Annotated in this window: 209 protein-coding genes, 14 tRNA genes, 1 other RNA gene and 1 pseudogene (1 of these 225 cut by a window edge); 103 read left to right on the top strand and 122 right to left on the bottom strand. The window is 65.4% G+C overall.

What is annotated here, in order from left to right; genetic code table 11:
* Positions 1–2,802: the 5' portion of an RHS repeat domain-containing protein gene (locus AC5P65_RS14530; protein WP_495221666.1), read on the bottom strand. It extends 561 nt beyond the left edge of the window; only the first 2,802 of its 3,363 coding nucleotides appear in the window; the start codon lies at positions 2,800–2,802; its stop codon lies off the left edge, out of view.
* A 241-nt stretch (positions 2,803–3,043) separates the two neighbouring features.
* Between AC5P65_RS14530 and AC5P65_RS14525 the strand changes: the two genes are divergently transcribed.
* The 13 genes from AC5P65_RS14525 to AC5P65_RS14465 all read left to right on the top strand — a co-directional run bounded on the left by AC5P65_RS14525 (position 3,044) and on the right by AC5P65_RS14465 (position 16,448).
* Positions 3,044–3,583 (top strand): GNAT family N-acetyltransferase, encoded by a 540-nt coding sequence (locus tag AC5P65_RS14525; RefSeq protein WP_021202565.1) that lies wholly within the window; start codon positions 3,044–3,046, stop codon positions 3,581–3,583.
* Complete coding sequence (locus AC5P65_RS14520; protein ID WP_010483575.1) at positions 3,580–3,912, top strand: non-heme iron oxygenase ferredoxin subunit; 333 nt, start codon at positions 3,580–3,582, stop codon at positions 3,910–3,912. The genes AC5P65_RS14525 and AC5P65_RS14520 overlap by 4 nt, the downstream gene beginning before the upstream one ends.
* Positions 3,913–4,116: 204 nt before the next feature.
* The gene (locus AC5P65_RS14515; protein WP_111098221.1) at positions 4,117–4,521 is read left to right on the top strand and encodes a hypothetical protein; all 405 of its coding nucleotides are present in this window, start codon (positions 4,117–4,119) and stop codon (positions 4,519–4,521) included.
* Positions 4,522–4,669: 148 nt separating this feature from the next.
* Entirely contained in the window at positions 4,670–6,976 is a 2,307-nt protein-coding gene (locus tag AC5P65_RS14510) for a TonB-dependent receptor (RefSeq protein ID WP_111098220.1), read from the top strand.
* Between the two features lie 68 nt (positions 6,977–7,044).
* Entirely contained in the window at positions 7,045–7,764 is a 720-nt protein-coding gene (locus AC5P65_RS14505; RefSeq protein WP_111098219.1) for a tetratricopeptide repeat protein, read from the top strand.
* Positions 7,765–7,774: 10 nt separating this feature from the next.
* A complete protein-coding gene (locus AC5P65_RS14500; protein ID WP_111098218.1) occupies positions 7,775–8,452 on the top strand; it encodes a Fe2+-dependent dioxygenase in 678 nt (225 codons plus the stop codon).
* 164 nt (positions 8,453–8,616) lie between these two features.
* The gene (locus tag AC5P65_RS14495; RefSeq protein ID WP_111098217.1) at positions 8,617–9,018 is read left to right on the top strand and encodes a hypothetical protein; all 402 of its coding nucleotides are present in this window, start codon (positions 8,617–8,619) and stop codon (positions 9,016–9,018) included.
* 146 nt (positions 9,019–9,164) lie between these two features.
* On the top strand, positions 9,165–11,585 hold the full coding sequence (locus AC5P65_RS14490) for a TonB-dependent receptor domain-containing protein (RefSeq protein WP_180832381.1): 2,421 nt from the start codon (positions 9,165–9,167) through the stop codon (positions 11,583–11,585).
* Positions 11,586–11,761: 176 nt separating this feature from the next.
* Positions 11,762–12,400, top strand: coding sequence for a PepSY-associated TM helix domain-containing protein (locus tag AC5P65_RS14485; protein ID WP_111098216.1), 639 nt, complete (start codon positions 11,762–11,764; stop codon positions 12,398–12,400).
* Positions 12,401–12,426: 26 nt separating this feature from the next.
* Complete coding sequence (locus AC5P65_RS14480; protein ID WP_021202573.1) at positions 12,427–12,945, top strand: DUF2271 domain-containing protein; 519 nt, start codon at positions 12,427–12,429, stop codon at positions 12,943–12,945.
* Positions 12,946–13,019: 74 nt separating this feature from the next.
* Positions 13,020–13,823, top strand: coding sequence for a DUF4198 domain-containing protein (locus AC5P65_RS14475; RefSeq protein ID WP_021202574.1), 804 nt, complete (start codon positions 13,020–13,022; stop codon positions 13,821–13,823).
* Positions 13,824–13,875: 52 nt separating this feature from the next.
* Positions 13,876–14,847: an FAD:protein FMN transferase gene (locus AC5P65_RS14470; protein ID WP_111098267.1), complete on the top strand. Its 972-nt coding sequence runs from the start codon at positions 13,876–13,878 to the stop codon at positions 14,845–14,847.
* Positions 14,844–16,448: a sulfite reductase subunit alpha gene (locus AC5P65_RS14465; RefSeq protein ID WP_111098215.1), complete on the top strand. Its 1,605-nt coding sequence runs from the start codon at positions 14,844–14,846 to the stop codon at positions 16,446–16,448. The genes AC5P65_RS14470 and AC5P65_RS14465 overlap by 4 nt, the downstream gene beginning before the upstream one ends.
* 213 nt (positions 16,449–16,661) lie before the next feature.
* On the opposite strand, the gene AC5P65_RS14460 is transcribed toward AC5P65_RS14465, so the two are convergent.
* From AC5P65_RS14460 to AC5P65_RS14445, 4 genes are all read right to left on the bottom strand, one after another.
* A complete protein-coding gene (locus AC5P65_RS14460) occupies positions 16,662–17,270 on the bottom strand; it encodes a HutD/Ves family protein (RefSeq protein WP_495215677.1) in 609 nt (202 codons plus the stop codon).
* A 34-nt stretch (positions 17,271–17,304) separates the two neighbouring features.
* A complete protein-coding gene (locus AC5P65_RS14455; protein ID WP_019659426.1) occupies positions 17,305–18,030 on the bottom strand; it encodes a murein L,D-transpeptidase catalytic domain family protein in 726 nt (241 codons plus the stop codon).
* Between the two features lie 17 nt (positions 18,031–18,047).
* Entirely contained in the window at positions 18,048–19,133 is a 1,086-nt protein-coding gene (locus AC5P65_RS14450) for a L,D-transpeptidase (RefSeq protein ID WP_111098213.1), read from the bottom strand.
* Positions 19,134–19,484: 351 nt separating this feature from the next.
* The gene (locus AC5P65_RS14445) at positions 19,485–19,796 is read right to left on the bottom strand and encodes a ComEA family DNA-binding protein (RefSeq protein ID WP_224329378.1); all 312 of its coding nucleotides are present in this window, start codon (positions 19,794–19,796) and stop codon (positions 19,485–19,487) included.
* Positions 19,797–20,010: 214 nt separating this feature from the next.
* Here AC5P65_RS14445 and AC5P65_RS14440 point away from each other — a divergent pair, with 214 nt between their 5' ends.
* The 4 genes from AC5P65_RS14440 (at position 20,011) to murU (ending at position 23,640) form a co-directional block, all read left to right on the top strand.
* Positions 20,011–21,504, top strand: coding sequence for a M20 family metallopeptidase (locus AC5P65_RS14440; protein WP_021202579.1), 1,494 nt, complete (start codon positions 20,011–20,013; stop codon positions 21,502–21,504).
* Positions 21,505–21,574: 70 nt separating this feature from the next.
* Entirely contained in the window at positions 21,575–21,844 is a 270-nt protein-coding gene (locus AC5P65_RS14435) for a GlsB/YeaQ/YmgE family stress response membrane protein (protein ID WP_019659430.1), read from the top strand.
* Positions 21,845–21,907: 63 nt separating this feature from the next.
* Positions 21,908–22,933, top strand: a complete 1,026-nt coding sequence (locus AC5P65_RS14430) for an aminoglycoside phosphotransferase family protein (protein ID WP_111098212.1) — start codon at positions 21,908–21,910, stop codon at positions 22,931–22,933.
* A complete protein-coding gene (gene murU / locus AC5P65_RS14425; protein WP_111098211.1) occupies positions 22,930–23,640 on the top strand; it encodes an N-acetylmuramate alpha-1-phosphate uridylyltransferase MurU in 711 nt (236 codons plus the stop codon). Before AC5P65_RS14430 ends, murU begins: the two co-directional genes overlap by 4 nt.
* 621 nt (positions 23,641–24,261) lie before the next feature.
* Here murU and hda read toward each other — a convergent pair.
* The 3 genes from hda to AC5P65_RS14410 are packed head-to-tail and all read right to left on the bottom strand — an operon-like array spanning position 24,262 to position 27,274.
* A complete protein-coding gene (gene hda, locus AC5P65_RS14420; protein ID WP_021202582.1) occupies positions 24,262–24,969 on the bottom strand; it encodes a DnaA regulatory inactivator Hda in 708 nt (235 codons plus the stop codon).
* A complete protein-coding gene (locus AC5P65_RS14415; protein WP_111099197.1) occupies positions 24,969–26,138 on the bottom strand; it encodes an AI-2E family transporter in 1,170 nt (389 codons plus the stop codon). The genes hda and AC5P65_RS14415 overlap by 1 nt, the downstream gene beginning before the upstream one ends.
* Positions 26,135–27,274, bottom strand: a complete 1,140-nt coding sequence (locus tag AC5P65_RS14410) for a DUF2066 domain-containing protein (RefSeq protein ID WP_019659435.1) — start codon at positions 27,272–27,274, stop codon at positions 26,135–26,137. The genes AC5P65_RS14415 and AC5P65_RS14410 overlap by 4 nt, the downstream gene beginning before the upstream one ends.
* A 99-nt stretch (positions 27,275–27,373) precedes the next feature.
* Here AC5P65_RS14410 and purM point away from each other — a divergent pair, with 99 nt between their 5' ends.
* The 7 genes from purM to AC5P65_RS14375 all read left to right on the top strand — a co-directional run bounded on the left by purM (position 27,374) and on the right by AC5P65_RS14375 (position 32,290).
* The gene (gene purM, locus AC5P65_RS14405) at positions 27,374–28,432 is read left to right on the top strand and encodes a phosphoribosylformylglycinamidine cyclo-ligase (RefSeq protein WP_111099198.1); all 1,059 of its coding nucleotides are present in this window, start codon (positions 27,374–27,376) and stop codon (positions 28,430–28,432) included.
* Between the two features lie 21 nt (positions 28,433–28,453).
* The gene (locus tag AC5P65_RS14400) at positions 28,454–28,942 is read left to right on the top strand and encodes a hypothetical protein (RefSeq protein ID WP_019659437.1); all 489 of its coding nucleotides are present in this window, start codon (positions 28,454–28,456) and stop codon (positions 28,940–28,942) included.
* Positions 28,939–29,361: a hypothetical protein gene (locus tag AC5P65_RS14395; protein ID WP_058979369.1), complete on the top strand. Its 423-nt coding sequence runs from the start codon at positions 28,939–28,941 to the stop codon at positions 29,359–29,361. Before AC5P65_RS14400 ends, AC5P65_RS14395 begins: the two co-directional genes overlap by 4 nt.
* A 40-nt stretch (positions 29,362–29,401) precedes the next feature.
* Entirely contained in the window at positions 29,402–30,061 is a 660-nt protein-coding gene (locus AC5P65_RS14390) for a DUF2238 domain-containing protein (protein ID WP_495215676.1), read from the top strand.
* The gene (purN, locus tag AC5P65_RS14385; protein ID WP_021202586.1) at positions 30,058–30,717 is read left to right on the top strand and encodes a phosphoribosylglycinamide formyltransferase; all 660 of its coding nucleotides are present in this window, start codon (positions 30,058–30,060) and stop codon (positions 30,715–30,717) included. Before AC5P65_RS14390 ends, purN begins: the two co-directional genes overlap by 4 nt.
* Positions 30,718–30,785: 68 nt before the next feature.
* A complete protein-coding gene (locus AC5P65_RS14380; RefSeq protein ID WP_111099199.1) occupies positions 30,786–31,604 on the top strand; it encodes a DUF3108 domain-containing protein in 819 nt (272 codons plus the stop codon).
* A 2-nt stretch (positions 31,605–31,606) separates the two neighbouring features.
* Complete coding sequence (locus AC5P65_RS14375) at positions 31,607–32,290, top strand: DUF3108 domain-containing protein (RefSeq protein WP_019659442.1); 684 nt, start codon at positions 31,607–31,609, stop codon at positions 32,288–32,290.
* A 114-nt stretch (positions 32,291–32,404) separates the two neighbouring features.
* Here the strand turns inward: AC5P65_RS14375 and AC5P65_RS14370 are convergent, their stop codons facing one another.
* The 3 genes from AC5P65_RS14370 to AC5P65_RS14360 are packed head-to-tail and all read right to left on the bottom strand — an operon-like array spanning position 32,405 to position 34,242.
* Positions 32,405–32,722 (bottom strand): hypothetical protein, encoded by a 318-nt coding sequence (locus AC5P65_RS14370; RefSeq protein WP_019659443.1) that lies wholly within the window; start codon positions 32,720–32,722, stop codon positions 32,405–32,407.
* Positions 32,719–33,990, bottom strand: coding sequence for a UDP-N-acetylglucosamine 1-carboxyvinyltransferase (gene murA, locus AC5P65_RS14365; RefSeq protein WP_019659444.1), 1,272 nt, complete (start codon positions 33,988–33,990; stop codon positions 32,719–32,721). Before murA ends, AC5P65_RS14370 begins: the two co-directional genes overlap by 4 nt.
* A 21-nt stretch (positions 33,991–34,011) precedes the next feature.
* Positions 34,012–34,242 (bottom strand): BolA family protein, encoded by a 231-nt coding sequence (locus AC5P65_RS14360; protein WP_021202589.1) that lies wholly within the window; start codon positions 34,240–34,242, stop codon positions 34,012–34,014.
* 54 nt (positions 34,243–34,296) lie between these two features.
* On the opposite strand from AC5P65_RS14360, the gene AC5P65_RS14355 reads away from it, so the two are divergent.
* From AC5P65_RS14355 to AC5P65_RS14280, 16 genes are all read left to right on the top strand, one after another.
* Positions 34,297–35,298, top strand: coding sequence for a KpsF/GutQ family sugar-phosphate isomerase (locus tag AC5P65_RS14355; RefSeq protein ID WP_019659445.1), 1,002 nt, complete (start codon positions 34,297–34,299; stop codon positions 35,296–35,298).
* A 66-nt stretch (positions 35,299–35,364) separates the two neighbouring features.
* Positions 35,365–35,913, top strand: a complete 549-nt coding sequence (locus AC5P65_RS14350) for a KdsC family phosphatase (protein WP_019659446.1) — start codon at positions 35,365–35,367, stop codon at positions 35,911–35,913.
* A complete protein-coding gene (lptC, locus tag AC5P65_RS14345) occupies positions 35,910–36,485 on the top strand; it encodes an LPS export ABC transporter periplasmic protein LptC (protein ID WP_019659447.1) in 576 nt (191 codons plus the stop codon). Before AC5P65_RS14350 ends, lptC begins: the two co-directional genes overlap by 4 nt.
* A gap of 103 nt (positions 36,486–36,588) precedes the next feature.
* Positions 36,589–37,140 carry a lipopolysaccharide transport periplasmic protein LptA gene (gene lptA, locus AC5P65_RS14340; RefSeq protein WP_019659448.1) on the top strand — a complete coding sequence of 184 codons (552 nt, stop codon included), beginning with the start codon at positions 36,589–36,591 and terminating at the stop codon, positions 37,138–37,140.
* Positions 37,140–37,859, top strand: coding sequence for an LPS export ABC transporter ATP-binding protein (gene lptB / locus AC5P65_RS14335; RefSeq protein ID WP_019659449.1), 720 nt, complete (start codon positions 37,140–37,142; stop codon positions 37,857–37,859). The genes lptA and lptB overlap by 1 nt, the downstream gene beginning before the upstream one ends.
* 39 nt (positions 37,860–37,898) lie before the next feature.
* Positions 37,899–39,320: an RNA polymerase factor sigma-54 gene (locus tag AC5P65_RS14330; protein WP_021202591.1), complete on the top strand. Its 1,422-nt coding sequence runs from the start codon at positions 37,899–37,901 to the stop codon at positions 39,318–39,320.
* Between the two features lie 58 nt (positions 39,321–39,378).
* The gene (hpf, locus tag AC5P65_RS14325) at positions 39,379–39,696 is read left to right on the top strand and encodes a ribosome hibernation-promoting factor, HPF/YfiA family (protein ID WP_004147311.1); all 318 of its coding nucleotides are present in this window, start codon (positions 39,379–39,381) and stop codon (positions 39,694–39,696) included.
* 21 nt (positions 39,697–39,717) lie between these two features.
* The gene (locus tag AC5P65_RS14320) at positions 39,718–40,170 is read left to right on the top strand and encodes a PTS sugar transporter subunit IIA (protein ID WP_019659451.1); all 453 of its coding nucleotides are present in this window, start codon (positions 39,718–39,720) and stop codon (positions 40,168–40,170) included.
* Entirely contained in the window at positions 40,167–41,117 is a 951-nt protein-coding gene (gene hprK / locus AC5P65_RS14315) for an HPr(Ser) kinase/phosphatase (protein ID WP_019659452.1), read from the top strand. The genes AC5P65_RS14320 and hprK overlap by 4 nt, the downstream gene beginning before the upstream one ends.
* Before the next feature lie 27 nt (positions 41,118–41,144).
* Positions 41,145–42,029: an RNase adapter RapZ gene (rapZ, locus tag AC5P65_RS14310; protein WP_019659453.1), complete on the top strand. Its 885-nt coding sequence runs from the start codon at positions 41,145–41,147 to the stop codon at positions 42,027–42,029.
* Between the two features lie 493 nt (positions 42,030–42,522).
* On the top strand, positions 42,523–42,915 hold the full coding sequence (locus AC5P65_RS14305; RefSeq protein WP_019659454.1) for a PTS sugar transporter subunit IIA: 393 nt from the start codon (positions 42,523–42,525) through the stop codon (positions 42,913–42,915).
* Positions 42,908–43,177 carry an HPr family phosphocarrier protein gene (locus AC5P65_RS14300; protein WP_005408385.1) on the top strand — a complete coding sequence of 90 codons (270 nt, stop codon included), beginning with the start codon at positions 42,908–42,910 and terminating at the stop codon, positions 43,175–43,177. Before AC5P65_RS14305 ends, AC5P65_RS14300 begins: the two co-directional genes overlap by 8 nt.
* Before the next feature lie 2 nt (positions 43,178–43,179).
* Entirely contained in the window at positions 43,180–44,949 is a 1,770-nt protein-coding gene (ptsP, locus tag AC5P65_RS14295) for a phosphoenolpyruvate--protein phosphotransferase (protein ID WP_111098563.1), read from the top strand.
* Positions 44,950–45,143: 194 nt separating this feature from the next.
* Positions 45,144–46,505 (top strand): magnesium transporter, encoded by a 1,362-nt coding sequence (mgtE, locus tag AC5P65_RS14290; RefSeq protein WP_019659456.1) that lies wholly within the window; start codon positions 45,144–45,146, stop codon positions 46,503–46,505.
* 59 nt (positions 46,506–46,564) lie between these two features.
* Positions 46,565–46,831, top strand: coding sequence for a hypothetical protein (locus tag AC5P65_RS14285; RefSeq protein ID WP_021202593.1), 267 nt, complete (start codon positions 46,565–46,567; stop codon positions 46,829–46,831).
* A gap of 70 nt (positions 46,832–46,901) precedes the next feature.
* Positions 46,902–47,699 (top strand): carboxylesterase family protein, encoded by a 798-nt coding sequence (locus AC5P65_RS14280; protein ID WP_021202594.1) that lies wholly within the window; start codon positions 46,902–46,904, stop codon positions 47,697–47,699.
* Between the two features lie 153 nt (positions 47,700–47,852).
* On the opposite strand, the gene AC5P65_RS14275 is transcribed toward AC5P65_RS14280, so the two are convergent.
* The 4 genes from AC5P65_RS14275 to AC5P65_RS14260 all read right to left on the bottom strand — a co-directional run bounded on the left by AC5P65_RS14275 (position 47,853) and on the right by AC5P65_RS14260 (position 50,611).
* A complete protein-coding gene (locus tag AC5P65_RS14275; RefSeq protein WP_019659459.1) occupies positions 47,853–48,344 on the bottom strand; it encodes an REP-associated tyrosine transposase in 492 nt (163 codons plus the stop codon).
* A 246-nt stretch (positions 48,345–48,590) separates the two neighbouring features.
* The gene (locus tag AC5P65_RS14270) at positions 48,591–49,541 is read right to left on the bottom strand and encodes an aspartate carbamoyltransferase catalytic subunit (protein ID WP_021202595.1); all 951 of its coding nucleotides are present in this window, start codon (positions 49,539–49,541) and stop codon (positions 48,591–48,593) included.
* 16 nt (positions 49,542–49,557) lie between these two features.
* Positions 49,558–50,052: a Holliday junction resolvase RuvX gene (gene ruvX / locus AC5P65_RS14265; RefSeq protein WP_005415547.1), complete on the bottom strand. Its 495-nt coding sequence runs from the start codon at positions 50,050–50,052 to the stop codon at positions 49,558–49,560.
* Positions 50,045–50,611: a YqgE/AlgH family protein gene (locus AC5P65_RS14260; protein WP_058979385.1), complete on the bottom strand. Its 567-nt coding sequence runs from the start codon at positions 50,609–50,611 to the stop codon at positions 50,045–50,047. The genes ruvX and AC5P65_RS14260 overlap by 8 nt, the downstream gene beginning before the upstream one ends.
* Positions 50,612–50,702: 91 nt before the next feature.
* Between AC5P65_RS14260 and AC5P65_RS14255 the strand changes: the two genes are divergently transcribed.
* On the top strand, positions 50,703–52,502 hold the full coding sequence (locus AC5P65_RS14255; RefSeq protein ID WP_111098564.1) for a DUF4153 domain-containing protein: 1,800 nt from the start codon (positions 50,703–50,705) through the stop codon (positions 52,500–52,502).
* Positions 52,499–53,044, top strand: coding sequence for a DNA-3-methyladenine glycosylase I (locus AC5P65_RS14250; RefSeq protein WP_111103427.1), 546 nt, complete (start codon positions 52,499–52,501; stop codon positions 53,042–53,044). Before AC5P65_RS14255 ends, AC5P65_RS14250 begins: the two co-directional genes overlap by 4 nt.
* A gap of 85 nt (positions 53,045–53,129) precedes the next feature.
* Here AC5P65_RS14250 and AC5P65_RS14245 read toward each other — a convergent pair whose 3' ends face one another.
* Positions 53,130–53,837, bottom strand: coding sequence for a YitT family protein (locus AC5P65_RS14245; protein ID WP_029379885.1), 708 nt, complete (start codon positions 53,835–53,837; stop codon positions 53,130–53,132).
* 110 nt (positions 53,838–53,947) lie between these two features.
* Entirely contained in the window at positions 53,948–54,160 is a 213-nt protein-coding gene (locus tag AC5P65_RS14240; RefSeq protein ID WP_111098566.1) for a DUF4287 domain-containing protein, read from the bottom strand.
* 484 nt (positions 54,161–54,644) lie between these two features.
* On the opposite strand from AC5P65_RS14240, the gene AC5P65_RS14235 reads away from it, so the two are divergent.
* Positions 54,645–55,541: a LysR family transcriptional regulator gene (locus tag AC5P65_RS14235; protein ID WP_111098567.1), complete on the top strand. Its 897-nt coding sequence runs from the start codon at positions 54,645–54,647 to the stop codon at positions 55,539–55,541.
* Positions 55,542–55,603: 62 nt separating this feature from the next.
* On the opposite strand, the gene AC5P65_RS14230 is transcribed toward AC5P65_RS14235, so the two are convergent.
* The 3 genes from AC5P65_RS14230 to AC5P65_RS14220 all read right to left on the bottom strand — a co-directional run bounded on the left by AC5P65_RS14230 (position 55,604) and on the right by AC5P65_RS14220 (position 59,061).
* On the bottom strand, positions 55,604–56,587 hold the full coding sequence (locus tag AC5P65_RS14230; RefSeq protein ID WP_019659467.1) for an aldo/keto reductase: 984 nt from the start codon (positions 56,585–56,587) through the stop codon (positions 55,604–55,606).
* Positions 56,588–56,781: 194 nt separating this feature from the next.
* A complete protein-coding gene (locus tag AC5P65_RS14225) occupies positions 56,782–57,924 on the bottom strand; it encodes a PilT/PilU family type 4a pilus ATPase (protein WP_019659468.1) in 1,143 nt (380 codons plus the stop codon).
* A 99-nt stretch (positions 57,925–58,023) separates the two neighbouring features.
* Complete coding sequence (locus AC5P65_RS14220) at positions 58,024–59,061, bottom strand: type IV pilus twitching motility protein PilT (RefSeq protein WP_006422551.1); 1,038 nt, start codon at positions 59,059–59,061, stop codon at positions 58,024–58,026.
* 87 nt (positions 59,062–59,148) lie between these two features.
* Between AC5P65_RS14220 and AC5P65_RS14215 the strand changes: the two genes are divergently transcribed.
* The gene (locus AC5P65_RS14215) at positions 59,149–59,826 is read left to right on the top strand and encodes a YggS family pyridoxal phosphate-dependent enzyme (protein ID WP_111098568.1); all 678 of its coding nucleotides are present in this window, start codon (positions 59,149–59,151) and stop codon (positions 59,824–59,826) included.
* Between the two features lie 18 nt (positions 59,827–59,844).
* Complete coding sequence (gene proC, locus AC5P65_RS14210; protein ID WP_021202601.1) at positions 59,845–60,666, top strand: pyrroline-5-carboxylate reductase; 822 nt, start codon at positions 59,845–59,847, stop codon at positions 60,664–60,666.
* A 59-nt stretch (positions 60,667–60,725) separates the two neighbouring features.
* Here the strand turns inward: proC and AC5P65_RS14205 are convergent, their stop codons facing one another.
* Positions 60,726–61,601 carry a LysR family transcriptional regulator gene (locus tag AC5P65_RS14205; RefSeq protein ID WP_021202602.1) on the bottom strand — a complete coding sequence of 292 codons (876 nt, stop codon included), beginning with the start codon at positions 61,599–61,601 and terminating at the stop codon, positions 60,726–60,728.
* A gap of 71 nt (positions 61,602–61,672) precedes the next feature.
* On the opposite strand from AC5P65_RS14205, the pseudogene AC5P65_RS14200 reads away from it, so the two are divergent.
* A pseudogene (locus AC5P65_RS14200) lies at positions 61,673–62,302 on the top strand (short chain dehydrogenase); the annotation flags it as partial.
* Positions 62,303–62,386: 84 nt separating this feature from the next.
* Here the strand turns inward: AC5P65_RS14200 and soxR are convergent.
* Positions 62,387–62,821 (bottom strand): redox-sensitive transcriptional activator SoxR, encoded by a 435-nt coding sequence (gene soxR / locus AC5P65_RS14195; protein ID WP_111098569.1) that lies wholly within the window; start codon positions 62,819–62,821, stop codon positions 62,387–62,389.
* A 29-nt stretch (positions 62,822–62,850) separates the two neighbouring features.
* Between soxR and AC5P65_RS14190 the strand changes: the two genes are divergently transcribed.
* Positions 62,851–64,272: an MFS transporter gene (locus AC5P65_RS14190; protein WP_111098570.1), complete on the top strand. Its 1,422-nt coding sequence runs from the start codon at positions 62,851–62,853 to the stop codon at positions 64,270–64,272.
* A gap of 87 nt (positions 64,273–64,359) precedes the next feature.
* Here AC5P65_RS14190 and AC5P65_RS14185 read toward each other — a convergent pair whose 3' ends face one another.
* Positions 64,360–66,381 (bottom strand): esterase/lipase family protein, encoded by a 2,022-nt coding sequence (locus AC5P65_RS14185; protein WP_111098571.1) that lies wholly within the window; start codon positions 66,379–66,381, stop codon positions 64,360–64,362.
* Positions 66,381–67,355: an Lnb N-terminal periplasmic domain-containing protein gene (locus AC5P65_RS14180; RefSeq protein WP_111098572.1), complete on the bottom strand. Its 975-nt coding sequence runs from the start codon at positions 67,353–67,355 to the stop codon at positions 66,381–66,383. Before AC5P65_RS14180 ends, AC5P65_RS14185 begins: the two co-directional genes overlap by 1 nt.
* Before the next feature lie 170 nt (positions 67,356–67,525).
* Here AC5P65_RS14180 and AC5P65_RS14175 point away from each other — a divergent pair, with 170 nt between their 5' ends.
* On the top strand, positions 67,526–67,930 hold the full coding sequence (locus AC5P65_RS14175; protein WP_058979411.1) for a GFA family protein: 405 nt from the start codon (positions 67,526–67,528) through the stop codon (positions 67,928–67,930).
* A 279-nt stretch (positions 67,931–68,209) separates the two neighbouring features.
* On the opposite strand, the gene AC5P65_RS14170 is transcribed toward AC5P65_RS14175, so the two are convergent.
* Positions 68,210–69,727: an MFS transporter gene (locus AC5P65_RS14170; protein WP_111098584.1), complete on the bottom strand. Its 1,518-nt coding sequence runs from the start codon at positions 69,725–69,727 to the stop codon at positions 68,210–68,212.
* 106 nt (positions 69,728–69,833) lie between these two features.
* Here AC5P65_RS14170 and AC5P65_RS14165 point away from each other — a divergent pair, with 106 nt between their 5' ends.
* Positions 69,834–70,757 carry a LysR family transcriptional regulator gene (locus AC5P65_RS14165; RefSeq protein WP_111098573.1) on the top strand — a complete coding sequence of 308 codons (924 nt, stop codon included), beginning with the start codon at positions 69,834–69,836 and terminating at the stop codon, positions 70,755–70,757.
* Between the two features lie 25 nt (positions 70,758–70,782).
* Here AC5P65_RS14165 and AC5P65_RS14160 read toward each other — a convergent pair whose 3' ends face one another.
* Positions 70,783–71,670 carry a DMT family transporter gene (locus AC5P65_RS14160; RefSeq protein ID WP_021202609.1) on the bottom strand — a complete coding sequence of 296 codons (888 nt, stop codon included), beginning with the start codon at positions 71,668–71,670 and terminating at the stop codon, positions 70,783–70,785.
* A 133-nt stretch (positions 71,671–71,803) separates the two neighbouring features.
* Between AC5P65_RS14160 and AC5P65_RS14155 the strand changes: the two genes are divergently transcribed.
* Both AC5P65_RS14155 and AC5P65_RS14150 read left to right on the top strand, forming a co-directional pair.
* On the top strand, positions 71,804–73,183 hold the full coding sequence (locus AC5P65_RS14155; RefSeq protein ID WP_021202610.1) for an aminotransferase-like domain-containing protein: 1,380 nt from the start codon (positions 71,804–71,806) through the stop codon (positions 73,181–73,183).
* A 134-nt stretch (positions 73,184–73,317) separates the two neighbouring features.
* Positions 73,318–73,992, top strand: coding sequence for a class I SAM-dependent methyltransferase (locus AC5P65_RS14150; RefSeq protein WP_111098574.1), 675 nt, complete (start codon positions 73,318–73,320; stop codon positions 73,990–73,992).
* A 3-nt stretch (positions 73,993–73,995) separates the two neighbouring features.
* On the opposite strand, the gene smqnr is transcribed toward AC5P65_RS14150, so the two are convergent.
* Positions 73,996–74,643 carry a SmQnr family pentapeptide repeat protein gene (smqnr, locus tag AC5P65_RS14145; protein WP_111098575.1) on the bottom strand — a complete coding sequence of 216 codons (648 nt, stop codon included), beginning with the start codon at positions 74,641–74,643 and terminating at the stop codon, positions 73,996–73,998.
* A gap of 159 nt (positions 74,644–74,802) precedes the next feature.
* Between smqnr and AC5P65_RS14140 the strand changes: the two genes are divergently transcribed.
* Complete coding sequence (locus AC5P65_RS14140; RefSeq protein WP_021202613.1) at positions 74,803–75,579, top strand: DeoR/GlpR family DNA-binding transcription regulator; 777 nt, start codon at positions 74,803–74,805, stop codon at positions 75,577–75,579.
* An 11-nt stretch (positions 75,580–75,590) separates the two neighbouring features.
* Positions 75,591–76,724 carry an MFS transporter gene (locus tag AC5P65_RS14135; protein WP_021202614.1) on the top strand — a complete coding sequence of 378 codons (1,134 nt, stop codon included), beginning with the start codon at positions 75,591–75,593 and terminating at the stop codon, positions 76,722–76,724.
* A gap of 9 nt (positions 76,725–76,733) precedes the next feature.
* Here the strand turns inward: AC5P65_RS14135 and AC5P65_RS14130 are convergent, their stop codons facing one another.
* The 3 genes from AC5P65_RS14130 to AC5P65_RS14120 form a co-directional block, all read right to left on the bottom strand.
* Positions 76,734–78,239 (bottom strand): PepSY domain-containing protein, encoded by a 1,506-nt coding sequence (locus AC5P65_RS14130; RefSeq protein WP_111098576.1) that lies wholly within the window; start codon positions 78,237–78,239, stop codon positions 76,734–76,736.
* 11 nt (positions 78,240–78,250) lie between these two features.
* Positions 78,251–80,389, bottom strand: a complete 2,139-nt coding sequence (locus AC5P65_RS14125) for a TonB-dependent receptor (RefSeq protein ID WP_180832387.1) — start codon at positions 80,387–80,389, stop codon at positions 78,251–78,253.
* Positions 80,390–80,518: 129 nt separating this feature from the next.
* Positions 80,519–80,914, bottom strand: coding sequence for a DUF2946 family protein (locus AC5P65_RS14120; RefSeq protein WP_111098577.1), 396 nt, complete (start codon positions 80,912–80,914; stop codon positions 80,519–80,521).
* A 241-nt stretch (positions 80,915–81,155) separates the two neighbouring features.
* Here AC5P65_RS14120 and AC5P65_RS14115 point away from each other — a divergent pair, with 241 nt between their 5' ends.
* Both AC5P65_RS14115 and AC5P65_RS14110 read left to right on the top strand, forming a co-directional pair.
* Positions 81,156–81,731 carry a hypothetical protein gene (locus AC5P65_RS14115; RefSeq protein WP_111098578.1) on the top strand — a complete coding sequence of 192 codons (576 nt, stop codon included), beginning with the start codon at positions 81,156–81,158 and terminating at the stop codon, positions 81,729–81,731.
* 239 nt (positions 81,732–81,970) lie between these two features.
* Positions 81,971–82,870 carry an XVIPCD domain-containing protein gene (locus AC5P65_RS14110; RefSeq protein WP_258014236.1) on the top strand — a complete coding sequence of 300 codons (900 nt, stop codon included), beginning with the start codon at positions 81,971–81,973 and terminating at the stop codon, positions 82,868–82,870.
* Between the two features lie 34 nt (positions 82,871–82,904).
* Here AC5P65_RS14110 and AC5P65_RS14105 read toward each other — a convergent pair whose 3' ends face one another.
* The gene (locus AC5P65_RS14105; protein WP_021202620.1) at positions 82,905–83,285 is read right to left on the bottom strand and encodes a tautomerase family protein; all 381 of its coding nucleotides are present in this window, start codon (positions 83,283–83,285) and stop codon (positions 82,905–82,907) included.
* A 564-nt stretch (positions 83,286–83,849) separates the two neighbouring features.
* Here AC5P65_RS14105 and AC5P65_RS14100 point away from each other — a divergent pair.
* Positions 83,850–84,257, top strand: a complete 408-nt coding sequence (locus AC5P65_RS14100) for a hypothetical protein (RefSeq protein WP_111098580.1) — start codon at positions 83,850–83,852, stop codon at positions 84,255–84,257.
* A 52-nt stretch (positions 84,258–84,309) separates the two neighbouring features.
* Positions 84,310–84,873: a hypothetical protein gene (locus AC5P65_RS14095; RefSeq protein ID WP_005415515.1), complete on the top strand. Its 564-nt coding sequence runs from the start codon at positions 84,310–84,312 to the stop codon at positions 84,871–84,873.
* A gap of 84 nt (positions 84,874–84,957) precedes the next feature.
* Here the strand turns inward: AC5P65_RS14095 and AC5P65_RS14090 are convergent.
* From AC5P65_RS14090 to AC5P65_RS14025, 14 genes are all read right to left on the bottom strand, one after another.
* Positions 84,958–85,032, bottom strand: a tRNA-Val gene (locus AC5P65_RS14090).
* A gap of 133 nt (positions 85,033–85,165) precedes the next feature.
* Positions 85,166–85,519 carry a PilZ domain-containing protein gene (locus AC5P65_RS14085; protein WP_005412452.1) on the bottom strand — a complete coding sequence of 118 codons (354 nt, stop codon included), beginning with the start codon at positions 85,517–85,519 and terminating at the stop codon, positions 85,166–85,168.
* Entirely contained in the window at positions 85,516–86,472 is a 957-nt protein-coding gene (locus AC5P65_RS14080) for a DNA polymerase III subunit delta' (RefSeq protein ID WP_111098581.1), read from the bottom strand. The genes AC5P65_RS14085 and AC5P65_RS14080 overlap by 4 nt, the downstream gene beginning before the upstream one ends.
* Positions 86,469–87,134, bottom strand: coding sequence for a dTMP kinase (gene tmk / locus AC5P65_RS14075; RefSeq protein ID WP_019659493.1), 666 nt, complete (start codon positions 87,132–87,134; stop codon positions 86,469–86,471). The genes AC5P65_RS14080 and tmk overlap by 4 nt, the downstream gene beginning before the upstream one ends.
* Positions 87,131–88,192: an endolytic transglycosylase MltG gene (gene mltG / locus AC5P65_RS14070; protein WP_019659494.1), complete on the bottom strand. Its 1,062-nt coding sequence runs from the start codon at positions 88,190–88,192 to the stop codon at positions 87,131–87,133. The genes tmk and mltG overlap by 4 nt, the downstream gene beginning before the upstream one ends.
* A 151-nt stretch (positions 88,193–88,343) precedes the next feature.
* Complete coding sequence (locus tag AC5P65_RS14065; protein WP_021202625.1) at positions 88,344–89,708, bottom strand: aminodeoxychorismate synthase component I; 1,365 nt, start codon at positions 89,706–89,708, stop codon at positions 88,344–88,346.
* Between the two features lie 92 nt (positions 89,709–89,800).
* A complete protein-coding gene (gene fabF / locus AC5P65_RS14060) occupies positions 89,801–91,063 on the bottom strand; it encodes a beta-ketoacyl-ACP synthase II (protein ID WP_019659496.1) in 1,263 nt (420 codons plus the stop codon).
* A gap of 142 nt (positions 91,064–91,205) precedes the next feature.
* The gene (acpP, locus tag AC5P65_RS14055; RefSeq protein WP_005415509.1) at positions 91,206–91,445 is read right to left on the bottom strand and encodes an acyl carrier protein; all 240 of its coding nucleotides are present in this window, start codon (positions 91,443–91,445) and stop codon (positions 91,206–91,208) included.
* Between the two features lie 152 nt (positions 91,446–91,597).
* Positions 91,598–92,341, bottom strand: coding sequence for a 3-oxoacyl-ACP reductase FabG (gene fabG, locus AC5P65_RS14050; protein WP_005408312.1), 744 nt, complete (start codon positions 92,339–92,341; stop codon positions 91,598–91,600).
* A gap of 81 nt (positions 92,342–92,422) precedes the next feature.
* Complete coding sequence (gene fabD / locus AC5P65_RS14045; RefSeq protein ID WP_111098582.1) at positions 92,423–93,367, bottom strand: ACP S-malonyltransferase; 945 nt, start codon at positions 93,365–93,367, stop codon at positions 92,423–92,425.
* A 147-nt stretch (positions 93,368–93,514) separates the two neighbouring features.
* The gene (locus tag AC5P65_RS14040; protein WP_019659499.1) at positions 93,515–94,297 is read right to left on the bottom strand and encodes a BUD32 family EKC/KEOPS complex subunit; all 783 of its coding nucleotides are present in this window, start codon (positions 94,295–94,297) and stop codon (positions 93,515–93,517) included.
* Positions 94,298–94,373: 76 nt separating this feature from the next.
* On the bottom strand, positions 94,374–95,351 hold the full coding sequence (locus tag AC5P65_RS14035) for a beta-ketoacyl-ACP synthase III (protein WP_019659500.1): 978 nt from the start codon (positions 95,349–95,351) through the stop codon (positions 94,374–94,376).
* Between the two features lie 91 nt (positions 95,352–95,442).
* Complete coding sequence (rpmF, locus tag AC5P65_RS14030) at positions 95,443–95,637, bottom strand: 50S ribosomal protein L32 (protein WP_005408308.1); 195 nt, start codon at positions 95,635–95,637, stop codon at positions 95,443–95,445.
* A 107-nt stretch (positions 95,638–95,744) separates the two neighbouring features.
* Positions 95,745–96,254, bottom strand: coding sequence for a YceD family protein (locus tag AC5P65_RS14025; RefSeq protein ID WP_111098583.1), 510 nt, complete (start codon positions 96,252–96,254; stop codon positions 95,745–95,747).
* A 113-nt stretch (positions 96,255–96,367) separates the two neighbouring features.
* On the opposite strand from AC5P65_RS14025, the gene AC5P65_RS14020 reads away from it, so the two are divergent.
* Positions 96,368–96,937 carry a Maf family protein gene (locus AC5P65_RS14020; protein ID WP_019659502.1) on the top strand — a complete coding sequence of 190 codons (570 nt, stop codon included), beginning with the start codon at positions 96,368–96,370 and terminating at the stop codon, positions 96,935–96,937.
* 102 nt (positions 96,938–97,039) lie between these two features.
* Here AC5P65_RS14020 and AC5P65_RS14015 read toward each other — a convergent pair whose 3' ends face one another.
* Positions 97,040–98,875, bottom strand: a complete 1,836-nt coding sequence (locus tag AC5P65_RS14015) for a glycosyltransferase family 39 protein (protein WP_019659503.1) — start codon at positions 98,873–98,875, stop codon at positions 97,040–97,042.
* A gap of 42 nt (positions 98,876–98,917) precedes the next feature.
* Between AC5P65_RS14015 and AC5P65_RS14010 the strand changes: the two genes are divergently transcribed.
* From AC5P65_RS14010 to AC5P65_RS13995, 4 genes are read left to right on the top strand one after another with little or no spacing between them, the layout of a single operon-like run.
* Positions 98,918–99,871, top strand: a complete 954-nt coding sequence (locus tag AC5P65_RS14010; protein ID WP_021202627.1) for an AAA family ATPase — start codon at positions 98,918–98,920, stop codon at positions 99,869–99,871.
* 23 nt (positions 99,872–99,894) lie between these two features.
* Positions 99,895–100,818, top strand: a complete 924-nt coding sequence (locus AC5P65_RS14005) for a DUF58 domain-containing protein (protein ID WP_032955142.1) — start codon at positions 99,895–99,897, stop codon at positions 100,816–100,818.
* On the top strand, positions 100,811–102,760 hold the full coding sequence (locus tag AC5P65_RS14000) for a transglutaminase TgpA family protein (protein WP_021202629.1): 1,950 nt from the start codon (positions 100,811–100,813) through the stop codon (positions 102,758–102,760). Before AC5P65_RS14005 ends, AC5P65_RS14000 begins: the two co-directional genes overlap by 8 nt.
* Complete coding sequence (locus AC5P65_RS13995; RefSeq protein ID WP_019659507.1) at positions 102,757–103,284, top strand: Slp family lipoprotein; 528 nt, start codon at positions 102,757–102,759, stop codon at positions 103,282–103,284. The genes AC5P65_RS14000 and AC5P65_RS13995 overlap by 4 nt, the downstream gene beginning before the upstream one ends.
* 76 nt (positions 103,285–103,360) lie before the next feature.
* Here the strand turns inward: AC5P65_RS13995 and AC5P65_RS13990 are convergent, their stop codons facing one another.
* The 4 genes from AC5P65_RS13990 to dnaX form a co-directional block, all read right to left on the bottom strand.
* Positions 103,361–103,720: a histidine triad nucleotide-binding protein gene (locus tag AC5P65_RS13990; protein ID WP_005408300.1), complete on the bottom strand. Its 360-nt coding sequence runs from the start codon at positions 103,718–103,720 to the stop codon at positions 103,361–103,363.
* Positions 103,721–103,787: 67 nt separating this feature from the next.
* Positions 103,788–104,387 (bottom strand): recombination mediator RecR, encoded by a 600-nt coding sequence (gene recR, locus AC5P65_RS13985; protein WP_058979448.1) that lies wholly within the window; start codon positions 104,385–104,387, stop codon positions 103,788–103,790.
* Between the two features lie 111 nt (positions 104,388–104,498).
* Positions 104,499–104,819, bottom strand: coding sequence for a YbaB/EbfC family nucleoid-associated protein (locus AC5P65_RS13980; RefSeq protein WP_019659509.1), 321 nt, complete (start codon positions 104,817–104,819; stop codon positions 104,499–104,501).
* A gap of 6 nt (positions 104,820–104,825) precedes the next feature.
* Positions 104,826–106,874: a DNA polymerase III subunit gamma/tau gene (gene dnaX / locus AC5P65_RS13975; RefSeq protein ID WP_111098586.1), complete on the bottom strand. Its 2,049-nt coding sequence runs from the start codon at positions 106,872–106,874 to the stop codon at positions 104,826–104,828.
* A 143-nt stretch (positions 106,875–107,017) separates the two neighbouring features.
* Here dnaX and AC5P65_RS13970 point away from each other — a divergent pair.
* Both AC5P65_RS13970 and AC5P65_RS13965 read left to right on the top strand, forming a co-directional pair.
* Positions 107,018–107,110 (top strand) — tRNA-Ser (locus AC5P65_RS13970).
* 82 nt (positions 107,111–107,192) lie between these two features.
* On the top strand, positions 107,193–108,614 hold the full coding sequence (locus AC5P65_RS13965; RefSeq protein ID WP_495215674.1) for a DUF6538 domain-containing protein: 1,422 nt from the start codon (positions 107,193–107,195) through the stop codon (positions 108,612–108,614).
* A gap of 493 nt (positions 108,615–109,107) precedes the next feature.
* On the opposite strand, the gene AC5P65_RS13960 is transcribed toward AC5P65_RS13965, so the two are convergent.
* The 3 genes from AC5P65_RS13960 to AC5P65_RS13950 form a co-directional block, all read right to left on the bottom strand.
* Entirely contained in the window at positions 109,108–110,679 is a 1,572-nt protein-coding gene (locus tag AC5P65_RS13960) for a MobA/MobL family protein (RefSeq protein WP_495215673.1), read from the bottom strand.
* A 194-nt stretch (positions 110,680–110,873) separates the two neighbouring features.
* Entirely contained in the window at positions 110,874–111,575 is a 702-nt protein-coding gene (locus AC5P65_RS13955) for an adenylate/guanylate cyclase domain-containing protein (protein ID WP_125899061.1), read from the bottom strand.
* Between the two features lie 2 nt (positions 111,576–111,577).
* Entirely contained in the window at positions 111,578–112,498 is a 921-nt protein-coding gene (locus AC5P65_RS13950; protein WP_101765022.1) for a TIR domain-containing protein, read from the bottom strand.
* 138 nt (positions 112,499–112,636) lie between these two features.
* Between AC5P65_RS13950 and AC5P65_RS13945 the strand changes: the two genes are divergently transcribed.
* From AC5P65_RS13945 to AC5P65_RS13935, 3 genes are read left to right on the top strand one after another with little or no spacing between them, the layout of a single operon-like run.
* Entirely contained in the window at positions 112,637–114,184 is a 1,548-nt protein-coding gene (locus AC5P65_RS13945) for an adenylate/guanylate cyclase domain-containing protein (protein WP_125899063.1), read from the top strand.
* Positions 114,093–115,052 (top strand): E2 domain-containing protein, encoded by a 960-nt coding sequence (locus tag AC5P65_RS13940; RefSeq protein ID WP_414498720.1) that lies wholly within the window; start codon positions 114,093–114,095, stop codon positions 115,050–115,052. Before AC5P65_RS13945 ends, AC5P65_RS13940 begins: the two co-directional genes overlap by 92 nt.
* Positions 114,988–115,527, top strand: a complete 540-nt coding sequence (locus AC5P65_RS13935) for a Pycsar system effector family protein (RefSeq protein WP_414498719.1) — start codon at positions 114,988–114,990, stop codon at positions 115,525–115,527. Before AC5P65_RS13940 ends, AC5P65_RS13935 begins: the two co-directional genes overlap by 65 nt.
* Positions 115,528–115,551: 24 nt before the next feature.
* Here the strand turns inward: AC5P65_RS13935 and AC5P65_RS13930 are convergent, their stop codons facing one another.
* The 3 genes from AC5P65_RS13930 to AC5P65_RS13920 are packed head-to-tail and all read right to left on the bottom strand — an operon-like array spanning position 115,552 to position 116,697.
* Complete coding sequence (locus AC5P65_RS13930; protein WP_495215672.1) at positions 115,552–116,076, bottom strand: hypothetical protein; 525 nt, start codon at positions 116,074–116,076, stop codon at positions 115,552–115,554.
* A gap of 38 nt (positions 116,077–116,114) precedes the next feature.
* Positions 116,115–116,414, bottom strand: coding sequence for a hypothetical protein (locus AC5P65_RS13925; protein ID WP_231522222.1), 300 nt, complete (start codon positions 116,412–116,414; stop codon positions 116,115–116,117).
* A 13-nt stretch (positions 116,415–116,427) separates the two neighbouring features.
* Complete coding sequence (locus AC5P65_RS13920; protein WP_231522221.1) at positions 116,428–116,697, bottom strand: hypothetical protein; 270 nt, start codon at positions 116,695–116,697, stop codon at positions 116,428–116,430.
* Between the two features lie 306 nt (positions 116,698–117,003).
* Here AC5P65_RS13920 and AC5P65_RS13915 point away from each other — a divergent pair, with 306 nt between their 5' ends.
* Both AC5P65_RS13915 and AC5P65_RS13910 read left to right on the top strand, forming a co-directional pair.
* Positions 117,004–117,339: a helix-turn-helix domain-containing protein gene (locus AC5P65_RS13915; RefSeq protein WP_231353172.1), complete on the top strand. Its 336-nt coding sequence runs from the start codon at positions 117,004–117,006 to the stop codon at positions 117,337–117,339.
* Between the two features lie 101 nt (positions 117,340–117,440).
* The gene (locus AC5P65_RS13910; RefSeq protein WP_204303160.1) at positions 117,441–118,538 is read left to right on the top strand and encodes a hypothetical protein; all 1,098 of its coding nucleotides are present in this window, start codon (positions 117,441–117,443) and stop codon (positions 118,536–118,538) included.
* Here AC5P65_RS13910 and AC5P65_RS13905 read toward each other — a convergent pair.
* From AC5P65_RS13905 to AC5P65_RS13895, 3 genes are read right to left on the bottom strand one after another with little or no spacing between them, the layout of a single operon-like run.
* Positions 118,512–119,030, bottom strand: coding sequence for a PIN domain-containing protein (locus tag AC5P65_RS13905; RefSeq protein ID WP_143565610.1), 519 nt, complete (start codon positions 119,028–119,030; stop codon positions 118,512–118,514). The two genes, AC5P65_RS13910 and AC5P65_RS13905, sit on opposite strands and share 27 nt — an antisense overlap.
* Positions 119,031–119,040: 10 nt before the next feature.
* On the bottom strand, positions 119,041–120,168 hold the full coding sequence (locus AC5P65_RS13900) for an ImmA/IrrE family metallo-endopeptidase (protein ID WP_199932580.1): 1,128 nt from the start codon (positions 120,166–120,168) through the stop codon (positions 119,041–119,043).
* Positions 120,168–120,758, bottom strand: coding sequence for a hypothetical protein (locus AC5P65_RS13895; protein ID WP_154213997.1), 591 nt, complete (start codon positions 120,756–120,758; stop codon positions 120,168–120,170). The genes AC5P65_RS13900 and AC5P65_RS13895 overlap by 1 nt, the downstream gene beginning before the upstream one ends.
* A gap of 332 nt (positions 120,759–121,090) precedes the next feature.
* On the opposite strand from AC5P65_RS13895, the gene AC5P65_RS13890 reads away from it, so the two are divergent.
* Both AC5P65_RS13890 and AC5P65_RS13885 read left to right on the top strand, forming a co-directional pair.
* A complete protein-coding gene (locus AC5P65_RS13890; protein ID WP_231353054.1) occupies positions 121,091–121,831 on the top strand; it encodes a hypothetical protein in 741 nt (246 codons plus the stop codon).
* 15 nt (positions 121,832–121,846) lie between these two features.
* A complete protein-coding gene (locus AC5P65_RS13885) occupies positions 121,847–122,260 on the top strand; it encodes a hypothetical protein (protein ID WP_495215671.1) in 414 nt (137 codons plus the stop codon).
* 15 nt (positions 122,261–122,275) lie between these two features.
* Here the strand turns inward: AC5P65_RS13885 and AC5P65_RS13880 are convergent, their stop codons facing one another.
* From AC5P65_RS13880 to AC5P65_RS13855, 6 genes are all read right to left on the bottom strand, one after another.
* A complete protein-coding gene (locus AC5P65_RS13880; RefSeq protein ID WP_231353053.1) occupies positions 122,276–122,518 on the bottom strand; it encodes a hypothetical protein in 243 nt (80 codons plus the stop codon).
* Positions 122,519–122,831: 313 nt separating this feature from the next.
* The gene (locus AC5P65_RS13875) at positions 122,832–123,137 is read right to left on the bottom strand and encodes a DUF3892 domain-containing protein (protein ID WP_164160951.1); all 306 of its coding nucleotides are present in this window, start codon (positions 123,135–123,137) and stop codon (positions 122,832–122,834) included.
* A gap of 464 nt (positions 123,138–123,601) precedes the next feature.
* On the bottom strand, positions 123,602–123,976 hold the full coding sequence (locus AC5P65_RS13870) for a hypothetical protein (RefSeq protein WP_199932578.1): 375 nt from the start codon (positions 123,974–123,976) through the stop codon (positions 123,602–123,604).
* A gap of 383 nt (positions 123,977–124,359) precedes the next feature.
* Positions 124,360–124,734, bottom strand: coding sequence for a hypothetical protein (locus tag AC5P65_RS13865; RefSeq protein WP_495215670.1), 375 nt, complete (start codon positions 124,732–124,734; stop codon positions 124,360–124,362).
* A 288-nt stretch (positions 124,735–125,022) separates the two neighbouring features.
* Complete coding sequence (locus AC5P65_RS13860; RefSeq protein ID WP_495215669.1) at positions 125,023–126,015, bottom strand: hypothetical protein; 993 nt, start codon at positions 126,013–126,015, stop codon at positions 125,023–125,025.
* Positions 126,016–126,645: 630 nt separating this feature from the next.
* Positions 126,646–127,035, bottom strand: a complete 390-nt coding sequence (locus AC5P65_RS13855) for an H-NS histone family protein (RefSeq protein ID WP_495215668.1) — start codon at positions 127,033–127,035, stop codon at positions 126,646–126,648.
* A 382-nt stretch (positions 127,036–127,417) separates the two neighbouring features.
* Between AC5P65_RS13855 and AC5P65_RS13850 the strand changes: the two genes are divergently transcribed.
* From AC5P65_RS13850 to AC5P65_RS13835, 4 genes are all read left to right on the top strand, one after another.
* Positions 127,418–127,783: a hypothetical protein gene (locus tag AC5P65_RS13850; protein WP_495215667.1), complete on the top strand. Its 366-nt coding sequence runs from the start codon at positions 127,418–127,420 to the stop codon at positions 127,781–127,783.
* Positions 127,784–128,379: 596 nt separating this feature from the next.
* Positions 128,380–129,777: a site-specific integrase gene (locus AC5P65_RS13845; RefSeq protein ID WP_495215666.1), complete on the top strand. Its 1,398-nt coding sequence runs from the start codon at positions 128,380–128,382 to the stop codon at positions 129,775–129,777.
* A gap of 57 nt (positions 129,778–129,834) precedes the next feature.
* On the top strand, positions 129,835–131,400 hold the full coding sequence (locus tag AC5P65_RS13840; RefSeq protein WP_495215665.1) for a hypothetical protein: 1,566 nt from the start codon (positions 129,835–129,837) through the stop codon (positions 131,398–131,400).
* 51 nt (positions 131,401–131,451) lie between these two features.
* Positions 131,452–132,222: an NYN domain-containing protein gene (locus AC5P65_RS13835; RefSeq protein WP_495215664.1), complete on the top strand. Its 771-nt coding sequence runs from the start codon at positions 131,452–131,454 to the stop codon at positions 132,220–132,222.
* 73 nt (positions 132,223–132,295) lie between these two features.
* Here AC5P65_RS13835 and AC5P65_RS13830 read toward each other — a convergent pair whose 3' ends face one another.
* From AC5P65_RS13830 to AC5P65_RS13815, 4 genes are all read right to left on the bottom strand, one after another.
* Complete coding sequence (locus AC5P65_RS13830) at positions 132,296–132,586, bottom strand: hypothetical protein (protein ID WP_158297981.1); 291 nt, start codon at positions 132,584–132,586, stop codon at positions 132,296–132,298.
* 605 nt (positions 132,587–133,191) lie between these two features.
* Entirely contained in the window at positions 133,192–134,112 is a 921-nt protein-coding gene (locus tag AC5P65_RS13825) for a Kiwa anti-phage protein KwaB-like domain-containing protein (RefSeq protein ID WP_101765010.1), read from the bottom strand.
* Positions 134,109–134,693: a KwaA family protein gene (locus tag AC5P65_RS13820; protein WP_101765009.1), complete on the bottom strand. Its 585-nt coding sequence runs from the start codon at positions 134,691–134,693 to the stop codon at positions 134,109–134,111. The genes AC5P65_RS13825 and AC5P65_RS13820 overlap by 4 nt, the downstream gene beginning before the upstream one ends.
* A 646-nt stretch (positions 134,694–135,339) precedes the next feature.
* Positions 135,340–135,714 carry a DUF3592 domain-containing protein gene (locus AC5P65_RS13815; protein WP_021204514.1) on the bottom strand — a complete coding sequence of 125 codons (375 nt, stop codon included), beginning with the start codon at positions 135,712–135,714 and terminating at the stop codon, positions 135,340–135,342.
* Between the two features lie 353 nt (positions 135,715–136,067).
* Between AC5P65_RS13815 and AC5P65_RS13810 the strand changes: the two genes are divergently transcribed.
* Positions 136,068–136,511: a GNAT family N-acetyltransferase gene (locus tag AC5P65_RS13810; protein WP_031270818.1), complete on the top strand. Its 444-nt coding sequence runs from the start codon at positions 136,068–136,070 to the stop codon at positions 136,509–136,511.
* 56 nt (positions 136,512–136,567) lie between these two features.
* Here AC5P65_RS13810 and AC5P65_RS13805 read toward each other — a convergent pair whose 3' ends face one another.
* The gene (locus tag AC5P65_RS13805; RefSeq protein WP_111097836.1) at positions 136,568–147,469 is read right to left on the bottom strand and encodes an autotransporter-associated beta strand repeat-containing protein; all 10,902 of its coding nucleotides are present in this window, start codon (positions 147,467–147,469) and stop codon (positions 136,568–136,570) included.
* A 359-nt stretch (positions 147,470–147,828) separates the two neighbouring features.
* Positions 147,829–148,146 carry a DMT family transporter gene (locus AC5P65_RS13800; protein WP_005415486.1) on the bottom strand — a complete coding sequence of 106 codons (318 nt, stop codon included), beginning with the start codon at positions 148,144–148,146 and terminating at the stop codon, positions 147,829–147,831.
* A gap of 302 nt (positions 148,147–148,448) precedes the next feature.
* Between AC5P65_RS13800 and ffs the strand changes: the two genes are divergently transcribed.
* Positions 148,449–148,545: signal recognition particle sRNA small type (gene ffs / locus AC5P65_RS13795), an RNA gene on the top strand.
* Positions 148,546–148,622: 77 nt separating this feature from the next.
* On the opposite strand, the gene AC5P65_RS13790 is transcribed toward ffs, so the two are convergent.
* The 3 genes from AC5P65_RS13790 to AC5P65_RS13780 are packed head-to-tail and all read right to left on the bottom strand — an operon-like array spanning position 148,623 to position 150,525.
* The gene (locus AC5P65_RS13790; RefSeq protein ID WP_111097838.1) at positions 148,623–149,012 is read right to left on the bottom strand and encodes a nuclear transport factor 2 family protein; all 390 of its coding nucleotides are present in this window, start codon (positions 149,010–149,012) and stop codon (positions 148,623–148,625) included.
* Positions 149,009–149,776 (bottom strand): MBL fold metallo-hydrolase, encoded by a 768-nt coding sequence (locus AC5P65_RS13785; RefSeq protein WP_111097839.1) that lies wholly within the window; start codon positions 149,774–149,776, stop codon positions 149,009–149,011. The genes AC5P65_RS13790 and AC5P65_RS13785 overlap by 4 nt, the downstream gene beginning before the upstream one ends.
* Positions 149,776–150,525: a 3-deoxy-D-manno-octulosonic acid kinase gene (locus AC5P65_RS13780; protein WP_021204519.1), complete on the bottom strand. Its 750-nt coding sequence runs from the start codon at positions 150,523–150,525 to the stop codon at positions 149,776–149,778. The genes AC5P65_RS13785 and AC5P65_RS13780 overlap by 1 nt, the downstream gene beginning before the upstream one ends.
* Positions 150,526–150,545: 20 nt before the next feature.
* Between AC5P65_RS13780 and AC5P65_RS13775 the strand changes: the two genes are divergently transcribed.
* Positions 150,546–151,592, top strand: coding sequence for a glycosyltransferase family 9 protein (locus tag AC5P65_RS13775; protein ID WP_111097840.1), 1,047 nt, complete (start codon positions 150,546–150,548; stop codon positions 151,590–151,592).
* An 18-nt stretch (positions 151,593–151,610) separates the two neighbouring features.
* Here AC5P65_RS13775 and AC5P65_RS13770 read toward each other — a convergent pair whose 3' ends face one another.
* Positions 151,611–152,015: a DUF6165 family protein gene (locus AC5P65_RS13770; RefSeq protein WP_019659518.1), complete on the bottom strand. Its 405-nt coding sequence runs from the start codon at positions 152,013–152,015 to the stop codon at positions 151,611–151,613.
* Positions 152,016–152,728: 713 nt separating this feature from the next.
* Positions 152,729–152,819: transfer RNA gene (locus tag AC5P65_RS13765), tRNA-Ser, on the bottom strand.
* A gap of 164 nt (positions 152,820–152,983) precedes the next feature.
* Here AC5P65_RS13765 and AC5P65_RS13760 point away from each other — a divergent pair.
* Positions 152,984–153,688 carry a PP2C family protein-serine/threonine phosphatase gene (locus AC5P65_RS13760; RefSeq protein WP_019659519.1) on the top strand — a complete coding sequence of 235 codons (705 nt, stop codon included), beginning with the start codon at positions 152,984–152,986 and terminating at the stop codon, positions 153,686–153,688.
* A 110-nt stretch (positions 153,689–153,798) separates the two neighbouring features.
* On the opposite strand, the gene dnaQ is transcribed toward AC5P65_RS13760, so the two are convergent.
* From dnaQ to AC5P65_RS13745, 3 genes are read right to left on the bottom strand one after another with little or no spacing between them, the layout of a single operon-like run.
* The gene (dnaQ, locus tag AC5P65_RS13755) at positions 153,799–154,530 is read right to left on the bottom strand and encodes a DNA polymerase III subunit epsilon (RefSeq protein WP_019659520.1); all 732 of its coding nucleotides are present in this window, start codon (positions 154,528–154,530) and stop codon (positions 153,799–153,801) included.
* 4 nt (positions 154,531–154,534) lie between these two features.
* Positions 154,535–154,987, bottom strand: coding sequence for a ribonuclease HI (gene rnhA, locus AC5P65_RS13750; protein ID WP_019659521.1), 453 nt, complete (start codon positions 154,985–154,987; stop codon positions 154,535–154,537).
* 13 nt (positions 154,988–155,000) lie between these two features.
* Entirely contained in the window at positions 155,001–155,645 is a 645-nt protein-coding gene (locus tag AC5P65_RS13745; RefSeq protein ID WP_019659522.1) for a class I SAM-dependent methyltransferase, read from the bottom strand.
* Between the two features lie 11 nt (positions 155,646–155,656).
* Here AC5P65_RS13745 and gloB point away from each other — a divergent pair, with 11 nt between their 5' ends.
* Positions 155,657–156,421, top strand: coding sequence for a hydroxyacylglutathione hydrolase (gene gloB / locus AC5P65_RS13740; protein WP_021204521.1), 765 nt, complete (start codon positions 155,657–155,659; stop codon positions 156,419–156,421).
* Entirely contained in the window at positions 156,418–157,617 is a 1,200-nt protein-coding gene (locus AC5P65_RS13735) for a lytic transglycosylase domain-containing protein (RefSeq protein WP_019659524.1), read from the top strand. Before gloB ends, AC5P65_RS13735 begins: the two co-directional genes overlap by 4 nt.
* Before the next feature lie 207 nt (positions 157,618–157,824).
* Here AC5P65_RS13735 and AC5P65_RS13730 read toward each other — a convergent pair whose 3' ends face one another.
* The 18 genes from AC5P65_RS13730 to AC5P65_RS13645 all read right to left on the bottom strand — a co-directional run bounded on the left by AC5P65_RS13730 (position 157,825) and on the right by AC5P65_RS13645 (position 169,010).
* Entirely contained in the window at positions 157,825–159,780 is a 1,956-nt protein-coding gene (locus AC5P65_RS13730) for a peptidyl-prolyl cis-trans isomerase (RefSeq protein ID WP_021204523.1), read from the bottom strand.
* 147 nt (positions 159,781–159,927) lie between these two features.
* Positions 159,928–160,004: transfer RNA gene (locus tag AC5P65_RS13725), tRNA-Asp, on the bottom strand.
* Positions 160,005–160,109: 105 nt separating this feature from the next.
* A tRNA-Asp gene (locus AC5P65_RS13720) sits at positions 160,110–160,186 on the bottom strand.
* A gap of 87 nt (positions 160,187–160,273) precedes the next feature.
* Positions 160,274–160,350, bottom strand: a tRNA-Asp gene (locus AC5P65_RS13715).
* Between the two features lie 83 nt (positions 160,351–160,433).
* Positions 160,434–160,510, bottom strand: a tRNA-Asp gene (locus AC5P65_RS13710).
* A 25-nt stretch (positions 160,511–160,535) separates the two neighbouring features.
* Positions 160,536–160,610: transfer RNA gene (locus AC5P65_RS13705), tRNA-Val, on the bottom strand.
* Between the two features lie 11 nt (positions 160,611–160,621).
* On the bottom strand, positions 160,622–160,894 hold the full coding sequence (locus AC5P65_RS13700; RefSeq protein ID WP_005408270.1) for an HU family DNA-binding protein: 273 nt from the start codon (positions 160,892–160,894) through the stop codon (positions 160,622–160,624).
* Positions 160,895–161,111: 217 nt separating this feature from the next.
* Positions 161,112–163,562, bottom strand: coding sequence for an endopeptidase La (gene lon / locus AC5P65_RS13695; RefSeq protein WP_021202276.1), 2,451 nt, complete (start codon positions 163,560–163,562; stop codon positions 161,112–161,114).
* Between the two features lie 143 nt (positions 163,563–163,705).
* Entirely contained in the window at positions 163,706–164,995 is a 1,290-nt protein-coding gene (gene clpX / locus AC5P65_RS13690; RefSeq protein ID WP_004154600.1) for an ATP-dependent Clp protease ATP-binding subunit ClpX, read from the bottom strand.
* A 126-nt stretch (positions 164,996–165,121) separates the two neighbouring features.
* Complete coding sequence (clpP, locus tag AC5P65_RS13685) at positions 165,122–165,748, bottom strand: ATP-dependent Clp endopeptidase proteolytic subunit ClpP (protein WP_019659528.1); 627 nt, start codon at positions 165,746–165,748, stop codon at positions 165,122–165,124.
* Between the two features lie 74 nt (positions 165,749–165,822).
* Positions 165,823–167,118: a trigger factor gene (gene tig, locus AC5P65_RS13680; protein ID WP_111099066.1), complete on the bottom strand. Its 1,296-nt coding sequence runs from the start codon at positions 167,116–167,118 to the stop codon at positions 165,823–165,825.
* Between the two features lie 188 nt (positions 167,119–167,306).
* A tRNA-Leu gene (locus tag AC5P65_RS13675) sits at positions 167,307–167,391 on the bottom strand.
* 134 nt (positions 167,392–167,525) lie between these two features.
* The gene (locus AC5P65_RS13670) at positions 167,526–167,894 is read right to left on the bottom strand and encodes a hypothetical protein (RefSeq protein ID WP_111099067.1); all 369 of its coding nucleotides are present in this window, start codon (positions 167,892–167,894) and stop codon (positions 167,526–167,528) included.
* Positions 167,895–168,142: 248 nt separating this feature from the next.
* Positions 168,143–168,218, bottom strand: a tRNA-Lys gene (locus AC5P65_RS13665).
* A gap of 196 nt (positions 168,219–168,414) precedes the next feature.
* Positions 168,415–168,490, bottom strand: a tRNA-Lys gene (locus tag AC5P65_RS13660).
* Positions 168,491–168,569: 79 nt separating this feature from the next.
* Positions 168,570–168,646, bottom strand: a tRNA-His gene (locus AC5P65_RS13655).
* Positions 168,647–168,817: 171 nt separating this feature from the next.
* Positions 168,818–168,894 (bottom strand) — tRNA-Arg (locus tag AC5P65_RS13650).
* Positions 168,895–168,933: 39 nt separating this feature from the next.
* Positions 168,934–169,010 (bottom strand) — tRNA-Pro (locus AC5P65_RS13645).
* Between the two features lie 181 nt (positions 169,011–169,191).
* Here AC5P65_RS13645 and AC5P65_RS13640 point away from each other — a divergent pair.
* On the top strand, positions 169,192–169,950 hold the full coding sequence (locus AC5P65_RS13640) for a Bax inhibitor-1/YccA family protein (RefSeq protein ID WP_021202979.1): 759 nt from the start codon (positions 169,192–169,194) through the stop codon (positions 169,948–169,950).
* A gap of 78 nt (positions 169,951–170,028) precedes the next feature.
* Here AC5P65_RS13640 and AC5P65_RS13635 read toward each other — a convergent pair whose 3' ends face one another.
* The 5 genes from AC5P65_RS13635 to grxC form a co-directional block, all read right to left on the bottom strand.
* Positions 170,029–170,937, bottom strand: coding sequence for a LysR family transcriptional regulator (locus AC5P65_RS13635; protein ID WP_019659532.1), 909 nt, complete (start codon positions 170,935–170,937; stop codon positions 170,029–170,031).
* A 53-nt stretch (positions 170,938–170,990) separates the two neighbouring features.
* Positions 170,991–171,734, bottom strand: a complete 744-nt coding sequence (locus AC5P65_RS13630; protein ID WP_111099068.1) for a cysteine hydrolase family protein — start codon at positions 171,732–171,734, stop codon at positions 170,991–170,993.
* Between the two features lie 201 nt (positions 171,735–171,935).
* Positions 171,936–172,940 carry an isocitrate dehydrogenase gene (locus AC5P65_RS13625; RefSeq protein WP_012479261.1) on the bottom strand — a complete coding sequence of 335 codons (1,005 nt, stop codon included), beginning with the start codon at positions 172,938–172,940 and terminating at the stop codon, positions 171,936–171,938.
* Positions 172,941–173,257: 317 nt separating this feature from the next.
* Positions 173,258–173,650: a carboxymuconolactone decarboxylase family protein gene (locus AC5P65_RS13620; protein WP_005408260.1), complete on the bottom strand. Its 393-nt coding sequence runs from the start codon at positions 173,648–173,650 to the stop codon at positions 173,258–173,260.
* On the bottom strand, positions 173,647–173,937 hold the full coding sequence (grxC, locus tag AC5P65_RS13615) for a glutaredoxin 3 (protein WP_019659535.1): 291 nt from the start codon (positions 173,935–173,937) through the stop codon (positions 173,647–173,649). The genes AC5P65_RS13620 and grxC overlap by 4 nt, the downstream gene beginning before the upstream one ends.
* 142 nt (positions 173,938–174,079) lie before the next feature.
* On the opposite strand from grxC, the gene AC5P65_RS13610 reads away from it, so the two are divergent.
* The 10 genes from AC5P65_RS13610 to lpxH all read left to right on the top strand — a co-directional run bounded on the left by AC5P65_RS13610 (position 174,080) and on the right by lpxH (position 190,915).
* Complete coding sequence (locus AC5P65_RS13610; protein ID WP_495215663.1) at positions 174,080–175,726, top strand: M48 family metalloprotease; 1,647 nt, start codon at positions 174,080–174,082, stop codon at positions 175,724–175,726.
* A 117-nt stretch (positions 175,727–175,843) separates the two neighbouring features.
* Positions 175,844–176,533 carry a phosphate regulon transcriptional regulator PhoB gene (gene phoB, locus AC5P65_RS13605; RefSeq protein WP_005408258.1) on the top strand — a complete coding sequence of 230 codons (690 nt, stop codon included), beginning with the start codon at positions 175,844–175,846 and terminating at the stop codon, positions 176,531–176,533.
* Positions 176,534–176,639: 106 nt separating this feature from the next.
* Positions 176,640–177,971, top strand: coding sequence for a phosphate regulon sensor histidine kinase PhoR (phoR, locus tag AC5P65_RS13600; protein WP_019659537.1), 1,332 nt, complete (start codon positions 176,640–176,642; stop codon positions 177,969–177,971).
* A 4-nt stretch (positions 177,972–177,975) separates the two neighbouring features.
* Positions 177,976–180,063, top strand: a complete 2,088-nt coding sequence (gene ppk1, locus AC5P65_RS13595; RefSeq protein WP_019659538.1) for a polyphosphate kinase 1 — start codon at positions 177,976–177,978, stop codon at positions 180,061–180,063.
* Between the two features lie 170 nt (positions 180,064–180,233).
* Positions 180,234–181,760 (top strand): exopolyphosphatase, encoded by a 1,527-nt coding sequence (gene ppx / locus AC5P65_RS13590; RefSeq protein ID WP_019659539.1) that lies wholly within the window; start codon positions 180,234–180,236, stop codon positions 181,758–181,760.
* Between the two features lie 303 nt (positions 181,761–182,063).
* Complete coding sequence (locus AC5P65_RS13585) at positions 182,064–185,033, top strand: TonB-dependent receptor domain-containing protein (RefSeq protein WP_111097979.1); 2,970 nt, start codon at positions 182,064–182,066, stop codon at positions 185,031–185,033.
* A gap of 336 nt (positions 185,034–185,369) precedes the next feature.
* A complete protein-coding gene (locus AC5P65_RS13580; RefSeq protein ID WP_111097980.1) occupies positions 185,370–188,294 on the top strand; it encodes a TonB-dependent receptor domain-containing protein in 2,925 nt (974 codons plus the stop codon).
* 143 nt (positions 188,295–188,437) lie between these two features.
* Positions 188,438–189,583, top strand: a complete 1,146-nt coding sequence (locus AC5P65_RS13575) for a glycosyltransferase family 4 protein (RefSeq protein WP_021202985.1) — start codon at positions 188,438–188,440, stop codon at positions 189,581–189,583.
* The gene (locus AC5P65_RS13570; RefSeq protein WP_010483928.1) at positions 189,564–190,103 is read left to right on the top strand and encodes a phosphatase PAP2 family protein; all 540 of its coding nucleotides are present in this window, start codon (positions 189,564–189,566) and stop codon (positions 190,101–190,103) included. Before AC5P65_RS13575 ends, AC5P65_RS13570 begins: the two co-directional genes overlap by 20 nt.
* Before the next feature lie 65 nt (positions 190,104–190,168).
* On the top strand, positions 190,169–190,915 hold the full coding sequence (gene lpxH, locus AC5P65_RS13565; RefSeq protein WP_019659544.1) for a UDP-2,3-diacylglucosamine diphosphatase: 747 nt from the start codon (positions 190,169–190,171) through the stop codon (positions 190,913–190,915).
* Positions 190,916–191,002: 87 nt separating this feature from the next.
* Here lpxH and AC5P65_RS13560 read toward each other — a convergent pair whose 3' ends face one another.
* Positions 191,003–192,256 (bottom strand): M12 family metallo-peptidase, encoded by a 1,254-nt coding sequence (locus AC5P65_RS13560; RefSeq protein WP_111097981.1) that lies wholly within the window; start codon positions 192,254–192,256, stop codon positions 191,003–191,005.
* Between the two features lie 225 nt (positions 192,257–192,481).
* Here AC5P65_RS13560 and AC5P65_RS13555 point away from each other — a divergent pair, with 225 nt between their 5' ends.
* Positions 192,482–193,939 (top strand): T6SS phospholipase effector Tle1-like catalytic domain-containing protein, encoded by a 1,458-nt coding sequence (locus tag AC5P65_RS13555; protein WP_495215662.1) that lies wholly within the window; start codon positions 192,482–192,484, stop codon positions 193,937–193,939.
* Positions 193,940–193,961: 22 nt separating this feature from the next.
* Here AC5P65_RS13555 and AC5P65_RS13550 read toward each other — a convergent pair whose 3' ends face one another.
* From AC5P65_RS13550 to AC5P65_RS13520, 7 genes are all read right to left on the bottom strand, one after another.
* Positions 193,962–194,786 carry a ferritin-like domain-containing protein gene (locus AC5P65_RS13550; RefSeq protein ID WP_111097982.1) on the bottom strand — a complete coding sequence of 275 codons (825 nt, stop codon included), beginning with the start codon at positions 194,784–194,786 and terminating at the stop codon, positions 193,962–193,964.
* Between the two features lie 9 nt (positions 194,787–194,795).
* Positions 194,796–196,262: an amidophosphoribosyltransferase gene (gene purF, locus AC5P65_RS13545; protein WP_021202991.1), complete on the bottom strand. Its 1,467-nt coding sequence runs from the start codon at positions 196,260–196,262 to the stop codon at positions 194,796–194,798.
* A gap of 30 nt (positions 196,263–196,292) precedes the next feature.
* Positions 196,293–197,072: a CvpA family protein gene (locus tag AC5P65_RS13540; RefSeq protein WP_019659549.1), complete on the bottom strand. Its 780-nt coding sequence runs from the start codon at positions 197,070–197,072 to the stop codon at positions 196,293–196,295.
* Between the two features lie 46 nt (positions 197,073–197,118).
* A complete protein-coding gene (locus tag AC5P65_RS13535; RefSeq protein ID WP_021202992.1) occupies positions 197,119–198,162 on the bottom strand; it encodes an SPOR domain-containing protein in 1,044 nt (347 codons plus the stop codon).
* A gap of 80 nt (positions 198,163–198,242) precedes the next feature.
* Complete coding sequence (gene folC / locus AC5P65_RS13530) at positions 198,243–199,514, bottom strand: bifunctional tetrahydrofolate synthase/dihydrofolate synthase (RefSeq protein ID WP_021202993.1); 1,272 nt, start codon at positions 199,512–199,514, stop codon at positions 198,243–198,245.
* 35 nt (positions 199,515–199,549) lie between these two features.
* Complete coding sequence (locus AC5P65_RS13525) at positions 199,550–200,194, bottom strand: histidine phosphatase family protein (protein ID WP_005408242.1); 645 nt, start codon at positions 200,192–200,194, stop codon at positions 199,550–199,552.
* 200 nt (positions 200,195–200,394) lie between these two features.
* The gene (locus tag AC5P65_RS13520) at positions 200,395–202,557 is read right to left on the bottom strand and encodes a S46 family peptidase (RefSeq protein ID WP_111097983.1); all 2,163 of its coding nucleotides are present in this window, start codon (positions 202,555–202,557) and stop codon (positions 200,395–200,397) included.
* 512 nt (positions 202,558–203,069) lie between these two features.
* Here AC5P65_RS13520 and tdh point away from each other — a divergent pair.
* Positions 203,070–204,092 (top strand): L-threonine 3-dehydrogenase, encoded by a 1,023-nt coding sequence (tdh, locus tag AC5P65_RS13515; RefSeq protein WP_026346966.1) that lies wholly within the window; start codon positions 203,070–203,072, stop codon positions 204,090–204,092.
* Positions 204,093–204,277: 185 nt separating this feature from the next.
* Here the strand turns inward: tdh and AC5P65_RS13510 are convergent, their stop codons facing one another.
* Positions 204,278–204,973: a TorF family putative porin gene (locus AC5P65_RS13510; protein WP_021202258.1), complete on the bottom strand. Its 696-nt coding sequence runs from the start codon at positions 204,971–204,973 to the stop codon at positions 204,278–204,280.
* 200 nt (positions 204,974–205,173) lie between these two features.
* On the opposite strand from AC5P65_RS13510, the gene kbl reads away from it, so the two are divergent.
* Positions 205,174–206,382 (top strand): glycine C-acetyltransferase, encoded by a 1,209-nt coding sequence (gene kbl, locus AC5P65_RS13505; protein WP_021202257.1) that lies wholly within the window; start codon positions 205,174–205,176, stop codon positions 206,380–206,382.
* Positions 206,383–206,500: 118 nt separating this feature from the next.
* On the opposite strand, the gene AC5P65_RS13500 is transcribed toward kbl, so the two are convergent.
* The 4 genes from AC5P65_RS13500 to AC5P65_RS13485 form a co-directional block, all read right to left on the bottom strand.
* Complete coding sequence (locus AC5P65_RS13500) at positions 206,501–206,836, bottom strand: hypothetical protein (protein WP_019659556.1); 336 nt, start codon at positions 206,834–206,836, stop codon at positions 206,501–206,503.
* 84 nt (positions 206,837–206,920) lie between these two features.
* Complete coding sequence (locus AC5P65_RS13495; RefSeq protein WP_019659557.1) at positions 206,921–207,730, bottom strand: pseudouridine synthase; 810 nt, start codon at positions 207,728–207,730, stop codon at positions 206,921–206,923.
* Positions 207,731–207,750: 20 nt separating this feature from the next.
* Positions 207,751–208,257: a hypothetical protein gene (locus tag AC5P65_RS13490; protein WP_014646073.1), complete on the bottom strand. Its 507-nt coding sequence runs from the start codon at positions 208,255–208,257 to the stop codon at positions 207,751–207,753.
* 220 nt (positions 208,258–208,477) lie between these two features.
* Positions 208,478–209,569, bottom strand: coding sequence for an OmpA family protein (locus AC5P65_RS13485; protein WP_019659558.1), 1,092 nt, complete (start codon positions 209,567–209,569; stop codon positions 208,478–208,480).
* 358 nt (positions 209,570–209,927) lie between these two features.
* Between AC5P65_RS13485 and AC5P65_RS13480 the strand changes: the two genes are divergently transcribed.
* The 5 genes from AC5P65_RS13480 (at position 209,928) to AC5P65_RS13460 (ending at position 215,374) form a co-directional block, all read left to right on the top strand.
* Entirely contained in the window at positions 209,928–210,947 is a 1,020-nt protein-coding gene (locus AC5P65_RS13480) for a zinc-binding alcohol dehydrogenase family protein (RefSeq protein ID WP_111099334.1), read from the top strand.
* 173 nt (positions 210,948–211,120) lie between these two features.
* Positions 211,121–211,750, top strand: a complete 630-nt coding sequence (yczE, locus tag AC5P65_RS13475; RefSeq protein ID WP_111099335.1) for a membrane protein YczE — start codon at positions 211,121–211,123, stop codon at positions 211,748–211,750.
* A gap of 139 nt (positions 211,751–211,889) precedes the next feature.
* Positions 211,890–213,920: an NADPH-dependent 2,4-dienoyl-CoA reductase gene (locus tag AC5P65_RS13470; protein WP_111099336.1), complete on the top strand. Its 2,031-nt coding sequence runs from the start codon at positions 211,890–211,892 to the stop codon at positions 213,918–213,920.
* A 299-nt stretch (positions 213,921–214,219) separates the two neighbouring features.
* Positions 214,220–214,678: a cell wall hydrolase gene (locus tag AC5P65_RS13465; protein WP_004154513.1), complete on the top strand. Its 459-nt coding sequence runs from the start codon at positions 214,220–214,222 to the stop codon at positions 214,676–214,678.
* Between the two features lie 84 nt (positions 214,679–214,762).
* Positions 214,763–215,374, top strand: a complete 612-nt coding sequence (locus AC5P65_RS13460; RefSeq protein WP_019659563.1) for a glutathione S-transferase N-terminal domain-containing protein — start codon at positions 214,763–214,765, stop codon at positions 215,372–215,374.
* Positions 215,375–215,462: 88 nt separating this feature from the next.
* On the opposite strand, the gene AC5P65_RS13455 is transcribed toward AC5P65_RS13460, so the two are convergent.
* The 6 genes from AC5P65_RS13455 to AC5P65_RS13430 all read right to left on the bottom strand — a co-directional run bounded on the left by AC5P65_RS13455 (position 215,463) and on the right by AC5P65_RS13430 (position 222,200).
* The gene (locus AC5P65_RS13455) at positions 215,463–216,518 is read right to left on the bottom strand and encodes a suppressor of fused domain protein (RefSeq protein WP_021202253.1); all 1,056 of its coding nucleotides are present in this window, start codon (positions 216,516–216,518) and stop codon (positions 215,463–215,465) included.
* A 46-nt stretch (positions 216,519–216,564) separates the two neighbouring features.
* The gene (locus AC5P65_RS13450) at positions 216,565–217,068 is read right to left on the bottom strand and encodes a hypothetical protein (protein WP_021202252.1); all 504 of its coding nucleotides are present in this window, start codon (positions 217,066–217,068) and stop codon (positions 216,565–216,567) included.
* 215 nt (positions 217,069–217,283) lie between these two features.
* On the bottom strand, positions 217,284–219,164 hold the full coding sequence (gene prpE, locus AC5P65_RS13445; RefSeq protein WP_111099337.1) for a propionate--CoA ligase: 1,881 nt from the start codon (positions 219,162–219,164) through the stop codon (positions 217,284–217,286).
* Between the two features lie 702 nt (positions 219,165–219,866).
* Complete coding sequence (locus tag AC5P65_RS13440) at positions 219,867–220,481, bottom strand: RluA family pseudouridine synthase (protein ID WP_111099057.1); 615 nt, start codon at positions 220,479–220,481, stop codon at positions 219,867–219,869.
* Positions 220,482–220,603: 122 nt separating this feature from the next.
* Positions 220,604–221,590, bottom strand: coding sequence for a malate dehydrogenase (locus tag AC5P65_RS13435; RefSeq protein ID WP_005415428.1), 987 nt, complete (start codon positions 221,588–221,590; stop codon positions 220,604–220,606).
* Between the two features lie 118 nt (positions 221,591–221,708).
* The gene (locus tag AC5P65_RS13430; protein WP_005408225.1) at positions 221,709–222,200 is read right to left on the bottom strand and encodes a peptidylprolyl isomerase; all 492 of its coding nucleotides are present in this window, start codon (positions 222,198–222,200) and stop codon (positions 221,709–221,711) included.
* Positions 222,201–222,467: 267 nt separating this feature from the next.
* On the opposite strand from AC5P65_RS13430, the gene typA reads away from it, so the two are divergent.
* From typA to AC5P65_RS13415, 3 genes are read left to right on the top strand one after another with little or no spacing between them, the layout of a single operon-like run.
* Entirely contained in the window at positions 222,468–224,315 is a 1,848-nt protein-coding gene (typA, locus tag AC5P65_RS13425) for a translational GTPase TypA (protein ID WP_026346967.1), read from the top strand.
* Between the two features lie 11 nt (positions 224,316–224,326).
* The gene (locus tag AC5P65_RS13420) at positions 224,327–224,794 is read left to right on the top strand and encodes a DUF2127 domain-containing protein (protein ID WP_019659569.1); all 468 of its coding nucleotides are present in this window, start codon (positions 224,327–224,329) and stop codon (positions 224,792–224,794) included.
* Positions 224,795–224,835: 41 nt separating this feature from the next.
* The gene (locus AC5P65_RS13415) at positions 224,836–226,458 is read left to right on the top strand and encodes an amidase (RefSeq protein ID WP_021202149.1); all 1,623 of its coding nucleotides are present in this window, start codon (positions 224,836–224,838) and stop codon (positions 226,456–226,458) included.
* A 72-nt stretch (positions 226,459–226,530) separates the two neighbouring features.
* Here the strand turns inward: AC5P65_RS13415 and AC5P65_RS13410 are convergent, their stop codons facing one another.
* A complete protein-coding gene (locus AC5P65_RS13410; RefSeq protein WP_194445329.1) occupies positions 226,531–227,718 on the bottom strand; it encodes a mechanosensitive ion channel family protein in 1,188 nt (395 codons plus the stop codon).
* Positions 227,719–228,016 lie beyond the last annotated feature (298 nt).

Genomic DNA, 228,016 nt, shown 5'->3' with positions numbered 1-228,016 from the left:
GCCGTCATAGACGTAGCGGCGGGTCAGCGACTGGCTGCCGTCTGCACTGCGGCGGGTGATCGCCAGCGGCTTGCCCAACGTGTCTCGCTGGATCTCGGTCACCACGCCTTCCGGATGCTGCAGCGTCAGCGGCATCTCATAGCTGGGCTGGTCGTACGCAAGATGACGGGTCGTCGTGGCCTGGCCGCGTGGATTGGTCACCTTCACCGACAGATTGCCCACGTACTCGGTGCGGGTAACCAGTGCCCCCAGCTCGGACGATTGACTGACCACGGTGGGGCGGCCCAACGCGTCGTACTGCGTCGTGGTGCCGGTCAGGGTGGCATTGATATCGGAGAACTGCCGCGTGGGATACGAGGCAAACACGGTCTTGCCGCTGGTGTCGTAGCGGGTCACCACGGCGCTGTCCAGCACGTTGTTGGCGTTTTCGGTCACCAGCACCGGGCGGAACATCGCATCCAGGTAGGTATCCGTGCGCCGCCCGCCCTGCGTGCGGGAGTGCTTCCACGCACCAGCGGGCACCCCCAGCTGCGCGCCCCCCAGTCGTTGCAGGTCCATGGTCACGCCATTCCAGTTCACGCTGTCACCGCCTGGGAACTGCTGGCTGCGCAGCCTGCCCATGCTGTCGTAGCTGAAGCTGGTGGTTGCGCCGGTTTCGTCGGTCAGCGAGGTGATCCAACCGTTGTCGTCGACGGCAACCGTGCGCACCGCGCCATTGGGCGCTTCGGGCGTAGCCGGCATGCGCAGCTGCTGCGGAACGCCACGCTTCCATCCCGACAGATGGCTGGTATTGCCGCGGCCATCGGCCACCGAGGCAACCGTGCCGTCGGCTGCGTAGGTCACCTGCTGCGCCAGGCGGCCGAATGCATAGGCGCGCAGCGGCAGTGCTTTGGCCGTATCGAATTCGGTTCGCGACTGCTCGATGCCATTGAGCACACTGCGCGCCACCTGGCCGTTCACCCACAGCGCGGGATTGTCGTAGTAGCTGGTGCTGCTCGTGCGACTCTGGCCGGCGGAATTCGCTTCGACAACGGTGACTTCGCGCGCAAATGCATCAAAGGCCTGCACGGTGCGGGTGAACTGCACGCCATCCTGTTCCACAACGGTGGATTGGACGGGGCGGTTGTAATGGGCCTTGAGATCGTTGGCACCGTACTTGAAGTCCTTGCCGGCCTCCTTCGGGAAGGGCGCCGCATCCAGCTGGGCATCCGGATAGTAGTTGTTGCGGTCAATGCGCACGACCGAGCCGCCCGATCGCGTTGTCGTGGACAACAACAGGCCATCGTTGTAGGCAACTTCCTTGCCGAACTCATAGACGCGAACGACACCATCGGGCAGCGTTTCGGTGGTGATCTTCGGCTCTGCCTGGCCCACCGGGATTACTGGACCGCCCAGGTCCTGGGCGAAAGCACCGTTGAGATTGGTGTATTGATAAGTCCACTGTGCAGTGGGCATGCCCGGACCGCTGATGGTCTTGGTCACCAGCGACATTGCGTCACGGTAGACCGGCGTGTAGTTCCAGCCATCGGCAAACAGGTGATTGTCGCCAGAGGTCTGGCAATCCAGCTTTACATTCTTGCGCCCGTGGCGGAACGGGCGGAACAGGAACGTTCCCAGCGCACCCGACGGATGCTGGATGCTCAGGGTGATCTCGCTGGGCACGATCTTGTTGACGCGCGAGCATGTGGCCGGGTAGTCCATGTACTCCCAGATGCTCTGCCCGATGTAGTCGGCATACTTGTGGGTGACTGACAGCGGCGGCAGGTTGTAGACCCATTGGGTACCGTCCGGCAGCGTCACTGTCCGCAGGATATCGGCCTCCGTGTACCCATAAGTCCAGGTGCGCCCTGCAGCGGTTGCGGACGCGATCAGTCCTTTCGCGTTGTAGCCCAGGCTGATCTCGCGGCCATCGTTGGCAACCATGCGCAACAGCCGGTCGCCACTCCACTCGTAGCGCACCCAGTTGCCGAAGCGATCCACAACCTGCGATGGGTACAGGAACACACGCTTTCGATTCAGCAGTGCATTGCTTTCTGGCCCGTAGGGTTGCAGCGTTGCACCGTTGTGGGGCTTGGCGACCATCCAGTCGAAGTAGTACTTGGTACCGTCGGGCGCATGACCAAGGAAGCCTTGTCCCGGCTGTCCGCTCTTCAGGGCGGTCAGGCAACTGAACGTCCAGCCGCCCTTGGTATTCCAAGGCGCCGGTTCGCCAAACTGTGGCTGCGGCTGGCGCGCATCACCGCTGCCTCCCAGGACCGGCTCACTGCCACCGCCTGGCAGGGAAAGGCGCACGCCATCCCAGAATGTAGTGGGACTGAAATTGACGGTCTGGGTTTGGCGACGGTTCCAGACCTCCAGCGCTGGGGGCGCCGCCACCGTACTGCAGCGCGCAGCAGGCGCCCAGTAGCCGACAGCAGCGGTCTCCGGCAGATCACCATAGACGCCGGACATGGACGGAATATCCAGATCCCAATCCGAGAATGGGCTCTCACTACTGCCATCGCCATCGCGGTAGCTGCGGCCCAAGGTCATCGTCAGGCTGCCATTGCCCGGAATCGAAACATCCGTGGCCTTGAAGCTGATCGAGCCGTCGTAGAGATTGACCTGCTCGCCGAAGATCTCGCCCTTCAGCGGTTCGACAAGGTCCCCGTACTTCAGTCGCTTGTCGTACTCCTGCCGCCAGGTGGGAACGATCTGGGCGGAAACGCCGACCGGTGCCAGCACGCACAGGGCAACGACACCGAGAAGCAGACCCTTGGCAGCCATTGCCGCGCGCGGATGAGAAATGAGGCCACACTGCATGCAGATCCTCCCTGGATCGACGTCCCTGTGTGCCCCACCCGCGCCGAACGGCAGTTGGCCTTCGACCAGGCGGCACCCACGCCGGCAGACAGCCACGCGTTGCTTCACGGTGGGCGGGTGCTGGTCACAGATATGAACGAATAATGAAGATGGCGTCAAGTCCACGCATTGGCCACACTCGGCAAAGTCACGTCAGCCAGCAGCCTCCCGTGCCCTTCCCTGCTCCACCTAGAATGTCCCCATGAGCACCCTGACCTTCCGCGCCGCCACGCCGGCCGACATCCCCGCCCTCATTGCCCTCGTCACCTCGGCCTACCGCGGCGATGCCAGCCGCGTCGGCTGGACCACCGAAGCCGACCTGCTGGACGGCGCCCGCATCGACGCCGAAGGCATCCAGGCCGACCTGGACCGCCCGCGCTCCACCATCCTGCTGGCCGAGCGCGGGGACCAGCTGGTGGCCTGCGCCCATGTCGCCGATGTCGACGGCAAGGGCTACTTCGGCATGTTCTCGGTCGACCCGGCCCAGCAGGGTGGCGGCGTTGGCAAGCAGCTGATGGACGCCGCCGAAGCGCACGCCGCACGCGAATGGAACGTGCCGGTGATGCAGATGACGGTGATCGACGTGCGCGACGAACTGATCGCCTTCTACGAGCGTCGCGGCTACAGCCGCACCGGCATCAAGAAGCCGTTCCCGTATGGCGACGAGCGTTTCGGCATCCCCAAGCGCGACGACCTGCGCTTCGAGATCCTTGAAAAGCCGTTGACCGGAGCCGTCGCGTGAGCGAGGCCTGGACCTTTGTCTGTGCCGGCGCCGAGCTGTTGCCGGGCGAAATGAAGAGTGTGTTCGACGAGGTGACCGGCACGCCGATCGTGGTATTCAACCTCGACGGCGAGCTGTACGCCCTGGAAGACCAGTGCACGCATGAAGAGTTCGAGCTGTCCTCGGGCGAGTTCAACACCACCGAAGGCAGTGTGGAGTGCGTGCTGCACGGGGCGCGCTTCGACGTGCGTGACGGGCGCGCTTTGTGCGCGCCGGCCTACAGCCCTGTGCCCAAGTTTCCGGTGAAGCGCGAGCACGACGCCATCTGGACCCGCGACGACCGGGATTGAGGCGGCGCTCCGCCCGGAGAGATCATTCACGGGGCGCCCCGCCAGAGAGCATCAACCCATGGGGTGGATCTATCGGAAAGCCATGAGGACCCTTCCAGGGCGCCCCGTGGCCGCCTCGGGGGGCCGCCACGCCCCGTACATGCGAATCATTATCGTTGATGTTATTCTACGTAACATCTTCGTAACGACTCCGCCCCTCGCGCCATGGCTTCGCCCGCGCCCACCGCCACGCTGTGCCAGCTTGCCCGTCAAGGGTGGCCGCTGCTTGTGGCCGTGCTGCTGACGCTGCTGCTGGGCTGGTCGGCACTGCACGAAGGACGCGACAACGGCACTGCTGCCAACGGCTGGCAGGCACAGGCTGAAGATCTGCAGCAGGTCATGCCGATGCCGGCCCCGCCGGCGGACGAGTGCCCGCACCCTGCCGCGCCAGCACCGGAGCCGCCGCTGGATGGCGAGGGCACCACGCCCTGTACCGGACTGGCTCCCCCGCGCGCCGCCCTGGTCGTGCATGTTCCGCTGTGGCGCTCCAACGCCCTGCGCTGGCAGCTGCACGATCCCGCACTGCGGTTGAACCCCGGCCACGCACCGCCCGCACCGCACGCCAGCTGAGACGCCCTGCGGCTGTTGCCGTGCGTCTGACGTCATTCGCCCATAGCCGAGCATCGGCTCGGCTCTACAGACGAAGCCCTCCACGTGCCCACGCGCTGCCTGCGCTGCGGCTCTCCCCCTTTCCCGATCCACGCCACGACCCATCGCCATGACCTACATCACGTCCCGCAAGCACGCCCCGCGCGTTTCCCTGCTCGCCACCGCCACCCTGGCCGCGGGCTTCGCGCCGCTGGCTGCGCAGGCCGCCGACAGCGCCGACGCCGGCTCCCGCAACGCCACTGAGCTGGACAAGGTGCAGGTGCGCGGCAGCTGGTTCAACCCGTCCTCGCCGAAGTTCACCGCCGAGCTGCTGGACACCCCGAAGTCAGTGTCGATCGTGTCGGAGAAGCTGATCGCCGAAACCGGTGCGACCAACCTGCAGGATGCGCTGCGCATGGTGCCGGGCATCACCTTCGGTGCCGGCGAAGGCGGCAATCCGACCGGTGACCGCCCGTTCATCCGGGGCTTCGATTCGCAGAGCAACGTGTTCGTCGACGGCCTGCGCGACGTCGGCTCGCAGACCCGCGAGATCTTCGACCTGGAGCAGGTGGAAGTGGTCAAGGGACCGAGTTCGGCCTACGGCGGCCGTGACTCCGGCGGTGGCAGCCTGAACCTGGTGAGCAAGACGCCGAAGCTGAAGAACGAGACCAGCGCCAGCATGGGCATCGGCACCGACAGCTACGCACGCGGCACCGTGGACGCCAACTACGTGCTGGGCGACGGCATCGCCGCCCGCCTGAACCTGATGAAGCACGCGTCTGACAGCGCCGGTCGTGATGCGGCCAATGTCAGCCGCTGGGGCATCGCGCCGTCGATCGCGTTCGGCCTGAACGGCCCGGCGCAGCTGATCGCCAGCCACTACCACATGCAGAGCGATGACCTGCCCGATGCGGGTGGGTTCCCCTACAACAATCCGTTCTCCAGCGGCCCGAACGTGGCCAAGAACGGTGATGGCCGCCCAGTGGTGCCGGACCGCAACAACTACTACGGCCTGGTCGACCGTGACTTCCAGCGCACCCGCGCCGACATCAGCACTCTGGACGCCAGCTACGACTTCGGTGGCCACAAGCTTCGCAACATCGCGCGCCTGGGCAACACCAGCAACGACTACCTGTGGACCCAGCCGGACGACAGCAAGGGCAACCCCAACCTGTACGGCACCTTGTGGCGTCGCACCAACACCCGTGCGGTCGACGTCAAGAGCTTCGCCGACCAGCTGGGCCTGACCGGTGCGTTCCAGACCGGCGCGCTCAAGCACAGCTACAGCGCGGGCCTGGAGTACAGCGACGAGAAGATGACCCGTGGCAGCTACCTGATGTCGCCGGGCACCGCCAATCCCCTTGAAAACAGCGCCAACAGCACTCGCTGCCAGGTGTCCGGCGCGGCCACCGGCTACAACTGCACCGACTTCAACAAGCCGAACCCGAACGATCCGTGGGCGGCCGGTCAGATCGTCTATCGCAGCGACAAGGCGCTGGACGTCGAGCAGCGCACCAGGACCACCTCGGCCTACGTGTTCGACACCATCGAGCTCAATGAGCAGTGGATGATCAACCTCGGCCTGCGCTACGACGACTTCCGTACCACCCTGACCACGCCGGTGGCCGGCAAGGCACCGACCCGCGTGCGCAACAGCAACGACTTCCTGAACTACCAGGCCGGCGTGGTGTTCAAGCCGGCCGCCAACGGCAGCATCTACCTGTCCTGGGGCACCTCCTCGACCCCGCCGGGCATGGACGGTGGTGACGGTTCGGACGGCCTGAGCGCGGCCGTTGCCGACCTCAAGCCGCAGGACACGAAGAACCTCGAACTGGGCACCAAGTGGGACCTGCTGGACAACCGCCTGAACCTGACTGCTGCGATCTTCCACACCGTGATGAACAACGCGCGCGTGACCATCGACAACGGCACCAGCCAGAACGCCGGCAAGAAAGAGATCAACGGTTTCGAGCTGGGCTTCAACGGCCAGTTGACCGAGGCCTGGAGCCTGTACGGCGGCTACACCTACCTCGATTCCGAGCTGAAGGACAATGGCTTTGTCTGTGGCGCACCGGTGGGCCGCACCTGCCCGTCCAACGTCTACGTGCCATCGCCGAACAACGGCAACGAATTCCCGAACACCGCCAAGCACAGCGCCAACCTGTGGACCACGTACCGCTTCCCGATCGGCCTGACCGTCGGCGCCGGTGCGTTCTACTCGGACAAGCAGTACGGTGATGTGGCCAACACCAAGTGGATTGCCAGCTACACCCGCTTCGACGCGATGGCCAGCTACGCGATCCAGGACAACATCAGCCTGCAGCTCAACGTGCAGAACCTGACCGACAAGACCTACTTCACCAAGGCCTATGCCTCGCACTACGCGAGCATCGCCCCGGGTCGCTCGGCCACCCTGGCACTGAACGTGAAGTTCTAATGTAACTGCGCTCCACCACGGCGGCAGGCTCTCCTGCCGCCGTTTTTGTTTCCGGCGATACTCACCCCATGGCAACCCGTACCCCCATCGACAGCGACGCTCTGGCCGCGCTGCTGCAGCACGATCCGCAGGCTGCCTTCGCACGCGTGCGCGACGCCGCGCAGGCCGGACAGGTCGAGGCACAACTGCTGCTCGCGCAGATGCACATGGAAGGCAAAGGCACCGCACAGGACGCCTCGGCGGCACGGCTCTGGTACGAAACCGCCGCCAACAACGGCGCGCCGATGGCGATGAACATGCTGGGCCGCTGCCACGAACTGGGCCAGGGCACCGCCCCCGACCCGGCGCTGGCCGCGGTGTGGTACCGCCGCGCGGCCGATACCGGGCTGGACTGGGGCCTGTACAACCTGGCCAACCTGCTGGCCACCGGTCGCGGCGTGCCGCTGGACCGCGCGCAGGCGCTGGCGCTGTACACGCGCGCCGCGCACCTGGGCCACGCCAAATCGATGAACCTGCTGGCCCGCCACCTCGAAGACGGACTGGAGATCGAGCGCGATCCGCAGGCGGCGCTGGACTGGTACCAGCGCGCGGCCGAGGCCGGTGATTTCCGCGGCCAGGCCAACTACGCCTCGATCCTGCTGCAGGCCGGCCAGGTCGAGCAGGCCGTGCACTGGCTGCGGCTTGCACTGGCCCACGGCAGCCCGGCGTTCATGGCGCATCTCGTGCCGGAACTGGCCGCATCGCCGCATCCACAGGTGCGCGCCCTGGTCGCACCGCCGTCCCTCTGAGGAGTCCCGCATGCTGCTGCACATCCCCGACGTTCTCAGCGCCGACCAGGTGGCCGACTTCCGCCGCCGGCTGGATGCCGCCGACTGGACCGATGGCCGCGAGACCGTCGGCCATCTGGGCGCGCAGGCCAAGCACAACCAGCAGCTGCCCGAGGCCTCACCGCTGCGCCGCGAACTGGGCGAGATCATCCTCGTCGCGCTGGCCCGGCATCCGCTGTTCTTCAGCGCCGCGCTGCCACTGAAGTACCTGCCACCGCGCTTCAACCGCTACAGCGGCGGCGGCACCTATGGTTTCCACGTCGACGGCGCGGTGATGAACCTGGCCAACGGCGAACAGCTGCGTTCGGACATCTCCTGCACCCTGTTCCTCTCGGCGCCGGACGAGTACGAGGGCGGCGAACTGATCATCAGCGATACCTACGGCGAGCATGAAGTGAAGCTGCCCGCTGGCGACCTGATCGTGTACCCGTCCAGCAGCCTGCACCAGGTGCGGCCGGTCACCCGAGGTGCGCGCGTGGCCTCGTTCTTCTGGGTACAGAGCATGGTCCGCGACGATGTGCAGCGCCGCCTGCTGTGGGAAATGGATGGCGCGATCGAGCGCCTGCGGCAGACCGGCGGCGACGCCGAGGCGATCCTGCAGCTGACCGGCGTGTACCACAACCTGCTGCGGCGCTGGAGCGAAGTCTGAGCCTTGCCGGGCCGGCCTGCGACATTTTGGCAATCATTCTCATTTGCAACGGCTAACAGCTCTCATTACAATCACGCCCCGTTGATGCCGGCCGCTGCCGGCAGACCCTTGGGGACCCCTGCTTGCTGCGCCCGCTTCGCCCTCGCCCACTCATCCATCGCAAGATGGGCACCGCCATGCGCGGCCAGCGTCCTGCGCTGGCCAGCCTGCTGGCGTGGGTGGCGATGCTGGCCTTGCTGCTGGGCACCCTGCCGCTGCTGCCACACGGCCAAGCCGGAATGGCCGTGCAGATGCCGCTGGAAGAGCGCGGTGGCGAAGCCCCCCTGCAGGAAGAAGCCCCGGCCAAGCTGCGCCGCTGTGCTGCCGCTCCGGTGAAAGCGGCCGAGAAGGCACACCCGCCGCTGCTGCTGGCCAGCCAATGGCTGCGCACTGAGCTGGAACTCGTACCCGCTACGCCGGCCATGCCCGGTGTGCGCCCGGACTGGCCGCTGGCCGCTCCGGACACGCCCTGGGCCGATGCGCCCGGGCGCCGCCAGCAACGCGGCCAGGCGCCGCCGCTCGCCTGATTCACGGCCCCGCGTGACCGCCTGCGCGGTCGCGTCAGCGCGCCGCTGCCTGCTTCATCCCTGCCGCCCCTGACCGGGCCTCCCCGTGCATGCCGCGCCGTTCGCGCCTGGCATCGCACCACCCTGCATCCTTCGAGGTTACTGCCATGGCCCAGCGCCATCGTATCCGTTCGTCCCTGTCCCGTACCCTGCTGACCAGCGCCGTGCTGGCGGCCATGACCGCCCCTGCCCTCGCCCACGGTGACGCTTCCGGCGCGCCACAGACGCTGGACAAGGTGGTGGTCACCGCCTCCGGCTTCGAGCAGAAGGTGGTCGATGCACCGGCCAGCATCAGCGTGGTCAGTCGCGAAGAACTGAGCAAGCGCCCCTACACCAACCTGGTCGACGCGCTGCGCGACGTCGAAGGCATCGATGTCGGCCTGGAAGCCAGCGACAAGAACGGTCGTGCCACCATCTCCATGCGCGGCCTGCCGTCCGAGTACACCCTGGTGCTGATCGACGGCCGCCGCCAGAGCAATGTCGGCCAGCTGTATCCGAACAACTTCGGTGGCGGCCAGTTCGCCTACCTGCCGCCGCTGGACGCGATCGAACGCATCGAAGTGGTGCGCGGCCCGATGTCCACGCTGTATGGCTCGGATGCAATGGGTGGCGTCATCAACATCATCACCCGACGCAACCAGGACAGCTGGCACGGCGCCGTGACCCAGGGCTTCACCGTGCAGCAGGATGACCAGTTCGGTGATGCGCGCACCACCGACCTTTACTTGAGCGGCCCGCTGCTGAAGGACCGCCTCAGCCTGGCGGTGCGCGGCAGCTACTACGACGCCAAGGCCTCCAACCCGGAGTGGGATGCACTGACCCTGCCCGACGGCAGCCTGTGGGAGCGCAGCATCGGCTTCGGCGGCGGTGGCAAGTCGGTGGCCAACACCAACTGGAACACTGGCGTACGCCTGGATTTCCGCGTCAACGACGATCACGAACTGTGGCTGGACTACGACGTGTCGCGGCAGAAGTACGACAACAGCGAAGGACAGACCGGCACGCTGGACAGCCTGGCCAGCCTCTGGCGCGTCGGCAACGCGGTCATCCCCAACCCGAGCGGCAGCGGCACCGTCACCCGCCGCGTGGTGCAGCCGCGCGTGGGCTACACCGCCTACCAGCGCTACGAGCGCGACCAGCTGTCGTTGACCCACCAGGGCCGTTACAGCTTCGGCACCTGGCAGACCTCGCTGACCCACAGCAAGAGCAGCAACCTCGGCCGCTCGCTGCCGCTGACCCTGGACGAGCGCGCCAACCTGCAGACGCTGTGGAATGACGTCTGCCGTCGTACCGGTGCTGCCAACAACTGCGCGGCCGGCCGTGGCAATGCGCTGACTGCGCTCAATCCCAGCGAGATGGCGCGCCTGCAGGCGTTCCTGCCGCGTCCGCTGCGCACCATGGAACTGGAAGGCTACGTGCTTGACACGATGCTCGACCTGGACTTCGGCGCGCACACGCTGACCGTTGGCGGCCAGTACAACGACACCGACATGATCGATGGCGTGTTCGGCATGGATGGCGCCGGCTACCGCAGCAACACCAAGCAGAAGCACCGCATGTGGGCGCTGTTCGCCGAGGACAACTGGGCGCTGACCGATACCCTCACCGCTACCTTCGGCCTGCGCTACGACGACCACAACGTGTTCGGCAGCCATGTCAGCCCGCGCGGCTACCTTGTGTGGAACGCCAGCGATGCGTGGACCTTCAAGGGCGGCGTCAGCACCGGCTACAAGACCCCGCGACCGGACCAGCTGTTCCCGGGCATCACCGGCTTCGGTGGCCAGGGCGTGCTGCCATTGGTCGGTTCGCCGAACCTCAAGCCTGAAACCAGCACCAACTACGAGCTGGCCGCCTACTACGAGGGCCAGCGCTGGGGCTTCAACGTGACCGGCTTCTTCAACAAATTCGAGGACAAGATCGCCAGCGGCGGCACCTTCCCCAACTGCGAAGTGGCGCCGGCCGGCAGCGGTTACTGCGTGGACATCGGTCCGGGTTGGGCCGCGCTGGGCTACAGCACCTTCACCCAGAGCGTGAACATCGACAAGGCTGAAACGCGGGGTGCCGAACTGGCCGCCCACGTCGACCTGCTCGACACCCTGCAGCTGCGCGGCAACTACACCTGGACCAGGAGCGAGCAGACCAGTGGCGCACAGAAGGGGCTGCCGATCAGCGGCACCATGCCGGCAAAACACATGGCCAACGCCAGCCTCAACTGGCAGGTCAACGAAGCGGTCAGCCTGTCGCTGATCGGCGAGGGCCGCTACGACCGCTACCGCGACACGCTGCTGGACGCCAACGGCGCCAGCCACACCCGCTACTACGAGGACTACACCATCTTCCATCTCGGTGGCAGCTGGAAGGCTACGCCCTGGCTGACGGTGAACGCACGGGTCAACAACCTGCTCGACAAGGATTTCGTCTCGCAGTCGTGCCTGTTGATCAGCCAGAGCGAATTCAACTGCGTGGACGACTACGCGACCAAGGACCAGCGCCGCAGCTACTGGATTTCGTTGAACGCGAAGTTCTGACCGCCACGCACCGGTAGTGCCGGCCGCTGGCCGGCAATCCGACGTTGTTTCCCGGAACCCCGGTAGTGCCGGCCGCTGGCCGGCAATCGCCCTCCAGGGATACAGAACGACACGCAATTGCGAGCCATTCTCATCAATGATGTAATGGGCAGTCCCCGTCCGCCTCGAACCGTGCCGTGAGCCGTCCTGCCTCTTCCACCGTGCAGCAGCAACAGAACCGTGGCTTCTGGCTGCGGACGCTGCACCAGTGGCACTGGATCAGCTCGGCGGTGTGCCTGATCGGCATGCTGCTGTTCGCGGTGACCGGCCTGACCCTCAACCATGCAGCGAAGATCGAGGCCAAGCCCGAGGTGCAGAACCAGCATCTGGAGCTGCCGGCCGAACTGCTGGGCCAACTGGGCACGCGCGAGGACGGCAACGCACCGATTCCGCGCCCTGCCCGGCAATGGCTGGACACGCAGCTGGGCATCGCCATTGGCGGCCGCCCGGCCGAGTGGTCGACCGAGGAGATCTACCTGTCGCTGCCGCGCCCCGGTGGCGACGCCTGGCTGAGCATCGACCGCGAGACCGGCGCGGTGGAATACGAATCGACCTCGCGCGGCGCGGTGTCCTACCTCAACGACCTGCACAAGGGCCGCAACGCGGGCCCGGCGTGGGGCTGGTTCCTGGACCTGTTCGCCGTGGCCTGCCTGGTGTTCTGCATCACCGGCCTGTTCCTGCTGCACCTGCATGCGCGGCAGCGGCGCATGACCTGGCCGCTGGTCGGCCTCGGTCTGATGATCCCGCTGCTGATCGCCCTGCTGCTGATCCACTGACTTTCCTTCGTTTCCGGAGCCGCCCCATGCGCGTCACCCTGACCATCGCCCTCAGCGGCCTGCTGGCCACCTCGCCGGCCTATGCCACCACCCTCGACATCAACGTCGAAGTGCCCAAGCTCAACGTGGCCGAGTACCACCGCCCGTACGTGGCAGTGTGGCTGGAAGGCGCCGACCAGAAGGTCGCGGCCAATCTGTCGGTCTGGTACCAGCAGACCAGCAACAGCGAAGGCCACGGCACCAAGTGGCTGCCCGACCTGCGCCAGTGGTGGCGCAAGAGCGGCCGCACCCTGCAGGTGCCGGTGGACGGCGTGACCGGCCCGACCCGCCCGGCCGGCAAGCACGCGCTGTCGTTCAACGACAAGCAGCCGGCACTGAAGCAGCTGGCCCCCGGCAACTACACCCTGGTGGTCGAGGCGGTGCGCGAAGTCGGCGGCCGTGAACTGCTGAAGATCCCCTTTACCTGGCCGGCCACCGCCGCGCAGAACGGCAAGGCGCAGGGCGCCACCGAACTGGGCCAGGTCACCCTGTCCGTCAAACCCTGAGAGGGGACGGAGGGGATCAAGTCGTAATCCCCTTCTCCTTGCCGCATCACCCCGCATCCACTGGAGTCCTCCGCATGAAGCGCACGCTCGTCCTCGCCGCCGCCCTGGCCGCTGCCCTTCCCTTCTCCGCCCTGGCCCACAAGGCCTGGCTGCTGCCCTCGCAGACCGTGATCGCCGGCAACGCACCGTGGATCACCGTCGACGGTGCGGTCTCCAACGACCTGTTCTACTTCAACCACGTGCCGCTGCGCCTGGAATCGGTGGTGATCACCGCGCCGGACGGCAGCACCGTGCAGCCGCAGAACGCAGCGACCGGCAAGTACCGCAGCGTGTTCGACATCGAACTGAAGCAGCCGGGCACCTACCGCATCGCGTCGGTCAATGACGGCCTGTTCGCCACCTACGAGCAGAACGGCGAGCGCAAGCGCTGGCGTGGCAGCGTTGCCACTTTCGGTGAACTGCCGAAGGATGCGAAGAAGCTGGAAGTGAGCCAGTCGGTCGGCCGCGTGGAGACCTTCGTCACCAACGGCGCGCCGAACGACACCGCGCTGAAGCCGACCAACCGCGGCATCGAGCTGGTCGCCGTCGGCCACCCGAATGACCTGTTCGCCGGCGAGGAAGCCACCTTCCGCGTGCTGGTCGATGGCAAGCCGGCCGCCGGCCTGGAATTCGAGATCGTGCGTGGTGCCACCCGCTACCGCAACGCACAGGACGAACTGAAGGTCACCAGCGATGCCAAGGGCGAGATCAAGGTGACCTGGCCGGAAGCCGGCATGTACTGGCTGGAGACCGGCACCGAGGACAACAAGACCTCGGTGAAGCAGGCCGCCAAGCGCCGCCTCAGCTACGTGGCCACGCTGGAAGTGCTGCCGCAGTAATGTGGACCGCGATGCCGGGCATTCCCCGGCATCGCCGCCGCAACGCATCACCATGACCGATTCCCAGCTCGACATCGCCCGCCTCGGCGGCACCACCATGGGCACCACGTGGAGCGTGTCGCTGGTCGCGCCGCGCCAGCGCGACCTGCACCCGCTGCATGCCGGCATCCAGGCGCGGCTGGATGCGGTGGTGGCGCAGATGAGCACCTGGGAGCCTGGCTCGGACCTGAGTCGCTACAACCGCGCCGACGCGGGCCAATGGTGCGTGCTGCCGGCCGAGACCCGCCACGTTGTGGCCTGCGCACAGGCCATCGCTGCCGCCAGTAGCGGCGCCTTTGATCCCACCGTCGGCCCGTTGGTGGCACTGTGGGGTTTCGGTGCACATGCCGGCGAACGCCGCCAACCCGACGCCGCCACCGTGCAGGCCACGCGCGAGCGCTGCGGTTGGCAGCGCCTGCAATGGCGCGGCGATGCGCTGCTGCAACCGGGCGCACTGGAACTGGATCTGTCGGCGATCGCCAAGGGGTTCGGCGTCGATCACGTCGCCGCCTGGTTGCGCGATCAGGGCATCGCTGCTGCACTGATCGAGGTCGGTGGCGAACTGGCCGGCTATGGCCGGAAACCGGATGGCCAGCCGTGGCGCGTGCTGGTGGAGTCCGCACCGGAAGAAGATGCGCGGACCGATACCCCACCTCGCGTGCTGGCACTGGATGGCCGGGCGGTGGCCACCTCCGGCGATCGCTGGCACCAGTACCACGCCGATGGCGAGGCCTACAGCCACAGCCTCGATCCGCGTACCGGCAGGCCGGTGCGCCAGGTCGCCGCAGCGGTCACCGTGGTGGCCGACGACGCCATGCACGCCGATGCCTGGGCTACCGCACTGACCGTGCTCGGCCACGAACAGGGCTTGGCACTGGCCGAGCGCGAAGGCCTGGCCGCACGCTACCTGGAACGGGCCATCGATGGCCCGCGCGAATACCTCAGCAGCGCCTTCCAGCGCCTGCTCGACGAGCAGGCCGCATGAGCCGCCGGCCGTCGCGCGCCGTACTCGGCAACCTGATCGTGATGGTGCTGCTGGCCGTGGCCGGCTACGCACTGCTGCGCCTGCACCTCGGCCAAACCTGGTGGCAGGGCGCACCGCCTGCGCGGCATTGGCAGGGCGCGCTGCTGGCGACCGCGCTGTACGCGCTGGCCTGCACCGCCCTGTGGTGGCGCGGCCGCCCGCGCGATGACGCCGCCGGGGGTGATGTCTCACCGCTGCTGCTGGTGTGGTCCAGCCAGACCGGCTTCGCACGCGAACTGGCCGAACGCAGTGCCGAGGCATTGCGCGGTGCCGGCGTGCCGGTGCGTGTGCGCGGCCTGCATGAGGTCGACGCCACGCTGCTGGTCGACAGCCAGCGTGCATTGTTCATCGCCAGCACCACTGGCGAAGGCGACCCACCCGATCATGCGCTGCCGTTCCTGCGCGGCGTGATGACCTCACCGCCTGCGCTGCAGCACCTGCAGTACGGCGTGCTCGCACTGGGCGACCGCAGTTACGGCCACTTCTGCGGATTCGGCCACCAGCTCGACCAGTGGCTGCGCCAGCACGGTGCGCATCCGCTGTTCGATGCGATCGACGTCGACAACGCCGATCCGGCCGCGCTGCGCCATTGGCAGCAATTGCTGGGCCAGCTCGGCGGCGGCGCCAGCGAACTGCCCGACTGGAGCCCGGCCGAATACCAGCCGTGGACGCTGCTGCAACGTGAGCATCTGAACCCGGGCAGCCCCGGCGGCGCGGTGTATTGGCTGCGCCTGCAGCCCCCGGCCGATGCAGATGCGCAGTGGCAGGCCGGTGACATCGCCGAGATCGGCCCGCAGCACGCACCGCACACCGTGCGTGCCTGGCTGGACGCACAACGCTTCGATGCGGATACCGTGCTGGATGACGGGCAGACGTTGCTGGCACGCGTCGCGCGCTCGCACCTGCCCTCATTGGTTCCCCCGGGTGATCTGCCCGCATTGCTGGCGACCCTGCAACCGCTGCCGCATCGCGAGTACTCGATCGCCTCGGTGATGGCCGACGGTGCGGTCGAGCTGCTGCTGCGCCGCCAGCTGCGCGCCGACGGAACACCCGGCATCGGCAGTGGCTGGCTGTGCGACCACGCGGCCATTGGCGAGCCGGTGCAGCTGCGCCTGCGCCGCAACGACAATTTCCACGGCGTCGCCGCCGAGGTACCGCTGCTGCTGATCGGCAACGGCACTGGCATCGCCGGCCTGCGCGCACACCTGCACGAACGCGTGCGCAGTGGCGCCCGCCGCACCTGGCTGCTGTTCGGTGAGCGCACCGCCACGCACGACTTCCACTTCGGTGAAGAACTGCAGGCGATGCTGGCCGACGGCACGCTGGCGCGGCTGGATGCAGTGTTCAGCCGCGATGGCGGTGCGCATCGCTACGTGCAGGACCGGTTGCTGGCCGAAGCGGCAACACTGCGGCGGTGGGTGGATGAGGGCGCGACAATCCTGGTCTGCGGCAGCCTGCAGGGCATGGCCCCGGCGGTGGATGCGGTGATCGAGCAGGTGCTGGGGACTGCGGACAAGGAAGCGCTGCTGCTGGCCGGTCGTTACCGGCGCGATGTGTATTGAGGTCGCCGCATCCACGCATGGCGTGGATCTACTGAACGCACCGACGCCTGCGAACCGCCTTCTGGTGGGTGCGAACCTTGGTTCGCACCATGACGCAGCATTGGCGGCCGTATCCACGCATGGCGTGGATCTACTGCGCGGCGTGTCCAGGCATGGCAACTACACCCCAGTAGATCCACGCCATGCGTGGATTGAGCCACCGGCGCCCAGGCATCATCCCGCCGCCGCACTGACCCGGATCACCAACAACTCGCCCCCGCCCTGCAACGCGTGCCGCTGACGTTCGCCGGCCGCCAACCACGCGGTATCGCCGGCCTGCAGCGGCGGCAGGCCACTGTCGGCACCGAACGCCGCCTGACCGGCCAACAGATGCAGCGCCCAGGCCACGCCCGGTTCGCAGAAGAAGAACATCGCGCCCACCAGCGGCCGATGCAGCAGTTCGGCCTGCAGCAGATCGCGTTTCCACATCAGGTTGAAATCGTGGGTGGTGCCATCCACCAGTTCGCCGTGCAGCCTTTCCTCTCCCGCAAAGCGCACGCGCCCGTGCGGCGGCAGCACCTGGGCCACGCGGCCATCCTCGAAATGCAGGCGCACGCCATTGCCCTGCAGCAGCACCAGTTCTCGCTCCACGCCGGGGAAGGCGGAGAACGCGGCGTCCTGTTCGATTTCGGCCACCGACAGGCGCAGCGCCCAGTCATCCCCCTGCGCGGGCAGGCGCAGGATCTCGCGGGTCCAGCCCAGGCCGTTGCGCCAACGTTCGCGGCGGTAGTCCAGGCGGGCGATCAACTGGCTCGGAGTGTGCAGCAGGGAGTCGATGTTCATCGGCGCATTGCATCATGCCGCGCGCCGTCGTGCATCACCGCGTGGCGAGCGTGCCCTGGCCACCGCACCCGCCGGCCAGCAGCTGCGAGTGCTTCAACCAGTCCTGGTCGGGGTAGTAAGCAAACACCATCGTGCCACCACGCAACGCATCGATCAGCGGCTTGGCCACCGACAGCCGCACCGCCGGGCAACCCAGGCTGCGTCCCAGCCGCCCCTGCAGCTGCGCGGTGGCCGGGTTCACATACGGCGCACCATGGATGACGATCGCGCGATCGCGCGCACGGTCATTGAAGCCCGGTTCCAGGCCGGCCAGGCGCAGCGAATAGCCGTTGCCGCCCATGTAGGTCTCCTGCGCGGTGAACGCGCCGAGGCTGGACATGAAACTGCCGTCGCGGTTGGAGAAGTGCTCGGTGCGGTTCTCGCCGCTGTTGCGGCCATGCGCCACCCATTCCTCGAACAGCAGGCGCTGGTGGGCCAGGTCGAACACCCACAGGCGCGGCTCGGTGGACGGGCGCGAGTAATCGATCACGCTGAGCCGATCACCGTTGATGCCCAGCTCCGGCCGCTGCAGCGCGCAGCGCATGGCGCGCGCCGCCAGCTGCAACACGTGGCGGTCGGCCTTGGGCGCACTGCGCGACAGCAGGGCAGCCAGATCATCGGCAGAGGTGGCGAGGGCGGGCGTCTGTGCCAGCGCCGGGGCGCTGGCCGAGGTCGCCAGCAGGCCGAACGCGGCCAGCCGGCACAGGCGGGATGCAGTCATGGGCACAACGAGGGGACTCAGTTGCCCTTGAGGGTGGACCCTGGCGGCTCGGATTCCAAGACCGGCTGCATTCCAGATTCAGCCGGGCTTGGGCGGACCGCCGGCAGCGAGGTCACCAGCAGGGTCGTGCCCGGCACCAGCACCTGGTACAGCTGGCGGGCGAAATCGGCCGGCAGCGCCATCGGCAGCGAGGGCGTGGCCAGCAGGTCCGGCGTGGCCTGGGCGCGGTCCTGGCCCAGCAACGGGTAGGCCGTCCACTGGTGCAGGCGCTGGTTCACGTCCAGCGGGCTGGGGGTGTCGCTGTAACCCTGCCCCATCACGAACAGCGTGGTCCCTTGGAAGGCCGGCAGCGCGTCCGCCTTCAACGGCGACTCGCCGATCATCACCCCATCGCGCAGCACGTACAGGCGCTGGTCGTGCAGGCTGACCAGGATGCCGACCTGCCCGGCCGGGGCCACGCTGTCGTTCCACCACGCCTGCGCCGGCGCTCCGCCCTCTGCCTCCGGCAGGGCCTGCCCACGCGCATTCACGGGTGCCAGTACCGACGGATAGGCCAGGGTCATCGGCGAGCTCTTGGCGTCGGCCACGACCACGGTATCGCCACGCTGGGTTTCGCTGAACAGCTTCTGCGCGAAGGCCTGCGGCAGGCGCACGCAGCCGTGCGAGGCGGGATGCCCGGGCAGGCTGCCGCCATGCAGAGCGATACCGTCCCAGGTCAGCCGCTGCATGTACGGCATCGGCGCGCTGTTGTAGAGGTTGGACCTGTGGTCCTTGTCCTTCTGCAGGATGGTGAACACGCCGGTTGGCGTCTCGTGCCCAGCCTTGCCCGAGCTGATCGTGGTCAGGCCGATGGCGATACCGTTGCGGTAGACATAGGCGCGCTGCTCATCGAGGCTGACCACCAGCACGATCGGGCCGGTCGGCGAGATTTCCGGATGCCACAGGTATTCGCCCGGCTTGAGGTCGGTCGGTCCGCGTACCTCGGCGGTGGCCGCAGCGGCAGCTGCAGGCTTGGCGGCCGGCGTAGGCGCAGCGGCGTGGGCCTGCAGTGGCAGGGTCAGTGCCAAGGCGAGCATCAGGGTGGTGGGGCGGTGCACAAGCATCCAGCGGGGTCCTTTCCATGCGGAGCGGCCACCGTACACCATCGGCCCGTGGTGGCCGCGGCAAAACCAGGCGCCGGAAATGAAACTGCCCGGCGACACAGCCATGTGTCGTACCGGGCAATCGTTACGTCCTTGTCGGCCTGCTGCCGCCCCCTCGCATCCTGCGCTGTGGGGGTAGCGTTGCATCCTGCACGCGGCCGCGTCTGTCCTGTTTGTATCTCAGCCCCTTCCACAGGTCTGTGATGCCACCATCCTGGTGAGTGGTGCCGCGTCCTGCGGCGGTCGGTGGTCACGGGCGTCCTGTCCGTGACCGGTGAACCAGCGTCCTGCCGGTTCCGACGATTCCTGCTGTCAGCGCCTCGGTACGGTTCGCACCGGTACCGATCCGGGTACCGGATCCGCCGGCAACAACCTGTTGCCTACGGTGATCCGCTGTCGATTCCGTTCGACGATGGCTTTCCCTATCCCCTTCACCTGCGCCAAGTCCTCGACGCGATGAAACGGGCCGTGTCTGCGCCGGTGCTCGACGATCGCCTCGGCCTTGGCGGCTCCGACCATCGTCAATCCCTGCTGCAGCGCCTGGGCATCGGCGCGGTTGATGTCGATCGGTTCGGCGGCATGCGCCCCAGCGATCCACACGACCAGCACCAGTGCCCTCAACACGACACTCCAAGGCACGACGTGTATCTCCTTGTGATTCTGGACGTCCCGACCGGCAATCCCGTCGGTAGGAACAGTGTCCGTCACCACATGCACACAGCCTATCGGTTTCCTGGATTTCTAAAAGCCAGCCAAATACCCGACGTGATGTAGGAAAAACCCTACCCGTGGCACAGGCGTAGAATGGCGGGATCAGCCCATGCAACCGGAGTTTCAGATGGACAGCGCCAAGCTCGGCCAATTCGTCAATGACAAGTGGGACAGTGAAATCGTCCCGCAGTTGGTCGACTACATCCGCATTCCCAACAAGTCGCCGATGTTCGACGCCAATTGGGTGCAGAACGGCTACATGGAACAGGCGGTCACGCTGATGGAGAACTGGGCCAGGGCCCAGCAGCTGCCCGGCCTGAAGGTTGAAGTGGTGCGCCTGGAAGGCCGCACCCCGCTGATCTTCCTGGAAATTCCGGCCTCCGGCCCGGAAACCGGCGACGACACCATCCTGCTCTACGGCCATCTGGACAAGCAGCCGGAAATGACCGGCTGGGACGACGATCTCGGCCCGTGGACCCCGGTCCTGCGCGGCGACAAACTGTATGGCCGCGGCGGTGCGGATGACGGCTACGCCATCTTCGGCTCGCTGGCCGCGGTGCTGGCGCTGCAGGCCCAGGGCCTGCCGCACGCCCGCTGCGTGGTGCTGATCGAAGCCTGTGAAGAATCGGGCAGCTACGACCTGCCGGCCTACGTCGACCACCTGGCCGACCGCATCGGCAAGCCGTCGCTGGTGGTCTGCCTGGATTCGGGCTGCGCCAACTACGACCAGCTGTGGTGCACCACCTCGCTGCGCGGCCTGACCGGCGGCAACTTCACCGTGAAGGTGCTCAACGAAGGCGTGCATTCCGGCGATGCCTCCGGCGTGGTGCCGTCCAGCTTCCGCCTGCTGCGCCAGCTACTGTCGCGCATCGAGGACCAGGACACCGGCCGCATCCTGATCGACGGCATGAACGTGGAAATCCCGGCCGAACGCCTGGAACAGGCCAAGCGCGCGGCCGAAGTGGTGGATACCGAGATCTTCGAGAAGTTCCCGATGGTCGACGGCCTGCGCCCCATGAACGAGGACCTGACCGAGCTGGTGCTCAACCGCACCTGGCGCCCGGCGCTGTCGGTCACCGGCGTCGGTGGCATGCCGCCGCTGGAATCGGCCGGCAACGTGCTGCGTCCACAGACCTCGGTGAAGCTCTCGCTGCGCCTGCCGCCGACTGCCGATGGCAAGACCTGCGGGGAACTGCTGAAGGAAGCGCTGCTGCGCGACCCGCCGAACGGCGCGCAGGTCACCCTGGACCTGGAAAAGGCCTCCACCGGCTGGAACGCACCGGCCATGGCGCCGTGGCTGACCCAGGCCATTGACGACGCCAGCCAGGCTTTCTTCGGCAAGCCGGCGATGTACATGGGCGAAGGCGGCTCGATCCCGTTCATGGGCATGCTGGGCGAGAAGTTCCCGGGCGCGCAGTTCATGATCACCGGCGTGCTCGGCCCGCATTCCAATGCACATGGCCCCAACGAGTTCCTGCACATCCCGATGGGCAAGAAGGTCACCGCCTGCGTGTCCAAGGTGATCAGCGAGCACTATGCCGCCAGCCTGCGCGGCGAGACCAGCGGTTCGCCGGTGGCTGCCGACAGCGGCACCCGCCACGGCGACCACGGCTGCTGCTGATTACGGCACACCGTGACGGACGCAGCCTGGCCTTGCTAGGCTGCGTCCACCCAAAGCGGAACACATGCACATGAATGGTCTGTTCGGCAGCAGCAGCTGGCTGTACATCCTGCTGGTCGGCTTCGTCGTCGGCCTGCTCGGGCGCTTCTTCATGCCCGGCAACAACCGCATGGGCTGCCTGCTGACCATCGTGCTGGGCATCATTGGCGCGCTGGTGGCCGGTTGGTTCGGCCAGTACATGGGCTGGTACGCTCCCGGCGAACCGGCCGGTTTCCTCGGTGCGGTAGTGGGCGCGGTGGCCGTGCTGGCCGTCCTGCGCCTGTTCAGCGGCCGCCGCTGACCCCGTCCCTCCTTCCCCCCTGCTCCCGACGTTGGCGCGCCCGGCGCGCCCGGATATGCCCGCATGACCGAACCCGCCTCCGATCCCCAGCGCAGCGCGCAGCGCCTGCAGTGGGCCCGTACCCAGCTCGATGACGCCAACGCGGTAGTCGAACGCGCTTCGGTGGATGCCGGCATGCGCAGCTACTGGCGTACCACCAGCACGCGCGGCAGCCACATCGTGATGGACGCTCCGCCGCGGCTGGAAGATCCGCGGCCGTGGCTGCGCATGCGCGGCCTGCTGCACGACAACGGCCTGCGCGTACCTGCATTGCTGGCGCAGGACGTGGAAGCCGGCTTCCTGCTGCTGGAAGATCTCGGCGGCCCGACCCTGGCCAGGATCCTCGACGAGCGCAACGCCGATGAATGGTTCGGCCGTTCGATCGAACAGCTGCTGCGCCTGCAGGCGATCCCGGTACCGGCCGACTTCGGCCAGTTCGGCGAAGCGCTGCTGCAGCGCGATGCCGGCCTGTTCGACGAATGGTTCCTGCAACGCCACCTGCAGCTGGAACTGGACTGCGGCGAGATCGAAGGGCTGCAGCTGGTACACCGCCGGTTGATGGACAACGCATTGGGCCAGGCCCAGCTGATGACCCACCGCGACTACATGCCGCGCAACCTGATGCCGGTCGACGACGGCCCCGCGGTGCTGGATTTCCAGGACCTGGTGCGTGGCCCGATCGCCTACGATGCGGTGAGCCTGTTCAAGGACGCCTTCCTGAGCTGGCCGCTGCAGCGCGTGGACGAGTGGCTGGCGCAGTACCACGAGCGCGCACGCGACGCCGGCCTGCCGGTACCCGACCGCGCCACCTTCCTGCGCGATGCCGACTGGATGGGTATCCAGCGCCACGTGAAGATCCTTGGCCTGTTCTGCCGCCTGCGCTACCGCGACAACAAGGGCCATTACCTGGACGACGCGCCGCGCTTCATCGGCTACCTGGATGAAGTACTGCCGCGCTACCGCGAGCTGGCACCGCTGCAGCAGCTGCTGGACGAGCGCATCAAGCCGGCGCTGGCCGAGCTGGGTGCACCGATGCGCGTGGCCCGATGAAGGCGCTGGTCTTTGCCGCCGGCCTCGGCGAGCGCATGCGCCCGCTGACCCTGCACACGCCCAAGCCGCTGCTGGATGTGGCTGGCAAGCCGCTGATCGTCTGGCACCTGGAACGCCTGGCCGCACTCGGCGTGCGCGAGGTGGTGGTCAACACCGCGTGGCTGGCCGAGCAGTTCCCTGCAACGCTGGGCGATGGCAGCCAATGGGGCGTGCGCCTGCATTTCCTGCACGAAGGGCCGACCCCGCTGGAAACCGGCGGCGGCATCCTCAACGCATTGCCGGTGCTGGGCGATGCCCCGTTCCTGGTGGTGAACGGCGATATCTGGACCGATTTCGATTTCGCCACGCTGCCGCGCGAGCCGCAGGGCCAGGCACACCTGGTGCTGGTCGACAATCCGGCGCAACACCCCGACGGTGACTACCGCCTCGATACGCAGGGGGTGCTGCACCATGACCGCGAAGGTCCCTGCCTGACCTATGCCGGCATCGGCGTGTACCGTCCTTCGATCGTGGCCGACTGGCGCGCGGTGATCGGCGATGCGCCGGGCAGCGAGCGGCTGCCGCCGAAGTTCTCGGTGGTGCCGCTGCAGAAGCATTTCATGGCGCAGGGGTTGATGACGGGGCAGCACCATCGCGGGCGTTGGACCGATGTGGGCACCGTGGATCGCCTGCGCGCGCTGGATGCTGAGTTGGCGGCGAACGGCTGAGCCCCTCGTGGCTGGACTCATTGAAAGCAGAAGCCGTGCTTGGCCGGTCGGCGTGGGCTGCGCAGGGGACGCTGCAAGTCCCCCTCCGGGGCCCGGCCCAGCCGCTGGCGGCTGTGCGTTCAGGCGCTTGCGAAGCAGTGCTTCGCAAGCAAAGCGCCCTCACCCCTGTAAGCTCGGTCGCCGCATCCATGCGGCTCACGCCCCTGCGCAGCCCACGCCGACCGGCCTCTGACAGTTTCCGTGCGCGTCCAGCCACGGAAGAAAGAAAGAAAAGCAAGAGCGGGTCGCTTCGCTGCGCTTGCTCTGGTGACGACCAACGGTCGTCACCCACCACAAGCAAGACACGTGTCGACCAAGGTCGACACCCACCAACAGCAGTGCAGTACGCAGTTCCGGCAGATCGCGGGAACCTGTCGAAGGCGGGGTGGCTCAGGTTGCGGGGGCGTGAGCGCCATGGATGGCGCGATCGAGGCTACAGGGACGTACTTGCGCCGTCCCCCGCAACCTGACCCACCCCGCCTCCCCTCAGGAAGCCCGCTTTTGACGTTGCTGTTGAAGCTGCCGGCCAGCGGCCGGCACTACCGCGGGTGCAGGGCGCAGCCCTGCAAACAAACCCCACCCTCAGTAACGGGGCCGGCCTTCTTCCAGCACCTGGCGCAGGAACGGCACGGTGATCCGCCGCTTCGCCGCCAGCGATTCGCGGTCCAGCCAGTCCAGCAGCGTGATCAACCCACCCAGCTCGCGCCCGGTGTGCGACAGCAGCCACTCGATGGCCGCTTCGTCGATGGCCAGGCCGCGTCGCAGCGCGCGCTCGCGCAGCACCGCAGCACGACCTTCCTCATCCAGCGGCTGCAGCAGCACGCGCACGCACTGGCCCAGCCGCGAACGCAGGTCCGGCAGTACCAGGCCCAGTTCTTCCGGCGCCTTCTGCGCCGTGTACAGCACGGTCACGCCTGCTGCACGCGCGCGGTTGTGGAAATCAAACAGCGCGATCTCGTCCTCGCGGTTGCCGGCAACTTCGTCCAGCCCGTCCAGCGCCACCAGTTCGCGTGCGTCCAGCCCGTCGAGCGCTGCACGAACGCGGCCGGCGGCGCTGGCCAGTGGCACGTACGTCGGCAGGCGCCCGGCCTGCTCGGCGCTGGAGCACGTCGCCAGCGCCTGGTGGGTCTTGCCGGTGCCCGCCGCGCCTTCCAGGTAGACCCAATCGTGGCTGGCGCCGACCGCGATCGCACGCAGCTGCGCCAGCGCGCCATCCGGCGCGCCGATGAAGGTCTCCAGGCGCTGGTCCCGCGGGTAATGCAGGGCCAGCGGCAGTTGCGGCACGCCCATCACTTCAGGTCGGGGCCCTTGTCGGTCGGAACGATGATATGGGGGGCGTCGACCACGCCATCAAGCACGATCGCCGGCTTCTCGCCCACGTACAGCTCGCTCTGGCGGTAACGCTGGTGGGCATAGCGCAGCAGCACGTTGGTCACCGCCGCCACCGGCAGCGCCAGCAGCATGCCGAGGAAGCCGAACAGCTGGCCGCCGGCCATCACCGCGAAGATCACCGCCACCGGATGCAGGCCGATCTTGTCGCCGACAATGCGCGGGGTCAGTACGTAGCTCTCCAGCAGCTGGCCCACGGTGAACACCACGCCGACCAGGATCAGCAGCTTCAGGTCGAAGCCCTGTGCCTGCACCAGCGCGGCAATCACCGCCATCAGCACGCCGGTGGTCGCGCCCAGGTAGGGGATGAAGCTGATCAGGCCGGCAATCAGGCCAATCAGCAGGCCCAGCTTGAGGCCTACCAGCGACAGGCCGCCGGCGTAGATCACGCCCAATGCCAGCATCACCAGGAACTGGCCGCGGATGAACGCCCCCAACACCTCGTTGGACTCACGCGCCAGCGCAGTGATGGTGCCGATGTGGTTGCGCGGAATCACCGAGGCCACCCGCTCGACCAGCTTGTCCCAGTCGCGCAGGAAGTAGAACGCCAGGATCGGCAGCAGCAGGATGTTGACCACCCAGGTCACCATCGCAAAACCCGATCGCGAGACGTAGCCCATGAACGTGGTGGCGACGCCGCCGGCCTGCTGCCAGTGGCTGCGCACCCACTCGATCAGGCGGTCCGGATCCAGCCACTGCATCACTTCCAGGCCGGTCTTCTGCTCGAACCAGGGAATCCCCTTTTCCATCAGCCACGCCTGCGCCTGCGGCGCGACCGCGATCAGGGTGGTGATCTGGCGCTCGATCATCGGCACCAGCACCAGCAGCAGCGCCACGATCACCAGCACCATCGCCGCGAATACCAGCACCACGCCGGTCATGCGCGAGCGGCCGGTGGCCTCGATGCGGTCCACCAGCGGGTCGCCCAGCCAGGCCAGTGCCAGCGCCAGCACGAACGGGGTCAGGATCGGGGCCAGCAGCCACACCACCCAGCCGACCAGGCCGGCGAACAGGATGTACTTCAGCCGGCGCAGGAACTGCGCGATTTCCGCTTCCGGGGTCAGGGTCATCGCAGGCGGTACTCATTGCTGACCGGTGCTGCGACCGGGGCACCGGTGGTGTCGTCGATCGGCGTCGGCAGGGCCGGCAGCGGCGCGCTCGGCACCAGTACACCGTTGTCGCCCAGCATGCGGTTGAAGCCGGCCAGGCCGGTGGTCATCTCCAGGCTCAGCTCCAGCTGGCCGGCCGAAGCATGCAGCGGGGTGACGTTGCGCACCACCGGCACCTCGCGCAGGCCGGCGGCAAGGCGCAGGTAGTCGTCGGCACTGTTGATGCCGGTGACCACCACGCGGTAGGTTCCGGCCTGGCCGACGGCGGCGCCGGCCTTCGCATAGCGCCTGACCAGCGCATCGGCGGCGCCATCGGCGCCGGCCGCCATCGCCCGCATGGCGTTGGCGTCCTTGCTGGTCCACTTGTTCAGCTCACGGCCGTTGTCGACGAACACCCAGTCCGCCTGCCAGCCGCCGTTGGCGCGGTAGAGCTTGCCGATCAGCTGCATCGGCGGTGAGTAGCGCGAGGAGGCGCGGGCCACGGCGGCACTGTCCTGGCGCCAGATGGCACCGGCCAGCGCCTGCTCGGCGGCACCGCCGCTGGGCAGGCCGAGCTTGTAGCCGCGCTCGATGGCGCGGTTCAGCAGTGGGCGGGCGGCATTGGCCTGCTGCACGCTGACCAGGCGCGGTCCGCTGCCGTCATCCACGGCCAGCCACACCACCGGCTTTGGTCGCGGCTGCGGCCACAGCGGCAGGCCCAGCGCCGAGACCAGCGAATCGACGTCGTCCTCGCGGAAACGGGCCACCAGCAGGGTCCGGAAGCTCGGCGCGCCGCTGGCGCCTACGCTCTGGTCCTGCTTGTAGTCGTAGCTGGCCACGTAGTCCTTGGCATTGCGCAGTGCCTGCACCACACCGGGGCGCGACATCACGTTGCGATCACCGGACAGCTTGCCCAGTACCACGCTCAGGGCGCGGGCCAGGGCGCCGTTGCGATCGGCTTCGGCTTGGCTGTTGACGGGCACTTCGGCCTCGTACGCGCCACTGGCGGTGGCGACATCACCCTCGGTGCGAAGGCCGCTCTGGGCCATCGTGGCCACCGGCAGGCTCAGCGCAAGGAGCAGGGTCAGAATCAGGCTGCGGCGCATCAGGACATCCATTGGCTCGACGTATCCGGGGGAATTGTTGCCCGAATACGGCCTTTGCGCCAATGCGGCCTGTTAAAATCGCCCGTTCAACCCCTGCCAGCGCCGACGCCCGTGACCAACACCCCGTCTTCCGCCCCCTCCCCCCTTACCTATCGTGACGCGGGTGTCGACATCGACGCCGGCAACGAGCTGGTCGAGCGGATCAAGCCCCTGGTCAAGCGCAGCTTCCGGCCGGAAGTGATGGGCGGCCTGGGCGGCTTCGGCGCCCTGTTCGACCTGTCCAACAAGTACCACGAGCCGGTGCTGGTGTCGGGTACCGACGGCGTGGGCACCAAGCTGAAGCTGGCGCACCAGCTGAACCGCCACGATACGATCGGCATCGACCTGGTCGCCATGTGCGTGAACGACGTGCTGGTACAGGGTGCCGAGCCGCTGTTCTTCCTGGACTACTTCGCGACCGGCAAGCTGGACATCGACACCGCCGCGGCGGTCGTGGGCGGCATCGCCAACGGCTGCACCGAGGCCGGCTGCGCGCTGATCGGTGGTGAAACCGCTGAAATGCCCGACATGTATGCCCCGGGCGAATACGACCTGGCCGGCTTCACGGTGGCCGCGGTCGAGAAGAGCGAGCTGAAGGACGGCGCCAGCGTGGCTGCCGGCGACGTGCTGATCGGCATCGCCTCGTCCGGCCCGCACTCCAACGGCTACTCGCTGGTGCGCCGCATCTACGACCGTGCCGGCCGCCCGGCCGATCTGGAGCTGGAAGGCGGCGTGAAGCTGGTCGATGCGCTGATGGCGCCGACCCGCCTGTACGTCAAGCCGATCCTGGCGCTGCTGAAGTCACACGGCGAGGCCATTCACGGCATGGCCCACATCACCGGTGGCGGGCTGACCGAGAACATCATCCGCGTGGTGCCCGACGGCCTCGGCCTGGACATCCAGGCCTCGTCCTGGACCCTGCCGCCGGTATTCCAGTGGCTGCAGAAGGAAGGCGCCGTGGCCGACAGCGAGATGTGGCGCACCTTCAACTGCGGCATCGGCTTCGTGCTGATCGTCGCGCCGGACCAGGAGGCTGCCGTGTCCGAGGCGGTCAGGGCGCAGGGCCTGGAGCACTGGACCATCGGCCAGGTGGTCACCGCCGAAGGCGCCGAGCGCGTCCACATCGGCTGAGCCCGGCAACCAGGAGCCCGCATGGACGCAACGCCCCCCCTGGCACCCACCCCGGTACCACCGCCGTTGGCGGCGGTGCCGGTCTTCAGCAGGCAGGACGCTGACCACCTGCGCGCGCTGTCCATCGCCCACTATGTGTTCGGTGGCCTGATTGCGCTGCTCTCGCTGTTTTTCATTCTGTACATCGTGCTCGGCATCAGTGCGCTGAGCGGCCATCTGCCGATGAACTCCGGGGGCCAGCCCTCGTCGCCGGCCGAACAGCGCCTGTTCGGCTGGGTGTTCACGGTCCTGGGGACCGTGTTCGTCGCCGGCGGCCTGGGCATGGCCGCATTCGTCATCCATGCCGGCCGCTGCGTGGCCCGGCGGCGTCGTTACCTGCTGTGCCTGATCGTGGCCGGCCTGCTCTGCCTGTTCGCGCCGCTGGGCACCGTTCTAGGGGTGTTCACCCTGGTCACACTGCTGCGCCCGCAGGTGAAGGCCGCCTTCGATGCAGCTGGCACGGCTGCATGACGATGCCGGGCGCGCCTCCGCCATTGCCACAGCAGACCCTGGCGCAGCTGCAGTTGGCCAGCCACCTGCAGACGCTGAAGGTGCTGTTCTACGCGCTGGCAGGTTTCCACTGGCTGGCCGCGTTGGCCTTCCTCGGTTTCATCGGCCTGGTCGCCAGTTCCCGGGGGTTGGACGAAGGCGCGGCGCTGGCCACGGTCTACGGGGTCATTTCGTTGTTGGCGGCGGCGCTTGGCTTCGTACAGCTGCACACTGCGCGCCTGCTGTCGCGCCGCACCGGGCTGGCCTGGTGCCAGCGCGCGGCATGGCTGGCAGTGCTTGCCGGCCCGTTGGGCATGGCGCTGACGGCCTATGCCCGGGTGTTCCTGTCCAAGCCTGACATGGCCGCATTGTTCGACCGCGGCGACCACCTCAGTGCCTGAGCCCGCAGGCAACCCATCGCTTCCTCCTGACCGATCCGACATGTCCGCGCCCGCCACCGCCGCAAACGCCACTGCCCGCGGCTATCGTGTTTCACTGCCCAAGAAGCTGGCCTTCGCCGCCGTACTGGCCGTGTTCCTGGTCAGCTGGATCGATCCGCTGTGGCCCGTCGAACAGGCCCTGCACAGCTCGCTGACCGTCGTCGGCCTGGCTGCCCTGCTCTGGGTGGACCGGCGTGGCTGGCTGGGCAATGGCGCCTTCATCGCGATCTGTGGCTTCATCGCACTGCATTGCGTGGGCGCGCGCTGGCTGTACTCCAACGTGCCCTACGACGCTTGGGCACAGGCGCTGGCCGGCTGGTCGCCGAATGCCGCCTTCGGCTGGCAGCGCAACCACTTCGACCGTCTCATCCACTTGTTGTTCGGCGTCTGCTTCACCCCCGCGCTGCTGCAGCTGGCCCGGCATGCCTGGCCGGCGCTGCGCCTGGGCCAGGCCTTCAGCCTGGCGGTGATGACGGTGATGTGCGCCAGCCTGGCCTACGAGTGGTTCGAGTGGGCCATCGCGCTTGCCCTGTCGCCCGACGCCGCCGAGGCCTACAACGGGCAGCAGGGCGACATGTGGGACGCTCATGCCGACATGCTGCTGGCGACCTTGGGCAGTCTGCTGACCTGGCCGTTGATCCGCCGGAGTGCCCGGCAATGAGCACGCCCACCCGCATTGCCGTGCTCGCCTCCGGCCGCGGCAGCAACCTGCAGGCCATCCTTGACGCAATTGCTGACGGCCGCCTGCCCGCCGAGGTTGTCGGCGTGTTCTCCGACCGCCCAGCCGCAGCCGCGCTGCAACGGGTCGGCGACAGCCTGCGCTGGGCGCATGCACCGAAAGAATTCGGTGACCGCGCCGCCTACGAGCAGGCCTTGGGCGATGCACTGGCCGCGGTCGCGCCGGATCTGATCGTCTGCGCCGGCTACATGCGCATTCTCGGCGCCGACTTCGTGCAGCGCTTCAATGGCCGGCTGGTCAACATCCACCCCTCCCTGCTACCGCTGCACAAGGGGCTGGACACGCATGCGCGGGCGCTGCACGCCGGCGATGCGGAGCATGGGGCCAGCGTGCACCTGGTGGTGCCCGAGCTGGATGCCGGCGCCGTGCTGGCCCAGGCGCGGGTGCCGGTGATGCCCGGCGATGACGCCGACAGCCTGGCGGCGCGTGTGCTGGCGGTGGAGCATCCGCTGCTGATCGCCACCCTGCAGCTGCTGTGCGCCGGCCGCCTGGCTGAACGGGAGGGCCAGCCACTGCTGGATGGTCACCCCCTGTTTAGCCCACTGGTCCTAGATTCCGCCGGGAACCTGAACCGGTAACGCCCACGCACACGCCCCGCTGACTGCGGGGCTGGCATCCTGCCCCCCTCCTGCAGCTCCTGTCCTCCATGAAGACCACGACCCTGCTGTCCACTTCATTGCTGCTGTCGCTTGTCGTGCTTCCCGGCGTGGGTTGGGGCCAGGCACAGGCGCCTGCCTCGCCGGTTCCGGCGCCAGCGGTGCAGCCGCCGGCCGAAACGACGGCCCCGGCCCTGCCGGCATTGGCGTGGGAACCGCCGCCGCTGCAGCCGTTCAGCGCCACCTACCAGGCCTTCTACAAGGGCAAGGAGGCCGGCGACGCCAGCATGCAGGTCACCCACACCGGCGGCAACCAGTGGCGGGTGGACATGCAGGTGGTCGGCCGCCGCGGGTTCGCCAGCGTGCTGGGACTGAACATCGAGCAGAGCACGGTCTTCGAGGAGCGCGCTGGCAGCTATGCACCGCTGAGCCAGAGCACGGTGCGCAAGGGCCTGTTTCTCGGCAAGAAGGCGGTCGGCACGTACAACTGGCAGGCCGGTACCGCGCAGTGGAGCGGCGATGTCGAGAAGAAGCGCGCACAGCCGATTCCGCTGCAGCCGGGCGACCAGAGTGCGCTGCTGATCAATCTGGCAATCATGCGCGACGCCCGCCCAGGCGCCGCGATGCACTACCGCTACGTGGACATGGGCAAGGTCCGCCAGCATGACTACCAGGCCGCGCCGCAGACCGAGAACGTCGAGGTCGGCGACCTGTCCTACAACGCGCTGCGGGTCTACCGGACCAACGGCGGCAAAAATGAAACCATCCTCTGGATCGCCAACGGGGTCCCCACCCCGGTGCGCATCCTGCAACGCGAAGACGGCGAAGACCGCGTCGATCTGCGCCTGATCGAATACCAAGGAGTCTGAGCATGAGCATCCCGACCCGCCCCCTCGCCTGGATCGCGGCCGCTGCCCTGTCCGTGGCCAGCCTGCCGGCCATGGCCCTGCAACCTTTCAAGGCGGATTACCTGGCCAGCTACATGGGCATGCAGGCCAACGGCACGATGACCCTGTCCAACGAAGGCAGCAACAAGTGGCGCTACAGCCTCCAGGTGAAGAACCAGCTCGCCGACCTGAGCCAGAGCACCGTGTTCGAGGAAGTACGTGGGCAACTGCGCCCGCTGAGCAGCCAGGACCGCTCGGCGCTGCTGGTGAAGAAGCGCAACGTGCAGGCCAATTACAACTGGACCAGCAACCAGGCCACCTGGACCGGCGACATCAAGCCGGACCGTGCCGGCCCCATCGCGCTGAAGGCCGGTGACATGGATGCGCTGCTGATCAACCTGGCGATCACCCGTGACCTGGCCGCCGGCAAGCCGCTGACCTATCGCATGGTCGACGAAGGCCGCATCAAGAACATGACCTACCGCGTGGTCGGCAAGGAATCGATCACCGTGGGCGGCAAGAGCTACGAGGCCACCAAGGTCTCGCGCGCCGACGGCAACAAGGAGCTGATCGCCTGGATCGTGCCGGAGTTCCCGGTGCCGGCGCGCATGCTGCAGCGTGAGGGCGGACGCGATGCGCTGGACCTGACCATCAAGGCGCTGAACTGACCGGAGATCCACGTCATCCACGCATGGCGTGGATCTACTGGAAACCTGGAGTAGATCCACGCCATGCGTGGATGGACGCCCCGGGAAAAACGCCCGCTTTCGCGGGCGTTTTTCTTACTTCTTTTCCTCGGCCGCAGCGGGCTTGAACTCGGTGCGGCAGTCCACGCGGATCTGCTCGCCGGTGCTGCGCCAGACGAAGGTGCGGCAATGACGGTTGCCGTCCTGGCTGTCGTTCACCGCGACCGCGTAGAACGACTCGATGATCTCGTCGCGCGAGACCGTGCCATCGCCGTTCCAGTCCATGTCCCTCTGCTCGATGCCCTGGGTAATGGCGATGTTGGCGTACCAGGCATAGCCCAGCCACGCCAGCACGATCAGCACCAGGGCCAGCAGTGCCTTGCGACGCGGGCTGAACTTGCCACGCAGGATCATGGCACGCGCCGGATGGTGGCGCCGAGCGAAGACAGCTTCTCTTCGATGTTCTCGTAGCCACGATCAAGGTGGTAGATGCGGTCGATGGTGGTCTCGCCGCTGGCCATCAGGCCGGCCAGGATCAGCGAGGCCGACGCACGCAGGTCGGTGGCCATCACCGGCGCACCGCTCAGGTGCTCGCTGCCACGCACGATGGCGGTGTGGCCTTCAACCTGGATGTCCGCGCCCAGACGCAGCAGTTCGTTGACGTGCATGAAACGGTTCTCGAAGATCGTTTCGTTGATCACGCCCACGCCGTCAGCCACGCAGTTGAGCGCCATGAACTGGGCCTGCATGTCGGTCGGGAATGCCGGGTACGGCGCGGTGGTCAGGTTGACCGCCTTCGGCCGCTTGCCCTGCATGTCCAGGGTGATGGTGTCGTCGGTGGTCTCGATCTTCGCACCGGCCTCGACCAGCTTGGACAGCACCGCGTCCATGGTGTTCGGGCGCGCACGGTTGACCGTGACCTTGCCGCCAGTCATCGCTGCGGCCACCAGGAAGGTGCCGGTCTCGATGCGGTCGGGCAGCACTTCGTGGCGGCCACCGGACAGGCGCTCGACGCCTTCGATCACCAGGCGGGCGGTGCCCAGTCCTTCGATCTTCGCGCCCAGCGCGATCAGGCAATGCGCCAGATCGGTCACTTCCGGCTCCATCGCACAGTTGTCGAGGATGGTGGTGCCTTCGGCCAGCACCGCGCCCATCAGCACGTTCTCGGTGCCGGTGACACTGACCATGTCGAAGGTGAAGTGGCCGCCCTTCAGGCGCTTGGCGCTGGCCTTGATGAAGCCGTTCTCGACCACGATCTCGGCACCCAGTGCCTGCAGGCCCTTGATGTGCTGGTCGACCGGACGCGAACCGATCGCGCAGCCGCCCGGCAGCGACACTTCGGCCGCGCCGAAGCGGGCCAGCAGCGGGCCCAGCACCAGGATCGAGGCGCGCATGGTCTTGACCAGCTCGTAAGGTGCCACGTGCTGGTTGACCGAACGCGGGTCGACCACGATCGCGCTGCCGCGCGACAGCGTGCCCTGGTCGATGGTGACCTTGGCACCCAGTTCGCCCAGCAGCTTCACCGTGGTGACCACGTCGTGCAGGTGCGGCACGTTGGTGATCTCCACCGGCGCATCGGCCAGCAGGGTCGCGCAGAGGATGGGAAGGACGGCGTTCTTGGCGCCGGAGATGCTCACTTCACCGTGCAGCGCAGCGCCGCCGGTCACAACGATCTTGGCCATGTATTGGGAATCTTCTGCGGTTCAGCCGGCTTCGGCCGGGGTCACGGTTTTCAGCGCCAGCGCGTGGATCGCGCCGCCCATCAGGTCGCCGAGGGTGGCATAGACCATCCGGTGGCGGGCCAGCGGCATCTTGCCGGCAAAGGCCTCGCAGACCACGGTCGCTTCGAAATGCACGCCATCGTCGCCACGCACATCGGCGCGGGCGCCAGGCAGGCCGGTTTCGATCAGATTGCGGATGGTGTCGGCGTCCAACGGGCTTTCCTAATAAAATGTGCATCCATTCTACTTCCGCTGCGTGGCGTCCGCATGGCTGAATCCCTGTTGCCCCCCCGTTCTGCCGACCCTGCCGGCCTGATCGCCAGTGGCCGCCGCGTGTTCGAGATCGAGCGGCAGGCGCTGGAGGCCGTGGCTGACCGCCTCGGCGAGGCCTTCCAGCAGGCCTGCCAGGCGATCCTGGCCAGCCGCGGGCGTGTGGTCGCCACCGGCATGGGCAAGTCCGGGCACATCGCCCGCAAGATCGCCGCCACCCTCGCCTCCACCGGCACCCCGGCGTTCTACGTGCACCCTGGCGAGGCCGGACACGGTGACCTGGGCATGATCACCGAGGACGATGTGGTGCTGGCGCTTTCCTATTCGGGGGAGTCGGACGAGCTGCTCATGCTGTTGCCGGTGCTCAAGCGCCAGGGCAACCTGCTGATCTCCATGACCGGCCGCCCGCAGTCCAGCCTGGCCACCGCCGCCGATATCCACCTGGACGTCAGCGTGCCGGCCGAGGCCTGCCCGCTGGCGCTGGCGCCGACCTCCAGCACCACCGCCTCGCTGGCGATGGGCGATGCGCTGGCCGTGGCCCTGCTCGACGCACGCGGCTTCACCGCCGACGATTTCGCCCGCTCGCACCCGGCCGGCAGCCTCGGCCGCCGCCTGCTGCTGCACATCACCGACGTCATGCATAGCGGCGAGGACCTGCCCAGCGTGGGTGCCGACGCCAGCCTCAGCGAGGCGCTGGTGGAAATGAGCCGCAAGCGACTCGGGATGACCGCCGTGGTCGACGCCGATGGCGTGCTGATCGGCCTGTTCACCGACGGCGACCTGCGCCGCGCGCTGGACAGCGCGCTTGACGTGCGCACCGCGAAGATCGCCGACGTGATGACCCGCAACCCGCGCACCATCGGGGCCGACCAGCTGGCCGTAGAGGCCGCGCGGCAGATGGAAACCCAGAAAATCAACGGCCTGATCGTGGTCGATGACCAGGGCCGTGCGGTAGGCGCCCTGAACATTCATGACCTGTTGCGGGCCCGGGTGGTTTAACCGACAGTCCGTAGACCCCATTCAGTCTGTAATGCCCCACCCGACCCCACCGAGCCTGCTGCCCTGATGCCCTGGTCCCCGCTGCCCGCCTTCCCTGCCCACCTGCATGCCGCTGCGGCCCGCGTCCGCCTGGCCTGCTTCGACGTGGACGGCACCCTCACTGACGGTCGGCTGTACTACGACAAGGAAGGGAACGAGAGCAAGGCGTACTTCGTGCAGGATGGCCTGGGCCTGAAACTGCTGCAGCAGCACGGCATCCACCCCGTGCTGATCACCGCGCGCAACAGCCAGTCCGCGCTCAAGCGCGGCGCCGACCTCGGCATCGACACCCAGATCGCCGTGGGCGACAAGCTGGCCAGCGTGCAGGCGCTGTGCGCGCAGCACGGCGTCGGCCTGGAGCAGGTGGCCTTCATGGGCGACGACCTGCCGGACCTGGCGCCGCTGGGCGCGGTCGGCCTGGCAGTGGCCCCGGCCAACGCCCACCCGTGGATCGCCGAGCGCGTGCACTGGCAGACCCGCGCCGACGGCGGACGTGGCGCCGCCCGCGAACTGTGCGACATCCTGCTGGCCGCACAGGGCCACGTGGATGCGGTGCTGGCGAGGTTCGGCGCATGAGCCTGCCGACACTGAACTGGCGCACCCTGCTGGGCGTCGGCCTGCTGCTGGCGGCGCTGCTCAGCAGCTGGGCCGCCCTGCGCAACCGCGACAAGGGCCCGGCCAACGACAGCCAGGAGCCGGGTGTGGACTACGTTCTGCACGACTTCCAGATCGTGGCCCTGGATGAGCACGGCAAGGAGTCGACCACCCTGCGTGCGCCGCGGCTGGAGCGCCAGCGTGGCGACCAGACCATCAACATCGCCACGCCGCTGTTCGAGATGCCGGACAAGGATGGCAAGCACTGGACCCTGCGTGCCGAGACCGGCTGGCTCAGCGCCAAGGGCGACCAGATGAAGCTGCGCGGCAATGTGGCCGGCGACAGCCCGGCCGATCCGGGCGTGGTGCCGACCACCTTCCGCACCGACCATCTGGACGTGTTCCCGAAGGAGAACCGCGCCCGCACCGACGCCCTGGTGACCATGACCCGCCCGGGCATGGAACAGTCCGGCGTCGGCTTCGAAGTGGATTCGAAGAACAACACGTATCATTTCCTCAGCCAGTCCAAGGGCCGTTACACGCCCAAACGCTGATTCCGCCGCCAGCCCGCGACGTCTCCGGACAGGCGCAGGGCCGGCAGCCCCACCCTCCGCCCCCGGCCCGCCCGGGAGGCCCCCACCGGTAGAACGGACCCCGATGAAGATTTCCTTTGCCGCCGTACTCGCGCTCGGTCTTCTTGTCCCCAGCGCCGCCTTCGCCAAGTCCACCGACCGCAACGAAGACATGCACATCGATTCCGGCGCCCAGTCCGGCACGCTCACCGGCGACGGCAAGACCGTGCTGTCGCAGGGCGTGATCATCACCCAGGGCACGCTGGACCTGCGCTCGTCCGAGGCCGAGATCTACCTCAAGGATGGCGAAGCCGTGCGCGCGGTGTTCACTGGCAAGCAGGCCAAGATGAAGCAGCAGCTCGATGACGGCACCTGGATGGATGCCGTTGCCGACCGCATCGACTACGACATCAAGACCGAGATCATCACCCTGACCGGCAACTACAAGGTCACCAGCGCGCGCGGCACCAATGCCGGCCAGCGCATGGTCTACAACACCCGCACCGGCGAAATGAACTCCGGTGGTGACGGCAGCCGTGTGCGCACCGTCATCCCGCCGAAGAACAAGACCCCGGCCGCGCCTGCGGCACAGCCCAAGGCCACCACGCCGGCGCAGCCGGCCGGGAGCAGGAAGTAATGCTCGTCGCCAAGGGCCTGCGCAAGAAGTACAAGCAGCGCGAAGTCGTCAAGGATTTCGGGCTGACCCTCGACGCCGGCGAAGTGGTCGGCCTGCTGGGCCCCAACGGTGCCGGCAAGACCACCTGCTTCTACATGATCGTCGGCCTGGTTGCGGCTGACGCTGGCAGCATCGTGCTCGACGGCAAGGACATCACCGGCGACCCGATGTATACCCGCGCCAAGCAGGGCGTGGGCTATCTGCCGCAGGAACCGTCGGTATTCCGCAAGCTGACCGTGGCCGACAACATCCGCCTGGTGCTGGAGCTGCGCGAAGACCTGGATGCGGCCGGCCGCGAGCGCGAATTGAACAGCCTGCTCGACGAACTGCAGCTGGGCCATGTTGCCGACCAGCTTGGCGCCAGCCTGTCCGGTGGCGAACGCCGCCGCTGCGAGATCGCCCGCGCCCTGGCAGCGCAGCCGCGCCTGATCCTGCTTGACGAGCCGTTCGCCGGTGTCGATCCGATTTCGGTCGGCGAGATCCAGCGCATCGTCACCCATCTCAAGCAGCGTGGCATCGGCGTGCTGATCACCGACCACAACGTGCGCGAGACCTTGGGTATCTGCGACCGCGCGTATATCCTCGCCGAGGGCAGCGTGCTGGCCCAGGGTTCGCCGGAAGCGATCCTGGACAACGCCGATGTACGCCGCGTCTACCTCGGGGATTCCTTCAAGCTGTGAAGCAGTCGCCGGGTCCCTTTCCTTCCTTTCGGCACAGGCATGAAGACTCGGCTGCAGACATCGTTGGGACAGCAACTGGTGCTTACGCCCCAGTTGCAGCAGGCGATCAAGCTGCTGCAGATGTCCACCACCGAGCTGGAGCTGGAAATCGCCCAGGCGGTGGAAAGCAATCCGCTGCTGGACTGGGCCGACAGCAGTGACAGCAGCAGTCCTGCCGGCGAAGGCGACGACAACGGCAACGATGCGCCCGCAGAACGCGCCGATGCCGGCGACGACTGGGCGCCGGCGGAACTGGACTGGAACGCGTCCGGCAGCGGCGGCAGCTTCGACGATGACGACGACAATGGCAGCGCCGCCGAGCGCGTAGCCGAAACCGAAACGCTGGCCGACCATCTGCTGTGGCAGCTGCATCTGTCGCATCTGTCCCCACGTGATCGCAGCATCGGTGCCGCGCTCATCGATGCACTGGACGATGACGGTTATCTGCGCGAACCGCTGGGCACCATCGCCGACACCCTGTTGCCGGCGATCCACGCCGGCGAGGACGAGATCCTCGCCGTGCTGCATCGCATCCAGCGCTTCGATCCGGTGGGTGTGGCTGCACGCACGCTGGGCGAATGCCTGCTGCTGCAGCTGGATGTGCTGCCCGGCGAAACGCCCGGGCTGGCGCTGGCGCGACAGATTGCCGCAGGCCCGCTGGAACGGCTGCCACGCAGTGGCGTCGCCGGGCTTGCTCATGAGTTGAAGCAGCCGATGGACGAGGTCGAGACTGCCGTCGCACTGCTGCGCTCGCTGGACCCGCGCCCGGGCACGCAGATCGCACCGCTGTCGCAGGACACTTACGTGGTGCCGGACGTGGTGGTATGGCGGCAGAACGGCGTGTGGCGCGCTGCACTGGCCGCCCATGCCGGGCCGAAGGTGGTGATCCACCGCGGCTACGAACAGCTTATCCGGCGTTGCGGCGACGCCGATGCCGGCTACCTGCGTGCCCAGCTGCAGGAAGCACGCTGGCTGCTGAAAGGCCTGCAGCAGCGCGGCGAAACCCTGTTGCGCGTCGTGCGCAGCCTGATCCTGCAGCAGGCCGGCTTCCTTGAATTCGGCGAGCAGGCGCTGCGCCCACTGACCCTGCGCGAGATTGCCACCGAACTGGGCCTGCACGAATCCACGGTGTCGCGTGCGATCGCCCGCAAGCACGTGCGCACCCCGCGCGGCACCCTGCCACTGCGGGCCTTCTTCGCCTCCGGCATCGATACCGAAGGCGGCGGCGAGGCGTCCAGCACCGCCATCCAGGCGATGATCCGGCGCCTGATCGACGATGAGAATCCGCGCAAGCCGCTTTCTGACGCCAAGCTGGCTGACCTGCTCAAATCGTCGGGAATCCCAGTAGCGCGGCGCACCGTGGCGAAGTATCGTGAAGCCATGAACATTTCCGCCTCGCACGAAAGGGTCAGAATCGCTTGACGCGCCGCCGCGCCCGGCGGAGAGGTTCATTGGCACATCCGAACACAGGAGAAACCCGATGCGCATCGAAACGTTTGGCAAAGATGTCGAAGTCACCCCGGCCCTGCAGTCCTATGTGGAGGAAAAGCTGGCCCGGATCGGAAAGCACTTCGACCAGCACTGCGAAGCGCGGGTGACCCTCAAGCTGCAGAAGACCGAACACCATGTCGACGCCAGCCTCAACATCCCGGGCCAGACCCTGCACGCGGAGGCCAATGCCCAGACCATGTATGCCGCGATCGACCTGCTTGCGGACAAGCTTGACCGCCTGGTGATCAAGCACAAGGAGAAAAAACAGCAGCACGCGCCGCTGCCGGTGGGCGACAATGGTGGCTGATCGCCACCGTTCCCCGCAGACATGCCCCTGACTGACCTCCTGGCGGCCGTGCAGACCCAGCTCTGCACGGCCACCGACCGTGACAGCGTCCTGCAGGCCGCCGCCGGGTTGCTGGCCTGCCGCCAGGCCAATGCCGAACAGATCTATCTGAACCTGTGCCAGCGCGAAGCCTTGGGCAGCACCGCGATCGGCCACGGCATCGCCATCCCCCACGGCCGCGCGCCTACCCTTGATCGCCCCCGTGGCGCCCTGCTGCGATTGGCCGCCCCGGTCGATTTCGGCGGCGACGAACCGGTGGACCTGGTGTTCGCCATGGCCGTCCCCGCCCACTACACCCACCAGCACCTGATGCTGTTGTCCGAGCTGGCCGAACTGTTTTCCGCGCCGGACATCCGCCAGGCCCTGCGCGAAGCGGGCGATGCCCGGGCGCTGCGCGAGGCGCTGGACATGACCCCTCCTGCGAGTGCCGCATGAATACCAGCATCACCGCCCGTGAACTGTTCGAACAGCAGCGCGAGCGGCTGGGGTTGCGCTGGGCCGCCGGCAAGTCCGGTGAGAAGCGCGAGCTGGAGGCCGGCAATACCGTCTCGCGGCGTCCCTCGCTGGCCGGCTACCTCAACGCGATCTATCCCAACAAGGTGCAGATCCTGGGCACCGAGGAACTGTCCTGGCTGGATGCACTGGAACCACGCCAGCGCTGGGAGACCATCGAAAAGATCATGCAGTCGCACCCGCTGGCGCTGGTGCTGACCCGCAACCAGCCCTGCCCGGAAGACCTCCGCGCCGCTGCTGACGAATCCGGCACGCCGCTGTGGCTCTCGCCCAAGCGCGGCCACGAACTGCTCAACCACCTGTCCTACCATCTGGCGCGTACGCTGGCGCCGCGGGTGATCCTGCACGGCGTGTTCATGGAGATCTATTCCATCGGCGTGCTGATCACCGGCGAGGCCGGATCGGGCAAGAGCGAGCTGGCGCTGGAGCTGCTCACCCGCGGCCATCGCCTGGTCGCCGACGATGCCCCCGAGTTCACCCAGATCGCCCCGGACGTACTCGACGGCACCTGCCCCGAACTGCTGCAGGACCTGCTGGAAGTGCGCGGCCTGGGCGTGCTCAACGTGCGCGAGATGTTCGGCGACACGGCTGTAAAGAAGAACAAGTACCTTCGGCTGATCGTCCACCTGACCAAGCCGATGACCGAACCCACCCCACATGGCTACGAACGCCTGACCGGCGATTCGGGCACCCGCCATGTGCTGGACCTGGACGTTCCGCTGATCACCCTGCCGGTGATGCCCGGCCGCAACCTGGCCGTACTGACCGAAGCCGCGACCCGCCTGCACATCCTGCGCACCAAGGGCATCGACCCGGCGGCTATGTTCATCGCCCGCCACAGCAACCTGCTGGAACGGCGAACACCCTGATTTCCCTGCCCCTCGAAGAGCCTGTCCATGAGCACCGTCACCCCCTCCGCCCCGACCCTGATCATCGTCAGCGGCCTGTCCGGCTCGGGTAAATCCGTCGCCCTGAAGACCTTCGAGGACCAGGACTACTACTGCTCGGACAACCTGCCGATCAATCTGCTGCCCGACTTCGTGCGCAGCCTGCTGGCCAACCATGACGGCAGCGCGCCGCGCCGCCTGGCCGTGGGCATCGACGTTCGCGGACAGGCCGATCTGAGCCAGCTGGGCAACTGGCGGCAGCTGGCCACTGACGCCGGCGTGGAAGTGAAGGTACTGTTCTTCGAGGCCAGCGATGAGGCTGTGCTCAAGCGCTACGCCGACACCCGGCGCCGTCATCCGCTGAGCCAGCTGGGCCTGTCGCTGCCCGAAGCGATCGCACGCGAACGTGAATTGACGGCACCGCTGCGCCGAGAGGCCGATGCGGTGATCGATACCAGCAACCTCAACGTGCATCAGCTGCGGCGGCGGATCATCACCGAGTTCACGCTGGACCATGCCACCGGACTGTCCCTGCTGTTCGAATCGTTCGCGTACAAGCGCGGCGTGCCGGCCGAGGCGGACTTCGTATTCGATGCGCGGGTGCTGCCCAATCCACACTGGGACCCCGATCTGCGTGCGCTGAGCGGCCGCGAACCGGGCGTGCGCGACTATCTGGAAGCACAGCCGGACGTGCAGCGTTACCTGGCCCAGCTGATGGATTTCCTCGATACGTGGCTGCCGAAACTGGGGGATGGCACCCGCAGCTACGTGACGGTGGCGTTCGGCTGCACCGGCGGCAAGCACCGCTCGGTGTTCCTGGCCGAGCGCCTGGCCCGGCATGCCCGCGAGATGGGCTGGGAAGATGTGGCCACGTATCACCGCGAACAGGATTGAGGGTGGTCGGCCGGGCTGCGCCCAGCACCCGCCGGTAGTGCCGGCCGCTGGCCGGCAACAGCAACAGCAACAGCAGAAGCGGCATTCCGTGGGATGGCGGGGCGGTGTGGATCTGCAGCACACGCCGTAGACCCCGCTCCGCGGTCCGGCCCAGCCGCTGGCGGCTGGGCGTTCGGGCGCTTGCGAAGCAGTGCTTCGCAAGCAAAGCGCCCTCACCCCTGGGGGCTCGATGGCGCCATCCATGGCGCCAACGGTCCTGCAGACCCACACCGCCCCACCTCTGACAGATTTCTGCTGCTGGTGGGTGTCGACCCTGGTCGACACGATGGATCCACGCGTGCGTGGATGAATCGCTGTCAGGCATCGAAAAACGGATGGGGTCGGATCTCTTTCTCAACTGAAAGGCTCCCCTTGCGAGCAACGCTGAATACGGGACACAGTGCCCCTCATCTGCTGCTATCGCCAATTCACCCTGACCTGTTAACGTGCAGTAATGACCTGTGGCATTCTCCTCGTAACACATCCGGGGGTCGGGCCCGCCCTGCTTGAGGTGGCGACCCGGCTCCTGCGGCAATTGCCGCTGAAAACCGAAGCTTTCGAAGTGCCGTTCGACGCAGACCTGGACGCCCTGCTCCCGCTCGCCTCGGCCGCCCTGCGGCGGGTCGATGCAGGGGATGGCGTGCTGATCCTGACCGACCTGTACGGCGCCAGCCCCGCCAACCTAGCCGGGCAGCTGGCCCGGTTGGGGACCCCGGTTCGCCGGGTATCGGCGCTGAGCCTGCCGATGTTGCTGCGGGTGATGAATTATCCGGAACAGGGACTGGATCAACTGCCCGCCACAGCCGCGGCGGGCACCCGTAATGGAGCGATAGTCGACGATGCTTGAACGAGAACTCACCGTGAGCAACCGCCTGGGCCTGCACGCCCGGGCCACCGCCAAGCTGGTGCAGACCCTGGCGCCGTTCCGCTGCAACGTGACCATGGCCGCCAAGGGCCGTGAGATCAACGCCAAGAGCATCATGGGCGTGATGCTGCTGGCCGCCGGCCAGGGCACTCCGGTCACGGTGCGCATCAACGGCGAGGACGAAGCCGCCGCGATGGAAGCGGTGGTCGGTCTGTTCGAGCGCCGCTTCGACGAGGACAGCTGAGCGTGCAGCGCGCGCGCGCCGGCCAGGCTCCTTCCGGCCAGCGGCCGGTCCAGCTGCTGGCTGGGCACGGTGCTGCCCGTGGCGCGGCGATGGGCCGCGCACGGGTACGCCTGCCGCATGCGCTGGAGGTGGCCGAGCAACGCATCGGCGCCCACCAGGTCGAGGCCGAGCTGGCCCGCCTGCATCGTGCGGTGGATGCCGCGCGCACGGAAATGCACGAACTGCGCCAGCGCCTGCATGGCGCATTGAACCAGGAAGTGGGCGAGTTCCTGGACCTGCACGCGCTGCTGCTGGACGATCCCGAGCTGTTGTTCGGGCTGGACGAGCTGATCCGCAGCGGTCCCTACAGTGCCGGCTACGCATTGCGCCTGCAGCGTGACCGCCTGGCCAAGGTCTTCGATGGCATGGACGATGCCTACCTGAAGAGCCGCATGGACGACCTGGACCATGTCATCGGCCGCATCCACGCGTTCCTGCAGCCTGAACGCGCGCCGGTGATGAAGGGCCTGGCCGGCGAGATCCTGGTCTGCGACAACATCGCCCCGTCCGAACTGGCCCAGCTGCAGGCCCAGGGCGTGGTTGGCATCGTCACCGCCGCCGGCAGCGCGCTGTCGCACAGTGCGATCCTGGCGCGCAGCCTGCATCTGCCGTTGATCGTGAACGTTCCGCAGCTGCTCAGCCGCATCGCCGATGGCGACGTGCTGATCATCGATGGCGCCGACGGCAGCATCACCGCCAACCCGCAGGCCGACAACCTGCGTGACTATCGCGCGCGCCTGAAGGAGCATGCGCGCGAGCAGCGCGAGCTCGGCCGCCTGCGCAGCAAGCCCAGCCGCACCCGCGACCAGGTCGACATCGCCCTGCTGGCCAATGCCGAATCGCTGGAAGACGTCACCCAGGCGCACGCGCTGGGCGCGCAGGGACTGGGCCTGTACCGCACCGAGTTCCTGTTCCTGCAGCGCAACGAGCTGCCGGATGAAGAAGAACAGTTCCAGACCTACCGGGATGCCGCGTTGGGCATGAGCGGGCGACCGGTCACCATCCGCACGCTCGATCTGGGCGCGGACAAGGCCGACCGCACCGGCCTGACCCTCAGCAATGAAGAGAACCCCGCCCTGGGTCTGCGCGGCGTACGCCTGTCGCTGGCACGCCCGAAGGTGGCCGATACCCAGCTGCGCGCGATCCTGCGCGCCTCCGCCTACGGCAAGCTGCGCGTGCTGGTGCCGATGGTCAGCACCCGCGAGGAACTGCTGGCGGTGCGCCGGCGCATGCTCAAGCTGACCGAACAGCTGCGCGGCGAGGGCCACATGGTGTCCGACCACGTGCCGCTGGGCGCGATGATCGAAGTTCCTGCGGCAGCACTGGCGCTGGAGAGCTTCATCGACCTGGTCGATTTCCTGTCGATCGGCACCAATGACCTGGTGCAGTACCTGCTGGCCGCCGACCGCAACAACGAGGCACTGGGCGAACTGTATTCGCCACTGCATCCGGCCGTGCTGCGACTGCTGCAGATGGTGATCGAGACCGGCGCGCGTCACCGCATCCCGGTGGCGGTCTGCGGCGAGATGGCCGGCGACGCACGGATGACCCCGCTGCTGCTGGCGCTGGGCCTGACCGAGTTCAGCCTGCACCCCGGCACGCTGCTGGAAGTGCGCCGTGCGATCCGCGATGCCGATCTGGCCGCATTGCGCGCGCGCGCGCCGAAGCTGCTGGCCGCACGCGACCGCCGCGCGATCGAGCGCTGGCTGGCGCTGGTGGCCGAAACGGCCTGACTGCCGAGGGTAGTGCTGGTCGCTGGCCGGCAATCTCGTGGACTTCGATGGGGACGATTGCGGGCCAGCGGCCGGCGCAACCACCGCCCCTCGGCTATGCGTTGAAACATCCCCTTGCGATAATGACGCGCTGAACACCCCTGTTGCCGCATCCTTGCCGGGATCGCGGCTTTTCTTATCCCGCGGGAGCTGCGATGGCTGAAGCCGTACGCCACGACAAGACTGCGCGCCAACTGCGGATGCTGTCCGACGCACTGGACAGCGGTCGGCTGGGCCCGGTGCGTCGCCTGGTCAACACCCTGGCCCCGGCCGAGATCGGCAACCTGCTTGAATCGCTGCCGCCGGGCAAGCGTGAGGTGGTGTGGGGCCTGGTCGATCCGGAAGATGACGGCGAGGTGCTGGTCCACGTCGGCGACGACGTGCGCGAGAGCCTGCTCGCGGACATGGACCCGGACGAAATCATCGCCGCGGTCGAAGACCTGGACATCGACGACCTGGCCGACCTGGTCGAAGACCTGCCCGATACGGTCATCGACGAAGTCCTCAAGTCGATGGACCGCGAGAACCGCGAGCGCCTGGAACAGGTGCTGTCCTATCCCGAGGACAGTGCCGGCCGCCTGATGAACCCGGACGTGGTGACCGTGCGCGCCGACGTCAACGTGGACGTGGTGCTGCGCTACCTGCGCCTGCGCGGCGAACTGCCGGACCACACCGACCACCTGTTCGTGGTCAGCCGGCGCCATCAGTACCTTGGCCGGGTGTCGCTGGCGGCACTGGTGACCCACGAGGACACCACCCCGATCAACCGCCTGATCGACGACGAGCAGCCGGCCATCGACGTCGGCGAGAGCGACCAGGAAGTCGCGCGGCAGTTCTCCGACCATGACTGGATCTCCGCACCGGTGGTGGACGAGAACAACATCCTCGTTGGTCGCATCACCATCGATGACGTGGTCGACATCATCCGTGGCCAGGCCGAGCACCAGGCGCTGGGCGCCGCCGGCCTGGACGAGGACGAGGATCTGTTCAGCCCGGTCTGGCGCGCCATGCGCCGCCGCCTGATGTGGCTGTCGATCAACCTGTGCACGGCCTTCCTGGCCTCCAGCGTGGTCGGTCACTTCGAGGGCACCATCGACAAGCTGGTGGCGCTGGCGGTGCTGATGCCGATCGTGGCCGGCCTCGGTGGCAACGCCGGCACCCAGGTGCTGGCGCTGATGGTGCGCGGCCTGGCGCTGGGCCAGGTGGGCGCCTCCAACGCGCGCACCCTGCTGTGGAAGGAAGTGCGTGTTGCGCTGCTGAACGGCGTGATGCTCGGCTCGGTGCTGGGCCTGATCGTATTGGCCTGGTTCCATTCACCCGGGCTGTCTGCGGTGATCGCCATCGCGCTGACCTGCAACCTGCTGTTCGCAGCGCTGGCCGGCGTGCTGGTGCCGCTCACACTGAAACGCTTCGGCTTCGATCCAGCGCTGGCCAGCGGTATCTTCCTGACCGCAGTGACCGACTCGATGGGCTTCTTCACTTTCCTCGGCCTGGCCACGCTGGTGCTGCTGCACTGACCGCATCGAGGATCGGCCCCCGCCACGCGGGTCGTTGACTCCACCCAACCGGAACACCCATGGCAACAACGATCGAAAACTATTTCCAGCCCGGCTGGCGCGACCAGCAGCACACCTGCCCGGCCTGCGAGTGGAAGGGCAGCTCGCGCGCCATGGAGATGGAACTGGACGAGGACGCCACCGAGTATGACTGCCCGGTCTGCGAGAACCCGCTGCTGGTGGTCCTGCACCCGGATATGGCGCAGGTGCAGGCTGCGGCGGCGGCAGGCAATGCCGATGCGCAGGAACAACTGGACATCATTGCCAGCTTCCCGCGCCCGCAGTGACGCGGCGCACGATGCCGCGCTGGCGACAGCGGACTACGATGCAGGCGATCTCGCCACTTCGGGAAACCCCATGGTCCGTTTGCTGTCGCGCTGGCTGCCACTGCTGGCCCTTCTGTTGATGAGCGCCTGCACGTCGCTGCCGGATGGCGCGCGGGGTCGCTTCGAAGCCCGCGCCGTGAAGGTGGATGGCGAGACGGCCTACTACCAGGTATTCATTCCGGCCGCATCGGCGCGTACACCGGGCTCACTGCCGGTCGTGCTGTTCCTGCACGGTTCGGGCGAGCGCGGCGCCGATGGCGTGAAGCAGACCCACGCGGGGCTGGGACCGTACCTGCGCGAGCAGGCCGCCGATTTCCCTGCGTTGGCCGTATTTCCGCAGGCGCCGGGACGCGGGGAATGGAGCGGGCGCAACAACCGTGTGGCCCTGGCCGCGCTGGATGCAGCGATCGCCGAGTTCGGTGCCGATCCGGCGCGGCAATACCTGACCGGCATGTCGATGGGTGGCTACGGCAGCTGGAATATCGCCTTGGACAACCCGCACCGATTTGCTGCGATCGTGCCGGTATGCGGCGCGGTGCTGGCGCCGCGCGCGGTACGTCCGACCCTGTTCGTCGAACAGGTGGCCGGTGAAACCGACCCGTATGCGGCCATTGCCCAGCGCCTGCGGCAGACGCCGATCTGGATCTTCCATGGCGCGCTGGATGACGTGGTGCCGCCGGATGACGACCGCCGGCTGCACGCCGCATTCCAGAACGCCAACGCGCGTGACGTGCGCTACACCGAATACCCGGAAGGCAACCACAATGCCTGGGACGCCACCTACGCCGACCCGGCGATGTGGGAATGGATGTTCGCGCAGAAGCGCTGAGCCATAGCTTCTGCTGGGAAACATCTGTGGGTGGATGCCAACCGTTGGTCGGCTTGGGTATTGGTGGATGCCAACCGTTGGTCGGCTTGGGTATTGGTGGGTGCCGACCGTTGGTCGGCTCGGGTATTGGTGGGTGCCGACCGTTGGTCGGCACTATCTCTCCGCTTCGGGGTAATCCATTGCTTGGTACCTCCCATCGATCTCCCATCTGCACCAGGCATACGGATACTCTCCCACGCAGCTCGCCAAGTTCGCCCTGACCGGGTTGGCGACGATGTACATCGCATGGCGAAACAGTGATTCTTCAGAACGCATGGCGTGATCGTGATAGCTCGATTGCCAAAATGGTCCTGTCTTACCCAGCATGCGGTTGATCCGCAATGCACTGCTCGATTTGAAGCGTTGCATGATGTAGTCCAGCGAGAACGCACGGATCTCCACAAGCCAATGGATGTGGTCCGGCATGACCACATAGGCAAGTGAGTGCGTCAGGCCATCATCATCAATGCGACGGAACACATCCATCACCTCCTGTGCCGCAGTGGCATCATCGAAGTAGCGTCGACGTTCCTGGGTGACGGTGGTCAGGATGTAGGATTGCCCGATCCGGGAATGACGGCCAAGGCGTAGGCGTGCGCGGTTCATGGGCCCAAGCGTGCGCCTGCCGGTATCCCTCTTCTATCGGGCAACCACGTCAGTACAGGTAGGCCCGGAACCATTCAATGGCCAGGCCCGCACTTCACCGCACTGATGGTTCGGTGCCGACCAACGGTCGGCACCCACCGGGTCGGATGAGGACAGATCTGCCGTGCCGACCAACGGTCGGCCCCCACCGGGTCGGATGAGGACAGATCAAGCGCGCCGACCAACGGTCGGCACCCACCAAAGTGGTCAGCCCAGCAGGGTTTCCAGCACGGCCATGCGCACGGCGACGCCATTGGCGACCTGGCGCAGCACCCACGACTGCGGGCCGTCGGCCACGTCATCGGTGACTTCCACGCCACGGTTGATCGGGCCCGGATGCAGCACCGCAGCGTCCTTGCCGGCACGGGCCAGGCGTTCGTTGGTCAGGCCGTACTGGGCGTGGTACTGCTCCAGCGACGGCACCAGGCCTTCTTCCATGCGCTCGCGCTGCAGGCGCAGCATCATCAGCGCGTCGGCGCCTTCCAGCATCGCATCGAAATCATCGCCGACCACGCAGCCCTTCAGGGTCTCGTCGTCCGGCAGCAGTGACTGCGGGCCGCACACGCGGATCTCGCCCACCCCCAGCGTGCGCAGCGCATGCAGGTCGGTGCGCGCCACGCGCGAGTGCTTCACGTCGCCGACGATCACCACCTTCAGCTTCGAGAAATCCGGGCCCTTGGCCTGGCGCAGGGTCAGCATGTCCAGCAGGCCCTGGGTCGGGTGCGCGCTGCGGCCGTCGCCGGCGTTGATCAGTGCGGTGCCCTCGCCCGCCGCCTCGGCCAGCGCGGCCACGGCGCCGTCATCGGGGTGACGCACCACGAAGCCGCGCACGCCCATTGCTTCCAGGTTGCGCAACGTGTCGCAGGCCGTTTCGCCCTTGCGCGTGGACGAGGTCGACGCGTCGAAGTTCAGCACATCGGCGCCCAGGCGCTGCGCGGCCAGCTGGAACGAGCTGCGGGTGCGCGTGGACGGTTCGAAGAACAGCGTGCATACCGCAGAACCGGCCAGCACGTGGCGCTTGTTGCCGACACGGCCGACTGCGGCGTCACGGATCTGCCCTGCCCGGTCCAGCAACTGCAGCAGTGTTTCGCGCGGCAGGCCCTCCAGGGTCAGCAGGTGGCGCAGGCGTCCGGAGGCATCGATTTGCTGGGCAGTCATGGCGGGAGTCGTGCAGTCAGGGAATGGGGGTGGCGTCGTCGGGGGACGACAGCCAGCGGTCGATGATCACCGCCGCGGCCACAGCATCGAGGGCGGCCGCATCGCGGCGGCGCTTGCGTCCTTCGGCGCGCTCGACGGCGAAGCGGCGTGCGGCCTCGACCGAGCTGGAACGCTCGTCGATCATCACCACGGGCAGCTTGAAACGTTCCCGCAGCTGGCGGGCGAAGCCCTGCGCGCGCTTGCGGTTGGGCTGGTCCTGGCCGTCCAGCGTAAGCGGATCGCCGACCACCAGGCCGTCGGGCTTCCATTCCTTGAGCAGGCGCTCGATCGCGGTCCAGTCCGGGCCGTTGCCGTGCACATCGACCACGGCCACCGCGCGCGCATGGGCGGCGAAAGCACTGCCGATGGCCACGCCGATGCGTCGCGAGCCAACATCGAAACCCAGAACGGTGCCGTCACGGCGGATCGCCGGGGCAGCAGGAACCGGTGCGGGCGCGGCCGGCTCAGACATGGCCGCTGTAGTCGGTCAGCCGGAACAGGTCCACGCCGATGCGGGAAGCCGCCCCCTGCCAGCGCTGCTCCAGCGGCAGCTGGAACACCAGCTCGGCATCGGCCGGCACTGTCAGCCAGCTGTTCTCGGACAGCTCGCTTTCCAGCTGCCCTGCGCCCCAACCGGCACAGCCGAGGGTGACCACCGCATTGGCCGGGCCTTCGCCACGCGCCATCGCTTCGAGGATGTCGCGCGAGGTGGTCAGGTACAGGCCGTCGCCCACGGTCAGGCTGGAATCCCATGCGCGCGCGTCGTCGTGGATGACGAAGCCGCGTTCGGGATGCACCGGACCGCCATTGAGCACCATGCGCGCCTGCAGCTCGCCATCACCGGTGGTGATGTCCATCTGCGCAAGCACTTCACCCAGCGTGTATTCGGAAGGCTGGTTGACCAGTACGCCCATCGCCCCGTTCTCGTCGTGCTGGCAGATCAGCGCGACGCTGCGGGCAAAGGTCGCGTCGAGCAGCGACGGCAGCGCGACGAGCAGGTGATCGGCAAGGGAGGTCGGCATTACAGGCATGGGTCCATTCTACCTGCTGGGGGCGGGATGGTCGCGCGATGGCGCCGAACCGCGATGGGCTAGGATGGTGCTTTGCCATGGAAGGTCATCGATGCAGTCTTCATCGCCCCTGACCCTGCCGGCACGCAGCGCCATCGTCCTGATCGCCCTGCTGCAGGGTCTGATGCTGTATGCCGCGCAGGAATTGTCCGATGCGTGGCCGTTCCGCGATATCGGCTGGCGCTACTGCTGGTACGCCTGGGTGCTGGCCATTCCCAGCGCGGTGGCGCTGAGCCTGGTCGAGCTGGGCCAACGCCGCCTGTGGCTGCAGGCGGCGCTCGGCTCGGTGGTGGTGCTGGCACTGGCCGCCTGGATCGGCTGGAACCTCAATGGCGAGGCCGCACTGGAATCGGGCGCGCTGCAGTTTCCGTTGACCCTGGGCATGGGCGTGGCGGTGTTCGTGGCCCTGCCCTGGTGGCAGTTCCAGCTGCAGCACGGTCAGTGGCGCGCCAGCTACCCCGAGCTGTTCGAGCGCGCCTGGCAGAACGGCTTGACCCTGGCCCTGGCGGCGCTGTTCACCGGGCTGACCTGGCTGCTGCTGTGGCTGTGGGCGGCGCTGTTCCAGCTGCTGGAGGTCACCTTCTTCCGCGATCTGTTCCGCCAAGATGCTTTCATCGCACTGGCCACCGGCAGCCTGGCCGGGTTTGGCGTGCTGATCGGGCGCACCCAGCATCGGGCGATCCAGATCACCCGCCAGGTGCTGTTCGCGATCTGCCGCGGGCTGCTGCCACCGCTCTCGTTCATCGCCGTGTTGTTCGTGCTGAGCCTGCCGCTTGCCGGGCTGGAACCACTGTGGAAGACCCGTTCGGCCGCCAGCCTGCTGGTGGTGGTGTCACTGCTGCTGGTGACGTTCACCAATGCGGTCTACCAGCAGGGGGAAGACTCCGCGCCGTACCCTCTCGTGCTGCGCCGTCTGGTCGAGGCCAGCCTGCTGGCGCTGCCGGTCTACGCCGCGCTGGCGCTGTATGCGCTGGGCCTGCGCGTGGTGCAGTACGGGTGGACAGTGGACCGGTTCTGGGCACTGCTGATCGCGCTGGCCGTGGCCGGCTATGCCCTGGGCTATGCGCTGGCGGTACTGCGTCGCCAGGGCCGCTGGCTGCAGGCGCTGGAACCGGTCAACCGCTGGATGTGCTGGGTGGTGCTCGCACTGGCCCTGCTGGGCAACTCGCCCCTGCTGGACCCGGTGCGGCTGACCCTGTCCAGCCAGCTGGAGCGCCTGCGCGCGGACCCGCCGGCGATCACCAGCAGTGACGTCAACGTGCTGCGCTTCGATCTTGGCCGCCGTGGCGTGCAGGCGCTGCGCGAGTTGCAGCGTGATCCGGCCATCATCGCCGATGCCAACGCGCCACAGGTGGTCGCGGCAGCACTGGCGCGTACCTCCCGCTGGGACGACGGCCACCGCCTCGACAAGGGGCCGCAGGACGTCGCCGCCCTGCGGCGCGCACTGAAGCTGGCCGCCGGATCCAGTTCGCCACCGGACGACTGGTGGAAAGCTCTGGCCACCCGATCGATCAATGGCGAATCCTGCGCACAGAGCGAGCGCGACTGCCTGATCGTGCATCGCGACCTGGACGGTGATGGTACCGGCGAAGTGCTGCTGTGCGAGCTGTACACCCACCGTGGACCGGACTGCGTGCTGTACGCACGTGGCAGCGATTCCCAGTGGCGCCGGGCCGGTGCGCTGTTCGGCACCGTCAGCGGGCCGGCCGAGGCGATCAACCAGGCCCTGCGTAACGGCAAACTCACGCTCGTGCCACCGCGCTGGCCGATGCTGTCCATCGGCGGGCACCCTGCAGTGGCCATCGATCCCGAACCCGAATCCGAATCCGAATCCAACGAGCCTTCCCCATGAGCGGTTACTGCCTGATTGCCCCCGGCCATCCGGTGCACGACTACTACCACGCCAACGAGTACGGCTTCCCGCAGCGGGACGAGCGTGAACTGTTCGAGCGATTGGTACTGGAAATCAACCAGGCCGGTTTGAGCTGGGAAACGATCCTGAAGAAGCGCGAGGGCTTCCGCGCAGCCTATGACGGCTTCGATGTGGACCGCGTGGCGGCCTACGCCGAGCAGGACATCGCGCGCCTGCTGTCGGACCCGGGCATCATCCGCAACCGCCTGAAGGTGCTGGCGGCGATCCACAACGCGCAGGTGATCCAGCAGCTGCGGGCCAGCCATGGCAGCTTCGCGGCGTGGCTGGATGCGCACCACCCGCGCAGCAAGGCCGACTGGGTGAAGCTGTTCAAGAAGACGTTCCGCTTCACCGGCGGCGAGATCACCGGCGAATTCCTGATGAGCGTGGGCTACCTGCCCGGTGCGCACGCCGAGGATTGCCCGGTGCATGCGCGGCTGCTGATGCTGTCACCGCCGTGGCTGCAGGCCGCCGTACGTTGAAGGACGGCCGCCGGGCATGGCCCGGCGCTACCGGAACCGCCACGTAGTAGCGCCGGGCCATGCCCGGCGAACGCGGAGAGCGCGATCACACACCCATGTAGCGGCCAGGGCGGTGGTTGAACATCAGCACAAGGCTGAGCACCACCGCGCCGATGGCCGAGTACAGCACCTTGGAAGGCGACAGCACGAAGAACGCGGCCACCATCAGGCAGGCGTCGTAGGACATCTGCACCTTGCCCGCGCTCCAGCCACGGGTGCGCTGCAGGTACACCGCCAGGATGCCGATACCGCCGAGGCTGGCACGGTGCCGGATGAAGAACAGGATGCCCAGGCCGGACAATGCGCCACCGACGATCGCCGAATACAGCGGGTGGATGTGCGAGAAGTCGATCCAGCGCGGCAGCAGGTCGGTCAGCACGCCACAGGCGGTGACCGCGGCGAAGGTCTTCAGGGTGAATTCCCAGCCCATGCGCCGCACCGCCACCCAGTAGAACGGCAGATTGACCAGCACGAACACCACGCCGAAGTTCCAGTCCAGCGCGTAATGCAGCAGGAACGCCATGCCTGCCATGCCGCCGATCATCAGTCCACTCTTGGCGAAGATGGCCAGGCCCAGCGAGGCCACCATCGTGGCCAGCACCATGCCCTGCACGTCCTCGGCGATCGAGTGACGCAGCGCTTTTTCGTCGGCGGTGGTACCGGCGCTGTCGGGCGGCGGGGTCAGCGGACCGGCGGTGACCAGGTGGCCGTCAGCGTCGTCGCACGGCGCGGGGCCATGGGAGGGAAGGGACATACGGGTGGGGAACAGCAGGTGGGGAGCGGTATTAGACACGATCTGCATGACAGTTGCAGATGAAATCGTTCAGCTGAATGCGCCCCGCCCTGCCCCGGGCCCGCCGCTGCTCAGCCCTTGCCGGCCAGATGGTGCGCCACCAGCGCGTTGGCATGGCCATGGCCCAGCCCATGCTCACTTTTCAGGAAGCTGACCAGTTCCATGTGTTTCAGGCCCTTCTTCCCTGCCAGCAGCCCGAGCCACTGGGCGACCGGCTGCCCATAGGTCTTCTCGATGGAGGGGAAGTACGAGGCCGGGCCCTTGGGCTTGGTGTCAGTGCTCATGTGCAGCTCCCGTTGAAGTCATTCATTCGACGAACCACAGACGCAGAAATCGACATACCCACACGTCCGACCCAGTGCCGACCAACGGTCGGCACCCACCAAAGCAGAATGCCGTTCCAACAGCTCGCGGGAAATTGTCGAAGGCGGGGTGGCTCAGGTTGCGGGGGCGTGAGCGCCATGGTCCCGAGGCATGCCTCGGACGGGTTGGGCAGGACGCCCAACCCCGGTCTTGCCGTGTGCGCAGGACAGCGCACACGAGCAAGCGCGACCGAGGCTACATGGGTGAGGGCGCTTTGCTTGCGAAGCACTGCTTCGCAAGCGCCCGAACGCACAGCCGCCAGCGGCTGGGCCGGGCCCCGGAGGGGGACTTGCGCCGTCCCCTGCAACCTGAGCCACCCCGCCTCCCACGGGAAGCCAGCTTTTGACGTTGCCGTTGACGTTGATTCGGCAGCTGCCGGGCGCAGCGCGGCCGTATCATCCTCTCATGCCCCGCGAAAACCTCAACGACCTGCAGGCCTTCGTCCACGTTGCCCGCGAGGGCAGCTTCACCAAGGCTGCCGCCCAGCTGGGCGTGTCCCAGTCCGCGCTCAGCCATGCCATGCGCGGACTGGAGCAGCGCCTGGGCGTGCGCCTGCTGACCCGCACCACCCGCAGCGTGTCCACCACCGAAGCCGGCGCCCGCCTGCTGGAAACGCTGGCCCCGCGCCTGGCCGAGATCGAGGATGGGCTGGCCGCGCTGGCCGAGTACCGTGAACGCCCGGCCGGCACCATCCGCATCAATGCCACCGGCCACGCCGCCGAGTACATCGCCTGGCCCAGGCTGGCGCCGCTGCTGCAGCAGTATCCGGACTTGAAGGTGGAACTGGCGGCCGACTACGGGTTGGCCGACATCGTGGCCGAGCGCTACGACATCGGCATCCGCCTGGGCGAGCGGCTGGCGCGCGACATGATCGCCGTACCGATCAGCCCGCCGCTGCGCATGCGCGTGGTCGGGGCGCCCAGCTACTTCCGCCAGCACCTGGTGCCGCGGCACCCGGACGACCTGGCCGGGCACAACTGCGTCACCCTGCGCCTGCCCACGCATGGCGGGCTGATGCCGTGGGATTTCGGCCAGGACGGCAATGAACTGAGCGTGCGTGTGAGCGGCCAGTGGATCTTCAACAGCATGGGCATGACCCGCGCCGCCGCACTGGCAGGCAGCGGGTTGGCCTGGCTGCCGGAGGACCAGGTACAGCCGATGCTGGACGACGGCCGCCTGCTTTCGGTGCTGGACGACTGGTGCCCGCACTTCGATGGCTATTACGCGTACTACCCCTCGCGCCGCCACGTGACCGTGGCGATGCGGACGGTGCTTGATGCGCTGCGTGGGCCGATGGGGTGAGGATCAAGGAGTGCGGACCAACGGTCCGCCCCCACCACCAACGGTCCGCACCCAGCTGTTGATCAGCCCTTGGCCTGGGCGGCGCGCTGCGCGTTGTAGCGCTCGCCGACGATCGACACTTCGTCCAGCGCCTGTGCGATGCGTTGCAGCTCCTCCGGTGCCAGCTGCAGGTCGGCCGCGCCCAGGTTTTCCTCCAGACGATGGACCTTGGTGGTGCCTGGGATCGGCACGATCCACGGCGCCTGTGCCAGCAGCCAGGCCAGCGCCACCTGCGCCGGGGTCGCACCCCGCGCCGCCGCGATCGTGCTGATGCGATCCACCAGCGCCTGGTTGGCGCGACGCGCTTCCACTTCGAAACGCGGCACGCTGTTACGGAAATCGTTGGCGTCGAAGGTGGTGTCGGCGTTGATCGCACCGGTCAGGAAGCCGCGGCCCAGCGGGCTGAACGGCACGAAGCCGATGCCCAGCTCCTGCAGCGTCGGCAGCAGTTCACGCTCCGGTTCGCGCCACCACAGCGAGTACTCGCTCTGCACCGCAGCCACCGGCTGCACCGCATGCGCGCGACGCACGGTGGCAGCACTGGCCTCGGACAGGCCGAAGTGGCCGACCTTGCCCTCGGCGATCAGGTCGCGCACGGTACCGGCCACGTCCTCGATCGGCACGTTCGGGTCGACGCGGTGCTGGTAGAACAGGTCGATATGGTCGGTACGCAGGCGCTTGAGGCTGGCTTCGGCCACGGCACGGATGTTCTCCGGGCGGCTGTCCAGGCCGGCATCGGTGCGCGCGTCCCTGAAACCAAACTTCGTGGCGATCACCAGCCTGTCGCGGTAGGGTGCCAGGGCCTGGCCGAGCAGGTCTTCGTTGGTGTACGGGCCGTACACTTCGGCGGTATCGAAGAAGGTCACGCCGCGCTCGACGGCAGCGTGCAGCAGGGCGATGCCCTGGCTCGGTTCGACCGGCTGGCCGTAGGCATGGGTCAGGCCCATGCAACCCAGGCCCAGAGCGGAAACCTTCAGGCCGCTGCGGCCGAGTTCACGTGTCTGCATCGTCGTACTCCAGAGGGGGAGTGCTGACGATACGCCTGCAGCGGCGATGGATTGAGCCGGTTGGACGACAGTCGGTCATGACTGGAATTCATCAATCGCCTGCGCGCCCAGTAGAGTCGACGGGTAGAGTCGACGGGTAGAGTCGACTGTTAGTCGACTGCGCTTCCTGACAGTCGACTCCACACATCGCCAGGTCACCGGATCTCGGAGATCTCCACCCCATCCAGGCCCTGCGACAGCGTGCGCGCGTCGCCGCCCTGGCTGAGCTTGATGCGCAGGCGCACTTCGTTCTGCGAGTCGGCGTAGCGCAGTGCGTCCTCGTAGCTGATCTCGCCGGCCTGGTACAGCTCGAACAGGCTCTGGTCGAAGGTCTTCATGCCCAGCTGAACCGAGTCCTTCATCACTTCCTTCAGCTTGTGGATCTCGCCGTCGCGGATGTAGTCCTGCACCAGCGGCGTGCCCAGCAGGATCTCCATCGCCACCTTGCGCGAGCGGCCGTCGGGCGACGGCACCAGCTGCTGCGCGACCACGCCCTTGAGGTTCAGCGACAGGTCCATCAGCAGCTGGTTGCGGCGGTCTTCCGGGAAGAAGTTGATGATGCGATCCATCGCCTGGTTGGCATTGTTGGCATGCAGCGTGGCTAGCACCAGGTGGCCGGTTTCGGCGAACGCGATGGCGTGGTCCATGCCTTCGCGGGTACGCACCTCGCCGATCATGATCACGTCCGGCGCCTGGCGCAGGGTGTTCTTCAGGGCCGCTTCCCAGCTGTCGGTATCGATGCCGACCTCGCGCTGGGTGATGATGCAGCCCTCGTGCTTGTGCACGAACTCGATCGGATCTTCGATGGTGATGATGTGGCCGGTCGAGTTCTGGTTGCGGTAGCCGATCATCGCCGCCAGCGATGTCGATTTGCCGGTACCGGTGGCACCAACGAACAGGATGATGCCGCGCTTGGTCATCGCCAGCGTCTTGATGATCGGCGGCAGGCTCAGCTCTTCCACGGTCGGAATGCGCGTCTCGATGCGACGCAGCACCATGCCCACCTGGTTGCGCTGGTAGAAGCAGCTGACGCGGAAGCGGCCGACACCGGACAGGCCGATGGCGAAGTTGCATTCATGCGTCTTCTCGAACTCCTCGCGCTGCGCAGGGGTCATCACGTTGAGCACCAGGTCGCGGCTCTGCTGCGGCGTGAGCGGAGTCTGCGTGATCGGCGAGATCTTGCCGTTGACCTTCATCGCCGGCGGCATGCCCGCAGTGATGAACAGGTCCGAGGCGCGCTGGTGCGCCATCAGCTTGAGGAACGAAGTGAAATCGATGGTGGTCGCGGTGGTGTTCACGGCAGGCTCCCGGAAAAGCGGTTTACCAGGTAACGGTCGGTGGAGGAAACAACACGGAGCGGCGGCGCCATTGCACGCGCCGCCCGTGGCTGCCCTGCCTTACTCGAACAGGCGCTTGTCCTTGGCGTAGTCGCGGGCCTGGTTGCGGGTGATCAGGCTGCGCTTGACCAGGTCCTGCAGGTGCTGGTCCAGGGTCATCATGCCGTACTGCTGGCCGGTCTGGATGGCCGAGTACATCTGCGCCACCTTGTCCTCGCGGATCAGGTTGCGGATGGCCGGCGTGCCGACCATGATTTCCCACGCTGCGGTGCGGCCACCGCCGACCTTCTTCAGCAGCGCCTGCGAGATCACCGCACGCAGCGACTCGGACAGCATCGAGCGCACCATCGGCTTTTCGCCGGCCGGGAACACGTCGATGATGCGGTCGATGGTCTTGGCCGCCGAGCTGGTGTGCAGGGTGCCGAACACCAGGTGGCCGGTCTCCGCAGCGGTCAGTGCCAGGCGGATGGTTTCCAGGTCGCGGAGTTCGCCGACCAGGATGATGTCCGGGTCCTCGCGCAGTGCCGAGCGCAACGCTTCATTGAAGCCATGCGTGTCGCGGTGCACTTCGCGCTGGTTGATCAGGCACTTCTGCGAGGTGTGCACGAATTCGATCGGATCCTCGACGGTGAGGATGTGGCCGTATTCGTTCTTGTTGATGTAGTCGATCATCGCCGCCAGCGTGGTCGACTTGCCCGAGCCGGTCGGGCCGGTCACCAGGATCAGGCCCTGCGGCTGCTGGATCACTTCACGGAACAGCGGCGGGCAGGCCAGGTCCTCGAGGGTGAGCACCTCGGACGGAATGGTACGGAACACCGCACCGGCACCGCGGTTCTGGTTGAACGCGTTCACACGGAAGCGCGCCAGCGACGGGATCTCGAAGGAGAAGTCCACTTCGAGGAATTCCTCGTAATCGCGGCGCTGCTTGTCGGACATGATGTCGTACACCAGCGCGTGGACCTGCTTGTGGTCCAGGGCCGGGATGTTGATCCGGCGAACATCGCCGTCCACGCGGATCATCGGCGGCAGGCCTGCAGACAGGTGCAGGTCGGACGCTTTGTTCTTTACGGAAAACGCCAGCAGTTCGGCGATATCCATGAGCGGCTACTCCCCAATAACGGCTTCGACTGGAAGGATCTTTCCCCGGGCGGCAGTATAGCCTCCTGATTCAATGGAACGCGTTACGTGGCCACTCCCCTGCCCCAGATCCTGAGCAACCTGCATGCCGCCGCCGAGGCGGCCGGCCGGCCCGATCCGCGCCTGCTGGCCGTGTCCAAGACCCAACCGGCCGAGGCCGTGGCTGCGCTGGCCGCACAGGGCCAGCAGGCCTTCGGCGAAAACTATGTGCAGGAAGCGCTGGCCAAGATGCAGGCGCTGCAGCACCTGGCGCTGGAGTGGCACCTGATCGGCCACCTGCAGTCGAACAAGGCCGATGCCGTGGCCACCCACTTCGACTGGGTGCAGAGCGTGGACCGGCCCAAGCTGGTAACGGCGCTGGCGCGCCATCGCCCGGCCGCATGCGGCCCGCTGAATGTGCTGATCCAGGTCAACATCGACGATGAATCCAGCAAGCACGGCTGTGCACCGGAGGAAGTGGACGCACTCGCCGCCGCAATTGCCGCCGAACCCACCCTGCGCCTGCGCGGACTGATGGCGATTCCCGCGCCGTGGCCCGAGGCCGAGCGCCGTCGGGATGCATTCGTGCGCATGCGCACACTTTTCGAGTCGCTGGCTGCCCAGCACGTGCAGATCGACACGCTGTCGATGGGCATGAGCAGCGACTACGCCGAAGCCATCGCCGAGGGCGCCACCCTGGTTCGCATCGGTACCGCCCTGTTCGGCGCGCGCCCGCGCCCAGCCTGACTTTCCAAGGAGCTTTCCATGGCAGCTGATTCCATCACTTTCATCGGCGGCGGCAACATGGCGCGCAGCCTGATCGCCGGCCTGATCCGTCAGGGCACACCCGCCGCGCACATCCACGTCGCCGAACCGGTGGCCGCACTGCGCCAGGCGCTGGCCGCCGACTTCGGTGTGCAGGTGCATGACAACGCGATTGATGCCGCTGCGCAGGGCAGCACCTGGCTGCTGGCGGTGAAGCCGCAGGTGCTGCGTGAGGTCTGCCAGTCGCTGCAGACGCTGGCCCAGGCAAACCAGCCGTTGGTGGTGTCGATTGCCGCCGGCATCACCAGTGCGCAGCTGCAGCGCTGGCTGGGAGGCGACCAGGCAGTGGTGCGCGCGATGCCGAACACCCCTGCCCTGCTCGGCGCAGGTGTGACCGGCCTGTTCGCCACACCGTCGGTGGACACGCAGCAGCACGCACAGGCCGAGAAGGTGCTGGCCAGCGCAGGCCGCACCGTCTGGATCGACAGCGAGGCGCTGATGGATTCAGTGACTGCCGTATCCGGCAGTGGCCCGGCCTATGTGTTCCTGCTGGCCGAAGCGATGGAAGCGGCGGGTATTGCCCAGGGCCTGCCAGCCGACGCCGCGCGCACGCTGGTGGTGCAGACCCTGCTGGGTGCCTCGCGCATGCTTGATGAAGCCGGTGAGAGCCCGGCCGAGCTTCGCCGCCGCGTGACCTCGCCGAACGGAACCACCCAGGCCGCGATCGAGAGCTTCCAGGCCGGTGGCTTCGAGGCGCTGGTGGACACCGCACTGCGCGCCGCGCAGGTGCGTGGGCAGGAACTGTCTGCGGCGAATGATTGATCCCGATGCGTGCCGACCAACTGTCGGCACCCACCGTCATCCACGTCTGGCGTGGATGCTCATTGCCCCAACGTGGTCATGACGAAATCGACGAAGCACTGCAACCGCGGGCGCGGCCTGCGGTCGGGCAGGTAGATCAGGTGCATCGGCCGTGGTTCAGGCAGATAGTCGCGCAGCAGCGGCTTCAACCGCCCTGCCGCGATCTCGCCGGCCAGCAATGCGGTCGGCTGCAGCACCAGCCCCGCGCCGGCGACCGCCGCTTCGCGCAACGCAAACCCATCATTGCAGGTCAGACGCGCCTCCCAATCCACCTGTTCGCCATTGGCCAACTGCCAGCCGTGGCCACCGCGCCAGGCCAGATGGCTCAGGCAGTCATGCCCTGCCAGATCGGCGGGCGTACGCGGCGTGCCGCGCCGGCGCAGGTAAGACGGCGCCGCGCACAGGCTCATCGCATACGGCGGCAGCGGCCGCGCCACCACCTCCTGCGATGGCAACGGCCCGACCCGGATCGCCACGTCGAAGCCGTCCTCGATCAGATCCACACGGCGGTTGCTCAGGTCCAGTTCGATGTTCAACTGCGGCTGCGCGCGCAGCAGGCCGGCCAGTTGTGGCGCCAGCACGCAGCTGCCCCAGGTGGTCGGCGCACTGACCCGCAGCAGGCCACGTGGCTGTACCTGCAGACCGGCCACATCGGCCTCGGCCTGCTGCACCTGCTCCAGCACCTGCCGGCATCCGGCCAGATAGGCGCTGCCGGCTTCGGTCAGGCGCTGGCGGCGGGTGTTCCGTTGCAGCAGCGCGGTGCCCAGATGCGCCTCCAGCTGCTGGATGTACTTGCCGACCATCACCGCCGACACCTGCAGCTGTTCGGCGGCCCCGGCAAAGCTGCCGCGCTCGGCCACGGCGACGAAGGCCTGCATGCAGCGAAGGGTATCCATTGCTAATCCAGAGTTAGGAATCTGCGAATCATACGCCGCTTACCTAACCCCAATATGACGGCGCAGACTGCGCTCACACCCTCACGCAAGGAACCGCCATGAAGATCCTCCTCGTCGGTGCCAGCGGCACCCTCGGCCAGGCAGTCGCCCGTCAGCTCGGCCAACAGCATCAGATTCTCGCCGCCGGCCGCAGCAGCGGCGAACTGCGCGTGGACCTGACCGATGACGCCAGCGTCGCCGAACTGTTCTCGCGTACCGGCGCAGTCGATGCGGTGATCTCCACCGCCGGCTCGGTGCATTTCGGACCGCTGCAGGAGATGACGCCCGAGCAGTTCACTATCGGCCTGCAGGACAAGCTGCTGGGACAGGTGCGGCTGGCACTGGCCGCGCAGCACCACCTCAATGCCGGTGGCTCGATCACCCTGACCAGCGGCATCATCAGCGCGCAGCCGATCCGCGACGGCGTCAACGCCACCGCAGTGAATGCCGCACTGGAAGGCTTCGTGCGCGCCGCCGCACTGGAGCTGCTGCCGCGCGGCCTGCGCATCAACGTGGTCAGCCCGAACGTGCTGATCGAATCGATGGCGGCCTACGGCCCCTACTTCCCGGGCTTCGAAGCGGTAAGCGCACAACGCGCCGCACTGGCCTTCCAGCGTGCAGTGGAAGGCATCCAGAGCGGCGAGACGATCACGGTCTGGTAAGAAAAAGGGGACGGAGGGGATTAAGTCGTTTTCGTCCGCCGGGCATGGCCCGGCGCTACCGGGAGCGCGTTCCCTTTTTGTCGCTCACTCCCAGCGCATCGGGCCGTCGCCGCGTTCGCCGAGGACGTCGCCGGGGTTGGCCAGGCGGCAATGCTGCAGTGACAGGCAGCCACAGCCGATGCAGCCGGTCAGTTCATCGCGCAGCAGCTGCAGCATGTGGATTCGCACTTCCAGCTCGGTGCGCCAGCGCGCGGACAACCTGGCCCAATCCGCCTTGGTTGGTGCGCGGCCGTCAGGCAGGCTTTCGAAGGCACGGCCGACTGCTTCCAGCGGCATGCCCACCCGCTGCGCCACGCGGATCACCGCCAATCGGCGCAGCACGTCGCGGCTGTAACGGCGTTGGTTGCCCGAGGTGCGCAGGCTGCTGATCAGCCCCTTGCGCTCGTAGAAATGCAGTGCGGAAACGGCCACGCCACTGCGCTGGGAGACCTCGCCAACGCTGAGTTCCTGGGATGCCATTGCTTGACCTCAACTATAGTTGAGGTGGCATGCTGCTATCTTCGCCGCCCGTTGACAAGCGCGGCCCGCACCTGACCCGTATGACCCCGACCCTCTCTCCCGCCGACACCCACCTGCCGGCTGACAGCTCGATCCTGTCCGCGCGCTACCGCGCCACGACCATCGGCATGGTCGCACTGGTCGCGCTGCACGCCTTCGAAGCACTGGCCGTCGCGGCCGCGATGCCCACCGTGGCCGAAGCACTCGATGGACTGCGCCTGTACGCGCTGGCCTTTGGCGGCACCCTGGCCACCAGCGTGATCGGCATGACCCTGGCCGGACGCTGGGCCGACCGCCAGGGCCCGGCACGGCCGCTGTGGTACGGCCTGGCCTGCTTCGTGCTGGGCCTGCTGCTGGCCGGCTTCGCCGTGCGCATGGGCATGCTGGTGGCCGGGCGCCTGATGCAGGGCCTGGGCGCGGGCGCGATTTCGGTCTCGCTGTACGTGATGGTCGGCCGCAGCTACCCCGAGCACCTGCGGCCGAAGGTGTTCGCGGCATTCTCGGCGGGCTGGGTGGTGCCCTCGATGGTCGGCCCGGCGCTGAGCGGCCTGATCGTCCAGCATCTCGGCTGGCGCTGGGTGTTCCTGGCGGTGCCGCTGCTGGCAGTCCCTGCTGCCCTGTTGCTGCGGCCTGCGCTGGCGCGCATGCAGCCCTCCGCCGACAGCAACGACGACGAGGGGCGCGGCAACCTCGTGCGTTGGGCCAGTGGTGCATCGCTGGCGGCGCTGCTGCTGTACTTCGGCGGCCAGCAGCATGGTCCGACCGCCCTGCTCTGCATCGGCGTGGCGATGCTGGCGCTGCTGCTATGCGTGCATCGCCTGCTGCCGGCCGGAACGCTGATCCTGCGCAGGGGCCTGCCCAGCGTGATCGCACTGCGCGGCATCGCCGCTGCCGCATTCTTCGCCAGCGAAGCCTACCTGCCGCTGCTGCTGCAGCGCGAACGCGGGCTCCCGCCCAGCTGGGCCGGCGCGGTGCTCAGCCTCGGCGCACTCGGTTGGTTCGCCGGCTCCTGGCTGCAGGGTCACCAGCAGCGCGGTTGGTCACGCCAGCAGCTGCTGCGCGTCGGCACGGCGATGATGACGGTCGGCATCGCCGCAACGCTTGCGGTGTTGTTCAATGCAGTGCCATTGCTGGTGGCCCTGGTGGGCTGGACGGTCACCGGTTTCGGCATGGGCATGATCTACGCCAGCCTCTCGGTGCTGACGCTGTCACTGTCAGCAGCGCATGAGCAGGGTGCCAACACCTCTGCCCTGCAGCTGAGCGAGGCCCTGTCGGTGACCACCGCGCTGGCGGTCTCCGGTGCGTTGTTCGCGCTGTTCGTGGAAAGCGCGCCGCACACCGGCTACCTGCTGTGCCTGGCGATCACCTTCGGCCTGGCGGTGCTGGCTGCGGTGATCGCGCGGCGGGTGTAGCGCCGTCGGGTTTCGGTAGTGCCGTCCGCTGGCCGGCAACCTCCGCGCACGCGGGAATCCCATGATGGTGCCGGCCAGCGGCCGGCACTACCGGGTCCCCGTGCCTACGTCATCGATGTCCCGGTGCAGGATGCGCCGCACTTCCAGCACCGCCTGCGGGGTCTCCTGCACGCTGTGGCCGGAAATGATGACCTTCTCCGACTGTGCACCCGGCAGGTGCGCACTCCAGTACGGCACCAGTCCGTCATCGGACTTTTCCACCGGCAGCTCCGGCTTGCGCTGGGCGATGATCGAGTGGTACTTCAGTCGCGCTTCGATCGGCAGCTGCGCTGCGGCCTTCACGAATGGATCACTGGCCTTGAGGTTGTCGATGCTGTTGGGGATCTTCGGCTTGGCGGTGCCGTCGACCTGCTGCTCGGCCTGTGCCAGCGCCATGAACACGTCCTCGAATTTGCCGAGAATGGTCAGCGGCAGGCGTACCAGGCGACCGATCAGCCGCCCGACCCTGTTGCCGGCGATATCCGTGCCCTGGTGCGGCGCGGCGATGAAGATCGCGCGTTCCACGTTCGGCTGCGCCTTGAAATGCAGCAGTGGCCCCAGCTTGGCCTGCACCCGCTTCAGCCGCTCGCCCTTCAGGTCATAGTTGGCCAGCAGGTCATCCCACAGCACATCACCCGAGTCGCTCACCAGCAGCCGCGCCAGCACGCCGCCCATGCTGTGGCCGATATAGACCATGTCCTTCGATGCGCACGTGCTGCCGTTGGGGTCGAAGTGCTTGAGGGTGTCATTGAACGCGTTGGCGATCTCGTAGCGGTTCAGCGCGATCGGCGCGTTGGTCGGGTAGTAGACCTGCCACACCTGGAACTGCTGGCGCAGCTCGGGGTCGCCCATGATCTCGTTGGCCAGGTTCACCCAGGCTTCCGGGCTGCTGGCCAGGCCGTGCAGCATGAAGATGATGCGGCGGTTCGGGTCCCACGGCTGCATCAGGTAGATGTGCGGTTCGCCGATGCTCTCGCTCATGCCGAACAGGGTGCGCAGTGATTGCCGGGCGAAACCGCTCTGCGCCAACCACAGGCCATAGGCGGCGGTGAAGTTGCCGGCCAGCGGCACCTGCTCGCCATGCAGGGTGATGCGCTCGGTCGCTTCGGGCGAATAAGCGTCCAGCTCGACCCGGCGCGTGCGCATCACATCGTCCAGGTTGCTGCCTTCGAAGCGCAGCAGTGCGGTGACGTTGATCGAGGACATCTCACTGAACTCGGGCACCGAATCGTCGTGGCGATGACGGCGGCCACGGCGTGCGTCGTCCTCATCCTCCTGCGGCGCCTCAGCCTTGGCGCCCTCGGGTGCGATCACCGGTGCGACCAGCTTCGGCGGGTCCATCACCATCACCAGTTCGGCACCGAAGCCATCACGGCGATAAGTACTGCGCAGCCCGACGAAGCTGACCGTGCCGGCTGGCACCAGCTGCGCGGGAATGCTCTTCAGGTTCAGCTGCTGGTAGTTGGAAGCCAACGACCAGCTGCCGACCGAGATCGGCTTCGTGTAGTCCTCGCCCGCCAACGCAGCGGCGCGCGCGCGGACGAACAGCACCACCGCCGCCTTCTCGGCCGCGTAGTTGTAGTAGTCACGCACCTGTGTCTGCCGGTCTTCGAAGGCGCGATCCGATGGTGAGCGGCCGCTGTAGAACAGGTAGGCATAGGCGTAGCGCGCGGCTTCCAGCCAGGCGTCCAGCGCTGCGTCGCTCATCGGCGGATCACCGGCTGCGGTCTTCTTCGGCGTCAGCGCCAGCGCGGTCTTCACCCACAGTTCGGACAGCGCCGACAGCCGCTGCTCGACATTGAGATCGTCGGTCATCAGCAGCGTGCTGCGGCAGACCAGGAAGTCCTTCTCGCACTGCGATTCGTCCAGGCCTGCCGCGCTGAGCGTCTCTCGCGCGGCGGGGCTGAGCTTGCCGGTATTGAGCACGTCGGCACGCTTGTTGACCAGCGAATCGCTGGACTTGACCTGCTTGACGGTGACCATCGCGCAACCGCTGCTGACCAGCAGCAGGAAGGCGACGAACAACACCGGCAGCGCACGCTGCCAGCGGATCAGGAGGAGTCGAGTCATTACTGCGGGTCCTGCTCGGTGCCAGGTACGCCCTGGCGGATCACGGTGGAGAAGTGTTCGCCGCTGCCCAGGTCCAACGCACGCTGGGTGATGCGGCCCTTGTCGTGCAGCTCGGCGTACGGCACACCCGGGGTCAGTGCACCGACCTCCTGTGCGTACTCGGCCAGGTAGCCGGACAGCAACAGGCGGTAGTCCAGCGGCAGGCGCGGCGCGATCTGGCGGGCCAGGTCGAAGACGATCGTGGTGCAGTTGCTGGTGAGTGTGTTGTAGAAGCCCGGCTTCGCATCCAGTTCGCGCGCCTGCGCGATGTACGCGGCGAACAGCTCCTTCAGCTGCGCACGGTCCATGCCGTGCAGGCGGTACAGGTAGACATCCTCGCCACGCGCATTGGTGCGGGTGCGGATGATGTCGGTCTCCTCCGCGGCCACCAGGGTCATCTCGAACTTGCGGAAGAAGCCACCCAGCGCCGAGAAGGATTCGCCGCGTTCCTTGCGGATCTCCAGCGAGAACACCACGTGGCGCCCATCCTCGAAGCCAAACGAGATGAGGGTGTGGGCGATCGCCGGGCCCATCCAGTACGACAGCACCAGGTCGGCCGAGCGCAACTGGTCCAGGTCGTACGCGCGGCGCACCCAGTGCGCGTCGTAGTCGGTTTCGCTGCGCCAAGTGAAATCACGCACGTTGTCGAGCACCACGTGGCGCCCGTCGAAGGACACCACATGCAGGCGCTGGGCCACGTCATCGGCCCATACGCGGTCCTGGCGCGGGGTCAGCAGCAGCCACCACAGGCCGGCCAGCGCCAGCGACGCGCCGAACGCCATGCCCAAGCGACGATGGCCACGGCCACGCGCGACCTGCCACGACGCCCACAGCGCAACCAGCAGCCACAGCGCAGCGGCACCGGTGGACAGCCAGCCCGGCCCCGGCACCTGATAGGCCAGCAGCCCGGTCACCCACAACGCCGCCAGCGCCATGGCACTTCCTGTCATCCAACGTCCTGCGGCTCTCACTGGCATCCTGTCGCGGTCCCGAAGCCGCATAGTTAGCCACAAGCGGGTTCACCGTGGCATCTACGGCCCGTTCAGGCACGCCGGCGCACCGTCTGCTGCGGCCCGACGGCCAGATGGATCACACAGGAGCAACGATGGGCATCACTTCCGTGGCCGGCGTTCCGGTCCAACCCCGGCACCGCGCGACCTGCCACTGCGGCACGGTCGAGCTGCTGCTGGACCTGCCGGACGGGATCGTCGATCCCCGCCGCTGCGACTGCTCGATGTGCCGCCGCCGTGGCGCCATCGCCGCCAGCGTCCCCCGTCAGGGCCTGCAGGTGCTCCGCGGGCAGAACCACCTGCAGAAATACCAGTTCAATACCCATGTGGCCGAGCACTACTTCTGCGGGGTGTGCGGCATCTACACCCATCACCGGCGCCGCTCCAACCCCGACCAGTACGGCTACAACGTGGCCTGCCTGGAGGGCATTGATCCGTTCGCGCTGGGGGTTATTCCGGTCAGCGACGGGGTCAACCACCCGTCAGACCGCACCGGCTAGTGGCGCGTGCGCCGCGGCGGCGTGGCGATCTTCTGCCAGGGCGCCATGCCGCTGCGTCCCGCCCGCGCCGGGCGTTTCAGCCAGGGCCGGCGTGACGGTGCCTGTGGCGCGTCCTCGACCGGGGGAGGAAGGGGTCGACGGCCGGGCCAGAGATGGTCGAGCAGCCACATGGCAGGTCTCCGTGGGGGGACGGGGACGATCAAGACTAGGCCCGGGTGGGCATAGGCGACGTGAGCGGGACACGACAACGGGATGACGGCGGAGGCGGCGATGAGCCTGCTACACCATGTTCCCGACCAAGGCACCCGTCCTTTTCCGCAACAACAGGCGCAACACGGCGGCACAGGCGGCGGTCAGCAGCGCCAGTACACGCAGCAGTGTCGCCAGCGCCTCACTACTGGCGTGCTGCAGCTGCATGCCGCTTATCGTCGGTAGCAGTGCCTGCGCCTGTTCCCGCGCCCCCGTGGCCAGATAGGCACCGGCACGCACCAGCGATGCCGGCGACGCGCCCTGCAGCTGATGGCCGATCAGCAGCGCAAGGAAGGCAGTGACTGTGGCCAACGCGATGCCTTCGCCGGCCACCCGCACGGTTCCGAATATGCCTGCGGCCATGCCGGCACGCTGCACCGGTACCACGCTCACCGACAGTCCATCCATCAGCCCCCACGGCAAAGCCGTGCCTGCGCCGACCAGCATCAGCAGCGGCACCCACTGCGACGGCGACGGATGCGATGCGTGGCGCGACAGCAGGTACAGACCAGAGGCACAGACCAGCAGGCCCAGCGTGCACAGCCGCGCACTTCCAACGCGCTCCGCCCAGCGCGCGGCCAGCATCGGCAGCACCAGCATCGGCGCGGACAGGGCCAGCATCTGCAGTCCCACCAGCGTCGCGCTCTGGCCATGCACGCCCAGCAGTTGCAGAGGTAACACGACCAGCAGCACCACGTAGCCGAAGCAGGTCGCCACCGGCAGCAACTGGACACCAAGGAACCCCGGTTGCGAGAACAGTGAGAGGTCCAGCAACGGTGAGGGGTGCCGCCGTTCGATGAAGACGAACACCCCGCCCGACAGCAGCGTCGCCAGCAGCGCCAGCTGCACGCGCGCGGCATGCAGGCCGAACTCGCCCGACCACAGCAGCGCCAGGGTCAACGCCGCCAGCGTCAGGCTGAAACTCAGCATGCCGCCGATATCCAGTGGTCGGCGCTCGCCATGACTTTCAGGCAACGCGCGTGCCCCCAGGCCGAAGGCCACCAACGTGAGCACACCGCCCGCGGCGAACACGCTGCGCCATCCCAATGTCTGCAGCAGCAGGCCCGCGAGCAGGGGCCCCAACGCCAGCCCCATGCCGAACGTGGTGCCCAGCAGGGCGAAGACACGGGCACGCGCCGGCCCCTGCCAGGCCTGTGCCAGCAGCGCCGTGCCGGATGCCAGCGCCGCCGCCGCGGCAACGCCCTGCAACCCGCGCGCCAGATCCAGCCATAGCAGCGTGCGAGCAAGGCAGACGGCGGCGGTGGCGGTGGTGAAGCCCGCCGTGCCCAGCAGGAACAGCCGCCGACGGCCATATTGATCGGCCAAGCCGCCCGCAGCGAGCAACAGACTGCCGAAGGTGAGCATGAAGGCGTTGGTCACCCAGGCCAGCGCGGTGGGCGATGCCGCCGCGGAACGGGCCAGCGCCGGCACCGCGACTGCACCGGCAGAGAAGGACAACGGCAACGCCAGCGCGGCCAGGCAGACCGCAAGCAGCGCCCAGCGCTGCTGCGCGCGGACAGGTACAGGGAGCATCGAATCCGGGGCCATGCGGGCCTCCATCCATCAGGGGCATTGATGATGGACAGGCCGCTATTCCAGAAAAACAGGCTCGGTGGACGTTGATTGCGGCGAGATGTTCCGCAATCATCCAAGCATGGACTCCATCTCCGCCCTGCTCGCCTTCGTCCGCACCGCGGAGGCAGGCAGCATCGTCGGTGCCGCCCGCGTACTCGGCCTGTCAGCCTCGGCCGTCGGCAAGCGCATCGCCCGGCTTGAACAGGAACTCGGCACGCGCCTGTTCCAGCGCACCACCCGCCGCGTGCATCTCACCGACGAAGGCGAACTGCTGCTGCAACGCTGCCGGCGTGCGCTGGATGAGCTTTCCGAAGCGCAGGCGGACCTAGCACAGCGACAGCACGCCCCCAGCGGACTGCTGCGCATCGGCCTGCCCACCATCGGCTACCGCTTCCTGCTGCCGGTGCTGCCCGGCTTCCAGCAACGCTATCCGCAGGTGCAGCTGGAACTGGACTTCAACGACCGCATCGTCGATGTGGTCAGCGAAGGCCTGGATGCAGTGATACGCAGTGGCGAACTGGCCGATTCCAGCCTGACCGCACGGCGGCTGGGTGGTTTTCGTTTCATCCTCTGTGCGGCGCCGGGCTATCTGCAGATGCATGGAACGCCCGGCGATGTGGGCGACCTGCGCATGCATACCGCGCTGCGCTTCCGTTACCCCACCACCGGAAAGCTGCATCCGTGGCAGCTGCCGGGCATCGAAGGCGACGCCGGGGCGCGCCTTCCCACGGCGATGACCTGCAACAACATGGAGGCCGTGCTGGCCGCTGCGATCGGATGCATGGGCCTGGCCTGGATGCCTGACTTCCTCGCAGCCGACGCGCTGGCCGATGGCCGCCTGCAACAGGTGCTGCCCACACTGCCCACGCACCAGGGGCAGTTCTCGCTGCTGTGGCCCGGTGGGCGCCATCCCAGTGCACGCCTGCGGGTGTTCATCGACTACGCCGTTGCGCACCTTTTCCGCAGCACCCCGGAAATGGGGACGGAGGGGATTAAGTCGTAATTGGTCCTGCTGTGCCTGAAACGACTTAACCCCCTCCGTCCCCTTTTTCCTGGCGGCTGAAGCGGCGCGCGCCGGCGACGCAGATCACTGCGACCAGAGTCACCAGCACCATGCTGAGGCTGACCGATTCGTGCAGCAGCAGCGCGGCCAGGGCCAGGCCGAAGAAGGGCTGCAGCAGCTGCAGCTGGCCGACAGCGGCGATGCCGCCCTGGGCCAGCCCGCGGTACCAGAAAAGGAAGCCGATCAGCATGCTGAACACTGCCACGTAGCCCAGTGCCCACCACGCCGAGGCACCGACCGCCGAGAGCGAGGCCGGGCGCATCAGCACCGTCATCGGCAGCATCACCGGCAACGCCAGCAGCAATGCCCAGCTGATCACCTGCCAGCCGCCCAGATGACGGGCGAGCCGACCACCTTCCGCGTAGCCCAGCCCGCACACCACGATCGCCGCCAGCATCAGCAGGTCGGCCTGCAAGGAGGCTTCGATGCCGTTGCGCGCGGCATAGCCGACCACGCAGGCACTGCCCAGCAACGAGAACAGCCAGAACGCCGGGCGCGGCCGATCGCCACCGCGCAGCACGCCAAACACCGCTGTACTCAACGGCAGCAGGCCGAGGAACACGATGGTGTGTGCCGACGAAGCATGGCGCAGCGCGAGCGCGGTCAGCAGCGGGAAGCCGACCACAACGCCGAGGCTGACCACCACCAGCCCCGGCAGGTCGCCGCGCCGCGGCCACGGTTGGCGCAGCATCAACAACAGGCCCAGGCCGAGCACCGCGGCGATGGTGGCGCGTGCGGCGGTGACGAACCCGGCATCCAGCTGCAGCACCGCCAGGCGGGTGGCCGGTAATGAGCCGGCGAAGATCACCACACCGATGAAGCCATTGATCCAACCACTCGCCGACCGTTCCACGCCTGTACTCCTGAAGGTGCCGGACGATGCCCGGCTGCACCTGTATGGAAGCATCCAGCGCGGAACGACCCCAGCTACAATCCAGTACAGCCGCAAGTAACTGTACTGCCTACACTTCCACTACGGTTCCACCATGCCGCGCCCGCTCACCCGCATCGAATCGGTCATCCAGACCGTCCGCACCCGCATCAGTGCACGGGTGGATGGCCCCGGCTCCCGCCTGCCTTCGGTACGTGCGCAGGCAGCGACCATGGGAGTTTCAGTCTCCACCGTGGTCGAGGCCTACGAGCGCCTGGCGGCCGAAGGCCTGATCAGTGCACGCGCAGGCTCGGGCTTCTACGTCAGTGGCCCGGCCGCACCGCTGACGCTGGCCGAAATGGAGCCGCGGCTGGATCGCGCGGTGGATCCGCTGTGGGTATCACGACAATCGCTGGAAACGCCCGCGGGCGATCTCAAGCCAGGGTGCGGCTGGATGCCCAGTGACTGGCTGTATCACGATGGCGTGCGCCGCGGCCTGCGCGGGCTGGCGCGTGCCGATGCCATGCAACTGGTGGACTACGCCGGCCCGCTCGGGCTGCCCGCGTTGCGCCAGCTGCTGCAAAGGCGCAGCGCCTCGCTTGGCATCGATGCACCGATGGAGCAGATCCTGCTGACCGAATCCGGTACGCACGCGGTCGATCTGCTCTGCCGTTTCCTGCTCAAGCCCGGCGACTGCGTGCTGGTCGATGACCCGAGCTACTTCAATTACCACGCGCTGCTCAAGGCGCACCAGGTGCAGGCCATCGGCGTGCCGTACACGCACAGCGGCCCGGACCTGGAGGCGTTCGCGCAAGCCCTGCAGGCGCATTCGCCGCGGCTGTACCTCACCAATTCCGGACTGCACAACCCGACCGGCGCGGTGCTTTCAGCCAACATCGCGCACCGCCTGCTGGGCCTGGCCGAACGCAGCGAGCTGATCATCGTCGAGGACGACATCTTCGCCGACTTCGAACTGCAGCCGGCACCGCGGCTGGCCGCGCTCGATGGACTGTCACGGGTGATCCACGTCGGCAGTTTCTCCAAGACGCTGTCGGCAGCGTCGCGCTGCGGCTACATCGCTGCGCGCCACGACTGGATAGAGGCATTGACCGACCTGAAGCTGGCGACCAGCTTTGGCGGCGGCCATCTGGCCGCGCAGTTGATGCACATCGCGCTGACCGATAGCGGTTACCGCCGCCACATGCAGTCCATACGTTCGCGCCTGGCCGATGCACGCCGGCACACACTGCGGAAGCTGCAGGCGCTGGGCATCACGCCGTGGCTGCAGCCGGAAGCCGGCCTGTTCCTGTGGTGCCAGCTGCCCGACGGCCGCGACGCCGCCGCACTGGCGCGGCACTGCCTGCGCGAGGGCATCGTGCTGGCGCCGGGCAACGCGTTCAGCCAGTCGCAGCGCGCGGCCGACTATCTGCGCTTCAACGTTTCGCAGTGCCAGGACCCGAGAATCTGGCAGGTACTGGCGCGCGCGCTGCGCTGAGCCGGGAATGCGCGACCAGCGCAGCCACCACCATGCGTACGCCCCGCAACTGGCCGCGACGATGCGGCAGCGGCGCGCAACGCCTCTTGCGCGCCGCGCTACAGTGGCATGTCCCCCGCCGCAGGAATCCGCGCATGTCCACGTTCTCCGATCCGCAGGCGGTGGCCCGCTATGCCGAAGCGCCGCTGCGCCAGGTGCCCGGTTTCCTCGCGTTGCAGCAGATGACCCGCCTGCTGCTGGCCGAACACGTTCCCGCACAGGGCCGCGTGCTGGTACTCGGCGCCGGGGGCGGGCTTGAGCTGAAGGCCTTTGCCGAAGCGCAGCCGGGCTGGCAGCTGCTGGGTGTGGATCCGGCCGCGCCGATGCTGGCCCTGGCCGAGCAGACACTGGGTCCGCTGATGCCGCGCGTGCAGCTGCTGGAAGGTTACATCGACGATGCACCCGATCTGCGCTTCGATGGTGCCAGCTGCCTGCTGACCCTGCACTTCCTCGACGCCGCGCAGCGCCTGCACACGCTGCGCGAGCTGCACAGGCGCCTGCAGCCCGGCGCACCGCTGGTGGTGGCCCACCACAGCGTGCCGCAGGATCCGGCCGGCAAGCTGCGCTGGTTGCAGCGCTACGCCGCGTTCGCCGAAGCCTCGGGGGTTGCCCACGCCGATGCACAGCGCGCGATCGACGCCATTGCCGAGCGGTTGCCGCTGCTGGCCCCCGAACAGGAGGTCGCGCTGATGCAGGAGGCCGGCTTCGATGGCGTGGAGCTGTTCTATGCGGGCTTCAGCTTCAAGGGCTGGGTGGCGTACGCCGGGTGATGTCTACGGCACCACGGTGATGCCGATCCGCTGCATCAACAGCGCCACCTGCTGCACGTCCAGCGTGGCGCCGCGCAGGTTGGTGCTGCGCAGGTCCAGCTCGCCCAGATCGGAATTGGTCAGGTCGCAGTCGGTGAAGTTGGCGCTGTTCCAGTCGATTCCCTCGAACTGGCCACCGGACAGGTCCGAGCCCGCGAAGCTTGCGCCACTCACGTTCGCACCGTCCCAGCGGTTCTCCCACAGTTCGCATTTCTCCAGCGTGACCCGCGAGAAATTGGCATAGCGCAGGTTCGACTTCTTGATGAAGGCGCTGCAGAACCAACTGCGCGTGGTGATCTGGTTCATGAAGCTGGCGTTGCTGAAATCCGCACCCTGCGCGCGGCACTCGCTGATCTCCAGGCCCAGCGCCTTGATGAAGTTGAAGTGGCACATGCTGATGTCGCAGCTGCGGAAGCTGGCCTCCTTCAATGTGGTGCCATTGAAGCGGCAGCCACTGCGGCTGTCGGCATCGTAGAAGCTGCAGTTGATGAACTCGGTGGCGGTCAGGTCGACACCGGAAAAATCGCACTCATGGAACTGCTGGTCGACCACTTTCTGGCCGGTGTACTGGTCCGCGCCGATGCGCAGCTTGCGGTGAACGGTGGGGGACATCAGGGATTCCATGCCAGGTGCCCCGCCATCATGCCGGGCCGCGAGGGCGATCCATAGACGTGGGCGCGGGCGGATTCACCGGCAGTCCAGCCGCCCTGCGTCCCCCAATGCCGAATGCACGTTGTTGCACGTTAATGCACGAACGTGCAGACTTGCAGCATGAGCTCCGATCCCAGCCCCCTCCCCGCCCAGCGCACCCGGCAGATCCTCGAGGAACTGCGCCAGCAGGGCCGCGTAGTCGCCGCCGAACTGGCGCGCCGCTATGCCGTGTCCGAAGATTCGATCCGCCGCGATCTGCGCGAACTGGCCGCACAGGGCATGTGCCAGCGCGTTTACGGTGGCGCCGTGCTGCCACCGCCCAAGGAACGCCCGCTGCGCGAGCGCCTGACCCGCGACCGCGGCGACAAGGCCGAGCTGGCCGCCCGCGTCTGCGCGTTGCTGCACCCCGGCCAGGTCGTACTGCTCGATGCCGGTTCAACCAACCTGGCGATCGCCCAGCAATTGCCGGCCGCCCTCGGCCTGACGGTGATCACCAATGCCCCGCAGATCGCCACCGCCGCCAGCATGCTCGAAGGTACCTCGGTGCAGCTGATCGGCGGACGCCTGGCCAGCGGTGGCGGTGCGGTCGGCGCCGAGGCATTGGCCCAGGTGCAGCGCCTGCGTGCCGACGTGTACCTGCCCGGCCCCTGCGCGGTGGACGGCGACACCGGCGTGTGGGCAATGGATGCGGAAGAAGCCACGCTGAAACGCGCGATGGTGGCCTGCAGTAGCCGCGTCATCGTCGCCGCCACGACTGAAAAGCTCGGTGCCCGCGGCAACTGGCAGATCGCCAGCCTCGACGAGATCGACGACCTGGTGCTGACCACCACCGCGCCGCCCGCATTGGCGGCACGCTTCCGCGCCGCCGGCATCGCGGTACACCCCACTCCCCCCTGACCGTACCGCTCATGTCCGTTGCCAACCGCGCGCGTGCCGAACAGCACGCGACCCGCGCTGCGTTCTTCATTCCCGGCTTCGCCACCGCGCTGTGGGCCACCCTGGTGCCGTTCGCAAAGGCACGCACCGGGATCAACGACGCCACGCTGGGGCTGGTGCTGCTCTGCCTCGGTGCCGGTTCGCTGCTGGCAATGCCGTTGTCCGGCGTGCTGGCCGCGCGCCTCGGTTGCCGGCGGGTGATGGTGGCCAGCAGCCTGCTGATCTGCCTGACCGTGCCCGGCCTGGCGCTGGCCGGTTCGGCCTGGACACTCGGGCTGGTCCTGTTTGTGTTCGGTGCCGCCGTGGGCGCGATGGACTGCACGATGAACGTACAGGCCGTCATCGTCGAGCGCGAAGCACGGCGCGTGATGATGTCCGGCTTCCATGCCTTCTTCAGCATCGGTGGTTTCCTCGGCGCGGCCACCATGACCGTGCTGCTGTCCGCACAGCTGCCGCCCTTGGCATCGGTGCTGATCGGCGTCGGCGCCATGCTGCTGGCGTTGCTGCTGTCAGCGGCGTACTGGCACAGCAAACGCATGCCGCACGACACACCGATGCTGGCCCTGCCACACGGCATCGTGCTGTTCATCGGCGTACTGGCGTTCGTTGCGTTCCTCGGCGAAGGTGCGATGCTGGATTGGAGCGCGGTGTTCCTCAGCGATGTGCGTCGCGTCGATGCCAGCCTCGCCGGCGTCGGCTATGTGACCTTCACCCTGACCATGACCATCGCCCGCCTGTTCGGCGATGCACTGGTGGTGCGCGTGGGCCGCCAGCGCGCGATCGTTCTCGGCGCTCTGCTTGCTGCCGCTGGCGTGCTGGTGCTGACCCTGGTCACGCCATGGCAGGCGTCGCTGGCGGGCTATGTGCTGGTCGGCCTTGGCTGCGCCAACATCGCGCCGGCGCTGTTCTCGCTGGCCGGCCACCAGACCCGCATGCCGGGTGCGCTGGCGATCACCGCCGTTTCCACGCTGGGCTTCGCCGGCATCCTTGCCGGACCGGCGCTGATCGGCTTCGCCGCCAACCATTTCGGCCTGATCGCCGCATTCATCGGCGTTGCCACGGCCTTGTTGCTGGTGGCGATGTCCACGCGTTGGCTGCGGGTGTAGCCCAAGGCATCAACGCCGCCTGCGCCGCAGCTTCATCCGCAACCGCCGATAGCCGATCACCGTCGCCGTGGCACACAACGCGGTGCCAGCAGCACTCAGCAGCAGCAACACCGCCAGCCGGGCACCTTCCTGGCGCAGCATCGCCGGCAGGTCCCAGCTGTGCAGGAAGTAGAACAACCAGCGCCCCACCCGCTCGCGATGCCCCATCGTCAGCAACGGATCGCCGGTCGCCAGATCGAGATAGACGCGCGTCGCCTCCGCATCGCCAAAGTCCACCACTGCCACCGGGAAGCGGCGTACCGCCGCACCATTCATGGCCTCGGGCGCACGCGGATAGAAGTAGGCATCCGGTACATGTCGGACCACGAAATCCTGCATCGGCGCATCGGACAGCGCCCGCACCTTCTGCTGCAGCCACGCGGCCGGCAGCAACCGCGCAACCTGCAGGCGCCCATGGGTGCTGGACACGATGCGGGTGCCGCCCTTCCCATCCAGCAACACCGCGAACAGCTCACCACCGATGCGCCGCCACTGGATCTCCACCGGCCGGAAGCGCCCAGCATCGGCCACAGCCATAAGCCTCGCCGGCTCAGCCAACGTGCCATCCACCGCCACCGCGCCGCCACGATAGTGCTCAACATCAATCGCTTCATGCGTGCTGCTGAAGACGCCCAATGGATTCATCGACATCAGGCCGCTGAAAATCCAGGTGAACACGAAGGCCGCGGCACACAATCCGATCAGATGGTGCCAGCGCATCCACGGCTCGACGTACGGCGTCTTCGCACCGGAACGATAGTGCCCACGGAAACGCCAGCGCCACACTCCCACCACGATGCCGCTGATCGCCGCCACGGTGCACAGCGCGGACAGCACGATCACCACCCACGTCCACACAGGGTCCACCGACTGCATGCGCAGGAAGTACAGCCAGTGCAGCCAGGCGCCCACATAGTTCCAGCGCTGCTGCACATGAGGGGCGTCCAGCACCACTTCGCCGGTACGCGAGGACACGTACAGGTCGCCCGGCTGCGCGCCGCCCACCTCGACGCGATACAGCGGCCGATGCACATCCAATGCGCGCGAATGCGTCCAGCGGTCCTCCTCCACGCGCATCGCACCCACAAAGGCCGGGCCTCCGGCGAACTGTGCAGCGGATGCTTCGGCGCGCTGTGCCGACACCGGCAGCAGCGCCTGGCCGGTCACGGCAGACCAGGCGCCCACATTGCTGCCACTTCGCACCACATACGCCGGCTCGCCGCGTAGCGTGGTCAATGCCACAGCCTCCGGCTCGGCCTGCACGGCGGCAGGCAGTACCGACAGCTCCTGCAGGTCGCGGGCCTCACCCAGCACCGGCAACGCCGCCAGCCGCTCGCCGGGCGTCAGCTTCGGGTAACCAATGAACAGCATCACCATGCCGCTGACGAACCACAGCAGCATCAGCAGGCATCCGCCGATGCCCAGCCAGCGATGCACCAGGTAGGTCCAGCGCCTGGCGGTGGATCGCAGCGTCATGGCCGGCCTCCTCAGAAGCGATGGTCGACGGTGAATTCGACGCGCCGGTCCGCACCCAGCAGCCATTGCGTGCTGGTGTAGTACGCGGTGGCGTAGTACGCCTTGTCGAACACGTTGAACAACCGCGCGGACAGCCGCGTGCGCGGTGCCGCCTGCCAGGTCAGTGCCAGGTCGGTGGTGCTGTAGCCGGGCAGCTCCAGTGTGTTGGCGTTGTCGGCGTAGCGCTTGCCGACGTAACGCACGCCACCCGCCGCACTCCAGTCCGGTGCGAACTGCCAGTTCAGCCACATACTGGCCAGGCGCTCGGCTACGTTCGGCGGCACGTTGCCATCACGCGATACCAGCACCGCCGGCGAACCCGTGGTTTCCAGGAAGTCCTCGAACTCGGCCTTCAGCACCGTCGCGTTGGCATCGAGCGACCAGTGCGGCGCGACGTTCCAGGTCAACGACGCTTCAATACCGCGCGAGGTCTGCGCCCCCACCTGCACGCGGCGATCCGGCACCAGCGGATCACGGCTGAGCAGACCGGTCTTGCGGATGCGATACGCCGCCAGCGTCCACTCGCCGCCATCGAAGGCCTGCTTCAGGCCCACCTCGATCTGCCGGCCCTTGGCCAGATCGAAGGCACCGTTGGCTGGGCTGATCATCAGCAGTCCACTGACCGGGTCCGCCGCCTGTGAGTACTGCGCGTAGAGGCTCAGCGCCGGCTGCAGCGCGAATACGGTACCTGCACGCCAGCCGGTGCTGCTGTAGGTCTTCGAGAACGCGTTCTGGCCACTGATCAGATCGGTGCGATCGATGCGCGCGCGGTCGTGGCGCAGCCCACCCAGTACCGACCAGCGTTCGCTCAACGCCAGCCGGTCCTCCACGAACAGCGCGTACTGCTCGGCGCGGTTGCGATAGCGCGGCAGGTTCGGCGCGTCGCTGGCGAACTGGCCCGGCACCGGATCGAACGGATCGACCGGGCCCGAGCTGCCGGCATAGGTGTTGTTGGTGTGCTTGAAGTGCGCGCGGTTGGCATCCAGGCCCACCGCGAAGTTGTTCTGCAGGCCACCCGCCGTTCCCTGCACGCGCAGCGTCGAGGTCAGTCCGGTCTGGTCCTGGTTGTGGGTGATCTCGGTATTGCCCGAGCGATCGATCAAGCCGGTAGCGCGGTTGTAGACATAGGCCTCGGCATTGCGCCAATCACGCTGGCTGTCGATCTGGTAGACGCGGGTTCGCCATTCCACGTTCGCGTTCGGTGTCCACAGCGCGTCGAGCTGGGTCCAGCGGTCGCGGAAGCGGATCTCGCTGTCATCGACGTTGTAGTTGCGGTGGCGCAGCGCGTCCAACTGGCGTCCCTCCACCAGCGGCGTGCCGAAGTAGCGCATCGGCTTCTGATGGCCCTGCGCGTGGGTGAAGGTCAGCTGCAGGTCGGTGCGCGGCTGCCACAGCAGCGCGCCGGAGAAGGTGGCATCGCCGTTGCGTCCCCGATCGACCCAGCCACCGCTGTAGTTGCCGCTCACATCCAGCCGGTAGGCCAGCTCGGGCGTCAGCGCGCCACCACTGCCGAAGCCCAGCCGCGCGGTGTCCTCGCTGCCCACTGTCACACTGATCTCGTTTTCGATGGCACCGCGCGAGGGCTTCTTCGGCACGATGTTGATCACCCCGCCGATCGCACCGTCGCCGTGGATGACCGAGGCCGGCCCGCGCAGTACTTCGATGCGCTCGATCGACCAGGTATCGAACGGGAAGGTGATGCCCACGCCGCCGTACTGGCGCAGCCCGTCGTACAGCCGCATCACCGAGGCACCATCGGTGAAGCCGCGGGCGGACAGCGCGCTCAGGCCGTTGCCCGGGTGCGGCATGGCACTGATCGCACCCGCCCGGCTGATCGCATCGTTGAGGTTGCTGTCGCCGCGCTGCTCCAGTTGTTCGCGCGAAATCACAGTCAGGCTGGCCGGCGTCTGCAGCACGCTCAGGCCCAACACAGAGCCGGCGCTGGCGGTGGACGACAGCTCGCCGCTACGGGCATCGACCACCCGCACGGTCTCCAGCGTGGTCGGGGGTGCCGCGTCGGCGGCAAGCAGGGGCGCAGCATGCAGGAGCAACGCGCACAGGACAGGCAGCGTCGCCCGGCGCAGGCGCGCGGAGTTGGGGTTCGTTTTCATTTTTTCACGGCATGCAAGGCCACCCCGCGATGGCAGGGCAGCAATCAGAAAGGGACAAACACGCGCGTGCGGGTACCGGCCGTGGCCGGCAACCTCATGGAAAAACGATCAATGCAACGCGCGTGCGGCTCAGACGGCCATCAAGGCCGGCGGCCCACGCGCTCCCAATGTGCCGCTGATCCGTTGCGGCAACGTCTGCACCGCACCGCGCAACGCGCGGCACACCGGTGCCATCGGCGCCAACAGCAGCACTGCCGCCACCAACAGGGTGATCAGCCGTGCAGCGATCAGGCAGTAATCGCAGTCCACGCCCATCTCATGATCGGCATGCGGATCGGCGGGCGGCTTCTTTGCGGTCTCGCCGTGCGGCATCGCCATCGCGTGATGGTCGCGGTGCCCTTCCATCGCGTGCTGCGCATGCTCTGCGTGTATTGCGTGGTCCATGGCTACCACCGGCGCAGCGGCAGCCACGTGACCATGCGCCAGCCAGCGGCTCACCAGCGGGGCAAGCAGCACCAGCAGCATGGCAAGCCAAGCCAGGGCCTGGAACCGGCGGTGGAGGACAGAATGACGCACCCGGCCATTCTACGGGCCTGTGCCCAACCTTGGACCCCGTTCAGGGTTTGCCCCCTGCGACACGGTGACGCAGGAGCTCGCCTCGCGCGGCGACATGTGAATGCACCACACCGCGGTCCCTGCGCTTGCGGGCTCTGCCTCGCCAACGTTAGGGTTCAATTGGCCACGGCAAGGAGCCAGAGGAATCTGCATGACCACCCGCATCACACACCGGCAGCGCATCAGCCTGCTCGGCCTGACCGCGCTGCTTGCTGCCTGCGCCGACAAGGGGCCGCCCCCACCGCCAGAGCCGCTGGAACTCTCACATCCCATCGCCGTGGACGCGCCCGGCCAGCAGGTGCAGTTCGAGTTCGAAACCACGGCGCGCAATTTTGCCAGCTACCGCACTTATGCGGTGGAACTGGATCTGCAGCACGTCTCCCCATCGCCAGATGCTGCTTCTCCGCGCGACCTGCACATTCCTTTACGCGTTGGACTTCAGCAATGGTCCGGCGGCACTTGGCAGCCGCTGGCAAGCCCCGACGCGTATCAGATCGCACAGTCGCAATCTGGCCAGCCACTGCCAGACTGGCACCGCGGTAAGGGTCTGAACTACGCCCAGATCCAACGGGGCAGCGATGGCGCATACCGATTGCATGTCGCGTTGCTGCCGTTGCAGGCGCATGGCCGGTATCGGGTCCAGGTCAGCACGGTTGAAGACATCGCACCACTTCGTGGCGCAAGCGCCAGGATGCTGATTCACGAATCGCGTCCGCTCGCCAAGTAGCGCAGCGCCTTCGTACACCTTCCAGGAGGAACACCACGCACATGGACAAGCCACGCTACATCGTCGATATCGTCATTGCGGCACCGGGTACACCGCTTCTCGACCCCGTAACGCAGCAGCCGCTGAGCAATCCGGATGGTTCCCCGCAGACATCCGGGCCCGGTCACATGTTCTACGTCCTGCGAGCACCGGGGAAAGATCCAGCGAGCTACGGCTTTGCACCGATCAAGCACGGCAGCATGAACGGACCTGGCGACATCGTGGACAGCGATGCAAAGACCTACAAGAACCCGCATTACACGCGCTCTCTGGAAATCACCGAAGCCCAGTACAACAAGCTCAAGGCGTTCGGCGACGATCCAGTGGCGCACGGCTTCAGCAAGCACTATGCCGACGTGCGCCACAACTGCGTGGACTTCACCTGGGGCGCATTGAATCATGCCGGCATCCAGCGCAAGCACAGCCTGGACGTGAACAGCATCGGCGGCCCCGTCGGCCAGTTGCTGCCCGATGTCCGCATTCCGCTGGGCGTCCAGTCACAGGGCAAGGACGGCTATCGTCCGCTGCGCAACATCCATGGCGTGGACAGCATTGAGCCCCCTTTCCCCAACAGCGAACTCAACCGCACCACCACTCATCCCTTGCCCGAGCGCAGCTTGAAGCAGCGTCTGCTCAGCGAAACCGATGGCATTGATGGCCCCTTGAGCGAGCGTCTGGCTGCGGACGCGCGCGCACCGGGGCACAGCCTTCATGCCTTGGACCAGAAAGTGCGTACCGCACTCGCCCAGGCCAGCGAACAGCAGGGACTGCCCTCCGGCCAGGAGCACGAACGACTGGCCGGCCATCTGACCCACGCGGCGGTGCAGGCCGGCTTCAGCGAAAAGGACACGCTGCAGGTGGCATTCAGTTCAAACAGCACCGCCGAGGCACCCGGCTACGTATTCCTGCATCGCAGCGGCGACACCGCCTCGCCGGACCCTGCCGCCAATCGCCAGCGCCTGTCCCTGCTCGATACGCAGCAGGGCGACGCGGATACGCTGTATCAGCAGGCCAATGTGCAGCAGCAATCCCGCGACGCAAGCCGGCTGGCGCAGGACGAGCAACAGGCACAACAGCAGGCCTCGCCGCGCATGGCCTGACCCAGCCGCATCAGGCGCAGGCACCGTTCCCGCATCAACTCACGTACTGCGCCTGACCGTTCCCGAACGACCAGTTCTCCTTCTTCACCTCCACCAGGTTGATGAACACGTCCTCGCGGCGGATGCCCACCGCTGCATGCAGTCCATCGGCGATGCCGGCGTACAGCGCCTTCTTCTGCTCCAGCGTGCGCCCTTCGTTCCAGGTGATCTGGATACAGATGAAGTCGTCGGTACGGTCCACACCCAGGTAACCCGGGTCGTAGATCAGCGTGCCAGGTGCGTGCTCCTGGAAGATCTGGAAGCGATCGTTCTCCGGCACGCCCACCGCGCGCATGGCCTGGTAGATGGTGTCGCCGACGCGTTGCAGGTAGTCGGCGGATTTACCTTTGCGAAGATCGATGCGGGCGAGCGGCATGGTGGTACTCCAGGGTGGAAGGGCACGGCAACGGGCTGAGACTACGCCTGCCCGGGGCGGCGGGACAGCGCAGGGATGGAACCCTCTGGCTCCATGCGTGGCATGGTCCCGCCTCCGCCGCGCGGGGTGACGCGATTGCCGTGGCGGCGCCGCTCTGGAGTCGTCTTGTGCACCGTCGATAGGGGCGGCGATGTGCGCCATCAGTGATGGGCCGCACTACTCGCGCGTGTCGAACGGCACACATCGGAAAACGTCTGGCCTGCCTAGGGACAGTTGAGAATTTTCCTTACAGACCGATGTGATTGCCCGGCTTGAAGATCGCCGCGCCGAGGCAAGACGCCTTGGACGGGATTGGCGTCTCGAAAAAGCAAACCGAACGGATAGGTTGCGCAGCAGTGCGTAGCCGCAAGAATGCACCAACTGCCCTCAATGGCGGGCGGTGTGTGGGGATCACTCGATCCGCCGGGTGATTTCTCACTCCGTTGTGTTTGCCCCGGTACGCCAACCCGCACCGTCCGCCACCTTCACTCCGGAAGGTGGCCCTACGCCAGTGAGGGTTTCGCCATGACCAACCGCACCGCCGTCCATCCCCGCCTGTACACCCTTATCGGCGACGTCGCCGCCGATGTGCCCGAAGACCTCGCACGCGAGATCGAGTGCGCCCTGAACGCGCAGAATTTGCCCGCGCAGCTGCCCACTTTCTTCGCCCGTCTCAATGCGATCAACCATGCTGACGGCGATGACGGACAGCCGTGCATCAGCCTCACCCTCGGCGCCAGCAATCACGCTTCGTTGCGCCGCTCGCTATCTGGGCTCGGCGCATTGCTCGATCTGCTGCAGGCCGCCGACCATGCGCGCAACGAAGGCGGCCCGGACGAACAGTTGGGTGCCTTCCATGTCGACGGACTGATCGTGGCCGCACGACAACTGGTGCGCGAGGCACATCATTGCCTCTCCGGCGGCGACGCCTGAGCGGCCCGGATACGCTCCCGCTACAATCGCGCAGGGAGCGCAGGAGACCGCAATGGACGCCGAACACCTGGAATACTTCAAGGCCGCACTGGAAGGCCGCGCAACCGTGGGCTGGAACGTCTGGTTCGCTGCCAACCAGCACGCGCTGGCACAACAGCTGAGCCGCCCTGCACTGCTGCGCTTGAAGTTCAGCACACTGGATGAAGCCGAACGCCTGCTGGCCGAGGCCGGCATCGTGCCCCGCAGCACAGCGGGCAAGCGCTACGAAATGTACTGCGCGCAGTTCTCGCCGGACGTGGTGGACGCGAACGGTCGCCCGCTACCGGCCCTCTGGCGCGCGGCGCACGGCGGTGCCATCGGCCTGCTGGCCGACGGTGAGCAGGAAGCCGGCCAGGCGAAGCTGCTCGCGGAGTTCCGCCGCGTCCGCAAGCGCGGGCTGCAGCAGGCCCATGAATGGTTGGCCGATCTGTGCTTTGAAGGCGAGATGGAGCTGACCAGCGGCAATGCCGAGGTGGGCCGTAGCCTATTGGCGGTGGTGGTGCAGGCGGGTAGCGGCCATGACCTGCTGGATGCCACGGCGATGATCGCGCGCGAGCTGCTGGAGCGGCACGGCTGAAAGGGCGTGTGCTTCCAGCTGATCTTGCTGGATCGCTGGTAACAAAAAGCCCCCATTTCTGGAGGCTTCTTTCGTTCTGCAACATGGTGGGCGGTACAGGGATCGAACCTGTGACCCTTGCCGTGTGAAGGCAATGCTCTACCGCTGAGCTAACCGCCCGGTGTGTTGCTGAGCCGCTCATTATAGGGGCTTTTCAGAGGCCGTCAACAGTTTTTCACATTCGCATTCACGGCTGTCTTCGGGCAACAGCAGCCGAGCATGGCTCGGCTCTACAGGACCGCGCCGCACCGCCTCACATCGTATGGGTCGGCTTGTCCGAACCGGTCAGGCCCGCCAGCAGGGTCTCGATCTTGTGGCGCACGCCCTCGCCTTCGGCACCGTCGGCCAGCTGCACGCCGATGCCGGCGGTGCGGTTGCCCTGTGCGCCGGCCGGGGTCACCCAGATCACCTTGCCGGCCACCGGCAGGCGCTCGCTGGAATCGGGCAGGGTCAGCAGCAGGAACACCTCGTCGCCCAGGAAATAGCGCTTGGGTGTGGGCACGAAGATGCCGCCATTCTTCACGAACGGCATGTACGCGCTGTACAGCGCGGCCTTGTCCTTCACAGCCAGGGACAGGATGCCCTGGCGGGCGTTGCTGGCACTCATCGATTTCCCCTTGCGGCAGGCCGCTCGTTCACCTTGTTCCAGGCCAGCAGCAACTCGACCACCGCGAGGTCTGCACGCACCGTGGTGCGCAGCAGGTCGCGGGTGCGGTTGGCCGCATCGAACCAGGCTGCAAGCTTGTGCAATCGCTCCGGCGTGGTCAAGGCATCGGTACTGGCCTGGGCCAGCGCCAGATCGGCAGCGAAGCGCAGGCGCAGCGACGCGTTTTCATCGCCGCACCACTTCTGCGCCAGCTCCACCGCGCCGGTCTTGCCGGCGGCCAGCTGTTCCAGATCTCGACCGACTTCGCGGCGCAGGCTCAGGCCGTCTTCGCGCAGCCAGTTGTCGGCCTGGCCGGGATGGCCGCGGGCGGCCTCCAGCGCTTCGCGCGCCGATGCTTCACTGTGGCCCAGCTGCTGCAGCCAGGCCAGTGCTTCGTGCTGCGGCGGCAGCTTGAATTCCAGTCGCTGGCAACGGCTGCGGATGGTCTGCGGCAGGCGTGCCGGATCGCTGCTGATCAGCCACAGGTAGCGGCCGGGCTGCGGCTCCTCCAGCGTCTTCAGCAGCGCGTTGGCGGCCGAACGGTTGATCGCATCGGCCGGATCGACGATCACGACCTGCGCCACGCCGTACTGCGGGGTCAGCGCCAGCTTTTCGGTGATCTCGCGCACCTGCTCGATGACGATCTCGGTACGCAGCTTGTCGCCGCTCTTGTTCGGAATGAAGCTGACCAGCTGCAGGTCCGGATGGGTGCCGGCGGCGATCAGCTGGCGCGTGCGCGTGGCGTGCGTTGCATCACCCTGCGCCAGCACGTGGTCGGCCAGCGCCAGCGCCACCTCGCGCTTGCCCAGCCCGGCCGGGCCGCAGATCAGCAGGCCATGACCGAGGCGACCGGCGTCGAGCGCGGCCACGGTCTGGTCGAACGCGCGCTGCTGCCACGGCGAAAACGTGCTCATGCGCCCTCCCCGTCCTGCAGCCAACGCTCGATACGTGCGACCACATCGGCGGCCACGCGTTCCTGCACCTGGCCGGCGTCGATCAGCGCGAAGCGCTGCGGGTCCTGCTGTGCGCGGCTGCGGAACACGGCGCGCACGCGCTGGAAGAAATCGTCCTGCTCGCTCTCGATGCGGTCCGGCCACAGGTCACGGCCATTCGCGCGGGCGCGGCCCACCGCCACATCTACATCCAGCAGCAGGGTCAAGCCCGGCAGCAGGCCGACCGCGCGGCGCTCCAGGTCGGCAATCCACTGCGGATCCAGGCCACGGCCGCCGCCCTGGTAGGCGTAGCTGGAATCGGTGAAGCGATCGCTCAGCACGTAGGCACCGCGCTGCAGCGCCGGCCGGATCACCTGGCGCACATGCTGGGCGCGTGCGGCGAACACCAGTAGCAACTCGGCTTCGGCGCTGAGCGGCTCGGCAGCGATCTCGGCATCAGGCTTCAGCACCAGGCCGCGGATGCGCTCGGCCAGTGGCGTACCGCCCGGCTCGCGGGTCAGCACCACCTCGTGGCCGTGGCTGCGCAGGCAGTCACGGATGGCATTGATGGCGGTGGTCTTCCCCGCGCCCTCGCCGCCTTCCAGGCTGACGAAACGCGGGTGACGAAGCAGCGCGGGACTCATTGCGCCGGGATCTCCTGGGTACGTTGCTGGCGCAGCTGCTGCAGGTAGCGGGCTACGGCGGCGTTGTGCTGCTCCAGGCTGGGCGAGAACACGTGCGCGCCGCTGCCGTCGCCCACGGCGACGAAGTACAGCGCGTCACCGGCGGCCGGCTGCGCGGCGGCCATCAGCGCGTCGCGACTGGGCATGGCGATCGGGGTCGGGGTCAGGCCCGCACGGGTATAGGTGTTGTACGGCGTATCGGTGGTCAGGTCGCGGCGGCGGATGTTGCCGTCATACGCGGCACCGATGCCGTAGATCACGGTCGGGTCGGTCTGCAGGCGCATGCCGATCTTCAGGCGGCGCATGAACACGCCGGCGATCTGCGGGCGCTCGCTGGCCAGCGCGGTTTCCTTCTCGATGATCGACGCCAGCGTCAGCAGTTCGTAGGGCGTGTTGATCGGCAGGTCCGGCGCGCGGCTTTCCCAGGCTTCGTCCAGCGCCTTTTCCATTGCGGCGTGGGCGCGCTTGAGCACGTCCAGATCACTGTCGCCGCGCTGGTAGACGTAGGTCTCCGGCAGGAAGCGGCCTTCCGGGTGCTGGCCACCGAAGCCGAGGCGCTGCATCAACGCGGCGTCATCCAGGGTATCGGTGGTGTGCAGCAGCGGCTCGGCGCGCTTGAGTGCAGCACGCAGCTGGCGGATGTTCCAGCCCTCGACAATGGTGACGCGGTGCTGCAGCACCTTGCCGGCGCGCATGCGCAGCAACAGCTCGCGCGGGGTCAGCTCGCCACTGAGCGCGTACTCGCCCACCTTCAGCTTGCCGGCCGCATCGAGCTGGCGCGCCAGCAGTTGCCACTGGGTGTCCTGGCCCTCGTCCACGCCGGCATCGCGCAGCTTGCGCAGCACGCTGTTCATGCCATCGCCGCTGGCGATGACCACGCTCTCGGCGGTCGGGGTGATCGGGGCATCGGCGAACCGGGTCTGCTGGTAGAAGAACCACGCGCCCGCGCCGGCCACGACGGCGGCCAGCACCACCACCAGCGTTACCACGAACAGACACCCGCGCTTGGCTCCCGCCATGGACTACCTCTGAACTCGATTCCGTCGTGCAGGATACCGTGCCGGTGGATTGGGGTCATGACCGGGGTCGCGCCTGCGTGCCGACCAACGGTCGGCACCCACCGTGGGGGAATGGCGTTGCCGGCCAGCGGCCGGCACTACCGGTGCACGCCTAGCCCTGCTGGCCCAGCGCACGCAGCAGGCCGCGGGCCTTGGCGCGGGTCTCGTCCAGTTCCTTGTCCGGGTCCGAATCGACCACGATGCCGGCGCCGGTGCGGAAGCTCACCTCCTGGCCGTCCACTTCGGCGGTGCGGATCAGGATGTTCAGGTCCAGGTCGCCATCGCGGTTCAGCCAGCCGAACGCGCCGGTGTAGGCACCACGCGGCACCTGCTCCAGCTCGCTGATGATCTGCATGCAGCGCACCTTGGGGCAGCCGGTGATGGTGCCGCCCGGGAACGTGGCGGCGATCACCTCGCCGGGCGTGACCTCCGGGCGCAGGTGGCCGCTGACGTTGCTGACGATGTGGTGCACATGCGCGTAGCTCTCCACGGTCATCAGCTCATCGACCACCACGGTACCGGGCAGGCAGATACGGCCCAGGTCGTTGCGCTCCAGGTCGATCAGCATCACGTGCTCGGCACGCTCCTTGGGGTGCCCGACCAGTTCCTGGATGCGCGCGGCATCATCGTCGCCCTCGAAGCGCGGACGCGTGCCGGCAATAGGACGCGTCTGCGCGTGGCCGGCATGCACCGACACCAGCCGTTCCGGCGAGGAACTGACCACGTGGCGGCCGTGCGCGCTGAACAACCCGGCGAACGGTGCGGGGTTGGCACGGCGCAGCTGCGAATACAACGCCTGCGGGCTGACCGGCGCGGCGAACTGCGCGCTCCAGCGCCGCGACAGGTTTACCTGGAACACATCGCCGGCACGCAGGTAGTCGATCACCCGGCGCACGCCATCGGTGAAGCGCTGTGGCGCATCCTCGCCGACCGACTGCGGCGGCTGCCAGCCCTGCCCGGCCTCCGGCAATGCCTGCGACGCCAAGGTCATCAGCGCCTCCAGCAGGGTCTGCTCACCGGCTTCGGCGATGACGAAGCTGGCGTCGTTCTGGTGGTCGTGCAGCACCGCGGCCGGGCAGCGCAGCGCCAGCGCGGTCGGGCGGCCGTCCGCGCGCGCGCGCGCCGGCAGCACCGGTTCGATCTGGCTGGCCACTTCGTAGTCCAGCATCAGCGCCCAGCCGCCACGGAACGGCAGGCTGTGGCTGCCGTCGTGCGGCAGACGTTCGTGCTGCCAGGCGCGATCCAGCGCCTGCAGGAACGTGCCGGGCTGCACGGCACCCTGCAGGTCGCGCACCTGGCCATCGGCGTCCAGCCGCAGGCCCTCGCCCTGCGTGGCCAGCAGCAGGCTCCAGCGGCCCTGGGCGGTGCCCGAGGCAGTGGATTCCATCAGCAGCGGGAAGCGCGCCGGGTCATGCTGCTGCAGGGCCAGCAGATCGATCGGGTGCGGCAGCGGGTGGATCAGCGGTGCGTGGGTCATGGCGGCCAGGTCGGGGGTTCAGATGCACGGAAGCCGCCTTGCGGCGGCTCCGTAGAACGCGGCATCGAGCATGGCCCGACGCTACAACTCGGTCAGACGCGCTTGAAGATCAGCGTGCCGTTGGTGCCGCCGAAGCCGAAGCCATTGGACATCACCACGTCGACCTTGGCCTGGCGTGCTTCGTTGGGCACGTAGTCCAGGTCGCAGCCTTCGCCCGGCTGCTGCAGGTTGATGGTCGGCGGAATGACGTTGTCCTGCAGCGCCATCACCGAGAAGATCGCTTCCACGCCGCCAGCAGCGCCCAGCAGGTGGCCGGTCATCGACTTGGTGGAGCTGACCATCATCTTGTAGGCGTGGTCGCCGAAGGCGGTCTTCATGGCCATGGTCTCGCCCAGGTCGCCCAGCGGCGTGGAGGTGCCGTGCGCGTTGAGGTAACCCACCTGTTCCGGGGTCACGCCCGCGTCCTTCATGGCCATGACCATGCAGCGCGCGGCGCCTTCGCCGTTCTCGCTCGGTGCGGTCATGTGGTACGCGTCGGAGCTGGCGCCGAAGCCGGCCAGTTCACAGTAGATCTTTGCGCCACGCGCCTTGGCGTGCTCGTACTCTTCCAGGATCAGGATGCCGGCGCCGTCGCCCAGCACGAAGCCGTCACGGTCCTTGTCCCACGGGCGCGAAGCCTGTTCCGGGGCGTCATTGCGGGTGCTCATGGCCTTCATCGCGCAGAAGCCACCCAGTGCGGTCGGCGACGAGCCACGTTCGGCACCGCCGACCACCATCACGTCGGCGTCGCCGTACTGGATCATGCGCATCGCGGTACCGATCGAATGGTTCGAGGTCGCGCACGCCGACACCGCCGAGAACGACGGGCCCTTCAGGCCGGTGATGATGCTCAGCTGGCCCGGCAGCATGTTGATGATGGTCTTGGGCACGTAGAAGGGCGAGATCTTCTTGCCCTCGTGGAACTCGATGGTCTGCTCTTCGATGCCGAGCAGGCCGCCGATGCCGGCGCCGACGATGGCGCCGATGCGCTCGGCATTGGCGTCGGTGATCTCCAGGCCCGAGTCGTGCAGGGCCATGAACGAGGCACCGAGGCCGTAATGGATGAACGGGTCCATCTTCTTGGCATCCTTGCCGCTGACCCGGAATTTGCCGAACAGTTCGTTGTCGGCGGTGATGTCAAAGCCCTTGACCTCACCTGCAATCTTGGTGGTGAACCGATCCAGGTAGGCATCAGAAATGTTGGTCAGCGGACCGATGCCCGAACGACCGTGGGTGATGCCTTCCCAGCTGCTGGCCAGATCATTGCCCAACGGCGAGACGATACCCAGGCCGGTTACGACGACGCGACGCTTCATTGCTGATTCTCCTGACCCGAAGGTTCAATCGGGTAACACGGTTTGCTTCGGTGTGATGCCCAAACACACGGGGCCGCAACTGCGGCCCCATGGGGTGCGGTGCGCGGCGAGCGTGAGCCCGCGCGCGCACTGCCGTCTGACATCAGGCCTTGACGTGGGCCTTGATGTAGTCGATGGCGGCCTGCACGGTGCTGATCTTCTCGGCTTCTTCGTCCGGGATCTCGCACTCGAATTCTTCTTCCAGGGCCATCACCAGCTCGACGGTGTCCAGCGAGTCAGCGCCCAGGTCATCGACGAACGATGCGCTGTTGGTGACTTCTTCTTCCTTGACGCCAAGCTGTTCGACGACGATTTTCTTGACGCGTTCTTCGATGGTGCTCATGGGATCTCGCTCCAGATGGAGTTGTGGTTCAAAAGTGGTCGCCATCAAGGGCGATGGCCGTGGGATAGTGTAGTGGAAACCGGCGCGGCCTTGCATTGCAGCAAAAACCCCCGCAGATCAACCACTTGCGGCGCAATCCCTGCGCCCCTTGCTTACGGCATGTACATGCCGCCGTTCACATGGAGGGTTTCGCCGGTGATGTAACCGGCAGCCGGGCTGGCCAGGAAGGCCACCGCATGGGCGATGTCTTCCGGCGATCCCAGGCGTTCGAGGGCGATGTCGTTGATCAGCGCGGTGCGCGCTTCTTCCGGCAACGCCTTGGTCATGTCGGTGTCGATGAAGCCAGGTGCGACAACATTGACGGTGACGCCGCGCGAACCGATTTCCTTGGCCAGCGACTTGCTGAAGCCGATGATGCCGGCCTTGGCCGCGGCGTAGTTGGCCTGGCCGGCGTTGCCGGTCACGCCCACCACCGATGCGATGTTGATGATGCGGCCCTTGCGTGCCTTCATCATGCCGCGCATCACCGCCTTGCTGGTGCGGAACACGCTGGTCAGGTTGGTGTCGATGATCGACGCCCAGTCCTCGTCCTTCATGCGCATCAGCAGGTTGTCGCGGGTGATGCCGGCATTGTTGACCAGGATCGAGATCGGGCCGAATTCCTTGGCGATGCCATCGAGCACGCTGTCCAGCGCGGCGGCATCGGTGACGTTCAGCGCGCGGCCGTGACCGCCGTGGGCAGCCAGGCGTTCGCCGATCGCGGCAGCGCCGGATTCGGTGGTGGCGGTGCCGATGACGGTGGCGCCCTGGGCGGCCAGCAGATCGGCGATGGCGGCGCCAATGCCACGGCTGGCACCGGTGACCAGTGCGATTTCACCCTGCAGGGGCTTGCTCATGATGTTTTCCTCAGACGGGAGCGGCCGCCGCACCGTGCCGCTTGCAGCGGCCACCGGTACGGCCGGCAGGAACAGGGAAGGTCAGGCCGACCATGCCTCGCGGGCGGCTTCGAAGTCGCCCGGCGTGGCCAGCGGACGGCCGTCGATGGCCTTGTCGATGCGCTTGACCAGGCCGGTCAGCACCTTGCCTGGGCCGCACTCGGCGATCTGGGTGATGCCGCGGGCGGCCAGCGCCTGCACGCAACCGGTCCACTGCACCGGCTGGTACAGCTGCTGGACCAGCGCGGTGCGGATGGCGTCCATGCCGTCGTGCACCTGGGCATCGACGTTCTGCACCACCGGCAGCTGCGGCGCCTGCCAGGACAGGCCGGCCATCACTTCGGCCAGGCGGTTGGCGGCTTCGCGCATGAGCGGGGTGTGCGAGGGCACGCTGACGGCCAGCTTGACCGCCTTGCGCACGCCCTTCTCGGCCAGCAGCGCCAGTGCACGGTCGACCGCATCGGCGTCGCCACCGATCACGATCTGGCCCGGCGAATTGAAGTTGGCCGGCACCACCACCTGGCTGCCTGCGGCTTCGGCGCAGACGTCCAGCACCAGCTGGTCTTCGGCACCGAGCACGGCGGCCATGGCCCCGACACCGGCCGGTGCCGCTTCCTGCATCAGCTGGCCACGCAGGCGCACCAGGTGCGCACCGTCATGCAGGCTCAGCGCGCCGGCGGCGACCAGGGCGGTGTACTCGCCCAGGCTGTGGCCGGACAGCACCGACGGGCGCGGGCCGCCCACGGCGTTCCAGGCGCGCCACACGCCGATGCTGGCGGCCAGCAGGGCCGGCTGGGTGTATTCGGTACGGTTGAGCATTTCCTCCGGGCCGCCCTGGGACAACGCCCACAGGTCGACACCGGCACCATCGGATGCCTCGGTGAAGGCTTCACGCACCTGCGGGTGCAGTTCGGCCAGCTCGGCCAGCATGCCCACAGACTGCGAGCCCTGGCCGGGGAAGACAAAAGCGAGGGTGGATACGGTCACGCGGTCATCCGCTTGTTGCAATCGAAGCGGGCCATGATAAGGGGGAATCCGCTGTGTCGTCTGTACGTGCGCGTATGCAGGCGTATGGAGCAATGACAGGGTCAGATCCCTTTTCCACCGGAAATGGGATCTGACCCCGGCCGACGATCAGCAGAACAGCTGCAGGACGTCCAGATCGCCGTCGGCGAGGAAATCTACGCACAGGCCCACCAGCATCAGCACGCCAGCAGTGCTGGCACCGTGGGTGATGAAGATCGAATGGGCCAGCGCGCGCGCTGACCGGCCCAGCTTCATGCAGACCCTGGCCAGGCTGCGCAGGCGGCCACTGACCGCATGCACGTGCTCGCGCACCGGTGCCTGGGCACCGCCCATCGCCTCGGCCATCATCGCCTGCAGGTGCTCGGGGCGGTCGGCATAGTACTTGGCCACGCCATAGCCGAACATCAGCCAGTCGCGGGCCTGGGCTTCGGACAGGTCCATCACTTCCAGTGGATCTTCCTCGAAGTCGATGAAACCGACCTTGTCGCCATCCCAGGTGAGGTTGCGCGGCAACGGCTGGCCGAAATAGGCGCCGCGCGCATGCGCTTCGGCAATGGCCTGCATCGCCGCCATGACCAGCCGATCACGACCGGCCTCGTCGGCCTGGCGCAGGCAGGTATTGAACGAGCTGCCGTTGTCGCCGATTACCAGCGCGGCATGGCCGGTGCCCAGCACGTCAGGCACGTTCACACCCTGCGCCTGCAGTTCTGCAAGGCGGCGGGCCTCGGTTTCGCGTGCGGCGTCGCCGCCACGGTGCGGAGGAGGACGAAGGGCATCGAGGTGGAAACGACGGGCAACAAAATTGAGCAGGCCAAGGGCCAGCGCCCGGCTTCCCTTGCCGTACTGCTTCAGCCAGGCACGTTGCCCTTCGATGACGATGGGCTCAACCATGACAGGTCCTCCTTAAACGCGTTACGGCCCCGGAGGGCCGCAACGACAAAGCTTCACATTGTCGTAACTTGCACTATCAATAGCGCAACAGAGCCGAACCCCACGTGAAGCCACCACCGAAGGCCTCCAGCAGCAGCAGCTGGCCGCGCTCGACCTTGCCCGAACGCACGGCGGCGTCGAGCGCCAGCGGCACCGAGCCGGACGAGGTATTGCCATGCTTGTCGACAGTCACCACCACCTGGTCCATCGACATCTCCAGGCGCTTGGCGGTGGCTTCGATGATGCGCAGGTTGGCTTGGTGCGGAATCAGCCAATCCAGGTCGGACTTGTCCAGGCCGTTGGCGGCCAGGGTCTCGTCCACGACCGAGTCCAGCGCCTTGACGGCGTACTTGAACACGTCGTTGCCCTTCATGTTGATGGTGCCGCCACCGTTGGCGCCGTCCTTGAAACCGCTCGAGACGCCGACCGGGTTCCACAACAGCTCCTTCTTGCTGCCGTCGGCATGCAGGTGGGTGCTGAGGATGCCGGTCTCTTCGTCGGCCTTGAGCACGACGGCGCCAGCACCATCGCCGAACAGTACGCAGGTGGTGCGATCGTTCCAGTCGACCATGCGGGTCAGCGTTTCGGTGCCGATCACCAGCACGTGCTTGCAGTCACCGGAACGGATGAATTTATCGGCCACGCCCAGCGCGAACACGAAGCCCGAGCAGGCTGCGTTGACGTCGAAGGCGGGGCACCCGGCCACACCGAGCTTGGCCTGGATCAGGCACGCGGTGGACGGGAAAATAAGGTCAGGCGTGGTCGTACCGACCACTATCATGTCGAGCTGCGAAGCGTCGATGCCTGCGGCTTCCAGCGCGCGCAGGGCGGCGTTGTAGCCAAGGTCGCTGGTGGTTTCGCCTTCGGCCGCGATGTGCCGTTCACGAATGCCGGTGCGCGACTGGATCCACTCGTCCGAGGTTTCGACCATTTTTTCCAGGTCGGCGTTGGTCAGGACTTTTTCCGGCAAATAGCTGCCGGTGCCCGCGATCCTCGAGTAGATCCGCTTGCTCATCATGTTTCCTGTTGCGCGGGCCGCCGATCACCGGCACGCCCGGGAAAGAAGGCAAAGGCCGCTGCCCGGAGGCAGCGGCCTTCCCGGCACATCAATCTTCTTCGACGGCCGAGGTCTTGGTCTGGATGACCTTCTTGCCGCGGTAGAAACCATCGGCAGTGATGTGGTGACGCAGATGCACTTCGCCGGTGGTCGGGTCGGTCGACAGCTGCTTGGCGCTCAGGGCGTCATGCGAACGGCGCTGGCCGCGGCGGGACGGGGTAACACGGGATTTCTGGACAGCCATGGGATTGCTCCAAACTCGGTTCGTTTTGCTTCGTCGTTTCGTCGCACAGGACGCCAGCGCCCAGCACACTTTTCGCTTTCGCCGCAGCCGCCGACGACAACCGGCTGCTATTGTTTCTTCAATGCCGCCAACGCCGCAAACGGGTTGGCCTTCTTTGTTTCTTCTTCGCTCGGCGCCCAGTCCTTGTCGACTGCTTCACCGTCGGGCGACAGCGGTACCACCGGCACCGCCAGCACCAGCTCGTCCTCGACCAGATCCAGCGGCTTCAGCTGGCCATTTTCCGGCACCAGCAACGCCTCGTATTCCTCCGGCAGGGACGATTCCTCGTCCTCGTCGCGGATCAGGCCAAGCCTCTGGGTCACCTTCACCGGCAACAGGAATCGCTGCATGCTGCGCTGACAGGTCAGCGGCAACGCGGTGTCGATGGTCAGTTCCACATAGGATACCCGCAAGACGTCGTCGCGACCGAATTCAAGCGAGTAGACGCACTCGCCGTCGGTATCTGCGACCAACCCCTGCAGGCGGGTCAATTCAGCCAGGGAGACCTGACCGTCGAAGCGCCTTCGCGCTACAACCATCCGCCAGGCATCCAGCGTTTCGGGCACGTTCGCGGACATAAGCCGCTGAATACTAAGGATCGGAGCGGCGGCTGTCAAATGCCCGCCATACAGGACTTGCCGCTGGCGCTGCAGACGGGCCAGACTGCTTCGCCCTGCCCCGGTATTGTCGCATGTCACTGGTCCTGGCCTCCACGTCCCGCTACCGCCGTGAACTGCTGCAGCGGCTGGGCCTGCCCTTCGACTGCGCGCGCCCTGAGGTGGATGAAACCCCGTTGAACAACGAAGCGCCATTGGCCCTGGCCACCCGCCTGGCCGCCACCAAGGCGGTCGAGGTGGCGTGCCGGCATCCCGGCGCGTGGGTGATCGGCTCGGACCAGGTCGCGGACCTGAACGGCCAGCCACTGGGCAAACCGGGTACGGTCGAGGCCGCCTGCGCACAGCTGGCGGCGATGTCCGGGCAGACCGTGCACTTCCATACCGCCGTCTGCCTCAGCCGTGATGGAGCATCATTCACGGCCACCGATCTGACCGAGGTCCGCTTCCGTGCACTGGAACCGGACGAGATCGCCCGCTACGTGGCCACCGAACAGCCGCTGGACTGCGCCGGCAGCTTCAAATGCGAGGGCCTGGGCATCAGCCTGTTCGACGCCATCGACAACCGCGACCCGACCGCGCTGATCGGCCTGCCGCTGATCACGCTATGCGGATTGCTGCGCAGGGCAGGTTTCGCGGTGCCGTGAACGGTAGAGCCGAGCCCATGCCCGGCTGTTTTTTTTGAGGCTGCCTGCCATCTGAAGCAGAAGCAGCGGAGCATCGGCTCGGCTCTACAGGACCAGCGGACCTCAACGGACCTCGAACGCTTGCTCCTGCCATTGCTCCACGCTGCCGTCGCGCCCGTGCAGGCGCAGGCCCAGCCAATGCCTGCCCGGCGCGAGCGTGGCGGTATCCAGCGAGGCATCAAAGCCCACCGCCGGATGCTGCGGATCAGTACTGTCCGGCCAGGTGTGGCGCACGTCGAACACACGCCCGTAGCGGGCATCACCGATGGAGCGGCCATCGACCAGCACTTCAACCCGCGCCAGGCCGACGCCATCCTTGAACGCCCAGCCCTTGATCGCGAGCGTGCCGGACACCTTCTCGCCGTTGGACGGCGCATCCAGCCACGCCATCGCCGGCGTCACGCACGGCCCTTGCGCGCGCTGCACCGGCAGGCGGAACAACAGGAAGCGCTGGAATCCGTGATCACTGCTGACCACGCGTGGCGCAGGCAGCGGGCCCACCTGATCGCAGATGGCGTGATAGCGCGCCAGCAGTTCGCGATAGCGCTGGTCGCTGGGTGACAGCACCAGCAGCATCGGCGCCGTGCGCTCGCCCTCATGCAGCAGGCCCCACTGTGCCAGCTGTGCGGTGCGGCCATGCTTGTCATTGAGCGGATGCGGCAGCACCTCGATGTTGCCATTGCCCAGCTGGAAACCCAGTTCAGCGCCAACCTTGAAGTTGCCGGCCAGCACGCGTGTCCCTTGCGGCATCTGCCGCAACTCCTCGCGCACCGCTACCGCCAGGGGTTGCCAGCCGGCGAAATTGCGCGGGTAGTACTTGCTGCCGGCCATCTGCTCGCGCAGTGCCGGCGTGGAGGCCATCAGGTAGTAGCCGAAGGCCAGCACCATGCCCGCACCGGCCAACCACCAGCCGGTGCGGCGCAGCCAGCGCGGCCAGCCGTTGAGCACCACCGGCACCGCCACCAGCAGTGCGAGGTAACCCGGCAGCGGCCAGTGGAAACTGATCCGCTCGACGTCAGTAAAGAAGCCGAGCACGAAAATGCCCAGCGTGGATACGCCGCCCACCAGGCCGAAATAGCGCCACTGCACGCGCGCGCCGCCACCGCTCCGGGTTCCTGCCAGCGCTACCTTCCACATCGCCATGCACAGGATCGGCGTCACCAGCATCGGCTGGATCACCAGGAACCACAGCCCGCCCCATTCGAAGGCCCAGGGATGACGCTCGACCACCTGGAATTTCAGCCCGGCATCGTGGTTGTCCGCATTCCACGCCAGCAGTGGCAGCCACGCCAGCACGCCCACCGCCAACGCGACCCATACGCGCGGATCGGCCAGCATGCGCCTCCCCTGCGGCAATGCCAGCAGCGCAATGAAACCCACGCCGATGACACCGATGAAGCGGTAATGGCTGAGCGCACCGATCAACAGGCCCAGCGCCAGCTTCATCGCCGAGGAGGCATCCACGTTGTGCAGCAGGCGCGCGCCGGCATGCAGGCAGATCACCGCCGCCAGTGCCATCGGCACGTCCGGCACCGCCAGCAGGCCCAGCGTCGCCGACAACGGCATCAACAGCGTGAGGCTGCCCGCCTGCCAACCGGCCACGTTGCCGAACCAGCGCGTGGCCGTGCGCACTACCAGCAGCGGCAGCAGCGCACCGATGGCCAGGAATGGCAGGCGCAACGCGAGCACGTGATGGCCACCGATCTCAACGCCCAGCCGGGCCAGCCACGCGGTCAGCCCGGGCAGGTCCGAATAGGCTGCGGCCAGATGCTGGCCTTCCTGCCAATAGAACGCTTCGTCGACGAACAGCGGCAGGCGCGCGGCAACGATCAGCTTGGCCGCTGTGACCAGCGTCCATAACCAGAGAAATATCGTCCGTGCGCGCTGTTCGCCTTGCATTGCTCTATGGATAATCGAGTGGATTCCAGATCTGAGACGATCATGCCAGCCTCGTCCCCCAATCCCAGCATGCTAACCGATCAATTGCGTCAGGCCCTGCGGGAGGCACAGGATCAGGTCAACGCACTGGTGCTGGGCAAGGTGCCGGAAGTCAGGCTGGCCTTCGTCGCATTGCTGTCCGGCGGCCACCTGCTGATCGAAGACCTGCCCGGCCTGGGCAAGACCACGCTGGCGCATGCGCTGGCCAGCAGCCTGGGCCTCAGTTTCCAGCGCGTGCAGTTCACCTCAGATCTGTTGCCGGCCGATGTGCTGGGCGTGTCGGTGTATGAAGCCGGCAGCCGCCAGTTCCAGTTCCACCCAGGCCCGGTATTCACCCACGTACTGCTGGCCGACGAGATCAATCGCGCCCCCCCGCGCACGCAGAGCGCGTTGCTGGAAGCGATGGCCGAGCAGCAGGTCACCCTGGACGGGCAGACGCACCCGCTGCCGGACCCTTTCTTCGTCATCGCCACACAGAACCCGGTGGACCTGTCAGGCACCTTCCCGCTGCCGGATTCACAGCTGGATCGCTTCCTGCTGCGGCTGGCGATGGGCTATCCCAGCGCCCAGGCCGAGCGCGAGCTGCTGCGTGGCAGCGACCGCCGCGACCTGATCGCGCGGGCCGTGCCGAAGCTGGATGACACCCAGGTGCGCACGTTGCGCGACGCGGTGAACCAGGTGCATGCCAGCGACGCGCTGATCGACTATGTGCAGGCCCTGCTGACCCGCAGCCGCCAGCACGCAGGCGTGCGCGTCGGCCTGTCGCCGCGTGCCGGCCTGGCGCTGCTGCGTGCAGCCAGAGCACATGCACTGCTGCTGGGTCGCGGGCATGTGGTGCCCGAGGACGTGCAGACGCTGTTCGTCGCCGTGGCCGGCCACCGGTTGGTGGCGGAAGCCGAATCCAGTTCGGGGCCGGCATTGGCACGCGCGATCCTGCAGACCGTCGCGGTGGATTGAACGTGGCCACACGCTGGGCACGCATGCAGCTGCTGGCTCGGCCGCGCAGGCCCGAAGCCTTGCCGAAGCGACTGGATCGCCATCGCATCTATGTGCTGCCCACCCGCTTCGGCCTGTTCGTTGCAATCCTGCTGGCAGCCATGCTGCTGGGCGCGCTGAACTACAACAACAATCCCGCCCTGCTGCTGGCCCTGCTGCTGGCGGCAGCGGCAATCGCCAGTGCCATTGCCGCGCATCTCCAGTTGTCCGGCGTACAGATCGACGCGATCTCCGCCGAGCCGGTACCGGCCGGGCAACCCTTGCGCCTGCGCGTGGACCTCTCTCTGCGGGATCCGCGTGCGCGGCACGGCCTTCATCTCCAGCTGGGCGACAGCCAGGCCTGGACCTCGCTGCCTGCACACGGCCGTGGTGAAGTGGAACTGGAGGTTCCCAGCGAACGCCGGGGCTGGCTGGAGCTTCCACGTATCCGCCTGTCCACGACCCAGCCCCTGGGCCTGGTGCGGGCGTGGTCGTGGGTGTGGCCGGAACAGCCGCTGCTGGTCTACCCACTGGCCGAAGCCTTGGCGCCTGCACTGCCGGAGAGCGGCAGCGATCCGCTGCATACCCGTGCCCACGCCAGCGGCGAGGAACTGCATCAGCTGCGCCCCTACCGGGCGGGCGATGCGCCGCGCAGCATTTCCTGGAAGCACTCGGCACGCCGCGACAGCCTGCTGGTGCGCGAGTACGAAAAACCGGTCGGCATCGAAGTAGTCCTCGACTGGCGCGCATTGGCGCCGCTGGGCCAAGAAGCACGCATCGCTCGATTGGCGCGCTGGGTGGATGTAGCCGAGCGCGAGGGCCGCCGCTACACCCTGTTGCTACCTGCACACCCGCCGTTCGGGCCCGGACAGGGCGCCAGCCACCACCACCTGTGCCTGCGCGCGCTGGCGCTGATGCCGCATGACTGAGACCCCGGAGCTGCTCGACCGCAACGCCCGCAACTGGACCCTGGCCAGCGCGGCGCTGGCTCTGTTGCCGCTGCTGCTGCAGCTGCCGCCACTGCTGGCGGGCGTGATCGCGCTGGCGGCGATTTTCACCGCCGCCCTGTCGCGGCGGACAGTGCTGCCGATGCCGGTGCGCCTGCTGCTGGTGCTGGCCATGCTCGGCGCCATCGTCTGGCAGATGGGCATGGTGCGCCCAGGACGCGACACCGGTTGCGCGCTGCTGGCCGCGATGCTGGCGATCAAGTCCAGCGAGCTGCGCAGCCTGCGTGATGCCCGCAGTCTGCTCGGCTTTGCGCTGTTCTCGCCCTTTGCAGCATTCCTGCTCGACCAGGGGCCGCTGACAACAGCACTGGCCGCGCTGGCCGGGGTCAGCGCACTGCTCGCCCTGCAACGCCTGGCCCAGGATGAAGGCCATGCTGGCCGCCTGCCGTTGCGCGGGCAGCTGCGTGGTGTCGGCCGCCTGCTGGCGATCGGCCTGCCGCTGGCATTGGCCTGCTTCTGGCTGTTCCCGCGCCTTGCCACGCCACTGTGGGGCGTTCCCGAGCGCGCCGTGGGTACACCGGGGCTGTCCGACAGCATGGAACCCGGCCAGTGGCTGGACCTGATGGCCGACGACACCCCGGCGTTGCGCGTGCAGTTCTTCGGTGCCCCACCCGAGCCGGCGCAGCGCTACTGGCGCGGCCCTGTACTGACCGCCTTCGATGGACGGCGCTGGACACGCGAGCCTGCGAGCGCGCGGCGACCTGCTGCGGTGGTTGAAGCCGGTACACAGGGCTGGGATTACCAGATCGACTACGAGCCGACTGACCGCCGCCAGCTTGTGGCGCTGGACCTGCCCAGCGGTGCGCCTGCGGGCAGCATGCTGGATGCGGACATGAGCCTGCGCAGCGAACGCCCGCTGGCCTCGCTCAGCCGCTGGCGATTGCATTCGGCCCCTCCACGGCAGTTCGACAGCACGCTGTCGCCCCTTCTGCGCCGCGCGACGCTGCAGCTGCCGGCCGGCTTCAACCCGCGCACCGCCACCCTGGCCCAGCAATGGCGACAGGACGCCGGCGGTGATGACGAGGCCATCGTGCGCCGCGCGCTGCAGTGGATCACCACGGATTTCTCGTACACGCTGGATACCCCGGCGGCGGGGCGCGACCCGATCGACGAGTTCCTGTTCGGCTACAAGGCCGGCTTCTGTGAACACTTCAGCTCGGCTTTCGTGGTGCTGATGCGCAACGCGGGTGTACCCGCGCGGGTGGTGACCGGTTTCGCCGGCGGCACCCGCAACCGCATCGGCGACTACTGGGTGGTGCGGCGGATGGATGCCCACGCCTGGGCCGAGGTGTGGCTGCCGCAGCGCGGCTGGGTACGGGTAGACCCGACGGCGGCCGTGGCACCGGAACGCATCCTGGACACGCTGGACGACCGCCTGCAGGCCGGCACGGACACACCACTGCGACAGCGGTGGCTGCAGCTGGGCCAGATGGGGGATTGGCTGCGCCGCGGCTGGAACGATCTGGTGCTGTCCTTCGATGCGCGCCGCCAGCAGCAACTGCTCAAGCCTTTCGGGCTGGACGATCTGGGTCCCGGGCAGCTGGTCGCCGGCTTCGTCGTGGCCGCCCTGCTGGCACTGGCGTGGATGGCCTGGCTGCTGGCCCGCGGCGAGCGCGAACGCGACCCGCTGCTGCGCGCCTGGCATCGCCTCGGGCGACGCTACGCCCGCCTCGGCCTGGCCCGAGAACCGCACGAAACCGCACAGCACTGGGCACAGCGGGTTCACCGGCAGCGACCCGACCCCACCCTGCTCGCGCTCAGCCAGCGTTTCGCCGACGCGCGCTACGCTGGAACTTGCAACGACCTCGCCTCATTATTGCGGGACCTGCGCAGGCATCGCCCGACTTCCGGAGCCTCCCCATGAACACCAAGTTCCTCCTCACCGCTGTGGCCACGCTGGCCCTGTCGGCCTGCGCCACGGCCCCGAAGCCGCTGCAGGGACAGTTCAGCCTGGTCTCTCCTCGCGACTCGGTCGCTACCCAGCAGGTCGGCACGCCGGTCCGTTGGGGCGGTCGCATCATCGAAACCAAGCCTGGCCAGGGCGAGACCTGCTTCCAGATCATCTCGCGCCCGCTCAATGGCAGTGGCCGCCCGAACACCACCTCGTCCGATGCCAGCGACGGCCGCTTCATCGCCTGCCGTGCCGGCTTCTACGACCCGGCGGTGTTCGAGGCCGGTCGTGACGTCACCTTCATCGGCAAGATCGACGGCTACCAGAACACCCGCATCGGCGAGTACGACTATCGCCTGCCGAAGCTGGCGGCCGATGTCATCTACCTGTGGCCGGAACAGCGCCAGGTCGATGTGGTGCCCTACCCCTATGGCCCGTGGGGTCCGGGTCCGTGGGGCCCTTACTGGGGCGGCTATGGCCGCTGGGGCTGGTGGTGATCGCCACCGCACAGGCATGACGGAAAGGCCGCCCTCGGGCGGCCTTTTTCATCCACGCATGGCGTGGACGGGGGCTTCAACGCCCAGGCGCACCGAAATGCCCCAGCGGTGCCCCCGCCAGCAGATGCATATGGATATGGAACACGGTCTGCCCGGCATGCTCACGGCAGTTCATCACGATGCGGTAGCCGTCCTGCGCGAAGCCCTCGCGGCGCGCGTACTCGGCAGCGGCCAGGGCCAGTTTGCCGATCAGGTGCGCCTGCGAGGGCTGCAGGTCATCCAGGGTCGGAATGATCTCGTTCTTCGGGATGAACAGCACATGCACCGGCGCCTGCGGTGCGATGTCCTTGAAGCCCAGCACCTCGTCATCCTCGTAGACGATGGTGGCCGGGATCTCACGACGGATGATCTTGCTGAAAAGGGTTTCGTTGCTCATGGTCGGCCTCGGCGGAGATGTCTCCCGCATTGTAGGCCGCCCACGCCCGGCCACGTCCGGCCGTTGCTCAATCGCGGAATTCGCTGCGCGTACCGAACGCGTGCGACAGCGTGCCACGATCAACGTATTCGAGCTCGCCGCCCAGCGGCAGGCCCTGCGCCAGGCGGCTGGGCTGTACCTTGCGTGCGCGCGCCAGCTGCGCCAGGTAATGCGCGGTGGCCTCGCCCTCGACAGTGGCGCTGGTGGCGATGATCAGCTCCTGCACCTCGCCTTCGGCCAGCCGTCGCTCCAGCTGCTCCAGGCCCAGTTCGCGCGGGCCGACGCCATCGAGCGGCGACAGTCGCCCCTGCAGCACGAAGTAGACACCGCGGAAGCCGGTGGCGTTTTCGATGGCCAGGCGGTCGGCCGGCGATTCGACTACGCACAGCTGGCTGCGCTCGCGGCTGCCGTTGGCACAGGTCGGGCACAGCTCGGTTTCGCTGAAATCGCGGCACTGCGCACAGTGGCCGATGCGCTCCACCGCCAGCGCCAAGGTCTGGGCCAGGCGCTGGCCACCTTCGCGCTCACGCTCTAGCAGGTGGTAGGCCATGCGCTGCGCCGTTTTCTGGCCCACGCCAGGCAGCACCCGCAGCGCGTCGATCAATTGTTCAAGCAGGGGTGCGGACACGGCGGTGTGCTTTGATGGCGTCGAGCAAGCTCGACAGCTACGTGTAGAGTCGAGCCATGCTCGACTGAGGGTTGCAGCGGGCGCCTGCAGCAGCAGGCGCCCCGCCAAGAATCAGAACGGCAGCTTCATGCCCGGCGGCAACTGCATGCCAGCGGTGGCCGAACCCATCTTCGACTTCGACTCGGCATCGATCTTGTTCGAAGCATCGTTGAAGGCGGCGGCGATCAGGTCTTCCAGCATCTCCGGGTCGCTGGTCAGCGACGGGTCGATGCGCACCTTGCGGCATTCCTTGGCGCCGGTCAGGGTCACGCTGACCATGCCGCCACCGGCACTGCCGGTCACTTCGATCCTTGCGATTTCTTCCTGGGCCTTCTGCAGGTTCTCCTGCATCTTCTGGGCCTGCTGCATCAGTTGGGCGATGTTGCCGCGCATAGTCTCTTACTCGTCAAAAGAACGGATGGAATCGGAAACAACCCGGGCACCGTGCTGTTGGATCAGCACCTGCACCTCCGGATCGTCCATGAAAACAGCCTCTGCCACCTGCTGCCGCTCACTACGCTGGCGGTCGGCACGCTGATGCAGGGTCTCGGCCGGAACGTGCTCGATCTCCACGGTCTCGACCACGATCTTCGGGGCCTGGCCAAGGGCTTTCTCCAGCATCTCGCCCAGGGCGGCCAGCGCACGCTCAGAGCGCAGGTACTCAAATCCGGGCGAAAGGCCCAGTTTCAAGGTCCCGTGCTGGCAACTGATGAAGGCAGCGTTGGCCGCCAGCTGCCGCGACGGGCCGCTGAGGCCGCTGTTGGCCACCAGATCCAGCCAGTCCTCGGGCGTGGCCAGGTCGCTGACACCTTCCAGCGGCGCGGTCCCCTGCACTGGCGCGGGCTCGGCCGGCGCGATGGCAATGCCTTCAGTGCGAAACGGGCGCTCGGGCGGTGCAGGCTCGCTGGGAGCCACGACGGGAGCCGGCGGCTCATGCCAGGGCGCGACCATGGCGGCGTCTGGCCCCGCCATCTCGGCCGCCAGCGCCTCGTCACGCGCCTCGGTTTCGTCGGTGGCCCACGGCGGCAGGTCGTCGCCCGCTTCCGCTTCAGCAGCCGGTGGAGCGGCCTCGGCCTTCATCGGCGGCGGCTGCACAGGCTCTTCCACCGGAACCGGCTCGGGCTCCGGCGTCGGGTCCGGCTCGGGTTGCGGGGCCGGCTCGGGTTCGGGTTCAGGTTCGCGCGGCGCGGCCTGCACCGGAGCGGCCACCTGCGCCACCACGGCCGGGCTTGCCGAAGCGGCGGCAGTCGCCGGCATCGCTTCGTGGGTACCCGCACCGGTGCCACCACCGGCCGCATTGCCACCCGGCGCATTGCCTGCACCATCCACCGACTTCGGTACCGGCGGGACTGCTACGGCCGGGCGGAATGCCAGCATCCGCAGCACGGCCATTTCGAAACCTGCGCGCGGGCTCGGCGCCAACGGCAGGTCGCGGCGGCCATTCAGGGCCATCTGGTACCAGAGCTGCACCACTTCCGGGCGCAGGCGCTCGGCGAATGCGACGGCGTCCAGGCCTTCGGCAGCGGCCGCACCCGGTACCAGCTGCTGCACCTGGATGCGGTGCAGGCCTTCGGCCAGCGCTTCCAGCACGCCACTCCAGTCCGGTGAGAATTCGGCCAGCGCGGCCACCACCTGCAGCAGGCGCGGGCCATCGCCCTCGGCCAGCGCATCGAGCATCGCCGCCACCTGGGTGCGATCGACCGTGCCCAGCATGGTGCGCACCACGTCCTCGCGCAGCGCGCCGCCGGCATAGGCGATCGCCTGGTCCAGCAGCGACAGGCCGTCGCGCAGGCTGCCGTCAGCGGCCTTGGCCAGCTGTACGATGGCACTGCCGTCTGCCTCGATCTCTTCTGCCGCCAGGATGCGCGTCATCTGGCCCTGGATCTGATCCTCGTCCAGGCGCTTGAGGTTGAACTGCAGGCAGCGGCTGAGCACGGTGACCGGCAGCTTCTGCGGGTCGGTGGTGGCCAGCAGGAACTTCACGTGCTCCGGCGGTTCTTCCAGCGTCTTCAGCAGCGCATTGAACGCCGCCTTGGACAGCATGTGCACTTCGTCGATCAGGTAGACCTTGTACTTGCCGCGCGACGGCATGTACTGCGCGTTCTCGATCACCTCGCGCACGTCATCCACGCCGGTGTTGGACGCGGCATCGATTTCCAGCAGGTCGATGTAGCGGCCGGCGTCGATGTCCAGGCAGGCCGCGCACTGGCCGCACGGGTCGGCGCTGGTGCCCTGCTCGCAGTTCAGCGACTTGGCGAAGATGCGCGCGATGGTGGTCTTGCCCACGCCGCGGGTACCGGTGAACAGGAACGCGTGGTGGACACGGCCGCTGTCCAACGCGTTGCTGAGCGCACGGACCACGTGTTCCTGGCCCACCAGCTCGGCAAAACGCTTCGGACGCCACTTGCGGGCAAGGACGAGGTAGGACATCAGGCCACCGTTTTCCATCGGATGTTCCATTGTGCCATGCCTGTCCAGCCCCCTCGCCAACAATGCGCCCGGATGCGTCCGTGATCTGGGCGCTTGTGTCCGGCCGCGCCGCCCGCTAGAATCTGCGCCCCTGCTGAGGCGTTTGCCGGTGGCAGGGATCCGGAGAGGTGTCCGAGTGGTTGAAGGAGCACGCCTGGAAAGTGTGTAAGCGTCTAAACCGCGCTTCGGGGGTTCGAATCCCCCTCTCTCCGCCAGACTCTGCAAACCCCTGAGAAATCAGGGGTTTTGCTTTTCTGGGCCTAGCAAGGGGCAGGACACAAATCGGGACACATCCCGATGAGAGTTCCCCATCACTTGATCAAGACGCCAGCGGGCTTTTCGTTCCGCCAACGCGTGCCCGTCGACCTCCAGCCCCTTCTGGGCTGCCGAATTCTCAAGCGGAGCCTTCGAACGCGCGAAATGCGCAGCGCCCAAGCTTGCGCCCTGGTCCTGGCCGCCCGCTATGCTGAGGTCTTCAGCGCCATCAGGAAGAACGGCATGGGCGAGAAGACGGCAGAGCAATGGCTCCAGGAGCTTCGGGGACAACGGCTCCAGGACTACACCCTGGAACGAGACGCCAATGGCGCCCTGCGTATCCAAGCGGAGCCAGGCGAAGACACCGAGGCGCTGACTCGCGCTATCGAGAGCATTGGCCGGGTCAACCCTGCGTTCTTCGGCGCGGCAGCCGCCCCGGCAGTTCCCTCCAAGCCCCAGCCCAGCAAGGTCCTGTCGCTGATGGAAGCGCGCGATCTTTGGCTCAAAGCCATTGCCCCAGACACCATCCCCAAGACCTACAGCATCAAGAAGTCGGCCATTGATGGGTTCGTGCGCGTCACCGGCCCTGACTATCCCCTGCCGAGCATCAACCGAATCGACCTGTCGAACTTCTACCAGTCACTCGCCGACGCTGGCATCTCAACCCCGACCCGAGTGAACAAACAGTCCTATCTGGGTGGCTTCTTCGACTGGTTGATTGCCGCTGGCTACTACACAGACAGTAATCCGGCCCGAAGCCATGTCTCATACGGCAATAGCGCCAAGCGTAAGCGGCGCAAGCTGGGCTTCAAGGCCTTCGACCTGAAGCAGATCAGCCTCCTCTTTGCTCCATCGGCCTTTGCCACCTTGTCACCTGCCGCGCGCTGGGCAGCGTTGTTGGGCCTGTATACGGGCGCCCGTGCCTCTGAAGTTGGGCAGCTGCTGGTGAGCGATGTGCAAACGGAGGGAGGGGTGGCCTACATCCATATTAATGACGACGGCGAGCACCAGCGCCTCAAGAGCGAGGCCAGTATCCGGACTGTCCCAATCCACGCTGACCTGATGGCCCTGGGCTTCGGCGACTATGTTGCCAGCCTGCCCACCTCAAGCCGCCTCTTCCCCCAAGCGAAGGCCAATGCCGTCAATGGCGCGGGGAACTGGATCTCCAAGGCATTTACCCGCCACCTTGCTGAGCATGGGAAGACCTGGCCCAAGGCCAAACGCGGTTTCCATTCCCTGCGTAAGACGGTCATCCAGCAGATGCAGGGCTTCGGTGTCGCCTCAGAAATGCGCGCCCAGATCGTCGGCCACGAGCTTGATGATGAGCACCATCCGGTCTACAGCAGGGAATTCACCCCTGCCGAAAAGCTCAATGGGCTGATCACTCCTGAATTCAAAACAGCGGGCCTGTCATCCTTGAGCTTCAATCTTGAGCTCGCTGCACTGAAGAAGTTGCTGGGGTAGCGGATCTCCGCGCCAGGAAAATTACATGGAACGTCTAGGAGTATCTCTAACGGGCCAACATTGGCACTGACAAACGCCACAACTATTGCGATCAACGCAAATGGTGGTTTTATGAGAGCTCCCCCACGTTAGGAGCTTCATATGCCGTTAGAAAGAAAGCTGGCTATCGCTAGTCGAGTGCTATGCCCTTTGATTGCCCAAGACCGGACACGAGACACGCAAGAGCGGATCGAGGACATCATCCACGCATTGGAAATCGCCGACGAACTGATCAACCGATGCATGGCTCCAAAACCACCGGCCGACGACCACACTCTGAAACCTGAAGTGAGAGTCAGGGAGAGCCTAGTAGAGCGTGATCAAGTGCAGCTGAGCGACATGATCTCAGAGCGTCGTGGCGCGGTGTCCAAGCCCACTCGCGGACCTACCTACCACTGAGTTTTCGAAACGAGGTTAGCTAAAGCCCCGGCTCGCCGGGGCCTTCGCTCGTCTATCAGTGCAACCGTGCTCCAGGTTCTTTGGCCTGCTTCATCGCCAGTAGAGCATCAGCTGGAGCTGACGCCGCAGGAGCGTCAGTGGGCGCGTCCACCAACACCGGATATCTCCGAAGCAACACTTCACTCCAGTTTTCCAGCTGTGAGAGGGACTCATCTGTCTGACGGTTGTAGTCTTCCTGGGCCTTGGGTCCGGTGGCTTCGTGAGCGCGTTGGTACTCCAAGCGCCCAAGTTCGAAAGCCCGAACCCGGCGCGCCCGACGCCGCGACCAGTCTGAGCGATTCAAGAGGCCCGGCCTTGGGTTTTGGCTTTCGAAGCTCTCCAAGGCAAATTCTGCTTGGGCCAATACGTGCTGGGCACGGTCTTCAGCTTTCAGCCTACGCCTGAAGCGCAGTGCGTCCCGCTTCAACTTCTTTAGCCTTACGAGCAGCTCCTCTAGATCAACGCGTAGTCTGGGCAATGTTCCATGAGCCGATATCAGAGCAGTGCTGTTGCGCAGCAATCTGCGCGTGAATTTAAGCCTATCTCGCAGCGCCTCTATCCACGCCTCGGCCCAAATTTCTAACACAGCCTTCAACACCTGCTTGGATGCTGTGGCCTGCGGTTGCCACGCCCCTTCATCGGCAATCGCCTCAACCGGCATGACTTCCCTGGCCACGTTACCCAGAGGAGTCACTCCACGAGGAGACAGCATTGATTGGATGGCAGCATGCGAAGGAACCTCGCGTGGGCCAACCGGCATTGCTTGATCAGATGCGGGTTCCATCAACCTGCCCTGCTCTGCCAGGTCAGCCACGGCACGATCCCAAGCAGCGCTGTTAGCCTGAGCGATTCCGTCATTGCCCTGCTTCAGATCTGTATCCATGCCTCGACGGTGTAAGGCTGTGGCATCTTTGCCCATGTGAAGTCCTGGAGCACGGGAAAGTTCCGCTGCTGTGAGCCCATCTCCCTGCTCTGCGGCCTCAGCCGCCTGCTCTTTCAGGCTTCGGTGATCGACACGGGCCGAGACACCGGCTGCGGCCAGGTGAGCATTGATGGCTTCCCCCACCATCGCGCGAATCCATTCGACCTCCCCTCGGCCTGAAGGGCCGCCATCAAGCTCCCTGGTCTTATCCTTCAACCCGTCTGCTTCCATCCGCCTGGTCGTGGCTAGGATGTGGACGTGATAGTTGAGCCCGTCAGCGGTCTGCGGCTCATGGATGCTGGATTGGACAGCGAACCTGTAACGCTGGACCAGACAGCGCGATATTTCGGCTGCCAGGTCTGAACGCTGCTCATTGCTCAGTTCGTGTGGCAAGGCCACCTCGAACTCTCTAGCGACCGTGGCATCTTTTCGGCGCTCCGAAGCCTCGGCTGCAGGCCAGAGTTGTCGGGGGTCGAAAGCCCAGTCGGGAGCGTCGTCGGGAGCGAGGCAACGTGTCTCAACGACCCCGCCGCGCCTTCGGTAGTCGTGCCGGAGACCGGTGCGGCCATCGATGATGAGCAGGCCTGCGCGATAGGCTGCTGCAGCTGTGGATGCGTGCCCCTGGGCACGACTGAAGGTCTTTACTCTTGTGTGATAGATGGCCATTAATGCTCCTTGTTCTTGGCCCCCGCCCTTGCCTTTATGCCTACGATTTAGGCTTTGGCAAGCGCTTTTTTAGGGGGTCAAGGGGCACAGCCTCTTGCGCACGCATTGCCCAACGGGCAATGCCTAAGTGCGCTCTTGCTTGGCTTATTGATCTCGCTAAGCGACGGACTTTTTCACCACAGAGACGGCGGCCACTAGACCTTCCATTGCCACGTCGAACCATGGATGGCGATGCCCCCCTGCTCGGTCCAGCTGAACTCCTTCCACATCAACTGCTTGGGTTGGCCACCGAACTTCGCCTCATCAAGCAAATACAGGAACGCGTCAGCGGTTATCCAGGTCTTGGGTTCGAGATCCAACTCAGTCAGCTTTGCCGCATAGTTCGCGGCCCGCCCCACCCAAACAATGTCATTTCCACCTCGAACTCCAGTGCGGGCAGCACGAAGAGCGCTAGAGTCAATGCCGACACTCTGCTTGATGGTACGGTTCAATGCCGGGTATTGCTTCTTAAGGGCAGGATTGATGATTTCGTTCACAGCGTAATTGATCTTCAGACCTGCAATCGCTGCCGGTGTCGTTTGACGATCCCCTACCCAGATTCCCATCACACGGTCACCGTCGTAAGAAGTGATCGCGCCACCCTCAGCCCTGATGATGCTGGCAGCACAATGCAGAAATGCCTTGTAGACCTCCGCACTAAACCACCATTCCTCAGTGTCGACCATGTTCGTAGAGCCGTGGAGATCCGCATACAGCACGGTAGCCCGCGAAAATTCAACAGCGTCATTGCCGAGTCGCAGATCCTCCGGATCCGGAACCACGCGCCCCTCCCGCTTGTCCCAGGCACTGCTAAAGATCGTCGCAACAGCACCCTCCATGTCTTCGAGCAAAGCCATGATTAGTCTCTTGGTCCCATAGCAAGAATGATGTCGCGAATTTGGTTGCAAGCCGGAGCCAGCCTCGCTCTGGCATCCTCCCCAGGCACATAACGGTAGGAAACCGTAGTCAGACCCGCAAGATCACTCGGAAGCTTCAACTTATCTTCCCTAGGCTCCATCAAGAAAGCGCGCTTCCTACCCAAGAACCCAATAAACATACCCAACTCGAACACGACGTTGTCTCGCATCGCAGGCCATTCGTCTCCACGACTAATCACAAGATCATCTGCGTGCGCGATTGCGATTGCAAAGTCAGCCAGTTCGAGCTGCTTTTCCAACTCATCTAACGTGTAGTTTGACGCGCGAAACACGCCATGGTCCCAGACCACAGTCAAGAATGGATCATGTTCAAAGTGTTGGACCAATAGACGGGTGACTGGAAGCGCCTCCACCGAAGACATGACGAACACCCGAACTTGGTTGCGAGGCTTGGCCAGAAGGCTATTCCTCTGCAGAAGTCTCCTCGAAAGTGTGGCGGCCAGTCGCCTCCAGATGATCGGGTGACCATCTGCCATTTCAATGAAATCGCTTTCAGCGACCTTCAGCAGAACACTGAGCTCCCGTGCAACCAGCGTAGCTGCGCGTCTCTGAGCTGGCTCAATCGCGGCCATCTCGCCGACATGATCTCCTGTATGGCGGATGTTGACGATCTTTCCGTTGATCACTACATCAACGGATCCAGCAACGATAAAGAACACTTCGGTGTCCATCCCGTCCTGCTCGACAAAGGACTCGCCCGCCTGGACTTCTAGCAGCTCCCCCCGGTCCATGAGCCACTCTGGCAAGCCGCCGATCCCGCCAAGCAGTCGCGCCTCAGATAATGCAGCGAGCAGCCTCCGCCCTCCATCTGAGCGGAACCGATCAATAAGTCCAGTGGCCACTTCGCCCCCTTGAAAGTGTGAACCAAGACACAATATACAGGTTCAACGGGCCGCCGCCAGTGCATGTGGACCGTACCTGGGCCTTAGCGAAGCGCCCCCCCCCTTGGCTTCACCTTTACTGGACGAGAGGATATTGAGATGGGCCACAGCTGGAAGGAAGACCGCGCGAAGAAGCGAATCAAGTCTCGCTACGAGGAAGTGCGGGACGTAGAAATTTACGATTACAAGCGCGATACCTCGCTGGAAAGCATCCCAGCAAAGCGGGCTTATCGCATTCATGCGGCCCACGTCTACATCGATATCGTCAACATTGACGAAATCCTGGCCTGTACGAAGGACGAGGGCACTACCTGCCACAAGCGCACCCTAAAATTCCTCAACCAGCACTATCGCGCTGTCCATCGCATTCTTGAAGAGAGCAATGCCAAGCGCGTCGACTTCCATAACCAGCGCCTGCATGCCTTGGTCGCTAAGCCTTACGGCGAAGATGAAGAGCGCCAACGGGTGGCCAAAGCCGTGGCCATCGCAAAGCTAGTTGACGAAGTCTTGGCGGAAACAGGGGATGCCGATGAGCACATCCCAAATGCACGTGTCCGCGTAGGTATTGATAGCGGCTTGGCTCTGGCGGTCAACAACGGTCGGCGCGGAGGCCGCGAGCCCCTCTTCCTGGGAAGTCCTGCCAATCACGCTGCCAAGTGCGCTGGGCATGCCAGCACAGAAGGCATCTACCTCACAAACTCAGCGCGATCCGTCATGGGCTTCCCCGCACTGGACGGTGACAAGGACCGCTCTACCCGCCTTACTGACGAGCAGATAGCCACCTGCGTTGATGAAGCCAAGCTCGAAACGTCGAAAGACAAGATCATCAAGCTTTGGAAGGAAGAGCAGGAAGAGACTCCCATTGGCAGCATTGAATTCAGCAGGCCAACGCCACCTTTGTCAGACCTGGACTTTGATGCTCTCACCCCGGGGAATTCAAAGAACTTCGAGGGCGTTTCTGTCTATGCTGATATCGATGGCTTCTCGGCATTTGTGGACCAACACCTTGAAGAGAATCCAGAGAATTTGGTCCGCACGTTGCACGTCGTTCGCTCCGAACTGGACTCCGTCACGCACAGCGACTTTGGCGGACGCCGCGTAAGGTTCATCGGCGACTGCCTTCATGGAATGATGATTGAGGGGACGGCCTATACAACGGATGCAGAGGCGACTGTAAGTACCGCCGTCCAGTGCGTCGGCGCCCTCCGCAGCAGCTTTCTGTCCGCTATTGAACATCTGAAGTCTGAAGGTGGAGACACTGGGGAGTTGGGTCTCGCGATTGGCTTTGAGTACGGCCCGCTTAGTTTGAGCAGACTGGGCATGAAGGGGGAGCGCGTCCGATGCGCAACGGGGCGGGCCGTAATTGCCTCCGAGGCAGAGCAGCGCATATGCAAGGGAACCGAGAGCAGGATCGGCCCTGCTGCATACAAGGCTGGATCGGACGCAGTTCGCACTCTCTTTGGCAACTCCAGGACGGCTGACAACCTTGACTATGACGCGGCTGTAGAAGAACTTTCGGCCTCTGGCGATAAGGTGGCAAAGGCGGCTCTTGAAGATGCATATGCCTCTTCGCGTCCTGCGGTGGTCCCGTCCTTGTCGCAACCACTTCGCCCACATTCGAAGCTCGCCCACGATGAGCGAAGTTGAGTCATTGCTAAGGAGCGTGGCCCCCGAGTTCGGGGCTACGCTCTCCAATGGAGCCGGTGCAGTAGATGCCACGATTGAGATCTCTCTCCCCAGCGGGAAGACTCGATCTTTTGCTCTATTGCTCACCATCCATGGCTATTACGTCTTTGTCCAAGAGAAAAAAGCCTCGCCCCAACTGCCTCAGTGCTGCCCGGATCGCCACATCAATCCGGGCGGAACATTCTGCTTGGGCTGGAAAGATGACAGCCCTAGCGAAGTCCGCGACGAAGCAGCCGCACGCCGATGGTGGTCTGCTGTTGTGCGATTTCTTTCTCGCCAGATCAACGCAAGCTACCGACGCAAATGGGCAGGTCAAGAGTACGACAGAGCCCATGGTGATGCTGCTGTCCATCAGGCTGCCGCTGAGGCTGCGGCAGAGAAGTTGGGGCCTGATTTCTCGGGTCGCGCGAGGCGGGGAGACTTTACCGTGCGCCTCGATGAGCATCTCAGAGGGCCACGCATTGAACTATGGGGAGATGGCAGACGCCTAGCACGGATCACGAAGCGTGGCGGATCATTGGTGGGAGGACACACCTGCTGCCCATGCGATCCGTCAGGAAAGATCGAGATTTCGAGATGCCAGGATCACGCCGAGCATCTGGAAAACTACATATCCAGCTACTACCTTTGGCGCGTTTCCGAAGACAAGTTCATGGATGATCTTGCAAATCAGGGCGTTGCTTGCTGCGGAACGCTGATCTCCTGTGGGCTGAGGGACGCGCATTCGCGCCTAAACCAACTAACCAAACCTACTGCTAAGCCATATGTCCGACGATCAAAATTCTACCAACCTCCCAAGCCCTCCAAACGCCCAAGGCGGGCGCGTTAGCACTGGTTGGCAACAGCTGAACCTTGTTCTTGGGTTCTTCTCAAGAATCGATACTAAGCTATCGGTGGTGCTGGGCATTGATCTGGGCATGCTGGCACTGGTTGCTACTCGGCTTCCTCCGCCGAGCGAGATGACCGCCGCAGCTGCGGTCTTCACGACTCTATTTTTTACCGCGCTGGGGTTTAGCTTCCGACACCTCTGGAACGGCTCGTTCCCACATCTAGACGGCGGCACGGCATCATTGCTCTACTTTCGAAGCATCGCTCAGATGCGAGAGAGTGAATTTCGGCAGGCATGCAAGAGTCGGAGTCCTGAGGAGCTAGCAGATGATCTCTTTGATCAGTGCTGGCGAAATTCGAAGATCCTCACCTGTAAATTTCACTCTCTCCGGCAGGCCTACATAGCGACGCTACTCGCCGTTGTGCCATGGGTCGCGTTGATAATTCTCCTGCCATCGCCGCAGCGACCGGGATGAATACTTGGTAGAACGTCGAGCGGCTCATTGCTCAATCCATGCCTTCATCCTAGCGAACCACTCATCCCGCTCTGATTCATTGGCTGCTGTGCTCTTAAGCCAACGATCAGAGTGGCGCACGAACGGAACAAGCCAGAGCGGGTGAACAACGTCCCGGACTTGGACTTCCAGGCGATGGGTGACCACCCCCTTGTAGTTGTATTCCCCGGTGCGGATTGCGAGCACTTCAGACCGCCGCAGATAGCGCTCCCCCTTCCCAGGGTCCCGAACCCAGATGGTGTCCCTGCTCAGGTCCAAGGCAATGTGATCATGGGATACCGTGGGTTCGAACTCTTCAGGCCTATGCTTCTTCAGTTTGGGCGTTCGGCGACGGAACAGCCACGGCAGCCCCCACAACAGCAAGAGGGGCCAGAAGACAACCTGGCCGAAGAGCATCAGCCCAAATACTGCTCCTTCAGCGGTAGTGCCCTCCTCAAACACCACGCTACAAAGCCACCACAGTGCCGCAACCGTGATGAGCCAACGCACCACGTTGAAAAACGTCCACATCTGAACCTCCTAGCCAGGGGTTGGCGGCGAGCTTGAATTCAGCGACGGTCTACGACAGTCCAAGTGCCACCAACTTTGTCGATGACGAAAGTGCCGACAAGCTGCTGTTGCTCAATGCGAGTGCCCAGCTGATAGCGCGCACTTCCGGTGACACTGCAGGCATAGCCAGGACTGTCAACTCGGACGCACTCGCCCACCTTGAGGCGTTCAAAGGTCATCGTCGTTCCTGTCGCTTCCTTGAAATACGCGGTCAGCGCTTTCTCAACATCGCCGCTCCCAGGACCACCCGAGCAAGCAACCAGCAGCGCAGTAGCGGAAAGCGTCCCAAGCTTCTTCATGTCAATTCCTTGATCAGTCGATGAGTAGGCAGTGACTGCCATGATTCGTTGCAGTGCCAGGCAGGATTTCGCTGTCTATCACTGACCCGGCCTTGTTGATGACGATGACAATCTGGCTAGGCCGCGCAGAAGAGTCCTCCTCACGCTCGCCGAGGTAAGCCAAGGCAACGGCACCCCCGAAGTCGTAGACCTTGCCGAAGCCGATAACGCTTTGTGCGTCCGGAGGCAAAAGAACGGGCTTGCCGTCCAGCTTGATAGCGCGCTTGTAGTCCCGGCCTTCCATGGGGTCGATCCGACCAATGCTTGTTCGCACGGGACCGGTGGGAGTAGCGGAGCCGTGTCCCGTGGACCAGATGAAAGCGGACACCTTCGGCCGCCCCACCCCGTCCACCATGAACTGGCCGCTCTGCAGTTGGCACGACAAGCTCTGCGCAGCCTCGGCAGAAGCAGCGAACGCCAGGAGACCCACCACTGCCCAGCACCTCATATCCATACGACAGCCTCCAGGTTCAATTTTGCGTTGAACGCAAATGACCGACTAAGCTTATGCGGTCAAACTCTGGAGAGTCAACGTGTTTGTTTCTACCGGATGCCCGCCCCTCAGCCCACGCCTACAGCCCTTGGTCATCGCCTACGCGCAGCACGCGTTGCCAAAGGCTGGACCCAAGCTCAGCTAGGCGAAATGCTCATGGGCGTGGATGACTCAAATACGACGGCCCCTCGCATCAGCCGATATGAACGAGGGATGCACAAGCCGGACTTGGAGACCATCGAGAAGCTCGCAGAGCTTCTAGACCTTCCTGCGGCCTACTTTGTGGCGGCATCGGATGTTGTCGCTGAGGCCATCCTGGTGCTTTCTCAGCTTGATGCCCAAAAGCAGAAGCAAGCACTTGGGCTGATTAAGAGCCTGATAGACGCTTCATAGCAGCCGCAACTTACTTCTGAAATAGCTTCAACGATTACTACGCTACAGATGCACCGTTAGACCTTCACCTGCGATGGGCATGAAGCCCAAGGAGTGATCGTATGACCTGCGAGATAGTGAACGTCGGAAAGAGGCGAGACGGGGGAAGCCGATACTGGTGCCTATCCCATCATGCAAACGCCACCGCAAAGTATGGCGTGGCGGCGGAAGAATGCGTGGCCGCGCATGACGAACCCATTTCGGAGAGTGAGTCTCTTGATCTTGAGGTCAACCGCTACGTCGGAGGGATAGCACTTTGGGGGTCAGTGCCCGCGTCATACGACACTACCACTTTGCCCACCGATAGAGGCATCCATGTCCATGCTAGGCGCTTGGGCCGGGACTCAGCCAAGGACATCGACAAGACATATCGAAGGCTGAGGATCCCATTCACGACAGACTTGCTGTCCTCGGAATGGTTCGTAGTGGATGAGATCGACGCAATCAATTACATGGTGTCTGGCGTCTTCGGCTTCGGAACCATCAGTGTCAAATGCAGCCACTGCGGCTTCCCTCATCTGGACCGCGACTGGTTCGCAGTCCATCCTCACAAGAAGCATCAGTGCCATGGATGCGGAAGACAGTTCTCCGACTCGGAAATCGCGATAGGAAACCCTCTCTCGCAGTTGAGGAACCACCTTGAGCCAGGCAATCGATCCCAGATAGCTGCGCCAAGAAGCATAGAGATACGCCAACAGGACTACCCAGGAGGGATACAGATCTGGGGATCAAATCCTGCCATCCTCTGGACCTCCACAGCGCCTGAAGAAACCGGAATCCATCTGCACGCTCTGAGCGAGGAAGGCCAAGAGTGGCCCAAGATAGACGACACGTATGAGTCCGTCGTGATAGATGGCATCGAACTTGATGCCGAACAAGTACGCTACTACATGGCGCAAACAGCACTGCCGCACATCGAAGGACGCGTCGTGGCTCTGTCATGTCCGCGCTGCAAAGAGCCTCACTTCGATAAGGGACAGTGGGCATATACGCCCCACATTGACCACGAATGCCACTTCTGCGGAGCGATCTTCCAGAATCCATCGCAGATCAAGAAGACGATATCGAACCCGTTTGTCGAGACGAGAGCACGCCTTTCCAAGCATACGAATCGAATTCTTCGTGAAGACAAGCTAGGGTTGCGCCCCGAAACCATCTAGCAGGGTCACTTCTTTGGCGAAGAAGTCCACATCGATCTGTGGAAGATAGCCACCGAGCTTGCGCATCTCTTGATAGGCGAGCTGCGCAGCTTCAGTTGTGATCAGTCCATGGCTACAGGCTCGTTGCATCAACCCCAAAGAGCCGGTCACCAGCGACTCATGCCCGAGCCGCTTGATAGCCGCCTTCCGGGCCCGGCCGTCATCACAAGCAATCTGGCACTGGAGAGCGGATGCAATGAGAATGCACTCGGTCTCGCCATCACCGAGCCCCATATCATTCTTCGCGGCCAGAAATGCCGAATATGGGACCAATCCTTCGTCAGCAAGGGTCAAAGATCCCTTGGCAAGCTCCAAGTCCAACACTTCGGAAGCGGATGAAGCCTCATCTCTCACCAAGCTTCCGACTTGGAACTGTACACCCTCGATACCCAAGACCGCATCAAAGACCCCGCCATTCACGAGGTTGATGACTGTCGAAGCGTCTAGAAGCACTATCACGCTGCTACTTCGAGTTAGCGGCGAAGACATGGGAGATGGGAACGTTCAGAAGCTCAGCGGCTTTACCGGCAGAGAGCTCCTCACGTTCCACAAGCTTCGCAGCAGTCTCAAGTAGCCTGGGCGAAGTTGAAATCTGTATCTCCTCTCGCTCTCGAAGCCCCAGCTCTCTCGCTCTCCTCTCAGGATTTCCATGTTCGTCTGAGATCTTCTGATACAGCGCCCTAGCGCCTCTAGGCTCCAGCAACCCCAAGCCTTCGCAACGGCGCGCGGCAACCTCAAAGCTCACCCCGAAGAAGATTGCAGCAGTCAGTATCTCCACGTCCCCGAGCGGCCCCTTTGCTCGGTAGTGAGTGCGAACGGCATCAAGCACCTTCAAGAACCCTTTTCGGGGCATTAGCAAAGAAGCCGCGAAAGCATCCGCAAAACGCTCTTCGTTCCGATGTTCAGCCGAGCCAGCCGTCTCTCTGTCTCCACCCACCTCTTCGTCCAATCTTGCGAAGTCAATCTTTAGCAAGTCATGGCGGGCTACGAGGTGTCCCACTTCATGAGCAAGAGTGAACAGCATCCGTGCCTTGAAGGTTCGAGGAGCAAGCAGGATCAGGGCGTGGCCTTCGACAATCGCCGAAACACCCTCGACCTTAGGATCCCTTCCATAGCAGACAATGACCCCCAACTCCTCCAAGGTAGTTCCAAGACTAAGAAAAGGAACTTGGTCATCCAGCTGTGCGAACGCCCGTCTAAAAATGGCAGCAAAGTTCTCTGCGTTTTCGAGGTCGGGAGCCAGGCCCCTGAACAGCTCCAGCCAATTGAGATTGGAAGGCAGAAGTCTTGCTACTGAGAGTATGTCGTTTAGCTGATCACCAATGATGCTCAGAGATGAAGACATGCCCCTTGCACGCTGATCAATGGTCTGCCTCAGCAGGAGCTTGGAAGTGCTCTGATCCTCAGTTGATTCCGGCCGCCCAATCGAGCTCAGCGGAACACGGATTGCCTTTGATATTTTTCTTATTTCCGACAGTGATGCCTCATCACCCGAGACGATCTCGCTAACACGGGAAACGGGCAGGTTCGCCCGTCGGGCCACATCACTGACCGTGAGACTGCGATCTGCGATGTGCTGCGCAATATCCATTACTTCCTAGCTTCCCTCTTCAAGGCCTGGAGCTCTTCTCTCAGACGAATAGCTTGCTCTTCAGTCAACTTTCTCATGCGCCCGATCACTTGTTGGATTCGCGTAGAGCCTGGACGATCAAACAGACTAGCGAGGATGTCTACTGATCGCTCCCTGCCAAGCTGGATCTCCCGAGGCGTCTGAAGGATGACAGAGGTCCGACCAACCAGATAGTTCTGGATTCGCCTCTCAAAGTTGTCGTGATGGTCTTCGGGATGATGTCGTCCGTCTGCAGTCACAATGATGTTGCCCAGCCTCTGGCCGGACTCGTCAAATCTGAGCCGATTCTCTGGGAATTGATCGAAAGCTGCGATCTGACTGGACAGCTTATCCTGGACCTCAAGCCCTCCAATCACATATTGCTGAACGTTCTTCCCCATGCTGCCGCTTATCACGAAGATCTGATCGCCTAACTTCACCCTGCGGCGCAGGTCAGGCCGACAGGTTCCCATGGTCGATTTCGCTTTCTTGTCCGGTTGCAAGATCGGGTCTACTAGCGCTTTACCCATACCAGGGTCAGAACCAGGGGAAACGAATATGTAACTCGACACGCCACACCTCCAATCCATGTGAAGACGAAGCCCAGAACCAGACCCGCCGTGGCGGCCTGTTTTGCGATTTGTACCGCATGCCGAGCCACCTTACTAGTGCCCCTCCCTACACCCCATGCGGAAGGAAATCCCCGGTCGCCCACTAGAGAGGCGATGGCCTGATCTCAAGTTGTGAGATAGCGTCGCTATAGTCTCGCGCTCGACCACATCCTGAGCAGACAGGCATGACATCGATTAGCGCGCTTTCACTTTCTTCGATCCCGAGAAATATGGCGGGCTGGTGGCTTGAACACCCTCCGACTGTACGCCTATACCTCGGAGGAGTCGCATGTATGCTCCTGAGCATCGCGCTCTTCCTCCATGACCCCAGATCGCTGGCTTCCGATGTCGCGACGTATGCAGGATGCGCACTGCTCGCATCTGCTTTCCTAACGGAGTGCTATTACTGGACCGTCAAAAGGCTCAACTACCCCCTGATGAAAGTGGCCATCACCGTATTGGGTGTTGTGACCCTTGCGGCTGCAACAGGGGTAAGCAAGATCACGGTCAACGATGCTACGGGTCAAGATCCGTCCTATTTCACCAGCGCAGTCGCGCTTCTGGTTCCGCTTTCGTTTGTTCCAGTTGCCGCTGCCCTCGTCATCATCTTAGGCACTTTCGGCGTGATCATCGGCCTTATATGGGGACTAGCAAAGCTCGGCACGGCCTCATCCAAGGTCCGCGATCTGGATTTGGTTATCACTCTGACCAGGATCTTCTCTGGCTTTGTAATCGTGACAATCGCCAGCGCAGTTCTAAATAGCTCATCCTTCATCTACCCATCAATGCGGTGGGTGGCCAGCCACAGCGCACTCTTTTTCGACATGTATGAAGGATCCGGATGCTCTGCTGACGTGCGAGACCGTGTGGGGCGTGTAAATGACGACCTTGTAGTCATCGGTCGAATGACAAATTCGGGTCCGCAATTCATGAGGGCGAGCTGCCCCTTGGGTCCACAAAACACGGTCCTTGCGCCCTATCCATCAGAGGCAGAGAAGCGCGTCGAGAGTGAACCAAGACAGGACCGGCAATGATTAATAATCTTGCGGATGATTGCCGCTTATCCGATAGTGCTGCCATTCATTGTGTCACAACAAGATCAAACCTTGACAGCCCGCGCTGCTCTGCTATTACCAGAAAGACAGGAAATCGGAGCGGTGATGAAGATCGAGAAATTTTGGAATAGTGCTTTTATTGCGGCCTTGAATCGGCTGCCAGTAGACGACGCAAAGAAGGAAGCAGACTTGGCCACCCAAGTCTGCATTGAGCACTGGCAAGCCAACCGAGGAAATCTAGCGATTCCTAGCTATAAACTTTGGCAAAACCAAGGCATTGCCGATGTGCCGCTTAGCGGATTCAATGAAGACGGGACACCAGTAAAAATCCCTCCTTCACCGAATAAAATTCTAGCAAGGGAGCGCGCGGCCCAGAAAGGCACGCAAGGAAGAACTGATGAACAATGACCTGACTAGCGCACTCTAGATATTCATTCCAATCCGCACATCTTCTGGATCCCCGGCGAAGTAGCAGCCACATTCTTCGCGCGCCACTCTCATGGCCTCTTCGGCGGTATCTCCGCTGCAAACGAACTGAAATGGATACACGTCATGCACGACCCAATAGATCTGAGTCTGTTGCTCCAAAGGCAGCATGATTCCATCATTGCACTGAAAAGCCACGATCAACCTGACCTTATTTTTACTGGCCGAAGTGGAAGACATCATCAATTCCCTCTGATCTATTTAAATGAAGTTATGGCCTGGCGCGAATCGCTTGCTTAGGAAATCCTCACATCTAGAATCTCGCCCTGTGAAAAGGGTGGAATGCCCACATCCACCGCTGCGAATCAACCAAACGGTTCGGGATGGGTGAAGCAAGTAGATGCCGAGTCCTGGACTTTGAGAACGGTTCCTGCACGCAAAGAGTCAGATCACACTAGCGATGCTAGGCAGCTGTCTGCGCCATCAGTCTAATAGCTAAGAGTGAGTGGCATGGCCCCGACTGATCGCCGAGACCATGCACTCTAACTGCGATCTAGAAAGAAGGCAGATTTTCCAAGTTGTCCTTCGTAGTCTGATCACTCTTCGTCTTCAGATATTTCGTCGTAACAGGAGCGATCTGAAGCGGTGCGCCGATAGCCCAATTTCCATCTGACTTCCTGAAAATTGTGGTGAATTTCTTCCCTTTCTCGATAAGCTCGATGACCTTAGGACGCGTCATCTCCTGAGCAGGCTGCAAGGTATCCGACCCGACCTTAACCTCATGAACTTTCAGCTTAGCGATATGGGTTTCATCGCTATTGTAGTTGACGGCAGAAACGTAAAAATCCGAAGTAGCCATTGAAAAATCCTTTTAGGTCAATTGTACGCACACAAAATATATTAGATCTTAGCCATCGAAAAACACGAAGGAGATGGCTTCGCACTTCATGCCAACAGGAAGCATAAGCACCTGCAAACTGTATTCGAACTTGAGGCTCGAAGACCATCCAATATTCGAATGCCCTTCACCCATTCGCAATCGACGAGACCAGCCTCGACCCATCATACTTTTCGGATGAGGTTCTGCGTAGCTGGACAAAAGTCGAACCTTCCTGACGCCTACCCATCAATACCGCCCTCAGCACCGCACCACTCCCAAGCCTTGCATGCAGCCTCCCCCCTCTCGAAGTCCTGTGCCCGCAGCAGAGAATTGGTAGCAACCCTCGAACTTAGAACCTACAAGCGATGAAAGGGGGCTGCTCTATCCATTACATATAGTTCAGAGGCGCAGATAAGGAAAGATTAAGCATGGTGCGCGGCGGCTCATACCGTCGGATGCTCGTCATTGGGGTCAGGTATCTGCTTAATGGTAAACCATACTTTTCGCACATGTTTGTAAACTTGATAGAGAATTGCCATTCCCCCGAGGGCCATATACAAAGCCTCGTCACCCTGGACTTGCTTGCCATATGTGCCCATTGCAAGCTTGTAGAAAATCTTTGAAACAATCCCAAAACTGGCGCCATCCACAACCAACAAGAGCACGGTCCCAGTAGCCAGCGTTACCCCATTCCGATTGGATATACAAACCATCACCAAGGACAGGAGCGCGCCCGCCAAGACAGGATAAAGCATCGCCATGCATGCAACCCCGATAATTGTCGAGAATGAACCGATGCGCCGATCAATTAGCGCCATTTAAAATTTTCATAAACCGAAATATTTTGCAAAATTAAATATTATTGCAAAAAAACCGACGGCCGATAAGATCGCATGGAGGATCGCATCCTCTTTCGATGCAAGCGTGCTCCTATCGCGACCGCCCCCCACTTCGGTCTTACTATTTTTACGCCAGAATGACTCAGGCTTAGCCCGCAGATTCATAACACCCCTTTTTCCTCAGTTAAAGCACTAGGAGGGGCAATGTCAAGCGCTGGCACGCCGCCACCTTGCTGCACAAACAGCCAGAACCATAACCGAAGCTGGAATGCTGCCCGGCTTGAGCTCACTGACGGCCTTCTCCGTAAACACTTGCGCTGCTATGACCATTGAGCCTACTCCTCCGTAGTGAGCTAACCTGATCAATCCTGATTCCAGCGTCGCCTCAGCAGAACGACAAAGTCCTCGATCACACGACGCGCATCCATCGACAGCACCTGCCTGACTTGGTGCGCGGGAGCCAGGAACACAGGCTCCTCATGCTCGCCCTGTCGCCATGGAAACTGGCCCGAATTGGGGCTCGCATCATGCTCCGCCCTGGTGCGCCACGCGCCGCCACCATCCCCACTGAGCCTGACGGCTGGCACGATGTGGGTGATTCTCTCAGTTGGATCGATCCGCGAAAGCAGCCATGCCGCATATCCAACAGCGCTGGCCAGTTTGCTAGCTACGTCTTCTTCCAAGACCACGGGCAGCCCCATCCCACGCGTGGGAGGCGGCACGGGAAGGCTGATCAACAGATCACCGTTTGGCCAAAGGCGCACCGATGCCCCAGACCTGTGGCCGTCCTCTTGGTCCACAACGAGCGCCTCACCCTCCAACCGAGATCGGCTACCGGCCGCCCTATCAAAGATTGGGTGACTGCCAAAGAGTGCGCTCTGCTGCATCTCCGCAATCAGGGACGGGGCCTCCATCTCTGCAGGCCGAAGGATGGCTGAGACGGGACCGCTGGCTATTGCAAGCTGAAGCGTGTTCGCCAGTTAAATTGCTGGAAATCAAGTACAGGCCAGGACATTGGCACAGACTTACGGCGCAACGACTTTCATTATCTCCTGATAGACACGCTCTGCATGTTGATAGCCATCCTTCTCAGCGGAAGGCATCCAATTAGTTACTTCCTCATAGCGGCCCCGCAAGGCGGCTGGATTATAGACCTTCAATCTATCAGTGAAGATTAGAGCATAACCATAAAGCTCTATCCAGCACCCCACATAAACCCCCTTAACACCCCGAACATACTCAATGACCTCATAACCTCTCATTCCCAAATACAGCGCAAGAACTTCGCACCAATATTCATTGGCCTCGCCCTTATTGAGTTCAAATCCCTTCGGAATCACACTCCAATCCACTTTCTCCATGGCCATCTTAAACTCTTCAATTTCATGAAATAGAAATTTTGGCCGCAAGTTTAATTTTAGGCGATACTTCTCAACCTCGTCATATGCCTCTCGAACTGTCTTTACCCCCCTCAATGATTCTTCGCCATCGTCCGCCAAACTGGACATATAAGACTGTAATGCATGCCTAAGCTCAGGTTCAAATTCACTGTTTATGGCCTCTATTATCGTATAACAAAGCGAGCTAAGGAAAAACATCTCTGCAACAGAGTTTGGGCATTCTGGATTATTAACGAAATCACTTATTAGCACAACTTTGTCTTTTCTCTTTTCATCCCTAAAATTATGAGCTGCAAGTGCATTCCTATAAGCCCTCAAACCTTTCACCTCTTCGATCCTTACCAAGGCTGGCTTAACCGCACGAGACACGCGCCTAACCCTTTCATCACCCTTCGCCAAAGATCTAAATACGTTAAATTCATCCAAGAATGCGCATACATCAATGATCTGCTTTAGAAACAAAGATTGCTTTAGCTCGCCACTGAAACGCGAAATATCCGCGCATTTATTCGCGTAATTTTCCTCCCAAGAAACTGACGTTTCCATTAAATACATATCTCTTTCAAATTTCTCTTTAAAGAAACTGAAAATGACCAAGCTGTTATGCAATCGCTCCATAAATCCACCTCTAAATTTTTTTCTTAAGCTGCCAACCTAGTAGAAACATTTATTTGCAGCACCCATCTCACACCGAATTCAGCCAACCACGGTCCGTACCTCATGAATCGGGTAGGTGTTGAACTAAAACCTCCCGAAATCTCAGAGCGGAACTAACAGGCAGACAAACGATCTAATTGATCAAAGCACTTTGGCTTTCTTCCAACTCAGGACCTGCCCGCAGGAAGACAAGATTGGCTTCCGGTTTCGCGCTTCTAGAGTTTCTTCGTGAGTAGCCGCCCCCCCGCCCCGCTCGCCTGGGTTACACCCTAGCGAGACCCCAAGACCAGTAACACAAGATCGGACTCTCGCACTCCGCCAAGGCAATCGACCCCGCGTGAGCTAGGCCTTGCGCAGAAGCCCTCCGCCATGATTGGAGCGTCCAAGCCTCTCGACGGCACGCTTCACTGCGGCTCGCTCGGCTTCCATCCCGGAAATCAGCGAACTAATGAAAACCTTCATATCGACACCCTAGATACGACGGTTGAGCGCCAGCGTTAAGCCGGACCAAGAGCCAAGGCTCCATTAGACGATCAGGCTGTCTCCCAAGATGAGACAGCAGGGGCGCGAGGCCGCCCCTGCTTGGATGAATTATCCAGGGAAAGCCGGGAACTTTTCGTTGGGATGGGAGGCCTTCCACGTCGTGTAAGCAGAAGTCCCTTCCCAAGCAGCGAAGGCACGAGGGGTCCTACCCCGACCGGTCCAAGTCTCGCCAGTGTGGGGAAGCCAATACTTGGGCGCGACCTCCTTCTTCGCCGCAGCTCCCTTCTTGGGCGCATCAGCCCCCAGCATGCTGACGATCTCGGCGCGCTGCTTCGCAGAGAAGCTCTTACCGTACTGAGAAACGAGGTTGGCGACCTCTGCGAAGGCATCAGCGGCCTGCTCTTGGAGAAGCTGGACTTCCTGCTCCTCCAGCTTGCGCAGCTCTTCAGCAAGCTTGGCTTTAGCGGAGGCAATGGAATCGAGTGACGGCTTGGTCATTCTTAAAGAACCTGGAGTGGAAATTAGATGGATATCTGCAGCGGGTGTATGCTCACTTCGACCATGTGTAGCATGCTACGACTGCAAGAAAAAGGGCTTGGCCCGTAGTCGAGCAGAACGTAAGCACGCAGCACTTGTTGCTTGAACGCCCGGCGGCTCGCCTGCAGCTCTACTCGTCAGCATGAACCGTTAGCACAAAAAACGACAACATAGGTGACCAATGATCCTCTTTCATTACACCACCGCAAGCGCAATTCAGCAGATCCGAAAAGATGGGATCATACGGAAGTCAGTTGGCAACATATTAATTAACAACACGGTTTCGCTAACTACGGACACAGATCCTAGAGGTCATGGCCTTCCAGATGGCCGAGAAATTACGATGGCGCAAGCCCAGCACCTCAATCCAATCAGCAGAAACGGAAAGCTCTACTGCCACGACCATACGGAGTTTAGAATAGTGTTGAGCATCCCGCAGGAAGATCCTCTACTTGCACCAGCATGGATGCGGAACAAACCCGATGAACTCCTTGGCATGGATATCGCCGCTTGGAACCCGATTGATGTCCGCATACCGGATTGTGAGCTACTGGATATTCATAGAAAAATCATGACCAACGCCCTTCCACGCAAATCCAAGACATGGTGGTATTACCTCACGGACATTCCTTGCTCGTTGATTGATCGCCTTGAGGTTCGCAATTCTTCTGGGGTGTATGTTCCGAGCGCATGGATATCAGATTCATGATGTGAGGCATTAGATTATTCAATCTATAAGTAGTGAAAGCACAATGTGCTTCCCGACTCCACTGAACGTCGTTGGCATCCATAGACCCCCCACTCATTTGCACATCACGCTTCGCCATTTCATAGCCCATCGATTAGATGACAAGACAGTAGCCTCGATTCAAACGGCGTCAACTCCGCCATCTCCGACGACACGAGCAGGAGGAAAAAGCGGATGTCCAGCAATTACCAAGCTCAATAGTCGAACTGCTCGATAATTCGGATCGACCCGAGATCAAAAACCAACGAGCGGCAAGAATATTTGTGTGACCAACATCCCAACGCCTAAATGCCAATACTGTAAGAAAGCACACTTAGGCGTCAGAACTCTCAAAATCGTACAGTACAGAAATGACTGCAAGAGAGAAGCAGTCACCCAAGGAAAACCCTTACGCCACAGTGCCTCGCAACGCACACACCACTAATTTCCTCTAGAAGTTTTCGCGCTAATTTCTACGTTCCGGCGAATGCCTAAGCAACGCGGCAACCCTCTAGATCTCGTTTGACGAATCAAAGCCAGGCCTTAGCACTGCTCCCATCATCTACGGAGACAGTGCAATGCCAAAAACAGTAAAGAGCTTCCTTCAAGACTTCCCTTTCAATCCCGACGCCGATGACGCGCTGCACCTTAAGGGCATCAGGATCGGACGGTTCCGGATTGATGAGCTGGTCATCACCGGACGCGAAGCGGCCATCCATGCGCAAGAGATCCTCAACGCTGCGATAGAGCGCTCCCGACGCTCTCGCATCAATGCCGCAGGAACGCGCTACCTTGAGCCACTCTCCGCAGGCCACCCTGCCCGACTTCTGTCCGTAGAGATCAAGGACTACTTGGGGGACCGGGAACGCCGCTGCCTCGCCCAAGAGACCATCGACTCCACAGCCCGAACCCTGCGGCTTCTCCAGATGACCTGCGGCGACATCCCCGTCTCGCGCATTGACCACCCGCACATCTATCGCCTCTGGGACCTCATGCGCTGGTCACCCCCGGGCCTCTTCTCTGACCCCGCCTATCGAGGAATCAGCTATGACGAAGCCATTGCCTGCGGCAAGGAGCTAGATGTTCCTCAGCTTGCCCCTGCAACGCTTGAACGTCATCGGCGCTTCCTGGTCTCCTTCTTCAATCAGCTGGTCAAGACCAAAGCCATTGACACCTCTCCGATGGCTGCGTTTGCCGAGATCAAGAAGGACCTGGTCACCGATCCGAACAAGCCTGAGCGCCTCTTTGATGAAGACGACCTCCGCCGCATCTTCGACCCCAAGACCTTCATTCCCTGGGCGAGCAAGTATCCGCATCGATGGTGGCTTCCCATGATCGGTCTGTATACAGGCGCCCGCATCAACGAGGTCGCTCAGCTGAAGGTGGCCGACATCGTGCTGGAGAGCGATGTCTGGTGCATCCGCATCCAGAAGACTGTGGATCCTGACTTGGCTCACCGGACCCGGCTCAGGAGTCGACAAAGCCTAAAAGGCAAGGCATCTATCCGGACCATCCCTATCCCGAAGCCGCTGCTTGACGCAGGCTTCCTGGACTTCATGGATGACATCCGGGACTGTGGACACCCTCGCCTCTTCCCACACCTATCCGCTGGCGTGAACCGTAAGACCGGTGAGACCAATGCTCGCTACAGCCTGGCAGCGCTTAGCCAGTTCAGCCGCTACATGAAAGACCTTGGCTTCCCTAGAGGGGTTGGGTTCCATGCCTTCCGCCACACCATCGCCACAGAGCTCCACCATCAGAACGTCCCTGACGAAGATATTGCTCTGATCACGGGCCACTCCGTCAGCAAGCGCGTGCCGGTGCTTCACGAGGCCTACTTCCACAAGAAGCCCGCCGTGATGCGCAGGAAGCAGATAGAGACCTTGGAGAAATACAGGCCTGCGGTAGTGCTTCCTGTCTACGCCAAGGGGCAGTTCAAGCGCTGCTTGAAGGACAAGAAGAGGTTCTATCCCTGATGTGTCCGAAAGTCAGTGGTAGGCTGTCATCCTTGCAACCCCCTTTCGTTCTAGCCGATGAACTTCCCTAAATCTCAGAAGACTGGTCGACAAGCAGAGCTTGCAGTAGAACAAGCCTTTTTAGAGTGGGATTGGAATGTTGGACACGATCAGATAGACATTGGTTACGACCTGTGCATCACCCCCGATCACACTGTCTACCACGGCATTCACTTTCTAGCACAAGTGAAAGCGACCTCTGTCGAGTCCAGAGGAAGCCGAATCACTGCTCAAGTTTCCAAGAACCGATTGCGGCAGTATGCGAACAATGTGCTCCCGGTCTTCATTTTGAGGGTGACCCCCGACCGTTCCATTTACTGGATTCACGCTCAAGAGTGGGCGAAGGGCAATCAAGAAAAGCTGATCGGCGATGGCAAAGGCGTGGTCACGTTCGACCATTCAAAGGTCCTCAGTGACCGTGAAGGCTTTGAACGCTATCTGTGGGACATCGTAGAGCCTATTCTTCAAACCCGAGATCCGCTATCCATCGGAGATCAGCCATCTATTGATCTAGCAAAGCGCAGCGCCCGAAGAGCGCCCCCGGGTTCGGGCGAAAGCAAGACTCAGAAAGTGCAGGAGCTCTCGAAGGGGCTTTCTCGGTTGGATCTATCCTTCACACCAGTCGGAACGACCGAGAACATAGCCCTGGTCCGAGACGCATATCTGTATGGCCTGCCACGCACATTTGATGTAAAAGACTTCAAGCTTGCGCCTCTCCCCGGCTTCCAGGATCAAATGAAGCCGCTACTTGCCCATGGCAAGCTCACCATGAAGACGAAAGCAGCCACCCAAGGCCATGTCCTCGTATGTCCAGGCCAGGAATATTCCGTCTTGGCGCAGGAAGTGAGCTTAGCTGCTGAGCTATTCAACGGCACCGCAGGAGCAGGCATTACGAATGAGTCTCTCCCATCACCATTGACGATCATCATTCGGTGCACGGTTGTAGAGACATCATTGAAGGCAGAAATCAACCTTAGCATCAGGGGCTCCGCAATATACGGCGTCGCGCTAAAGGAGATTCATACGCTCGCCCCTCTAGCAACGTGGGCTGACCAGATTGCTGCCGAAGACGCAATGATGCTGACTTTGGACTTCAATGGGATCCGCCAGCCACTGCACCCTTCTGTGTCACCCATCGGTCAGATGCTTCCTGTGTTCCAGCGCATCAGAAGCCTGAGCAGACTCCATATGATTTGTCGCGCCCTCAACTCCCCCGTCATACTCGAAAATTCAGACGTGTTCTCCGAAGAGGACTTCCAGGATATCGACTTTGGCTTCGATCTTCTGAGGGGCGTACAGAGATCCGTTACCCTTAATACTATGGAAGTCGATTCAGTGGGCCCGGAGGCGCGCAAGTTCATAACTGTTCCTGGCGAATTTCTCATTCAGACACATTGGCAACTGGATGTGGCTGGGAAGGCGCTCGGTCACTTCCCAGTCGAGATCCATATGACTGGCTATGCCTTTGAAAGCACCGCAGACCCCAGGAAGCTCAAGATTGTCAAAGGTAGCAATGGGCAAGCTTGGGTTAGCTACAAGAAACATGATGCAGCCGGGCACCATATCATTCGGCGGAAGACGTAGTCAGCAGCAAGCTGTCGCACCACATATGCTCTACGCGATAAGGAAATCAACATGGCTCAACCGCAAGAATCGACCGTCGCAGTAATGATCGACTGCGACAACGTTGCTCCCGAAATCGTGGATTTCGCGCTCCTCATGGCCGCACAGGCCGGACGCGTAACGCTTCGGCGCGGCTACGGCAATCGCACTACCTTGGGCAACTCTTGGCAAGAGGCCCTGGTTCGCCAGGCCTTCACTCCATGCCTTCAGTTCCAATACGCAGCGAAGAAGAACACCTCCGATATCGCCCTGGCCTTGGATGCCCTGGAAGCGCTCTTCGATCAGCGGGCAGACATCTTCTGCTTGGTAACCAGCGACTCGGACTTTGCCTACCTCTGCAGGAAGCTCCGAGAGCGCGGCGCCACGGTTTTGATCGTCGGCGAAGCAAAGACCCCCGACGCTTTGCGCAATGCCTGCGATCAGTTCTTCGAGTGGTCCGCCCAAGAAGCCTCATCGCCAGAGCCGCCTGATCTTCAGGACCCGCCGCATCCTGCTGACCACAGTAGCGAAGCCAAGACCACCGGCAGCGCTCCGCTCCCAAAGCGCCGTCCTCGGTTCGTCATCGAGGCTGTCTCACTGCTTGCCGGTAGCACGCCGGAGGGTAAGGTTAGCCTCAACTCCCTAGGCTCCTATCTGAAGCGAGCAGATTCCGGGTTCTCCCCTGGCATCTATGGGCATTCCGGTCTTCTCAACATGGTGAAGACCTACGATCTCCTGTCGCTCAAGCAGGAAGACAATGGGCAGTGGTCTGTAAGCCTGGTGCCTAAGCCAGAGACAGCCTGAGGCGGGCCCCCACTGCCGTTTGGCGTATTGCCCCAAAAAGAGAAAAGGCCCCGCATCTGCGGGGCTTAGGTCATTAGATCAGACTCACACGGCCACTTTTACCAATCTCGTATTTTTCAGTTTGGTGATGCTCACCATCGCCATCACCGGCGCTCGGACTATGCAAGCTATTCGAGGCTTTTTTGGCCGCTTCTGCAATCTCCACATTGATGCGAACTCGCTGAGCCAAAGCCGCGAGTTCGTCCGGAGGATTACCAGCTTCCAAGGCCCGTCTGATAGCAATTTGAATTCCATTCAAATCTTTAATTTCGGAATTAAGGATATTATCCAAAGACTCGTCAGACATAATACAAAGGACAGACACAGCGCTCTCCTTTATCAACCTTCAAATACCCAACAGGCGCACTTGACAAGATTAATAGTCGATTTAAGTTTAAGAAAAATGGGGGCAGCGAGCATGAATAAGGCATCAGAAAGAAAAACATCGATATCCATGCTTATCGCTTTCACTTTCGGATTAATTTCGGGGGGTGCAATGGGCATCGTGACATCAATAATACTAAGAACTCCATGATCTCACGCCTCTCAGCCAGAAGAGGCATACCATAGAATGACACCAATCACGCCACCAAAAATTGTCCAAAATCGCGCATTCAATTTCGGACACAATCCTACAACCGTAAAAAATATAACAAAAAATAGCAGGAAAATATTGGCAGCAGAAAATCGACCTGTCGAGTCAAACCTCTCCCAGAAGATAGTTATCAGAGCAAGAGACAGAAGAAGAAAAAATGCACTCGCAACAAAAGCCGCTCGTGGAATTACGTCCAAATAGGCAGCCAATTTTGCCTCGAATCGTGCAGGCAACTTGACGACCCAGAAAAATATACTCTTAACGCATCCTGCCAATCTTCTACATATTTTACAGTCCATTGTCTCTCTCCAGGCCAGCTTGAAAGCCTAATGACTTTAGACGACCCTCACCCCATCAGGAACGTCATACATGATATCGGTGATTTCACTAACAAGACGGTGATCCAGCAGCAATGTCATGATGACCTTGGCGGTCTCTGCGGTCGGGATAATTTTCCCCGCCTTATCGAAAGCGACGCCCCACTTCCGTTTCGTCGCAACGGCCTTGAGCGCCTTGAGATACTTGGGGTCAGAGTAAAGGGATTTTTCCTGAATGACCGCCATCCTCTTCAGGTGCGTACCGTTCTCACCTACATATTCCAACAACGGCGCCATATCAGTAAATAGAGCGGAGAAAGACGGCTCCGCCTTGAGCTCGCCAAACGCCTGAACGTAACCAGCGCGATACTGCATCATTGACTCAAAGCCCCTCTTGTTCGACACCAGAAGAACATCGTCCAAGGCGAAGATGTCAAATCGCGGCTCAAGGGTGAACTCATCACCTGCTACAGCGGACAACTGTCCATTCTCAAAAATGGCATTAATCACGTTTTTCTTTTTGTAGACAGGCTTCCACGTCATCGGAGTGCGCCGCGTGGCGTAGAGGGTCTTCCCGTCCTTTACAAACTTCACCAGGTAGCCGACAGCGCCCTTGAGCTTCTTAAGATCATTAGTCGCATGGTCAGACTCCGGCTCGTCAACGAGATCCTTTAGAACCTGAAAGTCGGTATCACCCACAGCAATAGTAAGGCATCCATCATCGGTGGGCTGAGAGAGATGCCCATATGGAATCCACTCGTTAATTCGGGCCCTCTCATTTTCCGCAAAACCCTTGAGGGCATCCTCTAGGACTGGATCCGTCTTGATGTAGTAAGCCTTGAATTTCTTCGTGCCAGCGCTCTTCTTAAACACCCAAAGGAACACGCTTGACCCGGCGAGGTCAAATGCCTTGAGGCTTTTCAATGCCAAATCGCTCATGGGTCCCCCATCAAATATACTTCCTGAACATCCTCAATAAGCTGCTTGCCAGGCAACAGCTTTCCTTGCTTCAGCGCGCGCACGGTCTTACGGACCTGTTTTCCACCGACAGCAATATCAACCTCATACAGTCGCCAGCCGAAAGCAATCAATACGGGGTTCATCAGAATCTGCCCCGACCTATACGTAATCAAAAACAAGAGCACAAGAAAAACGAAGAATCCCGCCAACTTCTGCGGGTCTCCGTAACTCAACCCCATGAATGATACGACGTAGGGGAAAACATAATTAATCAGGTCATTCGGAACGGGCTTCGCGGACAGAACTTCAGCTTCGCTCTTCAATCGGACAGCCTTTATGGAATACATCGTCAGCCACAGTGCGGCTGATGTAACCGCTATTGCGGCCAAGGATGCCCAAGGGTGCTCAAAGATCTGAAGTTCGCAATCAAGCTGTCCTCTCCAACCACAGACGGGCTCTCCCCACAGCTCTTTTTTGATGTCTTGCGCCGCCAGTACAAAGGCCAGCGGGGCATACGACCCTAGAAAAAGCACTCCTGCTGACCACATCCGAAATTGCATTCCGGTATTTCCTTCTAGTCCACCTCTCTGTTGCCAAGCATAGACCGGCCTCGTCTCATCGACCGAGAACTCCGCCGGGTCAGGGACGCCAGCTAAAGATACCCATTGATTAGAGGCCCTCATAGATAGCGGCTCGCCTGCGGGGATCTTTAGAACGGCCCAATCCGACCAACTCCAGGGCCGTCCCCCTGCTCGCATCATGGGGCGAACTTGAGTAGCATCCGGGACACACCACAGGACACAAATCCGGTTTGTGGACGCCTCCGGAGCTAGGCGGGACGGTCAAGGTACTGTTTCCCCCTCTCTCCGCCAGACAAACGCAAAAGGGCCGCCCACAGGGTGGCCCTTTTGCGTTTGTCTGGCGGATGGGATGGGTGGTGAGAAGCCCCGCCGGGGTTCGACGGTTCTGCAGGAGCAGAACCGGACAGCCGCAGGCTGGTCCCGGGGCGCAACGCGCATCGGGATCGGGTGCAGGGATGCACCCGACAATCCCCCTCTCTCCGCCAGATAAATGAAGAAGCCGCCCAGTGGGCGGCTTTTTTGTTTGGCTGGCGGGAATCGTCGCAGGTACTACCGGACTGAACAGGGCCTGCCGCCGTGGCCGGTCCAACGGCCCGCCCGCCGACGGCGCGCGATCGGCCGCGAGTCATCTGCGCCGGAGCAGTCCCCGCACGCAGGCGCCGACGAACGCCAGCCCCAGCAGCACCCACACGACCGTCATTCCCCACAACGCACCGAACGTATCCAGCACCGGCTCCAGCCGCAGTCGCGCCGGGTCGTACAGCACGCGTACCGGCTGCCCAGGCTCATAGCCGAAAATCATGCCGCCCTGCGGGTACGAGATGCGTTGGCCGGTCGCGGTGGTGAACGCGACCTGCGGATGCGATCCGCCGGCGTTCAGGCGCTCGACCTGGCCATCAACGGCCTGCGCGACCTCCAGGAACTCAAGACGATGCGTCACCTCGAGGGCGGCCACGGCAAGGCTCAACAGGCCCACCGCGCCAAACAGCAGACCGCGCATGAGCTGGGCAGTCCGGGAAAGAGAAGGGTCGGGCGTCACTGGGCAGCTCCGTTGCAGGCAGGAAGACGAATGGGGCCGGCGGATCCTGCCGCGCGGTCAGTCCCATGTGTCGAAAGCATAGCCCGGAAGCCGCCGCGCCCCGCTGCGCGCCATCGCGGCCGCATGCGCCTCGCCATTGCCCGCGAACGACGCACCCGCCTGGTACAGGCGCCTGCGTCCCGAGCACGGTCATTCGAGTGGGGAAAAGTCACCTGGAAAAGGATCGGCATCGCTCCATGTACCCTGGAACGCTTCGCCCCCTCCCAACGTCTGGACGGTTGAAAATGCAGCCGGGCAACTCCATGGCATTTCCCATGAACCTCCGCCTCTACCGCCCCGCCGACGCCAGCGCCTGCCTGTCGATGTTCGACAGCAACGTGCCCACCTATTTCGCGCCCGAAGAGCGCAGCGACTTTGAACGCTTCCTGCGCGAGCAGGCCATGGACTGTGCATTCCAGGTGATCGAGCGCGATGGCAGCATCGTGGCCTGTGGCGGCCTGTCGCGCCGCGGCGACGGCAGTGCCGGCTTCTGCTGGGGCATGGTGCAGCGCGCGCTGCACCGGCAGGGACTGGGCCGCGAACTGGCGCTGGCACGCCTGCGCCAGGCCGAAGCGGATCCGTCGATCAAGCGCATCACGCTCAGTACCAGCCAGCACACCCAGGGCTTCTATGCCGGGCTGGGCTTCCAGGTGACGCGGATCGTGTCCAATGGCCACGGCGCCGGGATCGACGCCGTGGAGATGGAGCGGGGGGTCTAGCCCTCCGCCCCGCCCCGGATCCACGCAAGCCTGGATCCAACATCGCCGCACTTCCCTCAGAAGCCCACGCGCAGGTTGATCTGCCCACCCACGTCGCGGCGGCCATCGCCATGCTGGCCCTGCACGAACATCGACAGCTGGCTGTTGCGGCCGAGGCCGACCGCCACGCCCAGCTGGCTGACCAGCGCATTGCGCGCCATCACCGCACTGTAGACATCGAAGGCATTGCCGCCCACCGCGAAGCGATTGCGGCTGGCCACATCGGTGTCACCCGAGGCGTGCTGCCAGCCGAGGCCGACCGTCAGCTGTGCCGGGAAGCGCTCGCCGCTGCCCACGTCCCAGCGCCCACGCACGCCCACGGTGCTGACATTGAGCGTGTCCTTGCCGCCTTCCAGCGCCAGCGCAGCAGTGCCGCCCTGCTCCACTGCGCGATCGCTGTCGACCCAGTGCTTGGTGAACTGCACGTACGGCTGCAGCTGGGTCCTGCCATGGGACCAGGTCCAGCTGCCCTCCACCTGCGCGATGGTCACATCCGAGTCCTGGCGGCTGTACAGGGTCTGGCCCAGCAGCGGCACCTCACGCGTGGTGCGCGTGCGGTAGTCGCCGCGCGATACGCTGCCACCGACCGCGAAACCGTTGTTCCACTGGCCCTGTGCATACAGGCCGAACGTGTGGCCACGCAGGCGGGCCCGCGAACTGCGATCGTACAGGCGCGTATCCAGCCGCTCGTTGCCTGCGGCCGCACCCAGCACCACGTGCTCGCCCAGCTGCCAGTCCACGCCCGCCATCAGCGCATTGCGGTTGGAGCGGATGTCATCGCCGTTGCCGTCACCGTCCTGGCGGAACACCTTGCCACTCCCGGCCAGCCAGGCCGAGGCTCGCTCACCACGCACGGTCGGCAGCTCACTGCCCAGGCGCTGGCGGATACCCTCCTCCAGGTAGTTGTCGTACAGCAGCACCGCGCGGCTGGCCGCATGCACTTCACCCGAAAGCTGGTCGAACGCCGCGCGCGCAGTGCCCGCGTCATACATCAGCAGGGTGTTGTACAGGCCCAGCGCCGGGCCGCTCTGCGGCAGGCTGTCCAGCGCTGCGGCAGTGTTGTACTGGTTGCGCGTCGTCGCTGCGGTGGTGAATGCTGCGGTCTGCGCCACGTCTATCTGCAGGTTGGCGGTGTTGGCGGTATAGACCGGCGTAATCGTCAGGAAGGCCGACGGCGAGGTTGCCGAAGCGAACTGCCCGCTCACGCCACCACCTGCATTGACCACCGTGTACTGCTGGCCCTGCTGGTAGCTGGTGCTCGGCGAAATGGTGTTCACCCGCACCGTGCTGCCACCCACGTTTGCACTACCGCCCACCTGCACCGTGTCGCTGCCGGTGGCACCCAGGTCGATGCCCAGCGTGCTGCCCGGCGACAGGGTCAGATTGCCGCCCACCGTAATGGTGCCGGCGCCATTGCCCGCACCGCCGCTGTTGCCTGGACCATTGCCCGGCGAGAGCACGCCGCCGCTGGACACCGTCACGCCGCCACCCGTGCCACCGATGGTCCCGGTACCGGACAGCGTGGTACCGCTGCCGATGGTCCACTGGCCACCGATGTTGCCGGTGACATTCAGGCCACCGCCGGTGACCTGGCCGGTGCCGCTGAAGCCGCCGCTGTTGCCGCCCAGGTTCAGGCCGCCCGGGCCTGCCTGCACGATGCTGCCACCACCGCTGATGGTGCCGCCCAGCGTGGTGGTGCCGCCGGTGTTGATGACCAGGCCACCATTGTTGGTGATATTGCCGGTGATCGAGCCGCTGGCGCCGCCATTGCCGACCTGCACGGTGCCGCCGGCATTGATGGTGGTGCCGCCGGTGTAGGTGTTGTTGCCGGTCAGGACCACGGTGCCGGTGCCGGCCTGGGTCAGGCCACCGTTGCCGCTGATGGTGCCGCCCACCGTGGTGTTGCCGCCGACGTTGAACACCAGGCTGCCGTTGTTGGCAACGTTGCCGGTGATCGCACCGCTCGCGCCACCGTTGCCGACCTGCAGCGTGCCGCCGGTGTTGATGGTGGTGCCGCCGGTATAGGTGTTGTTACCGGTCAGGACCACGGTGCCGGTGCCGGCCTGGGTCAGGCCGCCGCTGCCGCTGATGGCACCGCCGACGGTGGTGTTGCCACCCACGTTGAACACCAGGCTGCCGTTGTTGACGACGCTGCCGCCGATGGCACCGGTCGCACCGCCATTGCCGACCTGCAGGGTGCCACCGGCATTGATGGTGGTCTGGCCGGTATAGGTGTTGTTGCCGTTCAGGGTCAGCGTGCCGCTACCGGCCTGGGTCAGGCCGCCACTGCCACTGATGGTGCCATTCAGCGTGGTATTGCCCGCCACATTGGAGAGCAGCGTGCCATTGTTGGTGACGTCGCCGACGATCGAGCCCGTCGCACCGCCGTTGCCCAGCTGCAGCGTACCGCCGGCGTTGATGGTGGTACCGCCGGTATAGGTGTTGGTACCGGTCAGCAGCAACGTCCCGCTGCCGGCCTGGGTCAGGCCGCCGCTGCCGCTGATGGTGCCGCCCAGCGCGGTGTTGCCGCCCACGTTGGAGATCAACGCGCCATCGTTGGTGATGTCGCCAGCGATGGAGCCGGTTGCCCCGCCGTTGCCGACCTGCAGCGTGCCACCGGCATTGATGGTGGTGCCGCCGGTGTAGGTGTTGTTGCCAACCAGGGTCAACACGCCAGCGCCGGCCTGGATCAGCGTGCCACTGCCACTGATCGCGCCATCGACTGTGGTGTTGCCACCGACGTTGAACACCAGGCTGCCGTTGTTGGCAACGTTGCCGGTGATCGCGCCGGTCGCACCGCCATTGCCCACCTGCAGCGTGCCACCGGCATTGATGGTGGTGCCGCCGGTATAGGTGTTGTTGCCTGTCAGGGTCAGCGTGCCGCTGCCGGCCTGGGTAAGGCCACCGGCGCCGCTGATGGTGCCGCCCAGCGTGGTGTTGCCGGCCACGTTGGATACCAGCGCACCGTTGTTGGTGATGTCACCCACGATCGCGCCGGTTGCACCGCCGTTGCCCACCTGCAATGTGCCACCGGCATTGATGGTGGTACCGCCGGTGTAGGTGTTGTTGCCGGTCAGCACCAGCGTACCGCTGCCGGCCTGGGTCAGGCTGCCACTGCCGCTGACCACACCGCCCACGGTTGCCGTGGTGCCGAGGTTGTAGACCAGGCTGCCGTCGTTGGTGATGTCGCCCAGCACCGAGCCGGTGCTGCCACCGTTGCCGATCTGCAGCGTGCTGCCACCGTTGATGGTGGTGCCACCGGTGTAGGTGTTGTCACCGCTCAGGGTCAGCGTGCCGGTACCACTCTGCACCAGGCCACCGGTGCCGCCGATCACGCCGGCGAACGTGGTGCTGGCGTTGTTGCCGCCGGTGGTCAGCGTTGCACCGCCCAGCGCCACCGTACTGCCGGTAACACCGGCCAGGCCACCGATGCTCTGGTTGCCACCGGCACTGATGTCCAGCGTACCGGTGCCGGCCAGGTTCACCGTGCTGGCGTCGGACAGGCTGCCGCCCGCGCCCACCGCCAGCGTGCCGCTGTTGATGGTGGTGGTGCCGGTGTAGCTGCTGGCGCCGGCCAGGGTCAGCGTGGCCGCACCGTCCTTGGTCAGGCCGCCTGCACCGGAGACCGCACCGGCCAGCGTCAGGTCGTTGTTGCCCAGCACATCAAGCGTGGCACCGGCGCCGAGTGCAACGTTGTTGGCCAGGGTCACCGCCGCGTTGGCATCCAGCGAACCGTTCCCGGCCACGTTCAACGCACCCGTACCGAGCGCGGCATTGTTGCCGACCACCAGCCCGCCGGCATTGAGGGTGACGCCGCCGCTGAAGGTGTTCGCACCGCCCAGCGTCTGCACGCCAGCGCCGTCCTTGATCAGCGCTCCCGTGCCGCCGATGGTGCCGTCGAACGTGGTGTTGCCGACGCCGCCGAGAGTCAGCGTGTTGCCACCCAGCGCCACACTCGAACCCGCCACGCCCGCCAGCGAGCCGATGCTCTGGTTGCCGCCTGCGGAGATATCGAACGCGGTACCCGCATTGGCGAGGGTGACCGCACCGGTCGCCGCCAGGCTGCCGCCGGCACCGATCGCCAGCGTGCCGGCATTGATGGTGGTGCCGCCGGTGAAGGTGTTGGTACCGGTCAGGGTTTCGGTGCCGGTGCCTTCCTTGATCAGGCCGCCGGTGCCGGCAATCGAACCACCGAACGTGCCGTTGCTGGCATCGCCGATGGTCAGCGTGTTCGCGCCCAGATTCACCGTGCCGTTGCCGATCAGCGTGCCGAACACCTGCGTACCCGCACCGGCCGACAGATCGAAGGTCGCGCCGGTGGCCAGGTTGACGGTGCCACTGGCAAGCAGGCTCGCGCCCGCGCCCAGCGCCAGCGTACCGGCGTTGATGTTGGTGCCACCGGAATAGGTGTTGGTGCCGTTCAAGGTCAGTGTGGCCAGGCCCTCCTTGGTGAGGAACCCGGTGCCGCTGAGATTGCCGTTGAGTGTCAGATCGTTGCTGCCCAGCACGGTCAGGCCGGCATTGAGAACGAAGTTGTTGCCCAGCGTGATCGCGCTGTTGGAATCGAGCGAGGCATTGCCACCCACGGTCACCGTACCCGTGCCAAGCGCGGAATTGTTGCCGACCACCAGGCCACCGGCGTTGAGCGTGACGCCACCGCTGAAGGCATTGGCACCATTCAGCGTCTGCACGCCGGCGCCGTTCTTGATCAGGCCGCCACTGCCGCTGATCACGCCGTTGTAGGTGCTGTCGGCGACGCCGCCGAGGGTCAGCGTGTTGCCGCCCAGCGCCACTGTGCTGCCGGCCACGCCGGCCAGCGAACCAATGCTCTGGCTGCCACCGCCGGAGATGTCCAGCGTGCCGGCACCGGCCAGATTCACCGCGCCGGTGGACGCCAGGCTGCCTCCGGCACCGATGGCCAGCGTGCCGTTGTTGATGGTGGTGCCGCCGGAATAGGTGTTGGCACCGGTCAGGGTCACCGTGGCTGCGCCGTCCTTCACCAGACCACCGGCACCGCTGATGATGCCGTCCAGGGTCAGCCCATTGCTGCCGAGCAGGGTGAGGTTGTTGCCGGCAGAGAGGTTGATGGCGTTGCCGAGGGTGACTGCCAGGCTGCTGTCCAGCGTCGCGTCGGCCCCCACGTCCAGCGCCCCCGTACCCAGCGCGCTGTTGTTGCCGACCACCAGGCCGCCACCGTTCAAGGCCAGACCACCACTGAACAGGTTGGCGCCGCCCAGGGTGAGGATACCCACGCCGTTCTTGACCAGCGCACCGGTGCCGGAAATCGAACCGTCGAAGGTGCTGCTGTCGACGCCGCCGAGGATCAGCGAGTTGGCGCCGAGGCTGACCAGGGAGCCGGTCACGCCAGACAGTGAACCAATCGTCTGGTTGGCACCGGAACCCGAAATGTCGAAGCCCGCGCCGGCGGCGGCGACGTTCACCGCTCCGGACGAGGACAGACTGCCGCCGAGACCGATCGCCAGCGTGCCGGCGTTGATGGTGGTGCCGCCGGTGTAGGTATTGGTGCCGGTCAGTGTCTCGATACCGCTACCGACCTTGGTCAGGCTACCGGTGCCGGCGATCGAACCGCTGAAGGTGCCGTTGGCGGCGCTGCCCACTTCGATGTTGTTGGCGCCCAGGTTGACCGTGCCGTTGCCAACCAGCGTGCCGAACACCTGCGTGCCGTTGCCGGCCGACAGGTCCAGCGTGGCGCCGGTGGCGAGATTGACGGTGCCGCTTGCGGCCAGGCTGGCCCCGGCGCCGAGTGCCAGCGTGCCGGCGTTGACGTTGGTACCGCCGGTGTAGGTGTTGGCGCCGTTCAAGGTCAGCATCGCAGTGCCGTTCTTGGTCAGGCTGCCGGCACCGGAGAGCACACCGTTGAGGGTGAGCGCGCTGGTGCCCAGCACCGTCAGCCCGGCGTTGAGCACCACGTTGTTGGCCAGCGTCGCCAGCGCGGTGGTATCCAGCGTGGTCGCCCCATCGACGGTGAGCACGCCGGTACCCAGCGCGGCATCATTGCCGAGCACCAGGCCGCCGGCATCGAGCGAGACGCCGCCGCCGAAGGTATTGGCACCGGACAGGGTCTGCACCCCGGCGCCGACCTTCACCAGCCCGCCACCACCACTGATCACGCCATCGAAGGCCCCGTTGGTCGCGGTGCCGAAGGTCAGCGAATTGCCCCCCAGCGCCAGTGTGGTTCCGAGCACGCCGTTGAGCGCACCGATGGTCTGGTTGCCGGTCGCGCCGGAGATATCGAAGCCCGCGCCGGCATTGCCGAGCGTGAGGTCGCCAGCGGCAGCCAGACTGCCCCCCACGCCCAGCGCCAGCGTGCCGGCGTTGATGGTGGTGCCACCGCTGTAAGTGCTGGCGCCGTCCAGTGTCAGCGTGGCGGTGCCGTTCTTGATCAGGCTGCCATTGCCGGACACGATGCCGCCCAGGGTCAGCGCATTGCTGCCCGCTACGGTCAGCGCCACGCCCGAGCCAAGGTTCACCGCGTTGCCCAGCGTCACCGCGGTGCCGGCATCCAGCGAAGCACTGTTGTTCACCGCCAGCGTGCCGGAACCCAGCGCCCCGTTGGCGCCCACCACCAGGCTGCCGCCGTTCAAGGTCAGGCCGCCATCGAACGTGTTGGTGTTGTTGAGCGTCAGCAGACCCGTACCGTTCTTGACCAGGCTGCCGTTGCCAGCCACCACGCCGCCGAGGGTGACATCATTGGTGCCGCCCAGCGTCAGTTGCGTACCGGCACCAAAGTTCACCGCGTTGGCCAGGTTCAGCGCGACGGTACTGTCCAGCGTGGTGGTGCCACCGATGCCCAGCGGACCCGTGCCGAGCGCACTGGAGTCGCCGAGAATCAGGCCACCCGCGTTGAGCGCAAGGCCACCGCTGAACGTGTTGGCGCCGGACAGCGTCTGCACGCCCGTACCGGTCTTGATCAGGCCACCGGTACCGTCGATCACGCCGGCAAAACTGCCATCGGCGGCACCGCCGAAGGTGAGTGACTGCGCGCCAAGCAGCAGCTGGCTGCCTGCCACGCCGTTCAGTGCGCCGATGGTCTGCGCTGCACCCGCTGCGGAGATGTCCAGTGCCGCACCGGCGCCCGCAAGATCCACTGCACCGGTTGCGGCAAGACTGCCGCCCGCTCCCAGCGCCAGCGTGCCTGCGTTGATGGTCGTGCCACCGTTGTAGGTATTGGCGCCAGACAACGTCAGCCGCGCCGTACCGTCCTTGATCAGCCCGCCAACACCGAATACCGGGCCGGCGAGCGTCAGGTCATTGCTGCCCAGCACCGTGAGGTTGGCGCCGGCGGCGAGGCCTATGTTGTTGGTCACGGTGAGCGCCGATGCTGCATCCAGCGAAGCGTTGCCGCCCACGTCCAGCTGGCCGGTACCCAATGCCTGCGCATTGCCCAGCTGCAGCAGGCCCGCGTTGAGGCCAACACCCCCGCTGAAGGTGTTGGCTCCGTTCAACGCCAGTGTCGCCGCACCGTTCTTGACCAGGCCGCCAGTGCCGCTGATGACACCGCCCAGCGACACGTCCTGGCTGCCCAGCAGATCCAGCACCGCGCCTGCACCGAGGTTGACGTCGTTGGCGAGATTCAGGGCCACCGAACTGTCCAGCGTGGTATCGGCCCCCACCGACAATGCACCGGTGCCCAGCGCGCCGGCATTGCCCAGCAGCAGGCCGCCGCCGTTGACGGTCAGCCCCCCACCGAAGCTGTTGGCGCCATTGAGGGTCAAGGTGGTGGCACCGTTCTTCACCAGCCTGCCCGCACCGGACACCACCCCACCCAGCGTGATCGCCTGCGAACCCGGCAGCGACAACGCGGCGCCTGCACCCAGTGCCACGTTGTTGCCCAGGTTCAGCGGCGCACTGCCGTCGAGCGAGACGTTGCCACCGATGCCCAGCGTCCCGCTGCCGAGTGCGCCGCTGTTGCCCAGCAGCAGGGCGCCAGCGTTCGCGCTCAGTCCACCACTGAAGGTGTTGGTACCGTTCAAGGTCAGTGTCGCCGCGCCGTTCTTGACCAAGCTGCCGGTGCCCGTGATGTTGCCGGCCAGGGCCAGGTTCTGGCTGCCCGGCAGGGTCAGGGCCGCGCCGAGGTTGATCGCATTGCCCAGGTTCAGCGCTGTCGTGGCATCCAGCGATCCGTTGCCACTGACCGTCAGTGCGCCGCTTCCCAGCGCACCGGCATTGCCCAGTACCAGGCCACCGGCCGCAAGGTCCAGGCCACCACTGAAGGTATTGGCGCCGGTCAGCGTCTGCACGCCGGTGCCCTGCTTGATCAGGCCACCGGTGCCGCCGATCACGCCCGCGAACGTCTGGTTGGTGGCATCACCGAAGGTGAGCGTGCTGCTGCCCAGCGTCACCGTGCTGCCGGCAATACCGGACAGCGCGCCGATGGTCTGGTTGCCGCCGAGCGAGATGTCCAGGTCCGCGCCAATGCCGGTCAGGCTGACCGCACCGCCGGCGGCCAGGCTTCCGCCGCTGCCCACCGCAACCTTGCCGGCATTGATCGCCAGGCCGCCGGTGAAGGTATTCGCGCCACCCAGCGTAAGCGTGGCGGCACCGTTCTTGACCAGGCTGCCGGTGCCACCGATGGCGCCGCCCAGCGTCAATGCATTGCTGCCCAGTACATTCAGCAGGCCACTTGCGCCGAGGTTGATGCCATTGCCCACGCTCAGCGCCGCGCTGGCATCGAGCGTTGTCGCACCGCCGACATTCAGCGCGCCGGTTCCGAGCGCGCCGGCATTACCCAGGACCAAGCCACCGGCATTGAGCGCCAGCCCACCACCAAAGGTATTTGCACCGTTGAGCGTCAGCGTGGTCGCACCGCTCTTGACCAGGCCACCGGCGCCACCGATCACGCCGTTGAACGTGAGCGCCTGTCCGCCAAGCAGATTGAGGCTGGCGCCCGAACCAAGGTTGACCGCGTTGGCCAGTGCAAGCGGCCCCGTGGTTCCATCGAGCGTCACGTTGCCACCGACACTGAGCGCACCGCTGCCCAGCGCAGCAGCATTGCCCAGCAGCAGGCCACCGGCGTTGAGTGCCACGCCGCCACTGAGGTTGTTCACGCCCGACAAGGTCTGCACGCCGGTGCCCAGCTTGACCAGGCCCCCCGTGCCTGCGGCGAACGTGCCGCTGTAGCTGGTATCGCCCAGCCCCGCGAGGGTGAGCGTGCGGCTGCCTAGGTTGACCGAACCGCCGAGGCCCGCCAGCGAACCGATGGTCTGGTTGGCGGCCGCCGACAGGTCCAGGGTGGTACCGACGCCGACCGTGACCGCACCGGTGGGCGACAGGCTGCCGCCCGCGCCCAAGGCCAACGCGCCCCCGGCCAGGTTGAAACTGCCGGTCAGCGCATTGGCGCCGTTCAAGGTGAGCGTACCGGCGCCGTTCTTGGTCAGGTTGCCGGCACCGGAGATCGAACCATTCAATGACAACGCATTGCTGCCCAGCAGGTTCAGCGAGCCCCCGCCATTGATCACCAGATTGTTGCCCAGGGTGAAGCCCGCCGTCGTATCCAGTGAGGCGCTGCCACCCACGGTCAGGTTGCCGCTGCCCAGTGCACCGGCATTGCCCAGTACCAGGCCGCCGGCATTGAGGTTGACGCCGCCGGAGAACAGGTTTGCGCCGCCGAGAGTAACGATGCCGGTGTTGTTGACCGTCAGCCCGCCAGTACCGGACAGCACGCCCCCCAGGCTGAATGCATTGGTCCCTGCCAGGGACAGATTGCCCCCAAGGCTGAAAGCGTTGGCCAGGTTCAGACCGGCCGTGGAGGAGGCGATGGCACCGCCGTTGGCGGTGAACAGCCCGGTGCCGAAGGAACCGGCATTGTTGAAATTGACCAGGCCATCATTGAGCGTGGTCGTACCCGCACCCGCCCACGCACCCTGCAGGTTCCAGGTACCGCTGTTGACGGTGAGCTTCTGGAAGTTGAGGTACTGGTTCCAGCCCAGCGTGGTCACCGCGCCGCCGGTGCCGGAACCCGGGCCGCTGACGACGTTCTGCAGCACCAGCGTGTTGTTGGCCGCACCACTGCCGGTACCGGCGTCGACCGATCCCGCAGCCGCAACCTTTACCCCGGTGACACCGGTAATCACGCCGGCAAGAGCGGTGCCGCCGCCGCTCACAACGCTGGAACCCGACACTGCGGTGAAGGTGTTGCCGCCGGTTGAATCACCCAGGTGAACGCTGCCACTGACCGCCCCCGCATTGAGGAACGTGTTACCGCCAGAAGCCCCCAGGCCGACGCGTCCGTCGATGGTGCCGGTGTTGGTCACAGCGGCGGCTGCACCACCATAGGTCACCACCGTGGTCGCGTCGGAAACGCTGCCTGCACCGATCAACGACGTGCTGATCAGGCCGGCGTTGTTGATGGTGGTGGTGCCGTTGACATTCTGTGCCACCAGCGCCTGTCCACCGAAGCCCAGCAGCGTTGCGATGTTGACGACACCCTTGATCTGTCCGCTGGCATTGTTGTTGACGACGATCGCGCTGTTGTTGGCAGAAGCATTGCCGATGACCAGGCCGGGCGAGGCGAGGATGATCGAGCTCGGATCGATCGTGCCATTGTTGTTGACCGTCACGTTGTCGCCGGTCAGCGTTGCTGCGTTGCCGCCACCTACGATCGGCGGCGTACGCAGCAATGCTCCCGCGTCGATGTTCAGCGTGAGGCCGTTGGTCGCGTTGGAGTAGTTGTTGATGTTGGTGGTGCTGTCGCAGTTTACGGTTGTGGTGCCCGTGCACGCTGCGAATGCCGATCCGCTGGCCAGTGTGGCGGCCAAAGCCGCCGCCAGCTGGTGCGCCCGCAATCGCGGCACCCGCCCTGCGCTGACCGCGCTTCCGCCGGGATTGCGGGCGATCTCCGAAGCAACCTGCATTACCCCAAGGGCACGATTGAAAACCAGACGGTAAATGCGGTTCATCGGTAAATCTCCATGAAAAGACCGGATGGCACAGCTGGCAGGTTTTTTGGAGACAATGCGGCCCACCCCGGCTCCCGATGCGGGAACAAGGTTCGAGGGCATTAACTCCTGAAAATCTTCACATCTTCACGCGGTCGCACCCGGTGACAGGTACGACAGCCTGTCCCTCAAGGCGAAAACTCCCCCGTTTCGCCCAACGAATGGCGGCACTGTGCGACCGTCGGTGCCAGCGGCATGTGAATCACGCTCGTTATTTTCATGACGTACGTCAAATAAAACGGGCGGACAAAATGGTCTTGCCGAAAATGCATATACCTGCCGAAAGCGGAGATTCCCTTCCCCGCCCTAAGTAAATGCATTCAGCTGCTGGAGAGTTTCATCAGCACCAGACCGGACACGATCAATACCGCTGCTCCGATCCGCATCGGGCTGACCTGCTCGCCCAGGAACACGATGCCGACCACGAATGCACCGACCGCGCCGATGCCGGTCCAGATTGTGTAGGCAGTGCCCAGCGGCAGGCTGCGCATGGCTACTGCAAGCAGCCAGAAGCTGGCGATCATGCCGATGATCGTGACCACGGTGGGGGTGAGCCTGGTGAAGCCTTCGGACTGCTTCATGGACACGGCCCAGACGATTTCCAGCAGGCCGGCGAACAACAGATAGATCCAGGCCATGACAGCCCTCCTCTTGGTAGGGCCAGGCCGTCCTGGTCAGTGGTTCCCGATGTGGGGGAGGCCGTTCCTCCTGGCCGGCATTGTAGCAACGCCGGTCGCGCCGGGCCCTTGCCAGCAGACGCGGGTTACAGCCGATTCAGTGCACGAAGCTGGCGTCGATGTACCTGCCTGCGCTATAGTTGCCGTCTGCCATCGGTCAGCCGATGTGCAGTCCGGCTGTGGTCTCCGGCGCGTCGCGCGCTGCTTCCCCTGATCGGTGAACACCGGCCGCCCCTTGGGCGGCCAACGTCTCTATGGTGGCCCCGTCGGCCCCTCGCGACGCTAGGTCGAAAATCCCGCCAGGGCCGGAAGGCAGCAACGGTATCGATCGACGCGGGCGCCGAGGTCAGCCGGCGGGGCCATCGCCTTTTCGGGCGCCCCACGGCCCTGGTAGCCGCCAATCTTGATTGGCGCCCCTCGCCGGGCATGGCCCACCGCTACCGGGCCTGCGGCGTTCCCTGATGGAACACCACGCGCCACCCCTGCGCATGCCGACGCCACAGCGAACTGCGCAGCACCCAGCGTTGCGCCTGGCCATCGACGTGATGGCGGCTGCGGTAGCGCACCTGGGCCAGGCCCCGGGCCAGCAACCACACGGCGTACTGTTCCGATTCAATCAGCACCTGCGCGCGCTCCAACGGGATCTCCAGCAACGCGGCATCACGACCGTAGCATTGTCCGGAACTGCCGATCTCGCTGAAATCCTCGTCCAGCAGGGCCGAAAGGGCCTGGCGGTCACCCCGCACCTGCGGCGCATGCAGCGCGCGTTCCAGCGCCTCCAGTTCGGCGGCCAACGCTGCGTCCGCAGGCTGGCCCACGTCGATCACGCCGGATCCTGCGCCAGTACGTGCGGCGCGGTCGGGCTGGCCAGGGGCACGCACTGCCCCGGCTGCGCAACACGGTGCCCCCGCGCCGCCAGCGCCTGGCCATCGGCCACGCTGGCATAGTGGTAGAGCATCATCCGCGCCCGCAGCTCGGCGCTGTACTCACGCTCCAGATCGTCCACGCCGGTGTGCGACGGATTGCCGTGCAGGCCGCAGTCGTGGGCGATCAGCTCGTTGTCATTGGCGAAGCGGGCCAGCATCTCCGGAATCGGCCGGGTATCGCCGCTCCAGGTCAGCGCGCCCTGCAGGCGCAGGCCATAGGCCGTCTCCGGCCAGTGGTGGCGCACTGGGAACACCTCCAGGCGCACTCCCTCGTGCCAGAACGCATCGCCCACCACGACCAGCTGGAAGGCATCCCAGAAGTTCGCACCGCCCTCGGCCAGCACGTTCGGATAGTCACCGATGCGCTGGTGCAGCAGCGGCACCACCGTGGCCGGCACATACAGGCGCACCTTGCCGCGCCGCTGCGCATTGAAGAAGGTGTCCACGAACAGCCGTTCGAAGCCGGCCACGTGGTCAAGGTGCACATGGGTCACGAACAACGCCTGCGGCATGTGGCCGTAGTGCGCCTTGAACGCGGTCAGCCCTTCACCACCACAATCAATGGTCAGCCACGGACGCCCATCCCGCTCGATCACCGACATCGGCGACCCCAGCTCGACCGCCGACGCATTGCCGACGCCGAGGAAACGCAACGACCAATCCATCAGGTGCCCCGGTTCCAGGCCATGTCATAGGCACGGCGCAGCCGCGCGTAGTCCTTCTGCACATCTTCCACGCTGCGCTCGCCGCGCAACTTGATCAGCGAGCGCAGCAGGCGCTTGAGGTTGCGTTCGCGCCAGGCAGTGGCCGGGATGCGGATCACGCCACGGTCGAAGTCGATCAGCCAGCCATGGCCGTTGCCATCGAACAGGATGTTGTGCGCATTGAGGTCGGCATGGTCCAGGCCGGCACGATGGAAGCGGGCGATCAGCCGCCCCGTCTCCTCCCAGGGCGCGCCCCGGCCGGCGACCAGGGCGCGGTCGGCCAGCGAGCGCACGCCCTCGATCCGCTCCATCAGGATCGCGGCCCGGTAGCGCAGGCCCTCGCGCATGTAGAACGCGGCGATCGGCCGTGGCACCGGCAGCTTCTTCTCGCGCAGCGCGCGCATCAGCCGGAATTCGGCGAAGCTGCGGGTCCGGTCCGAACCGCGCCACAGGTACTGGTCGTGGCTGAGCTTCGCGGCCAGGCCGCCCCGCAGGTAGTGCCGCAGCACGCTGGCCCCGAACGGCGCATCGACGAACCAGGCGCTGCCGCGGCCGCCCTCGCCCACCGGCCGGGCCCTGCTGCCCCAGTGCTGGGGCGAGAACAGGCCGATGTCGGCTTGCCGCAGCCGCTCGCGGTCGAACAGAATGGCCCCGATGCCGCGACCCTCGCGGCATGGCGTCAGCGCTTCATTGGCGTCGAATGCGACCATTTCATTGAGTCTAACAACACATGGCATCAGCGTCCTCCTCCTTGTGCCTCCTGCGCCTGTCCGCACTCGGCGACGTCACCCACGTGGTGCCCCTGGTGCGCACCCTGCAGGCTGCGCGCCCGGACACGCCGATCCACTGGATCATCGACAAGGTTGGCCACAAGCTGCTTGACGGCCTGCCCGGTGTCACCTTCCATGCCTACGACAAGAAGAGCGGCATGGCTGGGGTCAAGGAACTGCGCAGGCAACTGCCACCGGGGCGCTTCGAGGCGCTTCTGCAGATGCAGGTCGCATTCCGCGCCAACCTGCTGTCAGCCTTCATTCCGGCCGAACGCCGCATCGGCTACGACCGCAGCCGCTCCAAGGACCTGCACGGGCTCTTCATCAACGAGCGCATTCCTGACCGCCCCGGCATCCATGTACTGGATGCCATCGGCAGCTTCTGCGAACCGCTGGGCCTGCGCCAGACCGAAGTCAGCTGGGATCTGGCCGTGCCGCCCTCCGCCTTCGAGTGGGCCGCCGCGCAGTGGCAGGACGATGGCCGCCCGGTGCTGATGATCTCGCCCTGCTCCAGCCACGTGCGGCGCAACTGGTATGCGGACCGCTATGCAGCGGTGGCCAACCACGCCGCACAGCGCGGTTGGCGGGTGGTGCTGTGCGGTGGCCGCAGCGAACTGGAGCGCCACATGGCCGATGCGATCCAGGCGCAGCTGCAGACGCCGGCACTGGACCTGGTCGGCAAGGACACGTTGAAGCAGCTGCCTGCCCTGCTGGCCCGCGCCAATCTGGTGATGACCCCGGACTCGGGCCCGATGCACATCGCCAACGCGATGGGCGCCAAAGTGCTGGGCCTGCATGCAGCCAGCAATCCGGACCGCAGTGGCCCGTACTCGGACCGCCGCTACTGCGTGGACCGCTACGATGATGCCGCGCGCAAGTACTTGGCCAAGCAGGCGACGGACCTGAAGTGGGGCACCAAGATTGAATTCGACGATGTGATGGAACTGATCACCGTGGAAGACGGTATCGCTGCGTTCGAACGCTACGTCGCCGACCACCTGGGGTGATCGGCAGCCTGCCCGGGTTTACGTGCGCTGCGCGTAATCCTGGTAGGACTTCTCTTCCACGTACGCCGAGCCCAGCGCAAGGTTGATCGCCTTCTTGATGCGCGCGCGCTCGTCGTTGCGCAGGTAGACACTGCGCGCCAGGTCGATGAAGCCCTGGTCGAACGCCTGCACCTTCTCCTTCAGGCGGATGTCGTCCTCGATGTCCCACAGCTGCTCGTTGACCGCCTTCAGCTCGGCACGCAGCTTGGCGATGTCCTTCACCGCGGCCGGGTGTGCCATCCAGGTCTGCTCCAGCGCCGACAGCTCCTTGCGCACATTGGCCAGCTTGCCCTCGTCGCTGATGCGCTCGGACTTGATCTGCAGGATCGAGATCTTGTCCAGCAGCTCGCCGAAGGAAACGGGGACGAGGATTTCAGCGGTCATGGGGAAAAGCTCCAGCAGGTGATGCGTACATGTTAACCCGCAGCGTCCGCACGGATATCCCGGGTAGATCCACGCCATGCGTGGATGAGCCTGCCAGCAGGAACAGCATCCACGCACCGCGCGGATCTCCCGTGATGCATCTGGAGGACCAAGCCCCTCTGTTGAGGGGCTGCCCCGATAGGGGCGGGGAGAGGCCGGCAAAGGGAGGGGGCCACGCGTTGCGCAGCAACGTGTGGGGCGACGCGCAGAGCGCGTCGCGTCCCACGCCAGATCAGTACAGGGTCACTACGGCGGGATGCCCGCCGCGCATCCACGCACCGCGCGGATCTCCCGTGATCCATCTGGAGGAACAAGCCCCTCTGCTGGGGCTGCCCCGACAGGGGCGGGGAGAGGCCGGCAAAGGGAGGGGGCCACGCGTTGCGCAGCAACGTGTGGGGCGACGCGCAGAGCGCGTCGCGTCCCGCGCCAGTTCAGTACAGGGTCACTACGGCGGGATGCCCGCCGCGCATCCACGCACCGCGCGGATCTCCCGTGATGCATCTGGAGGACCAAGCCCCTCTGTTGAGGGGCTGCCCCGACAGGGGCGGGGAGAGGCAGGCAAAGGGAGGGGCCCATACGTTGCGCAGCAACGTTTGGGGCGACGCGCAGAGCGCGTCGCGTCCCGCGCCAGATAAAGAAAAAGGGCTGCCGAAAGGCAGCCCTTTTTCTTTATCTGGCGGAGAGGGGGGGATTCGAACCCCCGAGGCGCTATAAACGCCTGCCTGATTTCGAGTCAGGTACATTCAACCACTCTGCCACCTCTCCGGGTGGTCCCCGGCGGACCGGGGACGCGCATCATACGAGGAAGTGAGGCCGACGACAAGTCATTCCGGCCCATGAAGTGAAAATTTCCTGGGCGCATGCCTTGCCGGATGCGTGCGGCCACCCGATGATGCCTGTCTCCCCAGCAACACCCTGCCCCAGCCCCCATGATCGAATTCGGACACCTCACCCACCCCGGCATGCGCCGCGAGCTCAACGAGGACACCTACTACGGTGACAGCGAGCTGGCCCTGTGGCTGGTGGCCGATGGCATGGGCGGGCACGCCTGCGGTGAAGTGGCCAGCGCGCTGGCACGCGAAACCATCGTGCGCGAGATACGCCGTGGCGCGCCATTGGCCCAGGCCATCCGCACCGCCGACGAAGAGATCATCCGCACCTCACGCCGTCGCAATGACAGCCTGCCGATGGGCACCACCGTGGTCGCCGCGCGCGTGCAGGGCAACCGCTATGAAGTGGCCTGGGTCGGCGACAGCCGCGCCTACCTGTGGCGCGATGGACAGCTGGCACAGCTCAGCCAGGACCACAGCGTGGTGCAGGAACTGGTCGCGCAGGGAAACCTGACCGCCGAACAGGCGCGTGCGCATCCGCATCGCAACGTGGTTACCCAGGCGCTGGGCGTGACCGATCCGGCACACCTGAACGTGGCCACCACCAGCGGTGAACTGCGCCCGGGAATGCAGCTGCTGCTGTGCAGTGACGGCCTGACCGAGGAGGTGGACGACCGCAGTATCGCCCGCACCCTCGCCTACGAAGATGCCAGCGCGCAGGAATGCGTGGACACGCTGGTCGCAGCCGCACTCGACGGCGGTGGCCGCGACAACATCAGCGTGATCCTGGTGCGCTGCCATTGACCGGTAGATCCACGCCACGCGTGGATGCGGTAATGCCGGCCGCTGGCCGGCTCACCGGGAAACCCCGTATCACGTAGATGCCGGCCAGCGGCCGGCACTACCTCGATGTATTACGCGCTGACGGGTTCTTCCACCTTCGGGCCATCCCACAGCGCGTGGCCGGCCTTCTTGCGCAACCGCTCCAGCCGCGCGGCATGCGCTTCCAGCTCCGACGGCGTGGCCACTACGCGCGGGCGCGGCAGCAGCTTGCTGGTATCGAAGGCCTGCAGCGCCGCACCGGCGCCACCGCCATCGTCATCCCCCAGGCCGAATCCGATCTCTTCCTGCCCCGAGGTCAGCGCGATGTAGACGTCACCCAGGATCTGCGCATCGAGCAGGCCGCCATGCAGCGCACGGTGCGAATTGTCCACGCCCAGCCGCTTGCACAGCGCATCCAGCGAATTGCGCTGGCCCGGGAAGCGCTCGCGCGCCATCACCAGGGTATCGATCACCGTGCAGCGATCGGTGATCTTCCCGTACTGCGGGCCCAGCAACGACAGTTCGTTGTCGAGGAAGCCCAGGTCGAACGCCGCGTTGTGGATGATCAGCTCGGCGCCATCGATGAAGGCAAGGAATTCATCGGCGATCTGCGCGAAGTCCGGCTTGTCAGCCAGAAACTCCAGGGTCAGGCCGGTGACTTCCTGCGCGCCCTGTTCGAACTCGCAGTCCGGCTTGATGTACTGGTGGTAGTTGTTGCCGGTCGGGCGGCGCTTGAACAGCTCCACGCAGCCGATTTCGACGATGCGGTTGCCCTTCTTCCACTCCAGGCCGGTGGTTTCGGTATCGAGGATGATCTGACGCATGGGCTCAGTTTACCGGGCTGGCGTCGCGGATCTGGATGGCCGCGTTGCGGGCCAGGGTATCCACCCGCTCATTGTCCGGATCGCCGGAGTGGCCCTTCACCCAGCGCCAGTCGATCTGGTGCCGCAGCGTGGCCGCATGCAGGCGCTCCCACAGCTCGCGGTTCTTCACCGGCTCACCGCCGGCGGTCTTCCAGTTCTTGCGGATCCAGCCCGGCATCCACTGGGTCAGCCCCTGCCGCACGTACTGCGAATCGGTGTAGAGCACGATGTTGCACGGCTCGGTCAGCGTCTCCAACCCGGAAATGGCGGCCATCAGCTCCATCCGGTTGTTGGTGGTGTGCGCTTCGCCGCCGCTCAGTTCACGCTCATGGCCCTTGTAGCGCAGCAGTGCAGCCCAGCCGCCGGGGCCGGGATTGCCAAGGCAGGAACCGTCGGTGTGGATTTCGATGGTTTTCAATACAACTCCAGAATCAGGTGGCTACGGTGCCGTGCCAGCGCACCGGCAGCGGTGTCGGCCCGGGCAGGGCCAGCGTGCGCTTTTCAGCATGGAACAGGCAGGCCGCGCGCAGTGGCGCCCACCCGCCCGGGCGACGGCTGCCGGCACCGCGCCAGAGGGGGCCGATGTAACGCATATCGTCGCACTCCAGCCCGTGGCGGCCGAGCAGCAGGCGAATCCGCTGCGGCGTGCGCACCACCAGTCCGTGCTGGCGCCAATGTGTACGGTAGGGGCTGAACGGGTTGAGGCTGCTCAGCCACAGGTGGCCGCCCGGCATCAGCACGCGCTCGCACTCATCCAGCAGCTGGTCGGCATCGCCGGTGGTCACATGCTGCAGCACGATCGCGTTGACACTCTCGTTGGCCAGCGGCAGCGGCAGTGCGCAGCGGGTATCGCCGGCATAGCCCTGCCCCTGCCGGAACAGGCGCAGGCCACGCCCGCCGAGCTGCGCATCATCAAGCCAGCACGCGCTTGGCGCGATCCACAACCAGGGTTGTGCCGGCAGCACTGACAGCTGCGGCAGCAGTAATTGCCGCTCCAGCACGCGCAGGGATTCCGCCGGTTCACTGTCGAACCACGGGGTCTGGCTCGCTTGACGGGTGCTCTGCAGCGCGGGCATGGTCCAATTCTATGCGACTGACTGCCCTGCCCGCATTTGCGGACAACTACATCTGGACGTTGATCGACGACGATGGCGCCGCCGTGGTCATCGATCCCGGCGATGCCGCGCCGGTGCTTGCGGTGGCCGATCAGGGCCTGCGCGTGGACACGATCCTGCTCACCCATCATCACGATGACCACATCGGTGGCGTGCCCGCGCTGCAGGCGCGTTTTCCCGGCGTCCGGGTGATCGCGCCGGTCGAGGAGCGCATTCCCACTGCGACCCACCGCGTCGGTGAAGGTGAACGCGTTCAGGCACTGGGCCGGACGTTCCACGTACTATCCGTGCCCGGGCATACCCGCAGCCACATCGCATTTCACACTGCTGAACATCTTTTCAGCGGAGATTCGTTGTTCAGCCTGGGCTGTGGACGCCTGTTCGAAGGTACGCCGTCCCAGCTGCTGGCGTCGATGCGCAAGCTGGGTGCCCTGCCCGCGCAACTGCTGCTTTGTTGCGCTCATGAGTACACCGTGTCAAATGCCGTCTTCGCGCGGCATGTCGACCCCGCCAACGCTGCCCTGTGGCAGCGCCAAGAGGAGGCTTTGGCCATGCGCCGCGATGACCGTTCCACCCTGCCGGTAACCCTGGCCAGCGAATTCGACTGCAATCCCTTCCTGCGTGTGCACGCGGCGCCGATCCGTGCGTCGGTGGCGGCGCACCTGGGCCGTGACGTCGTGGACGACGTCGACGTGATGGCCGGTCTCCGGCACTGGAAAGACGGCTTCCGCGCATGATGCGCCGAAGTCTGCCGCTGGCCCTGGGCCTTGCGCTGGGGCTGGCAGGAACCGCGGGCGCACAGTCGCTGGGCGCAGGCATCAGCCAGAACCTGACCGCTGCCGCTGCGCTGCCGCTGGATCCATCGGCGCTGCCGGCCGCTTCGGTACGCAACGGCCAGGAGATCTTCACAAGCTTCCGCGACGGCCTGGCCGAGCCCAGCTGCGATGCCGAGGCCACCAGCCCGCGCTGGCAGAAGCAGTTCGCCCATGCTCCCTCACGCCTGGCCAACCAGGATGACGATGCGCTGGTGCTGTTCGGCTACGTGGTCGAAGAGCTGCGCAAGGCCAACCTGCCCACCGAATTCGCACTGATTCCGTTCGTGGAAAGTGGCTATCGGCCCAATGCACGCAATGGCAGCGGTCCGACGGGCCTGTGGCAGTTCATCGCCACCACCGCGCGCAACCATCGGGTGCCCATGTCCAACGGCTACGACGGCCGCCTGTCGGCGGTCGATTCCACCCAGGCCGCGGTACGTTACCTGAAGACCCTGCACGGCATGTTCGGCGGCGACTGGCGCCTGGCCACCATGGCCTACAACGCCGGCGAGTACCGGGTCCTGCAGTCCATGCGCAAGGCCGGCATGAACGCGCAGAACGCCAAGCCATCGGCGCTGCCCGGCCTGTCACCGGTCACCCATGCCTATGTCGAGAAGCTGCATGCCCTGGCCTGCGTGCTGGAGGACGTGGAAGACCAGCCCGGCGTGATGGCCTCGCTGGACCGCACCGTGCCAGTGCTGAAGGACCACACCCTGCCGGCCGGCACCAGCATCCAGCAGTGGGCCGCACAACGCGCCCTGGACCCTGCCAGGATCGCCCGCCTCAACCCGGCCCTGGCCGCCGGCAACCGTGCCTCGGGAACCACCCGGGTGCTGGCCCCGGTCTCGGCCGCCAACGCGACAGTGACGGAAACCGCGACCACGCTGGTGGCCAGCACCGCACCGGCTGCCACGACCACACCGACGCCGCAGGCGGCCAAGACCGTCGCCGCGATTGCCGATCGCCCGCGCAGCCGCCGCCACACCGTGCGCGATGGCGAGTCGGCATGGACCATCGCCCGTCGCTATGGCATGCCGGTGAAGGCGCTGCTGTCACTGAACGGCCTGAGTGGCAGCAGCGTGCTGAAGCCGGGCGCGGTGCTGCGCGTCGAGGACTGACGCGCCAGCCAGGCCCTCCTGTAGAGCCGAGCCCATGCTCGGCTTTTTCATGCCTGCGCGCAGCAGATGCAGTCGAGCACGGCTCGACTCTACAAAAGGCGGTCGAGCAAGCTCGACCACTGCCAAGGCGCAAGCGCGACACAAACGACGCGAAGACAAAAAAGGCCCGGCAATGCCGGGCCTTCTTCGATCTGCTCGCCGCGAGGCTTACAGGTTCGCTTCGGTGGTCTGGATCATGAACTTCTTGCGCATCGCATCCACGTAGGCCTTGGCTGCGGCCATGCCATCGATCTGGCTCAGCTGCTCCTTGAGCTGCTTCTGCTGCTCGGCGGTCACTTCCTTGATGTCGCCCGGGTTGACCTTGTTCACTGCAAACAGCAGCGCGTGACCGTTGACGTCGACCTTGCCGTAGCTCGGCTTGCCTTCGGCCGGCACAGGCGCGCTGAAGATGGCGCGGTTGATTTCCGGGGTCGGCACCGGCTGGCTGCGCGGCAGGCCCGGCATCGGGCTCAGCTGCAGCTTCTCGCTTGCGGCCAGCGACTGCAGGGTGGCGCCCGCCTTCAGCTTGGCCAGCACAGCGTCGGCGGCCTTGTCGCTGGCCTGGCGCTGGCGGTCAGCGCGGATCGCGGCGATCACCTGCTCGCGGGCCTTGTCCAGCGGCAGGGCCTGTTCCGGGGTATGGGCGGCCACACGGATGACCACACTGTGGTTGGTCGCGCCGCCCAGCGCAATCGGGTCGCTGGCAGTGCCGTCCTGCACCAGCACTTCAGAGAAGGCGGCACGCAGCACGGCCGGGTCAGCGGCGATGCCACTGGCGGTTGCGCGGGTGATCGGCCCCAGGGTCTGCAGCGGCAGGTTGACTTCCTTGGCCGCAGCGGCCAGATCGCTCGGGCTCTTGTTGATGGCATCCACCAGACGACCGGCCAGCTCGTTGAAGCCGCGTTCGCCGTCGGCCTTCAGCTGCTCGGCGGCCAGCGTGTCACGTACTTCCTCGAACGACTTGCCTTCGCCGCCACGCACCGCGGCGACCTTGATGATGTGGTAGCCGAAGTCGGTCTTGACCGGGCCGATCACGTCACCGGCCTTGGCAGCGAACAGTGCGTCTTCGAACGGCTTGACCATCGCACCGCGCTCGACCCAGCCCAGGTCACCGCCCTGGTCCTTGGAGCCCGGATCTTCCGAATTGGCCTTGGCCAGCGCAGCGAAGTCGGCACCGGCCGCCTTGGCTTCGGCAGCGATCTTGTTCGCCTTGGCTTCGGCGCCGTCACCGGTGATCAGGATGTGCGAGGCCTGGCGCTGCTCCGGCGAGGTGAACTTCGCCTTTTCTTCTTCATAGCGCTTGCGCAGGGTCGCTTCATCGGCCGGAGTCGGTGCCGGCAGGTTCGCACCGTTGATCTCGACGTATTCCAGCGAGACGCTCTCGGCCTGGCGGAAATCCTTGCCGTGGCTGTCGTACCACTGCTTGATCTGCGCGTCAGTCACCGGCGCGGTGTCAGCCGGTACTTCCGGCAACGCGGCCAGTTCGACGTCGCGGGTTTCACCCAGCAGCTTCAGCAGGCGCTCGGTTTCGGCCTGGGTGACAAAGCCCGAATTCTGCAGGCCCGACGGGATCACCGACTGCTGCAGGCTCTCGCGCACCAGTTCCTGGAACTGGGTCGGGGTACGCGGCGGATTGCCACCGGCCAGGGCCAGGCGATAGTTGTTTTCGTTGAACTTGCCGTTCGAATCGAGGAAGGCCGGGATGGTGGCGATGTACTCGCGCACCGCACCATCGCCAATGACAACGCCGGCTTGTTCACCGACCAGGCGCACGACCTGCTCATCGATCAGCTGGTCGAGCACGGCCAGCTTGTTTTCGGTGCTCTCGAAAGCGCGCGGGTCGAAGTTCTCGCCCTGCTGCTGGCGCTCACGCATGCGCTCCTGCTCGAAACGGGTGCGGAAATCCTGCGCGCTGATCTCATGGTGCTGCCACAGCATGCGCACCGGCCACCACGACGGTGCCGAACGCCACCAGGTCGGCGGGGCGGAAACCTTGGCCACGTTCTGAGCGCCAACGCCACCGAGGTAACTGTTGTCGATCACGAACAGGAACGGAATCATCAGCAGCCCCAGGATCACGGTGACGATCCAGCCTGAGGTCTTGTCGCGGAGTTTCTGCAGCATGGTGAGGAATCACAAGGCCTGATTGGCGAGCCCGGCAGTGTAACCCGCTTCGCCGCAGGGACCAAAAGCAGCGGCGGCGCGGCCTGCGCATCACTTTGCGACGGCCTAAAGAAAAAGCCCCCGGCTTGCGCCGAGGGCTTTTAGGGTTGGCGGAGCGGACGGGACTCGAACCCGCGACCTCCGGCGTGACAGGCCAGCATTCTAACCAGCTGAACTACCGCTCCGCGCTGAAACTTTGCAGGCGCCCAGTATATCCGAAGACTCTCTGGAAACCCAGCCCGATGAACACTTTTTTCAAAGTTTTTTCACAGGGATTTAAGACTCTGCAATGGCGGAGCGGACGGGACTCGAACCCGCGACCTCCGGCGTGACAGGCCAGCATTCTAACCAGCTGAACTACCGCTCCGTTCTTGCAAGAACCTATTCGCCTTCTTCCCGAACCTTCCGGGGAGAAGACAAGGCCCCCAGCTTTAGGCCGGGGGCCTTGATGTAGTGGCGGAGCGGACGGGACTCGAACCCGCGACCTCCGGCGTGACAGGCCAGCATTCTAACCAGCTGAACTACCGCTCCGCATTGTTGCTTTTTTGTTTTCCCATCGGCCTGGACCTGGGAGAAAACAAAGCCTCCAGCTTTTGGCCGGAGGCCTCGTTGAATGGCGGAGCGGACGGGACTCGAACCCGCGACCTCCGGCGTGACAGGCCAGCATTCTAACCAGCTGAACTACCGCTCCACACTCAAACGTTACCGCGGTGCTGTGGTGGGTGCTGAGGGTTTCGAACCCCCGACCCTCTCCGTGTAAAGGAGACGCTCTACCGCTGAGCTAAGCACCCCAGCGAGCCGCTTAGTTTACAGCATCCTTCAGAGCCTTGCCAGCCTTGAACGACGGATTCTTCGAAGCAGCGATCTTGATGGTGTCGCCGGTCTTCGGGTTGCGGCCGGTGCGGGCAGCACGGTCGCGGACCTGGAAGGTACCGAAGCCAACCAGGGTGACCGCATCGCCGTCCTTCAGCGCCTTGGTGATGGCAGCAACGACGGCATCGACAGCGCGGCTGGACTCGGCCTTGGTCAGGTCCGCAGCTTCAGCAACGGCATCGATCAATTCGGTCTTGTTCATTCTCTACAACTCCTTTGGCGGTGGGTTCCGCTTATTCGACAGGGAAGCAACCGCACGCCTTCTGCATGCGGCCGCCATGTGGAAACGGTTCGCCGATTCAGTCATCGCTGACAGCGATCACTCATTCGCGAGTGCTGCTTTTATACCAGTGGCCCTACCCCCACGCAAGCTGGAAAGCCAGCAACGACGCGGGTTTCGGGCCATTGGACGGTGCGCGTCAATGCTTGACGCGCGCACTTCCACTCGGTTTGGCCTTGCTGCGCACCGTGACACGCTGCGCACTCTTGCGTGCCTTCTTCGGTGCCAACGGGCGCTCCAACGCCAGGTCCAGCACTTCCTCGATGTACTTCACCGGCACGATCTGCAGATCGCGGGTAACGTTTGCCGGAATGTCTGCAAGGTCCTTGCGGTTCTCTTCCGGAATGATGACCGTGCGGATGCCGCCCCGCAATGCGGCCAGCAGCTTTTCCTTCAAGCCGCCGATGGCGGTGACACGGCCACGCAGGGTGATCTCACCGGTCATCGCCACGTCGGCACGCACCGGCACCTTGGTCAGCATCGATACCAGCGAGGTGACCATCGCCGCGCCGGCACTCGGGCCGTCCTTCGGCGTAGCGCCATCGGGCACGTGCAGATGCACGTCGTGCTTCTGCAGGAAGTCGCTGTCGATGCCGAAGCCCACGGCGCGCGAACGCACCACCGACAGCGCGGCCGACGCCGATTCCTTCATTACGTTGCCGAGCTGGCCGGTCAGGATCAGCTGGCCCTTGCCCGGCACCAGCGTCGATTCGATCTGCAGCAGGTCGCCGCCGACCTCGGTCCAGGCCAGGCCGGTGACCAGGCCGATCTCGTTCTCTTCCTCGGCACGGCCGAAGTCGAAGCGACGCACGCCCAGGTACTTGTCCAGGTTCTTGCTGGACACATTGACCAGCGCCTTGGGCTTCTTCGCGCCCTTCTTCGCCTTCACCGGCTGCGGGCCGGCCAGCGCGATCTCCTTCACCACCTTGCGGCAGATCTTGGCGATCTCGCGTTCCAGGTTGCGCACGCCCGATTCGCGCGTGTAGTAGCGCACGATGTCCTGGATGGCGTCACTGCCGATCTCCAGTTCTTCCGGCTGCAGGCCGTTGGCCTTGACCTGCTTGGGCACCAGGTAACGGGTGGCGATGTTGAGCTTCTCGTCCTCGGTGTAGCCGGGGATGCGGATCACTTCCATGCGATCCAGCAGCGGGCCGGGAATGTTGAGCGAGTTCGAGGTGGCCACGAACATCACTTCGGACAGGTCCAGGTCCACTTCCAGGTAGTGGTCGTTGAACGCGTTGTTCTGCTCCGGGTCGAGCACCTCCAGCAGCGCCGACGACGGATCGCCACGGAAGTCCATCGACATCTTGTCGATCTCGTCCAGCACGAACAGCGGATTCTTGCTGCCAACCTTGTTGAGGTTCTGCACGATGCGGCCCGGCATCGAACCGACGTAGGTACGGCGGTGGCCACGGATCTCGGCCTCGTCACGCACGCCGCCCAGCGACATGCGCACGAACTTGCGGTTGGTGGCCTTGGCGATGGACTGGCCCAGCGAGGTCTTGCCCACGCCCGGCGGCCCGACCAGGCACAGGATGGGGCCCTTCATCTGCTTCACGCGCGACTGCACCGCCAGGTATTCAAGGATGCGCTCCTTGACCTTCTCCAGGCCGTAGTGATCGGCATCGAGGGTGTCCTGCGCCACCTTCAGGTCCTTGCGCACCTTGCTGCGCTTCTTCCACGGCACGCCCAGCAGCCACTCCAGGTAGTTGCGCACGACGGCGGCTTCAGCCGACATCGGCGACATCTGCTTGAGCTTGTTCAGTTCATTGCGCGCCTTGGCTTCAACCGCCTTCGGCATGCCGGCCTCGGCAATCTTGCGGGCCAGTTCTTCCAGCTCGCCCGGCGCGTCGTCCAGGTCACCCAGTTCCTTCTGGATGGCCTTCATCTGTTCGTTGAGGTAGTACTCGCGCTGGCTCTTCTCCATCTGCGACTTCACGCGGCCGCGGATGCGCTTCTCCATCTGCTGCACGTCGATCTCGCCGTCGACCAGGCCGACCAGCATCTCCAGGCGGTCACCGACGGCCAGCGTTTCCAGCAGGCGCTGCTTGTCGGCCAGGCGCACGCTGATGTGCGCAGCGATGGTGTCGGCCAGGCGCGCCGGCTCATCGATGCCCGACAGCGTCTGCAGCAGCTCCGGCGGCAGCTTGCGGTTGGTCTTCACGTACTGCTCGAACAGCGACATCAGCGAGCGGGCGATGGCCTCGACCTCGCGCGCTTCGCGCTCGTCAGTGGCCTCGATCTCCACCGCCTGGCCGTGCAGCGAGCCGTTGCGCTCGTCGACGTGGGTGACCTGCACGCGCGACAGGCCTTCGACCAGCACCTTGATGGTGCCGTCGGGCAGCTTCAGCAGTTGCAGCACCTGCGCCAGCGTGCCGACCTGGTAGAGGTCGGCCGCATGCGGGTCGTCGGTTTCGGCCGACTTCTGCGCCAGCAGCAGGATGCGCTTGTCCGCCTCCATTGCCTGTTCGAGCGCGTGCATGGACTTGTCACGGCCGACGAACAGCGGGATGACCATGTGCGGGAACACCACTACGTCGCGCAGCGGCAGGACCGGCAGGTCGAGGGTTTCACTTGGGGAACGGGCCATGGGGGCTCCAGGGAAGGGGGAAAACCGCCTCCGGGAGGGCATCTTCCGGAGACAAAAAAAGCCGATGGCCCCGTTATGGGGCCATCGGCTTTCAGATGCAAGGCATTCCTTTAAAATCCTTTCCAATCAACAACCTGGAAGGATCACTCGGCGCCTGCGGCCTTCTGTTCAGGGGCCGCCGGGGTCTGGTAGATCAGGTACGGCTCGGACTTGTGCTCGATCACCGATTCGTCCACGACCACCTTGCTGACGTTCTCCTGCGACGGCAGGTCATACATGGTGTCCAGCAGGACCGATTCGACGATCGTGCGCAGGCCGCGGGCGCCGGTCTTGCGCTTGAGCGCCTTCCTGGCGATGGCCGACAGTGCGTCCGGACGGAACTCCAGCTCCACGTTCTCCATCTCGAACAGCTTCTTGAACTGCTTGGTGATGGCGTTCTTCGGCTCGGTCAGGATCTTGATCAGGGCCGGCTCGTCCAGCTCCTCGAGGGTCGCGACCACCGGCAGGCGGCCGACGAACTCGGGAATCAGGCCGAACTTGATCAGGTCTTCCGGCTCGACTTCGGCCAGCACCTTGCCCACTTCCTGCTTGCGCTCGCTGCTCTTCACCTTGGCGCCGAAGCCAATGCTGCCGACGTCGGTGGAACGCGCCTGGATCACCTTGTCCAGCCCGGCGAACGCGCCGCCGCAGATGAACAGGATGTTCTTGGTGTCCACCTGCAGGAATTCCTGCTGCGGATGCTTGCGGCCGCCCTGCGGCGGGACGCTGGCCACGGTGCCTTCGATCAGCTTCAGCAGGGCCTGCTGCACGCCTTCGCCGGATACATCGCGGGTGATCGACGGGTTCTCGCTCTTGCGCGAGATCTTGTCGATTTCATCGATGTAGACGATGCCCTGCTGCGCCTTCTCGACATCGTAGTCGCACTTCTGCAGCAGCTTCTGGATGATGTTCTCCACATCCTCGCCCACGTAACCGGCTTCGGTCAGCGTGGTGGCGTCGGCCATGGTGAACGGCACGTTGAGCAGGCGGGCCAGGGTTTCGGCCAGCAGCGTCTTGCCCGAACCGGTCGGGCCGACCAGCAGGATGTTCGACTTCGCCAGTTCGACGTCGTCGTTCTTCTGCCGGCTCTCGATGCGCTTGTAGTGGTTGTAGACGGCCACGGCCAGGGTGCGCTTGGCGCGGTTCTGGCCGATCACGTACTGGTCGAGGACCTCGAGGATCTCGCGCGGCTTGGGCAGCGAACTGCGTGCCGACTGCGCCTTCTCCTCAAGCTCCTCACGGATGATGTCGTTGCACAGCTCCACGCACTCATCGCAGATGAATACGCTCGGACCCGCAATCAGCTTGCGCACTTCATGCTGGCTCTTGCCGCAGAAAGAGCAGTAGAGGATCTTGCCGGTGTCCGTGGAACGACCTTGGCGGTCTTCGCTCATGCTTCGCTTACCCAGTTACCCCACCCGCTGAACGGGGGTTCGATTCGAGAATAGCACAGGGCCGAGGGGACACCAGTCCCGCCCGACCCTGCAGGAACGGGGCCTCCATGGCCCCGTGAAGGCCGGTCAACCGGCCTGGATCGACTCATCCGGACGACGCTCCAGGACCTGGTCGACCAGACCGTAGGCCTGCGCCTCGAAGGCGCTCTTGAAGTTGTCGCGCTCGGTGTCGCGGGCGATCGTCTCCAGCGACTGGCCGGTGTGCTTGGCCAGGATCTCGTTCAGGCGCGAACGCAGGGTCAGGATCTCTCGCGCATGGATGTCGATGTCGGTGGCCTGCCCCTGGTAGCCACCCAGCGGCTGGTGGATCATCACGCGCGAGTTCGGCAGCGCGTAGCGCTTGCCGGCTTCGCCCGCGGCCAGCAGCAGGGCGCCCATGGAGGCGGCCTGGCCGATGCAGGTGGTGCTCACATTCGGCTTGATGTACTGCATGGTGTCGTAGATCGCCATGCCGGCGGTGACCACGCCCCCCGGCGAGTTGATGTAGATGTTGATGTCCTTTTCCGGGTTTTCCGATTCCAGGAACAGCAACTGCGCCACCACCACGTTGGCCATGTGATCGTCGATCGGGCCCACGAGGAAGATCAGACGCTCCTTCAACAGGCGCGAATAGATGTCGTAGGCACGCTCGCCGCGGCTGGTCTGCTCGACCACCATCGGAACCAGGTTCAGGGCTTTGGTTCGGTTGTCCATTACGTGAGGTACCTATCTTGGGGGGCAACAACCCCGCGCCGGCAAAGGCGCGGGGCATCCGGTGATCCGCCGGCTTACTGGCGGATCGCGTCCTGGAACGAGAGCTTCTCTTCGGTGTGCTGGGCACGCTCGGCGATCCAGTCGATCACCTGCTCTTCCATCACTCGGTTCTGCAGGCCAGACATCAGCTGGGGGTCGTTGCGGTACATCTCAATGACCTGCTCCGGCTCTTCGTAGGTCGAAGCGATCAGACGCATCGTTTCGTTCAGGCGCTTGGCTTCCAGGCGCAGGTCGTTGATGCGGGCCACTTCACCGACCAGCAGGCCGACCAGCACGCGCTTGGCGGCAGCGTCCTTGAAGCCTTCGTGGGCATCGGCCGGGATCTCGCCGACGTTCTGGCCGTTGCGGCGCAGCTGCTCGACCTGCTGGGCCAGCATGGCGCGGGCTTCGTTCTCGACCAGGCGCGGCGGCATTTCGACCGACGAGTAGGCCGCGATCAGCTGCTCGCCGACTTCACGGCGCAGGCGGTTCATCAGCGCGCCCTTCAGCTCACGCTCCAGGTTGGCGCGGATGTCGCTGCGGAACTGCGCGACGTCGCCACCCTTCACGCCGAAGCTCTTGATGAAGGCTTCGTCGACCGCCGGCACGACCGGCTCGGACACTTCGGCAACCTTGACGGTGACCTGCACGGTCTTGCCGGCCAGCACCGGCACGCGCCAATCAGCCGGGAACTCGACGTCCAGGGTCTTCTCTTCGCCCTTGCCCAGGCCGACCAGGCCCTTTTCGATGGTGTCGAACATCATGCCCTGGCCGAGAACGATCGAGCCCTTCTCGGTACCCTCGGCCGGCAGGCGCTCTTCGCCGGCCTGCGACCAGGTTTCCACCGCGACCAGGTCGCCTTCCTGTGCACCACGGCTGACCGGGGCCCAGGTACGACGCTGGTTCTGCAGGTTCTCGATCATCTGGTCGATGTCGGCTTCGGTGATCTCGGCGGTGTGACGCACGACGGTCAGCTTGCTGACGTCGATGTCGCCGAAGTCCGGCACCACTTCCACGGTGGCCACGAAGGAGAATTCACCCTCGTCGCCCTTGTCGATGCGCGGGCTGCCGACGACGCGCAGGTCGTGCTCGCGCACGGCCGCGTCGAAGGTTTCGCGCAGCAGGCCGTCCAGCGCCTCGCCACGGACCTGCGCGCCGAAGCGCTGCTCGATCACCTTGGCCGGCACCTTGCCCGGACGGAACCCCTTGATGCGGGTGGTACGGGCGATTTCGCCCAAGCGGCCGGCGATGTGGCTCTGCAGACGCTCTTCCGGCAGCGAGAAGCTCAGGCGGCGTTCCAGGTTGCCGGTGGATTCGATCGAAGCTTGCATGTTGACTCCTGCCACCGGTGGCCCACGCCCCCGGCTCGATGATTGGGATGAAACGGTTGTAAGGACGCGACGTCTGGGACGCGCCTGCTTGCCGCAGCCCTTTAGTTTCGCCCAATTCGGCCTGCACTGCCAGCGCGTGCCGGTCAAGGGGCGCAGATGGCCCGATCAGGGCGGGGACAGGCCGGCACTGGTGCGAAAGGGGGGACTCGAACCCCCACGCCTTGCGGCACTGGAACCTAAATCCAGGGCGTCTACCAATTCCGCCACTTTCGCGTGGCCGGCTCAGGCGTTCATTGTCGCAGGCGATGGCAGGAATCGGAAGGCCTGCACAAAACTGAACATGGCGATCGCGCGGCGCGCGCGTTAGACCACCCCGGGGAGCGCAAGCTGATCCGGGGTGGCAGGGTTCACTGCTGCGGCCTGGCCTTGGCCGGCGCCGTATCGGCCCCCGACTCGGCCGCAGGATCCACCTTGCGGATCTCCACGCCCCCGTCTTCGGTGCGCCGCAGTGCCGCCGACTCCGGCGTGGCCTTGCGCACGTCCACCGAACCATCCGCATTGCGCTGCACGTCCACCGCGTCGGGCAGGGCCTCCCCTTCCGCGGGCTGAGCCGGCTGCATCTGCATGGCCTCACCCACCGGGCGCGCCGGAGCGCTCTCGGTGCCAGCATCGCGTTCGACGGTCTGCGCGGGATCGTTGGCCGGCGTGCAGGCCGCCAGTGCCAGCAACGCGAAGGGAACCCACAGCGTGCGGTGCAATCGATTGATATCAGCCATCAACATCTTCCTTCGTGCATGCGCCACTGGCGCGGAAGATCCATTGGGTGCGATACAGGACGCGACGCGGTGAGAAGCAGCGCACAGCATTGAAAACACTGATGACGCGTATGCCCCTGATTTCAGCATCGCTTCAGTAGATCCACGCCATTCATGGATGACGTGCGACCGGGCGTGCAGGCATCCACACGCTCAACCCGGCGCGCAGACAAGAAAAAAGCCACTTGGCGAACCAAGTGGCTTTCGTCTGGTGGGCTGTCAAGGATTCGAACCTTGGACCTATTGATTAAGAGTCAACTGCTCTACCAACTGAGCTAACAGCCCGAAATCGGGGCGCGAATTATGACCCGATCCGCTCGGTGGGTGCAAGCACTTTTTTCAACGCCGTTGAAACCAGCACTGCGATCCCGCTGCCGTTGCAGATCCGCGCCGAGCGGGGCCTGCAACGCGTGATCCATCCAAATGAAGGAGTCACACTTATAAGAAAAAAGCCACCTGGCGTACCAGGTGGCTTCTGTCTTGGTGGGCCGTCAAGGATTCGAACCTTGGACCTATTGATTAAGAGTCAACTGCTCTACCAACTGAGCTAACGGCCCGTGAAACTCAGACGCACATTGTAGCGTGCATTCTTCTTATTGCAATACCGTTTCGGCTGCGCCGGCACGGTTGAAACAGTGGGGTGGCTGAGGGGATTCGAACCCCCGACCACCGGAATCACAATCCGGTACTCTAACCAACTGAGCTACAGCCACCACTGAAACGTTTGTTCCTGCCGATGCGGCTGGCGACGGAACTTGAAACCTTTGCCTGGAGACTGTCACCGAAGTTCCGGTCCGCCGAAGCGAGTCCGATATTCTGGTGGAGTCTTTACGCTTTTGCAAGCACTTCTTCACATCGGCCGATGCGATCCCGTTACTCGCCGATGGCGCGCCCGACAGGAATCGAACCTGTAACCGCCGGCTTAGAAGGCCGGTGCTCTATCCAGTTGAGCTACGGGCGCCCGAACCGGAACGGTGTCCAATCCGACGTGACGTGGGATTGGTCGGGGTAGAGGGATTCGAACCCCCGACATCCTGCTCCCAAAGCAGGCGCGCTACCAGACTGCGCTATACCCCGGTCTTGCAATCCCCTCGGGCCAGGCCCGGGGAGTCGTTCATTGTGGCCAAGCACATCGTGAGCTGTCAACGCAGGCGAGACCAGCCATGAAACCGCCACGGCGCCATGCGTGGTCATCGGCTATGCTCGCAGACATCGGCCGGACGGCCGTCCCGACCTTTCATTCGCACGGAGAACACGCATGCGCAGCGGCAATCCGGCTCTTTCCGAGTCGACCTTCCTCGACCTCGCCAGCGGCTCGGTGGTGACCAGCCCCGACCAGGCAATGACCCTCAACGGCACCGTCAACAAGACCGGCTTCCTGTTGCTGTTGACCGTGCTGACGGCCGCTTTCGCCTGGAACCAGACCATCGATGACTACGGCCAGGTCATGGCCGGAGCCAAGCTGTATGCCATGGGCGGCGCCATCGGCGGCCTCGTGCTGGCGCTGATCACCGTCTTCAAGAAGGAATGGTCGCCGGTCACCGCGCCGATGTACGCGCTGGTGGAAGGCCTGTTCCTCGGCGCCATCTCGGCCGTGTTCAACGCCAAGTTCCCCGGCATCGTGTTCCAGGCCGTGCTGCTGACCTTCGGCACCCTGTTCGCGCTGCTGTTCGCGTACCGCAGCGGGCTGATCAAGGCCACCGAGAACTTCAAGCTGGGCGTGATCGCGGCCACTGGCGGCATCGCCCTGCTCTACCTAGCCTCGTTCGTGCTGGGCTTCTTCAACATCAACGTGCCGGTGATCCATGACTCCGGCTGGCTGGGCATCGCCTTCAGCCTGTTCGTGGTGGTCGTGGCCGCGCTGAATCTGGTGCTGGACTTCGACTTCATCGAGACCGGTGTCGCCCAGCGCGCGCCGAAGTACATGGAGTGGTATGGCGCATTCGGCCTGATGGTGACCCTGGTCTGGCTATATGTGGAGTTCCTGCGCCTGCTGTCGAAGATCCAGCAGCGCTGAGCCGGATAGAGCCATAAACGACAAAGGGCGCCTTCTGGGCGCCCTTTTCTCTTTGTTACGCATCGCTGCATTTCCCGGCTAGCCAGTCGCGCCCACCTGTGCAGCGTAGTGCGCCGCAAGGTGCTCGACCAGCGCGCGCACTTTCGGCGCCAGCGCCCGCGCATGCGGATACAGCGCGAAGTAGCGCCGCTGCCCGGCGTGCCAGGCGGGCAGCACACGGATCAAACGACCGGCGCGCAGGTCTTCCTGCACGGTCAGTGCGGTGAACAGGCTGATGCCCATGCCCGCCAGCGCGGCGGCATACAGCGCCGGCGTTGCATCCACCCGCAGGCGTTGCCCGGCCTCGATGCTCGCGCTGGCGCCGCGCGGCCCCTGCAGCTGCCAGGGCGACATCGCCGCTGCAGGACTGAACCCCAGCAGCGCGTGCTGCGCAAGGTCCGACGGCTGACGCGGCAGGCCATGACGCGCCAGGTAGGCCGGTGCGGCGACCAGGATGCGCGGGCAGCTGGCCAGCTCGCGCGCGACCAGCTGGCTGTCCGGTAGCGAGGCTGCAATACGCAGCGCCAGGTCAAAGCCACCACCGACGACATCGACGAGCTGATCATCGGCCGACAGATCCAGCGCGACCTGCGGGTAGCGCTGCAGGAAGGACGGCAACCAATGCGGCAGCTCCTGGCTGGCCACCACCTGCGGCACGCTGATCCGCACCCTGCCACGGGGTTGCGCCTGCCCGGCGCGGGCACGATCGTCCGCCTCCTGCAGGCGGTCCAGCAGCGTTGCCGCCTCGCGATAGTAGTCGCGCCCGGCCTCGGTCAATGACAGCCGGCGGCTGTTGCGATCGAGCAAGCGAACCTGCAGATGTTCTTCCAGCTGGCGCAACTGCCGTGACATCGCCGAGTGGGTGGTTCCCAGGCGTTCAGCGGCCGCGGTGAAACTGCCCGCGTCAACGATGGCGCGCAGCGCACGCAGGGCGGCGAAGTGATCCATCGGCTAGTGGCTCCACGTTGCGGTGCCCACGGCATGCGGGCCCCGCCAGCTTATCAAGCGCCGTCGCCAGCCTTGCGCACCGGCAACGCCAGGATCGCGTCGGTACTCATGACATCCCCGAACGCGTCTTCGATCTGCGCCAGCGAGGCGTCATGCAGCGCGCGATGGCCAATGCGCTGGCCACCGGCCAGGTCCAGGTCGCGGCTGGCGCTGGCGTCGGACGAGACGATCACCCGGTAGCCACGTGGTGCGGCCGCTGCGTCGCGCGCAGCACCGGCGACGCAGGCATGGGTCTGCAGGCCGGTGACGATAAGGGTGTCGATACCGGCATGCTTCAGCACCGTGTCGAGCACCGAGGCCGAGCTGCCAGCGAACACGCTGACGTTGTCCTTCTGCACCACGGTCTCGCCCTTGCGCGGCTGCAGGTCGCGATGGAAGTCGGCATTGACGCTGCCCAGCGCGAACAGCGGTGCGCCGGCCGGCAACACATGCTGCACGTGGATCACGCGGATGCCGTGGGCATTGGCGAACGCGACCACCCGCTTGGCCTGGCGCAGTGCGGCCACGCCATCGGGAATGACCATGCGGCCACCGGCGAAGCCCGGCGCGGCGCTGCCGTCGAAGTACTCGTTCTGGAAGTCGATCACCAACACCGCAGTCTTCGCCGCATCCAGCGAGGCCGCGACCGGCGCGCCCGCCATATGGCGGATGGTGGGATGGGCCGGCTCGGCGGCAGCAACCGGGATGGTGGCTGTCATGCCGATCAGGCTGGCCAGGCCGAAGGCGGTGAGGTTCATGGGAGGGTTCCTGTGCGGTGGGTGTGGGGCACAGGATGCGGAGCGATTGGCGCACGAACCAGCCGTGCGGGGGCACATGACCTGTGCGAAAACCGCACAACCGATCATTCCGTCATCCACGCATGGCGTGGATCTACCGGAAAACGCAACGGGGCACCCGAAGGCGCCCCGCTGTGGATCCGACCGAGGTCGGCCGGCCGCTTACAGGCGGCTGGCAATTGCCTTGGCAAAGCTCATGGTGGTACCGGTACCGCCCAGGTCGCCGGTCAGCGAATCCTTGGCTTCCATGGTCGCCACGATGGCCTTGCGCAGGCGTTCGGCGTTTTCCGGCTGGCCAATGTGGTCCAGCATCTGCGCGGCTGCCAGCAGCAGCGCGCACGGATTGGCCTTGCCCTGGCCGGCGATGTCCGGCGCGGTGCCGTGCACGGCTTCGAAGATCGCCGCGTCCTTGCCGATGTTGGCACCCGGGGCCAGGCCCAGGCCGCCGACCAGGCCGGCGCACAGGTCGGAGATGATGTCGCCGAACAGGTTGGTGGTGACGATCACGTCGAACTGTTCCGGACGCATCACCAGCTGCATGCAGCAGTTGTCGACGATCATTTCCTGGAATTCGATGTCCGGGTACTGCGCGGCCACTTCACGGGCGACGTTCAGGAACAGGCCCGAGGTCGACTTGATGATGTTGGCCTTGTGCACGGCGGTGACCTTCTTGCGGCCGGTGCTCTTGGCCAGCTCGAAGGCGTAGCGCACGATGCGCTCGGAGCCCTTGCGGGTGATGCGGGTGCCGGAGAACGCGGTCTCGCCGTCGGCAGACACTTCCTGGCCTTCGGCCAGGTAGGCACCTTCGGTGTTCTCACGAACGGTGATCAGGTCGACGTTGTCGAAACGCGACTTGGTGTTCGGGAAGGTGTGGGCCGGACGCACGTTGGCGTACAGATCGAAATGGCGGCGCAGGCTGACGTTGATCGAGGTGAAGCCACCACCGACCGGGGTGGTCAGCGGGCTCTTCAGCGCGACCTTGTTGCGCGCGATCGATTCCAGGGTCACCGCCGGCATCAGGTCGCCGTGCTTTTCCAGGGCCACCAGGCCGGCGTCAGCGTCTTCGTACTCCAGGCCAGTCTTGAGCTGGTCGAGCACGAACAGGGTGGCGTCCATGATTTCCGGGCCAATGCCGTCGCCGCGGATGACCGTAATTTTCTGCGTCATTGATCGATGTTCCGAACAGGGGGAAAAACGCCGTCCGGACGTGCCCGGAAACGCCGGCGCAAAGGAAGTTTCACCGGCAATTATGCCTTACCCGGCTCGGAGACCCCAAATAGGCAATTAGTCCGAGCCGGGTAAGGCAGAATTGCCCGCGCATTTCTCCTCTACCCCCGCCTGTCGGCGCGCCCCTTCAACAAGAAGGGGCTCCTGGGCGGTTGGATCGCGGGAAATGCCCCGGCGCGCGGCCGTGATCCGGTAGCGCCGGGCCATGCCCGGCGGCTTTTCGTTCAGGTCTCCGCCGGGCATGGCCCGGCGCTACCTCAGTGCTCGTGCGCGGCTGGCGCGGCGGCGCCGCCTTCGAGCTGGTCGAGGAAGTCGACCGCGCGGCGCAGGTGCGGGATCACGATGGAACCGCCGACCACCAGGCCGACCGAGAAGGTCTCGAAGAACTCTTCGCGGGTCACCCCGGCGTCCTTGCACTGGGCCACGTGGTAGCTGATGCAGTCGTCGCAGCGCAGCACCATCGAAGCCACCAGGCCCAGCAGTTCCTTGGTCTTCACGTCCAGCGCGCCGGCCTGGTAGGTCTGCGTGTCCAGCGCGAAAAAGCGCCGCACCACCTGGTTCGGTTCGCCCAGGATGCGTTCGTTCATGCGCTTGCGGAAGTCGGTGAACTCGGCGATGCGGTCCTTGCTGCCGTCGTCGGCCGCGCTCATGCCTGACCCTGCCCGGCCAGCAGCGGCTCGAGCTTGCCTTCACGGTGCAGGGCCATCATGTCGTCGTAGCCGCCGACATGGACGTCGCCGACGAAGATCTGGGGCACGCTGGTACGGCGGGTCTTGGCCACCATCTTCTCCCGCTCGGCCGGGTCCAGGTCGATGCGGACCTCGGTCCACTGCTGGCCCTTGCTCTTCAGGAAGTTCTTGGCGGCCACGCAGTACGGGCAGACGGCGGTGGAATAGATGGTGATGGCGGGGGCACCGCCGGCGGTCTGGGCTGTCACGGGAAACTCCACGATGGATCGACGGTCTACATATGGTACCGGTGCGCTGGAATTTCCACGCCACGGCCGCAACACTGTGGATTAACGAATGGTTGCCCCCTGCCCTGCCACGCTTGGCGCGCCCCGCCCGAGGACCCCCTGCTTGCGAGCCCTGCTGCTGACTACCGCCGTCACCCTGGCCCTGGCCTTGCCGCTGGCCCAGGCCCAGGAGAAGCTGCCCGACATCGGCTCCTCGGCCGGTGAGCTGCTGACCCCGGCCCGCCAGGCCGAGTACGGCGCGATGATGCTGCGCGAGCTGCGTAACTATGGCTACCTGCTGGACGACCCGCTGGTGAACGACTGGCTGCAGACCATGGGCACCCGGCTCGGCTCCAACAGTGACCAGCCACGGCAGCCCTATACCTTCTTCGTGATGAAGGACCGGCAGATCAACGCCTTCGCCACCCTCGGCGGCTACATCGGCGTCAATGCCGGCCTGGTCCTGACCGCCGAGCGCGAGGACGAGGTGGCCGCGGTGCTGTCCCACGAAATCGCCCACGTTACCCAGCAGCACGTGCTGCGCGGGGTAGAGCGCGCCCAGCGCGACCAGATCCCGATCCTGCTGGGCATGCTGGCGGCGGTGGTGGCCGCGCAGGCCAGCAACAGCACGTCCTCCGGCAACGCGACCATGGCCGCGATCAGTTCCGGCATGGGCCTGATGCAGCAGCGGCAGATCAACTACACCCGTTCCAACGAGTCCGAGGCCGACCGCCTCGGCATCCGCACGCTGTCGCGCAGCGGCTACGACGTGGATGCCATGGCCGGCTTCTTCGAACGGATGGCATCGGCGATGCGCGGCAACGAAGGCGGCTACAGCGTGCCCGAGTTCCTGCGCACCCACCCGGTCAACATCACCCGCATCAGCGAGGCCAAGGCCCGCGCCGAGCAGATGAAGAAGGACACGGTGCTGCTGACCACCACCACCCCCAGCGGCGAGCGCAGGGAGCGCGTGGACCCGGCCGACCCCAGCCTGGCCGAGCCCCTGCTGCGCGGAAACAACCCGCTGCTGCCCAGCAACGTGCTGCGCATCCCGATGGGCCAGCTCAGCCGCGGCGCCAGTGGCGACTTCGACTGGGCGCGCGAGCGCCTGCGCGTGCTCAGCGCGGACTCCGCGCCCGAGCTGGAACGCGAGTATGCCGACCTGGCCAAGCGCCAGGAGGACGGCCTCAACGATGCCCAGCGCTATGGCCAGGCGCTGGCTGTGATGCGCGGCGGTCGCGCCGGCGCCACCCAGGCCCGGCAGACCCTGGCCGGCCTGCTGCAGGCCCGGCCGGACAACCTGTGGCTGGCGCTGGCGCTGGGCGAAGCGGAGTCACGGGCCGGCCAGGCCGCCCAGGCCAACAGCCGCTTCGAGCAGCTGCTGCGCCAGCACCCCAACAGCCGCCCGGTGGCACTGACCTATGCCGAGATCCTGAACGAACAGGGTACCCGCGAGGCCGGCCAGCGCGCGCAGGCCATGCTGCGGCCCCTGCTGTCGCAAAGCGGTAACGATCCGGTCTTCCAGCAGCGATATGCCCGCGCCAGCGAGCTGGCCGGCGACAGCTTGCGTGCCAGCGAGGCCTATGCCGAGGCGGCCTTCCTCAGCGGACGGCCGGAGCAGGCGCTGCTGCAGTTGCAGGCGCTCAAGCGCAACCCGGCACTGGATTACATCGGCCGTGCGCGGGTTGACGCGCGCATCGAATCGATCACCCCGACCGTGCTGGAGCTGCGCCGCCAGGGTGTGCAGGATCCGGACCTGGACCGGCGCTGAGCGCTGCATGACCGGCCGATGGCAGTCCCAGCCGGTTCCAGGCCGGGTAGTCACAAACATGTCATCAAACCGTAGTCTACTGGCACCACTCCAGTAACCGAGCCCTACGGTGTCCTCGTGCAGAAACGCATCCTGATCGTCGATGACGAGCCCGCGATCCGTGAAATGGTCGCCTTCGCCCTTCGCAAGGGCGATTACGAACCGGTCCACGCCGGCGATGCCCGGGAGGCCCAGACTGCGATCGCCGACCGCGTCCCCGACCTGATCCTGCTGGACTGGATGCTGCCCGGTACGAGTGGCCTGGACCTGGCCCGTCGCTGGCGCAAGGAAACGCTGACCCGCGAAGTGCCGATCATCATGCTGACCGCGCGCGGCGAAGAGAACGACCGCGTTGGCGGCCTTGAAGCCGGCGTCGACGACTATGTGGTCAAGCCGTTCTCGGCGCGCGAACTGCTGGCCCGCATCCGCGCGGTGATGCGCCGCGCCCGCGAGGACGACGAGGACGGCAGCGTGGCGGTCGGCCCGATCCGCATCGATGGCGCGGCGCATCGCGTATTCGCCAATGACCAGCCGGTGCCGATCGGCCCGACCGAATACCGCCTGCTGCACTTCTTCATGACCCACCCGGAGCGCGTCTATACCCGCGCCCAGCTGCTGGACCATGTGTGGGGCGGCAGCGTGTACGTGGAGGAGCGCACCATCGACGTGCACATCCGCCGCCTGCGCAAGACGCTGGAACCGTTCAACGCCGAGAACATGGTGCAGACCGTGCGCGGCGCCGGCTACCGTTTCTCCACTGCCACCTGAGTCTCGTCGTGCCGGCGCCAAGCACCTGCGGGTGCCGGCGCCGGCAACTCTGCTATAACCCTCGGTTCACCCCAGTGAACCGCCGCACCTCAACGACGAGATCGCAATGCCCCGCCACATCCGCTCTGCCTGGTTGAAGACCCTGGCCACCGTTGCCGCGGTGCTGCTGTTCGCCGGACTGGTGGGGTGGCTCTCGGGGCATCTGTGGCTGTGCATCGCACTGGGCGCGCTGGCCACCCTGGCCTGGCACTACTGGCGGCTGCGCAGCGTGCTGCGGCGGCTGACCGCGCGCCAGCGCTGGGACACTGCCGAGGAAGGCAGCGGCGTCTGGAACGAGCTGGACCGCCTGCTGTACCGCAACCAGGTGGAAATGCGCGTACGCAAGCGCCGCCTGCTGGACATGCTGCGCAGCTACCGCGCCGCTGCCGCCGCGCTTCCCGATGCGGTGGTGGTGCTGGACCGCAACAGCCAGCGCGTGCAGTGGTTCAACGAAGCGGCTACCGCCCTGCTCGGCCTGCACCATCCCGGCGACCTTGGCGAGGCCCTGGTCGAACGCCTGCAGCCAATGCCGCTGGCGCACTGGCTGGCCGGTGGCCGCAACGCCGAGCCGATCCTGGACGTGCCCTCGCCGGTCGACCCGGCGATCCGCCTGAACCTGCGCCTGATTCCCTATTCGTCGGATTACTGGCTGCTGATCGCGCGTGACGTCAGCAAGCTGCTTCGCCTGGAACAGGTGCGCCGCGACTTCGTGGCCAATGTTTCACACGAACTGCGCACGCCGCTCACCGTGGTCCACGGCTACCTGGACATGATGGACCCGGAAGATTTCCCGGGAACCGGACCGATGCTGGAGGAAATGCGCAAGCAGAGCCAGCGCATGGCCCAGCTGGTGGAAGACCTGCTGACGCTGTCGCGCCTGGAATCGCAGGAACACAGCGAGGAAGAGACCGTGGCCATGCAGCCGATGCTGGCAACCCTGCGCCGCGAGGCCGAAGCGCACAGCCAGGGCCGCCACCAGATCAGCATCGACGATCTGGCCGGCGTCGACCTGCAGGGCTCGACCAAGGAGCTGCACAGCGCCTTCTCCAACCTGGTCACCAACGCGGTGCGCTACACCCCGGCCGGTGGCCGCATCGCGGTGGAGTTCCGCCGCGAGGGCGACGGCGCCGTGCTGGCCGTGCGCGATTCCGGCTACGGCATTCCCGCCACGCACCTGCCGCGCCTGACCGAACGCTTCTACCGGGTTTCCAGCAGCCGCTCACGCGAGAGTGGCGGTACCGGACTGGGCCTGTCGATCGTCAAGCACATCCTCGGCCTGCACCACGCACGGCTGGAGATCGAAAGCGAAGTCGGCAAGGGCTCGGTGTTCTCCTGCCATTTCGATGCCGACCACGTGCGCCCGCGCGAGTCCGCCCCCCTGACCTCCATCGAAGAATGACGCCATGAGCAGCCTCGGATCCCTCCCCCTCCCCGTGAGCCCGGACAACGATCCGTTGCGCGACCCGGCGCTGTACATCAACCGTGAGCTGTCGCAGCTGGATTTCAACTTCCGCGTGCTGGCCCAGGCGATGGACCCGCAGGTGCCGCTGCTGGAGCGCCTGCGCTTCATGTGCATCTCCTGCACCAACCTCGACGAGTTCTTCGAGATCCGCGCCGCCGCCGTGCGCCACGCGCAGGAGTTCGGCCTGCCGCCGGCACCGGACGGGATGAGCCCGCAGGCCATCCTCAGCGCCATTCATGACCGCGCCGCCGAACTGGTGGACCAGCAGTACCGCTGCTGGAACGAGACGCTGCGCCCGGCGCTGATGGACGCCGGCATCGGCGTGCTCGGCCGCCATTCCTGGACCGATAGGCAAAGGCGCTGGTTGCGCGCCTATTTCCGCAACGAGATCATGCCGGTGCTGTCGCCGCTGGGCCTGGACCCGGTGCATCCGTTCCCGAAGATCCTCAACAAGTCGCTGAATATCGTGGTGGTGCTCAAAGGCACCGACGCGTTCGGCCGCGCCGGCCACCTGGCCATCGTGCGTGCGCCGCGCTCACTGCCGCGCATCATCCAGCTGCCGGAAAAGCTGGGCGGATCACAGAATTTCGTGTTCCTGTCGTCGGTGCTGTCCACCTTCGTCGATGAGCTGTTCCCGGGCATGGAAGTCCAGGGCGCCTACCAGTTCCGCGTCACCCGCAACTCCGAGCTGGTGGTGGATGAGGAGGAAGTGGAAAACCTGGCGCTGGCGCTGCGCGACGAGCTGGTGGACCGCGGCTACCGGCCGGCGGTGCGCCTGGAGATCGCCCACGACATGCCGCGTGAGATCGTGCGCACCCTGCTGCAGAATTTCGGCCTGACCGAGAACGCGGTCTACCGCATTGATGGCCCGGTCAACCTCAACCGCATCATCCAACTGTACGACCTGATCGCGCAGCCGGACCTGAAGTACCCGCCGATGACCCCGCGCACCCTGCGCGACAGCGACGGCATCTTCGAGACAGTGACACGCCAGGACCTGCTGCTGCACCATCCGTTCGATGCCTTCACCGCGGTGCTGGACCTGATCCGGCAGGCGGCGATCGATCCGAACGTGCTGGCGATCAAGCAGACCCTGTACCGCACCGGCAAGGATTCGCTGATCGTCGATGCACTGATCCAGGCCGCGCGCAACGGCAAGGACGTGACCGTGGTGGTTGAACTGCGCGCGCGCTTCGACGAGGAAGCCAACCTGGGCCTGGCCGATCGCCTGCAGGAGGCCGGCGTGCAGGTGGTGTACGGCGTGGTCGGCTACAAGACCCACGCCAAGATGCTGCTGATCGTGCGCCGCGAAGGCCGCAAACTGCGCCGCTATGTACACCTGGGCACCGGCAACTACCACAGCGGTACCGCCCGCGCGTACACCGACATCAGCCTGATCACGGCTGACCCGGACATCGGCAACGACGTGCACCTGCTGTTCCAGCAGCTGTCCGGCCTCGCCTCGAAGATGAAGCTCAAGCGCCTGCTGCAGTCGCCCTTCACTCTGCATACCGGCATCCTCGGCCGCATCGAGCGCGAGACGCGCATCGCCGCCGCCGGCCGCCCGGCGCGGATCATCGCCAAGATGAACGCGTTGAACGAACCGCAGGTGGTGCGCGCCCTGTACGCGGCCTCGCAGGCCGGCGTGCAGATCGACCTGATCATCCGCGGCGCCTGCACCCTGCGCCCGGGTGTGCCGGGCATCTCGGACAACATCCGCGTGCGCTCGATCGTCGGCCGCTTCCTGGAACACAGCCGCGTCTACTGGTTCGGCAACGACGGCGCTCCGGAAATGTACTGCGCCAGCGCCGACTGGCTGGAGCGCAACCTGCTGCGCCGGGTCGAGACCTGCTTCCCGATCCTCGACCCGGAGCTGGCCAAGCGGGTCTATCGCGAAGTGCTGCAGAACTACCTGGACGACAATCTCAACGCCTGGGAACTGGATGCCGACGGCATCTACCACAAGCGCGCGCCGGCGCACGACGAAGCGCCGCATTCCGCGCAGATGGCATTGATGCAGGGGCTGTAGTCCTGCCCCGGTGGATCCCGACCGCTGGTCGGGATTCGATCAGTGCCGACCAACGGTCGGCACCCACCCACAGCGGGATCTGACCCCTTGCCATCGTGCTGCACGCCTCCTTCCAAAATGTGAAGGCCGCGCGGTGACGAGCACACCGCCCCTTCGGCTAACATTCGTCCATGCCGCATACCACCACGACTCCGCCCGCATTGCAGGATGGCGACCTGCTGGCCGCCATCGACCTTGGCTCCAACAGTTTCCACATGGTCATCGCGCGCTACACGCTCGGTCAGCTGCGGGTGATCGACCGCCTGCGCGAGACGGTGCGCATGGCCGATGGCCTGGATGGCAAGGGTGGTCTCTCTTCCGCTGCACGCCAACGTGCACTGGAATGCCTGGCCCGCTTCGGCCAGCGCATCCGCAATGTGCCGCCGCACCGGGTGCGTGCGCTGGCCACCAACACCGTGCGCCAGCTGCGCTCGCCGCAGTCGTTCCTGGTTCCCGCCGAAACCGCGCTCGGGCATGCCATCGAAGTGGTCAGCGGTCGCGAAGAAGCGCGCCTGATCTACCTGGGCGTGGCCCATGCGCAACCACCCAAGCCCGGCCAGCGCCGGCTGGTGATCGATATCGGCGGCGGCTCCACGGAATTCATCATCGGCATGGGCATGCAGACCCTGGAGCGCGAAAGCCTGCAGGCCGGCTGCATCGCCAGCACACGGCGTTTCTTCCCTGGCGGCAAGCTGAGCAAGAAGCGCTGGAAGGATGCGCTGGCCGAGATCGGCCGTGAGTTCCAGCCCTTCGCCAGCAAGTACCGTGCGCTGGGCTGGCAGGAAGCCCTGGGTTCTTCAGGCACGCACAAGGCGATCAGCGAGATCTGCGCAACGATGAAGCTGAGCAAGGGCGCGATCACCGCCGAGGCCCTGCCGCAGCTGCGCGATGAACTGCTGAAGGCGAAGAAGATCGACGACATCCAGCTGCCCGGGTTGTCCAGCGACCGCCGCCCGATCATCGCCGGCGGGATCCTGGTACTGGAAGCCGCGTTCCAAGCGCTGGGCCTGCAGAAACTGCTGGTGAGCAAGGCCGCGATGCGCGAAGGCATCCTGTATGACATCGTCGGCCGCGCCGGCGAGAACGACCTGCGTGATGAATCGGTGGCCGCACTCAGCCAGCGCTACGGCATCGATACCGTGCAGGCCGAGCGGGTGCAGGAGACCGCGCTGTCGCTGCTGGAACAGGTGCAGGATCGCTGGAGGCTCGATGCCGACGATGCGCGCATGCTCGGCTGGGCCGCGCGCCTGCACGAGCTGGGCCTGATGATCGCGCACAGCGGCTACCACGTGCACGGCAGCTATGTGCTGGAGCACTCGGATATCGCCGGCTTCTCGCGCCAGGAGCAGCAGATGCTGGCCGCGCTGGTGCGCAGCCACCGCCGCAGCGTAACCAAGACCGCCTTCGACGCCCTGCCCGAGCGCCTGCTGCTGACCGCACGCCGGCTGGCCGCCCTGCTGCGCCTGGCGGTGCTGCTCAACCGTGCCCATGAGGACGATCCGCTGCCGGCACTGGAACTGACCGCCGACGACAACCGCCTGTCGCTGATCGTGCCGCAGGCCTTCATCGATGCCCGGCCGCTGCTGCGCGCGGACCTGATCGGCGAGACCGATGGCATCGCCGGGCTGGGCATCCAGTTCCGGCCGTTCGTGGCCTGAGCGCCGCGCCCCCACGAGGGGAGTAGGTCACACACCGTTACAGTTCGCGCACGTGCCCCGCATAGATCTGCTGCGATGCAGCAGATCATGTCGAGCAAGCGCATTCAGCGTGACCGCTAAGCGACTGCTTTTGTTGAGCTTTCGTGAAATCTGATGAAGAAAGCTGGTACAAACCGACATATCCTCTTTACAGAGACTTAACCAACGAGACTACTATCGGGTCATCGGTCCGCTTATCGGCGACCGATTTCTTCGACGCCCCTTTTGGCGTCCCTGCACGACCTGAGAGAGAGAGAGCTCGTCATGACTTCACGCACCACCCCCCTGGGGCAGGCCATCCGCTACGCCCTGGCAACCACTGCGACGCTGGCCGCGCTGCCTGCGTTCGCCCAGAGTGGCAGCACTGCCGCGCCGACCACCCTGGATCGCATCGAGATCACTGGCTCGCGCATCCGCCAGGTGGACGTGGAGACCGCACAGCCGGTCCTGGCACTGAGCCGGCTGGACATCGAGCGCCAGGGCTTCAGCTCGGTGGCCGACATCCTGCAGAACGTCACCGCGATGGGCAGCCCGGCGATCAGCCGCGCAAACGCACTGAGCTCGGGCGAAAACACCGGCGGCACCTACATCGACATGCGCAACCTGGGCGCGCAGCGCACCCTGGTGCTGGTCAATGGCAAGCGTCTGGGCATCAGCACCTCCGGCTACCAGGACGTGTCCTCGCTGCCGGTGTCTGCGGTGGAGCGCATTGAAGTGCTGAAGGACGGCGCCTCGGCCATCTACGGTTCCGACGCGATGGCGGGCGTGATCAACATCATCACCCGCTCCAACGTCAACGGCGTGACCGCCAATGTCTACCACGGCCAGTACAGCGAAGGCGACGGTGCCCGTGACCGCTTCGATGTGGTCGGCGGCTGGAGCAACGATCGCGTGTCGCTGACCCTGGCACTGGAGCACTCCGAAGAAAAGAGCGTCTGGGCAAAGGACCGCTGGTTCAGCAAGTACGGCGTGAGCGACCGCCACCCGAACGACGCCTCCAACTGGACCACGCTGAGCCAGTGGGGCCAGGTTACCGGCCTGAAGGGCGGCCCGGGCTGCACCAACGCCACCCAGGGGTGTGGCTACTCGCTCAACCGCGGCGCTGACCCGACCAACCCGGCCAACTACCACCTGACCGACGCAACCCCGTTCACCGGCGACGTCAGCAACGCCAACGAACAGATGCACGTCATGTATCCGCTCAAGCGTGATTCGGTGTACTTCGACGGTCGCTTCAAGATCACCGACCAGGTCAACCTGCGCACCGAATTCGGCTACAACAAGCGTTCGGCCGAGCGCCAGATTGCAGGCTACCCGCTGCAGTCCAGCTCGGTGTCCATCTCCGGTGACCCGACCGCCACCGGCCTGATGTCCAAGGACAGCTACTTCAACCCGTTCGGCACCCAGCACGGCTATGCCAGGCCAACCGACGTGGCCTGGAACCGCCGCACCTGGGAAATCCCGCGCGTGAGCACCAGCGAACTGAAGACCTACCGTGCGGTAGTGTCGCTGGATGGCAGCTTCGAGATCGGCCAGCGCTACTTCGACTGGGACGTGGGCTACCAGTACAACCGCAACGAGCTGACCGCCACCGCCACCGGCAACCTGCACAAGAAGCGCGTGCGTGACGCCGTGGGCCCGTCGTTCCTGGATCCGGCCACCGGCAAGGTGATGTGTGGCCGTCCGGGCGCGGTGATCAGCGGCTGCACGCCGTGGAACCCGCTGGTGCCCTACGGCAGAAACGATCCGAACGGACTGACCGGCAATGAAGAGCTGATGGCCTGGCTGTTCCCGGCGGAGCACACCACCGGCCGGACCACCACCAAGAACGCGTTCGCCAATCTGTCCGGCAGCATCCTGACCCTGCCGGCCGGCGACCTGGGCTTCGCCTTCGGTGTGGAAAGCCGAAAGGAAGATGGCCGCTACACCCCCGACGCTCTCGCCCAGACCGGTGCCACCACCAACCTGGCCGCTGGCCCGACCGGTGGCAGCTACAACGTGAAGGAAGCCTACCTGGAACTCAACGTGCCGGTGCTGGCCGACCTGCCCGGCGCACGCGAGCTGAGCTTCAATGCCGCTACCCGCTATTCCAAGTACAACACCTTCGGCAACACGCTCAACAGCAAGTTCGGCTTCAAGTGGAAGCCGATCGACCAGCTGCTGGTCCGTGGTACCTGGGCCGAGGGCTTCCGCGCACCGACCATCAACGATCTGTACGGTGGTGGTTCGGAAACCTTCGCGCAGTTCAGCGACCCGTGCGACACCGTGTTCGGCTCGGCCAAAGGCAGTGCCGAAGTCCGCGCACGGTGCGCACGTGACATCGCCGATGCAGCCAACTTCCGCCAGCTGAAGCAGGGCAACACGCCGGTAACCACGGCGCAGGATGCCACCCCGACGCCGTTCGTGTCCGGCTCCAACCCGCTGCTGGTTCCGGAGACCTCGACCAGCAAAACGCTGGGCCTGGTGTGGAGCCCGACCTTCCTCAGCAACTTCAACGTGGCGCTGGACTGGTGGAAGATCCGCATCGACAACACCATCGTCGGTGACAGCCCGAACCAGATCCTGAAGGACTGCTATGAGCAGGGCATCGAATCGCGCTGCAGCCGCTTCACCCGCGACCCGTCCAACGGCATCGTCACCGGCCTGAAGTTCGGCAACCGCAACGCCGGCTTCGCCGAGACCGAAGGTTACGACCTGGATGTCAGCTACCGCGTCGACACCGGCTACGGCAAGCTGAGCGCAGGCTGGACCAGCACCTATGTGAGCAAGAACGTCTACCGCTCCACCAATGATGTCCGTGATGCGATCACGCCGATCAACGGCGTGGCCAACACCATCGGCACCGCCACCAGCCTTGCGTTCCGCGTGCGCTCGAACCTGGTGCTGGGCTGGGATGTGGGTGACTTCGGCGTCAGCTGGACGGCACGCTACTACTCCGGTGTGAAGGAGCGCTGCCTCAACGCCTCGCGGTATGCGGACGAATGCTCCGATCCGACCTTCCTGGCTCCGTGGCTGAAGTCGCCGACCGCTTACAACGAGCGCGGCGCGGTGACCTTCCACGACGTGCAGTTCCGCTACAACCTGCCGTGGGATGCAACCGTGTCGGTGGGCGCGAACAATGTGTTCGGCAAGGAAGCGCCGGTGATGTACAGCAAGCCGAACTCGTCGTTCTCCTACTACGGTGGCTACGACATCGGTCGTTTCATGTACATGAAGTACCAGCAGCGCTTCTGATCCACCCGCGTTGCTGACGCTTGTCGACCACGGCCCTTCGGGGCCGTGGTTCTTTCTGATTCTGCGCAGACTGTCGCTTTCCACATTGCCCGTGCTGCGTTCCATCAGGGACCCGGTCCGCTGCCTCGCCTCCGCCGTAACGCCGCAGGCCGGAGCAATCGATTGATCTGCTTCCGCTTTGTGCAGAAACGTCACACCTGTCTGCACGACTTTCGTCGCTTGCCCATACGTCTCCACGCCCGTCTTCACTAGGTTCGAACGTCCACCACCGCGGTGGCATTGACGCAGCCCCGCTTGGCTGTGTTCCGAAGACTTCGAAGACCGAGAGAGAGACCCATGACCATCCGTATTCCCGAACTGGGGTTGGCGATCCGTCGTGCACTGACGATGACGGCCACCACCGCACTGGCCGCCCCCGCATTCGCCCAGCATGCACCGGAAGCCACCACGCTGGACCGTATCGAGATCACCGGTTCGCGCATCCGCCAGGTCGACCTGGAAACCGCACAGCCGGTGCTGACCATCAGCCGCGCCGACATCGAGCGGCAGGGCTTCAATTCCGTCGCGGACATCCTGCAGAACCTGACCGCGACCGGCAGCCCCGCGCTCAGCCGCGCCAGCCCGCTCAGCAGTGGCGAAGCCTCCGGCGGCAGCTACGTGGACATGCGCGGGCTGGGGGCGCAGCGCACGCTGGTGCTGGTCAACGGCAAGCGCCTGGGCATGACCACTTCGGGTTACCAGGACATTTCCAGCATTCCCGCCGCTGCCGTGGAGCGCATGGAAGTGCTGAAGGACGGCGCTTCGGCCATCTACGGTTCCGACGCGATGGCCGGCGTGGTCAACATCATCACCCGGCGCAACGTCCAGGGCGTGGCGGCCAACGTCTACCACGGGCAGTTCAGCGAAGGTGACGGTGCGCGCACCCAGTACGACGTGGTTGCCGGCTGGTCGAACGACCGCGCCTCGATCAGCGTCGCCGCCGAGCATGTCGAAGAGAAGGGCGTATGGGCCAAGGACCGCGGCTTCAGCGCCTACAGCTACACCGATCGTCATCCGGACGATGGCTGGACCACGGTCGGCCAGTGGGGGCGCATCGTCGGCTTCAAGGGCCCGGGCTGCAGCAGCAGCCGTGGCTGCAGCTATTCCCTCGACCGCGGCAGCCAGCCGGGCGGGCCGGACAGTTTCCACCTAAGTGACAACACACCGTTCACCGGTGATGTCAGCAACAGCAACGAGCAGATGCACGTGCAGACACCGATCAAGCGCGATTCGCTCTTTGTCGACGCACGCATGGATATGAACGACCAGGTCCGCTTCAATACGCAGCTGGCCTACAACCGGCGTACCACCACGCGCCAGGTCGCCGGCTATCCGTTCCAGTCCGCTGCGGCCGGCATCACGCCGATGTCCGCCGACAGCTGGTTCAACCCGTTCGGCAGCCACCACGGCTATGAACACCCAAGCGACGTGCACTGGAACCGCCGCACCTGGGAGATTCCGCGGGTCAGCATCAGCGAACTGACCACCTGGCAGGGTGTGGCCGCGTTTGAAGGCAGCTTCCAGTTCGTCGGTCGCGAGTTCGATTGGGAAGCCGGCTACCAGTACAACCGCAGCGAACTGGAGCAGCGTGCCACCGGCAACCTGCACAAGCAGCGCGTCGCCGATTCCACCGGCCCTTCGTTCTACAACCCGGCCACCGGCAAGGTGGAATGCGGTACACCGGAGGCACCGATTGCCGGCTGCAAGCCCTGGAATCCGCTGGTGCCGTATGGCCAGGATGACCCTTACGGCCTGACCGGCAACGGCGAACTGCAGGACTGGCTGTTCCCCGAGGAAATCACCCGTGGCAGAAACACCACCCGCAACCTGTTCGCCAGCCTCAGTGGAGGCCTTGCCACGCTGCCTGCGGGGGAACTGGGCTTCGCCCTGGGCGTGGAGAGCCGCCGCGAGGAGGGGCGCTTCATTCCCGACGCGCTGGCCCAGACCGGTGCCACCACCAACCTGGCGGCGGGCCCCACTGGAGGGGGTTACCGCGTCGACGAGGCCTACCTGGAGCTGAGCGTGCCGTTGCTGCACGACCTCCCCGGTGCACGCCAGCTGACCCTCGACGCGGCAACGCGCTACTCGGACTACACCACCTTCGGCGGAACCCTCAACAGCAAGTTCGGCGTGTCGTGGAAGCCGATCGACCAGCTGCTGGTCCGTGGCACCTGGGCGCAGGGCTTCCGTGCACCGACCATCGCGAATCTGTACGGTGGGGGTTCGCAGACCTTCACCACCGGCTTCCGTGACCCCTGCGATACGGTGTATGGCGCGGCCGCCAGCAGCCCGGAGGTGCGTGCACGCTGCGCCGCCGACATCGCCAATGCAGACAGCTACCGCCAGCTCGGCCAGGGCAATGAGCCGATCACCGGCAGCAGCGGGCAGACACCGCTGCCCTTCACCAACGGTTCCAATCCCGACCTGAAGCCGGAAACCTCTACCAGCCGCACCCTGGGCCTGGTGTGGAGCCCGACGTTTGCCGAAGGGCTGAACATCGCGCTGGACTGGTGGAAGATCCGCATCGACAACACCATTGTCGCCGACCACCCCAACGACATCCTCCGCGACTGCTACGAACTGGGCATCGCCGAGCGCTGCGGCAGCTTTACCCGCGACCCGGAGCTGGGCATCGTCAACACGCTCAGCTATGGCAGCCGCAACAGCGGTTTCCGCCAGGCCGAAGGCTATGACCTGGAGATCGGCCACAAGATCGAAACCTCCTGGGGCACGTTGAGCGCCGACTGGAAGACCACCTATGTGGTCGCTGCGGAGCAACGGACCACCAACGAGGCGGATGTACCGCCGATTCCCAGCAATGGCATCGCCACCGACGGTGGCATCGGCTTCCGCGTGCGCTCCAACGCATCGCTGGGCTGGGAACGCGGCAACCTCGGCCTGACTTGGGGCCTGCGCTACTTCTCTGCGGTCAAGGAGCGCTGCCTGGGCGTTGATGAGTATCCGAACGAGTGTTCGCACCCCGACCAGCGCGCACCATGGTTCAGCGGCAGCCGTGACTACAACCGTCGCGGATCGGTCACCTTCCACGACGTGCAGGCACGCTACAACCTGCCATGGGATGCGACCGTCTCGATCGGTGCCAACAATGTGTTCGGCCGCCAGGGTCCGGTCATGTACAGCCAGCCGAGCGCCAATTTCTCCTACTACGGTGGCTTCGACATTGGTCGTTTCATCTACATGAAATACCAGCAGCGCTTCTGATCCACCGCGCTTGCTGCAGCACCGCCACGGCCCTTCGGGGCCGTGGCTCCACGGCAACCGGACGGCCGTCATCCCGTGGTCGCAAAGCGGTCATATCAGCTACATCGCCAGGCCCGAGCATGCCGGAAACCCGGAGGCCCGCCATGCGCTATGCCATCGTCACCGAGACCTACCCGCCGGAAGTGAACGGCGTTGCCCTCACCGTGCAGGGCCTGGAGCAGGGACTGCGCAATTCCGGCCATGAAATCGACCTGATCCGGCCACGCCAGGCCAGCGAAGCACCGGACTCGGCGCCAGGTGCGCTGCTGGTTCCGGGCGCCGCACTGCCGCGCTACCCCGGCCTGCGCTTCGGCCTGCCTGCGCCGATCCGGCTCAACCGCCACTGGCAGCAGCGGCGTCCCGATGCGGTCTACATTGCCACCGAGGGCCCGCTGGGCTGGTCGGCGCTGCGCACCGCACGCCGCCTTGGCATTCCGGTCGCCAGTGGTTTCCACACCCGCTTCGACGAGTACCTGCCCGACTACGGCGTGGCCTGGCTGCAGGCCGCGGCGATGCGCTGGATGCGCCGGTTCCACAATCAGGCCGATGCAACCCTGGTGCCCACCCGCGAACTGCAGCAGTTCCTTGTTGAACAGGGCTTCGACCGCGTGTGCCTGCTGGCGCGCGCGGTCGACAGCCAGCAGTTCGATCCCGGCCGGCGCGACCCGGCGCTGCGCGAGGAATGGGGCGTGGACGGCAATGGCCTGGTCGCGATCTACGTCGGCCGCATCGCCGCGGAAAAGAACCTTGGCCTGGCGGTGAGAGCCTTCCGACGCCTGCAGCAGATCCGGCCCAAAGCCCGCTTCGTATGGGTGGGCGATGGCCCAGCCCGCGAAAAACTGGCACATGAAAACCCGGATTTCATCTTCTGCGGCATCCAGCGCGGCGATGCGCTGGCCCGGCATTTCGCCAGCGGCGATCTGTTCCTGTTCCCCAGCCGCAGCGAGACCTTTGGCAACGTGACCCTGGAAAGCATGGCCAGCGGCCTGGCCACCGTCGCTTTCGACTATGGCGCGGCTCGCGAATACCTGCGTGACGGCGAGAACGGCGCGGCCGTGGAAAACGATGAGCAGTTCATCGAGGCAGCCGTGCAGCTGGCCGCCGATGATGCACGGCGCCGCGAGTTGGGCAGCAGCGCCGCGCGTGCGATGAAGCGCCTGCATCCACAACAGGTGGTTGCCGAATTCGATGCGCTGCTGGCCGAGCTGGCCCAGTCGCGGAGGAGCGGCCATGCGCACTACGCCGCTTGAGCTGCTGGCCGGCCGCGAAGCACGGCTGTGCCGCCGGGCCAACCACTACTGCCGGCGTCGCCGTGTGCGCCGGCTGTTCTCGGTCATCAGCCGGCTCGGCGATGGCGTGTTCTGGTACGTGCTGATGGGCGCACTGGTGCTGCTGGACGGCTTCGACGGACTGCGTGCATCGGTGCACATGGCCGCCACCGGGCTGGCCGCACTGCTGCTCTACAAAGGCCTCAAGCGCTGGACCCGACGCCCTCGCCCGTATGCGGCCGATCTGCGCATCCGCGCCTGGGTGGCGCCGCTGGACGAGTTCAGCTTCCCTTCCGGGCACACCCTGCACGCGGTGTCGTTCACCATCGTCGCGCTGGCCTACTACCCGTGGCTGGCACCGCTGCTGGTTCCCTTCACCTTCGGCGTCGCGCTGTCGCGGGTGGTACTGGGCCTGCACTACCCGTCCGATGTACTGGCCGCCACCGGCATCGCCATCCTGTTGGCCTCGGCCAGCCTGGCCTGGCTGCCGCTGCCGGTGTGATGGCCGCTGCACCGGCCGCGCGTGGCCCGGCGCTACCGTCATCGTTGATGGCCTAGAATGCAGGCATGACCACGCTGTTCATTTCCGACCTGCATCTGGACCCCAGCCGTCCGGAGATCACCGACCTGTTCCTGCGCTTCCTGCGCGACCAGGCGCCCGGCGCCGATGCGCTGTACATCCTGGGCGACCTGTTCGAGGCCTGGATCGGCGACGACACGCCCTCACCCGCCGCCGATGCGGTGGCCGACGCACTGAAGGCACTCTTCGACAGCGGCGTGCCGGTGTACTTCATCCGCGGCAACCGCGATTTCCTGCTCGGCGAGGACTATGCCCGCCGCGCCGGCCTGCGCATCCTGCCCGACCCCTGCGTGATCGAACTGTACGGCCGCCCGGTGCTGCTGCAGCACGGCGACCTGTTGTGCACCGACGACATTCCCTACCAGCAGTTCCGCGCGCAGACGCGCGACCCGGCATTCCAGGCGCAGTTCCTGTCGCAGCCGCTGGCCGCGCGCATCGCCTTCGCGCAGAAGGCGCGTGATGCCAGCCAGGCACGCCAGGCGGAAATGAAGCAGGGTGACCGCGCACAGTTCGAGACCGTCACCGACGTGGCCCCGGCCGAAGTCGATGCCACCTTCGTGCGCCACGGCGTGGATACGATGATCCATGGCCACACCCATCGCCCGGCGGTGCACACGCTTCAGGCCGGTGGACGCACCTGCACCCGCATCGTACTGGGCGACTGGTACGAACAGGGATCGGTGCTGCGCGTGGATGCCGGCGGCTGGTCGCTGGATACGCTCGCGCGCGAATGATGGATCGCAGGGTGCCAACCAGGGTTGGCATCTACCCGGGCAGGTGCACGCACCCGGGCAGACACCGCCCCTGGCCGGCGCCTGGCCTCAGCGGAAGCCCGCGATGGTGGCCTTGGTATTGACCAGCACGCGCTGGTTGTCGGCGGTACTGGCGTTGCCCATCGGGATGCCGTTGTAGCTGATGTTCGGGTTGGACCAGTAGTTCAGGCGCGGGCAGCTGCGGGTGCAGTTGTAGGCCATGATCGTGCGCCAGCCGGTGCCGCTGGACGGCTCATAGCGATAACCATGGCCATAGGCGTACGGCGAGGTGCTCGGGTCGGTGGCGATATCATGCCGTGCACTCTGCAGGTGGCCGATCTCGTGCGCGAACGAGTAATAGCCTGTCGCGCAATCCCAGTACACCGCCGCGAAGGCGGTGGAAGCCGTCGAGCCTATGCCCGAGGCCAGGCCACAGTACGCACTGTTGTTGATCAGCAGCACGCCCACGTCCGCCGTGTAGGTGTTCCGGCTGGTGTGGATGCTGTCCATGTAGCCGTCGCTGGTGCCACGGAAGCGGGCCAGATCAGTATCGAAGCTGCCCGATTCGGTGTAGTTGGTGGTCTCGTAGCGGGCCAGCTGCATGGTGATGCCCACGTTGCTGTTGACATACCCCTGGTTGGACTCGGCCACGGCCAGCTGCACCAGCGACTGCATGTTGCCGCCATAGGCCGCCACGGCCGCATTGGTCGCCACCACCAGCACGCGGATGGTGGCCGGGGTGCCGGACGACGCCTGTGCGGTACCGATGCGATCGTTGGCGCCCATCGGGATTTTCGGCAGCTGGTTGTAGTCGGCCGGATGGTCGGCCGGCATCCGCGATTCGTCCACTTCCACCAGCACGTGGCGGTTGCCCAGCGGGCGCAGGCGATAGAGCTTGCCGTCCTTGCGGATCGACCCAGTGATGGTGTCGCCCGAGCGCACCAGGATCAGCGAATTGCCCGGATCGTCCTGGCCATTGGACGTGGCAGCGGTCAGCTTGTCCGAAGGGGAGCGGAACTGGCCGTACCAGATGTTGCCGCCATCGGGCAGCGCCTCCACCTTGCTGCGCACCGCCTGCACGCGCCGGCCGAGCAGTTCGAACTCGAGCTGCGGCTGCGCGGTGGCAGCTGCATCGACACGCACTTCCTGTACCGTCGCGGTGGACGGGGTGGCCAGCAGCTTGCCCAGCGCGGGCTCACTGTTTGCCGATGCACGGCTGATGACCGTCACTGGCTCGAACAACGGTGCCGCCTGCGCGGCCGCTGCCACCGACAAACCCAACACCAGGCCACCTGCCGCTTTGCCAATCGATCTGGACAACATTGCGTCGCTCCTTGAATGATGTGAACAGCGTTGATGCAGCACGCCCGGGTTTGCCGGGTTTGGCCATATGGCCTGCGTGGGCCGTGTGAATTCAATAGAAGACGGAGATGAAAATCAGGAACTGTGATCCACCGCATCTACGTTAATTAAGGTCAAAAGCGTCACTACACTTCGCCAATACACCGCTTTCGCGCTACCGTGACGTAGCCACGACGGGACATGCACATGGCTCCATCGCAGGACACGGACGAAGATGTCGGCTTGCTGCGGATAGGCCTGTTCTTCGATGGCACCCGCAACAACGCACACAACCTGGCACGCGTTCGCCCCCGGGTTCCGCAGCCACGTCCGGCGCAGCTGCGTGCGGATGACGATTCGACCTACCAGAGCCGGCTGACCAGCAGCTACGACAACGGCCTGACCAACATCGCACGCCTGCAGCAGCTGTATCCGGACAGCCGCCGCGATGCGATGGCCACACCTTCGCTGTCGATCTACGTGGAAGGCGTGGGCACCCGCGACGATGCCGACGACGACCTGATCGGACTGGCGTTCGGCATCGGCGCCAGTGGTGTGCGCGCGAAAGTGCAGCGCGCGCTGCAGGTGCTGCTTCCGGCCGCACTGTCGGGACTATCCGCACGCTGGCAGCGACCGCTGCATGGCGTGCAGCTGGACCTGTTCGGTTATTCACGCGGCGCTGCTGCCGCACGTGACATCGCCAACCAACTTCAGGGCTGGGACGGCGTGCGCTGGCGCCAGCTGCTACAGGCCGCCGGCCTGTCCTGCACTGCGAACTTCGCCCCGTCCACGCCGGTGCTGCGCTTCATCGGGCTGTTCGACACCGTTGTCGCGGTCAATGGCGGCCGCGCCGAGGAACAGCCGCAACTGGCGCTGCGCAGTGGCATCGCACGCCACGTCGTGCAGCTCACCGCGCGTGATGAACATCGCCAGCACTATGCACTGACCAGCGTGGCGCCGCCGTTCACCGAGATTGCCCTGCCCGGCGTGCACGCCAACATCGGTGGCGGCTACAACCAGCTCGACGAAGGGCCCAAGCTGCTCAGTCGCCCGCGCCGGCAGTTGCTGCGCCGCCCCGCGGTTGCCGACTACCAGATTCCTCCACTGGCGATGCTGCAGGCCACCACGGCCTATGCTGAAACACAGGCCGATGCCGAACGCTGGCGACAGCAGCTGGGCGTGGACGAGAAGGAAATCTGGGTGGATGTCTGGCACCAGTGGCAGCAGCAGCGACGCGCCGGCAGCCGCAGCGTGCTGTTGTCACCGGTGCTGTATGTGACCGCCGCTGTGGTACTGCGCCGGCCCATCGACTGGCGTTACCAGCTGATCGCACTGCAGGTGATGCAGCAGCAGGCCATCGATGCCGGCGTGCAATGGACTGCAAATGCCGCCGAGGTTCCCGGCTGGGAACTGCCGTCCGCCCTGCGGCCTATCGCACGGCGCCTGGTGGCCGGACAGCCACTGACGGCGACACAGGAGGCGCTGCTGCGTCGGCGCTACCTGATGCAGTCGGCGCACTGGAACTTCGATGCGCTGGGCGACACCGCACTGACCTACGCCGCCGATGCCGGCGTCAGCGAACTGCCGTACCGGCCAGGCCCTGGCTTGTTCTATATCAACCGGCCAACCGTGGATGGCAAGCGCGTGGTGTTGCCGAACGCATAAGAAAGGGGGACCTCCCCTGTTCTCAGCCGGCCTGCTCGACAAGGTTGGCCAGCTCATCCGCATCGAACCCGGCCAGCAGGCGCGCTTCCATGTTGAACGGCCCGTGCAGGTAGCCGCCGGCATACTCCACCAGCAGTTCCTTGAAACGTGCGCGCGGCTCGACACCGGCTCGGTCGCAGTACCAGCGGTACCAGCGCGAACCGGCGGCAACATGCGCCACTTCCTCACGCAGGATCACCTCCAGCACATCGGCGGTTTCGCCATCACCGACATTGCGCAGCTTCCCTATCATGCCGGGCGTCACGTCCAGGCCGCGCGCTTCCAGCACGCGCGGCACCAGCGCCATGCGTGCCAGGCCATCGTGCGCGGTCTTTTCGCACATTTCCCACAGGCCGTTGTGCGCGGGGAAGTCGGCGTAGTCGTGGCCATGCACCTGCAGGCGCTCGCGCAGCAGCATGAAATGCCGCGATTCGTCGTCGGCACAGCTGACCCAGTCGGCATGAAACGCCGACGGCAGGCCACGGAAGCGGTACACCGCGTCCCAGGCCAGATCGATCGCGTTGAGTTCGATATGGGCGATGGCGTGGATGAAAGCGGCCCGCCCCTCCACGCCACCCAGTCCGCGCCGCGGAACTTCGCGCGGATGCACCAGCATCAGCTGCGCTGGCCGGCCCGGCATGCGGATCGGTTCCGGCGGTGGCGCATCGGCCGCCACCTTCAGGCGACCGGCACGGAACGCGGCCGCATACGCCTGGGTCAGCGCAACCTTGCGCAGCGGGTCGGCTTCGGCCAGGCACTGCTGCGCTGCGCGCAGCAGGTCGCCACCAACGTCGGGTACATCGACCACGCCTGGTCCTCAGGCGCGGCGCTTGTGCTTGGCGTCGTCCGACCGCAGCTGCTGGATGCGCTCGAAGTAGCCCGGTTCAATGCCGGTCGGGTAGTGGCCGTTGAAGCAGGACGAATCGAAGTTGCGCAGCGCCGGGTTGCCCTCGCTCACTGCCGCTTCCATGTCTTCCAGGTCCTGGTAGATCAGCCAGTCGCAGCCCAGGTGGGCTTCGATCTCTTCCACGGTGCGGTTGTGCGCGACCAGTTCCTCGGCCGCCGGCATGTCGATGCCGTAGATGTTCGGGTAGCGCACCGGCGGCGCGGCGCTGGCCAGATAGACCTTGCGCGCGCCCGCGTCACGGGCCATCTGCACGATCTGCTGGCTGGTGGTGCCACGCACGATCGAATCGTCCACCAGCAGCACCACGCGGTTGCGGAACTCAAGGTGGATCGGGTTGAGCTTGCGGCGCACCGACTTCACGCGTTCGCCCTGCCCCGGCATGATGAAGGTACGGCCGATGTAGCGGTTCTTGATGAAGCCTTCGCGGTACTTCACCCCAAGTACGTTGGAGATTTCCAGCGCCGCGTCGCGCGAGGTGTCCGGGATCGGGATGATGGTGTCGATGTCATGATCCGGGCGCAGGCGCAGGATCTTCTCGCCCAGCTTGATGCCCATGCGCATGCGCGCCTTGTGCACCGAGACGTTGTCGATCATCGAGTCCGGGCGCGCGAAGTACACGTATTCGAAGATGCACGGGGTGTGCTCGGCCGGCTCGGCGCAGATCTCCGAGAACAGCTCGCCACGCGCGGTGATCACCAGCGCTTCGCCCGGCTGCACATCGCGCACGCGCTGGAAGCCCAGCACGTCCAGCGCGGCCGACTCGGACGCCACGATGTACTCGTCGCCCTCGGCATGGCTGCGCTTGCCCAGCACCAGCGGACGGATGCCATGCGGGTCGCGGAAGGCGACCAGGCCCAGGCCCAGCACCACGCTGACCACCGCATAGCCGCCCTTGCAACGGCGGTGCACGCCGGCCACCGCGCGGATGGCCGCTTCCGGGCTGAGCTGGCGCTGCTGTTCCAGTTCGTAGGCGAACACGTTCAGCAGCACTTCGCTGTCCGAATCGGTGTTGACGTTGCGGCGGTCCTGTTCGAACACCTGCTGGCGCAGCACCTCGGTGTTGATCAGGTTGCCGTTGTGGGCCAGCGCGATGCCGTACGGCGAATTGACGTAGAACGGCTGCGCCTCGTCCATGCCTTCCGAACCGGCGGTCGGGTAGCGCACGTGGGCAATGCCCACGCTGCCTTCCAGGGTGGACATGGTGCGGGCATCGAACACATCGCGGACCAGGCCGGTGGCCTTCTGCACGCGCAGGCGGCTGCCGCTGGCGGTGGCGATGCCCGCCGCATCCTGGCCACGGTGCTGGAGGACGGTCAAGCCGTCATACAACTGCCCGGCGACGTTCTGGTTGCCGACGATTCCGACGATGCCACACATGATGCGAGGTCTCCGCTGGGCTGTGCCCAGTTACAAGGAAGGTGGCCGTACCTGGCCGCGGTGGTCGCCGCGCACGCGGTCGACGTTGGCCGGATCGCCCGGCTCGATACTGTCCGGCAGTGCAGGAGCATCCGGGCGCACTTCCGCCGGATCGTAGGAATCGCCCTGTTCCGCTTTCGCAGGCCGCAGCCATCCGCTGCCTGCCACTACCTGGTTGAGGATGCCATTATCGCCTGCCGCGCCCGGCTTTCCCAACCCGGCGCCTGCGTTCTTGCCCAACTCCATCAATGCAGATGGGGACAGCGCGTCGGTCGGCAAGGCCTTGGGCAGCAGATCGGCCCCGGGAACCTCCCAGTGCGGCAGCTTGCTGTTCATCCAGGCAACGGTGGGATTCAGCAGTGGGCGCACCGCCGAGCGCTGCCAGGAGGGTTCGGCAGTCAACGGGGTGAAACTGCCCAGCAGCAGCAGGATCGCTGCGATCAGGCCGCCCCGCACGGCGCCCAGCACCCCGCCCAGCAGGCGGTCCAGGCTGGTCAGCATGCTGCGGTGGACCAGGGCCTTGATGACCATGCCGATCACCGCGACCACGATCATCACGCCGATGCCGACGCCCAGGTAGCCGCCGACGAAGTGTTCGCCACCGGGGGCCGCCGGGGCAGCCCACCAATGGGCGGCATCATTGCCGAAGGCGAAGGCCGCCCACGCGGCCAGCAGCCACGACAGGGTGCCAATGACGATGCCGACGAAGCCGCGCAGCATCCCCAGCAGGGTGGAGGCGGCGATCACGATCAGCAGCACCACGTCGATCATGGCGCCCCGCTCCTTCGGCGGCGCTGGCAACGCGGCTGCGCGTGGGTCATGGGTGCGGCCGGACCATGCCGGCGACGCCGACCTTGGCCGCGACCTGCGCCTTCAGCTGCTCGGCATCGCCACGGTTGGCCACCGGCCCGACGCGGACGCGATGCAGGGTGCCCTTTTCGGTGCGCACCTGCTCGACAAAAGCACTGAAGCCGGCGGCGCGGACCTTGTCGCGCAGGGCGTTGGCATCGTTGGCCTGGCCGAACGCGCCCAGCTGCACGGCAAAGCCGACGCCGCTGGCGGCCGGTGCTGCCGGCGTGGCCGGGGCCGTTGCCGGCTTGCTCGCGGTGGCCTCCGGCTTCGGCTCGGGCTTCGGGGTTTCGGGCTTCGGCGCCGGCTTCGGCGGCTCGGGCTTGGCCGCCGGAGTGGTCGTTGCAGTCGGCGTACTCGGCGGCAGGCTTTCACTGCGCACCGGGTTGCTGCTGGCCGACGGCGCGGTGGCGGCGGATGGGGTACTGGCGCTCGGCGTAGCCGGTGCCGGGGTGGCTGCCACCGGGGCGCTGCTGTCCGCTGCGGCATCCAGGGTGATCACTTCGGCCTTCACATCGGCACGGATCTTCACCGCCTGCAGGCGGGCGGCCTCGGCCTGTGCACGGTCGGCGTACGGCCCCACGCGCACACGCCATGCCTGACGGCCGTTGATGGTGGTCGCTTCTGCGAAGCCCGGCAGCTGCGAGCGCTGCAGGTAGGCAATCACGGCATCGGCGTCGGCCTTGCTGCCGTAGGCGCCGAAGGTGACGGCGTAGTTCCCGGCAGCAACCGCCGGGGAGGTGTCCACGGTCGGCGGAGTGGCCGGCGTGGCGGCGTCCTGCAGCGGCTTGGCCTGCCCGGTCTGCAGGCCGGTGGCACCACCGGCCGGAGCCACCAGCGGTAGTTCACGGGTTTCGAACTGGCCATCGGCCGGCGCGTCCGGCGCGGCGATCGGCACCGAGGCCACACCGCTGTCCGGTGCAGGTCCCTTGACCAGCATCGGCAGGAAAATCACGGCCAGTGCGACCAGCACGATGGCACCAATCAGACGCTGTTTCAGAGGCGTATCCACGTGAGGCGGCAACTGTCCGGAGGTTGCGGTCGATTATACGGGTGCCGGACCGGACGGCGTCGGGATTGGCTGAACGTGGCTCAGGCGTTGCGCTGCAGCCACTGCAACGCGGCGGCGGCGGTATGGAAGGAGCCAAACACCAGTACGCGGTCACCGCGCTCGGCCCGGTCCAGTACCTGCGCCAGCGCCTGCTCGACCGAAGCGGCCAGCTGCGCGCTGCCAGCATCGGTCTCGGCCAGGCGCGCCTGCAACTGGGCGGCACTCTGGCCGCGCGGGCCGTCCAGGCCGGCAAGGGTCCACTCGCCAACCACGCCCTGCAATGCCTGCACCACACCCACCGCGTCCTTGTCCTGCAATGCGGCATACACCGCCAAGGTGCGCCCGGCCGACGCTTCGGCCTTCAGCGCGCGGGCCAGCTGGCCCGCCGCCTGCGGGTTGTGCCCGACGTCGACGCGGATCTGCACGCCATCTCGCTCGAACGCCTGCAGCCGACCCGGGATACGCGCCGCCGCGATACCAGCGGCCCACGCCGCGCGCGGCACCGGCTTGTCCAGCGCGCGCAGCGCAGCAATGGCGGCACCCGCATTGGCCAGCTGGATCGGCCCGGCCAGCGCCGGGGTTGGCAGTTCCATGCGCAGGCCAACGTCCCGCCAGCGCCAGCGCTGGGCATCGATCGGCTCGTAGAAATAGTCGCTGCCGCCGCGGATCGCGTTGGCACCCACCAGGTAGGCCCGTGCGAGCACGCTCGACGGCGGGTCGGTCTCACCCAGGATCACCGGCTTCCAGCCACGGATGATGCCGGCCTTTTCGGTGCCGATTGCTTCGCGGTCTTCGCCCAGCCATTCGGCATGGTCGATGTCCACAGTGGTGATCACGGCCACATCGGCGTCGACGATGTTGACCGCATCCAGGCGACCGCCCAGACCCACTTCCAGAACCGCCAGGTCCAGCCCGGCGTCGGCGAACAGCTGCAGCGCGGCCAGCGTGCCGTACTCGAAATAGGTCAGCGTGGTCTCGCCGCGTGCGGCCTCGACGGCGTTGAACGCGGCAACCAGCGCCGCATCGTCCACGTCCTGGCCGTCGATGCGCACGCGCTCGTTGTAGCGCAGCAGATGCGGCGAGGTGTACGCGCCAACCTTCCAGCCGGCGGCACGTGCAATGGCTTCGATGAAGGCCACGGTGGAGCCCTTGCCGTTGGTGCCACCAACCACGATGGTGCGCTTGCCCGGCGCCCCCAGGCCCATCGCGGTGGCCACGGCGCGCACGCGCTCCAGGCCCATGTCGATGCTCGCCGGGTGCTGGCGTTCAATGTAGTCCAGCCAGTCGGCCAGGGTGGTCGGGGTGTTCGTCACGGCAGGGGTTCCAGCAGAAGCAGGTGGTTCGGGAATCAGAGGGCGCGGTGCTTGGCTTCGCCGAAGAACGGCGTGTGGTGGGCGCAGTCGTTCAGGCGCACCACTTCCAGGCTGTCCAGGTCGGCGCCTTCGAGCAGGTTGAGCGTGGTCGGTGCCTGGCGGAAGGTCCACAGCCGGGAAAGCGGCAGGCCCAGCACCTTGCACAGGATCACGCGGTTGACCGCATCGTGCGCAACCACCAGCAGGGTGTCGTGCTCGCCGAGGCCTTCGGTGGCGCGGGCCAGGCCACGCCAGCTGCGCTCCAGCACCAGGCGCAGCGATTCGCCGCCGGGCATCAACACCGTATCCGGCTCCTCGCGCCAGGCCTGCAGGCGCGACGGATCCTTCTCGTGGATCTCGCTGGCCAGCAACCCTTCCCATTCACCGTGGGCGATTTCCTGCAGCTCCGGCTCGGTCAGCAGCATGTCGGCGCGGGCGGCGCCAAGCGCCAGCTGCGCGGTCCGCTGCGCGCGCGACAGCGGCGAGGCGACGGCACGGGTGATGTCCACCGAGGCCAGGCGGGCACCCAGGGCCTGGGCCTGGGCTTCGCCGATCGGCGAAAGCGGGATGTCGATCTGGCCCTGGTAGCGGCCTTCGGCGTTCCACGGCGTTTCGCCGTGGCGGGCAAGCAGGATGCGCATGCGTGCAAGGGGTCCTGGGGGGAGGAGGTTTCCGCGTTTCGTTCACATCCTGTGAAGCACGCGGAACAGGGATGATACCTGTTCGGCGCACCGGGCCGGGCCGGGCATGAAAAAACCCCGCGACGTGGGTCGCGGGGTTTCGGAATTCCCGGCCATCGGGTCGTGTTTGCCGGCCAGCGGCCGGCACTATCGCAACCGGTTTATTTCGCCAGGTTCAGTTCCTTCAGCAGCTGCGGCGCCGGCGCCACTTCCTGCATGATCCACTGCATGTAGCGGCTGTCGACGGCGATCATGCGGGTCATCACCGGGTCGAACACCCAGTTGGAGCTGACCGATTCCCAGTTGCCATCGAAGGCCAGGCCGACCAGCTTGCCGTTGGCGTCCAGCACCGGCGAACCCGAGTTGCCGCCGGTGATGTCCAGGTTGGACAGGAAGTTCACCGGCACCGAACCGATGCGCTTGTCTTCCAGGCCGCCGTAACGCTTGGCCTTGACCGCATCGAGCAGCGCCTTCGGCGAATCGAACGGATCTTCACCGGTCTCCTTCGCCGCCACGCCTTCCAGGGTGGTGAACGGGGTGTACGTCACGCCGTCCTTGCCATAGCCCATGACGTTGCCGAAGGTGATGCGCAGCGACAGGTTGGCGTCCGGGTAGACAAACTCACCCTGGCTCTTCTTGTAGTCGGCCACGGCCTGCAGGTACAGCGGGCGCGCGGTCAGCGATTCGCCTTCGCGGATCTTCTTCTGCTCTTCCTGCTTCAGCAGTGCCGGCATGACAGCCACGGCGTACTGGATGGCCGGATCGCTGCTGGCTTCAAACGCGGCACGGTCGGCCTTGAACCACTTCAGGCGTGCATCCAGGCTGCCCAGCTCGGTGCCCGACAGCTTGGCCACCACCGACTTCACCGCAGCGGCATCGCTGCCGGCCAGCCACTTGTTCAGCACGTCATTGTCGCGCTGCGCGGCCGGCAGGGCCACGTACTGCTCCAGCCAGTAGGCCTGCAGCTGCTGGTCCATCTTCGCCACGTAGCGACGATCCATCTGCTTCAGGCCACCTTCGATGGTGGTCAGGTCGCGTTCCTGGTAACCGGCTTCGCGTTCGGCATCCGGCTTGCTGCGCTCGATCGACAGGCGGTACAGGGTGATCGCCGCGCCAACGGCCGAGGTGTTGTTGAACTGGCCGACGAACAGGTCGCGTTCGCGGGTGGCCTTGCTGGTATCCAGATGCTTGAGCAGCTGCGCGTGTGCGGCCAGGGCCGGCTTGCCGGCAGCGCCCTGCTTCTTCAGCCACGCCAGCACGGCGGCTTCTTCAGCCTGCTTCTGGCCAGCGGCGTCGATGCGCTTGAAGCCTTCCAGCTGGCCCAGGTAATTCTTGGCCACGTTGTTCATGCTGGCGGCGGTGGCGGCGTACTTCACCTTGACGTCGGCGTCGGCCTTGCCGGCGTCGGCGATCAGCTTCAGCACCGCGTTGTAGTGCTTGGCGATGGTCGGGTAGGTGAAGCTGGCGGTTTCGTTGAACTCACCGGCCAGCGCGTAGCGGTTGGTGCGGCCCGGGTAGCCGGCCACCATCACGAAGTCGTCGGCGCCCAGCGGCTGGTCGGCGAACTTCAGGAAGTGCTTGGGCTGGTACGGCACGTTGTCGGCGGCGAAGGCGGCCGGCTTGCCGTCCTTGCCGACGTAGGCGCGGTAGAACGAGAAATCGCCGGTGTGGCGTGGCCACATCCAGTTGTCGACGTCGCCGCCGAACTTGCCGACGCTGCCCGGGGGCGCGTAGACCAGGCGCACATCCTTGATTTCCATGTTGCGGAACAGGCGGTAGGTGTTGCCGCCGGAGAAGCTGTACAGGCGGCAGCGGAAACCGGCATCGGCCTCACAGGCGGCAACCTGGGCCTTGTCGAAGGCGTCCAGCGCGCGGCTGCGGGCCAACGGGTCATTGCCGGCGGCGGCGATGGCGGCCTTGGCCTGGGCGGTGACGTCGGTGATCTGGTCGAGCACGAACACGCGGGCGTTCGGGCCGGCGCTCAGTTCGTCCTTCAGGGTCGGCGCGTTGAAGCCGTCCTTGATCAGGTTCTTCTGCGCGGTCGAATTCAGCTGGATGGCGCCATACGCGCAATGGTGGTTGGTGACCACCAGACCCTGCGGCGAGACGAAGCTGGCGGTGCAGCCGCCGAGGGCGACGACCGCGCCCATCGGGTCGCCGGTCAGGTTGGACAGCTGCTGCGGGGACAGCTTCAGGCCGGCCTTCTGCAGCGGGCCGGCGATTTCCGGCAGCTGCTGCGGCACCCACATGCCTTCAGCGGCATGGGCGACCTGGGCCAGCCCGAGGCTGGCGACGATGGAAAATGCAAGCAGGTTCGAGCGCATGGAGCGGCCCCTGGTAGTGGAACCCTCGATTGTAGCCCGCCGCCCTGCCCCGGCCCGAACCCCGGAAGTCATGCAATCAGGTGCCTCCACCGTTCAGCGTTTCCATTGCGATCGGTCAGAGGCGAGAGGCCAGGCCGATGCAGGACACGCCGTAAACCCCGCTCCGCGGCCCGGCCCAGCCGCTGGCGGCTGTGCGTTCTGGCGCTTGCGAAGCAGTGCTTCGCAAGCAAAGCGCCCTCACCCATGGGGGCTCGGTCGCGCCATCCATGGCGCTTACGGTCCTGCATCGGCCTGGCCTCTCGCCTCCCCACAGTCCCCTGGCCTCGGACGGTAGCGCCGAGCCATGCCCGGCGAGCGAAGCGGCGCTGCTGTCTGCAGCACGTTCGAAACGCCCGCCTGCGCACGCCTTTCGTTCCGCCAAAGCACCCGCAGCGCAACATGGGAATTCCGTCCGGCACCCTATAATCCGCGCTTTCCCCCTGATGAGTTCCACCCCGATGGCGCAGCAAACGATGAAGGCCCTGGTCAAGCGCGAAGCAGCCAAGGGCATCTGGCTGGAAGAAGTTCCGGTGCCGACCCCCGGCCCGAACGAGGTCCTGATCAAGCTGGAGAAGACCGCGATCTGCGGTACCGACCTGCACATCTACCTGTGGGACGAGTGGAGCCAGCGCACCATCAAGCCGGGCCTGACCATCGGCCACGAATTCGTCGGCCGCGTCGCCGCGCTGGGCTCGGCAGTGACCGGCTATGAGATCGGCCAGCGCGTCTCGGCCGAAGGCCACATCGTCTGCGGTCATTGCCGCAACTGCCGGGGCGGCCGCCCGCACCTGTGTCCGAACACCGTCGGCATCGGCGTCAACGTCAACGGCGCGTTCGCCGAATACATGGTGATGCCGGCCAGCAACCTGTGGCCGATCCCGGACCAGATTCCGTCGGAGCTGGCCGCGTTCTTCGATCCTTACGGCAACGCCGCGCACTGTGCGCTGGAATTCGATGTGATCGGGGAGGACGTGCTGATCACCGGTGCCGGCCCGATCGGCATCATCGCCGCCGGCATCTGCAAGCACATCGGCGCGCGTAACGTAGTGGTGACCGACGTCAACGACTTCCGCCTGAAGCTGGCCGCCGACATGGGCGCTACCCGCGTGGTCAACGTGGCCAACCAGTCGCTGAAGGACGTGATGAAGGAACTGCACATGGAAGGCTTCGACGTGGGCCTGGAAATGAGCGGCAACCCGCGCGCTTTCAATGACATGCTCGACTGCATGTACCACGGCGGCAAGATCGCCATGCTCGGCATCATGCCCAAGGGCGCCGGCTGCGACTGGGACAAGATCATCTTCAAGGGCCTGACCGTGCAGGGCATCTACGGCCGCAAGATGTACGAGACCTGGTACAAGATGACCCAACTGGTGCTGTCCGGCTTCCCGCTCGGCAAGGTGATGACCCACCAGCTGCCGATTGACGATTTCCAGAAGGGCTTCGACCTGATGGAAGAAGGCAAGGCCGGCAAGGTCGTGCTCAGCTGGAATTGACCCGAAGGGTCAATTCCCCCGCATGTTTCCTTATCCCCGCGCCTTTGGCGCGCCCCCTTGAACAACAAGGGGGCTCTTCCCCAGATGGGATCAAGAACACCGCGGAACTGAAAAAGGCGCCCGATGGGCGCCTTTTTCGCAATGCGTGCCAGGCAAGCCTGGCACCTGCCGTAACGCCTGCGGCGTTACTTGCCGACGGCCACGCTCAGCATCACCCGGCTGTGGGCCAGCTTGCCGGAGTTGTCACGGCCGTTGCCATCGGTGCCGTAGTAGCCCAGGCCGACGTTGAACAGGCCGAACTGGCGCGCGACGCCGACGTTCCAGTCGGTGTAGTCCTTGGCGATGCCGTCCTCGAAGGTGCTGCGACCGACGTTGGCATTCAGCGTGAAGTCTTTCGGCAGGCCCCAGCTGCCGCCCAGGCCGAAGTACCAGCCATCGGTGCTGCTGTTCCAGACATCGTTGGTGTAGGCCACCGTCAGCTTGTAGGTCTCATCCAGCGTGGTGGTGGTGATCAGCTCGTTGTAGTTCAGCTCGCTGGCACCGAGGTAGGTGTAGCGGTTCAGCAGGGCGTCGAAATTGACGCGGGGCGTGACGTCAACTCCATAGCCGATCTGGTAGTCGACCTCGGTGCTCGGGTCGCCCGGACCGAAGTCGACGCCCGAACCCCAGACACCGGCATACAGGCCGACCGGCGAGGTGTAGGTGAACCCCGCCTGCAGGGTCGGCTTTTCGTCGGTCTGTGAGACACCACGGAACAGGTAATCGGAAACGGCGGTGACGTTCCAGCTGTACGGCGATTCGTCTTCCTGGGCACTGGCGGTGAACGGGGCGGCCATGGACAGGGCAGCGGCAATGGCGAGGCAGGCACGGGCGTGCTTCATGAGCGTCTCCGGTGGGGGCGGTGGCGTGGCGCGGAAGGCGGGGCGGCCGGAGCGGGACAGCGCCGGTTCACGAATTTTTAACCCGTTTGCTATTGCGATGCAACATGTGTCCGCTCTGGTGACGCCGCAACTGCGCCGGTTGGCAAGCGGCGATGCCCGGTAGAATCAGCGGTTTCCCCGCTCAGAACCGTGCCCACGCCATGACCGACCCCTCCTCCGCCCTGACCCGCCACTACGCCGAGGAACTGGACGCCATCCGCGCCCAGGGCCTGTTCAAGTCCGAGCGGATCATCACCAGCCCGCAGTCGGCCGAGATCACCCTCGACGACGGCCGCACGGTGCTGAATTTCTGTGCCAACAACTATCTGGGCCTGGCCGACCACCCGGACCTGATCCAGGCCGCCAAGGACGCGCTGGACAGCCACGGCTTCGGCATGGCGTCGGTGCGCTTCATCTGCGGCACCCAGGACCTGCACAAGCAGCTGGAGAAGCAGATCGCCGATTTCTTCGGCAAGCAGGACACCATCCTGTACGCGGCCTGCTTCGATGCCAATGGCGGCCTGTTCGAGCCACTGCTTGGCGAGAATGACGCGATCATTTCCGACGCACTGAACCATGCGTCGATCATCGACGGCGTGCGCCTGTGCAAGGCCAAGCGTTTCCGCTACGCCAACTGCGACATGGCCGACCTGGAAGCCCAGCTGCAGGCCGCCGATGCCGCCGGCTGCAAGACCAAGCTGATCACCACCGACGGCGTGTTCTCGATGGACGGCTTCATCGCGCCGCTGGACGAGATCACTGCGCTGGCGAAGAAGTACAACGCGCTGGTGCACATCGACGAATGCCACGCCACCGGTTTCCTTGGCGCCACCGGCCGCGGTTCGGCCGAGGTCAAGGGCGTGCTGGAGAAGATCGACATCATCACCGGCACCCTGGGCAAGGCCATGGGTGGCGCACTTGGCGGCTTCACCTGCGCCAGCGCCGAAGTGATCGAACTGCTGCGCCAGCGCTCGCGCCCGTACCTGTTCTCCAACTCGCTGCCGCCGCACGTGGTGGCCGCAGGCATCAAGGCATTCGAAATGCTGGCCGCCGCCGACGACCTGCGCAGCACGCTGGCCGAGAACACCGCCTACTTCCGCGAAAAAATGACCGCGGCCGGTTTCGACGTGAAGCCGGGCGTACATCCGATCAGCCCGGTGATGCTGTACGACGCGCCGCTGGCACAGAAGTTCGCCGAGCGCCTGCTCGAAGAAGGCATCTACGCGATCGGTTTCTTCTTCCCGGTGGTACCCAAGGGCCAGGCGCGCATCCGCACCCAGATCAGCGCCGCGCACAGCCGCGAGCATCTGGACCGCGCGATCGATGCATTCACGCGCATCGGCGTCGAACTGGGCGTGGTCAAGGGCTGACCGCACCGGGGTCGGATCCCCAGGGGTAGCGCCGGGCCATGCCCGGCGATTTCCCGAAAGCCGCGCCATGCGCTCGCCGGGCACGGCCCGGCGCTACCGAAATGACGCGCGACGCGCGTCACTTCTTTTTCTTCTTGCCCTTCGGCTCGTCCTTGCTGGCCACCACCACCGGCTTGGCGGCGGCATCCTGGCCATTGCCCTTGGCTACGCGGATACCGTTGGCCTTCATCCAGGCATCGAACTCATCGGCGGTCATCTTCTTGTCGCCGTTGCTCATCAGGAAGCGGTAACTGCCGCGACCATCCAGCTCCGGGGTCTTCACTTCCACCACCGGGGTCTCGGCCGGCGTTTCCGCCTTGGCCACCTTCTTGTGGCCACCACAGGCGCTCAGCAGCACCATCGGCAGCAGCAGGCCTGCGCAGCGCAGGGTTTGATTGAGGGTCAGGTGGTACATGGCAGGCTCCGTTCGGGATATTCGACAGCCAGGCGCCCCCTACGCCTGGAACGGCGGCCGGCAAACGCCGGCCACGGGCGATGATCAGCCCGGTGCAGCGGCCCCCAGCCGCTGCTGGTCGCTGACCTGCAGGACCCGCCACTGGCCCTTGCCGAGATCGCCGAGCTGCAGCCCGCCGATCGCGACCCGGACCAGGCGCAGCACCTGCAGGTCGAAGGCCGCCAACAGGCGGCGGATATGGCGATTGCGGCCCTCGTCGAGGACCACCTCCAGCCATGCGGTCTTGTCGCCACTGCGCAGTACGCGCACGGCACGGGCGGCGAGGAACTCGCCCTCGTCCTCCACGCCGGCCCGCAGTGCCGCCAGCGTCGCGTCATCGGGCAGGCCATCAACCTGCACGTGGTAGGTCTTGTCCGGCCCGGTCTGCGGGTCGGTCAGGCGCGCCGCCCACTGCGGATCGTTGCTGAACAGCAACAGCCCTTCACTGGCCTTGTCCAGGCGCCCGACCGGCGCGATCCACGGCAGCCCCGCGCCATCGAAACAGCGGTAGACGGTGTCGCGGCCGCGCTCGTCCTGCGCGGTGGTCACTACCCCGCGCGGTTTGTTGAGCATCAGGTACAGGCGCTGTGGCGCGCCCATGGGCTGGCCATCGACCTCGATCGGCGGCACCGGCTGGCCAATCGGAAATTCCGGGTCGCGCACGATCCGGCCGGACACGCGTACGCGGCCTTCGGCAATCCAGCGCGCGGCCTCGCTGCGCGAGCACACGCCGGCCTTGGACAGTACGCGCGCCAGGCCATGGCGGACACCGGCGGAAGCGGCAGCGGAAGTCGCACGCCCACGCGGTGCGTGGGAGCGGGCAGCGGGGGCAGCAGGTGGGCGGCGCGTGCGCAAGCCTCTGCTCCCCGCGGTGCTTATTTCTTGTCGACCGGCTTGGTCTCAGCCGGTGCTTCAGCCGCCGCCGGCGTGGCGGCCGGGGCCGGACGCGCCTTGACCACGCGCACACCGCGCGCCTTCATCCAGGCGTCGAACTCTTCGGCGGTCATGCGCTTGCCGTTCTGGCTCATGTCGAAGCGCCAGGGCGTGTTGTCGAATTCGGTCTGCGGCTTGTAGGCCGCCGGATCGTTCGGCTTCACCGCCGGTGCGCTAGGGATGGCCTTGGCGATGTTCTGGCAGCCGTCGATGCGCAGGCGCTGCAGCACCTGGTCCAGCGACTGCGACGGATCGTAGTTGCTGCTCAGCACACCGGCCGGCATGCCCAGCTGGTTGCCACGGATGTACAGCTCGTCGGCCACCGGCGCGATGGTCGTGGCCGGCAACGGCAGCGGCGAGGCGCTGGTGTTGACCGAGCAATCGACCGCAGCGTGGGCGGCGGGAACCAGGGCCAGCGCCAGGAAGGCGGCCGATGCAGAGCGCAGCATGAGGGGCATCCAGGAAAGGAAGGGACGCGGCGAGTTTAGCAATGCCGCGACAGCTTTCAAGCGCCACTTTCAATGAATACGGCAACTCATTGGTTTTAAGGATAAAAACCCGACGAACGGTTACTTGCAGACCACCAGATGCCTGGATTGAGTGCCCCAGAAACAACAAGACCCGGCCGAAGCCGGGTCCTGCTGTGTCCTACTGGCAGAGCGTCAGAACTTAGTTCTGGACGTTCAGCTCGGTACGACGGTTCTTGGCGCGACCTTCCGGGTTGTCCGAACCATCCGGGTTGGTGTTCGGAGCAATCGGACGGCTCTCGCCGTAGCCGATCGGGCCGACCAGGCGACCGGCGTCAACGCCGTTCTTGGTCAGGTAGTTGTACACGGCGGTGGCGCGACGCTCCGACAGCTTCTGGTTGTAAGCGTCGGTACCCTTCGAGTCGGTGTGACCGGCAACTTCAACGCGCAGATCCGGGTAACGCTTCAGGATCTCGGTAGCTTCGCTCAGGATCGCCACGGCGTCCGGACGCAGGTTCGACTTGTCGAAGTCGAAGTTGACGCCCTTCAGGTCGATGGAGACCGGCACCGGGCAACCGTCCGGACCGATGGTCTGACCCGGCTGCGAGTTCGGGCACTTGTCGTCGCAGTTGTTGACGCCGTCACCGTCGTCGTCCAGATCGGCGCAGCTCGGGGCAACCGGAGCCGGAGCCGGAGCAGCCGCGACCGGAGCCGGGCCCAGCGGGATCACGACGCCGACCGAAGCCAGCACGTCACCGAACCAGTCTTCGTTCGGAGCAGCAACGCTCTGGTCGTCGAAGTCAGCGCGGTAAGCCACTTCGGCGCGGACAGCAACGCGCTTTTCGAAGGTGGTCTGCAGGCCGACGCCCAGCTTGGCGGCAACGTTGCCGTCCTTACGCTGGCGCGGACCGTTGGCATTCAGCGCCGGGTACTCTTCTTCCGACTTCTGGTAGCCCAGGCCACCGACGATGTACGGGTTCCAGCCGCGGCCTTCCTTGATGAAGTGGCGACGCAGGTCCAGCGAGACGCCGTACTGCGACCAGTTCAGGTCCTTGTTCGAATCAAAGTTCGGGTTCTGATAGTTCAGCTCACCGTCCAGCGACCAGTTCGGGCTGATGAACTTGCCCAGGCCCAGGGTCACGAACGGAGCATCATTGGTCAGACGGTCGCTGTCCTGGAAGTTGAAGCCGGCCGAACCGGTCAGGTACCAGCGGTCATCGAACTCCTGCGCCGAAGCTGCCTGGGCGAAAGCCAGGCCGCCCAGCAGCGCGGCAGTAAGGATCTTCTTGTTCATTGAGTACAGCTCCTATTTCGGGGGTATGAAACCGGTAGAGGCATGGGCCAGCACAAGTGCGTCGATGTACGACAGCCGATTCAGCACGCCACCGCCGCGAACATTATGCTCAGGCGGGTGAAGGCCATGTTAACAGTCCCGTAACATGTGAAGTGTCGCGCCCGACCGTCCATCGGTCCGACGTTGAAACCCTATACAGGATGATGAAAATCCGCAAGACCCTCACGCTGCAAGGGTTTGACGGGGTTTAGGCGTTGGAAACGACACATTGCGCAGCGCGCTGCGATGAGCAGTTCAGCGTCTCTGCGAAAAGGTGAGGAACCTTATGATGGAAACCACGAACCCAGCCGGAGCCGTGATGAAAGCCGTCGCCCTGAGTCGTGAGTCCGCCCCCGCGCTGTGCGATATCCGCCTTCCTCCGCCGCTGCCTCCACGGGGGCGCGACCTGCTGGTGCGGGTCGAGGCGATTTCGGTCAACCCGGTCGACGGCAAGCAGCGTGCCAGCACGGATCCAGCCACGCTCCAGGCACCTCGCATCCTTGGCTGGGACGCGGCCGGCGTAGTGGAGGCGATCGGCGACGAGGCCAGCCTGTTCGCGTCCGGTGATGAGGTCTATTACGCCGGTGATGTCACCCGCCCGGGGTGCAACGCGCAGTACCAATGGGTGGACGAACGTCTGGTCGCGCGCAAACCCACCACGCTGGATTTCGCCGAGGCCGCGGCACTGCCGCTGACCACGCTCACTGCCTGGGAACTGCTGTTCGAGCGCATGCCCCTGCGGCTGGATGATTGCCGCCACGCCGGCCAGAACCTGCTGGTGATCGGCGGTGCGGGCGGCGTCGGCTCGATGGCGATCCAGCTGGCCCGCCATGCGGGTTTCGAGGTGATCGCCACTGCGTCGCGCGAAGCCTCGGCCGACTGGTGCCGGCAGATGGGTGCCCGGCACGTGATTGATCACCGGCAGCCGCTCCAGGCCCAGCTGCATGCGCTCGGCATCGACGCGGTGCAGGTCGCACTCAACCTGGCCGACACCGACCGGTACTGGGATGCGCTGGGCCAGCTGCTGGCGCCGCAGGGACATGTCGGGCTGATTGTCGAGCCACGTGGCCCGCTGCGCATCGGCGATCCCTACAAGGCCAAGTGCATCGGCATCCACTGGGAATTCATGTTCGCGCGCTCGCGCTTTGCCACCGCCGACCGCATCGAACAGCACCGCATCCTCAGCCGCGCCGCCAGCATGATCGATGCTGGCCAGCTGCGCGGCACGCTCAGTGAGTCACTGGGCACGATCAATGCGGCAAATCTGGACATTGCGCATCAGCGCCTGGCCAGCGGACGCACGGTGGGCAAGCTGGCACTGGTGGGCTGGGACGACTGAAGCGTCATGTAGAGCCGAGCCCATGCTCGGCTGATGGTGCCAGGCAAAGCAGCCGAGCATGGGCTCGGCTCTACAGATTCCGCCTGTAGCGGCGGATTGGTCGGCATCTGTATCTATTGAAGTGACTGAATCGGGATTACGGTGGAAACAGATTCCTCTCCCCCGAGCCCACCGTGCCCACCGCCCTGCCCCTGCGCCTGCTGCAACTGATCACCGGCCTGTTCCTGTACGGCTTTGGTGCTTCGCTGATGATCCGTGCCGCCATCGGCGTGGCGCCGTGGGATGTGCTGTCACAGGGCATCGCCGCGCAGACCCCGCTCTCGTTTGGCCTGGCCACCAATGTGATTGGCGCACTGGTGCTGCTGCTGTGGTGGCCGCTGCGGCAGAAGCCGGGCGTCGGCACCGTGCTCAACGTGATGCTGATCGGTCCCTCCGCGCAGTTCGGGCTGTGGCTGCTGCCGCCGGCCGTCGGCCTTGGCTGGCAACTGACGATGTTCTGCGCGGGCATGCTGCTGGTGGCATTGGCCACCGGCCTGTACATCGGCGCCCGCCTCGGCCCGGGTCCACGCGATGGCCTCATGACCGGCCTGCATGCCCGCACCGGCTGGGCGATCTGGAAGGTGCGCAGCCTCATCGAAGGCAGCGTGCTGCTGCTGGGCTGGTGGCTGGGCGGCAACGTCGGCCTCGGCACCCTCGCCTTCGCCCTGCTGATCGGCCCGCTGTGCGGCGTCACCCTGGGCTGGTTCGGGATCGGCCGCCGCCCGGCCGTGCCGACCGCAGGCCGACAACCACAATCGCCCTGAGTTGACCCGAATGCCGGCCAGCGGCCGGCGCTACCGCCCCCCGAGTTCGGGGGCAGCGCTGCAGGCGCGATCCAGCGGCCCTTGCCCCGGCCGCCATTTCGCGGCACGCTTCGCGCTTCCGTACGCAAGCGTATCGACCATGCCGCCAGCCAACGAAAGCGCCTATCCCCATCTGTTCGCCCCGCTGGATCTGGGCTTCACCCAGCTGCGCAACCGCGTCCTGATGGGCTCGATGCACACCGGACTGGAAGATCGCGCCCGCGACTTCCCAAGGTTGGCGGCCTACTTCGCCGAACGCGCCGAGGGCGGCGTTGGCCTGATCGTCACCGGCGGCTTCGCACCGAACGTGGTGGGCTGGCTGAAGCCCTTTGGCGGCAAGTTGTCCTGGCCCTGGGAGGTACGCCCGCACCGGCAGCTCACCGCCGCCGCGCACCAGCACGGCGCGAAGATCTGCCTGCAGCTGCTGCACGCCGGCCGCTATGCCTATCACCCGCTGTCGGTGGCACCGTCGAAGCTGAAGGCGCCGATCAACCCGTTCACCCCGCGCGCGCTGTCGGCCAGTGGCGTCGAGCGGCATATCGCCGACTACGCGCGCAGCGCGAAGCTGGCCCGCGAGGCCGGCTACGACGGGGTGGAGGTGATGGGCTCGGAGGGCTACCTCATCAACGAGTTCATTGCCCCGCGCACCAACAAGCGCTCCGACCGCTGGGGTGGCGACGCCAACCAACGCATGCGCTTTGCAGTGGAGATCGTGCGCCGCATCCGCGAGGCCTGCGGCCCGGACTTCATCATCATCTACCGCCTGTCGCTGGTCGACCTGGTGGACGACGGCAGCAACTGGGACGAGATCGTGCAGCAGGCGCAGGCCATCGAGGCGGCTGGCGCGACGATCATCAATTCCGGCATCGGCTGGCACGAGGCGCGCATTCCGACCATCGCCACCTCGGTGCCGCGTGCGGCCTTCGCCGGTGTCACCGCCAAACTGAAACCGCATGTGACGCTGCCGCTGGTGGCGACCAACCGCATCAACATGCCCGACGTCGCCGAACGCATCCTCGCCGGCGGCGGCGCCGACATGGTGTCGCTGGCACGTCCGCTGCTGGCCGACCCGCAATGGCCCAACAAGGCCCGTGCAGGCCGCGCGGAAGCGATCAATACCTGCATCGCCTGCAACCAGGCCTGCCTGGACCACGTGTTCGAGAACAAGCTGGCCAGCTGCCTGGTCAATCCGCGCGCCGCGCACGAGACCGAACTGGTCTATCGCCCCACGCCCGCGCCGAAGAAGGTTGCCGTGGTCGGTGCCGGCCCGGCCGGCCTGGCCTGTGCCACTGTCGCGGCCCAGCGTGGCCACCAGGTCACCCTGTTCGATGCCCACGATGAGATCGGCGGCCAGTTCAACGTGGCCAAGCGCATCCCCGGCAAGGAAGAGTTCCACGAAACCCTGCGCTATTTCCGCCACAAGCTGGCCGAAACCGGCGTGCAGCTGCGCCTGAACACCCGCGCCGACGCGTCCAGCCTGGCCGGCTTCGACGAGGTGGTGCTGGCCACCGGCATCACCCCGCGCAAGGTCGATTTCCCCGGTGCCGATCACGCCAAGGTGGTGAGCTACCTGGACGTGCTGCTGGGACGGGTCGAAGTGGGCGCCACTGCCGCGATCATCGGCGCCGGCGGCATCGGCTTCGACGTCGGCGAATTCCTCAGCCACGCTGGCGAGTCGCCGTCGCTGGACCCGCAGCGCTGGATGGCCGAATGGGGCGTGGACGCCAGCTTCGAGGCACGCGGCTCGCTGGGCCGGCCCGAGGTCGAGCCGTCACCGCGGCGCCTGTGGCTGCTGCAGCGCAGCGCCGGCAAGCCCGGCGCGCGACTGGGCAAGACCACCGGTTGGATCCACCGCGCCACACTGAAGGCCAAGGGCGTGCGCATGCTCGGTGGCGTCGAGTACCTGGGCGTGGACGATCAAGGCCTGCGCATCCGCGTGGAAGGCAGCGAACAGTTGCTGCCGGTAGACCATGTGGTGATCTGCGCCGGGCAGGAACCGAACCGCGCATTGCAGGCCGAACTGCAGGCCGCCGGCATCAACGCGCAGCTGATCGGCGGTGCCGACGTGGCCGCCGAACTGGACGCGAAGCGGGCAATCGACCAGGGCAGCCGGGTGGCCGCCACGCTCTGATGAGCGCCTGAATGGGGGACGGAATGTGATTTCCGTCACCTCCGTCGAACCTGAATGTCAAGCCGGGCGGTTCACGATGCGTTCGGCTATTCCCCCCTACCTTGCGCCATCTTTCCGCTCACCAGCCAGTTTCCGGTGAGCTGGCGTGGCCCCACCGATCAGTACTGATCGATTCTTTTTGGGGCTGCCCACGGGGCGGCCCCGATGGCCGCCTCCCCATGACGCCAAGTCGTACCCCGCCTCCTGTCGCCCCCGCGGCCGGAACCGGAAGGTGCGGCCCATACGGAGCAAGGAGTTATATGAAACTGGCCTGGATTCTCTGGCTGTCGCAGTTGTTGCCGCAGCCGGCCGCTGATTCACTGTGTCTGAGCACCACCGTTTACCTGGAAGCCCGCGACCAGACCCTGCGCGGCCAGCAGGCCGTCGCCGAGGTCGCCCTGCGTCGCCTTGACAGCGGCCTGTGGGGCGACTCGATGTGCCAGGTCGTCACCGCGCGCAAGCAGTTCGCACCGACCATCGTCTCCCCCGGCACCCAGCTGGGCAATGACGCGGCGTGGAGCGAGGCGATGAACGTCGCTTTCGACGCCGAGCGCAACTGGGCGCTGCCGGCCGGCGAGCGCCGCGAGATCGTGCCCGGTGCCAGCCACTTCGCCGCGCTGTCCATCGCCAGCCCGAACTGGCGCAATGCCTACCAGGTGGCCACCATCGGCGATCACACCTTCTATAAGGTGCAGAACCTCAAGCCGCGGCAGTCGTAACGATCCGTGCCGGCGGCAGCGTTGCCGCCTGCCGGCAGGCTCTGGGATAGTGGGCGTTTCCCGCCCGCATCACCTGGAGTTCCCATGAAGCTGTACAGCAAGCCCGGTGCCTGTTCCACCGCCGACCACATCGCCCTGCAGTGGACCGGCCAGCCGTTCGAGGTTGAACTGCTGAACAAGGACACCCTGAAGGGTCCGGAATTCCTCAAGATCAATCCGGCCGGTGCGGTGCCCGCGCTGGTCGACGGCGACTTCGTGCTGCTGCAGAACGCCGCGATCATGGGCTATATCGCCGATCGCTTCCCGCAGGCCGGCCTCGGCGGTGACGGCAGCCCGCGCCAGCGCGCCGAAGCCACCCGCTGGCTGGCCTTCGTCAATTCCGACGTGCATCCGGCCTTCTCGCCGCTGTTCGCGCCGGGCAAGTTCATCGCCGACGAGAGCCAGTTCGATGCGATCCGCGCCGCCGCGCACAAGCGCCTGCGTGGCCTGTTCGAGACCGCTGACAGGCAGCTGGCCGACAAGCCGTGGCTGGCCGGCTTCCGCAGCTTCGCCGACCCGTACTTCTACATCACCCTGCGCTGGGCCGCCGGTACCAAGGTCGACCTGTCGGGCCTGGACAACCTGGCCGCCTACAAGGCGCGCATGGACGCCGATGCCGGCGTGCAGGCCGCACTGAAGGCCGAAGGGCTGGCCTGATCATGACCCGGGGTCAGAGCCGTTCGCGTGGCGGACGGGCCTGACCCCTCTGCCCTGCGCAGGCGGGGGCCGATACGCCAGGGCGTGGTCAACCGATCTGGCGGATCACTTCACCGTTGGCATCGCGCAGGTAGGTCGGCATCACTTCGATGCGCAGCGCCCCCGCCAGCGGGTAAACCCCGCGCTCGGCGCGCACCCCTGCCAGGGCCTGCAGGCCCGCCTCGTCCAGCGACCAGCGCGCGCTGTCGGCGGATACGTCCGCCGCTTCACCGCCCCCGTTCGCGACGAACTCCCACTGCCGCTCGCGGCTGACCAGTTCCAGCGATCTGCCGTGGCGCAGGCGCAAGGGCAGCAGCTCGCACACGCTGGCCACCTGGCCGGCGCCGAGCACCAGCGTGGTGACGCCCGCCTCCTGCCGCCAGTCCAACGTCTCGATGAACAGCATGCCGGTGCTGGAGCCCTCGCGCTCGCTGCCTTCCCGCACCTGCGCGGCAAGCGCCGGCTCCTCCAGCAGGTTGCCGCGGTGCAGGTCGCTGATCCACAGTGGCATTGCCGGCTGCAGTACCTGCAGCACGCCGCGCGTGGACCAGCGCTTGACCGCTTCCATCTCCTCATCGGTCAGCCCGACCAGCTGCAGGAACTGCAGGTGGCCATTGGCGGTGTCGCGTGCCGGCAACTGCGGGTCGGCAATGAACGCCAGATGGCACAGCCGCGTGTCGGTCTCCAGCGCGATCGGGCCGTTGGCATTCAGATGGTGGCCATCCTCGAACACGTTGCCGCTGGCGAACACATAACGCGCCAGGTTCTGCAGCAGGTTCATCGGCCACACCGGCGGCGTGCTGTCGGCGTTCTCAGCGGCTTCGGCGGCGAGACGGAACGTCAGCTCGAAACCATAGCCGCTGGTGGCGGCATCACTGCTCTCCTTGGCATACAGCTCGGAGAAGCCGTAAGTCACGTAGTGCCAGTGGGGTACCGGCGCATGCGCCCAATACACGCTGATGCCATCGAGCGGATCCTGGCCACCGAGCGTGTACGGAAGCGCGGTGCCGAAGTGACGTGGCTCCTGCCCGGCATACAGCGGCGCCAGCGCCTCATTGATCGCGTCCCAGCCGGGGGTATCGGTGTCGTCGTGGTCGTCCTGCACGCGGGACTCCTTGTGGGGAAGTGAACCGATCACTTTACGCGGTGGCTCAGGCCTGCACGAACTCACCACCACCCTTGACCACGGCGGCCTGAGTTTCCTGCCACCAGCGCTGTGCCAGCGCCGGGCTGCGCGCCTTGCCCACCGCTGCCAGCAGTTCCGGGCACAGGCGTTCCAGCGCCAGCGCATCGGTGCAGCGTTCGATCTTCAACTGCATGAAGTAGCCCTTCAGGCCCAGATGGCGCCGCACCGCATCGCTCATCGCGTCGTACAGCTGCTGGTACAGCGCCGGGTCCTGTTCGCGACCGGTGCTGATGCCACGCGCCGGCACGGCCTCTGCACTTCCGCCGATCACTTCGATCAGGCCCAGCGCGGCCAGCTGCTCCAGTGCATCGGGCGGCGCACGCAGGCCTTCACACAAGCCGCGCAGTTCGGTGTCGTCACGATGGCCATCGACCATCAGCAGGATCGAGCGCAGTGCCGCCGGCAGGCGCCGGCTACGGTCTTCGATTTCCTGACGGCCAGCAGCCGTCTTGGCGTGCAGCAATGCCATTGCCTCCCCCTCCCTCGATGCGCAATGCCGGCGCGCCCTGACGGGCGCGCTCCCCTGTGTGCCATCCCCGGACGGCACGCGCCTTCCCCGGCGCGCGCCGCGTATTGCAGGTCGATGACAGGCCGAGCTTAGCGCAAGTGCCGCGGGTAGTGCCGGCCGCTGGCCGGCAACCTCGGGATTGATGGGGGTGCCGGCCAGCGGCCGGCACTACCGGATCAACGGCCCAGCGCCCGGCGGATCTCCTCCAGCGCGCCGGGGTCGTCCAGCGTCGACAGGTCGCCCGGGTCGCGCTGCTCGGCCAACGCCTGCAACGAGCGCCGCAGCAGCTTGCCCGAACGGGTCTTGGGCAGCGCGTTGACCACGTGCACGTGCGCCGGGCGCGCCACCGCGCCGAGCGAGGTGGTCACCGTGGCCATCATCTCGGCCACCACCGGCGCCGGATCCTCGCCATCCAGGCCCTGCTTGAGGGTGACGAACACCAGCGGCACCTGCCCCTTCAGTTCGTCCTTGACGCCGATCACCGCTGCCTCGGCCACGCGCGGGTGGCTCGAAATGGCCTCTTCGATCTCGCGCGTGCCCAGCCGATGCCCGGCCACGTTGATCACATCATCGGTACGGCCGAGGATGAAGGTGTAGCCATCGTCGTCGCGGATCGCCCAGTCCAGCGAGCTGTACAGCAGTTCCTTGAAATGGCTGAAGTAGCTCTGCAGGAAACGGTTGTCGTCGTTCCACACCGTGCTCATGCAGCCAGGCGGCAACGGCGGCGACACCACCAGCACCCCCTTCTGCCCCGGTGCGACTTCCTCGCCGGTGTTCTCGTCGATCACCTTCATCCGGTAGCCAAGATTGGGGAAGCCCGGCGAACCGAAGCGCACCGGCTTCATCTCCAGGCCCGGCAGCAGGGTCAGAGCCGGCCAGCCGGTCTCGGTCTGCCAGTAGTTGTCGATGATCGGCTTGCCCAGCGCTTCGCTGATCCAGTGCGCGGTCGGTTCGTCCAGCGGCTCGCCGGCCAGGAACAGGTACTTCAGGGCGCGCAGGTCGTGGCGATGGATGAAGTCCGCATCGTGCTTCTTCAGCACGCGGATGGCGGTGGGCGACGAGAACATGGTGCGCACGTTGTACTGCTCGCACAGCGCCCACCAGATGCCCGGATCCGGATTCGTCGGCAGCCCTTCGTACAGCAGCGAGGTGCAGCCACCGATCAGCGGGCCGTACACGTTGTAGGAATGGCCCACCGCCCAGCCGACATCGGAGGTGGAGAACATTACCTGCCCCGGCTTGCAGTCGAATACGGTTTCCATCGACTGCGCCATCGCCACCGCGTAGCCGCCCACATCGCGCTGCACGCCCTTCGGCTTGCCGGTGGTGCCGGAGGTGTACAGCAGGTAGCTCGGCTCACTCGCTTCCAGCCACTGCACCGGCACATCCACTTCCCCGATCTGTGCACGCAGCGTGGCGTACTCCACATCACGGCCCGGCACGCGTGGTTCGGCGGCATCCAGCCCGCGCGACACGATCAGCACATGCGGTGGCGGCGAAGCCGCTTCGGCGCAGGCCGCGTCAACCATCGGCTTGTACGGAATCAGCTTGCCACCGCGCATGCCGGCATCGGCGGCGATGAGCAGCTTCGGCTTCGCATCGTCGATGCGCAGCGCCAGGTTGTGCGCGGCGAAGCCACCAAACACCACCGAGTGCACCGCACCGATGCGCGCACATGCCAGCATCGCGAACACGGCTTCGGCCATGTTCGGCATGTAGATCACCACGCGGTCACCATGGCCGACGCCGAGGTGCCTGAGCACGGCGGCGAAGTCGTTCACTTCGCGATACAGCTGGCGATAGGTGATTTCGCGGGTGCTGTTGGTTTCGGTGGAGATGGCGACCAGTGCGAGCTGGTCGGCGCGCTCGGCCAGGTGGCGGTCGACGGCGTTGTAGCAGAGATTGGTTTCGCCGCCGACGAACCAGCGCCGGAACGGCGGCTTGCTGTAGTCGAGCACCTGCTGCGGCGGTTTGTGCCAATGGATGCGCTTGGCTTCCTCGCCCCAGAAGGCCTCCGGCTCGTCGATCGAGCGACGGTAGGTTTCCTCGTAGTTCATGACGCAGCCCTCCCAGACGAAGTCATGGGTTTGAGGATAGTCCGGCGCCGGCGCGCGGGCCGCCCTACCTTGGTAGGGGGGTGGGTTTGTTCTGCAGGGCTTTGCAGCCCTGCACCCGCAGAAGCCGAAGCAACAGCAGAAGCGGGTTTCCTGAGGGTTGGCGGGGTGGGTCCGGTTGCGGGGGACGCCGTGAATCCCCAGTCCGGCCCAGCCGCTGGCGGCTGGGCGTTCGGGCGCTTGCGAAGCAATGCTTCGCAAGCGAAGCGCCCTCACCCATGGAGGCTCGCGCCATCCATGGCGCTCACGCCCCCGCAACCGGACCCACCCCGCCTTCGACAGTTTCCTGCCATCTGTCGGAACGGCGTATTGCTCTGGTGGGTGTCGACCTTGGTCGACACGGTAGATCCACGCCATGCGTGGATCCTTTTCGATCAATTGTCGAAATATTCGATTCCGATGGATTTGATCCACGCAAAGCGTGGATAGACCATCCGTCACCGGAGATCTGTCGAAGGCGGGGCGGTGTGGGTTGGCAGGACCGTTGGCGCCATGGATGGCGCCATCGAGCCCCCATGGATGGGTTTACGGCGTGTCCTGCCAACCCACACCGCCCCGCCCAACAAGTAGAAAACCAGAGCCGCCTTGGCCTTTCGCGTTGCTCCGGTTCGTAGCAGGTGCAGGGCTGCAAGCCCTGCCGAACCCCTAGAACGGAGCCGCAGACTCGAACGCGAGCACCTCGCCCGTCATCGGGTGGGTGAACTGCAGGCTGCACGCATGCAGATGCACGCGGTGCGCCGGTGCCGCGTCATACAGCACGTCGCCAACAATCGGATGGCCAATACTGGCCATGTGCAACCGCAGCTGATGGCTGCGGCCGGTGATCGGTTCCAACGCCACGCGCGTGCGCCGCGCTTCAACATCGCGCACCAGCACGCGCCAACGCGTCAGCGCCGGCTTGCCGCGCTCATGGTCGACCATCTGCTTCGGCCGGTTCGGCCAGTCCACGATCAGCGGCAGGTCCACTTCGCCGGTGTCGCGTTCGAGCAGCCCCTGCACCACCGCTTCATACCGCTTGCCAACCTGGCGCTGCTCGAACTGCATCGACAACGCCGCCTGCATGTCCTTGCCGCGCGCATGCAGCAGCAGGCCGGAAGTCACCTGGTCCAGGCGGTGCACGGTCAACGCATCCGGATACAGCGCCTGCAGGCGCGCGACCACGCAGTCCTGGTTCTCGGCGCTGCGGCCGGGTACGGACAACAGGCCAGCCGGCTTCTCGGCCACCAGCAGTGCGTCATCGATGTAGTGCAGGTGGATCATGCGGTTCCAGGAATTCCAAATGAAAACGGGGAAGCCGAAGCCTCCCCGTTCTCTGCGTACCAACCAGCGGTCGGTACCTACCTTGATGGAAGACGTACCGGCCGGAGCCGGTACCGCCTGCATCAGCCCAGCAGGTGGGCGACGCCGGCGCGCTCTTCTTCCAGCTCGGCCAGGGTCTTGTCGATGTACTTCTGGCTGAAGTCGTCGATCGGCAGATCCTTGACCAGGGTGTACTTGCCGTTCTCGGTGGTCACGGCAAAACCGAAGATCACGCCTTCCGGAATGCCGTAGGAACCGTCGGACGGCACGCCCATGGTGACCCACTTGCCGTTGCTGCCCAGCACCCAGTCACGCACGTGGTCGATGGCGGCGTTGGCGGCCGAAGCAGCCGAGGACGAGCCGCGGGCTTCGATGATCGCCGCGCCGCGCTTGCCGACGGTCGGGATGAAGGTGTTGGCGTTCCACTCCTGGTCGTTGATCGCATCGGCGATCGACGCACCATCGGCGGTGGCGAAACGGTAGTCCGGGTACATGGTCGGGCTGTGGTTGCCCCACACCACCAGCTTCTCCATGCCACCGACCGGCTTGCCGAGCTTGGCCGACAGCTGGCTCAGCGCGCGGTTGTGGTCCAGGCGCAGCATGGCGGTGAAGTTTTCCGGCTTCAGGTCCGGGGCCGACTTCATGGCGATGTAGGCGTTGGTGTTGGCCGGGTTGCCGACCACCAGCACCTTCACGTCACGGCTGGCGACCTTGTTCAGCGCCGCGCCCTGGGCGGTGAAGATCTTGGCGTTTTCCAGCAGCAGGTCCTTGCGCTCCATGCCCGGGCCGCGCGGACGCGCGCCGACCAGCAGGGCGATGTCGGCGTCCTTGAACGCGACTTCGGCGTCATCGGTGCCGACCATGCCGGCCAGCAGCGGGAAGGCGCAGTCTTCCAGCTCCATCATCACGCCCTTCAGGGCGGCCTGGGCCTTGTCGACCGGCAGTTCCAGCAGCTGCAGGATGACCGGCTGGTCCTTGCCCAGCATTTCGCCGGAGGCGATGCGGAACAGCAGGGCATAACCGATCTGGCCGGCGGCGCCGGTCACGGCAACACGAACGGGTGCTTTCATGGGGGTTTCCTCTTGCTTGCAAGCGTTTGATGGGACGCCGCGGGCGGAGCCACGCAGGCCTGGCGGGCGGCGGGGAACAGGGAAACGGCCACCCGTGGGTGGCCGTTTCGAAGGGGGATCAGGCGGCGAGGTGCTTGTTCCACTCGGCGACGCGGTCGGCCTGGGCGGCCAGCACGGCGTCGACGTCGCCTTCCAGGGTGATCGAATGGATCACGTCGCCCTGCTTGACCGAATCGACGATGGCCTGGCCTTCCAGGACCTTGCCGAAGACGGTGTGGCGGCCGTCCAGCCAATCGGTCTTGATGTGGGTGATGAAGAACTGGCTGCCGTTGGTGTTCGGGCCGGCGTTGGCCATCGACAGCGAGCCGACCTCGTGCTTCACGCCATTCTTTTCGTCTTCGAACTTGTAGCCCGGGCCGCCGGTGCCACGGCCCTGCGGGCAGCCGCCCTGGATCATGAAGTCGGCGATCACGCGATGGAAGATCAGGCCGTCATAGAAGCCGTGCTTGACCAGGTTCACGAAGTTGGCCACGGTCAGCGGCGCCTTGTCGGCGAACAGCTCGACCTTGATCGGGCCCTGGGTGGTGTCGAAAGTGGCGATGAGGGACATGAAGATCCTTGATGCAGAGGGGAACGCGTCTAGCCACCTAGTTTACACCTGCCTTGCGGCGGCGGCGGCTTCGACCATGGGCGCAGACCCGGGCTTCAGCCGCCGGCGGGGCAGCCCGCGCGACGGTCTGGCGGCCTCCGCCGTGTGGCGGCCCAGCTGAATGGGCCCCGTGACGGGCGTGAAATCCACCTTTTCGCGAATCGTCAAGTTCGACGTATAATGTTGGACTTCTTTTTCCAAATCCGGCGCCGACTGGCCCCCTTTCGTATGTCCATCGAAAATCTTCGCAACATCGCCATCGTCGCCCACGTCGACCATGGCAAGACCACCCTGGTCGACCAGCTGCTGAAGCAGTCCGGCACCCTGTCCGAGCGTACCGTCCTCGCCGAGCGCGTGATGGACAGCAACGACCAGGAAAAGGAACGCGGCATCACCATCCTGGCCAAGAACACCGCCATCACCTGGGAAGACAAGAAGACCGGCATCAAGAACCGGATCAACATCGTCGACACCCCCGGCCACGCCGACTTCGGCGGTGAGGTCGAGCGCGTGCTGTCGATGGTCGACACCGTGCTGATCCTGGTCGATGCGATGGACGGCCCGATGCCGCAGACCCGCTTCGTTACCCAGAAGGCCTTCGCGATGGGCTTCAAGCCGATCGTCGTGGTCAACAAGGTCGACCGTCCGGGCGCCCGTCCGGAGTGGGTGATCGACCAGGTCTTCGACCTGTTCGACAAGCTCGGTGCCACCAACGAGCAGCTGGACTTCCCGATCGTCTACGCCTCGGGCCTGAACGGCTACGCCGGCCTGGAAGACACCGTGCGCGACGGCGACATGACCCCGCTGTACGAAGCGATCATGAAGCACGCGCCGAAGCCGGAAGTGGACCCGGAAGGCCCGTTCCAGATGCGCATCAGCCAGCTGGACTACAACAACTTCGTGGGCGTGATCGGCATCGGCCGCATCCAGCGCGGCACCCTGAAGAAGAACATGCAGGTCGCGGTCATCGACCGTGAAGGCAAGAAGCGCAACGGCAAGGTGCTGCAGGTGCTGGGCTTCATGGGCCTGGAGCGCATCGAGCAGGATTCGGCCGAGGCCGGCGACATCGTGGCCATCTCCGGCATCCAGGAGCTGACCATCTCCGACACCATCTGCGCACCGGACTTCCCGGAAGCCCTGCCGGCGCTGACCGTCGACGAGCCGACCATCTCGATGACCTTCCAGGTGAACAACTCGCCGTTCGCCGGCAACAAGGACCTGTCCGGTGGCAAGTTCCTGACCAGCCGCCAGATCAAGGACCGCCTGGACCGTGAAAAGGTCCACAACGTGGCCCTGAAGGTCGAGCAGCTGGAAGACGCCGACAAGTTCCTGGTCTCCGGCCGTGGCGAACTGCATCTGTCGGTGCTGATCGAGAACATGCGCCGCGAAGGCTACGAGCTGGCCGTGTCGCGCCCGGAAGTGATCATCAAGGAAATCGACGGCCAGCTGATGGAGCCGATCGAGCAGTTGGTGGTGGACATCGAAGAAGTCCACCAGGGCGGCGTGATGGAAAAGCTGGGCACCCGCAAGGGCCAGTTGAAGAACATGGAATCGGACGGCAAGGGCCGCGTGCGCCTGGAATACCAGATCCCGGCCCGTGGCCTGATTGGTTTCCAGAACGAGTTCAAGACCCTGACCCAGGGTTCGGGCCTGCTGTTCCATGTGTTCGACCACTACGGCCCGAAGGAACAGGGCGCGATCGCCAAGCGCATCAACGGCGTGATGATCGCCAATGCGCCGGGCGTCACCCCGGCCTACTCGCTGGGCCCACTGCAGGAACGCGGCAAGCTCTTCGCCGCCGAAGGTGACAACGTGTATGAAGGCCAGCTGGTCGGCATCCACTCCAAGGACAACGACCTGACCGTCAACGCGATCAAGACCAAGCCGCTGACCAACATGCGCGCTTCGGGCAAGGATGATGCGATCCAGCTGACCCCGGCGATCAAGTACTCGCTGGAACAGGCCCTGGACTTCATCGAAGACGACGAGCTGGTCGAGATCACCCCGAAGGAGATCCGCCTGCGCAAGAAGTTCCTGACCGAGAGCGACCGCAAGAAGGCTTCGCGCGGCGGCTGAGCCAGCACCCCGTGAGCCAGAGCGGCTACAACCCGGATCCACACCGGCATCCGGGCCTGCACGTCATCGCCCTGCTCGAAGCGAGCAAGGCGATGCTGGCACTGTTGGCTGCCACCGGGCTGGAAGTGCTCGGACCGCAGCCGCTGCGGCACGGCATCATGGCCCTGATCCGGCGTTTCAGCCTGGATCCGGACCACGGCACCCTGCCCTCGCTGCTGCACATGATCAGCCCCGACGCGGTCCACCTGGCCGCGGCGGGGATGATCGGTTACGGACTGCTGCACCTGGTCGAAGCCTGGGGCCTGTGGCGGGCCAAGGCCTGGGCCTCCTGGCTGGGTTGCCTGACCGCTGCCCTGTACCTGCCCTTCGACATCTTCGCGATCATCCGCCATCCCGGCTGGCCGTCGTGGACGATCCTGGCCATCAACCTGATCGTGGTCTACGTACTCGCCCGCGACCTGCGCAAGCGCCACCGCTGAGCACTCGCTACACTGGGGATTGGAGCCGACCAAGCCGCCCCATGCGCCCGTCCTTGCCGCCTCTGCTGACCTGCCTGCTCGCCGCGCTGCCGGCGCTGCTTTCGGCTGGCTGCAGCCCGGCCACGCCCAGCGCGCATGCGGCCGAACCTGCGAGCCGCAACGTGCCGTTCCCGTACGCCGAAACCGATATTGCCGACCTGCAGGCGCGGATGACCGCCGGTGAACTGGACAGCACCACCCTGACCCAGGCCTACCTGCAGCGCATCGCCGCCCTGGACCGCGCCGGGCCGCGCCTGCGCGCAGTGATCGAGCTCAACTCCGATGCCCTGAAGGAAGCCGCCGCGCGCGACCGCGAGCGCCGTAGCGGCCACCTGCGCGGCCCGCTGCACGGCATCCCGCTGCTGTTGAAGGACAACATCAACGCCGCGCCGATGGCCACCAGTGCCGGCTCTCTGGCCCTGCAGGGCTTCCGTCCGGACGATGCCTACCTGGTGCGCCGGCTGCGCGATGCCGGCGCCATCGTGCTGGGCAAGACCAACCTCAGCGAATGGGCCAATTTCCGCGGCAATGATTCGATCTCCGGCTGGAGCGCGCGCGGCGGCCAGACCCGCAATCCCTATCGGCTGAGCCATTCGCCCTGTGGCTCCAGCAGCGGCAGCGCGGTAGCCGTGGCCGCCAACCTCGCCAGCGCAGCAATCGGTACCGAAACCGACGGCAGCATCGTCTGCCCGGCGGCGATCAATGGCATCGTCGGCCTCAAGCCGACGGTAGGCCTGGTCAGCCGCGACGGCATCATCCCGATTTCCTTCAGCCAGGACACCGCCGGTCCGATGGCGCGCAGTGTCGCCGACGCTGCCGCCGTGCTGACCGCGATCGCCGGCCGCGATGATGCCGACCCGGCCACCGCGACCATGCCCGGCCGCGCGGTCTACGACTACACCGCGCGACTGGACCCCCAGGGCCTGCGCGGCAAGCGCATCGGACTGCTGCAGACACCCCTGCTGAAGTACCGGGGCATGCCGCCACTGATCGAACAGGCGGCGACCGAGCTGCGTCGCGCCGGCGCCGTGGTGGTGCCGGTGGAGCTGCCCAACCAGGGCGCTTGGGCCGAGGCCGAGCGCACGCTGCTGCTGTACGAATTCAAGGCCGGGCTGGAGCGCTACTTCAGCGCCCATCGCGCCCCGCTGCGCAGCCTGGCCGAACTGATCGCCTTCAACCAGGCGCACAGCAAGCAGGAGCTGGGCCTGTTCGGCCAGGAACTGCTGGTGGCGGCCGACGCCACCGCCGGCCTGGCCGACCCGGCCTATATCCGCGCGCGCAGCGATGCACGCCGGTTGGCGGGCCCGGAAGGCATTGACGCTGCCCTCGCCGCCCACCAGCTTGATGCGCTGGTGGCCCCCACCACCGGCGTGGCGTGGCCGATCCGCAGCGAAGGCGACGACTTCCCCGGCGAGAGCTACAGCGCTGCCGCTGTGGCTGGCTATCCCAGCCTGACTGTGCCGATGGGCCAGATCAACGGCCTTCCCGTCGGCCTGCTGTTCATGGGCACCGCCTGGAGCGAACCGAAGCTGATCGAGATGGCCTACGCCTACGAGCAGCGCACGCGCGCACGGCGCCCGCCGCACTTCGATACCGACGCGCTGATCGACGCTGGCGAGCCGTGATCGTGTTTCTGTAGAGCCGAGCCCACGCTCGGCTTCAACGGAAAATCGAAAGCAGCCGAGCATGGCTCGGCTCTACAGCGGCTGGTCGGGCTCCGCTGGCACGATCGCCGCCTCACCGTCTTCAGCCCCCGGCGAACGCACATCTGCAGTGCGTGCACGAGGACCACGCGGCATGTCCAGCTCGTCTGCATGCTGCAGCCGCGCACGCACCTGCGGCAGCGACTGCGGATGCTCACGCGCGAGGAAATCGAGCATGCGCTCGCGTACCAGGCAACGCAGGTCGAACGCGTCGCCGGAGCTGCGCGCACTGACCAGCAGGCGGATCTGGATTGCACGCTCACTGGTTTCAGTCACCTGGGTCACGCAGACTCGGCCATCCCACAACGCTTCGCCCCGGCAGATGCGCTCCAGTTCAGCACGGATCGCCGCAATCGGGGCACGATAATCCAGCCACAGGAAGGCTGTGCCGAGCAGGTCGGCACTACGCCGCGTCCAGTTCTGGAACGGGTTCTCGATGAACCAGGTCAACGGCACCACCATCCGCCGCTCATCCCAGATACGCACCACCACGTAACTGCTTCCGATCTCCTCGATGCGTCCCCACTCGCCTTCCACGATCACCACGTCATCCAGGCGGATCGGCTGCGTCAACGCGATCTGCAGGCCGGCGATCAGGTTGCCGAACACCGGCTTGGCCGCGATACCGGCCACCAGGCCGATCAGGCCGGCCGAGGCCAGCAGCGCGGTACCGATCTTCTGCACCATCGGAAACGTCAGCAGCACCAGCGATGCGCCCAGCACGATGATGCCGCCCATCAGCACCCGGCTGAGCACGCGCGTCTGGGTCTGGATGCGGCGCGCTTCCAGATTGTCGGAGACATCAATGGGATGGCTGCGCAGGATTGCGCGCTCGCCCGCCGCCACCGCACGTACCAGCAACCAGATGAAGCAGGCAGTCAACGCGATGTGCAGCACATGCTGCAGATGGCCCAGCAACGGATCCTGCAGCGGCGTGGCCTGCAGGGCGGGAATCAACAGCAGCAGCGGCCATGCAGTGGCCATCGGCAGCCCGAGCACACGACCGATGCGCGCACGCCGGCGATCACGCCCTTTCAGCCGGTGATAGATCCACAGGATCAGCCACGCGCCGATGCCACCCACCAACGCCGCCAGACCCAGCGGCCATGCATATGCCTGTGCGCTTTGCCAATGCACCGTTGCTACCTCCACACGAACAGCCAAGCGGACAGCCTCGCGCATGGCGCATGAGCGTCACGTCAGTCGTTCGTAAGAAGGGTGTTGGTCGGCAGGGCTTGCAGCCCTGCACCCTGCTGCGAGCTGGAGCAACAGCAACAGCCGAAGCAGAAGCGGGTTTCCTGTGGGGTGGCGGGATGGGTCCGGTCGCGGAGACGCCGTGAACCCATCCATGAAGTGACCCCCGGGAGTTGGACGCCAGATCCAACCCCGAGGAATACATGCACAGATACGACGCTCGTTTCAAACTGCAGGTCGCCAAAGAGGCCTGCAAGACCTCCACATCAGTCAAAGCCGTTGCTCG

The organism is Stenotrophomonas sp. YJH_SMC_48-3 (assembly GCF_059369375.1).
Note: the sequence above shows the minus strand (reverse complement) of the source record. Positions and strands in the feature narration are given on the sequence as shown.

Coding starts and splice junctions, on each gene's coding strand:
- AC5P65_RS14475 (WP_021202574.1), top strand. CDS start 13,020: ATGAAGCGCACGCTCGTCCTCGCCGCCGCCCTGGCCGCTGCCCTTCCC.
- AC5P65_RS13960 (WP_495215673.1), bottom strand. CDS start 110,679: ATGGCCATCTATCACACAAGAGTAAAGACCTTCAGTCGTGCCCAGGGG.
- fabG (WP_005408312.1), bottom strand. CDS start 92,341: ATGAGCAAGCCCCTGCAGGGTGAAATCGCACTGGTCACCGGTGCCAGC.
- AC5P65_RS13840 (WP_495215665.1), top strand. CDS start 129,835: ATGAACTTCCCTAAATCTCAGAAGACTGGTCGACAAGCAGAGCTTGCA.
- AC5P65_RS13560 (WP_111097981.1), bottom strand. CDS start 192,256: ATGTTGTCCAGATCGATTGGCAAAGCGGCAGGTGGCCTGGTGTTGGGT.
- AC5P65_RS14040 (WP_019659499.1), bottom strand. CDS start 94,297: ATGGTTGAGCCCATCGTCATCGAAGGGCAACGTGCCTGGCTGAAGCAG.
- AC5P65_RS13955 (WP_125899061.1), bottom strand. CDS start 111,575: ATGGCTTTGCTCGAAGACATGGAGGGTGCTGTTGCGACGATCTTTAGC.
- AC5P65_RS14180 (WP_111098572.1), bottom strand. CDS start 67,355: ATGGCGCTGGCGGCGTTGTGGGTGACCGGGCTGCTGGCCTATCAGGTG.
- AC5P65_RS14470 (WP_111098267.1), top strand. CDS start 13,876: ATGACCGATTCCCAGCTCGACATCGCCCGCCTCGGCGGCACCACCATG.
- murA (WP_019659444.1), bottom strand. CDS start 33,990: ATGGCCAAGATCGTTGTGACCGGCGGCGCTGCGCTGCACGGTGAAGTG.
- AC5P65_RS14410 (WP_019659435.1), bottom strand. CDS start 27,274: ATGGATGTCCTGATGCGCCGCAGCCTGATTCTGACCCTGCTCCTTGCG.
- AC5P65_RS13450 (WP_021202252.1), bottom strand. CDS start 217,068: ATGGCATTGCTGCACGCCAAGACGGCTGCTGGCCGTCAGGAAATCGAA.
- AC5P65_RS14125 (WP_180832387.1), bottom strand. CDS start 80,389: ATGAAAACGAACCCCAACTCCGCGCGCCTGCGCCGGGCGACGCTGCCT.
- AC5P65_RS14435 (WP_019659430.1), top strand. CDS start 21,575: ATGAATGGTCTGTTCGGCAGCAGCAGCTGGCTGTACATCCTGCTGGTC.
- AC5P65_RS13640 (WP_021202979.1), top strand. CDS start 169,192: ATGCGCAGCGGCAATCCGGCTCTTTCCGAGTCGACCTTCCTCGACCTC.
- AC5P65_RS14205 (WP_021202602.1), bottom strand. CDS start 61,601: ATGGATACCCTTCGCTGCATGCAGGCCTTCGTCGCCGTGGCCGAGCGC.
- soxR (WP_111098569.1), bottom strand. CDS start 62,821: ATGGCATCCCAGGAACTCAGCGTTGGCGAGGTCTCCCAGCGCAGTGGC.
- dnaQ (WP_019659520.1), bottom strand. CDS start 154,530: ATGCGTCAGATCATCCTCGATACCGAAACCACCGGCCTGGAGTGGAAG.
- AC5P65_RS13815 (WP_021204514.1), bottom strand. CDS start 135,714: ATGCGCGGTCTGCTGTTTGGCGCGGTGGGCCTGTTGAGCCTTGCCGTG.
- AC5P65_RS14450 (WP_111098213.1), bottom strand. CDS start 19,133: ATGCTTGTGCACCGCCCCACCACCCTGATGCTCGCCTTGGCACTGACC.
- hda (WP_021202582.1), bottom strand. CDS start 24,969: ATGGGCGTGCCGCAACTGCCGCTGGCCCTGCATTACCCGCGGGACCAG.
- AC5P65_RS14100 (WP_111098580.1), top strand. CDS start 83,850: ATGACCAACCGCACCGCCGTCCATCCCCGCCTGTACACCCTTATCGGC.
- AC5P65_RS14510 (WP_111098220.1), top strand. CDS start 4,670: ATGACCTACATCACGTCCCGCAAGCACGCCCCGCGCGTTTCCCTGCTC.
- AC5P65_RS13855 (WP_495215668.1), bottom strand. CDS start 127,035: ATGACCAAGCCGTCACTCGATTCCATTGCCTCCGCTAAAGCCAAGCTT.
- AC5P65_RS13915 (WP_231353172.1), top strand. CDS start 117,004: ATGCCCGCCCCTCAGCCCACGCCTACAGCCCTTGGTCATCGCCTACGC.
- AC5P65_RS13430 (WP_005408225.1), bottom strand. CDS start 222,200: ATGTCCCTCATCGCCACTTTCGACACCACCCAGGGCCCGATCAAGGTC.
- AC5P65_RS14490 (WP_180832381.1), top strand. CDS start 9,165: ATGGCCCAGCGCCATCGTATCCGTTCGTCCCTGTCCCGTACCCTGCTG.
- rpmF (WP_005408308.1), bottom strand. CDS start 95,637: ATGGCTGTCCAGAAATCCCGTGTTACCCCGTCCCGCCGCGGCCAGCGC.
- AC5P65_RS13785 (WP_111097839.1), bottom strand. CDS start 149,776: ATGGATTGGTCGTTGCGTTTCCTCGGCGTCGGCAATGCGTCGGCGGTC.
- AC5P65_RS14300 (WP_005408385.1), top strand. CDS start 42,908: ATGCTTGAACGAGAACTCACCGTGAGCAACCGCCTGGGCCTGCACGCC.
- AC5P65_RS13410 (WP_194445329.1), bottom strand. CDS start 227,718: ATGCGCGAGGCTGTCCGCTTGGCTGTTCGTGTGGAGGTAGCAACGGTG.
- AC5P65_RS13900 (WP_199932580.1), bottom strand. CDS start 120,168: ATGGATATTGCGCAGCACATCGCAGATCGCAGTCTCACGGTCAGTGAT.
- AC5P65_RS14165 (WP_111098573.1), top strand. CDS start 69,834: ATGGACTCCATCTCCGCCCTGCTCGCCTTCGTCCGCACCGCGGAGGCA.
- AC5P65_RS14035 (WP_019659500.1), bottom strand. CDS start 95,351: ATGAGCAAGCGGATCTACTCGAGGATCGCGGGCACCGGCAGCTATTTG.
- AC5P65_RS13780 (WP_021204519.1), bottom strand. CDS start 150,525: ATGGTCGCATTCGACGCCAATGAAGCGCTGACGCCATGCCGCGAGGGT.
- AC5P65_RS14525 (WP_021202565.1), top strand. CDS start 3,044: ATGAGCACCCTGACCTTCCGCGCCGCCACGCCGGCCGACATCCCCGCC.
- AC5P65_RS14415 (WP_111099197.1), bottom strand. CDS start 26,138: ATGACCCTGACCCCGGAAGCGGAAATCGCGCAGTTCCTGCGCCGGCTG.
- AC5P65_RS14095 (WP_005415515.1), top strand. CDS start 84,310: ATGGACGCCGAACACCTGGAATACTTCAAGGCCGCACTGGAAGGCCGC.
- AC5P65_RS14190 (WP_111098570.1), top strand. CDS start 62,851: ATGCTGCTATCTTCGCCGCCCGTTGACAAGCGCGGCCCGCACCTGACC.
- AC5P65_RS14460 (WP_495215677.1), bottom strand. CDS start 17,270: ATGAACATCGACTCCCTGCTGCACACTCCGAGCCAGTTGATCGCCCGC.
- AC5P65_RS13825 (WP_101765010.1), bottom strand. CDS start 134,112: ATGAGCGATTTGGCATTGAAAAGCCTCAAGGCATTTGACCTCGCCGGG.
- AC5P65_RS13470 (WP_111099336.1), top strand. CDS start 211,890: ATGCCGCCAGCCAACGAAAGCGCCTATCCCCATCTGTTCGCCCCGCTG.
- AC5P65_RS13925 (WP_231522222.1), bottom strand. CDS start 116,414: ATGAAGAAGCTTGGGACGCTTTCCGCTACTGCGCTGCTGGTTGCTTGC.
- rapZ (WP_019659453.1), top strand. CDS start 41,145: ATGAGCACCGTCACCCCCTCCGCCCCGACCCTGATCATCGTCAGCGGC.
- AC5P65_RS14065 (WP_021202625.1), bottom strand. CDS start 89,708: ATGACCCACGCACCGCTGATCCACCCGCTGCCGCACCCGATCGATCTG.
- AC5P65_RS14350 (WP_019659446.1), top strand. CDS start 35,365: ATGCCCTGGTCCCCGCTGCCCGCCTTCCCTGCCCACCTGCATGCCGCT.
- clpP (WP_019659528.1), bottom strand. CDS start 165,748: ATGGACAACCGAACCAAAGCCCTGAACCTGGTTCCGATGGTGGTCGAG.
- AC5P65_RS14390 (WP_495215676.1), top strand. CDS start 29,402: ATGTCCGCGCCCGCCACCGCCGCAAACGCCACTGCCCGCGGCTATCGT.
- proC (WP_021202601.1), top strand. CDS start 59,845: ATGGCAGCTGATTCCATCACTTTCATCGGCGGCGGCAACATGGCGCGC.
- AC5P65_RS14130 (WP_111098576.1), bottom strand. CDS start 78,239: ATGACGCTGCGATCCACCGCCAGGCGCTGGACCTACCTGGTGCATCGC.
- AC5P65_RS14500 (WP_111098218.1), top strand. CDS start 7,775: ATGCTGCTGCACATCCCCGACGTTCTCAGCGCCGACCAGGTGGCCGAC.
- AC5P65_RS13630 (WP_111099068.1), bottom strand. CDS start 171,734: ATGAACCTCACCGCCTTCGGCCTGGCCAGCCTGATCGGCATGACAGCC.
- AC5P65_RS14465 (WP_111098215.1), top strand. CDS start 14,844: ATGAGCCGCCGGCCGTCGCGCGCCGTACTCGGCAACCTGATCGTGATG.
- AC5P65_RS13995 (WP_019659507.1), top strand. CDS start 102,757: ATGAACACCAAGTTCCTCCTCACCGCTGTGGCCACGCTGGCCCTGTCG.
- AC5P65_RS13555 (WP_495215662.1), top strand. CDS start 192,482: ATGGCTCCATCGCAGGACACGGACGAAGATGTCGGCTTGCTGCGGATA.
- lptB (WP_019659449.1), top strand. CDS start 37,140: ATGCTCGTCGCCAAGGGCCTGCGCAAGAAGTACAAGCAGCGCGAAGTC.
- AC5P65_RS13810 (WP_031270818.1), top strand. CDS start 136,068: ATGAACCTCCGCCTCTACCGCCCCGCCGACGCCAGCGCCTGCCTGTCG.
- AC5P65_RS13875 (WP_164160951.1), bottom strand. CDS start 123,137: ATGGCTACTTCGGATTTTTACGTTTCTGCCGTCAACTACAATAGCGAT.
- AC5P65_RS14235 (WP_111098567.1), top strand. CDS start 54,645: ATGCCCCGCGAAAACCTCAACGACCTGCAGGCCTTCGTCCACGTTGCC.
- AC5P65_RS14135 (WP_021202614.1), top strand. CDS start 75,591: ATGTCCGTTGCCAACCGCGCGCGTGCCGAACAGCACGCGACCCGCGCT.
- acpP (WP_005415509.1), bottom strand. CDS start 91,445: ATGAGCACCATCGAAGAACGCGTCAAGAAAATCGTCGTCGAACAGCTT.
- AC5P65_RS14110 (WP_258014236.1), top strand. CDS start 81,971: ATGAACGGACCTGGCGACATCGTGGACAGCGATGCAAAGACCTACAAG.
- AC5P65_RS14230 (WP_019659467.1), bottom strand. CDS start 56,587: ATGCAGACACGTGAACTCGGCCGCAGCGGCCTGAAGGTTTCCGCTCTG.
- tig (WP_111099066.1), bottom strand. CDS start 167,118: ATGCAAGCTTCGATCGAATCCACCGGCAACCTGGAACGCCGCCTGAGC.
- AC5P65_RS13510 (WP_021202258.1), bottom strand. CDS start 204,973: ATGAAGCACGCCCGTGCCTGCCTCGCCATTGCCGCTGCCCTGTCCATG.
- AC5P65_RS13805 (WP_111097836.1), bottom strand. CDS start 147,469: ATGAACCGCATTTACCGTCTGGTTTTCAATCGTGCCCTTGGGGTAATG.
- typA (WP_026346967.1), top strand. CDS start 222,468: ATGTCCATCGAAAATCTTCGCAACATCGCCATCGTCGCCCACGTCGAC.
- lptC (WP_019659447.1), top strand. CDS start 35,910: ATGAGCCTGCCGACACTGAACTGGCGCACCCTGCTGGGCGTCGGCCTG.
- AC5P65_RS13910 (WP_204303160.1), top strand. CDS start 117,441: ATGACCTGCGAGATAGTGAACGTCGGAAAGAGGCGAGACGGGGGAAGC.
- AC5P65_RS14000 (WP_021202629.1), top strand. CDS start 100,811: ATGACTGAGACCCCGGAGCTGCTCGACCGCAACGCCCGCAACTGGACC.
- AC5P65_RS14150 (WP_111098574.1), top strand. CDS start 73,318: ATGTCCACGTTCTCCGATCCGCAGGCGGTGGCCCGCTATGCCGAAGCG.
- AC5P65_RS14170 (WP_111098584.1), bottom strand. CDS start 69,727: ATGGCCCCGGATTCGATGCTCCCTGTACCTGTCCGCGCGCAGCAGCGC.
- AC5P65_RS13525 (WP_005408242.1), bottom strand. CDS start 200,194: ATGCGCATCCTGCTTGCCCGCCACGGCGAAACGCCGTGGAACGCCGAA.
- AC5P65_RS13935 (WP_414498719.1), top strand. CDS start 114,988: ATGTCCGACGATCAAAATTCTACCAACCTCCCAAGCCCTCCAAACGCC.
- AC5P65_RS13770 (WP_019659518.1), bottom strand. CDS start 152,015: ATGACCGCTGAAATCCTCGTCCCCGTTTCCTTCGGCGAGCTGCTGGAC.
- lptA (WP_019659448.1), top strand. CDS start 36,589: ATGAAGATTTCCTTTGCCGCCGTACTCGCGCTCGGTCTTCTTGTCCCC.
- AC5P65_RS13460 (WP_019659563.1), top strand. CDS start 214,763: ATGAAGCTGTACAGCAAGCCCGGTGCCTGTTCCACCGCCGACCACATC.
- AC5P65_RS14140 (WP_021202613.1), top strand. CDS start 74,803: ATGAGCTCCGATCCCAGCCCCCTCCCCGCCCAGCGCACCCGGCAGATC.
- AC5P65_RS14395 (WP_058979369.1), top strand. CDS start 28,939: ATGACGATGCCGGGCGCGCCTCCGCCATTGCCACAGCAGACCCTGGCG.
- AC5P65_RS14400 (WP_019659437.1), top strand. CDS start 28,454: ATGGACGCAACGCCCCCCCTGGCACCCACCCCGGTACCACCGCCGTTG.
- AC5P65_RS13440 (WP_111099057.1), bottom strand. CDS start 220,481: ATGATCCACCTGCACTACATCGATGACGCACTGCTGGTGGCCGAGAAG.
- AC5P65_RS13760 (WP_019659519.1), top strand. CDS start 152,984: ATGATCGAATTCGGACACCTCACCCACCCCGGCATGCGCCGCGAGCTC.
- AC5P65_RS14080 (WP_111098581.1), bottom strand. CDS start 86,472: ATGAGCACGTTTTCGCCGTGGCAGCAGCGCGCGTTCGACCAGACCGTG.
- AC5P65_RS14220 (WP_006422551.1), bottom strand. CDS start 59,061: ATGGATATCGCCGAACTGCTGGCGTTTTCCGTAAAGAACAAAGCGTCC.
- AC5P65_RS14275 (WP_019659459.1), bottom strand. CDS start 48,344: ATGAACCGCGCACGCCTACGCCTTGGCCGTCATTCCCGGATCGGGCAA.
- tdh (WP_026346966.1), top strand. CDS start 203,070: ATGAAGGCCCTGGTCAAGCGCGAAGCAGCCAAGGGCATCTGGCTGGAA.
- AC5P65_RS14330 (WP_021202591.1), top strand. CDS start 37,899: ATGAAGACTCGGCTGCAGACATCGTTGGGACAGCAACTGGTGCTTACG.
- AC5P65_RS14255 (WP_111098564.1), top strand. CDS start 50,703: ATGCAGTCTTCATCGCCCCTGACCCTGCCGGCACGCAGCGCCATCGTC.
- AC5P65_RS14025 (WP_111098583.1), bottom strand. CDS start 96,254: ATGTCCGCGAACGTGCCCGAAACGCTGGATGCCTGGCGGATGGTTGTA.
- purF (WP_021202991.1), bottom strand. CDS start 196,262: ATGTGTGGCATCGTCGGAATCGTCGGCAACCAGAACGTCGCCGGGCAG.
- AC5P65_RS13575 (WP_021202985.1), top strand. CDS start 188,438: ATGCGCTATGCCATCGTCACCGAGACCTACCCGCCGGAAGTGAACGGC.
- AC5P65_RS13930 (WP_495215672.1), bottom strand. CDS start 116,076: ATGTGGACGTTTTTCAACGTGGTGCGTTGGCTCATCACGGTTGCGGCA.
- AC5P65_RS14015 (WP_019659503.1), bottom strand. CDS start 98,875: ATGCAAGGCGAACAGCGCGCACGGACGATATTTCTCTGGTTATGGACG.
- hpf (WP_004147311.1), top strand. CDS start 39,379: ATGCGCATCGAAACGTTTGGCAAAGATGTCGAAGTCACCCCGGCCCTG.
- AC5P65_RS13540 (WP_019659549.1), bottom strand. CDS start 197,072: ATGATCGACGTGGTGCTGCTGATCGTGATCGCCGCCTCCACCCTGCTG.
- AC5P65_RS13920 (WP_231522221.1), bottom strand. CDS start 116,697: ATGGAAGGCCGGGACTACAAGCGCGCTATCAAGCTGGACGGCAAGCCC.
- AC5P65_RS13860 (WP_495215669.1), bottom strand. CDS start 126,015: ATGGAGCGATTGCATAACAGCTTGGTCATTTTCAGTTTCTTTAAAGAG.
- AC5P65_RS14480 (WP_021202573.1), top strand. CDS start 12,427: ATGCGCGTCACCCTGACCATCGCCCTCAGCGGCCTGCTGGCCACCTCG.
- AC5P65_RS13670 (WP_111099067.1), bottom strand. CDS start 167,894: ATGGCTGATATCAATCGATTGCACCGCACGCTGTGGGTTCCCTTCGCG.
- AC5P65_RS14115 (WP_111098578.1), top strand. CDS start 81,156: ATGACCACCCGCATCACACACCGGCAGCGCATCAGCCTGCTCGGCCTG.
- ruvX (WP_005415547.1), bottom strand. CDS start 50,052: ATGTCTGAGCCGGCCGCGCCCGCACCGGTTCCTGCTGCCCCGGCGATC.
- AC5P65_RS13435 (WP_005415428.1), bottom strand. CDS start 221,590: ATGAAAGCACCCGTTCGTGTTGCCGTGACCGGCGCCGCCGGCCAGATC.
- AC5P65_RS13580 (WP_111097980.1), top strand. CDS start 185,370: ATGACCATCCGTATTCCCGAACTGGGGTTGGCGATCCGTCGTGCACTG.
- AC5P65_RS14320 (WP_019659451.1), top strand. CDS start 39,718: ATGCCCCTGACTGACCTCCTGGCGGCCGTGCAGACCCAGCTCTGCACG.
- AC5P65_RS14370 (WP_019659443.1), bottom strand. CDS start 32,722: ATGATCCTGCGTGGCAAGTTCAGCCCGCGTCGCAAGGCACTGCTGGCC.
- AC5P65_RS13415 (WP_021202149.1), top strand. CDS start 224,836: ATGCGCCCGTCCTTGCCGCCTCTGCTGACCTGCCTGCTCGCCGCGCTG.
- AC5P65_RS14185 (WP_111098571.1), bottom strand. CDS start 66,381: ATGACTCGACTCCTCCTGATCCGCTGGCAGCGTGCGCTGCCGGTGTTG.
- AC5P65_RS14430 (WP_111098212.1), top strand. CDS start 21,908: ATGACCGAACCCGCCTCCGATCCCCAGCGCAGCGCGCAGCGCCTGCAG.
- AC5P65_RS13625 (WP_012479261.1), bottom strand. CDS start 172,940: ATGACGCAGAAAATTACGGTCATCCGCGGCGACGGCATTGGCCCGGAA.
- AC5P65_RS14280 (WP_021202594.1), top strand. CDS start 46,902: ATGGTCCGTTTGCTGTCGCGCTGGCTGCCACTGCTGGCCCTTCTGTTG.
- phoR (WP_019659537.1), top strand. CDS start 176,640: ATGCCCCGCCACATCCGCTCTGCCTGGTTGAAGACCCTGGCCACCGTT.
- clpX (WP_004154600.1), bottom strand. CDS start 164,995: ATGAGCGAAGACCGCCAAGGTCGTTCCACGGACACCGGCAAGATCCTC.
- ppk1 (WP_019659538.1), top strand. CDS start 177,976: ATGAGCAGCCTCGGATCCCTCCCCCTCCCCGTGAGCCCGGACAACGAT.
- AC5P65_RS14250 (WP_111103427.1), top strand. CDS start 52,499: ATGAGCGGTTACTGCCTGATTGCCCCCGGCCATCCGGTGCACGACTAC.
- AC5P65_RS13500 (WP_019659556.1), bottom strand. CDS start 206,836: ATGTACCACCTGACCCTCAATCAAACCCTGCGCTGCGCAGGCCTGCTG.
- AC5P65_RS13620 (WP_005408260.1), bottom strand. CDS start 173,650: ATGAGCGCGGCCGACGACGGCAGCAAGGACCGCATCGCCGAGTTCACC.
- gloB (WP_021204521.1), top strand. CDS start 155,657: ATGCGACTGACTGCCCTGCCCGCATTTGCGGACAACTACATCTGGACG.
- AC5P65_RS14305 (WP_019659454.1), top strand. CDS start 42,523: ATGACCTGTGGCATTCTCCTCGTAACACATCCGGGGGTCGGGCCCGCC.
- AC5P65_RS14245 (WP_029379885.1), bottom strand. CDS start 53,837: ATGTCCCTTCCCTCCCATGGCCCCGCGCCGTGCGACGACGCTGACGGC.
- AC5P65_RS14495 (WP_111098217.1), top strand. CDS start 8,617: ATGGGCACCGCCATGCGCGGCCAGCGTCCTGCGCTGGCCAGCCTGCTG.
- murU (WP_111098211.1), top strand. CDS start 22,930: ATGAAGGCGCTGGTCTTTGCCGCCGGCCTCGGCGAGCGCATGCGCCCG.
- AC5P65_RS13845 (WP_495215666.1), top strand. CDS start 128,380: ATGCCAAAAACAGTAAAGAGCTTCCTTCAAGACTTCCCTTTCAATCCC.
- AC5P65_RS14380 (WP_111099199.1), top strand. CDS start 30,786: ATGAAGACCACGACCCTGCTGTCCACTTCATTGCTGCTGTCGCTTGTC.
- mltG (WP_019659494.1), bottom strand. CDS start 88,192: ATGGCGGGAGCCAAGCGCGGGTGTCTGTTCGTGGTAACGCTGGTGGTG.
- mgtE (WP_019659456.1), top strand. CDS start 45,144: ATGGCTGAAGCCGTACGCCACGACAAGACTGCGCGCCAACTGCGGATG.
- AC5P65_RS13820 (WP_101765009.1), bottom strand. CDS start 134,693: ATGCAATTTCGGATGTGGTCAGCAGGAGTGCTTTTTCTAGGGTCGTAT.
- AC5P65_RS13745 (WP_019659522.1), bottom strand. CDS start 155,645: ATGCCCGCGCTGCAGAGCACCCGTCAAGCGAGCCAGACCCCGTGGTTC.
- AC5P65_RS13945 (WP_125899063.1), top strand. CDS start 112,637: ATGGGCCACAGCTGGAAGGAAGACCGCGCGAAGAAGCGAATCAAGTCT.
- AC5P65_RS13585 (WP_111097979.1), top strand. CDS start 182,064: ATGACTTCACGCACCACCCCCCTGGGGCAGGCCATCCGCTACGCCCTG.
- AC5P65_RS14175 (WP_058979411.1), top strand. CDS start 67,526: ATGGGCATCACTTCCGTGGCCGGCGTTCCGGTCCAACCCCGGCACCGC.
- lpxH (WP_019659544.1), top strand. CDS start 190,169: ATGACCACGCTGTTCATTTCCGACCTGCATCTGGACCCCAGCCGTCCG.
- AC5P65_RS14260 (WP_058979385.1), bottom strand. CDS start 50,611: ATGCCTGTAATGCCGACCTCCCTTGCCGATCACCTGCTCGTCGCGCTG.
- AC5P65_RS14240 (WP_111098566.1), bottom strand. CDS start 54,160: ATGAGCACTGACACCAAGCCCAAGGGCCCGGCCTCGTACTTCCCCTCC.
- AC5P65_RS14440 (WP_021202579.1), top strand. CDS start 20,011: ATGGACAGCGCCAAGCTCGGCCAATTCGTCAATGACAAGTGGGACAGT.
- AC5P65_RS13570 (WP_010483928.1), top strand. CDS start 189,564: ATGCGCACTACGCCGCTTGAGCTGCTGGCCGGCCGCGAAGCACGGCTG.
- AC5P65_RS14155 (WP_021202610.1), top strand. CDS start 71,804: ATGCCGCGCCCGCTCACCCGCATCGAATCGGTCATCCAGACCGTCCGC.
- AC5P65_RS14285 (WP_021202593.1), top strand. CDS start 46,565: ATGGCAACAACGATCGAAAACTATTTCCAGCCCGGCTGGCGCGACCAG.
- ppx (WP_019659539.1), top strand. CDS start 180,234: ATGCCGCATACCACCACGACTCCGCCCGCATTGCAGGATGGCGACCTG.
- purN (WP_021202586.1), top strand. CDS start 30,058: ATGAGCACGCCCACCCGCATTGCCGTGCTCGCCTCCGGCCGCGGCAGC.
- AC5P65_RS13885 (WP_495215671.1), top strand. CDS start 121,847: ATGATTGCCGCTTATCCGATAGTGCTGCCATTCATTGTGTCACAACAA.
- AC5P65_RS14085 (WP_005412452.1), bottom strand. CDS start 85,519: ATGAGTGCCAGCAACGCCCGCCAGGGCATCCTGTCCCTGGCTGTGAAG.
- AC5P65_RS13735 (WP_019659524.1), top strand. CDS start 156,418: ATGATGCGCCGAAGTCTGCCGCTGGCCCTGGGCCTTGCGCTGGGGCTG.
- AC5P65_RS13835 (WP_495215664.1), top strand. CDS start 131,452: ATGGCTCAACCGCAAGAATCGACCGTCGCAGTAATGATCGACTGCGAC.
- AC5P65_RS13465 (WP_004154513.1), top strand. CDS start 214,220: ATGAAACTGGCCTGGATTCTCTGGCTGTCGCAGTTGTTGCCGCAGCCG.
- AC5P65_RS13940 (WP_414498720.1), top strand. CDS start 114,093: ATGCATATGCCTCTTCGCGTCCTGCGGTGGTCCCGTCCTTGTCGCAAC.
- AC5P65_RS13990 (WP_005408300.1), bottom strand. CDS start 103,720: ATGAGCAACGAAACCCTTTTCAGCAAGATCATCCGTCGTGAGATCCCG.
- AC5P65_RS14515 (WP_111098221.1), top strand. CDS start 4,117: ATGGCTTCGCCCGCGCCCACCGCCACGCTGTGCCAGCTTGCCCGTCAA.
- smqnr (WP_111098575.1), bottom strand. CDS start 74,643: ATGTCCCCCACCGTTCACCGCAAGCTGCGCATCGGCGCGGACCAGTAC.
- AC5P65_RS13980 (WP_019659509.1), bottom strand. CDS start 104,819: ATGCGCGGCAACATCGCCCAACTGATGCAGCAGGCCCAGAAGATGCAG.
- AC5P65_RS13870 (WP_199932578.1), bottom strand. CDS start 123,976: ATGGCGCTAATTGATCGGCGCATCGGTTCATTCTCGACAATTATCGGG.
- AC5P65_RS14505 (WP_111098219.1), top strand. CDS start 7,045: ATGGCAACCCGTACCCCCATCGACAGCGACGCTCTGGCCGCGCTGCTG.
- lon (WP_021202276.1), bottom strand. CDS start 163,562: ATGGCCCGTTCCCCAAGTGAAACCCTCGACCTGCCGGTCCTGCCGCTG.
- AC5P65_RS14455 (WP_019659426.1), bottom strand. CDS start 18,030: ATGACTGCATCCCGCCTGTGCCGGCTGGCCGCGTTCGGCCTGCTGGCG.
- AC5P65_RS14020 (WP_019659502.1), top strand. CDS start 96,368: ATGTCACTGGTCCTGGCCTCCACGTCCCGCTACCGCCGTGAACTGCTG.
- AC5P65_RS13485 (WP_019659558.1), bottom strand. CDS start 209,569: ATGAACAAGAAGATCCTTACTGCCGCGCTGCTGGGCGGCCTGGCTTTC.
- AC5P65_RS13635 (WP_019659532.1), bottom strand. CDS start 170,937: ATGGATCACTTCGCCGCCCTGCGTGCGCTGCGCGCCATCGTTGACGCG.
- AC5P65_RS13880 (WP_231353053.1), bottom strand. CDS start 122,518: ATGTCTTCCACTTCGGCCAGTAAAAATAAGGTCAGGTTGATCGTGGCT.
- AC5P65_RS13700 (WP_005408270.1), bottom strand. CDS start 160,894: ATGAACAAGACCGAATTGATCGATGCCGTTGCTGAAGCTGCGGACCTG.
- AC5P65_RS13775 (WP_111097840.1), top strand. CDS start 150,546: ATGGCATCAGCGTCCTCCTCCTTGTGCCTCCTGCGCCTGTCCGCACTC.
- prpE (WP_111099337.1), bottom strand. CDS start 219,164: ATGAACTACGAGGAAACCTACCGTCGCTCGATCGACGAGCCGGAGGCC.
- AC5P65_RS14005 (WP_032955142.1), top strand. CDS start 99,895: ATGCAGCTGCTGGCTCGGCCGCGCAGGCCCGAAGCCTTGCCGAAGCGA.
- AC5P65_RS14355 (WP_019659445.1), top strand. CDS start 34,297: ATGGCTGAATCCCTGTTGCCCCCCCGTTCTGCCGACCCTGCCGGCCTG.
- AC5P65_RS13730 (WP_021204523.1), bottom strand. CDS start 159,780: ATGCTGCAGAAACTCCGCGACAAGACCTCAGGCTGGATCGTCACCGTG.
- AC5P65_RS13890 (WP_231353054.1), top strand. CDS start 121,091: ATGCTCCTGAGCATCGCGCTCTTCCTCCATGACCCCAGATCGCTGGCT.
- AC5P65_RS13800 (WP_005415486.1), bottom strand. CDS start 148,146: ATGGCCTGGATCTATCTGTTGTTCGCCGGCCTGCTGGAAATCGTCTGG.
- hprK (WP_019659452.1), top strand. CDS start 40,167: ATGAATACCAGCATCACCGCCCGTGAACTGTTCGAACAGCAGCGCGAG.
- AC5P65_RS13965 (WP_495215674.1), top strand. CDS start 107,193: ATGAGAGTTCCCCATCACTTGATCAAGACGCCAGCGGGCTTTTCGTTC.
- AC5P65_RS14010 (WP_021202627.1), top strand. CDS start 98,918: ATGCCAGCCTCGTCCCCCAATCCCAGCATGCTAACCGATCAATTGCGT.
- AC5P65_RS14375 (WP_019659442.1), top strand. CDS start 31,607: ATGAGCATCCCGACCCGCCCCCTCGCCTGGATCGCGGCCGCTGCCCTG.
- AC5P65_RS13480 (WP_111099334.1), top strand. CDS start 209,928: ATGAAAGCCGTCGCCCTGAGTCGTGAGTCCGCCCCCGCGCTGTGCGAT.
- dnaX (WP_111098586.1), bottom strand. CDS start 106,874: ATGGAAAACGGTGGCCTGATGTCCTACCTCGTCCTTGCCCGCAAGTGG.
- AC5P65_RS14270 (WP_021202595.1), bottom strand. CDS start 49,541: ATGACTGCCCAGCAAATCGATGCCTCCGGACGCCTGCGCCACCTGCTG.
- AC5P65_RS13520 (WP_111097983.1), bottom strand. CDS start 202,557: ATGCGCTCGAACCTGCTTGCATTTTCCATCGTCGCCAGCCTCGGGCTG.
- AC5P65_RS13490 (WP_014646073.1), bottom strand. CDS start 208,257: ATGCTGCGCTCTGCATCGGCCGCCTTCCTGGCGCTGGCCCTGGTTCCC.
- AC5P65_RS14120 (WP_111098577.1), bottom strand. CDS start 80,914: ATGCTGCTGGTGCTGCTTGCCCCGCTGGTGAGCCGCTGGCTGGCGCAT.
- AC5P65_RS13850 (WP_495215667.1), top strand. CDS start 127,418: ATGGCGCAAGCCCAGCACCTCAATCCAATCAGCAGAAACGGAAAGCTC.
- AC5P65_RS14105 (WP_021202620.1), bottom strand. CDS start 83,285: ATGCCGCTCGCCCGCATCGATCTTCGCAAAGGTAAATCCGCCGACTAC.
- kbl (WP_021202257.1), top strand. CDS start 205,174: ATGACCGACCCCTCCTCCGCCCTGACCCGCCACTACGCCGAGGAACTG.
- tmk (WP_019659493.1), bottom strand. CDS start 87,134: ATGAGTCCCGCGCTGCTTCGTCACCCGCGTTTCGTCAGCCTGGAAGGC.
- fabF (WP_019659496.1), bottom strand. CDS start 91,063: ATGAAGCGTCGCGTCGTCGTAACCGGCCTGGGTATCGTCTCGCCGTTG.